The organism is Vibrio sp. CK2-1, from assembly GCF_021726515.1.
Classification (GTDB): Bacteria; Pseudomonadota; Gammaproteobacteria; order Enterobacterales; family Vibrionaceae; genus Vibrio.
Map to the genome: position 1 here is coordinate 1 of NZ_JAKKCJ010000006.1, position 171,386 is coordinate 171,386.

Below are 171,386 nucleotides of genomic sequence, written 5' to 3' on the forward strand. Positions count from 1 at the left end.
CGGAGTGGTAGTTCAGTTGGTTAGAATACCGGCCTGTCACGCCGGGGGTCGCGGGTTCGAGTCCCGTCCACTCCGCCACTTATTTTAAGAAACCTGATTCGAAAGAGTCAGGTTTTTTTTCGTCTGTCGAAAATGAAATATAGAAGAATCAGTATTAAAACGTGCTTATTCAGTTGGTTGTTGTTGGTTAAAAGCGGGTGGGTTATCACTTTGGGTATACCGAGTAAGGTATTAGGGTGTTTCTTCTACTCCGTCATTAGCATTCTCTAATCCTAAATAAAGAGCATAAAGCTGAAGGGATAGAACTGAGGAGCTGATCTTTTGGCATAAAAAAGCCCAAGTTATGTGCTTGGGCTATGAGAATATTTATAGGATTTGCTTTAGGATCCGGTCAGCTCTGACTCTTTTTATTTTACGTATGAGTTTTTGCACATCTTCAGGGTAATCTTCAAGAGTGTCTAATTGCTTATAGCTGCCGATTAAATTGGTATGTTCGAGAATAGATGAGAGTTCATTGTCAAACTGCTCGGTGAGTAATTGCTCGGTATCTTTAATTAGTAATCCATTCTCTAAATCTAACTTCCAGGCTCTAGGGTTAAAGTTATTACCTGTGATTAACATATATTCCTTATCAATCCACATCCCCTTTAGGTGGAAGCTATTAGTGTCATGCTTCCAAAGGTGAATAGATAGCTGGCGACTCGCAATATAGCCTTCATTGATACGCGCAAAGTGACGTAAGTTGAGCTCGTATAAGTAAGGTAGGCCGGCGATGGTTTTAAAATCTTCTTCTGGCGGAATATAAAAATCGTTAGCGGTCTTATCTCCGACAATGATGGTCACCTTAACACCTCGTTTTATCGCTCTTTTTACTTCTTTAGCGATACTCTTAGGAAAGTTAAAATAAGGTGTTAGGATCGTGATTTCTTTTTCAGCACAAGCGATAAGATTATTAATATGTAGATTTAACTTATTGCGACGCTTACCAACTCCCACTAATGGTGTGATACCCACTTCGCCTTGTTTAATCTCCTCTGGAGTAAACTCGTATCGAGATTGAGCAAGCAGAGCGCGAAATTGTTTGATTGCAGGCTTTAACGTTTTAGTTGCAGGTCGCTCTACTTGTGATAAGCAATTGACGGCTGGATTGTTGCTAATATTTTGCTGAATATATTGCACCATACAATCGGCTAGCGCTGGATTTACCATGATATGGTAGCGGTCAAAACGGTATTTGTCGCTATGGTGCAGATAGATATTATTTAGGCTCGCACCGCTATATATAACGGTATCATCAATAATAAAGCCTTTGAGGTGTAATACACCAAAGACTTCTTTTCCACGAACAGGCACGCCTAAAATAGAAATTGGATGCTGGTACTTTTGCGCAAATTCTTTATATAAAGCCGCATTACCTTCGCTTTGATCGGCGCCTATTAATCCACGTTGTGCTCGGTGCCAGTCAACACACACCGTAACATCAAGATCAGGGTTGCGTTGTTTTGCCTCATAGAGTTCGGTCAGAATTTGACGGCCAGCGTCGTCATCTTCGAGATATAAGGCGACAAGGTAAATGCGCTGTGTTGCTTGTTTGATTTCAGACAATAGCCGATCACGGAATTGTTGTGCAGAAAAGAGCACTTCAAAAGCGTTTGGATCTTGAGCTATGGTTGGTAGCTGTTCGAGTAATTCCTTACTAGCTATCATATTTTTATGAACCTTACATGCTGCTAATGTCTTGGCTTATTATTTTACCAAATTAATCGTCATTATTCCTACATATGAACAAGAAGTTATGTCAGAACTGTAGGTAGATATCGCATTGGTAGAAGTTTTTTGCCGCTACTTGTGTAACGTATAAATAGCTGTTGCAGTGAATTGGGAAGCTGCTCGACTTCCACGACAGAGAACCCCGCCGATTGATATAGCGATTCAAGGTGCTGGTAGGCGAAGCAAAAACTATTCTCGGATAAATAATGAGCCTGACAAAATGTTAATAATTGGCTAGCAATACCTTGCTCTCGGTAGTCTGGAATAACTAACATACCAGTGAGAAGCGTAAAGTTTTCAATGGGACGAAACCGGACAATACAAATAATTTTCTGTTGATGGTAGCCAACGACTACTTGTTCATTTTTTTTCGGTTTGGCCGAAGGGTAGAAAGCTTTATAGATAGGCTTAATGAGCGGTATTTTAATACTTTCAAGCGGTTGAAAATTAACTTCAGTCATACAGGCACTGTGTTTATTAAGTGTATAAGGTAGAATAGTACGACACGCGCTTAGGTAATCAAACGTATGAATGTAAATAATAATGTAAACCTCAAACCTTTCCATACTTTTGGCATTGATGTGCCTTGTGATGTTCTTGTGGAAGCGACAACGGTAGATGATTTAATTTCCGCTTACCGCAACCCTGAGTGGCAAGACTTACCTAAGTTGATCTTGGGTAAAGGCAGTAATGTGCTATTCACCGAACCTTTCCACGGTGTGGTGGTTATTAATAAACTACTAGGAAAAACCGTTTCTACCCGTGATGATTCTATTTATCTAACTATCGCGGGCGGTGAAGATTGGCCGAGTTTAGTGGAATGGACATTAGAACAAGACATCCCTGGCTTAGAAAATTTAGCCTTAATTCCAGGTTGTGCCGGTAGTGCCCCTATACAGAACATTGGCGCTTATGGCGTTGAATTTAAAGATATATGTGATTATGTTGAATACTTAGATCTCGAGACACTCGATATTATTCGCTTAACTGCTCAAGAGTGTCTGTTTGGCTATCGAGATTCGATATTTAAAAATGATTTGTTAGGTAAAGTTATCATCACCTCTATTGGGTTAAAGCTCCTTTCGAAGTGGCAACCTAATTTTACCTACGGCCCATTAAAGTCGGAAAAAGATTTGCTTACCACGCCTCACGCTGTTTTTGAGCATGTGTGTGATATTCGTCGCTCTAAACTGCCTGATCCTAATGTGACGGGAAATGCCGGCAGCTTTTTCAAAAACCCAGTGATTAGCCATGAGAATTACCTAGAATTACAAGCGCTTTACCCTGATCTGAACGGCTTTGACGTTGAAGGTGGGGTTAAAATTGCGGCAGGCTGGCTGATTGATCGTTGCGGCTTGAAAGGTCACCAGATAGGTGGTGCGCAAGTACATCCTCAACAAGCTCTGGTTATTGTGAATGTCGATAATGCGACCTCTAATGATGTTCTTGAACTTGCCTGGTATGTTAAACATGCTGTGCTGGATAAATATGGCGTGGAATTGGAGCATGAAGTGAGATTCTTTAATGCTACCCAAGAAACGCGTTTAGAAATTATCTTTGCAGATCGCTTTCAATAATTAGATTGGTACCCCATGACAGATAGCAAACCTAAATTACATGACGTTAAGCTACGTATCATCAAACAATTGTCGGATGGTGAGTTTCATTCAGGCGAAGATTTAGGTGAGTTGCTTGGTATCTCACGGGCGGCAATTAGTAAACATATCAAAGGGATCCAAGAGTGGGGGATTGATATCTATCGAGTTCAAGGAAAAGGCTATCAGCTTTCTTCACCTATCGACTTATTAGATTATGACATCATCCAGTCTGCCTCATCGATTCCCGTTGAGCTATTTCCAGTTATTGACTCAACCAATCAGTATCTTCTCGACAGCATCGATTCTTTACCGAGTGGTGCGGTGTGCGTGGCGGAGTATCAAGCAAAAGGTCGAGGAAGAAGAGGGCGTCAATGGGCATCTCCTTTTGGCTCTAATCTATACTTTTCAATGTATTGGCAGTTGGAGTCGGGAGTCGCCGCTGCAATGGGGTTAAGCCTTGCTATCGGGGTTGCGATTGTTGATGCATTAGAAGCTTTAGGCGCGACAGGCCTGAAATTAAAATGGCCTAATGATCTCTATTTCGAAGATAAAAAACTAGCCGGTATTTTGGTCGAAATGTCTGCGCAAACTGGTGGTGTTGCTCATCTGGTAATAGGGATGGGCCTGAACATTAATATGAAGGCAGATACCGACGCTATCGATCAGCCGTGGGCCAATTTAAATCAAGTGTTCAATGATAATATGCCATCAAGAAATCAACTGGTAATAGAGTTGATCAGAGCTTGGCAACAGGTGCTTGAACAATATGAGGAGCAAGGTATGGTCTCGTTTGTGAAGCGCTGGAATGAATTAGATAATTTTAAAGATAAGCCCATCAAGCTATTAATGGGTAACAAAGAAATTTACGGTATCGGTAAAGGTATCAACCAGCAAGGCGGCATTTTACTGGAAACCGAACAAGGGCTAGAAACTTATGTTGGTGGCGAAATTTCATTAAGAAAAGCGGACTAATCGCCGTAACCAAGCGGTGCTACTTTCTTAGGTGAACCTCTTCCACCATATGATCGGCACCTTTGCGTAATATCAGTTGTGCTCGATCTTTGGTGGGTAGAATATTTTGCTGTAAGTTGATGCCATTGATCGAGTTCCAAATACTCTTGGCTTTATCAATCGATTCTTGCTCAGTGAGTTTGGTGTAATGGCTAAAGTACGAACCGGGCTTAGTGAATGCCCCTTTACGTAACTTCATAAATCGCGAAACATACCATTCTTCTATCTGCTGAGTATCTGCATCAACATAAATAGAAAAATCCAAAAAGTCAGAGATGAATACTTTGAAAGGGCTTTCTGGGTAATCACTACCACTTTGTAGAACATTTAGCCCCTCAATAATCAACACGTCAGGTTGATCGACTACCTTAACCTCATCGGTAATATCGTAAGTAATGTGTGAATAAACAGGCACTTGAATGTTTCGCTTGCAAGCTTTGACATCACTTAAAAACTCAACCAATGACTTAGTGTCGTAAGACTCTGGGAAACCCTTTTTGGTCATCAAATTATTATTCAGCAAGGTTTCATTGGGGTGTAAAAAACCGTCCGTTGTAATGAGCTCAACTTTAGGGTGATTTTCCCAACGAGATAACAAGGCGGTTAATAATCTTGCTGTGGTACTTTTGCCAACCGCGACACTTCCTGCAATACCAATAATAAAAGGGGGAGATTTCTCTTGTTTCTTTAAAAACTGAGGGCTAAAGAATTGATGCAGTACTTGGTTGCGGCTTTGGCGAGCTTCGACATATAAATTGAGTAGGCGAGATAGTGGCAAATAAATTTTTGTCACTTCTTCCATCGACAAGCTTTCATTGATCCCTTGTAGTTCTTCCAAATCTTCAGGGGTAAGTGTCATTGGCACAGAATTACGTAATTCAGACCACTGACTTCTGTTGTATGAAAGATACGGATTCATAGAAGGACTCGAAAATAACCAAAAAGGATGAGCGAAGATACACCAAGCGCCGTTGATTTCAAATAAGCGTTAGGTGACTTTAGTAGTAAATTAGCAAGTTTTTGCCTTATTTATACCCAATTTCTTATTCCATTAATGAAAATAATGGTTTTTTGCATTTTACCCTTGCAAGCTTTTGGAACATTCAATAGAATTCGCTCCACTTGCGCCGACTTAGCTCAGTAGGTAGAGCAACTGACTTGTAATCAGTAGGTCACCAGTTCGATTCCGGTAGTCGGCACCATCTCTTTCTATTTAGATGAAAGAGGCGGCAAGCAACAAAAAATTTGGAGGGGTTCCCGAGTGGCCAAAGGGAGCAGACTGTAAATCTGCCGGCTCCGCCTTCGATGGTTCGAATCCGTCCCCCTCCACCATATTGACATTTGTTTTATAATCAAAACGAATGTAGATAAATTGTGAAAATAGCGCTCAGAGTTACACGTGTGCGTGCGTCGTATAATGGCTATTACCTCAGCCTTCCAAGCTGATGATGCGGGTTCGATTCCCGCCGCACGCTCCAATTCTGTATTTTATAAAACAATGTAATGCTGATATAGCTCAGCCCGGTAGAGCGCACCCTTGGTAAGGGTGAGGTCCCCAGTTCGAGTCTGGGTATCAGCACCAGTTTTAAGCAATATTTTCCGATTGAGATACACTTACTTTACTAAAAAGTACTATTATTTTTTGGTTACGTGGTCATTCAAGCCACCTAAATCCGTACCTAGAGGGACTATCCATGTCTAAAGAAAAATTTGAACGTACGAAACCGCACGTAAACGTTGGTACTATCGGCCACGTTGACCACGGTAAAACAACTCTTACTGCTGCTATCTGTACTACACTTGCAAAAGTGTACGGCGGTGTAGCTAAAGACTTCGCATCTATCGATAACGCTCCAGAAGAGCGCGAGCGTGGTATCACAATCGCAACTTCTCACGTTGAGTACGATACTCCAGCACGTCACTACGCACACGTAGACTGCCCAGGACACGCCGATTATGTTAAAAACATGATCACTGGTGCTGCGCAAATGGACGGCGGTATCCTAGTAGTTGCTGCAACTGATGGTCCTATGCCACAAACTCGTGAGCACATCCTACTTGGTCGTCAGGTTGGTATCCCTTACATCATCGTATTCATGAACAAATGTGACATGGTTGATGATGAAGAGCTTCTTGAGCTAGTTGAGATGGAAGTTCGTGAACTTCTTTCTGAGTACGATTACCCAGGTGATGACTTACCAGTAATCCAAGGTTCAGCTCTAGGCGCACTAAACGGCGAAGAGCAATGGGAAGCGAAAATCATTGAGCTTGCTGAAGCACTAGATTCTTACATTCCTGAGCCAGAGCGTGCAGTAGACCAACCGTTCCTACTACCAATTGAAGATGTATTCTCAATTCAAGGCCGTGGTACTGTTGTAACTGGTCGTATCGAGCGTGGTATCCTACGCGTAGGTGACGAAGTAGAAATCGTTGGTATCAAAGATACTACATTGACTACTTGTACTGGTGTTGAAATGTTCCGTAAACTGCTTGACGAAGGTCGTGCAGGTGAGAACGTTGGTGCACTTCTACGTGGTACTAAGCGTGATGACGTTGAACGTGGTCAAGTATTGGCTGCTAAAGGTTCAATCAACCCACACACAACTTTCGAATCAGAAGTATACGTACTTTCGAAAGATGAAGGTGGTCGTCACACTCCATTCTTCAAAGGTTACCGTCCACAGTTCTACTTCCGTACAACTGACGTAACTGGCGACATTCAACTACCTGAAGGTGTTGAAATGGTAATGCCTGGTGATAACGTACAAATGACTGTTACTCTAATCGCACCAATCGCGATGGATGAAGGTCTACGTTTCGCTATCCGTGAAGGTGGCCGTACAGTTGGTGCTGGTGTTGTAGCGAAAGTTATCGCTTAATTAGCCAAACTTTAAGTTTAAATACGAATTGTATTTGACTAACGACTATCAAAAAGGGCATCATTTGATGCCCTTTTTCTACGCTGAACAAAATGAAGGCATAAATTGGTCGTTTTGTAACTGACTCAGCAAAGAATTGTATTAGATTTATATCTAATTTATTTAGTCGAAGGCTTGTCCTAGACTAATGAGTTAGCCCTGCCAGTTGCGGGGTTATTGTCGTTTTTAAGTAAAACTTTTCACAGGTTTGTTTATGAAAGCCAAAGCTGAAACTCATGAGAGCTCAAAAGCGGCAGATGCTTTTAAGTGGTTTATCACTTTTGCACTGCTAGCTGCTGCTGTTGTGGGAAATTACCTGTATGGTGAAATGTCTGTTGCGATTCGTGCAGCAGCCGTTGTTATTTTAATTGCAGCTGCCCTTGGTGTAGCGGCTCTGACAACGAAAGGTAAAGCTACGATTGTATTTGCTCGCGAAGCAAAACTTGAAGTGCGCAAAGTGGTTTGGCCTACACGCCAAGAAACAATGCAAACAACATTTATCGTATTAGCTGTAAGTATTGTAATGGCTCTATTGCTATGGGGAATTGACGGCATCATGGTTCGTCTAATTGCTCTAGCAACTGGAGTGTAAGGGGTTTTAAACATGAGTGAAGCACCAAAAAAACGCTGGTATGTGGTTCAAGCCTTTTCCGGGTTTGAAGGCCGTGTTGCACAATCTCTTCGCGAACATATCAAAATGCACGCTATGGAAGAGTTTTTCGGTGACGTATTAGTACCTACTGAAGAAGTGGTGGAAATGCGCGCTGGTCAACGTCGTAAGAGTGAGCGTAAATTCTTTCCAGGCTACGTGTTAGTCCAAATGGTAATGAATGATGAATCATGGCACTTAGTACGTAGTATTCCGCGTGTTATGGGCTTTATTGGTGGCACCTCTGATCGTCCTGCTCCAATTACCGATAAAGAAGCTGATGCTATCTTGAATCGTTTAGAGCAGGCGAGCGAAGCTCCAAGACCGAAAACATTATTTGAAGCAGGTGAAGTGGTTCGTGTTACTGAAGGCCCATTTGCTGACTTCAATGGTACGGTTGAGCAAGTTGACTATGAAAAGAGCCGCCTAAAAGTGTCTGTATCGATCTTTGGTCGTGCAACACCGGTTGAGCTTGAATTCAGTCAGGTTGAAAAGTCGGACTAATAAATTTGCTTAATAAAGCATCAAAAGACTTGTTTCAGGCGTGAAGTTTGACTATAATTTCGCGCCTTTTTACAGGTATTCATGTAAAGCTAGCGGGGAGCTGATCAAGCGATTAGCGTCTGTACCCAAAATTTAGGAATTAAAATGGCTAAGAAAGTAGAAGCTTATATCAAACTGCAAGTTGCAGCTGGTATGGCAAACCCAAGTCCACCGGTTGGTCCTGCACTAGGTCAACACGGCGTAAACATCATGGAATTCTGTAAAGCGTTCAACGCAAAAACAGAATCTGTTGAGAAAGGTCTTCCAATCCCAGTTGTTATCTCTGTATACAACGACCGTTCTTTCACATTTGTAACTAAGACTCCACCTGCTGCTGTTCTTCTTAAGAAAGCTGCTGGCGTTAAGTCTGGTTCTGGCCGTCCAAACACTGAGAAAGTTGGTACTGTTACTGACGCTCAGCTACAAGAGATTGCTGAAACTAAAGCTGCAGATATGACTGGCGCAGACATCGAAGCGATGAAGCGTTCTATCGCGGGTACTGCTCGTTCAATGGGCCTAGTGGTAGAGGGATAAGATCATGGCAAAACTTACTAAGCGTATGAAAACTATCCGCAACAAAGTGGATGTTACTAAAGAATACGAAATCAACGAAGCTATCGCTCTTCTTAAAGAACTAGCAACGGCTAAATTCGTAGAAAGCGTAGACGTTGCTGTAAACCTAGGCATCGATGCTCGTAAATCAGACCAAAACGTTCGTGGCGCAACAGTACTTCCACATGGTACTGGCCGTGACATCCGCGTAGCAGTGTTCACTCAAGGTGCAAACGCTGAAGCAGCTAAAGCCGCTGGCGCAGATATCGTTGGTATGGAAGATCTAGCTGAGCTAGTGAAAAAAGGCGAAATGAACTTCGACGTTGTTGTTGCTTCTCCAGATGCAATGCGTGTTGTTGGTCAACTAGGTACTATCTTAGGTCCACGTGGCCTTATGCCTAACCCTAAAGTTGGTACTGTAACTCCTAACGTTGCTGAAGCGGTTAAGAACGCTAAAGCTGGTCAGGTTCGTTACCGTAACGACAAAAATGGCATCATCCACACTACTATTGGTAAAGCTACTTTCGAAGCAAGCCAACTACAAGAGAACTTAGAAGCTCTTCTAGTGGCGCTTAAGAAAGCAAAACCTTCTTCAGCGAAAGGTACTTTCCTGAAGAAAGTAAGCATCTCTACCACTATGGGTGCTGGTGTTGCAGTTGATCAAGCGACGTTGAAAACAACCGTTGCTTAATTAATTTGCTTAGGTACGAGATTTGTGTATAATTTCGCGCCTAATTATGGTTGGAGTGTTGCTTATTTTGCCTAGTTCTTTTTAGGAAAAGGCAGAGCAAATGATGCTTCCATCCAAGACCGTAGGCGTTGAGCAATAGTAATATTGATTAACTTAATAATACCTACGTAGATGGTGCCCGAACGGATGGTCGTATTTTTGTAAAGAAATATTCATTTGGGAATGCACCGTAAGAACGCTCATTAATATTAATGAGTGGTGTAACTACAACCAGGAGTAAATCCAAATGGCTTTAAATCTTCAAGACAAACAAGCAATTGTTGCTGAAGTTAACGAAGCAGCCAGTGGTGCACTTTCTGCAGTTGTTGCTGACTCTCGTGGCGTTGCTGTTGGCGCGATGACTTCTCTACGTAAACAAGCTCGTGAAGCTGGCGTTTACATGAAAGTTGTTCGTAACACACTAGCTCGTCGTGCTGTAGACGGTACAGACTACGAATGTCTGAAAGACGTATTCGTTGGTCCAACTTTGATCGCTTTCTCTAACGAGCACCCAGGTGCTGCTGCGCGTCTTTTCAAAGACTTCGCTAAAGAGAATAAAGCATTTGAAATCAAAGCTGCTGCATTTGAAGGCGCGGTTACTGACGCTGATGTACTAGCGACACTACCTACTTACGACGAAGCAATTGCACGCTTGATGATGTGCATGAAAGAAGCTTCTGCTGGCAAGTTGGTACGTACTATCGCTGCTGTTCGCGATCAAAAACAAGACGCTGCATAAGCCTTGCTTTTTATTGATTGCTAAATAAACTTATTGTTAACTTAAAAGAGAATTGTTATGTCTATTACTAACGAGCAAATCCTAGACGCAGTTGCAGAAATGTCTGTAATGCAAGTTGTTGAGCTTATCGAAGCTATGGAAGAAAAATTCGGCGTTTCTGCTGCAGCAGCTGTTGTTGCTGGCGGCGCAGCTGGCGGTGACGCTGCTGAAGAGCAAACTGAATTTGACGTGATCCTAACTGCTGCTGGCGCTAACAAAGTATCTGTTATCAAAGCAGTACGTGGCGCAACTGGCCTAGGTCTTAAAGAAGCTAAAGGTCTAGTTGACGGTGCTCCAGCTCCGCTTAAAGAAGGCGTTTCTAAAGAAGAAGCTGAAGCTCTTAAAGCACAACTAGAAGAAGCTGGTGCTTCTGTTGAAGTTAAGTAATTTATACTTAATTTCTTAGCCGAAAGGCTAATGGCTGGTGGTTAATTAACCACCGGCCTTTTTGCGCTGTAGGGCATAGATTAATTTTCCCGCTGTTTAGGCATCTATGACCCAGCAAAAAACATCGCTAAGGCTCTGCTGAAATAAAAACGTTCAGATGAGATTAGGATGTATCCACATAAACAGTGTTGTTAGTCACTGTCCCCGTTTTATCAATTAATTTGATATGAAACGTGTCTTGGGCAGTTTGGGTCACTTATCAGCTAGCTGAGGAACCCCATGGTTTACTCTTATACCGAGAAAAAGCGCATCCGTAAGGATTTTGGTAAGCGTCCACAAGTATTGGACGTTCCATATTTGCTATCGATCCAGCTCGATTCATTCGACAAGTTCATTGAACAAGATCCTGAAGGTCAATACGGTCTTGAAGCTGCTTTCCGTTCTGTTTTTCCAATTCAGAGCTATAACGGCAATTCTGAGCTGCAATACGTTAGCTACCGTCTTGGTGAACCAGTATTTGACGTGAAAGAATGTCAAATTCGTGGTGTCACTTATTCAAAACCACTACGCGTTAAACTGCGTCTAGTTGTATTTGATAAAGACGCACCAGCAGGTACTGTAAAAGACATCAAAGAACAAGAAGTCTACATGGGTGAAATTCCACTCATGACAGACAACGGTACCTTCGTAATTAATGGTACTGAGAGGGTTATCGTATCCCAGTTGCACCGAAGCCCAGGCGTGTTCTTCGACAGCGATAAGGGTAAAACCCATTCGTCAGGAAAAGTGCTTTATAACGCACGTGTTATTCCTTACCGTGGTTCGTGGTTGGACTTTGAATTCGACCCGAAAGATAACTTATACGTACGTATCGACCGTCGTCGTAAGCTTCCTGCATCAATTATTTTACGTGCACTAGGTAAAACAACAGAAGAGATCCTAGATATCTTCTTTGAAAAAGTGCGCTTTGAAGTAAAAGACCAAACTCTATTAATGGAGTTGGTACCAGATCGTCTACGTGGTGAAACAGCATCATTTGATATTGAAGCAAATGGTACGGTTTACGTAGAAGCTGGTCGTCGTGTAACGGCTCGTCATATCCGTAATCTTGAAAAAGATGGCGTTGAATTTATCGAAGTACCGGTTGAGTACATCGTCGGTAAAGTTGCGTCTAAAGATTTTGTTGATGAATCAACTGGCGAACTGATCGTTGCAGCGAACCAAGAAATTTCATTAGAAGCATTAGCGAACCTTTCTCAAGCGGGTTACAAGCAGCTTGAAGTTCTGTTTACTAATGACTTAGACCATGGCCCATTCATGTCAGACACTGTACGTGTTGACAGCACAACGGATCGTATTTCTGCGCTTGTAGAAATCTACCGTATGATGCGCCCTGGTGAGCCACCAACGAAAGAAGCAGCAGAATCTTTATTCCAAAGCTTATTCTTCTCAGAAGAGCGTTATGATCTATCGACTGTTGGTCGTATGAAGTTTAACAGCTCTATCGAACGTGAAGATGCGCAAGACCAAGGTATCCTTGATGAAACGGATATCATTGCGGTAATGAAGAAACTGATCGGTATCCGTAACGGTATTGGCGAAGTGGATGATATTGACCACCTTGGCAACCGTCGTATCCGTTCTGTTGGTGAAATGGCTGAAAACCAATTCCGTGTTGGTCTAGTCCGTGTTGAACGTGCAGTGAAAGAGCGCCTAAGTCTTGGTGATTTAGATGCGATCATGCCTCAAGACCTTATCAATGCTAAGCCGATTTCGGCAGCAGTGAAAGAGTTCTTTGGCTCGTCACAGCTTTCTCAATTTATGGATCAGAACAACCCGTTGTCAGAAGTAACGCACAAGCGTCGTATTTCTGCATTAGGTCCTGGCGGTTTGACACGTGAGCGTGCTGGCTTTGAAGTACGTGACGTTCACGTAACTCACTACGGTCGTCTATGTCCGATCGAAACGCCAGAAGGTCCAAACATCGGTTTGATCAACTCATTATCAGCGTTTGCTCGTTGTAATGAATACGGTTTCCTAGAGACTCCGTACCGTCGCGTTGTTGATGGTGTTGTAACTGAAGAAGTGGATTACCTTTCTGCTATTGAAGAAGGTCAGTTTGTTATCGCTCAGGCGAACGCACACTTGACAGACGAAGGTCGTTTTGCCGATGAGCTAATCACTGCTCGTCAGAAAGGTGAATCTGGTCTTCACCCACGTGACCATGTTAACTACATGGACGTGGCAACAAACCAAGTTGTATCTATCGCTGCCTCGCTTATCCCGTTCCTAGAACACGATGATGCGAACCGTGCATTGATGGGTGCAAACATGCAACGTCAAGCAGTACCAACACTAAAAGCTGATAAGCCTCTAGTCGGTACTGGTATTGAGCGTAATGTAGCGGTTGACTCAGGTGTAACAGCAGTTGCGAAACGTGGCGGTACAGTTCAATCTGTCGATGCTTCTCGTATCGTAATTAAAGTTAACGAAGATGAGTTGGTTCCAGGTGAAGCTGGTATCGACATCTACAACTTAACTAAGTACACCCGTTCAAACCAAAACACATGTATTAACCAACGTCCAACCGTACTACCGGGTGAACCTGTTTCACGTGGTGACGTTCTTGCTGATGGTCCTTCAACCGACCTTGGTGAGCTTGCACTTGGCCAAAACATGCGTATCGCATTCATGCCTTGGAATGGTTACAACTTCGAAGACTCAATCTTAGTATCTGAGCGCGTAGTTCAAGAAGACCGTTTCACAACGATTCACATTCAAGAGCTTTCTTGTGTGGCTCGTGATACCAAGCTTGGTAGCGAAGAAATTACAGCTGATATTCCAAACGTAGGTGAGTCTGCTCTATCTAAACTAGATGAGTCAGGTATCGTTTACATTGGTGCTGAAGTGAAGGGTGGCGACATCCTAGTTGGTAAAGTAACGCCTAAAGGTGAAACGCAACTGACTCCTGAAGAGAAACTACTACGTGCGATCTTCGGTGAAAAAGCATCTGATGTTAAAGATACGTCACTACGTGTACCTAACTCTATCTCAGGTACTATCATTGATGTTCAAGTCTTTACTCGCGATGGCGTAGAAAAAGACAAGCGTGCGCTTGAAATTGAACAAATGCAGCTGAAAGACGCGAAGAAAGACTTAACTGAAGAGTTCCAAATTCTTGAAGGTGGTCTATTAGCGCGTGTTCGTTCTCTGCTGATTTCTGGTGGCTTCTCTGAAGCGAAACTAGACTCAATGGATCGTAAGCAGTGGTTAGTACAAACACTAGAAGACGATGCACTGCAGTCTCAGCTTGAGCAACTTGCTGAGCAGTGGGATGAGCTAAAAGCTGACTTTGATAAGAAGTTTGAAACTAAGCGTCGTAAGATCACTCAAGGTGATGATCTTGCACCGGGCGTACTGAAGATTGTTAAGGTTTACCTTGCAGTTAAACGTCGCATTCAGCCTGGTGATAAGATGGCGGGTCGTCACGGTAACAAAGGTGTAATCTCTAAGATCAACCCTGTTGAAGACATGCCTTATGATGAAAAAGGTCAACCTGTTGACATCGTGTTGAACCCACTGGGTGTACCATCACGTATGAACATCGGTCAGATCCTTGAAGTTCACTTAGGTCTTGCAGCGAAAGGTATTGGCGACAAGATTAACCAGATGGTGAAAGAGCAACAAGAACTGGCTAAGTTCCGTGAGTTCTTACAGAAAGTTTATGACTTAGGCGAGACTCGCCAAGAAGTGAACATTGCTGAACTGTCTGATGATGAAGTCCGTACTCTAATCGGAAACTTGCGTGGCGGTCTACCGATTGCTACACCTGTATTCGATGGTGCAAACGAACCAGCGATTAAAGAATTGCTTGCGCTTGCTGATCTTCCAACGTCAGGTCAATTAGACCTATACGATGGTCGTACGGGTGATAAGTTTGAGCGTCCTGTAACGGTAGGTTACATGTACATGCTGAAACTGAACCACTTGGTTGATGACAAGATGCACGCACGTTCGACTGGCTCTTACAGCCTAGTAACTCAGCAACCACTTGGTGGTAAAGCTCAGTTCGGTGGCCAGCGTTTCGGTGAGATGGAAGTATGGGCACTAGAAGCATACGGTGCTGCTTACACGCTTCAAGAAATGCTAACTGTTAAGTCTGATGACGTGAATGGCCGTACGAAGATGTACAAAAACATCGTCGATGGCGACCACAGCATGGAGCCTGGCATGCCAGAATCGTTCAACGTATTGTTGAAAGAGATTCGCTCGCTAGGTATTAACATCGAGCTAGAAGACGAAGAGTAATCATTGTTATTTATTCAGCAAATGCTGCGATTAATGATAAAGAACTCTCGGATTTAACCCGGTAGAAAAGAGGCGTTCAATTTGAGCGTCTCTTAACTCCTTACAGGAGCTGATTGTGAAAGATTTACTGAACTTTCTAAAAGCACAGCATAAGACCGAAGAATTTGATGCAATCAAAATCGGTCTAGCTTCTCCAGACATGATTCGCTCATGGTCTTTCGGTGAAGTTAAAAAGCCAGAAACTATTAACTACCGTACGTTCAAGCCTGAGCGTGATGGTCTGTTCTGTGCGCGTATTTTTGGTCCAGTAAAAGACTACGAATGTCTTTGTGGTAAATATAAGCGCTTGAAACACCGTGGTGTTATCTGTGAGAAGTGTGGCGTAGAAGTTACACAAACTAAAGTTCGTCGTGACCGTATGGGCCACATCGAGCTAGCCTCTCCAGTTGCACATATCTGGTTCTTAAAATCACTACCATCTCGTATCGGTCTATTAATGGATATTCCGCTACGTGACATCGAACGTGTACTTTACTTCGAAATGTATGTAGTGACTGAACCTGGCATGACTGATCTTGAAAAAGGTCAAATGCTAACGGAAGAAGAATACCTAGACCGCTTGGAAGAGTGGGGTGACGAGTTCGTTGCGAAAATGGGCGCTGAAGCGATCAAAGATCTGCTACACACCATGGACATGAGCGCAGAAGCTGAGCAAATGCGTGAAGAGCTAGAAACCACTAACTCTGAAACTAAGCGTAAGAAAATCACTAAGCGTTTGAAGCTTGTTGAGGCATTTATTGCTTCAGGCAACAATCCTGAGTGGATGATCTTAACAGTACTTCCAGTGCTACCGCCAGATCTACGTCCTCTAGTACCTCTAGATGGCGGTCGTTTTGCGACTTCAGATCTGAACGACTTATACCGTCGTGTGATCAACCGTAACAACCGTTTGAAGCGTCTTCTAGACCTAGCGGCTCCAGATATCATCGTACGTAACGAAAAGCGTATGTTGCAAGAATCTGTTGATGCCCTACTAGATAACGGTCGTCGCGGTCGTGCGATCACAGGTTCTAACAAGCGTCCTCTGAAATCTTTGGCTGATATGATCAAAGGTAAGCAAGGTCGTTTCCGTCAGAACTTACTTGGTAAGCGTGTTGACTACTCTGGCCGTTCTGTAATTACAGTAGGTCCATACTTACGTCTACACCAGTGTGGTCTTCCTAAGAAGATGGCACTAGAACTATTTAAACCATTTATCTACAGCAAGCTAGAATCTCGTGGCATGGCTACAACGATTAAAGCTGCGAAGAAAATGGTAGAGCGCGAAGAAGCGGTTGTTTGGGATATCCTAGACGAAGTGATTCGTGAACACCCAGTTCTACTAAACCGTGCACCAACACTTCACCGTCTTGGTATTCAAGCATTCGAACCTGTACTTATCGAAGGTAAAGCGATTCAGCTTCACCCACTTGTGTGTGCGGCATACAACGCCGACTTCGATGGTGACCAAATGGCGGTACACGTACCGTTAACATTGGAAGCGCAGCTTGAAGCACGTACGTTAATGATGTCAACCAACAACATCCTTTCACCAGCATCTGGTGATCCGATCATCGTACCTTCTCAGGACGTTGTATTGGGTCTTTACTACATGACCCGTGACAAGATCAATGTTAAAGGTGAAGGTATGTACCTTGCTGGCCCTGAAGAGGCTGAAAAGGCATACCGTACTAAGACTGCTGAGCTTCACGCTCGCGTTAAAGTACGTATCACTGAAACTGTGGTTGATGAAGACGGTAATCGCACAACAAATACTGGCATGGTTGATACCACTGTTGGTCGTGCAATGCTTTGGCAGATCGTACCGGAAGGCCTACCTTTCAGCATCGTGAACCAAAAACTAGGTAAGAAGCAAATTTCTACCTTGTTGAACGAGGCATACCGTAAGCTTGGTCTTAAAGATACAGTAATCTTTGCTGACCAAATCATGTACACAGGTTTTGCATACGCAGCACTTTCTGGTGTTTCTGTTGGTATCGACGATATGGTTGTACCGGCTGCGAAATACACTGAAATTTCTGAAGCAGAAGAAGAAGTACGCGAAATCCAAGAACAATTCCAATCTGGTCTTGTTACTGCGGGTGAGCGTTACAACAAAGTTATCGATATTTGGGCGTCTACCAACGACCGCGTAGCAAAAGCTATGATGGATAACCTTTCTTCTGAAACCGTGATTAACCGCGATGGCGAAGAAGAACAACAAGAATCGTTTAACAGCATCTACATGATGGCTGACTCCGGTGCTCGTGGTTCTGCAGCGCAGATTCGTCAGTTAGCCGGTATGCGTGGTCTGATGGCGCGTCCAGATGGTTCAATCATCGAAACGCCGATCACAGCAAACTTTAAAGAAGGTCTAAACGTACTTCAGTACTTTATCTCAACCCACGGTGCTCGTAAGGGTCTTGCCGATACGGCACTTAAGACTGCGAACTCCGGTTACTTGACTCGTCGTCTAGTAGACGTTGCGCAAGACGTTGTGGTTACAGAACATGACTGTGGTACTTTCGAAGGCCTAGATATGATGCCTCATATCGAAGGTGGTGATGTTAAAGTTGCACTTGCTGAGCTTGCTCTAGGTCGTGTTGTTGCTGATGACATCGTTAAGCCAGGTACTGAACAAGTATTGATCCCACGTAATACTCTACTTGATGAGAAGTGGTGTCAGATCCTTGAAGACAACTCTGTTGATAAGATCAAAGTACGTTCAGTGGTAACTTGTGAAGCTGACTTCGGTTGTTGTGCAAACTGTTACGGTCGTGATCTAGCTCGTGGTCATAAAGTGAACCAAGGTGAAGCGGTAGGTGTTATTGCAGCACAGTCTATCGGTGAACCAGGTACACAGCTTACCATGCGTACGTTCCACATCGGTGGTGCGGCATCAACGGCAGCAGCAGAAAACAGCATCCAAGCGAAAACAACGGGTACTGTTAAACTTCACAATGCTAAGTATGTAACGAACAAAGATGGCAAGCTTGTAATCACTTCTCGTGCATCTGAAATGACCATCATTGATGAGTTCGGTCGTACGAAAGAGAAACACAAACTTCCATACGGTTCTATGCTAAGCAAAGGCGACAACGAAGCAGTTACGGCTGGTGATGTTGTAGCTAACTGGGAAGCGCACACCATGCCAATCATCACTGAAGTGGCAGGTCGTATCCAGTTCGTAGACATGATTGATGGTGTAACTATCTCTCGCCAAACTGATGACCTAACTGGCCTATCTTCAAGTGAAGTAGTAGACCCAGCACAACGTCCATCAGCTGGTAAAGATATGCGTCCAGTGATCAAGTTAGTTGATGCTCAAGGTAACGATGTGATGATTCCAGGTACGGATATGCCAGCGGCATACTTCCTACCAGGTAAAGCGATCGTTAACATTGAAGATGGCGCAGAAGTTGGCATTGGTGACACACTATCTCGTATCCCTCAGAAATCTGGCGGAAACAAAGATATCACCGGTGGTCTACCACGCGTAGCTGACTTGTTTGAAGCACGTAAGCCGAAAGAGCCTGCGATTCTTGCTGAGCACACAGGTACTGTGTCGTTTGGTAAAGAAACCAAAGGTAAGCGTCGTCTATTAATCACTCGCGAAGGCGGTGACGTTTATGAAGAAATGATTCATAAACATCGTCAGCTTAACGTGTTTGAAGGCGAGAAAGTAGAACGTGGTGATGTGATCTCTGATGGTCCAGAAACACCGCATGACATTTTACGTTTACGTGGTGTTCACGCTGTTACTCAATACATTGCTAACGAAGTTCAAGAAGTTTACCGCTTACAGGGCGTTAAGATTAACGATAAGCACATCGAGACTATCGTTCGTCAAATGCTACGTAAGTGTACAATCACGCATTCTGGTGATTCTGAATTCCTTGAAGGTGAGCAAGTTGAATTTGCACAAGTTAAAATCGCTAACCGTCAGCTTGAAGCTGAGGGTAAAGCACTTGTACAGTTCGAGCGTGACTTACTAGGTATCACTAAAGCGTCTCTAGCAACTGAGTCGTTCATCTCTGCAGCATCGTTCCAAGAAACGACGCGCGTACTAACAGAAGCTGCGGTTTCTGGTAAACGTGATGAACTACGTGGCTTGAAAGAGAACGTAATCGTGGGTCGCTTGATCCCAGCTGGTACTGGTTATGCTTACCACCAAGAGCGTCAAAAGCAACGTGAGGGTGAAGAACAAGGTCCTTCAGCTGAACAAGCAACTGACAACCTTGCAGCATTACTTAACGCGGGTTTCTCTGAAGAGTAATCTTTAAAGAGACAGACGTAAGTCAAGACTATTAAAAAGGCACCTTCGGGTGCCTTTTTTGTTTTTAGGACAAGCAGTAAGGCGTATACTCGCGGCATTGTTTATCCTGCTCTCGGCTCACTGCATGTATTACCTTTTCCCCATCATTACCGTTTTTATCTGGGCGGGAAATGCCATTATCAATAAAATGGCCTCAACCGTGATCGATCCCGGTGCGATCTCCTTCTATCGTTGGCTGGTGGCGTTTATGGTTTTAACGCCATTCTTAGCGCTGTCTACTTGGAAGCATCGTAAGCATTTATTGCCTTATCTCCCTAAACTGGCTTTTCTCTCTTTGCTTGGTATGGTGTTGAACCAATCTCTCGGTTACTACGCAGGCTTAACCACGACTGCTCTGAATTTATCGTTAATCACGTCACTGGTTCCTTTGATGGGACTATTTTTGAGCATTCCACTGCTTAACCAGAAGTTGACGCTTTATGCGGTACTAGGCGCTGTAGTTTCTTTTTCTGGACTAATTATCATGCTGGCTCATGGTGATATTAAGGCGCTGTTTTCTCATGGCATGAATAGAGGTGATGTACTGGTGTTGCTTGGCACCTTAGCCTATGCCTTGTATGTGGTATTGATTAAACGCTGGCGTATGCCGATCTCAAATTGGCAGTCTGTCTATGTACAAGTGTGTTTTGCACTGGTGTTCTTGTTTCCGCTGTTTAGCATCAGCCAGCCCGTTGAGTTTTCACATCAGACCGTGCCTTTGATCATGTATGCAGGTTTGCTTGCCTCAGTGATTGCACCTTGGTGCTGGATGATGGGGATTGAACATTTAGGAGCCGATAAAGCCGCGATCTTTATGAATCTTATGCCAGCCGTCACCGCAGTGTTCGCCAGTATTATTCTAGGAGCGAGTTTAGCTTTATTTGATTATGTAGGAATGGCGATGATTATTGGTGGGGTGATTTTGGCTCAACGAAGTCGTGGCACTAAACCTATGATAGCGAAAGTGCCACAAAAATAAGGATTATCCAGCTTGGTCCTAGTCCGGGTTGTGTTTATGCGCCCGGTGGGATTTCCAAGCTTTCAGCGATCATCTGGATCAGCTGATCTTCTAACTCGAAGCGATCTTCCAATACTTCACCAATTTGTGATAGATCGAAATCAAAATCTTCAAGTTCATCTTCGACCCCAACATCGGCATATTTGTCGGTGTAATTCAGTAGCGGGTCAGTGGTTTCAACAATTTTAAAATACGTGGTGTTAATGTCTTCGGTGGGTGAAAAGCCGGTTGATTCCCACTTTTGCATCACCATGTCGTAGATTTTGAAATGCCCTTCAGAAATATAATCCACCACATGTTGGCAGAAATCTTGTAGTTCTTCAGGGGAAGGAAGTTTTTCGATGGCTGTTTTTTTATGATGACTTGGCTTTAGTGCCGCCAATTTCCAATATTCAACAATCAAGTTTTGTCTAGTGTCGAGCCAATGGTCGATGACTTCACTGGAACCGCCAAATTGTGCTTGAGTCTGTTTTAGTTTATTTAGCATGGCTGTATCCTCATAATAGCTAACGCGTTATTGGCGTTTAGCCGCTCTACTTTGTGATCAATAGAGGGTCCTTTTTGATAGTGTATACCATGTAGTGATATGAGTGGTTATAGACAGCAAATCGATAAGCACTGGTATGAAATTAGATTGCCAGTAAAATGGTGGAACTTCAAGCAATGAGATGAGCAGATGCTAAAAAAAGATCAAAAAGTAAACTGGTGTATCGTTGATGGTAGTACGTTACATTTGCAAGACAAAACATTGCCTTATGGATCTGCTGAAGCACTCAATTTACCGACAGAACATGCGGTTATTATTGGTGAATTAGATGGCGTTCCGTGTGCTTGGCTGAATGCCAGCGAGCTTGACGATGAACTCGAAATGACGCCATTACGAGACTTATTGTCTTTTCCTGAAGCAACATTTTTGATGGCTAGTCGTGCCGTTCAATATGGTTACATGTCTGTTTCACAACGCTTTTGTTCGCATTGTGGTGGGCGTAATCGCCTTAACCATAATCAACTAGCGATGCAATGTAATGATTGCCGCACTTTGCATTACCCGAGGATCTTTCCTTGCATCATCGTCGCGATTCGTAAAGACGATAAAATTCTACTGGCGCATCATGCTCGTCATAAAAGTGGCATGCATACCGTGATTGCCGGTTTTGTTGAAGTCGGGGAAACGCTAGAGCAATGTGTGGCGCGTGAAGTGAAAGAAGAAACCGGTATTAATGTCACTAATATTCGCTACTTTGGCAGTCAGCCTTGGGCATTTCCGTCTAGTATGATGATGGCTTTCTTAGCAGATTACGACAGTGGTGAGGTTCGAGTAGATAAATATGAATTGTCATCAGCCGGTTGGTTTAGTGCTGATGAGTTACCACCGATTGCTCCAAAGGGAACCATTGCTCGCGCCTTGATCGAACATACTTTACAGTGTGATATTGCGGATTGAAGGTACTTGGGTATAGGTAGATAAAAAAAACCTCCGGGATTGCCGGAGGGGTAAGTAAGATGTCGTTATGAGATGCTGAACATTCATGTGTTTCAGCTCGTTATAATTGTGCTAGCCAACAAAGTATTAACAAATGGCTCAATTGAAGCAAATTGCGATAGATTTTAATGTTCAAGAACATGATCTGGATTACAAACCATTAGCAAAATGTGCGCTGTGTAATGTTAGAATAAGCGGCAAATAAAGACTGCCCCAAATTTTTAGGATAGAAAAATGACTGAATTGAAAAATGACCGTTATCTACGAGCTTTATTAAAACAGCCGGTAGATTACACGCCAGTATGGATGATGCGCCAAGCCGGTCGTTATTTGCCTGAATATCGCCAAACGCGCAGTGTTGCGGGCGACTTTATGTCTTTATGTAAAAATGCTGAGTTAGCTTCAGAAGTAACGCTTCAACCATTACGTCGTTTCCCGCTTGATGCGGCGATTTTGTTTTCTGATATTTTGACTATCCCAGATGCAATGGGACTAGGCTTATACTTTGAAGCCGGTGAAGGCCCTAAATTTGAGCGCCCGATTACTTGCAAAGCTGATGTCGATAAAATTGGTTTGCCTGACCCAGAAGGTGAGCTGCAATACGTAATGAATGCGGTTCGCCAAATTCGTAAAGACTTGCAAGGTGAAGTGCCGCTGATTGGTTTCTCGGGCAGCCCTTGGACACTAGCGACTTACATGGTGGAAGGCGGAAGTTCTAAAGCGTTCACTAAAATCAAAAAAATGATGTACGCCGATCCCGCTATTCTGCATGCGCTTTTAGATAAGCTAGCGGATAGTGTAATCGAATACTTGAATGCCCAAATCAAAGCCGGCGCTCAGTCTGTAATGGTATTTGATACGTGGGGTGGTGTATTAACTCCGCGCGATTATAATGATTTCTCTTTGCAGTACATGCACAAAATCGTTGATGGCTTAATTCGTGAAAATGACGGTCGTCGTGTACCGGTTACACTATTCACTAAAAATGGTGGCATGTGGCTTGAGAAAATTGCCGCCACAGGTTGTGATGCGGTTGGTCTTGATTGGACGATTAACATTCAAGATGCAGTGGCTCGTGTCGGTGATAAAGTGGCACTACAAGGCAACATGGATCCGTCAATGCTGTATGCTCAGCCAGAGCGTATTCGCCAAGAAGTCGCTTCGATTCTAGAAGGTTTTGGTGATGCTGGTACTGGTCATGTATTCAACCTAGGTCACGGCATTCATTTAGATGTACCGCCAGAAAATGCAGGCGTATTTGTTGATGCGGTACATGAGTTATCTAAGCCGTACCATAAATAGCCCTATACGCTCGTACTTGAGTATATAACTTGGTTATAAATAACGAGAGCGCAGCCTTAACCTAGGCTGCGTTTTTATTTTTGTATTTTCAGTTATTTATTTCAGTGCCGATTAGTGTTTATTCATTGATACTGTTAATGTGATGGTGACTTAGATCTCATTTTTTGTTGGCACATTACTGCAGAATAACTGCTCGGATCTGTCTATCAATCTACGGCCTATAATTAGTCGTCAGCACCCACTATGGATAAGTAACAGACACATGCATCGATTCAAATCTCACCTTGCCATTTTTACTCTTCCGCTATTCTTATTAATACCAACGACGAGTTGGGCGCAAAGCGTGACTTTTTATCAAGCGTGGCAATCATTACTAAGCAATAATGATGGCTTGGCCGCAGAGCGAGCTAGTGTTGAGCAAGCTGAATATAAACAGCAAGCAGCTGGCGCGATGAACTTGCCAAGCATTACTTTAAGTGCCAACTACACCCGCTTAGACGATGATATTGATGTCTCCCCATCTGAGTTGGCAGACAGTACTTCGGTAGGCTCCAGTGCTTTAACTCAAGCCTTTGATGGCATGTTGACCTCGACTTTGGTGGAGAAAGATGTCTTTACTAGCTCGATTCGTGCCATTTGGCCTATTTTTACGGGGGGACGTATTTCAGCCGCGCAAGATATTGCCGAAGCGAAATCTGAGGAAGCGAAGTACTTATTGGAGATGAAGCAGCAAGGTAAATTTGAAGATTTGTCGAAATACTATTTTGGCGTGGTGTTATCGAAACAAGTACTCGAGACTAGGCAAGAAGTCGAGCAAGGTTTGAAAGAACACTTCGACCACGCGGTTAAAATGCAAGAACAAGGACAGATCGCTCGCGTGCAGCGATTACAAGCTGAAACCGCTTATCATAAGGCGCAAGTTGATACCAAAAAAGCACAGCGCGATCTGGAAATTGCTCAAATGGCGCTGACTAACTTGATTAAAGCGCCGGCTCTGGCTGAACCTTCTACCCATCTTTTTATTAATGAAAACCTACCTCCGATGCAAGCCTTTATGGATAAAACTCTGCAAAGCTACCCCGGCTTGAGCATTTTGGATGCCAAAGAAAAGCAAGCCAGTGGATTGGTTGATGTGGAGAAAGGAAAATATTATCCAGAAGTTTATCTCTACGGTAATTACAACTTATATCAAGACGATACGTTAGTGGGCGATAATACGCCAGATTGGCTAGTAGGCGTTGGCGTGAGCATTCCGCTACTAGATACCTCAGGCCGTTCTGAAAAAGTCAGTGTTGCTCATAGTGCGATTAAACAAGTGGGTTATTTACGCGCACAAGCCAAACAAGATTTATCCTTGCTGGTGGAAAAAACCTATCGTGAAGCCAATCAAGCATTAGAGGAATACAATGGCTTAGCCTCGAGCGTCAGCATGGCCAGTGAAAACATTAGCTTGCAGAAGAAAGCCTTTAGTCAGGGGCTTGCGACTTCTTTGGATGTAGTCGATGCGGAAATGTACTTAAACAGCATTAAAACCCAACGCTCAGCGGCGGCGTATCAATATGTTCTTTCTTTATCGCGCTTATTGGCGATCAGTGGCGAAGTCGACAGTTTTAATCAATACCAACAATATCAAGGATTAGAGGTTCAATAATGCGCTCACGTAAATCGATTATTTTTATTGGTGTTGTGGCTTTAGTTCTAGTCTGGTTGGCTTATACCTTTTGGCTTGCCTATCAACCTAAAGCGGAACGTTTTCAAGGCCAGATTGAAGCGCAGCAATATTTGATTTCATCGAAAGTGCCGGGGCGCATAGATCAAGTGTTGGTTAAAAAAGGCGATCAAGTTAAGTCGGGTCAGCAAATTTTTACCATCTTAAGCCCAGAGATTGAAGCCAAATTAGCGCAAGCGAAAGCCGCCCAAGGTGCCGCGGGTGCAATGGTAGATCAAGCAGAAAAAGGCGCGCGTAACCAAGAGATAGCGGCGGCGCAAGATCAATGGCGTAAAGCCAAAGCCGCTTCTAGCTTGATGGAAAAAACCTATCAACGAGTACAAAACTTGTATCAAGATGGCGTGGTCGCTGAGCAAAAACGCGATGAAGCTTACACTCAATGGCAAGCTTCGTTATATACCGAACGCGCCGCTTATCAAATGTACCAAATGGCGCAAGAGGGCGCGCGGGATGAGACTAAGCGCGCTGCTCAGCAACAAGAAAAACAAGCCGCTGGCGCGGTGGCTGAAGTTGAAGCCTATGTTGCCGATACCCAAGTGGCCAGTTGGCATGATGGTGAAGTGAGCGATATTTTGCTGCATTCAGGCGAGCTAGCCCCACAAGGCTTTCCTGTGGTGACAATTTTAGATATGCAGGATGCGTGGGCGATTTTCCATGTGCGTGAAGACAAACTACAACAATTTAAACAAGGCACTGAACTCAAGGTAACGATTCCTGCGCTAGGTGATGAGCAATATAACTTTGTGGTTTCTCATGTCGCGGTGATGGGTGACTTTGCCACTTGGCGCACTACCGATGCCAATCAAGGTTTTGATATGCGTACTTTTGAAGTAGAAGCTCGTCCAACTCAACCAATCGAAGGTTTGCGAGTTGGCATGAGTGTGTTGCTTGAGAATGTAGGACACAATTAATGTTGCATCGGCATGCATTGATTCGAGAGTGGCGACAGATAGCAACGCAACCTTGGTTAAAGGCGATGTTGTTGTGGCTACCTCTGCTGATGTTTTTTGCGCTATGGTGGATATTCTCGACCGGCAGCGCCCGCGATCTCGCTATTGGGGTGGTTGATTTTGAGCACTCAAGTATGTCGCGTGGAGTGGTGCGTTATTACGATGCTAGTCCTACCTTGCAAGTCACTCAAAGCTATACTTCGGTGTCGGAAGGCAAACAAGATCTGCAATCTGGTAAAATTTATGCTTTAGTTGTGATCCCCGATAGTCTTACTCAAGATGTATTACTGGGCCATCCTCCAACCATTACTACCTTCTATAACAGCCAATTTATCTTGATTGGTAAGTTAGTCAACGCCGCCATGCAGCAAGCTCAGGGCACCTTTAATGCGCAAATTGAAGCGGTTAAGAACCTCAGCAAAGGCGATACTGTTCCGCAACAAGCGTTAGCTCAAGCGGTGCCGATTCAAACTCAAATCACCGCGTTATTTAATAGTAATAGTCATTATGGCCAATTCTTGGTATCGGCGGCGATTCCTGCGTTATGGCAAATCTTAATTGTCGCGACTACCGTGCTGAGTTTTTCATTAGAGCAAAGAACGCAAGGCATGCAGCGTTGGCTTTCCATCACGCCTTTACGGGCAGTTGTCACTAAGCTGCTGGCCTATTCTCCGTTGTATCTCGCGCAAGGTGTGGTGTTTTTATGGGGGATGTACGGCTGGTTAGGCTGGCCCATGCATGGTAGCTGGGGGATTTTATTATCGGCACAAGTGTTGATGGTCTTGGCTTGCCAAAGTGTCGGGGCGTTATTTTTTATGCTCACTTTAGATGCCACTCGTTCAATGAGTTTTGTTGCGGCATTTACCGCGCCAGCCTTTGCGTTTATGGGGATCACTTTTCCTACCTCAGATATGCCGTTACTAGGTCAGATTTGGCGTAGTTTATTACCGGTGAGTCACTATATTGATGTGCAAGTAAAACAGGTCAATAACGGTGTCGATTTAGTACAAGTAATGGGTTCACTGCTCGCACTGAGTTTGTTTTTAACGCTACTGCTGGTGGTGTGGTTAAGAGCGCGAGCTTTGGTGTCAGCCGATAAACAGGATGCCGTATTATGAGTTGGTGGCAGGTGTTTCGCTGTGAATTAAAGTCGATTTATACCAACTCGGCGTTACTGCTCACTGTGTTTGGCGGAGTAGTGATGTATTCGTTTTTATATCCTCTGCCGTATAGTCAGCAACTACCACGTGAGCAATCAATCGTGGTCGTCAATTTAGATAACACTTCAACCAGTCGAACACTTGAGCGAATGGTTGATGCCACGCCACAGGTTCAAATCACTCAACATGCCTATAGCTTACAAGAGGCCAAGCAGTTATTTAATCAAGGTAAAGTGCATGGAATTTTATTGATCCCTCGCCACTTTGCTCGTGATTTATTACTAGGTGAAAGCCCGACATTAGCCTATGCCGGTGATGCGGCTTATTTTCTGATTTATGGAACAGTAGTTGAAGGTTTAGCCACCGCGGGCGGGACTTTATCGGCGCAAGCTAAAGTGTCTCGAATGGTTATGTCGGGAGAAAACTTAGTTTTGGCAGCTCAGCAATATGCGCCAATTAAACTGTCGATGCAGCCAGTTTTTAACCCAACCAATGGTTATATTAACTACATAGTGCCAGCGGTGTTTGTATTGATTTTGCATCAAACCCTATTGATTGCCGCAGGCTTACTAGGGGGCGGCCTTAATGAACAGCGCCAAGCCAAGCAGGCGGGATACTGGCAAGATTGTTCGGCGTTTGATATGTGGTCGGCACGAGCGGTAATTTTGTTACTGACTTATATTCCATTGGTGATGTACTACTTCGGCTTTAGTTTTGAGTTTTATGGCATCAGTCGCCTTGCTTCTATTTCCCATTTATTTGGGTTAATTATTCCATTCTTATTGGCCGTGATTGGTTTGGGCATGGTGATGGGCGAGTTAATCCCGCGTAAAGAATTGGCGACTTTAATCGTGGTATTGAGCTCTTTGCCTTTGGTTTTTTGTGCCGGTTTTGTCTGGCCGACTTCAGAGTTGCCAAGTTTACTTAAGTGGTTAGCACAATTAGCGCCGTCTACCCCTGCGATTAATGGCTTTTTGCGTCTTAATCAAATGGGAGCAAGCTTTGAACAGATTCTTCCTTATGTGTGGCAACTTTGGGCACAAGTTGCGATCTACGGCGGCTTAGCATTGTGGTTAATGCAGCGTAAAGCGAAATCGACTAGGGTTGTAGTTCAGCAATAATGCTTTGCAGATGTGGGACGAGCTGTAGCTCAAACCAAGGATTCTTCTTGAGCCAGATATTATTGCGTGGCGAAGGGTGCGGCAAAGGTAGATATTTAGGCTGATATTGCTGCCAAGCTTGCACCGTCTCGGTTAAGGTTTTAGGTTTATTGGCTAAGTAATAATCTTGCGCGTATTGGCCTATCAATAAGATCAGTTCAATATTTGGCAATTGTTCCAGTAGTTGCTCATGCCATTGCGGTGCGCATTCTTTACGTGGTGGTAAATCACCACTTTTGCCTTTTCCCGGATAACAAAACCCCATCGGCATAATGGCGAGAAAGTGGGGATTATAAAAGAGCGTTTTATCAATCCCCATCCACTGTCGTAAACGCTCACCACTGGCATCATTAAATGGCACGCCACTTTGATGTACTTTCAACCCTGGCGCTTGACCAATAATTAAGACTTTGGCATCAGGGTGAGCTTGTACTACCGGCCGACATCCATCGGCAAGCGACTTGGCGCAAATCTGGCATTGCTGAATGTTATCTAATAGCGAACTAAAGCTAGTCACTAATAACCTCGACCAAAATCCACTTTATTTAATAATGGTTGTTGATTTTGCCAGCGTTGCATATTTTGCTCAAAAATATCGAAGACCTGTTGAGGAAAACTATTAGCAGCAATATGCGGAGTAATGCTGACATTCGGATGCTGCCAATACGCGCTTTCTTGCGGTAGTGGTTCTTGCGGAAAAACATCCAAATAAGCGTGCGCAACCCAACCCTTTTCTAAAGCCAGTAACAAGCCATCATCATCGACCGCCGTTCCTCGGCCAATATTAAATAATAGAGCCGATTGGCAATGTGATAAGTGTTGAGCGTTTAAAATATGATAAGTCTGCGGCGTGCTCGGTAGGGCATTAACGACCACATCGGCTTGGGCTAATGCTTCATCGATTTGCTCGGTTGAGTAACATTGGCTGAACATTGAGCCTTGTGGGATCAGACCTCGACTATTGACACCAATCGCAACAAACCCTAATGCCGACACACATGTTGCAAGCTGAGTGCCAATAGAACCAGTGCCTAGAATCACCACTTTTTTTCCCATCACAGATTGGTATTCAATAGGTTGCCATTTATTTTGAGCTTGTAATTGTTGGTATTGATTCAAATGTCGGAAGTAGCTCAAGCTATAACCTAAAACATACTCACTAATAAGCTGGCCAAAAATTCCTTTCACATTGGTCAGAGTGTAGTCTTGGCGTAGTTCCGGTTTTGTGAGCTTATCAATGCCAGCATAAGTGGCTTGAGCCCACTTTAGATTCGTGAATTCATCGAGATATTTAGCCAGAAGGGGCGGATCGGCCAAAACGATGTTCGCTTGTGATTTATCTTGAGTAATCGCGATATGTTTTAGGCTAGATTGTTGTAGTAAATCTAGGTAATCCTGCTGCTGTTTTGATGCGATATACAATAATGGGCTAGTCGATGTTTCGGCAGTTGGTTTCATTAAATTATACTAAGCTCCATGCTTTTTTTAGGTAAACCGAATGCTTTTTCAAGTAAACGATACGGTTATCAAGTACACTTCCCATGTCTGGTATTAATTGGAATGAGTTAACGTAATTATGCTACAGAATCCCCTTCAAGTCCGCTTAGAAAAATTCGTCCCTTGGCAGCAAATGACTTTCATGGCCTGCTTATGTGAGCGTATGTATCCAAACTACGCTTTATTTTGTGAAAACACCGAATTTGCCGATGCGCGAAAATACCGTGAGATTTTAGACAGTGTTTGGGAAGTTCTAACGGTTAAAACTGCCAAAGTGAATTTTGAACGTCAACTTGAAAAGCTAGAAGAGTTGATCCCAAGCTCAGAAGACTATCAATTCTATGCGGTATACCCTGCGATTGATGCCTGTATCGGATTATCGATTCTGCTACATGCTCTGCTCGACCGTGAAGAAATGTTTGAAGCGATGATCGACTTAAGCCAAGTCTCCGTTAAAACGGTCGCGCAGCTTGAAGAAGCACAAGGCAGTGACGAAATCACCAACGAAAATCAAAAAGAGAATGAAGCGGTTTGCCAAGAGTGGGATGTTCAATGGGCATTATTCCGTCCACTACGTGAATCAGAAGTTCGCGATATTGATCTGATCAAAGAGCTACGTATCGAACTACGTGAAGAAGGCATTAGTAATATTGGCATTAGTGTTGAACATTAATGTAATCAAATTGGCATAAAAGATTATTCTAATGAATGTAGTGTCATTTAAATCAAGAAAGCATTAATAGTTTAAAATTCATCATTTTGTATCTGATTTTCCTAAAAAAATACAAAATGTGAGTTAAGGCTCAAATTATGGTCAAAATTACGTCATAAGATCAAAAGAAGTGCCACAAACCTTTGCCAGACGGGGCCTTTATGATTTAGAGTGACTTCAGACCTTAAAAACAATGAGAAGGGAAAACTAGAATGAACAAGACTCAATTAATCGATGCCATTGCTGAAAAAGCAGACCTATCTAAAGCTCAAGCTAAAGCGGCTCTTGAAGCAACTCTTGAAGGCGTAACTGGCGCTCTTAAAGATGGCGATCAAGTGCAACTAATTGGTTTTGGTACTTTTAAAATTAACCACCGTGCAGCTCGCACTGGCCGTAACCCTAAAACAGGTGCTGAGATCCAAATTTCTGCAGCAAATGTTCCAGCATTCACAGCCGGTAAAGCACTAAAAGACGCGGTAAAATAATTTTACTTTGTCCTGATAATTTGCAACTCGCACCCAGCGGTTGTTTATGTATATACTACGCTGAGTGTCTTCTCAGCGTAGTTTTTTTATGAAACGTAGTTTATTTTCCATTCTTGCCTTATCTTTGCTTGCCGGCTGCTCATCACCTGGCTCGTGGACAGATCATATCAGCAGTAAATTCTCAGGCTCAGTCGAGTCCGCCGAGTTATCCGGTGGCGAGCTAGAGGGTACTTCAAAAGCTTTCTATTGGTATACCCGAGCTCTCTCTAAGCCGAAAGTGGCATCAGATTACGTTCAATTGCCGGATAATGCTTGGTATAAAAGTAGTTACCAATGGCAAGACGGCACTATTAAAGAAATTGTTCGTGAAGGTGAAATGCAACAAAGTAGTGATGGTTTAAAGCCATTTCTTGTGCATATTCGCTTTAGTTCTGAAGGCGAGGCGATTTATCAGCGTTATCGTTTAGATAATCAAATACTACCATTAAACCAAAAAGACTTAGATTATTACTCGCAACAAGCGGAAGACTTAGTCAAAAAAGTTGATGATATTCATGATCAAGGTTTTGAGCTAATTCAAGGGGTATGGAATGGTAGTACCTTTGACTCATGTGATGGCATTCAATATAACAATTTGCAGTTCGATCAAGTTGCTAACGTACCATCGGCGGTAAAACAACGAATTAATAGTTTAAACAGTTATGCTGCGTTTATTGGTTATAAAGATAAAAAGAGTAAAACCGTGACGGTTGAGAAGTTATTATCGTTGGAGAAGCCGGTTCATGGTTGTATTCAACGAGCTCACCTGATTATGAATTAACAATTAATTCTATTGGTTTTGAATATAAAAAAGCGCGCACTTTTATCAAGTACGCGCTTTTACTGTTTTATTGGGCTGAGAATTTATTTCTGCTCTTGTTCACGAGCAATCGCACGATAACCGATATCATTACGATGGAACATACCATTCCAGCTCACTTGTTTGGCAAGCTCATAAGCACGCTGTTGAGCTTCTGAGACCGTGTTACCTAATGCCGTTGCACATAGTACGCGTCCACCGGCTGTCACGACCTCACCATTGGCATTGTTCGCTGTACCTGCATGGAAGATTTTCTCACCTTCAATATCATTAGCGGCAGGTAGGCTAATCACATCACCTTTCGCGTAATCCGCAGGATAACCACCGGCAGCTAATACGATGCCGATTGAAGCGCGTGGATCCCAGTGAGATTCTGCTTCATCTAATTTCTCATCAATCGCCATTAAGCAAAGCTCAACGAGATCAGACTGCATACGCATCATGATAGGTTGAGTTTCAGGGTCACCAAAGCGACAGTTGTATTCGATCACTTTAGGCGTGCCATCTGCCATGATCATAAGGCCGGCATAAAGGAAGCCTGTGTATGGGTAGCCTTCTTCATCCATGCCACGAACGGTTGGGTAGATGACTTCTTCCAACACGCGCTGGTGGATTTCAGGTGTCACGACAGGCGCAGGAGAATAAGCACCCATACCGCCAGTGTTTGGTCCGGTATCTTTGTCGCCGACACGTTTGTGGTCTTGGCTAGTTGCCATTGGTAGAACGCTAGAGCCATCAACCATCACGATGAAACTTGCTTCTTCACCATCAAGGAATTCTTCAACCACGACGCGGCTACCAGCTTCACCAAACGCATTGCCAGCCAACATATCTTGAATAGCATCTTCGGCTTCTTGTAGCGTCATCGCAACAATTACACCTTTACCTGCTGCAAGACCATCGGCTTTAATCACGATAGGTGCGCCTTTTTCGCGCACATAAGCCAATGCTGGCTCGATTTCAGTGAAGTTAGCGTAATCAGCCGTTGGGATCTTATGACGCGCTAGGAAGTCTTTAGTGAACGCTTTAGAGCCTTCAAGTTGCGCGGCATCTTTAGTTGGGCCAAAGATAGGCAGTTTGGCTGCACGGAAAGCGTCAACCACACCAATTACCAACGGAGCTTCAGGACCAACAATCGTCAACTCAATGTTATTGTTTTGCGCAAATTCAACTAAGCCTTCGATATCTTCTACGCCAATGTTGACGTTTTCAAGCTTAGGCTCAAGCGCGGTACCTGCATTACCTGGTGCCACATAAACCGTTTCAACATTTGGGTTTTGTGCTGCTTTCCAGCCGAGTGCATGTTCGCGGCCGCCGGCGCCAATGATTAGTATTTTCATAATGCTTTGATCTCTTTTTTATATACGTTTATCGAATGCTCGTTTCTCGTGGCTCGGAAAATCAAAAGCGATCTATCGAGATACGAGAAACGTAATACGAGAAACGAAAAAATTAATGACGGAAGTGACGCATACCGGTAAAGATCATCGCCATGCCATGTTCATCGGCTGCGGCAATGACTTCATCATCACGCATTGAACCACCTGGTTGAATCACGCATTTAATGCCTGCTTCTGCTGCGGCGTCGATACCGTCACGGAATGGGAAGAAAGCATCCGATGCCATCACGCAACCTTCAACTTGTAGACCTTCGTCAGCGGCTTTAATGCCCGCAATTTTGGCTGAGTAAACACGGCTCATTTGGCCAGCGCCCACACCGATAGTCATATCGCCTTTTGAATAAACAATCGCGTTAGATTTGACGTATTTCGCGACTTTCCAGCAGAATAGTGCATCTTTTAATTCTTCAGCGCTTGGTTGACGTTTTGATACCACTTTAAGGTCATCCAGTCCTACCATGCCTTGGTCACGGTCTTGAACTAGCAAACCACCGTTAACTCGTTTGATATCAAACTCAGTCGTTTTGCTTGTCCATTCGCCACATTCTAGTAGACGAAGGTTTTTCTTCGCCGCAACGATTTCTACCGCTTCTGGAGAAACAGACGGGGCGATAATCACTTCAACGAATTGACGCTCAGTGATAGCGGTTGCTGTTGCTGCATCTAGTTCACGGTTGAATGCGATGATGCCACCAAAGGCTGATGTAGGATCGGTTTGGTAAGCGCGGTTGTAGGCTTCTAGAATATCTTCACCTAATGCCACACCACATGGGTTAGCGTGTTTCACGATCACACAAGCTGGCTCGTTGAATTCTTTCACACACTCAAGGGCAGAGTCAGTATCGGCGATGTTGTTGTAAGACAGCGCTTTACCTTGGATTTGGCGAGCGGTTGAAACAGAGGCTTCTTGAGGATTCGCTTCAACATAGAAAGCTGCGGCTTGGTGGCTGTTCTCACCGTAGCGCATATCTTGTTTCTTCTCGAACTGTTGGTTGAAAGTGCGAGGGAATTTGCTTTCGTCATCACCTTCTTTGTTGTCGCCATAAGAAGGAACCATAGTGCCGAAGTAGTTCGCAATCATGCCATCGTAAGCCGCAGTGTGCTCAAATGCTGCAATCGCTAAATCAAAGCGCGTTTCTAGCGTTAGAGATTTGTCATTCGCATCCATTTCAGCAATCACGCGATCGTAATCGTGCGCGTTAACCACAATGGTTACATCTTTATGGTTTTTAGCCGCAGAGCGAACCATAGTTGGGCCGCCGATATCGATGTTTTCAACGGCATCTTCTAGTGTGCAGCCTTCTTTGGCAACCGTTTCAGCGAATGGGTAAAGGTTAACCACGACGATATCGATAGGGTTGATGCCGTGTTGTTCCATAACCGCTTCATCAGTACCACGACGGCCTAATACGCCACCATGTACTTTCGGGTGAAGAGTCTTAACACGACCGTCCATCATTTCAGGGAAACCTGTGTAATCAGACACTTCTGTGGCGGTGATGGCATTATCTTGCAGCAGCTTAAAAGTGCCGCCAGTTGAAAGGATTTCTACACCACGTTGAGTGAGTGCTTGAGCGAATTCCACAATACCAGTTTTGTCAGATACGCTGATTAAAGCGCGACGAATTGGGCGAGCGTTTTGCATGGCTTCCATATTCCTTAAATCACGGAGTTAAAAACAGAAAAAGATGTTTGCCAAAGTGAAACTAGAGCAAGTCCCAGCATACTTTGGTAAAAATCTTAATTGTTTGAGAGTGGTGACCAATCGATCACAAAACTCCAAGATTTGATGGCGCACATTCTAACTAACTTCAAACCAAAAAGCTCGCGCAATCGTTTGGCTTTTTTGTATGTTAAGCAAAATCAAAAACTTAGTCTTTGAATATATCTCGGAAAAAGTGGCCAGTTTCTTTAGCAGCATCACGGGTGGCGTGACCTATGGTTTTACCAGCCTCTTTAGTGGCCTGAGCCGCATCACGAGCGCCTTCTTTAAACTCTTGCTTATCTTGATTGGCACAGCCAAGTAACGTTGCTGCCGCTAATAATAGGAGAGGGTAACGAGTAGAACTTTTCATGTTTCATCCTTGATCCATTGTAAAAGTGGTTAAATGATAACCTGATGTGGTGGGGTTGTTAAGCGGAGTCTCGCAGAATCATTTTTGGCGGAACAATAATTCGTTGTGGTGGCAAATTCGGTTGCTGCATTTTTCGTATGATTTGTAATGCGGCTTGTTGGCCAATGTAGTGCGTTGAGGTATCAACAAAGCTAAGCGATGGCGTCGTGAGCTCGGCTTCAGCAGCATCATCAAAACCTAGAATTGCTACCTCTTGTCCGATGTAGTTATCCTTGCCTATGGTCTTTCCTGCGGCTTGAGCGCCGTATATTGCGCCGATTGCGGTAGCAGAACGATGACATAAAATTGCAGTGATTTTAGGGTGCTTATTAAGCAATTCGTGTGCGGCATCAGAGGCTTGTTGTTGAGTTTTTCCACACTCAACAATCCATTCATTTTTAAATGGCAAACCATATTGCATTAAGGTCGAGCAATAACCACCGATACGTTCTGCGCGAGTTAATGAATCTCCGGTTCCCCCTAGGTAGGCGATATGACGATGACCTTGTTCTATGAGATGTTTTGTCGCCAAGGTGGCAGCGTGAGTATTGTCAGGACCAATGTAATCAATGTTTACGTTGATATCCGCTCTGGCGATACTAATTGCCGGAATATTGGCTTGTTTGATTAATTCGAAACTGGCCTGTGCCCCTTCTCTCACCGGACAAAAAACCAGCCCAGCCACACCTTGTTGGATCATAGATTGCAGGCAATTTAATTGTTTCGTTTTATCGTTACCCGATTGTGCCAAAAACAACATGTAACCTTGTTTCTCTAATTGATCACTAAGGCCGGCGGTAATGCCCATGTAAAAAGGGTCAGTAATATCTTTGAGTACTAAGCCGATTAAATTAGAGGTATGAGAACGCAAGTTGGCGGCGGCAGTATTGCGAACATAACCTAGTGCTTCAATCGCTTGATTGACTTTATGGATCGTTGCTTCAGAAATTCGTCCTTTACCGCTTAATGCTAACGATACGGTAGAAACCGATACGCCAGCATGTTTGGCCACATCGGTAATTTTCGGTTTTGGTGTGCTCATGGTCCGCCAATCAATAAAAGTGTATAGAGATAGATTCTTTTATCGTGATCACAAAATCAAACAATGCTTGTTTTAGTAGCAAATAACCGTGATCAAGTTTGCAAAATATATAGGTAAAACGTTTTATCCTTTACGTCGAATTTAAACACAATGCTGGCAATGATGAGTATTTATATCAGTCAGCATTTTTTATGACCAAATTGATAAAACGTTTTAGCAGTCTTTTTATCTGGTTAATCAAGCGATATTTGATGATGTGGAGTGACAATTATGTCCAATACAAAGAATAAAACCACCATGTGGGAGTTTTTCCAAAGCTTAGGGAAAACCTTCATGTTACCTGTAGCACTGCTTGCTTTTTCCGGGATCTTACTGGGGGTCGGTAGTTCATTATCTAGTACAGCGGTTAAGGAAAGCCTACCTTTTCTTGATAATTTTATCCTTCAGCTGATCTTCATGTGGATGACCAAAATTGGTTTGGTCGCCTTTATTTATTTACCTGTAATGTTTGCGATAGCGATTCCATTAGGTTTAGCTCGTGAAGAAAAAGGCGTAGCAGCATTTTCTGGTTTCGTTGGCTTTGCTGCGATGAACTTATCCGTTAACTTCTATCTTACTGTCGCAGGCGTGATTGGTAATGCTGAACTTGAAACGGCTTATGGTGTGAAGTCGATCATTGGTATTCAATCCATTGATACCGGTATTCTAGGTGCGGTAATCGTCGGTATTATCGTGGCGAAATTACATGCTCGTTTTTATACCTACAAAATGCCTGACTCACTAGCCTTCTTCGGTGGTGCGCGCTTTGTACCTATCGTGACAGCGGTAGTACTAGGTGTGGTAGGTCTTATTGTTCCGCTTGTATGGCCATATTTTGCTATTGGGATTAATGGTATTGGTTCTGTGATTTCTCATGCAGGTCCATTTGGTCCGTTCTTATTTGGTACAGGTGAGCGTATGTTGCTGCCATTTGGTTTGCATCATATCTTAGTTGCTTTGATTCGCTTTACAGAAGCGGGCGGTACTTTGCCAGTTTGTGGTGCTGAAGTGAGCGGTGCTTTAAATATTTTCTACGCTCAACTTTCTTGTTCTGATGTGACCAATTTTGATCCTCAAGCAACGGCTTTCTTATCGCAAGGAAAGATGCCGACATTCTTAGGTGGTTTACCGGGTGCCGCATTAGCTATGTATCACTGCGCACGCCCTGAAAATCGCGGCAAGGTGAAAGCTCTATTATTATCAGGTGTGGTTGCTTGTGTGGTCGGTGGTATTACCGAGCCATTAGAGTTCTTATTCTTGTTTGTTGCACCAGTATTATATTTCGTGCATGCGATTTTAACTGGCCTTGGCTTTATGGTTATGGGGCTACTTGGGGTTACGATCGGTAATACCGATGGCAACATTATTGATTTCTTAATCTTCGGTGTATTGCAAGGTACTAAGACGGAATGGTATTTGGTGCCATTAGTGGCGGCTGTTTGGTTTGCGATGTATTACGGTGTGTTCCGTTTTGCGATTACTCGCTTTAACTTGAAAACACCTGGTCGTGAAGTGGAGACTAATGATGAACTAGCGTTTGCTGCGGAAGTGAAAGAAAGCAAGCTAGGTTACAAAGGCGACATTATTCTTGAGGCGCTAGGTGGTGCGAAAAATATCACTTCTCTTGATAACTGTATTACTCGCCTGCGTATGTCGGTTGAAGATATGTCACTAGTGAATGATGCGGTGTTGAAAGCCAATGGTGCACTAGGGGTAGTCAAACTGGATGAGCATAATTTGCAAGTGGTGATTGGTCCACAAGTGCATATGGTGAAAAATGAAATGCAAACACTCATGAACACGCCTGCTTAAGGTGGTTGATTGAGGGATAAAGGGTAGGGAGTTTCTCTACCCTTTTATTGATTTATACCCAAGTGATTTCTGCATTTTGAAGTCACTTGGATATATATCAACTTTAAGTTTATTGCTATTCGGGATGAGGTAAATATGTTTGATTTTTCTCGTGTGGTGGATCGCCACGGCACTTTTTGTACTCAGTGGGACTATGTTCAAGACCGTTTTGGTCAGGCTGATTTATTACCGTTTACCATTTCGGATATGGACTTTGAAACCGCTCCTTGTGTTCTTGATGCGTTAAAGCAGCGAATGGAGCATGGCGTCTTAGGGTATAGCCGTTGGAATCATGAACAGTTTAAAAGCGCCGTCACTGATTGGTTTGCCAAGCGTTATGATGCCAAGCTTTCATCTGAGGCGTTAGTATATGGCCCTTCGGTGATCTACATTATTTCTCAATTAATTCAGCTTTGGAGCAAACCGGGTGATGGTGTGTTAGTACACACTCCGGCTTACGACGCCTTTGGTAATATGTTGTCTGCCAATTATCGACAAATGCTCACCAGTCCTTTAATCAAAACAGAAACCAGTTATGAGATTGATTGGTCGCAATTTGAGGATCAAGCTGCGTTGCCACAATGCAAAATCCTATTACTTTGTAGCCCACAAAATCCGACTGGCCGCGTGTGGACGCTCGATGAGCTGCAACGTATGGCGCAGATTTGTCAGAAGCATAATGTCAAAGTGATTTCCGATGATATTCATATGGACATGGCGTTTGAGCGTTACATTCCTTGGTCGCAAGTCGCAAAGGATGATCAGTGGGCGCTGGTGAGTTCTGGCTCTAAATCATTCAATATCCCCGCATTAACCGGTGCTTATGCGTTTATTCCCAATCAAGAGCATCGTGATGCCTACCTTACTCAATTAAAAGCGGCGCATGGTTTGTCTTCGCCTGCGATTCTTGGGGTCATTGCTCATATTGCTGCTTATCAACAAGGTGAGGCGTGGTTAGAGGCATTAAAACAATATTTACACGGCAACCTGAGTTATGTTGCCGAGCAATTAGGCCATGCATTCCCACAATTAAACTATCAAGTCCCTCAAGGTACCTACTTAGCTTGGATTGATTTAAAGCCGCTTAATATTGATATGGATGCGCTGCAACGCCTTTTGATTGAAGAGCATAAGGTCGCGATTATGCGAGGAGATACTTATGGCAAAGAAGGTGAAGGCTATGTGCGCCTTAATGTTGGTTGTCCACGCAGCAAAGTAGAAACTGGCTTAACGGCGTTAATAGCGGCAATTCAAACGCTACAACATAAAGGTTAATCATAAGACCGCCCTAGAAACGTTATCTAGGGCGGTCTTATTGCGCTGGTTTAGGGTGGTTTTAGGTTTTGTTGATAACCAACCTAGAGGGCAGTTTAGCCTGAGGCTTCGGTTTATATTGAGCCAGAGTTAAACCGATAAACACCAAACCTCCACCAATTAAATGAAACTGAGTAGGGTGAACACCAAGTAATAACACACTGATGCTAGCGGTAAAAATCGGCACTAAATTCATAAACAAAGTCGCCCGTTCTGCACCAATGAAAGCCACGCCTTTTAACCAACACCAAGGGGCAATAATCGAGGCGGCAAGCGCTGCAAAACCAACCATTGGCCAGGCGTTGTTTTCAATGCCCCAATGCTGACTTGAAAATAGTAATGGTAGTTGTAATAACGCCCCAAGTAGTACCTGACAATATACCGCGCACCAAGTTGTTAAAGGTAGCTTCCATTTATTAAGCAACACGGAATACAACGCATAAGCACAAGTGGAAGCGAGCATCAGCATATCGCCTTGTTTTAAGCCTTGCTCTATTAATTGCAAAGGGTTTCCTTCGGTCAGCATATACAACAAGCCCGAGAAAGAGATCACCGCGCCGATTAAGGTGGTTTTACGTAATTGAGAGCCTAACAGCGGCACAGCAAGAAAAAGACCAATTAACGGCATCAGAGAGAGGAATATCGCAATGTTGGTCGCGCTGGTGGTGTAGGCGGCGTAATACGCCAGACTTTGGTTAAGTACCATACCCAATGACGCGAGTACCGTGAGTTTGATTAAGTGGCGTTTAATTACCGCCCATTGCTTTATGACTGAGACCAAACAGAAAGGGCTGAGTACCAGTAAGGCGACAAACCAGCGATAAAAAGCAATCGCACCTGGCTCAATCGTTGCTGTCGCCATTTTGCTCACGACAGCGTTGGTTGCCCAAATTGCTACGGCAAAAATGGGAAACAAGCACTGAATAAATAATTTACGGTTAAATACGGTCATCATTCTTCCTCATGGAGAGTTTTATCTACCAGCTATTTAGTATTTTGATAAAACGTTTTACCTATAGGGTAGAGTGTGGCACGAAAAGTTGGAGAGCCAATAGGCTTGATCGGACAGTGAGTCGGCAGGTTCAGACAAATGGATACCGAGGTCGGTAACATGACAGAGAAAAAAGCAAAAGAAAAAACAACAAACCCAACCTTTATGCCTAAGTTGGTTGAGCAACTGCCGAGTGCGGTGTTTGTGCATTACTTTCATATTGCGGGTGGCACTGAAACCATGACTCACCAGCATGACTGGGGGCAGGTGCATTTGATCAAACAAGGCGTATTGGAGATGGAAGTTAATGGACGCAAAATGGTCTCACCAGCCGGTTTTGCCATTTGGACTCCGGCTCAAATTCCCCATCGAGCGTTTAATCGTCAAGACATTGAATATTGCGCGATTAACATTGATGTTTCTCGCTCTCATCATTTGCCGACTCAGGCTTGCATGATTGCCTTACCGCCTTTAGTGCTCGCCATTATTGATGATCTCGTAGCACGTAAAGTGGATAAAATTGAAAGCCATCAAGATACATGCCTGATCGATGTATTACTTGAGCGGTTAGCAAGTGCTCACCAAGTGGATGACTTTTTGCCGACCACCACCGACCCATTATTACAACCGGTATTGGCCGAGCTAGAAGCCAACCCCGCGAACAACTGTCCAATGTCTGAATGGGCTAAGCGAGCCTTTACTACTGAACGAACATTGCATCGACGTTTTCAAAAGCATTTACGAATGAGCTTTAATGAATGGCGGCAGAGGTTGAAGGTAGTCACGGCACTACAACTGTTAAAACAGCCAGAGCCAATAAATCAAGTGGCTTACCAACTAGGCTACAGCGATGCTTCGGCATTTATTAAAATGTTTCGTAAGCATACCGGACTCACTCCCGCCGTCTACCGACAACAAATCACCACAACCTTAGAAAAGGAAGCCGAATGAGTTTATTTGAAAAATTAAAAACGCTTGTCGCAAGTATGCAAGGCCAACAGGATTTTAGTTATCTGAAAGATTTAGACCAAGCACAATTACAAAGTCTCACCACCGATGGGCAATCAAAAGCAGAAAAGTATGCCGCGCAGCAGGAGTTATTGAAAAGAGCGTTGAATAAGCAATAGAAAGCTCATTGTGGGCTCAGGTGTGGGTTTGATGAGATACAAAAAAACCGCACTCAATGAATGCGGTCTTTAGGGGGTTGAATAAGCGTAATGCCTAGTTCATATAAAGATTTTAGTTCATGCCGTATTTTTTAAGCTTCTTGCGAAGAGTACCACGGTTGATACCCATCATGTTCGCTGCGCGAGTTTGGTTGCCGCGAGTGTACTGCATAACCATGTCTAGCATTGGTTGCTCAACTTCAGCTAATACTAATTCGTAAAGATCGTTAACGTCTTGGCCATTTAACTGAGCAAGGTAGTTCTTTAAAGATGCTTTTACAGAGTCACGTAGTGGCTTCTGTGTGATCTGGTCTTGTGATGTAACAGTAGTAACTGTGAATGGTTCTGAAGTCAGATTTTGTTCGAACATAATTAGTCTTAGCTCTTCGTTTTGATAGTTATAATGCAACGATACCCGTCATATTTAAAGCTACAGCGTTGTTGACGATGCTTATTAACCTGAATCACTAGGCTTCATTCGCGGGTCGTCTTGCTGCGAGTGTTTAAATACTCGTGGTATAAAAATAATTTCTTAGCACATCAATTTGCTTTTCTGCATCTTCGATGGCGTTGAAAATACGGCGGAACTCACCTTCACCATCATGCTCTTTTAGATACCAACCCACATGCTTACGAGCGATGCGAGGGCCTAAAAACTCTCCATAAAACTCATGAAGGGCTTGAACATGACCGATTAAGATGTCTTGCACTTCTTCTGCTGGAAGCGGTGGCAAGTGTTCTCCGGTTTGTAAAAAATGTTGGATCTGGTTAAAAATCCAAGGTCGACCTTGGGCAGGCCTACCGATCATTAGAGCATCCGCACCAGTGTAATCTAATACGTATTTCGCTTTTTCTGGGCTATCAATATCACCGTTGGCGATCACCGGAATAGAGATAGCTTGTTTGACGGCTCTAATGCTGTCGTATTCTGCTTCGCCTTTGTACATGCAAGCTCGCGTTCTCCCGTGGAGTGCCAACGCTTGTATGCCACATTGCTCAGCCATTTTGGCAACTTCAACACAGTTTTTATTGTCTGTGTCCCATCCTGTGCGCGTTTTTAAGGTTACTGGAACCTCAACTACATTCACCACCGCTTTTAATATCTGCTCGATAATATCGGGGCGCTGCAATAACGCGGAACCTGCCAGTTTTTTATTCACTTTTTTTGCCGGGCAACCCATGTTGATGTCGATGATTTGAGCACCGTTTTCAACACTGACTTGCGCAGCTTGCGCCATAAGATCAGGATCTGCGCCCGCAATTTGTACAGAACGAATGCCCGATTCGCCTTCATGTACCATGCGTTGTAGCGACTTGGATGTGTTCCAAACTTTAGGATTAGAGGACATCATTTCACTGACAGCCATACCTGCACCATATCGAAGACACAATTCACGAAACGGCCTATCGGTCACACCCGCCATCGGGGCGACGATTAGGTTATTCGGTAATGTATAGTTTCCGATTTTCAAAACAGCATCACACTTCATCTCGGCAAGGGCGCGCATTTTACGCATTTTTTCGGGGCGTGAAAAGACTAATATTTGACCATTTCATAAATAGTTTGCGAAATTGTCTAATTTTCAGTCAATTAGCCCCGAGGGTAGAGATAAAAAGTTTTTAATGCTGTGCTATTGAGGCTTTTTTTGACCCGAGATGCGGCACCATTCTTGTTGCTCGATAATTGGGTCAAGCTCGAAAGTATCTTGGTAGTAAGTCGCAACATCGGCCGCTTGCGAATCAAGCACACCTGACATAGCCAATAAACCACTTGGTTTGACTAGGCTAGTGATCACGCCTGAAAGCTCGCGCAATGGCCCTGCAAGGATGTTAGCAACTACTACATCGGCAATTAAGCCTTCTGGTTGGTCTTGAGGTAGGAATAACTCTAATTGGTCTGCTACGCCGTTACGCTCAGCATTATCGCGTGAAGCCAGAATAGCTTGTGGATCGATATCAATACCAATCACTTTGGCAGCGCCGAGTTTGATGGCCGCAATTGCTAAAATGCCAGAGCCACAACCAAAGTCGATGACGGTTTTGCCTTCAAGATCTAACCCTTCTAGCCACTCTAAACATACTGAGGTCGTTGGGTGAGTACCGGTACCAAATGCTAGGCCCGGATCAAGCATCACATTGACGGCACTTGGATCTGGGATTTCGCGCCAACTTGGGCAAATCCATAGACGCTTACCAAATTGCATTGGGTGGAAGTTATCCATCCATTCACGTTCCCAGTCTTTATCTTCGATTTGCTCAATTTTATAAGCAAAATCGTCGCTGAGCATTTGGCTGCCTTTGATTTGATTTAAGACTAGTTGAGTATCAATCTCTGCATCGTAAAGCGCGAGGATGTCTGTTTCACCCCATAAACGAGTTTCACCCGGTAGTGGTTCAAATACTGGGGTATCTTTGGCATCTAAAAAAGTGACAGATAACGCGCCGGTTTCTTCCATTAACATGTCGCCTATTGCTTCGGCGTTAGTGTCAGTGGCATTTAGTTTAATTTGAATCCAAGGCATGGGATTGGCCTCTTGCTAGGTTAATTTGGATAAATAAGAATTGAGGCGAAGTTTAGCAGATGCGCTTCGCCTTGTAGAGATTATATACAGCCTTCTTATTATGCGGTTTGAAGCTGAGTATTGGGTTTGAGCTTACTACCAATTATGAAAGCGATTAACCCAAGTAGTAGTGTCGGTACGATGGCATGTACACCGCCCATATCCGGTTTGAAGGTACTGAATGCGATATAAGAAAACAGCCCAACCACCATTGAAGCGAAAGCGCCAGTTGCCGAAGCGTTCTTCCAGTAAAGCCCTAATACCAATGGCCACAGGAATACCGCTTGCATGCCGCCAAAGGCCAATAGATTTAGCCAGATGATCATATCCGGTGGATTAAGTGCCGCGACAAACACTAATGCAGCAAAAATACCGGTGACCCATAATGATAACTTCGGTAGCGTTTTTTCCGCTTTTTCACCTTGTGCCATCGAAGGATTGATGTAGTTGATGTACAAGTCTTTCAACAGGGTCGCGGAGGCTTGAATTAATTGTGAGTCAATCGTCGACATAATTGCCGCCATTGGCCCAGCTAAGAAAACTCCGGCAACCACAGGCGGTAGAACCGTGATCATTAGGGTTGGCATAATTTGGTCAGGGCTAGCGATATCCGGCACGATAGCACGACCAAAAGCGCCGGCTAAGTGCATGCCTAGCATTAATAGCGCTACCATTATGGTACTGATCACCATGCCTTTGTGTAGAGAGCCGCTGTCTTTATATGACATACAGCGCACCGCGGCATGAGGCAAGCCAATTACCCCAAAACATACCAGTACCCAAAAGCTCATCATAAAAGGTTCGGTGAGAAAGTGGTTTGGCCCGTAAGGCGTAATTAAAGCTGGGTCTATGCTGTGTAAGTCGGTAACGATCTCACCAATGCTGCCACCGGCATGCACGATGCCGACCAGCAATGCAATCGTACCGATAATCATCATGATGCCTTGCAAGGTATCGGTCATTACGACAGCACGAAAGCCGCCAATGGTCGTGTACAAACCAACCGTAATAGCAAAAATCATCAAGCCGTGAGTATAAGAAAGCCCAGTTACGGTTTGCAGCAAGCGGGCACCACCGACAAATTGAACCACCATGGTGCCAAAGAAAGCTAACAATAAAGATAACGAAGCAAACACCACCACACCGCGATTTTTATAGCGGGCGTATAGAATATCGTTCAAGGTGAGCGCGTTATGGCGGCGAGCTTCAATGGCAAACTTTTTACCTAATACGCCGAGAGTCAGCCAAGTAGCCGGTAATTGGATCATCGCCAGTAATACCCAACCAAGCCCCATTTGATAGGCCGCGCCCGGGCCACCAATAAAGGAGCTGGCGCTGGCATAAGTAGCTGCAAGGGTCATCGCCAACACAAAGCCACCCATGCTACGACCACCAACAAGGTATTCATTTAAAAAACCTTGTTTGTTGCTGTGGCGACTACTCCAAAAAGCCAGACCGAACACCGCAATAAGGTATAACGCTAACGGGATAAGAATTTGGCTATTCATGGTGATCTTCTTGTTCGATTTCTAGTGACATATCTTTATAGATCCATTTCACCATCGCGGCGCACAGTAAAGTAAAGACAACCGGGCCGACCACACAGGCCATTAAAAACCACAATGGCAAACCAAAATAGAGAGTCGGCATCTCGGTGATGTTTTCAGGGCTAGGCGCTAAACCATAAGCGGAAACATACCACCAGACAAAATAAGCTAAGGCTAGGCCAATCGCCCACTTAGCTTCTTTGTGTGCTTGTCGATAACGAGCCTGTAGTGTTTTCATCGGGATGATCTTTACTGAGGTGAAGAGAGGGGGAGCATTTTTACAAACAATCAAAAGAAACACAAATGGGAAGAGGTTTCTAGGAGATCGACTTTCGTAGCTAGGGCGCTGCGCTTCTCGTGGCTTGGAAAAGCGAAAAGATGGTTGCGCGTTGCGTGAGCGCTTCGCTTCGTGTTGCGAGTAAAAGTAAGAGAAAAAAATATTGCGAGAGGCTGATCGCTCTTACACGCAACACGAGACGCGTCACTCGAAACCAGAATTCTTTTCGTGAAACGAGCAGCACAGCGCCCGAGTCCCGAAATCCGAAAACAAAAAAAGACCGCAGTTTTCACTACGGCCTTGATACTTGCTTATCTCGATAAGAGGTTAGTCTTGTAAGCCTAACTTCTTCTCAAGGTAGTGAATGTTTGCACCACCGTGTTGGAAGTTTTCATCCATCATGATGTCGATCTGTAGAGGAATGTTGGTTTTAATGCCATCAATGATGGTTTCACCTAGTGCATTCTTCATACGTGCAATTGCAACATCACGGTTTTCACCGAAAGTGATTAGCTTGCCGATCATTGAATCGTAGTGTGGCGGTACAGAGTAGCCAGCATACACGTGAGATTCCCAACGAACGCCCATGCCACCTGGTGGATGGAAGTGTTGGATTTTACCCGGGCAAGGTAGGAAGCGCACTGGATCTTCCGCATTGATACGACACTCAACCGCATGGCCGCGGATCTTAATATCGTTCTGCGTGAATGATAAAGGCTGACCGGCAGCAATACGTAATTGCTCTTTGATTAGGTCAATGCCGGTTACCATTTCTGTCACTGGGTGCTCTACCTGAATACGCGTGTTCATTTCAATGAAGTAGAACTCGCCGTTTTCGTATAGGAACTCGAAAGTACCTGCGCCACGGTAGCCGATTTCAATACAAGCACGCGTACAACGCTCACCAATGTATTGACGCATTTCTTCTGTAATACCTGGAGCCGGAGCTTCTTCAACCACTTTTTGGTGACGACGTTGCATTGAACAGTCACGCTCACCTAGGTGGATTGCGCCGCCTTGGCCATCTGCTAATACTTGAACTTCAATGTGACGAGGGTTTTCTAGGTATTTCTCCATGTAAACCATGTCATTGTTGAAGAAAGATTTTGCTTCAGAACGAGTCATTGCAATTGCTTCAACCAAATCGGCATCTTTACGTACTACACGCATACCACGACCACCGCCACCACCAGAGGCTTTGATGATCACTGGGTAGCCAATGCGTTTTGCAAAGGCGCGGTTTTTCGCATCGTCATCGTCTAACGGGCCATCAGAACCCGGTACACAAGGTACGCCAGCTTTTTTCATTGCGTTGATAGCAGACACTTTGTCACCCATTAGGCGAATAGTTTCCGCTTTCGGGCCAACGAAGATGAAGCCAGATTTTTCAACTTGTTCAGCGAAATCGGCATTCTCTGATAAGAAACCGTAACCTGGGTGGATAGCAACTGCGCCCGATACTTCTGCAGCAGAAATAATGCGTGGCACGTTTAGGTAGCTATCAGTACTGCGAGCAGGACCAATACAAATGGTTTCATCTGCAAGTAGTACGTGTTTTAAATCACGGTCAGCCGTTGAGTGAATGGCGACCGTTTTAATGCCTAGCTCTTTACATGCGCGAAGAATACGTAGGGCGATTTCGCCTCGGTTCGCGATGACTAATTTATCTAGCATTTTATTGCCTCTTGTTACCGTGTTAATGATGTGAGATCTGTTTGAGACAACAGACTTATTCAATCACAACAAGCGGTTGATCGAATTCAACAGGTTGGCCATCTTCAACAAGAATAGCTTTAACAACACCTGTTTTATCAGCTTCAATTTGGTTCATCATTTTCATTGCTTCAACGATACAAAGAGTTTGACCTTCTTGTACGCTTTGGCCAATCTCGATGAAAGATTTCGCTTCTGGGCTTGGAGAACGGTAGAAAGTACCAACCATTGGTGAAAGTACTTTGTGACCCGTTTCTACTGGAGCAGCCACAGGCGCTGCTGGTTCAGATACCGCGGGTGCAGCCGCAGGCGCTGCTGGAGCCGGAGCTGCCGCATATTGAACTGGAGCCGCAGGAGCCGCTTGATTGCTATAGCGGTTGATGCGTACTGATTCTTCACCTTCAGAGATTTCAAGTTCAGCGATGCCAGATTCTTCTACTAGCTCGATAAGCTTCTTGATTTTACGAATATCCATAATGTGTTCTCTATTAGTTTAATTATTCATTGTCACGACAATAGTAAAACTACTGCCAATGTCGTAAACGCGTCCAAGTAAGTTGAACGCGCGAAATCTTGGTAGCGAAATCATTAAGCCGATGTGGTTTGGCTTAAATGAGTGTGCGCTGCCGAGAGTGCAAATTGGTAACCTTGAGCGCCGAGCCCGCAAATTACACCAACCGCTTTATCTGAAAGATAAGAATGATGGCGGAAAGCTTCACGAGCATGAACGTTCGATAGGTGCACTTCAATAAATGGAATCTTCACCCCAAGCAATGCATCGCGTAGTGCCACACTAGTGTGGGTAAACGCGGCAGGGTTGATGATGATAAAGTCGATAGTGTTGTAAGCGGCATGAATCGCTTCGATCAATTCGTATTCACGATTCGATTGTAGATGCGACAGTTCAATACCTAACTCTTTAGCTTGCGCCTCCAAGTTATTAACAATATCGGACAATGTATTAGAACCATAATGCGTCGGTTCACGTAACCCGAGCAAATTTAAATTCGGCCCATTTAAGACTAGAACTCGTAAGTTTGCTGACATTGTGTGGCTAATATCCATTAAAGTGAATGTAAAATGCATCATGTCATAATTTTGATGCTTTGCTAAGTAAGATAGCAAAAAAAATGACTCTACATCTAATAATTTGCCCAATTATAGCTAAATCAGCGCAAATCGCAGCATTTTACTGGTCTAATGAGGTGATAGCCGGTTTTCGGAGTCTCGAGGCTCGTTTCTCGACATTGATGTGAAACCTTCAACATTATGATTGAAGTGAGGAGGGCTTTTTCTTTTTCGAGCCACGAGCAGCGTAGTGCCCGAGAATCGAGTAATGAAAAAAAACCGCAGCCTAAGCCACGGTCTTTGTTATCTATTTTTACGCTTCAGGTGTCGCGATCGCTATCTACACCAAATTCGCTTTTTCTTCGATTAATTTGTCGACTACGCTTGGGTCGGCAAGAGTAGAAGTATCCCCTAGGTTGCCGGTATCGCCAGTGGCAATTTTACGTAAGATTCGACGCATAATTTTGCCTGAGCGAGTTTTCGGTAGTGAATCCGTCCAATGCAACACATCTGGCGTGGCGATTGGGCCAATTTCTTTACGTACCCAATCTTTGACTTCTTTATGCAATTCCGCTGATGGGAATTCACCATCATTCAGCGTGATATAAGCATAAATCGCCTGACCTTTAATATCATGTGGAATACCAACAATCGCCGCTTCAGCAATTTTATCAAATGCCACAAGCGCAGACTCTATCTCCGCGGTACCCATGCGGTGACCGGATACGTTAAGCACGTCATCCACACGGCCTGTGATCCAGTAATAACCATCTTCATCACGACGAGCACCATCACCTGTGGTGTACACGCCTTTAAAGGTTGAGAAGTAGGTTTGCTCAAAGCGGTCGTGGTCACCATAAATAGTGCGCATTTGTCCCGGCCAAGAGTCAGTGATCACTAAGTTACCTTCGTTAGCACCTTCCAGTGTGCCGCCTTCATTATCAAACAATGCTGGTTGTACGCCGAAGAATGGGCGTGTCGCTGAGCCTGCTTTTAGTTCGGTAGCACCCGGAAGAGGTGTGATCAAAATGCCGCCGGTTTCAGTTTGCCACCAAGTATCAACAATCGGGCAGCGCTCATCACCGATGGTTTTGTAGTACCACTCCCAAGCTTCTGGGTTAATTGGTTCACCTACCGAGCCCATAATACGTAAGCTAGAACGGTTGGTGCCTTTAATCGCTTCATCACCTTTCGCCATGAGTGCACGGATCGCCGTTGGCGCGGTATATAAAATGCTAACTTGATGCTTATCAACCACTTCGCTCATGCGGCTAGTGTTAGGGTAGTTTGGCACACCTTCAAATAGGATGGTTTTTGCGCCGTTAGAGAGTGGACCATATACAAGGTAAGTGTGGCCAGTGATCCAACCGACATCGGCGGTACACCAGAACACGTCATTCGGTTGGTAATCGAACACATATTTGAATGTCATGGTGGCGTACACTAGGTAGCCGCCAGTGGTATGAAGTACGCCTTTGGGTTTGCCGGTTGAACCTGATGTGTAGAGAATAAATAGCGGGTCTTCGGCATTCATCGGTTCTGGTGCGCATTCTGGCGAGGCTTGCTCGGTTGCTTCATGCCACCAAATATCACGTTCTGCATTCCATTCAACATTGCCACCAGTGCGTTGGAAAACCACTACGCTGCTGATATTGGTTTCTGGGTTTTGCAAAGCTTGGTCTACGTTGGCTTTAAGTGGTACGGCGCGTCCACCGCGTACCCCTTCATCGGCTGTGATCACAACTTTTGCGTTGGAATCAATAATACGACCGGCAAGTGCATCAGGAGAGAAACCGCCAAAAACGACAGTATGGATAGCACCGATACGAGTACACGCCAGCATGGCAACGGCGGCTTCTGGCACCATTGGCATATAAAGACAAACCACGTCGCCTTTTTTCACGCCCTGCGCTTTTAATACATTGGAGAAGCGACACACTTTTTCATGTAATTGGTTAAAGGTAATTTGCGCGTCATCGTTTGGATCATCACCTTCCCAAATAATCGCCACTTCATCACCACGTTCTGCGAGGTGGCGGTCAATACAGTTAGCTGAGACGTTAAGCTGGCCATCTTCAAACCATTTGATGCTGATGTTGCCAGGTTCAAAAGAAGTATTCTTAACCTGAGTAAAAGGTTTGATCCAATCAACAATCTTGCCATGTTTGCCCCAGAAACCTTGCGGGTCATTGATCGATTCTTGGTACATCGATAGGTAGGTGTCATTGTCGGCGTGAGTTTGCTGCAAGATGTTGTCTTTAACTGGATGAATATGAACTTCACTCATTGGGCTCTCCTTGCTTGAGTCGGACTCAATTCTTAATCTGTAGGGATTTGTCTTTTTTGTTTTATCTTACTTTCCGCCTATGAGGTGTTTTCTACAATTAGACTTTAGGCTTAGATGTTGTTAATAAAGGTTTTTTAGCTCAAATTATCGGGTGAAATGAGAGCTAGATCGGATGTTTTTAACCTTTTCGATAGGCAAGACTTGGGTTTGGCATGCTGCCGTAAGTGAGCCGAACATAAATCAATGCCGCAGTAATGGCATCTTGTAGCGCATCATGGCGTTCTTGAATCGGCAGTTCTAAATGTCGACAAATCGCCTCTAAACTTAAATCGCAATAAGCATTGGGGAGTAGACGCTCTAGTTGCTCATGATAAAGATGGCTGACTTCAATTAATGGATTAGGTAGTGGAAACCCAAAATGCTTTTTATAAGCGCGGTCGAGTATCGTTTTGTCATAACGGATGTGGTATCCCACCAATGGGCGATTGCCGATAAATGCCAGTAACTTCTCTAACCCTTCTGCTTCCGAGTAGCCTTCAGTTAAATCATTGTGGCGAATATGATGAATTTTCACTGAGTTGGAGCATAACGATTGCGGCGCTTTCAGCTTGATATGAAACGGCTCACTAGTAATGATTTTATTGTTGATGATTTTGGTAGCCGCAATGGTGACCAATTCCGCTTGTTGTGGATTTAAGCTGGTGGTTTCGCAATCCAGAGACACAAATTCGCCTTTGGGGATCGTGCCAAATAATGGTTGGTACGGGGACCCTTTGAGGCGATAAAACCAATATAAACGCTGCAGAGTATTCATACGCTTACTCCCTAATTTGATAATGATAGCCAAGCCATTGCTTGAATTTTTTGACTACATGTAGGCTATGACGTAGTAGATCGCGCTCACTACGATTGAGGCTTTGAACATCCAATTGATTATGACTATGTTGGCAAATTAGCTGCTGCGACAGTCGCCACTTGATAAACAGTTTGAGGGCTTCCGATAAATTATCAGCGGTTAAGCTTTCTAAAATATTTTGTTTTTGCAGCTGTTCAATTCGCTCAAAAGTATTGCTGGCGAGAATTTGATGCTCTAGTGCCAAAGTGCGAATGCCGTGTACGATCGGGAAAATCCCACCTTGTTTAATATCAATGCCTTGCTTACTTTGTTTCACTTGACCAAAAAAGGTTAATGGCACCGCAAAGCCTAGTGCCGGACGAGCGAATTCCATCAAGCCGAGACCATTATTGTGCATTAAAGTGTGCAGTTGTTGTTTCAGTGGTTCGAGTAGGCTTTTATTGCCGGCAATGGCTTGAGCGTCAGAAAAAATCGCCAGCTTCATCACCGAAGATGACGAACTTTCTTTAGCCCATTGTTGTAGGCATTTTTTCCAATCAAGTTGGCTTTTGACCCATTCAGGGTTGTTGACCATCACTTTACCGGGACAAGGTGGATAACCAAGCCGTTGCAAAGTCTCACTGAAACTGTCCATCAAAGGGCCAAATTGATGCCAATGCAGACCATCTTTGATGATTAACGCATTGTCTTGATCGGTTTTGAGAATTTGTTCGCCACGTCCTTCTGAACCGAGTACCAATAAACAGCAATGATCATGTAAATGCGCTGGCACGATAAGCTCAAAAGCTTTCTCTATGATCTGTTCATTGACCGCTGAAATAAGCTCCATAATAAATCGAGTACGAATCCCGTTATGTTGCAGGGTGTGCACTAATTCTCGTTGTCGGCTGGCTGCATCGATCAGTTCTTCTAGATTACTGGCGTTAGCAATTCTCAAGGTTAATACGTGTGAATGGGTCGAAAATGCGCTCAATACTTGGGTGAGATTAAGCATGCCGACAATTTGTTGCCCTTGAGTCACAGCAAGGCGTTTGCATTTGTAACGGGTCATCATGATCATGGCATCAAATAAATAATCACCTTCTGGTACATGCAGAACCGGAGAATTCGCCACTTGCTGCGCCGGGTAATCAAGCGGTTGCTGATCTAGGGCAATCGCGTGCAATAGATCGGTACGAGTAATAATGCCAAATGGCAACTGTGAATCGGTATGTTGCTGATTGGTATGTCGGTAAGTGGGTAGGGCAATTAACGCCGCATCACTGCCATGTTGCTGCATTTGTTCGGTGGCTTGTTTTAAATTGGCATCCGCCTCAAGTATTAGTGCTGGGGTGTAGATAGCCGCATCAACTTTGGTCAGAATAAATTCAGCTAAATTTTGTTGGTTATGCGCTTGTTCAATTCGTTGTTGGCGAGCGGATAAGTTGTTATCAAAATAAGCGGCAAAGTCTTCATTTTCTTTATATAAAGTTAAGAAAATACGTCGAGGAAGTAGGTAGGTAAGGGTATCTTCTAGGGCGGTATAACGATGCTTTATGTTGCCATCAAGTAGCGATCGCACATCAAACATGTCTTCATGGGCGTAGTGAGCGAACACTTCTCGACCATCATCACTGGTTTCTTCTACCGCACCTTTAATTAATACATACAGGTTTTCATCACATTTTCCCGGAGTGAGTATGGTGTCGGATTGGCGAAAATAAGCCACATCAAGATTCGAGCGTAGTTGTGCCTGTTGCTGTTCTGACAAGCGATCAAAGGGTGCTAATGTCATATTAAATTTATCAGGCATGGCAACCACACTCATACTCATACAAAAATGGGAGATTTCAGTGTGGCGATTTTGCTGATGTTTCGCTAGACGACTTTGGTCTATATGCCTTAATTGGAGTATGGGTGACTCGGTATTTTTAACATGACTGGAATAGTCACCCCGTGGGATTACAGGCATAATGTCGCCTGATTTTTGTATCTCACAAACCCTTGGATGAAATCATGCTCAAGCCCGCGCCTTTTGGCTGGATATCGCAATACTTTTTCGGCTTCTTTTTTGTTTATGGCGTGTACTTGCCTTTTTGGGGCTTATGGCTTTCACAACAAGGTGTTTCTTCAGCCGATATTGGGCTGTTAATTGGACTAGGTTTTGCAACTCGCTGTGTGACCAATTTATTACTCACTCCAAGGCTGCATAAAGTCGAGTACTTATTACCGGCTCTGCGCATTCTGACGTTTATCTCGTTAATTTTCTGTAGCTTGCACGTACTGACCGGCGGCAATTTCTGGTGGCTGGCGTTAACGACGGTTGGTTTTAATGCCAGCTTTGGCCCCGGTATGCCGTTGTCCGATGCGGTCGCTAACTATTACAGTAAATTGAAAGTGATTGATTATGGACGTAGCCGACTATGGGGCTCGGTGTCCTTTATCGTCGGTTCAACCTTGGTGGGTTATTTAGCCAATGGTTTCGGCGCGGATATGATTGTCTATACGGCGATGGCGGGTTTATTGGTGGCCACGCTGCTTTCTCTGCGTAATCCAACTCAACTACCTGTGACTCAAGCCGCCGATCAGCATCAAGAACGCCCGAAACTTATTGGGCTAGTCAAGCAATGGCCAGTCGTAAAATTCCTGTGCTTGATTGCACTGATTCAAGGTTCTCACGCTGCCTACTACAGTTTTAGTGCTATTCATTGGAAAGAAGTAGGGATTCCCGAGTCGGTGATTGGCTATTTGTGGAGTTTTTCGGTGGTTTCCGAAGTGTTGTTATTTGCGTTTAGCGCGCGATTATTCGGAGGCTGGTCACTGCGTGCGATGTTTTTGGTGGCTTCTGTCGCAGCAATTGTCCGTTGGAGTGGTCTGGCGCTGACTCATGATGTTTGGCTGTTGGCGGGTTTACAGACATTGCATGGCCTAACTTTCGCGCAGACTCACTTTGCCACGATTCGCTATATCCAGCAGTCTGATGACCATCTCATGGTGCCATTGCAAGGTTTGTATAATGCGATCCCGTTAGGCGCATTTGTTGCCTTGATGACGGCGTTAAGTGGCTGGGGCTATCAAGCGTGGGGCGCGGGTGTTTTTTGGATAATGGCGGCGATGGGCGTGCTGGCTCTACTGATTAAATTAGATGCTCCTAAAAGCTTAAAATCATCCGACTGATTTGATGAGAATTTATAATCCAATAATTTCGCACTGAGCCCACAAATTAAGCGTAAAGCGATTGAGGGGAAAAGCTCGCCATAGCACAATCGAATCAATATACATGGATGGTAGATTGAGGCGATATGCAAGGATGGATAGTGATCCCAGTATCACTGGCGTATTTAGGGATACTGTTTTTAATTGCCTGGTATGGCGATAGGCAAAAAAGCTGGTTATTTCGTTGGCGACCTTGGATCTATAGTTTATCTATTGCGGTCTACTGTACCTCTTGGACTTTCTACGGCACGGTTGGACAAGCCAGTGCTGACATGTGGTCTTTCTTACCGATTTATCTTGCGCCCATTGTGGTTTTTACTTTGGGCTGGCGCATTCTCGCGCGTTTAATTCTGATCACCAAGCGTGAACATATCACCTCGATTGCCGATTTTATCGCGGCGCGTTATGGAAAATCGCAAGGACTAGCCATCACCGTCACTTTAATTGCGGTGATTGGTATCTTGCCTTATATCGCGTTGCAATTACGTGGCATTACCATGGGGCTAGAGTTGGTTGCGCCTAATTTAATGCAACAACTTGGCTACCAAGATATGCAAGTGTCGTGGTTTGTGGTCGGCGTGTTGGCGGTGTTTACCATGTTGTTTGGTACTCGCCATATCGACAACACCGAGCATCACCGCGGCATTATGATGGCGGTGGCGTTTGAGTCGGTGGTCAAACTATTAGCGTTTTTAGTGGTTGGCGTATTTGTGGTGTATTTGATTTATCAAACCCCGGATATCAGTTTAAGCCAATTATCACAACAGTATTATCAAGCGCCGAATATTCCTACCTTAATCATTCACATGCTGCTGACTATGGCGGCGATCATTTGTTTACCGCGCCAGTTCCACACCACCATAGTGGAAAATGATCAAGCGCGTGATTTGCATGTCGCAAGACGAGTCTTTCCGATCTATTTAGTGCTGATGGGCTTGTTTGTATTGCCTGTCGCATGGGCCGGCCAATATTTACTAGGTGGTTCAAGCGCAGATGCTTATGTGATTAATCTGCCGTTATCGGTTGGCGCAGATACCATTGCTTTGCTGGCTTATTTAGGCGGTACTTCAGCGGCCAGTGGCATGGTGATTGTCTCGACCATTGCGCTTACCATTATGGTGTCTAATGACCTAGTCTGGCCGATGTTACTGCGTCGAATGAAGTTATCTAAGGCCAAACCCGGGCATATCTCCGGCCTATTGCTCAATGTACGCCGCGCTTTGATTGCTCTGTTATTAGCTGGGGCATGGGGCTTTTATCAAATACTCGATCACGTACCTTCACTCGCGGTGATTGGCTTATTGTCTTTCGCGGCAATTGCGCAATTTGCTCCTGCACTACTTGGTGGTTTGTATTGGCGAAAAGGCAATCGCAAAGGCGTGTATGTCGGGTTAATTCTTGGTTTTGTGGTGTGGCTCGCCACCTTAATGCTGCAAACCAATATGTTGGCGGGCAGTGAAGAAACTAACTTCCTAGTCTGGTTCCTGACGCCGCCTGAATGGCTACAAAGCTTGAATTTACAGTCTTCCGATTGGGGAATGGCGCTAAGCCTTGTGGTGAACAGTTTAGCCTACGTTTTTGTTTCCTTAGTGACGCGTTCCAGTTTAAGTGAACGCCTGCAAGCCGCTTCGTTTGTCGGAACGCCATTTCCAGAAAGTGAAGATGTCAGCTTGTACCAAAGTCGAGTCAGTGTGGCTGAGCTAGAAATGCTGGCTTCACGCTTTGTTGGTCGTAAGCGAGCACGTAATGCCTTCCAACTTTTTTGGTCACAACAACCAGAAACACTACTACCTCAACAACAAGCTTCTGCGCCATTGATTCGTCATACCGAGCGAGTACTGGCGGGGGTTTTTGGTGCATCTTCCGCCCGTTTAGTGCTGACTTCAGCGCTGCAAGGTCGCAATATGCAGTTGGAAGAAGTGGCGGCGATAGTCGATGAAGCGTCCGAGCTGTATGACTTTAGCCGAGGTTTATTGCAAGGGGCGATTGAACACGTTAGCCAAGGTATTGCAGTAGTTGATAAACAACTGCGGCTGGTGGCGTGGAATCAACGTTATTTGGAGCTATTCGATTTTCCTCCGGGGTTAATTCAGGTTGGGCGACCGATTGCCGATATTATTCGTCATAATGCCCAGCAAGGTTTATGTGGGCCGGGCGATCCGGAAATACATGTACGCCGCCGAGTTGAGCATTTAGAGCGTGGCACTCAGCATACATCTTCTCGAATCCGTGAAGATGGTCAAGTGATTGAAGTGCAAGGTAACCCAATGCCCGGCGGCGGTTTTGTCATGAGTTTTTCTGATATCACCGCTTTCCGTCGCGCCGAGCAAGCGTTAAAAGAAGCCAATGAAACTTTGGAAGACCGAGTACAAGAGCGTACCTACGAGTTAGAAAAGCTAAATACTAAACTGGTGAGTGCAACTCGAGATGCGCAGCAAGCTTCTCAATCGAAAAGTCGACTATTGGCCGCGGTTAGCCATGATTTAATGCAACCACTCAATGCCGCCCGTTTGTTTGCTTCATCGCTCAGCGAAACTGCCAGTGACGATAATACCAAGCAATTTTCTAATCATATTGAAAGTGCCTTAGGGGCGGCGGAAGATTTAATTGGCGATCTATTGGATATTTCTCGCTTAGAATCAGGCAAAGTGCCGACCGATATTCGCTGTTTTGAATTGCGCGAAGTGCTAGATAAATTAGACGCAGAGTTCAGCGTATTAGCGGCAGAGCAAAATGTTGAATTTGAGCGAGTGCCGACCCAGTTGATTGTTGAATCCGATCCAAAACTACTTAGACGAGTACTGCAAAACCTGCTCACTAATGCGTTTCGTTATAGTCAGCAAGAAGGGCGTCGAGGCAAAGTTCTGCTTGGTGTAAGGCGCATTAAGGATGATATTCGCATTGAAGTGTGGGATAACGGTATTGGTATTCCACTGGAAAAACAGGGTGAAATTTTTGATGAATTTACCCGAGTCGATGAAAACCGTGCCGATCAAGGCTTAGGGCTAGGTTTAGCCATCGCTCGCGGGATCACCCGATTACTTGGGCATCATTTAGAGCTGCGTTCATGGCCACAACAAGGCACGGTATTTTCAGTGAGCTTGAAGCGCTGTCATCAGTTACCAGTAGAACCTGTGAAAGCCAAAGTTATCGAGCATGCGCCACTGGCCAATATCAAAGTACTGTGTGTTGATAATGAACCGGATATCTTGTTAGGCATGAAAACCTTACTTGAACGTTGGGGCTGTGAAGTGCGTACCGCGCTCGATCTCAAACAAAGCATCAGCGCGTTAGAACACGACTGGAACCCAGAAGTGGTATTTTCTGATTATCACTTAGATAATGGCCGCACCGGTTTAGAAGTGCTCGATGCGTTAAGAGAACAAATTGGTGATAGCTTTGTTGGGGTAGTGATCAGCGCCGATCGCTCAGAAGAAGTAAACCAAGTCATTAAAGCGGGTGGCTTCCAATTTTTAACTAAGCCAGTTAAACCGTTGAAGTTAAGAGCCGTGCTGAATCGCTTATAATGATGAATCGGTTGTAGTGATGAGTAGCTTATAGTAACGGCTTTGTATTAAATGAATAATAAAAGGATGTAGAGTAATGATGGGTGAATATCAAACTAAGCAAGGCGTGCTAGTTGAAATCTTCCAAGGGCAAGTGCGTATTGCGATGGGCGGTTTAGTGGTGACAGATAAAGTGGAAAACATTCACGCGATCACCATTAATACTCCAGATGGTGCAGGCAGTTTTTATCTCGCCGTCGATGATTCGAATGCTTTGTTGTTTGTGGAAGATTTAGCTGAGCTTGAAGCGGTTGCGCAAGTGTTGGGGATAGAGGTAGAGAAGGGGTAATAGTCCCTGGTTTCTAGTTCCTAGGTGATCGACTCTCGTCGCTCGGGCGCTTTGCTTCTCGTATATCGAAAAAGCGGTCTGTGGTAGTTGACAGGTTAGCTTATCACATTAAAACTCACTTCGAGCAACGAGCAACGAGCAACGAGCAACGAGCAACGAGCAACGAGCAACGAGCAACGAGCAACGAGCAACGAGCAACTAAAAAGCCCGAAGAATTATAAACTCTTCGGGCTTTGTTTATTTTAGGATATTTACCCTAGTTGATTAGTGGTCGTGAGCTTTGCCTGCGCCTTTCGGGAAGCGGATTGACTCAACCATATCTTGTACATCTTTTGGTACTTCAGCAGTGAACTTGTTCACCACAATCGATACTACGAAGTTCAGACACATACCTAGCGTACCGATACCTTCTGGGCTGATGCCGAAGAACCAGTTGTCAGGTGTGCTTGCCGCAGGGTTTACGAACTTGAAGTAAATGATGTAAGCGGCAGTAAAGGTAATACCTGTCACCATACCGGCAATCGCACCTTCCTTGTTCATCTTCTTATAGAAAATACCTAAGATGATCGCAGGGAAGAAGGACGCTGCTGCTAAGCCGAAGGCAAAGGCCACCACCTGTGCCACAAAGCCTGGTGGGTTAATCCCTAAGTAACCAGCACCAATTACCGCTAGTGCTGCGGCCCCCCGAGCAAATAGTAGCTCCTGTTTATCGGTCATATTGGGCTTGAACTCTTTCTTCAATAAATCATGAGAAATTGAGGTCGAGATAACCAATAGTAAGCCTGCTGCTGTCGATAGTGCGGCCGCTAGACCACCCGCTGCCAGTAGTGCTACTACCCAGTTAGGTAATTTCGCTAGTTCTGGAGAAGCCAATACGATGATGTCACGGTTGATGTTCATCTCATTACGCTCATCGCCAGAGTAGAACATTTTGCCATCGCCGTTCTTATCTTCCCACGAAACAAGACCTGTGCTTTCCCAGTTGTTATACCAGCTTGGGGCATTTTCAACAGCAACACCTTGTTGATCTGGGCCGTTGATAGTCTCAATTAAGTTTACACGAGCAAATGATGCCACTGCTGGAGCAGTTGTATAAAGTAGCGAGATGAACAGAAGTGCCCAACCTGCAGAAATACGAGCATCTTTTACTCTAGGTACGGTAAAGAAACGAATGATTACGTGTGGTAAACCTGCTGTACCGACCATTAGTGCCGCGGTAATGAAGAAGATATCGACAGTACTTTTCGAACCATCTACATAGGAGTTAAAGCCTAATTCTTGCGTTAGTCCTTCTAAGCGATCCATTAGGTACACATCAGAGCCTGAAATGGTTGAACCCATACCAATTTGTGGGAACACATGTCCAGTCATCATAATTGAAGTGAAAACCGCAGGAACAAGGAAAGCAAAAATCAGTACGCAGAATTGTGCTACCTGAGTATAGGTAATGCCTTTCATGCCACCTAATACCGCATAGAAGAATACAATCGCCATACCAATGATGATACCGAGATTGATGTCGACTTCTAAGAAGCGCGCAAAAACCACACCTACACCACGCATTTGGCCTGCCACATAAGTGAACGACACAAAGATGGCACAGAAGATAGCCACTAAGCGTGCAGTACGGGAGTAGTAACGGTCACCGATAAAATCAGGAACCGTGAACTTGCCGAATTTACGTAAATAAGGGGCTAAACAAAGTGCTAATAATACGTAACCGCCAGTCCAACCCATTAAGTAAACTGAGCCATCGTAGCCGGCAAAAGAAATGATACCTGCCATTGAAATGAATGATGCCGCTGACATCCAGTCGGCAGCGGTTGCCATACCGTTAGCAACTGGGTGAACCCCACCACCAGCGACATAGAACTCACTGGTTGACCCAGCGCGTGCCCAAATTGCAATGCCGATATACAACGCAAAGGTGATACCGACGAGAATAAACGTCCAAGTTTGAATATCCATATATTAGCCTCTTAGTCTTCCTGTACACTGTATTTTTTATCAAGCGCATTCATGCGAGCGACATACACGAAGATCAACACCACGAAGGTATAAATAGACCCTTGCTGTGCAAACCAAAATCCCAATTTGAATCCTGCAAATTGGATGGTATTAAGTGCATCGACAAATAAAATGCCCGCACAGTAAGACACCACGAACCAAATGGTCAGTAGTGTCGCCATAATGCCTAGGTTTTCCTTCCAGTAGGCTTGGGCATGTTTGTCAGATTCAAACGCCATGGCCATTCTCCTTTGTTTTACGTAATTATGTTCACTGAATTCAGAGTGAACTCTTTTGTTAATAAAACGTTACGAGAAAACAATAGCAGTTGGAGCCGAATGGGGCTTTTCAACTTTAGTCGGGCAGGAATAGTGGAAAATTAAGACCTTAGCGGCTTTTTTGTGAGATGGGTTGGAATAATTTAGCCTAGCTCTGGGTTAGGGCTAGGCTAAGGTCTAATAAGGTTAGGCTAAGGTCTAATAAGGAAATTTCAGCAGGAAGCTAACTTAATTAAAATAGAAGTCTTTTACGCCTAAGAGTAAATTGTTCACCGCAACAGCCGCTAAGATTAACCCCATTACTCGGCTAATAATTGCCGCACCGACATTACCAATGATCTTATGAATACCTGTGGCACCAATTAGTAAGGCTAATGTTGATAATAATACTAGTACCATAACTCCAGCGGTTAAGCTTTGGTCGATAATCGAGTTACGATGGTTATCGGTGAGTAGTACGATCGCCATCATCGCACCCGGAGAGGCAATCGAGGGAATCGCCAATGGATAAACCGCTAAGTTTGCCAGATCTGAACGATTAAGATCTTGAGTTAACTTTGCTTCTTGTGCCGGCTTTCCTTCACCAAAAATCATACTCAAAGCGAATAGCAATAAGACTAATCCGCCGGCAGCTTGGAAGGCTGGCAATGGAATCTGCATCGCCTCTAATAAGATTTGCCCCATCACCAAAAAGAACAATAATACACCGGTTGCAATAGCGACGGCTTTTAAGGCAACTAAGCGCTTTTGTTTAGTAGTCAGTCCTTGAGTTTGAGACAAATAAATCGGTACGGTACCAACGGGATCAATGACGGCCCATAATACGACAAATTGGGTAATTAAAACGCTGATCAAGATGGCTCCTTTGTGATGTTAAGGGTTAAAGTGATTCTTTTGGGGTGATGACAATTCCGACCGTGGTGATTCGCTGATCAACAATATCTCGAATAAACAATGTGACATTACCAAATTCTTTTGCAGCATCACGAATAGGGATACCATCAAATGACTGCATTAATAATTCATTTAAAGAGAGATGGTGTTCTGCAGGTAAATTGATGCCGTAAGAATGATGTATATCTCCTATTTTTGTAAAGCCTTTCAAGCATAGTTCATGATTAGGTAAGCTTTCTATTGGTGTCTCATCTGCACTCGAACAAATAAGGTCAACGAAATCTCTAACATTAGGCTTCATCATGATAAATAGATGATCTTCTGCCAATATTAAAGTGGAACCACGAGGTGGGATGACTTGTTTACCTCTCGTTATCATGGCGACAACCGTACCATCAGGAAGTGCCATTTGAGATAAGCGACGTCCGGCTATCCTTGAATTTGCTCCGAGTCTATATTCAACAATTTCTGCATCGACATCACCTAAGGTGGTGATTTCTAATGTTGCTGCAGGTGTTGATGGTGCAGGCTCCGTTAAACCTAATCGTCGAGCCATGAGAGGCAAAGTTGAACCTTGTATAGTGGCAGAAATAAATACGACGAAAAACACCACATTAAAAATTAACCCAGCATCAGGTACCCCGTACATTAAAGGGTAAATGGCGAGGATGATGGGCACCGAGCCTCGTAACCCAACCCAAGAAACCAATGTGATTTCTCGTAAGTTGAAACCAAAAGGTTTTAATATCGGTAGAATGGAAATCGGTCTGGCAACTAATGTTAAAACCACTGCAATCATTAAGCCTTCAAACCAAACATCGAGTAATGATGATGGTGTGATAAGTAGTCCTAATATCATAAACATGCAGATTTGGCCTAACCAAGCTAATCCATCATGGAATAAAAAAGTACTGCGTTGGAAGACAAAACGACTATTACCAATCACGACGCCTGTAATGAAAATAGATAAAAAGCCACTTCCACCTAAATTCGCACTAATTCCAAATGATAATAAGCCTAGAGCTGCCACCATGACAGGGTATAAGCCAGATGTCGTTAAGTTAATATGATTAATTAATCGGACAGATAACCACCCGCATGCAAGACCGACAGCAGAGCCTATGCCGATTTGTTGGATGAAGAGCATAAGTAAGCCTGTTCCCGGCTCTAACCCATTGACGATTATCTCTAAAAGTCCAACGGTGAGAAAGATCGCCATCGGGTCATTGGTTGCACTTTCTATTTCCAAGGTTGATTTGAGTTTAGGGTTGATATGAATACCGGCATTTCGTAATAGAGAGAATACCGCAGCAGCATCCGTTGAACCGACAATGGCACCAATCAATAAGCCATAAATTAAAGGTATATCAAGAATGTAAGCGGCAGCAAAGCCTGTTATCGCCGATGTGAATAAAACCCCGAGCGTGGCCAATAAAGAAGCCGGTTTCCAGACTGATTTAATTGATGCCATTGGGGTGTTTAAGCCACCATCAAACAAGATGACAGCTAGTGCTAAAGTACCTAATGAATGAGCGATAAGAGCATTATCAAAATCAATGCCACCGGGACCATCTTCCCCTGCTAGCATGCCAACAATCAGAAACATCACCAATACAGGTAAGCCTAAACGTGCAGAAACCTTGCTTGAGAGGATACCAAAGGCAATTAAAATGGCAGCGAGTAAGATAAGTTGGTCAATTATAAACATGCAAGGCACTCTTTTATTAATGGCGTTAGCATTAAAGTACGTCGAGTCGCTAAATTATCTCGATATGTCGCTTAGTTGGGGTGAATTAGCAGAGGACTGTGAATGAGGGTTCACTTTTTTGTTGCTAAAGGGAAAAAAGAAAGCGACCAATAAAATGTATCATAATTTTGCTATTGATACATTTTATTGATCGCGAGTAATGGCTTGTAATGATTAGTTTTCTGTTTCCAACTGTTGCAGCAAGATCACCGCTTGAGTACGGTTTTTAACGTCTAGCTTGCGGAATATTGCGGTCATATGCGCTTTAATTGTTGCTTCTGAGACATTCAATTCATAAGCAATTTGCTTGTTAAGTAAGCCGTCTGACAACATGCCTAATACTTTATATTGCTGAGGCGTTAACGCGGCCAGTTTTTGGCTAAGCTCATTACAAGCGTCATTATTTTGAATAAGACCTTCAGGGAAGAATGGGTCGCCATTGAGTACTTGGTTGAGCGCGCTGTTCAGTTCGCGCATATCGCTCGATTTTGGAATAAAACCAAACGCGCCATGGCTTTTCACCTGACTGACGACGCTAGATTCTTCACTGGCGGAAATGACCACAATCGGTAAATCTGGATACTCTGAGCGCAAGTGAATTAACCCTGACATACCATTTGAGCCGGGCATTTTTAGATCGAGTAATAAAAGGTCGGGTTCATCGACTTTCTTAATTAATGCCAGTAATGCATCGAGAGAGTCGGCTTCATGTAAGTTAGCGCCACTCACCGCCATATGAATAGATTGAAATAGGGCGTTACGAAAGAGTGGATGATCATCTGCAATGATAATGTTGTATGTCGAATCCATGACAATTAGTTCACTGTTAAAGTAACAATGGATTCATTATCAACCTGTTTAGCGCATCTCTCAACCGAGCAAAGGCAAAAGTCTGAACCATATCCGACTTTTGTCTAACTTAGCGCTCTACAGCAAGTGGTTTTGCTTTAAATGTTGAGAGAAGTCATCCGCATTCATAAAACCAGCAATACGAGCTTGCGGAATGTGTTCACCTTGAGCATCCCAAAATTCAATAGTCGGCAGGCCAAGTACCTTCATTTTCTCCATCAAGGCAATATCATCTGGCGTGGCCGCGGTAACATCGGCTTGAATTAGGACAAAATTAGCCAGTTCACTAGCGACTTTTGGGTCGTGAAAGGTGTACTTTTCGAACTCTTTACATGCGACACACCAGTCAGCATAGAAATCAAACATCACTGGCTTATTAGCGGCTTTGGCTTGGGCTAGTTGCTGCTCTAGTTCGCTTACTGTTGAGATGCGGGTAAAGGAAATATTCGCTTGTGATGACTGCGTATGGTTTTGTCCTGAACTAATCACTCCCGCGGTTTGTAAGCCGAAATACGCCGAGAACACTAAACCCAGAATCGCCACGATTCCGACAAGACTTTGCTGCCAACTTGCTTGCTGCATGCTTTGTTTAACATGATACAACCAAGCAAAGCTGATGAGTCCGAGGGTGACCCATAATCCTTGCGCCCACACTTCTGGCAAGATGCGTTCTAATAAGAAAATCGGTGCCGCTAGTAGGATAAAGCCAAATAGGACTTTTACTCGATTCATCCATTCGCCTGCTTTGGGTAGTAATTTATTACCAAACACCGCAACGATAATCAGTGGAATACCCATACCTATGGCTAGGGCATACAGCGCAATCGCACCAGTCAGTAGATCGCCACTTTGCGCCACATACAATAGCGCACCAGAAAGTGGCGCGGTGGTGCAAGGCGAACACACTAAACCGGAGATCACGCCCATAATAAACACCCCAGCTAAATTACCGCCTTGTTGTTTATTGCTTTGTTCATTGAGCCAAGTTTGTAGGCGACTCGGTAGTTGAATGGTGTAGAGGCCAAACATCGACAGCGACAGAAATACAAACACAATACTTAAGCCAATTAATACCGCAGGCGCTTGCAAGGCGGCTTGGAATTGCACGCCTAAAGAAGCCACTACTAGACCAAGTAGCATGTAAGTTAGCGCCATGCCTTGCACGTAGATGAAAGACAGTTTAAAGGCTTTTTTAGCGCTCAAACGACCACCGCCGAGGACGATGCCGGTTAAAATTGGGTACATAGGTAGTACACATGGCGTAAAGGCTAAACCTATACCGAGCAGTAAGAATAATAACGGCGTCCACCAATGTTCAGCGAGTTGAGAGGCAATGTTGCTGTCGGCAGAATTTGTGCTGGTGCTGGTGGTCGCTTGAGCTGCTTGGTTACTTTCTGTTGTTTGACTGCTCGCTAATGAATCAGAAGTAGTTACTGAGCTAGATGGCTGGCCGATTTGATCTAAAGGGACGATGCGCGTTTCTGGTGGGTAGCAAAAACCTGTAGTAGCACAACCTTGATATTGGACGATCAGTTCACCGTTATCGGTGACGCTTTTTAATGGAATCTCGACACTGACCGGTTCAGTGAAAATATGCACGTCACCAAAAAATTCATCGGAATGAAAAGTGCCTTCTGGGATCTTGGCTTCGCCTATTTCGGCATTGTTAGCTTGGAAAGAAAAACGCTCACGATACAGGTAATAGCCCGGCTTGATTTGCCAATCTAGAGTAACCGTATCGCCTTGTTGAATAAAATTGAAAGGGAACGCTTGATCAACTGGCACAAATTGATTGTTGGTGGCGGGCGTAGCGGAATTGGTGAAATCGGCTAAAGGCGCTTGCACTGAGTCAAAATTGGCCGCTTGAGCGGTAGTCGCAAAACCAATGAATAAGCTAACGAGCAAAGTAAATAAGCAACGAATGGCGGCCATAAAATCTCAATAATCCAGTGAAGTTTAGATAAGGTATATAAGACCACACAAAGGTGGTTTTGGTTTCATTGCGCGAGTATATCACAGACATTTATAGCGATTGTAATCAGGCAGGGGAAAACTATAGGCAATAAAAAACGAGCCCGCAGACTCGTTTTTTTGGAGGTGATGTTGCTGCTTTAATTAAAGCAAGAAGCCACCAAATACAAAACCTAGTGCTACTGACGTTGCAATGGTGATAACACCAGGGATCATAAACGGATGGTTAAACACGAGTTTACCAATGCGAGTTGAACCTGTGTCATCCATTTCAACCGCCGCCAATAGTGTAGGGTAGGTTGGAAGAACAAACAGTGCACTTACTGCTGCAAAAGAGGCGATTGCAGTCAGTGGTGCAACGCCTACTGCTAGAGCTGCTGGCATTAATGCTGTTGTGGTTGCGCCTTGAGAGTACAGCAACATAGAAGCAAAGAACAAAGTAATCGCTAGCATCCATGGGTATTGTTGTAGCAAATCACCTGCGAAGTGTTTGATTTCCACAATGTGTGCTGAAACGAAAGTATCGCCTAACCACGCGACACCAAGTACACAGATACAGGCACTCATACCTGAACGGAAAGTTGGCGCAGAAGCAATCTTAGAAGCGTCGACTTTACATAGCAGTACAATCGCGGCAGCAGCAGTTAGCATTAATGCCATGATCGCTTGAGTTAGCACGATGTGTGGGTGAGTAATCACACCAACCGTTGGTGAAATTAGCGTTGCATAGGTCACCACACAAACAATCGCTAGACAGAAGATATATACCGATAATTTTGCCGCGCCAGTCGCTTTTTCGCGTTTCTGTTGGCCTTTAAGTTTGATTAAGCCTTTTGCCATACGATCTTGATATTCAGGATCATCTTTTAATTCGCAGCCTAGGAAGTTCGCGACAAATGCACCAACCATACAAGCAATAAAGGTAGTCGGAATACAAATCGCTAACAGGGTTAAGTAGCTCACGCCAAGTGGTTTTAATAAGCCTGAGAAGAAAACTACCGCAGCTGAAATTGGAGAAGCGGTAATCGCGATTTGTGAAGCAATAACGGCAATAGAAAGTGGGCGAGATGGACGAACACCTTGCTCTTTCGCAACTTCAGCAATAATTGGTAAGGTCGAGAACGCAGTGTGGCCTGTACCGGCAAGTAGCGTCATAAAGTAAGTCACAATCGGCGCGTAAAAAGTAATACGTTTTGGATTTTTACGTAAAAATTGTTCCGCTAATTGCACTAACCAGTCCATACCGCCAGCAATTTGCATTGCCGCAATCGCTGAAATAACCGATGCAATAATTAAAATCACATCAATAGGAATCGAACCTGCATCTAAGCCAAAGATGGTCGTCAGAACCACAACGCCAGCACCACCAGCGAAACCAATACCGATACCGCCGATTCTCGCCCCGAGGTAGATAAAGAGTAATACAATTAAAAGTTGTAATAACATGTTGTTACCTTCTTTAAAGTCTAAAAATTAACCTGAGATGCAGACTTAAAAATACGACAAAAATCCACAATGCACGTTAATTTCCTAATCAAAGTTGAAAGAAAGGGAACGCTAAACGTTCCCTCTATTCGCTTTACAATAATTAGTTATAACGCTTCGCTTTGTATTGAGGATGCATTAGGTTTTCAGGAGAGAAAATTTCGTCTAATTGCTCTTCGGTTAGCAAGCCGCGGTCTAGTACGATTTCACGCACGCTCTTACCTGTTTCAGCACAGATTTTACCCACGATGTCACCTTGGTGGTGGCCAATGTATGGGTTTAGGTAAGTTACGATACCGATAGAGTTGAACACGTAGGCTTCACACACTTCTTTGTTCACGGTAATGCCGTCAACACACTTGTCACGTAAGTTAACACAAGCATTTTTCAGAATTTCTAGTGATTCAAACATACATTGTGCAATCACAGGTTCCATTACGTTTAACTGTAATTGGCCACCTTCAGCTGCAAAAGACAGTGCAGTGTCGTTACCTAGTACTTTAAAGCACACTTGGTTTACTACTTCTGGAATTACTGGGTTAACTTTAGCCGGCATAATTGAAGAACCTGCTTGTAGCTCAGGTAGGTTGATTTCATTTAAGCCAGCGCGAGGGCCAGAAGACAATAGACGTAGGTCGTTACAGATTTTAGACAGTTTAACCGCAAGGCGTTTTAGTGCGCCGTGTGCCATAACATAAGCGCCACAGTCAGACGTTGCTTCGATTAAATCTTCTGCTGGAGCACATTCAAAACCGGTTACTTCAGATAGGTGTTTAACCGCTAGTGCTTGATATTCTGGTGCGGCATTCAAGCCAGTACCAATGGCGGTTGCGCCTAGGTTTACTTCTAGTAATAACTTAGAGATGTACTGTAGGTTACGTACTTCTTCGTTTAGCGTTACAGACCAAGCGTGGAATTCTTGACCTACCGTCATTGGAACCGCGTCTTGTAGTTGAGTACGGCCCATTTTGATCACTGTGTCATATTCAGCGCTTTTATTATCAAAGGCTTCTTTTAGGTACTGAACCGCTTCAATGGTTTTCATAATGCTGCTGTAAACAGAAACACGGAAACCCGTTGGGTAAGCACAGTTCGTTGATTGACTCTTGTTTACGTGGTCATTTGGGTTGATGAAGTCGTATTCACCTTTTTCTTTACCCATTAACTCAAGTGCTAAGTTGGCGATAACTTCGTTAGTATTCATGTTAACGGAAGTACCAGCGCCACCTTGGAAAACGTCTGATGGGAATTGATCCATACACTTGCCTGTATTTAAGATCACGTCACACGCTTGAATGATGTAGTCACTGATATCGGCTGGTAATACGCCAATTTCTTTGTTGGCTAATGCCGCCGCTTTTTTGGTCATAACCATGCCGCGTACAAATTCAGGTACGTCAGAAATAGTGACATTGGAGATGTTGAAGTTTTCGATTGCTCGGATAGTGTGGATGCCGTAATACGCTTCAGCGGGTACTTCACGAGTCCCTAGTAAGTCTTCTTCAATACGGAATTGTTGTACAGGTGTTTCAATAGTTTGTGTAGTCATTGGATGGATCCTATAAGCATGGAACGCTAATAAAAAAATATCTTTGCCTATGTTGCTAGAATCCATTCACTGCATACAGGTGGCTTATCTTTGACGATGCAATCATACCCCTTTATAGGTATAAAAATAGATCATAGATCAAACTTTTCATCGCACAATGGCATCTTAATAAGAGTTTCTGTCTGTTTGCAAATGAATTGTAGGTAAGTTGTAACTTTATCGGTAATCGTTACGTTTTGAGATGGTTAACATTTGTTGTATGAAGTGGGAAAGCATACACTGATGGGTATATTACAGGAGGTGTTTGTGTTTCCGATTTTAGTTATTTTATTTATTTGTGTTCCGATCATTGAGATTGCGCTGTTTATTCAAGTCGGTGATTTAATTGGCTTATGGCCGACTATCGCGATTGTGCTATTGACCGCTTTCATCGGGGCATCTTTGGTGCGTAGCCAAGGCATTCAAACCTTGATGTCAGTGCAATCACGCATGCAGCAAGGTGAGTTGCCAGCGCAGCAAATTATTGAAGGCGTTATGCTAGCGGTATCAGGGGTATTACTACTGACTCCGGGCTTTATGACGGACGCACTCGGCATGTTGGTATTATTACCTGCACCGCGCGCATGGATCGCAAAGCAATTAATGCAACGAGTCAAAGTCAGTTCTTCGGCTCAATTCCATTCTTCATCACAGTTTCATGGTGAAAATCCATTTAATACTTCAGAGCATGATCAGCAAGGAGATGTGTTTGAAGGCGAGTTTGAAAAGAAAGCTGATGAAGATAAGAGGATAGATAAGTAGATTTCGTGTCTAGGCTCTCGTGCGCTACGCTTATCGTTGCTCGGTCGAAAACCGAGAAGCGTAGCGCTCAAGATACGAGCCTCGTTTTTAAACCGCCCCTTCAAACCCCATTTGTCTCCAAGCTTCAAAGGCAATAATCGCGACGGCATTCGATAGATTCAAACTGCGGCTATCAGGCATCATAGGAATACGAATGCGTTGTTCCATTGGTAGCGCTTCAATTGTGTCAGCGGGTAGGCCACGGGTTTCTGGGCCAAATAATAAAACATCACCTTGTTTGAATTCTGCATCCACATGATGACCAGTGGTTTTGGTGGTACAGGCAAAGATGCGGTAGTTATCGCCTTTTTCTTGCTCTAAGTATTCAATAAACGCTGCGTAATCTTTATGACGTTTAACACGCGCTAAATCGTGATAATCCAGACCAGCACGACGTACTTTCTTTTCTTCTAAATCAAAACCTAGTGGTTCAATTAAGTGCAAGTTAGCGCCGCAGTTGGCACATAAACGAATGATGTTGCCGGTGTTAGGGGCGATTTCTGGTTCAAATAAAGCAATGTCGAACATAGTGGTGATACCGTTAGTGGGTGACTTGGGTATTATGATACCAGTCCTCGATCATAAATCGATAGGTAAAATCAGCGCTACCGCAAGGCCACCATGTTGACTACGTGAAGCGTGAATATGGCCACTATGCTGCATAATGACATTGTGGGTGATCGCCAGACCTAATCCTGCGCCACCACTGTGTCTATCTCGTGCGGTAGAGACGCGATAAAAAGGTCGGAAGATTGCATCAAGTTCACTGTCATCCACCCCTTCGCCATCATCTTCAATCAAAATGGTCAGCCCATCATGTTGTAGACTAAAGGTTACCCAAACCGATTGGTCACAGTATCGAATTGCATTACGTACGACATTTTCGACAGCACTAATCAGTAAGTTAGGATTACCAGTGATATGTGCGTTGGGAATCGATTCACAAATCAGCGTTTTTTGCTGTTGTTCGGCTTCAAATTTACCGTCTTCGATGGTGTCACCCCAAAGCTCTTGCACTGAGATATTTTGGTGAATTTGATGAGCATCGATTTGTTGGCGTGACAGCTCTAATAATTCATTGATCATTAATTCTAATCGTTCCGCTTCGGTATCAATGCGGGTCAGTTCTGAGCTTTCACCTTGCTTACGAATCGCTAACGCATTGGCCATTCTTAAACGGGTGAGCGGCGAGCGCAGTTCATGAGAAATATTGGACAATAGTCGCTGTTGTTCGGAAATCTTATTATTAATCGCGTTGACCATTTGGTTAAAGCTGGCACCGGCTTGTTTAAACTCACTTGGGCCTTTTTCTAATTCTGGATCGTACTCGATAACCCCACGCGCGACTTTTTGCGCCGCTTTCTCTAAACGCATTGCCGGTTTACTTAATGCCCATGCCAACCACAGTAACAGTGGAGTACTGATCAGCATCACCACGAGAAGTAGCTGAATGGGTCTATCGAGTAATTGCAGTAAAAAAGGTGGCGGTTGATGCCAACGGATCGTGAAGTACATGTGTAGGTTTTGTTGGGCAATCACAACTGGGACTGGGCCGGCGATCATTGTTCGACCATACAAACGCTGCTGAGGTTTATCTAACATGTCCGATTGAGTAATAAAATTATTCAATGCTTTTTGCTTCATTCCTTGAGACGGATTGAGCCAGCGATCGTCAGTGTTAGTGAAGTAGTAATTGAGACGGCCTTTATCGACGTTGTGCATTTTTATATGCATCATCGCTTGCTTGAGTGAAGAAGCGTTTTGGTAGGTTTTCGTCAGATCTTGTCCGGTTTGCTTCATTTCTTTTAATGGCTCAGCCGGAATATCGTGAAGTTGTCTAGGGTCGAGTTGAGAAGCGGCAACCACGGCAATTAATACCAATAACATGGTTAGCCAGAATATGGCAAAAATACGACCGTATAAGCTAGAAAACTTAGGTAAATTCATTATTGATCCTCAACCATAAGGTAGCCTTTACCACGTAAGGTTTTGATTAAGGTTTGCTCATGGTGTTCAGAAAGTTTTTTGCGTAAGTTTGAAACATGCATATCAATCGCGCGATCAAAAGGACTGAGGCGCTTACCTAGTACTTCCAAGCTTAAATCTTCTTTACTAATGGATTCACCCATGTGACTTAAAAAGTACTCTAATAACGTAAATTCGGTGGTGGTGAGATCTAACAATGTGCCTTGATAGTAGGCTTCTTGTTTACCCGGAAATACTTGCAAACCATGAGGCGTGCTCGTTTCTGTTGGCTCAGGTTTATTAGGTTGAGTACGGCGTAAAATAGCGCGAATACGTGCCATTAATTCACGATCACTAAACGGTTTAGGTAGGTAGTCATCCGCACCGAGTTCAAGGCCAATCACTCGGTCGACTTCTTCACCTTTCGCGGTCAGCATTAATACTGGGGTTTGCCACTGCTGCCTAAGTTGCTTAAGCATTTCCATACCGTTCATTTTCGGCATCATAATATCCAGCAAGATCAGATCTACACTGCTATCTATTGCTTGTAGGCCATCAATACCATTGTGTGCTTGTGAGATGGTAAAGCCTTCTAACGTTAGAATATCCTCAAGCAATGCAGTGAGTTCAGTATCATCATCAACTAATAGAATGTGGGTCATAAGGCGCCTTTGAAAAAGATAGAGAGCAAATAATGATTATTGGATATTTTAGCATTATCTCTGTTTCTGACAGAAAAACGACTAATTTGACAGCGATTTACATTGTTTTACGTAACCAATACACCCTTTTACATTGCAAGGTCTATTCTATTTGTTATCGAGCGCTAACCAAGAAGTAGCAGCTCAACTTATCCATAATAAAAAGGTAACGTGTTATGAAATCATTTATGAAAAAGTCTCTTGTTGTTTTAATCGCTGCACCACTAGCACTGGGTTCTATGTCTGCATTAGCGGCGCCTCATGGTGGTCAACAGCATGGCGGTAAGCATGAGCAACAATGTGGCATGGGAATGGAACGCGGTATTTGGAATAAATTAGACTTAACTGACGCTCAAAAAGATCAGTTAAAAGAATTACGTCAGCAAGATCGTCAAGCGATGAAAGAAGGCTTTAAAGCTCATAAAGGTGAAATGAAAGCCAACCACGAGAAAATGCAACAGTTAGTGATGGCGGATGATTTTGATCAAGCAGCTGTAACGAGTCTTGCTCAAGACATGGCAAATCAACGTGTAGAAGGCCAAGTGAAAATGGCTAAATCACGCCATGATATGTTTAGTGTGTTGACGGCAGAGCAAAAAGAGCAATTTACTAAGCTGTCTGGTGAGCAACACCAACAGTGCATGGAAAAGTGGGAAAAAATGAAAGATCGTATGGACAAAAAAGGTCCTAAGGCTGAGTAATCTATAATCTAGATTATATTATTGAAAGGCGACCTATTCGGTCGCTTTTTTTGTACTAGATAGTATTCGAAATTAGATATCGCTAAAAAAGAAAAACCCCGAGGGCAAAAGCCCATCGGGGTTATAGTCTTACTCGCAGCAATCCGGCTACTAATAGTGCTCCATGCATCAAATCCTTGATAGCAGTGCTGTGTCCTTCAGCGTATTCCTTTTCATCGCCATCCTAGCGGTGTCCTTGGCCTTATCCTAGCCAGCTAATTCATCCTAATTAGCGCGCATCACTTGTTCCATGAGCGGTGTCCATTCACATCATCCTGATGTGTGTTCCATGCCTCAATCCTGAGGTGTCCATTGTCTTTCCTTAGTCATTACCATCCTAGTAATGATTGCGTCCATTCAATGTCCGTTTGCTCCATGCTGATTACTAATCCTAAGTAACCAAATCTTCGTCCTGAAGATGACCTATCCTTGGGTCTTTCCTGTTCCTGTCAGCATCCTTCCGACAGGGTTAATATTACGCATAAACCGAAACGGAACAATGGTGTGAGTTCAAATTATTTTATGAAAAATAACACAAATATGACCGGTGTTATTATTTATCAATAGCTTAGGTGTTTCTAGGTCAGTTTTTATTGTTCGTTAATGTTAGTTTTCTCACTAATTTGTGCGAGATCTCGCACAAGGGTGAGGTAGTAAGTCTGCATATTAACTTAAATGGCTGATTGCTGAGCTTAGACTACCTCACTGAGTAGTGTGACGGTGATCTCACAAATACTTCAATGTAGGTTGTTGAAGCTTCTAGCGTTGCTGATTGGTTTGGTTTAAATCCTGTGTCAACGTTTCATTGGTAATGTCGATCTCTAACGCTTCTTTTCTCTGCGCCGCCGCCAATTTCTTATTGTTAGAGTTGTTTTTTAATCCATCCCAAGTAAACACAATCAAGGCTGCCCAAATACAAGCAAAGGTAATGATTTTATCGGCCGTAAAGGCTTCGCCATACACAAACACCGCCAAGATAAACATTAAGCTTGGGCCGATGTATTGAATAAAACCTAGAGTAGCCAGGCGTAGACGGACTGCCGCCCCAGCAAAGCATAATAAAGGCAAGGTAGTGACAATACCGGCAGAAATCAGCAACACATTAAGAGTCAGACTATTGGCGCCTAAGTGACTAGTTGCAGTATCGGCGATAGCAAACAAGTAAAGAAATGCGATAGGTAGTAGCACTAAGGTTTCAATAAATAACCCAGTAAAGGCATCCAAATTGACCTTTTTACGCAATAAGCCATACACGCCAAATGTGAGCGCCAGCATGATGGCAATGATTGGCACTGAGCCAAATACGACCAATTGCACTAGCACACCCATAGTCGCCAGCGCGACTGCAAACCATTGCAGTTTACGTAGCTTCTCACTTAAGAAAATCATGCCTAGCAGAACGTTAAATAACGGATTGATGTAATAGCCTAGGCTGGCATCGAGCATGTGACCAATGCTGATCGCCCAAATAAACACTAGCCAGTTAGCGCCAATTGTGACCGAAGTGATCAATAAATAAATGACTTTGGTTTTAGATCGTAATGTCTCTTTGACGGTTGGCCAGCCGTTAGTGAAATACAGTAATGCCGCAAGAAAAACAAAAGACCAAATGATGCGATGACAAAGGATTTCAAAAGGGGGCACATCACCAAGGGCTTTAAAGTAGATCGGGGCAATTCCCCACATCAAGTAGGCAAGAACGGCAAGTAGAACGCCTTGCTGAGTTCGTTTTAATTCATCATCCATAACGGCTTATCTTTTTATTATTAGAAAGGTCGGCAAGTATAAAATCAGGCAAGAGATTTACCTAATGAATTACGGGAATAAGTAAATTGCCCGATCCTCATGTTTCAATCATACCCAAACAACACTACAATGGGCGGCTGATTTTTAGGTTCACTTTTTGTATTGAGATAGGCATGCCCACCACTGACGCTGCACAAGTGCATTCGCATTCAACACCGACACCAGCTCAAACTCTGCAAGATGTGTTTGGTTATCAGCACTTTCGTGTTGGTCAGCAAGAAGTGATCGACAGTGTGCTTGCTGGACAAGATAGCTTAGTGATTATGCCAACCGGTGGCGGCAAGTCTCTGTGTTATCAAGTTCCCGCTTTGCTGCATTCTGGTCTTACTATCGTTATTTCCCCTTTAATTTCCTTGATGAAAGACCAAGTCGACCAACTAAAAGCCAATGGCGTGGCGGCAGAATGCATCAATTCCAGTATGGAAAGAGAGGAATTGATTCGGGTTTATAACCGTATGAACAACGGTCAACTGAAGATGGTTTACATCTCACCCGAGCGCATCTTAAGCCGAGACTTTAGTGAACGATTAGAGCATCTTCCGATCAGTATGATTGCGGTAGATGAAGCGCATTGTATTTCTCAATGGGGGCATGATTTTCGCCCTGAATACGCGCTACTTGGTCAATTAAAGCAGCGTTTTCCTCATGTTCCTGTGATGGCGTTAACCGCCACTGCCGATGATGCAACTCGTAAAGACATCATTTCTCGCCTACAACTGAATCAACCTTTGGAATATTTGGGTAGCTTTGACCGACCGAATATTCGTTACACCTTATTAGAAAAACATAAGCCGGTTTCGCAAGTGATCCGCTACCTTGCCACCCAAAAAGGGCAATGCGGCATTATTTATTGTGGCAGCCGTAAAAAAGTCGAAATGGTGACGGAAAAACTGTGCAATAACCATATTCGTGCCGCAGGCTATCATGCTGGTATGGATAACGATGAACGCGCTTATGTGCAAGAAGCCTTTCAAAAAGACGACATTCAAATCGTCGTTGCCACAGTAGCGTTTGGTATGGGCATCAATAAGCCAAACGTGCGTTTCGTTCTGCACTTTGATATTCCGCGTAACATTGAATCTTATTATCAAGAAACCGGACGTGCCGGGCGTGATGGCTTGCCGGCAGAGGCGGTGATGTTATATGACCCAGCAGACATGGGCTGGCTGCGTCGTATGTTGGATGAAAAAGATGATGGTCCGCAAAAACAAGTGGAAAGCCATAAACTCAATGCGATGAGTGCTTTTGCGGAAGCGCAAACCTGTCGTCGCCAAGTACTACTAAATTACTTTGGCGAATATAGCCACAAAGCTTGCGGAAACTGCGATATCTGCCTAGATCCACCGAAGCATTTTGATGGCACTGAAGCGGCGCAAAAAGCGTTGTCGTGTGTTTATCGAGTCAATCAAAGCTTTGGTGTCGGTTATGTAGTTGAAGTATTGCGCGGCATGCAAAATATTCGAGTGCGCGATAACGGTCACGATAAGATCAGTACTTATGGTATTGGCAAAGAACACAGCCATGATTATTGGGTCAGCATCATGCGCCAATTGATTCACAAAGGGTTGCTCACACAAAACATTACCCGTAACTCTACCTTGCAGCTAACCGAAGAAGCGCGTCCTTTATTACGCGGTGAAATGTCGATTGAACTGGCGGTGCCGCGTCTAGATACCGCAGTACGTTCCGCTAAGAACGACAAACTGGTGACAAAAAATTACGATAAGAAATTATTTGCCAAGTTACGTAAACTGCGTAAAGCGATTGCCGATGAAGATGGCTTGCCGCCTTATGTGGTATTCAGTGACGCGACCTTAGTTGATATGGCGGATATTCTACCGACTTCCTATGGTGAAATGCTGGCAGTGAATGGGGTTGGGCAACGTAAATTAGAAAAATACGCCGATGCATTTTTAGATGTGATCCAAGAACATTTAACCAATGGGGAAGGGTAGGTTATGGTTAAATACAGCTTAAGAGAGTTTGATGCACAGGCCGGGCGAGTTATCTTGTTGAACCCTAGGTTTGATTATGACTCCTTTCCAGCATTAGGCTCAGAGTTGGTGAAGCTGTTATCGGCTTCTATTATTGAAAAGCAAAATGATGCCGATCTGCATTCATGGTTAATCGACTTTGAAGGCTGCCAGCTATTTTTACGTGCTGAACACTATTCCGAAACCATCTGGCTAGAAGCTATGGCACCTAATCAAGCAGATGAAGAGCTGCAATATCTAGCGAAATTATTTGCCATGGGAATAGGGTAGTTAGGTTTCTAGTTGCTAGTCATGCTGCGCTTCTAGTTGCTAGGTGGTGGGAGTGGAGTACTCATTTGTCATAACGGTAATGTTTAGCTTGCTTTGATTCTTTGAGAAATAAAGAATCCCCCGAGACCCGAGACCCGAGACCCGAGACCCGAGACCCGAGACCCGAGACCCGAGACCCGAGACCCGAGACCCGAGACCCGAGACCCGAGACCCGAGACCCGAGACCCGAGACCCTAACATATTGTTTGAAAACTGAACAGTTGAAGTGGACGATCATTTCTGTATAATCGCTCGCCTTAATATCTGACTAATTAGTCAAATATCGAATATTATTCATTTGCAATTATGGGTTCCCTCGCCCCCATATATTAAAAAAAGGTCACAATATGACTCGTTTAAAATCTGCTTCGCAGGCGGCATTTTCGTCTGTTCAATATACTAATCAACAACAAAACAAAGCACTGTTTTGGTTGGTTATCTTCCATTTGGTGGTGATTGCATCTAGTAATTACTTAGTCCAAATTCCTTTTACCATCTTTGGTTTGCACACCACTTGGGGCGCATTCACTTTTCCGTTTATCTTCCTTGCCACTGATCTAACAGTACGTATTTTTGGCGCAGGTATGGCACGTAAAATCATCTTTTGGGTGATGTTGCCAGCACTGGCTATCTCTTATGTGTTATCGGTGATGTTCTTTGAAGGCAAGTTCCAAGGAATGGCTCAATTAGGCGTGTTTAACTTGTTTGTTGCCCGTATTGCGATAGCTAGCTTTATGGCGTATTTGCTTGGCCAAATTTTGGATGTGCATGTTTTTAACCGCTTACGTCAGTTAAAACAATGGTGGGTTGCGCCAACCTGTTCAACCCTATTTGGTAATGCACTTGATACCATCGCTTTCTTCTCTATTGCTTTTTATATGAGTAGCGATCCATTTATGGCGGAACATTGGACCGAAATTGCCTTGGTTGATTACAGTGTGAAACTGATTATTAGCTTAGGTTTGTTTGTGCCTATGTATGGTGTACTACTTAATTACTTAATGAAAAAGCTCACCACGGTAGCTAACGTTTCCTCTCAACAGGAAGTGAATGCGTAAGCGTGATTCGTTGCTCGGGCGCTCCGCTGCTTGTTTCTCGGAAAAGATGGCGACGAAATGTCCGAGCGCTTCGTTTTGTATTGGGGGTAGCTAAACAAATATCCTCCGCTCTTCCGCACTACGAGAAGTGAAACGGCCTAATACCGAGTAACGTCCCATCTTCTTCCCTAGAAACTCCCAACACACAACAAAAAATCTTTTTGGCTCTCGAGCGAAGCGTCCACGTATCTCGTTCCAATCTTTTTGCTCTACCTAGCTCCGGGCGGTGAAACACCCGAGAAGCGCAACATCTTTCTTATAAATTTGAAGCCTATTTTCTTTTTCGAGTTACGAGCAGCGTAGCGCCCGAGCCCCGAGTAACGATATAATCCATCTTCATGTGAAAATAAAATATACTTAAATATCAATAGCTTAATTTTTCGGTCTAACTTTTTTAAAATTAAATGATACTTTTTCTCATTTAGGGGTTGATCATTTAATGAGAATGATTATTATTAACTACGTCGAAGGGGAAAAGAGAATCAAACGCAACAGCATGAGATTCTTGGCTTCTTTAAGACACGACATTGCTCACATTGCTTCCAGTGTATTTAAGCTTTCGTGGTAGGTGCATCAAGTATTACATCTAGCCACTTTTTGCTAAGCGACGCCCACTCGGTGTCGCTTTCTTTTTGCCTATGATTTAGTGAGCTGACTTTAGCTATCGTTATTATTGTCAATTAACATAGGATCCATTGTGATTAATTGTTTTCCACAAAAGATCCTTGCGCTGCTTTTTATCCCACCATGATCAAATAAACTATAACTTGTTGTTTATAAATAAGTAATGTTATTTTTTGTTAATGATCTTGATTTTTGTGAAATTTCATTTGAAAAGTTAACAACAAAGTTATCCACAGCTGGTTAATATCTAGAACCGACATATAAATAGATTCATTTAGTCAGACGTGGCATTCTAGGCGGATCGTATGTTTCTCATCAGCTTGGGTACTAGACACTATGGCAACAATCGCTGACAACTCCTTGATTCTTATTGATGGATCTTCTTATTTATATCGCGCCTTTCACGCTTATCCTGAAAGTATGAATAACGGCAACATTCAAACCAATGCGGTGTACGGTGTGGTTAACATGCTACGCAGTATGATGAAGCAGTTTTCTTCTGAGCGTATTGCGGTGGTTTTTGATGCCAAAGGTAAAACCTTCCGCGATGATATGTACTCTGAATATAAAGCCAACCGTCCTTCGATGCCGCAAGAGTTACGCGATCAAATTGAGCCTTTGCACAACATTATTCGTGCGATGGGTTTGCCGCTAATTTGTGTGCCGGGTGTTGAGGCGGATGATGTGATTGGTACTTTGTCTTCACAAGCTTCTAAGCAAGGCATGCCTGTATTAATCAGCACTGGCGATAAAGATATGGCTCAGCTGGTGGATGATAATGTCACGCTGATCAATACCATGACCAATGTGGTGATGGATAGAGAAGGGGTGATTGAAAAGTTTGGCTTACCACCTGAACTTATTATCGATTATTTAGCCTTGATGGGCGATAAAGTCGATAACATTCCGGGCGTTCCGGGTGTCGGTGATAAAACCGCAGTTGCTTTGTTGCAAGGTCTAGGTAGTTTAGAAACCATTTATCAAAATTTAGATAAGATCGCTGATCTTTCTTTCCGTGGTTCGAAAACCATGGCGAAGAAGTTGCTTGAGAATAAAGAAAACGCGGATCTTTCTTATTTGCTAGCTACCATCAAGCTGGATGTGGATCTCGATTGTCAGCCACAAGATCTTTGCAAAGCCGAGCCAAATAAAGATGAGCTGATGAAGCTATTTGGTGAGCTAACCTTTAAATCTTGGTTAAACGAGTTACTTGAAGGCGGTGACGGTAAAATTGCGGCAGTTGATGGGCTAGCACAAGTCAAAGCAGAACAACGCGGCGGCGCGAGTCAAAGTGCCACTAAATCTGCGACCACCGCAGATGCGCTTGAAGTCGATATGAGTCCTGCCAATATTGATCGCAGCAATTATGAAATCATTTTTGACCAAGAAACCTTCCTCGCTTGGTTAGATAAATTGAAAGCTTCGGATGTGTTTGCTTTCGATACTGAAACCGATAGCTTGAATTACATGGAAGCCAACTTGATTGGTTTGTCGTTTGCAGTTGCCGAAGGCGAAGCGGCTTATGTGCCGGTTGCCCATGACTACCTTGATGCGCCAGCACAGCTAGATCGTAATTGGGTACTTGAGCAACTGAAACCGATTCTCGAAGATGATTCACAAGCCAAAGTAGGCCAGAACCTGAAATACGATGCTAGCGTGCTCGCACGTTATGACATCGAGATGAAAGGCATTCGCTTTGACACCATGTTAGCGTCTTACGTGTTTAATAGCGTTGGTGGTAAACATGATATGGATAGCCTAGCGTTCCGCTTCCTACAACATAACTGCATTTCTTTTGAATCACTGGCAGGTAAAGGCAAAAAGCAACTGACCTTCAACCAATTAGATATTGAAGAAGCCGGCCCTTATGCGGCGGAAGATGCCGATGTGACATTACGTTTGCATAACCGTTTGCAAGCCGCTTTAGAGCAAGATGCCGGTTTGAAATCTATCTATCAAGATATTGAAGTACCTCTAGTACCAGTAATTTCACGTATTGAACGTACCGGTGTAATGATTGACGACATGCTATTGAATGCTCAATCAAAAGAGTTAGAAGCACGTCTTGAAGAGCTAAAAGCCAAGGCATTTGAGTTGGCTGAGCAGGAATTCAACCTTAACTCACCAAAACAATTACAAGCGATTCTATTTGAGAAAATGGGTTTGCCAGTGGTGAAGAAGACTGCCTCTGGCGCACCATCTACTAATGAAGAAGTGTTGCAAGAGCTGGCATTAGACTACCCGTTACCTAAGCTGATTTTAGAAAACCGTGGTCTGGCTAAATTGAAATCAACCTACACCGATAAACTGCCTAAGATGATCAACCCGCAAACGGGGCGTGTGCATACTTCATATCATCAAGCGGTTACTGCGACTGGGCGTTTATCATCAACGGATCCAAACTTGCAAAATATTCCAATTCGTAATGAAGAAGGTCGCCGTATTCGCCAAGCGTTTGTCGCGCCACATGGTTGGAAAATTTTAGCGGTCGATTATTCACAAATTGAATTGCGAATCATGGCGCACTTATCCGGTGATAAAGCGTTATTAGATGCGTTTGCACAAGGCAAAGATATTCACTCCGCGACTGCCGCTGAAGTGATGGGATGCAGTATTGATCAAGTCACGTCCGAGCAACGTCGCCGTGCGAAAGCGATTAACTTTGGTTTGATTTATGGTATGAGCGCCTTTGGTCTTGCCAAGCAACTAGGTATTCCTCGTGGTGAAGCGCAGCAGTATATGGACGTTTACTTTGAGCGTTACCCTGGTGTGATGCAGTATATGGAAGATACTCGCTCAAAAGCGACGGAACAGGGTTATGTTGAAACCTTATTTGGTCGTCGCTTACATTTACCTGAAATCAAATCAAGCAATGGTATGCGTCGTAAAGGAGCAGAGCGTGCGGCAATTAATGCGCCAATGCAAGGCACGGCGGCAGATATCATTAAGAAAGCTATGTTGATTGTCGATCAGTGGATTCAAGAAGAAGGCAATGGTGATGTAAAACTCTTGATGCAAGTACACGATGAATTGGTGTTTGAAGTGAAAGAAAGTGAATTAGCGCGTATTGAAATAAAAATACAAGAGCTTATGGAGTCTGCTGCGGAACTGAATGTGCCATTAGTGGCAGAATTCGGCCATGGAGACAACTGGGATCAAGCCCACTAAGCTCTTACTGTTTCATTTACATCTATTTCTATGAGCCACCTCACTAGGTGGCTTTTTTTTATTCGAAATAAAGTTTTGATTTTGTTTGTGAATTGGTAATTTTCATAAAAAAGGTGAAAATTTAGTACAGAAAAAGCTTGATCTGAGTATCATTTCCGGTAGATTAATAGGCGTAGGGTACAGAGGTAAGATGTTCTATCTTTTAGACCTTTTGTTTCACGTTATTGGATTAGGCTGTTTCAGCCGCCCCAGTCAGTTTTTGACTGGGGCGTTTTTTCTTGTGGCAAAGGAAAAATAAAATCTATTAACTAGCTGAAAATAAACGTAATTAAATTACCTGCTCTTAAGTTCAATTCCCGTGTTTCTCTTTATTTCGCCTCGATAATATTCTGCTGAGTAACCTCCTGGTTTCTTCATTACAGAGCAAAATTCATTTTGTAGTAAAATAACAGAGTAAATCACCAGTTATTGGCGCTATCAGGTATTTAATTTACCAATGAAAACAAGATTGTGAATTGCTTCGGAAATTCTTTGTAATTTGACTGAAAACTTGCGGATTGATGAGTGTATTTAGCAGGATGATTCTTAGGGCTCAGAGTAGGGAAATCGGCCAATCTTGTGTTTTTTATGCTCTTGGTCAATGCTTAAAGCACAATTAGAAAACCTCCATTTCTCTCCCATTTTCCCCACTGGCCGCCATGCTTTTGGGGATTTCTTTTATTTGGAGTTTGCGCTTCATTTCTGACTGGCTCATCAAGTATAAAAAAAGCAGCCAAAGTTTCCTTGGGCTGCTTAATTAAATACTTAATTGATATTAGCTTTTGCTTACATCATCCTGAATTTCAGGGTTAGTAATGATGACCTCATCTTCAGCGGCAAACTCTGCTGCTAGCTCTTCACGATGTAGTTGTTCAATCATCTCTTCGCTGATTAAGGCTGGAGCGAACCATGAGTCGAGTTTATTACGTAGCTGATCGACGCCAATCCCTTTCAAAGAAGAGAATACATCAACTTGCACGTCACCACAGAAAGCCATTGATGCTTCACGAATCTTTAATAGTTGGGCTTTACGTGGGCCTTGTTTCAGTTTGTCGGCTTTAGTCAGCAGAACTTGAACTGGAATATTCACTTCTACTGCCCAGTAAATTAACTGTTGGTCGAGATCTTTCATCGGATGACGAATATCCATCAATACCACGAGACCTTTTAAGCATTCGCGCTTTTGTAAGTACTCACCGAGTGATTTCTGCCACTTCTTTTTCATTTCAATTGGCACTTGGGCAAAGCCATAGCCAGGTAGATCGACGATGTGACAATTTTCTGTCACTTTAAACAAGTTTATTAACTGAGTTCGACCCGGCGTTTTACTGGTTTTCGCAAGGTTTTTCTGATTGGTCAATCGATTTAATGCGCTGGATTTGCCGGCATTAGAACGACCTGCAAAAGCAACTTCAATGCCTTCGTCTTCAGGAAGATGGCGAATATCTGGGGCACTCGTAATAAAGTGGGTATTTTGATAATGGATTTTTTCCATATTTGTTAACTCCATCTCCACTTTTGTAGAGGAATGATTGCTTTTATGTATAATTGTGTACAATTGGTTTACTTGTCTGGGCAAGACTAAAATAAGTATCCCCAAGTAACCGTTAGACATAGTGTACCATGAACGCTTATGTATCGTGGTAGTGGAAGCTGAATAATTATAAATGGAATGTCATGAAAAAATTAGTATTCATTATTAGTTTAGTTGCCAGCTGCTCTGTGTGGGCACAAGGTGATATTGAAGCAGGGAAAGAAAAGTCTGCCACTTGTGCGGCTTGTCATGGTGCCGATGGTAATAGCGTGGTGACTCAATACCCTAAGCTAGCCGGTCAACATGTTAAGTACTTAGAAAAGCAGCTGCATGACCTTAAATTAGGCATGAGCAGCGGTGGTAAGCAAGGTCGCTATGACCCTGTGATGAGCGCGATGGCGATGCCACTGACTGAGGAAGACATCACTGATATCTCAGCTTATTACGCTTCATTACCACAAACCGAAGGTTCAACTCCTGAAAATGTAGTGGAAAAAGGCAAAGCACTTTACTTTGCTGGTGATGCTGAAAAAGGTATTACTGCTTGTGCTGCATGTCATGGTCCTCGTGGACATGGTATGGAATTAGGCGGCTTCCCGAAAATTTCAGGCCAACATGCTGAATACACTAAAGCTCAGCTAGAAAAATTCCGTTCTGCTGATCGTAGTAATGATTTAAATGGCATGATGCAAGATGTCACTAAGAATCTAAGCGATGAAGACATTGATGTTTTGTCTAAGTACATCGGCGGTTTGCATTAAGCTCTAACATGAGCTTTGCGACATAGATTATTAAGCCCTCAACAAGTGAATATTTGTTGAGGGTTTTGCTTTTCTAACAAAAAATCTTTCGCGAAATTGCTTAATAAAACTCCACTCTAACCGCCATTTCTGGTATGTTGCGCATCCTTAATCTAAGGGGGTGATTTTATGCATACCTGTCCATTGTGCCAAAGTAGCCAAACCGATATCTATTATCAGGATAACCGTCGTCAGTATTTACAGTGCCAGCAGTGCGTTTTGGTGTTTGTAAACCCAGAGCAGCGTGTGGATGCTGAAGCTGAAAAAGCGGTGTATGATTTGCATGAAAATGACCCTCAAGATCAGGGCTACCGTCGCTTTTTATCGCGGATGGCAGACCCATTATTACAACGTATCGCTCCACAATCTCAAGGCTTAGACTTTGGCTGTGGACCGGGCCCGGCGTTAGCTATGATGCTAGAAGAAAAAGGGCATCAAGTGGCGTTGTATGATCTTTACTATTACCCTAATAAACAGGCTCTACATCAACAATATGACTTCGTTACCGCAACTGAAGTTATCGAACACCTCTTTACTCCCAACCTAGTGTGGCAGCAATGGCTGGATATGTTAAAGCCGGGTGGTTGGCTTGGCGTCATGACCAAGTTAGTGAAAGATGTAGAGGCATTTGCAAGTTGGCATTATCGACATGATCCGACTCATGTGGTGTTTTTTAGCCGAGAAACCTTTGAGTTCTTAGCCAATCGTGACCAGCTGCAACTTGAATTTATCGGTAATGATGTCATGTTACTGAAAAAGGCCGAGTAATAAATTTCGGCCTTAAAATAGGAAAAAAGAATGTCTCGTACGAAAAAATCTAGAAAGCCAGGATCAACCGGTTCTGAAGAAGTGATTGTAACGCGTAATCGCTCTGAATCGGATGTGGAAGGTCGTTTACGTAAGCGTCTCAACAAGCGTAAAGGCTTGAAAACGGGTAGCCGTCATTCAGATGGTTCTGGTGCGCATAACCAACGTAGCCAAGGTGGTTCTAAAGATCCTCGCCATGGTAGTAAGAAACCGATTCCTTTGGTTGTGGAAGCGAAAGCAAAACCGTCGAAGCAGCAGCGTAAGCTGAATGCCGAGCAAGAGCTTGAAGCGATCCAAAACGATCCTCAACTAAATGTGTTGATCGACCGTTTAGACAACGGTGAGAAATTGGGTGCAGGCTTGCAGAATTATGTCGATCAAAAATTAGATCGTTTAGAAGCATTAATGAAGCAACTTGGCATTTTTGATGAAGATGACATGGTAGAATCTGAGCCTGAAGAACAGGCTGTGGATGAAAAACCTGTCTCTAAGAAATCGAAGAAACCTGCTTCAGATAATGATCTACTGTCACAATTTGAAGATTTAGATTTAAACGATTTTAAATAAACGAATAGCCCTGCCACTTTATTGAGTTGAGTAGGGCATTTAGCGGAAGGAATTTTATGCCGATCGTATTGTTAGCCATTGTTGGAGCCATCATTATTGTTGCTTTAGCCAGTTATGCTGGTTTTTTGCTGATCAAAATTAAAAAGCAAAAGCAACTGATTGAAATTCAGCAACAAAGAGCAATTGAAAAGCGTAACGCCAACATCTTTGAAAATGTGAATACCTTATGTATGGCCGGTATTCATGAGCAATGTGATTTATCTGAAATCGTGATCCGAGTGTATTGCATTATGGATTATGTCCAAGGTGATCAACGCATCGACTTTGCTCAAGATTATCCTGCGATTTATGAATTGTACGACGTCGTCAAAGATATGGCCCGCGGTGAAGAGAGACAAAAGCTCGCCAAACAAGATCGAATGAAGCAGAACTTAGCTCGTCAAAAAGCGGAAGTACGTTTAACCGATCAAGTGATTGCTGAATTGTCTGTTCTTAAAGAACGAATCGCACCGTTAAACAATCAAATTCCGATAAAAATGATGTAGAACAAACTAGGCTCGTTTTTAACCTTTGTAGGTATATCCATATTGGGTGAAAATTAGTATTGATAGCTTGTCGATATTGATAACTTAAAGCCTAGGTGACTAGGACACATTCAGTAAGTGTTGTTGAAATAATAAGTGGAAGTCATGATGTTAAAAGAACAAATCGTGTGGGATCAAGCAATGCTAGAGAAGTATAACTACTCTGGCCCTCGTTATACGTCCTACCCAACCGCGGTTGAGTTCCATGAAGCGTTCACCATCTCGGATCTCGATATGGCTTGTGCCGACTATCCAGAGCGTCCACTTTCACTTTATATTCATATCCCATTTTGTCATAAGCTTTGTTACTACTGTGGCTGTAATAAAGTGATCACCCGTCATCAGCATAAAGCCGATGATTACTTACAAGTGTTAATTCAAGAAATCCGTGAGCGCGCTCCGCTGATTCAGCAGCGTCAGGTGAGCCAATTGCATTTTGGTGGCGGTACGCCAACCTTCCTAACCAAAATCCAAATGACGCGCATTATGACCGCTCTACGTGCCGAGTTTACCTTTACTGACGATGCTGAAATTAGTATCGAAGTCGACCCGCGTGAAATTGAGCTCGATATGCTTGATCATTTACGCGCAGAAGGTTTCAACCGCTTGAGTATCGGTGTACAAGATTTTGATAAAGAAGTTCAGCAATTGGTGAACCGTGAGCAAGATGAAGACTTCATTGTTGCCATGGTCGCAAGAGCCAAAAAGCTGGGTTTCCGTTCTACCAACCTCGATTTAATCTACGGTTTACCAAAACAAACACTAGCGACCTTCTCACATACGCTAGAAAAAGTGTTAGCCATGAAACCGGGCCGACTATCGATTTTTAACTATGCGCATATGCCACAATTATTTGCCGCTCAAGCTAAGCTCAAAGAAGAGCACATGCCGAGCGCTGAGCAAAAAATGGCCATTCTGCAATATACGATTAAAACCCTTACCGAGGCTGGTTATCAGTTCATTGGTATGGATCACTTTGCTCTACCAGACGATGAGCTGGCGATTGCTCAACGAGCCGGCGTATTGCACCGTAATTTCCAAGGTTACACTACCCAAGGCGATTGTGATTTGATTGGCTTTGGTGTGTCGTCGATTTCTATGGTTGGTAATAGTTATGCACAAAACCAAAAAGAGCTGAAAAAGTACTACGCTCAAGTTGATGAGCAACGTCATGCGTTATGGCGTGGTGTGGTATTAGACCAAGATGATTTGATTCGTCGTGAAGTGATTAAGCAGCTAATTTGTAACTTTACCCTAGATAAAGTCGGGATCGAAAAAGAGTTTAACCTCAACTTTAATCAGTACTTTAAAGAAGACTTGGCTTTGCTGAAAACGTTTGTTGACGACCAGTTAGTTGAAGTAACCGATTCGCATATTACGGTGACCTTACGTGGCCGTTTATTGATTCGTAATATTTGTATGTGCTTTGATACTTACCTACGAACACGCGCCCGTCAGCAGCAGTTCTCACGTGTAATTTAATCCCCGTCGTACTTGAAGTTGCAGCTTTGTTGACGGCAACTCCAACTACTTTGGGTGTATATAAGTTGTAAAAATGCCGCGATTCCGTTTGGAGTTGCGGCATTTTTTCATCGTAATTAACGTCAACTGATATTATTTAAGCGGGAAGCTAGTGGCCCAGTCCTTGAGTGGCGAAGGTCGACCATAGTAGAAGCCTTGGACCTGCTCACATTTTAATTCAGCCAAGACTTTTGCTTGCTCTTCGGTTTCAATGCCTTCTGCAACCACTTCGACGTTCATATCGCGTGTTAACGATAAGATCGCTGCAGCAATGGAGTTGTGGCCATTTTCTTCGGTTAAGTCTTTAATGAAAGCTCGGTCGATCTTCAAGCAATCAAATGGAATTGTCTGTAGATAAGCCAGTGAAGAGTAGCCTGTACCAAAGTCATCGATAGCAATACCAACATCCATTGAGCGAATGGTCTTAATATTTTCCAGTAGTAGTGGGTTGTCATCAATTAAATTACTTTCCACTACTTCTAACGTCAGGTTGTTTGGCGATAGCTTGGTCTTTTCTAAGATGTATTTTAATTCAGAGATAAATTGCTCTGAAGCAAGTTGGTCGACCGCAACATTGACATGAATATGGAAGCTTTCAGGCCAGCGCCCAGCATCAATTTCATTTTGAGTATCTTGGCATGATTGCAATAAAATTTGATAGCCAATTTGATGAATCAAGCCGGTTTCTTCTGCAATCGGAATAAACTTCATCGGCGGAATTAAGCCCTTGCTTGGTGATAACCAGCGAGCCAGTGCTTCTGCACCAATAATCTTACCGCTTTCTAAGTCAATCAAAGGTTGGTAGAAAGGCACAAATTCACGACCTTTTAAGCCCTCACTAATTTGTAAGATAGTTTGGGTACGTTTTAGAGAATCTTCTTCGATTTCAGATGAATAAGTAGTTTCTTTTAACTGGTTCTTTTTCGCATGGCTTAAAGCAATACTTGCTTGGCGAAGGGCTTGCTCTAGAGCGCTGTTATTAATGTCGCTTGTTCCGATTACCGGAGCCAGTAAGATATTTTCCATCCCTAAGCGGATTGGTTTATCAAACGTTCGGATAATCAAATTAATCAAATCTTGTTTGTAGCTTGATTCCATATTCAATGTAATCAAGGCAAACTCACTGCTGCCTACTCTTGCTTGGAAACTGTTAGCTGGCGCAATCGTTTTGATGGTTTCGGCAATGGTTTTAAGCAGTTGGTCACCTGTGTGGTAACCCAAAGTATCGTTGATATTACGGTAGCTATCAAAGCCAATAACAAACACGAACCCATTGAGTCTTTTGTGGTTTTTTACTGATTCAATTAAGCCCTCACGACTATACAGGCCAGTTAAAGAGTCAAACGCGAGTTGTTTATGTAAGTCGGTAAATGCGACTTGTAAATCGGTGGCCATTTCATTGAAAGACTTAACTAAGGTGTAAGTTTCAAAGGTTTGACCGAAAACAGGTAATTGCGTATTCCACTCTTTTTTAGCTAACTTTTGCGCCGCTTTAGCGGTTTGTGTGATCGGCGAGGTGACTCTAGTTAAGAAGATAAAGCCGGTTAAACACAAAAAGATGGTACTGCCGATAATGGTCAGATTCATCATGTGTTGCTGGCTAGACATTTTACTTAGTACTTCTGATTCCGGAATCGAAATCGCAATATGCCAGTTCAGGCCGTATTGGTCGTTAAAGGGTATGACATAGCCAAAGTGCTTTTTGTTATCGAGTGAAAATTCAAACAGTTGCTCATCATCAACAGATTGCGATAAGTAGGCTTTTGATGCCGCTTTGATGACTGGATCGGTACTGGCATATATCGCACGTCGGCCACCTTCAATTGAAAGTGGGTTGTTGGTTTCTGTTTTAGGGGCATCTTCACTAATAATACTTAATTCGTCTGAAGATTCCGATTGAGCCACTAAACGCTGGTTAGCATCAAAAATAAATATTGAACGATTATGCTGACTTTTTTGCTCGGTAAGCAGTTGATTGAAAGTGGATATTTTAATGTCGGCAGAAATCACGCCATACAATTGGCCTTTATCAATGATCGGAGTGAGGGCTGAAAGGGTCACCTCTTTTTTCTCATCATTATTGATATAAGGTTCAGACCACATTTGTTTGCGAGCAAAAGCGACTGGTGCATACCAAGGGCGTGGATGCATATTGTAATTTTTGACTCGATATAACTCTTTGGCGTTTCTTTTATCGCCATCAAAAACTACAAGATCATTATTGGTCGATTCATCTTTTAATAATAAAGATAAAGATTGATCGTCTTCTTTGCGAAAGCCGTAGTAATAACCGGTTTTATCAATACCAATATTTAATGTATCAAGCTGAGGGAGCTGATTTTTCACACTTTCATAGATATCAAATATAAAGCGCGCTTTATCTGTCGAAGTGCTGGTTGGTTCTTGAAAGTGATGAATAACCGATTGGCTTAAGGTGGAACTGATAATAAAAGAAGGGTAGAGATAATTGCCTAAGTTGGTTCTTACGGTCTGCGCTAAGGTCGTCAGTTCTTTTTTACTGATGTCTTCTAAAGTATTTTGGTAGCTAATTGACTGAATGACAAAAATTATCGCACTCATCGCGAATAAAATGAGAGTCAAAGGTAAAATAATAGCGGTGCGTAATGATAAACGTGGGGCTTTCATGTGAGTCAATGGTTATAGAAGATGGGTCATAATTATAAATCAAAATCTGTGATCTAGTATGTATTTTTTATTAAAACAGCGTAATTATGCAGCTTTCATCACTTTTGTGAATATAGTTATTCAGTTGTCATTTGAGTGACTGATGAGTTGTTTGTTTTTTATAACACATCAGCCACTAAATTATTAAAGAGTGATTATTGAGCTTAATCTACATTGAGCTCTTTTAATTTTCGGGTCAGCGTATTGCGGCCCCAACCCAATAGTTTTGCTGCATCTTGTTTATGGCCATTAGTATGGGTTAACGCAGTTTGCAGTAAAATACGCTCAAATTCTGGTTGAGCAATATTCAGCAGTTCTGATTCTCCGGCTGATAATGCCGAACGAGCCCAACTTTCTAATTGTTGTTGCCATGATCCCGCGTTGCCTTCTTGATCGGTTGGACGTTTTTCATTGATCAGCTCAGAAGGGAGATCGTTAGGTAAAACTTCGCTGCCACTCGCCATTACCGTTAACCAACGGCAGATGTTTTCTAATTGACGTACGTTACCAGGCCAAGGAAGTCGGTTTAAGGTTTCAACCGTGCTTGGGTGAAGTGTTTTCATATCTACGCCTAGCTCATCGGCTGCTCGACCTAAAAAGTGCGAAGCCAACTTTTCGATATCTTGGCGGCGCTCACGCAAGGCTGGAATATGCACACGAATGACATTTAAGCGGTGGAATAAATCTTCACGAAAATCGCCCTGGTTGACTAGCTTTTCTAGGTTTTGGTGCGTCGCCGCGATAATCCGCACATCGACACTTACCGGAGCGTGGCCACCGACTCGATAAAACTGTCCATCTGCCAACACCCTTAATAGTCGAGTTTGAATATCCAGTGGCATATCGCCAATTTCATCTAAGAATAAAGTACCGCCATTGGCTTGTTCAAAGCGACCTTGTCTGACGCTATTGGCACCGGTAAATGCGCCTTTCTCGTGGCCAAACAGTTCTGATTCAATCAGATCTTTAGGAATCGCCGCCATGTTTAAAGCAATAAACGGATTTTTTGAGCGTGGACTATGACGGTGCAAGGCATGGGCAACCAGCTCTTTACCAGTACCAGATTCACCGTTAATTAAGACCGAAATGGAAGAGCGCGATAGACGACCAATCGCGCGAAAGACTTCTTGCATTGCCGGCGCTTCACCGAGAATTTCGGGTGTGACGGTTTTGAGGTTTTCAGTTCCACTAGTGGCATGCTTTTGTTCATAGCTATGAGTAATGGCACGTTCAACTAAGGTAAGGGTTTCATCAATATCAAAGGGCTTAGGTAGATATTCAAAAGCCCCGGTTTGATAAGCATTAACCGCGGCATCTAAATCCGAGTGAGCGGTCATAATAATAACCGGTAAATCTGGGTGGCTGGTTTGTACTTGTTTTAGCAGCGCTAAGCCATCCATACCCGACATGCGAATATCGGAAATTAACACATCAGGGGTTTCACGCTCTAACGCCAAAAGTACGCTTTCCGCATCAGCGAATGTTTCACACTGAATATTGGCGGATGATAATGTTTTTTCTAGTACCCAACGGATTGAGCTGTCGTCATCAACGACCCATACAAATCCTTTACTCATATCCTAATTCCTTGCGCAAGTTCGATAAATTAAACAACATCTGGCACTGCCGATTTTTAAACCGTTTGGATCGGTAAATAAATGGTAAATACGGTATGCCCTGGCCAACTTTCAACGTCAATTTTTCCGTTGTGTTGGTCGATAATATTCTGAGAGATAGATAGTCCGAGCCCGGTACCGCCTTCTCGCCCACTGACCATGGGGTAGAACAAGGTATCTTGTAATTCACTTGGAATGCCGGGACCGTTATCCATGATTTCGATTCGAGCTACCAATTTATGGCGTTGACCATGAATGTTAGCTTGATAAACGGTACGAGTTTTAATGGTAATCGTGCCATCGGGTTGTGACGCTAAAATTTGTGCCGCATTACTGGTAATGTTTAAGAAGGCTTGCTCGACCTGATCGGCATCCATCACAATATGCGGCATGCTTGGGTCGTAATCACGCTCAATAAGTACTTGGTTACCGAATTCAAGCTCAACCAGTTGACGGGCTTTTTCTATCACTTCATGCAAATTAACCGGTGCTCTTTTTCCCGGTTTTTGCGGACCAAGTAGACGGTCGACCAAAGCTCGCAGACGGTCAGCTTGTTCAATAATGATTTGGGTGTATTCGTTTAAATTAGGATCGGGCAACATGCGACCTAATAATTGTGCTGCGCCTCTTAGCCCGCCGAGTGGGTTTTTGATTTCATGCGCTAAACCGCGAACTAACAGTTTGGCCGCTTGTTGCTGCGCGTGCTGATTGAGCTCCTGACTTAAACGACGCTGTGAATCGATTTTGCGGATCTCAACCAGTAGCATTAGCGTTTGGTTGTCATTGGATTTTACTGAAACAGGGCTAGCAGTGACTTCAAGTAGCATAGGCTTACCATTGATCACGAAGGTTACGTCACTATCGGTAATGCTCTGGCCACTTTGTAATGGCTGGGTAAATAACGCCAAATCCATCGAGGCATGCTGTATTAATTGAGATAAGGCGGTGTTAAGTAGTCGCTTGGCGCTTTGAGAAAATAATTGCTCAGCCGCAGGGTTGGCATAATGAATCGTCAATTTTTCATCGAGTAATAAAGTCGCCGTTACCATATTGCCAAGAATCGTGGTAACCAGCTCATCACTTTGAATTGTTTGCTTGGTCATTATGCTCACATCCATTATGTTGCACTAAAAAGGTGCACCTGAAAGTTTCAGTATGGAGCATGATAAAATTGAGCACAAACAAAAATACGGTTTTTAATTCTTGTTTTTAACTAGTTAGTTAAGTTGACGGCTTATTTTAACTAGGGTTAACGACTTATGCTTTGCTGATCATACTTCTACTTCACAGTTGTTCTATGTAGGTGCACTGTGATTGTATTGGATGATGCAATAACCTTGCCGCTTTCGACAACATTTACCGAAAATGTATGCGAACCTCGGTCTATATTTTTTAACTCCCACAAAGATGGCGTCTGTGGCGCACCATAAGGCTGCGTATCCATCATTAATTGCAGTGATTGACCAATTCCTAGCTTCTTACTGAGTTCAACTTGCACCGTAATAAAGCCTCGATTACTACGAATGGTTTGATCGTCTTGTAGGCTGGTAATCTTTAAAGCAATTTTTTTATCCGCCTCTGCTGATTGCTTCTCGGTATTGGCTTTGTCTTTAGCTAATTCGCTATTTGCTGCAGGATCAGCAGAATTTGCCAAGTTTTGAGCTTCAGATTCATCTTGGGTTGCTGGTGAGTCTTGAGCTTCTGTTGAATCAAGCGAGCTAGCCGCTGAGCTTTGCGTTTGAGCAACTTGAGTGCTGTCGCTGTATTGAGGCTCTGGAGCAGGCGCTTTTATATCCGGTAGAGAAAGCACTTCTTTGCTATTGGCTTTTTCTGGTGGTGGACTGTCACTGAAGTGTGTCACTCCCTTGCTATCTGTCCATTTGTAAACTTGCCCTGCCAGAGCTGCTTGACCCATGATCAGGCTAAATAACAATACTGGTATGTGGATCCGTTTCATAATGGGCACCGTGATCGTCGTGTTGATGATTGCTTATTGTTTACTGCTTATGGATAGCTTAATTGATGGTTGTGTGACGACAATAAAAAAAAGGCTCACCTGAGAGGCGAGCCTAAAATTTTCATTGGGTTTACACCGTTACAGAGTAAATCTGATCAGGTGAACCAGTTTGATTATACTGAGTAGTACAGTTCAAACTCTAATGGGTGCGTTGCCATGTTAACACGCTCAACATCTTTTGATTTCAGAGCGATATAAGAATCGATGAAGTCATCAGAGAATACGCCACCAGAAGTTAAGAACTCACGATCTTCGTCTAGTGCTTTTAGTGCAACTTCTAGAGATTCCGCTACTTTCGGGATCTCAGCTGCTTCTTCTGCCGGTAGGTCGTACAAGTCTTTATCCATAGCATCGCCAGGGTGGATCTTGTTCTTAATACCGTCAAGGCCAGCCATTAGCAATGCCGCAAATGCTAGGTATGGGTTAGCTGCTGGATCTGGGAAGCGAGCTTCGATACGACGCGCTTTCGGGCTTGGTACTACTGGGATACGAATTGATGCAGAACGGTTACGTGCAGAGTATGCAAGCATAACTGGTGCTTCGAATCCTGGTACTAGACGCTTGTATGAGTTAGTCGATGGGTTAGCAAAGGCGTTGATTGCACGCGCGTGCTTGATAATACCACCGATGTAGTAAAGCGCCATGTCTGAAAGGCCGCCGTACTTATCACCAGCAAATAGGTTTACACCGTCTTTAGCTAGAGATTGGTGAACGTGCATACCAGAACCGTTATCACCAACCAGTGGCTTAGGCATGAAGGTTGCAGTTTTACCGTAAGCGTGAGCAACGTTATGTACTACATATTTGTAGATTTGAATCTCATCAGCTTTTTCAGTTAGCGTGTTGAAACGACAAGCGATTTCATTCTGACCTGCAGTTGCTACTTCATGGTGGTGCGCTTCAACAACAAGGCCCATTTCTTCCATAATTAGACACATTGCAGAACGGATATCTTGAGAAGAATCCACTGGTGCTACTGGGAAGTAACCACCTTTCACGCCAGGACGATGGCCTTTGTTGCCTTCTTCGTATTCAGTACCTGAGTTCCAGCTTGCTTCAACATCATCAATCTTAAAGAAAGAACCTGAGATGTTATTTTCGAAACGTACGTCATCAAATAGGAAGAATTCTGGCTCAGGACCAACAAGAACTGTGTCAGCAATACCGGTTGAACGCATGTAATCTTCAGCACGTTTTGCAATTGAACGTGGGTCGCGGTCGTAGCCTTGCATTGTTGCAGGCTCAAGAATGTCACAACGGATATTTAGCGTTGCGTCTTCTGTGAATGGGTCAAGTACTGCGCTTGATGCGTCTGGCATCATTACCATGTCTGATTCGTTGATGCCTTTCCAGCCTGCAACTGAAGAACCATCAAACATTTTACCGTCTTCAAAGAAGTCAGCATCTACTTGGTGAGCAGGGATTGAAATGTGTTGTTCTTTACCTTTGGTATCGGTAAAGCGTAAATCAACAAACTTAACTTCGTTTTCTGTGATCAGAGAGAGTACATTTTCTACTGACATCTTGGATAACCTCCGGTGTTATTAATACTGTTTGAACGATAAAAGTGATTCAAACGAATGAATCTAGCTTTCAGCGATCTTGATTCTATAAAAAGTAATCAACGATGCTTTGAATAAAGCTAAAATCGTGCCAAAAAAATAAATCCTTTAAAAACATAAAGATAAAATTATTTATGCCAATAGGGTGCATTTGTTTGCACCATTTTGGGTTTCGGTTGCATTATTTTGGTGCATTGTGCGCCATGGTGATGCAAGCGGTTAAATAACTCGTCCTATTCAGCCGAGAATTGATCGGTTTGTCAATGCAAAAACTAAGGGAAATATGCAACATGGTGTGTAGAGCGCATTATTTCTATCTTTTTATGCAGTTTTAAAAGATAGAGGGAGAGATTTGATCTATCTCATTGACTAGGTTGGCTATTTTTTGTGTTTAGACGAAGGTAAGCTACCGATTAAGCGAAAATGCTCAAGGTGGTTTACACTAAAATGGTCATTTGCGGGTAATATTTGGCCGCTAATGTGACATATTCCTAGGTTTTTTCGGAAAATCTGGTACATTTACGACCGTTTTTTTAATCAAGTTCGCCCAATGTCTGGGTGTCTTTTATAAGTGAATCGAATTCCATGACTACTCCACAGATTGATAAGTTAAGAAATATCGCGATTATCGCGCACGTTGACCACGGTAAAACGACTTTGGTTGATAAGCTTTTACAGCAATCGGGTACACTTGAATCTCGTGGTGAAGCTGAAGAGCGCGTCATGGATTCAAATGACATCGAAAAAGAACGTGGTATTACCATTCTTGCGAAAAACACCGCAATCAACTGGAATGATTTCCGCATCAATATTGTAGATACCCCAGGACACGCCGATTTCGGTGGTGAAGTTGAGCGTATCATGTCAATGGTTGATTCAGTATTGCTTATCGTTGATGCAGTTGACGGCCCAATGCCTCAAACGCGTTTCGTAACTCAAAAAGCATTCGCACACGGCTTGAAGCCAATCGTTGTTATCAACAAAATCGACCGTCCAGGTGCACGTCCTGATTGGGTTATGGATCAAGTATTCGACCTATTCGACAACCTAGGTGCAACCGATGAGCAGCTAGACTTCCAAGTAGTTTACGCTTCAGCATTAAACGGTTGGGCAACATTAGAAGAAGGCGAAACTGGCGAGAACATGGAACCACTATTCCAAGCAATCGTTGATAACGTTGAATGTCCAAATGTTGATATCAATGGTTCACTGCAAATGCAGGTGTCTCAACTTGATTACAACTCTTACGTTGGCGTAATCGGTGTATGTCGCGTAACTCGTGGTAGCGTTAAAGCAAACCAACAAGTGACTATCGTTGGTGCTGATGGTAAGAAACGTAACGGTAAAGTGGGTACGGTTCTAGGTTACCTAGGTCTTGAGCGTCACGAAGTTGAACAAGCTAACGCGGGTGACATCATTGCGATTACTGGTCTTGGTGAGCTTAAAATCTCTGACACCATCTGTGATGTAAACAATGTTGAACCAATGACTCCGTTATCGGTTGATGAACCAACAGTAACTATGACGTTCCAAGTAAACACTTCTCCGTTCGCGGGTAAAGAAGGTAAGTTCGTGACTTCACGTAACATCCTTGAGCGTCTAGAAAAAGAATTAGTGCACAACGTAGCATTACGCGTTGAGCAAACAGATGATCCAGATAAATTCAAAGTATCAGGTCGTGGTGAACTTCACCTTTCAATTCTGATCGAAAATATGCGTCGTGAAGGCTTCGAGCTTGCAGTATCACGTCCAGAAGTTATCGAGAAAGAAATTGATGGCAAACTAATGGAACCGTTTGAAAAAGTGACTATCGATGTGCTTGAAGAGCACCAAGGTGGCATCATGGAAAACATCGGTATCCGTAAAGGTGAACTGACTGATATGGCACCAGATGGTAAAGGCCGTGTTCGCATGGACTTCTACATGCCTTCTCGTGGCTTGATTGGTTTCCAAACTGAATTCCTAACACTAACTTCAGGTTCTGGTCTTCTTTACCATACGTTTGAGCGTTACGATGACCATAAAGGTGGCGTAATTGGCCAACGTAGCAACGGTGTATTAGTTTCTAATGCAACCGGTAAAGCACTAACTTACGCATTGTTTAACTTACAAGATCGTGGTCGTTTATTTGCAGAGCACGCTGATGAAGTTTACGAAGGTCAAGTTATCGGTATTCATAACCGTAACAACGACTTAACCGTTAACTGTCTGAAAGGTAAGCAGCTAACTAACGTTCGTGCATCTGGTACTGATGAAGCTCAAACGCTTTCTCCTGCTATCAAGTTCACTCTAGAGCAAGCTTTAGAATTCATTGATGATGATGAACTAGTAGAAGTAACACCAGAAAGCATCCGTATCCGTAAGCGTCATTTGACTGAAAATGAACGTAAACGTGCGGGTCGTGCTCCTAAGTAAGCCATGGCAGCTTAAGCGTTTATACGCAATTAAAGCCGATGCTATCAATGCATCGGCTTTTTTATTACTCTAGGAGGAGTCATATAAAGTCAGCTATGTGCTTAAATTATCTTAAGATTAGAGGCTGGCGTTCTACTTAAGTTAAAGTGACCATCTTAGTTAATATCATTAGGGACGTGATGATGGACAAAAAAATCAGCGTATGTATCCATTATTTGGTGTACCTAAAGGATCGTATCGTTCGTGATCGTTTAGCGGTGAATGCCGGTTATATGGCTTATATTTCATTGCTATCACTGGTGCCATTGGTGACGGTTCTAGTTACGACGCTATCTCAATTTCCGGTTTTTCACGGCATTACTGAACAAATCCAAGAGTTCGTGTTTCTAAACTTTATGCCAGCCGCCGGAGATGCGGTAAAAAATGCCCTCAATACTTTTATATCCAATACTTCTAGCATGACTGCGATAGGTGGTTTTTTCGTATTTGTTACCGCTATGATGTTGATTTCTAATATCGATCAGAATCTTAATTTTATTTGGCGAGTTAAACGCAAACGCCGCTTAGTCTATTCATTTTCTATGTATTGGATGGTACTCACTTTAGGGCCTTTGTTAATGGGGGCCAGCTTGGCGCTCAGCTCTTATATCACTTCAGAGCGATATCTGAGCCAAGAAGTGGTCAGTGGTATTTACCGAATTTTGCCGATGATTTTATCGATGTCGACTTTCGTCGTCTTGTATATGCTAGTGCCAAATATTAAGGTGAAATTCCTTCATGCATGTACCGGTGCTTTGGTGGCAGGCTTATTATTCGAGTTATCGAAAAAAGGCTTCGCGATGTACATTACTGAGTTTCCATCTTATCAACTGATTTACGGTGCATTAGCCGCGATCCCGATTTTATTTGTCTGGGTGTATTTGTGCTGGTTTATCGTATTGGTCGGTGCGGAAGTGACGGCAAGCCTTGGCGAACGAGAAGATTGGTATGATGAAGAGCCATACCACCCACTACAAAAGTTAAAACAAAAATTTAGTCGTAAAAGGAATGATGTGTGATTGCTTTGATCCAAAGAGTCAGTGAAGCCAGTGTTAAGGTTGATGGCGAGATTGTCGGTAGTATTAATCAAGGTTTATTGGTGCTACTAGGGGTAGAAAAAGGCGATGATCAAGCAAAAGCTAAACGTTTGAGTGAACGAGTATTAGGCTATCGAATTTTTGAAGATGACCAAGGTAAAATGAACCTCAATGTGAAGCAAGCGGGTGGTGAAGTCTTAGTGGTATCGCAATTTACTTTACCTGCAGATACGCAAAAAGGCATGCGTCCGAGTTTTTCTAAAGGGGCTGATCCACAAGAAGCGGAAAGCCTATATCACTATTTCTCACAGTGTTGTCAGCAAGCAGATGTTCATACTGAAAACGGACAATTTGCGGCTGATATGAAAGTGGCACTGATCAACGACGGACCGGTGACCTTCTGGTTACAAGTATAAAATATAACGAAAGGTCAACAGACCCTAGTAAACGAATATTAAATAGTAAGGGATTTACATGTTTAAGTTAGTGACGCCAAAAACCGAATCTGACTTGCAAAACTATTATCATTTTCGCTGGCAAATGTTGCGAGAGCCATTTCATCAGCCACAAGGCTCTGAGCGTGATGAATATGATGATATGAGTGCCCATCGTATGATTGTCGATGGTCGAGGCCGTATTATGGCGGTAGGTCGTATGTATTTAACGCCGAATAGCGAAGGCCAAATACGCTATATGGCGGTGCATCCTCAGCATCGAGGTAAAGGGCTAGGTTCATTGATTCTGGTGGCGTTAGAGTCGTATGCGATGCAGGAAGGCGCTAAGCGCTTAGTGTGTAACTCGCGTGAAGATGCGATTAACTTTTACGCCAAAAATGGTTTTGAAAGCCAAGGTGAGTTAAGTGACGAAAGAGGGCCAACTCGTCACCAGCAAATGTTGAAGCGCTTGAAAGCGAGTGCCAATGTTTCACGCCGCCCAGATTGGTGTGATGAATTGCAAAAGCGATGGCGACAAGAGATCCCAATTTGTGCGGCGATGGGGATTCGTATTAGCCAATATACTGGTTATCAATTTGAATGTTCCGCGCCACTTAACCCGAACATCAACCCACATGAAACCATGTTTGCCGGTTCATTATTTACCTTGACTACATTAACTGGTTGGGGAATGGCCTGGCTATTAATGCGTGAAAAAGGTTTAGAAGCGGATATTATTTTAGCCGATAGCCAAGTGCGTTTTCGCGCGCCGGTGACACAAAGCCCAGTTGCGGTGACCTCTTTAGATGGTATTAGTGGAGACTTAGATCGGTTGGTCAGTGGACGCCGTGCTAGGGTGATCGTGAAAGTGACCGTTTATAGTGGTGATGTGGCCGCGGTGGAATTTACCGGCACTTATATGCTGATGACCGACTTTTTAGGCGAAGCGCCGTTGGTTAAGTAATAGTTTTAGTAAAACCGAAAGTATGAAAAAAGGCGGTGATAGTTGATCCTATCACCGCCTTTTATTTGGTTTTGAGTTGCTTGTGTTCCCCGGCTTAGTGGCAGTTATTCTCTACTAACACCGAGTCTTTATGGCTGAGCAAGTCAAACACTAAGGCTTGGCATTCACCTTGTAAGCGATATTGCAGATTGCCTTTTTCTGGGAATAAAAAGTCGTATTCACCACCTAGATGAGCAGAGAAATCTTTGCCTTCGATCTTAAATGGTTTAAGCGATAAACGTCCTCGGTCAGCCACTAAATGTATATCGCTGATAGTGACAGGCTGGACTTTTTTGGCTTTCGGTTTTTCTGGTTTTACTTGTGCCGTTTTATCTTCTGCGTCTGCGCTATCTTCTGAGTCTGCGATAGTTGCTTGGTCTTGTGGTGGTGCTAATGGTGGCAATTCAATACCTTGATTACGAAGCCATAAGGTTTGGAAGTCATCATCGCTGGTGGCACGAGTTACACTGGCGTTAAGCTGTCCTGTGACACTATGGTTGAAGATTAATTGATCGCCATATAAGCCTTCACCTTTGACTGTGAAATCAGTAATACCATCGAGATGCAGCGGTAAATCAAACCAACGGGAGAAGAAGCGCAGCGGGATCCCGGAGGCTTCAAGATCAAGCTTCCAAGGCTGACTGGTTTGGCTAAATGCCATCTCGCCAGCGCCTTTGACTAGGCCATTTTCTAATGGAATAAACAGTTTATTCAGCCAAAAGTGACCTTTTTCACTACGCATGCTGACTAGTAGGTTTTTACTATTAACGCTATCGTAGCTAGCGCGATTAGCACTAATGCTTAACTCACCTTGCCATAAACCCCAATCGCCTTGTTTCTTCATTTCAAGGTTATCACCCTCAATGCTTAGTCCGGTTGCTTGCTTGGCAGGGGAAGTGGTGAGATCGATAAATTGCACATTGTTAATGGTCAGCATCTTGGCCTTAAGAGACTGTAAGTTGTGCAAGTAATCCAGTGCTAACTGTTTAGATTCGGCGGTTGGAATCCATTTCATATTATTAATATTGAATTGTGACAAGTCTAAACCGGTTGGGGTCGCTTGACCTTGAATGTGCAGATTACCTTGCAGCATCTCTAATGAAATATCTTGGATGTTAGCGATATTGGGTTGCAAGTTAATATCTAAAGCCGGTGAATGAATCGCCTGACCAAAAGCGCTCATGGTATCAGCGGTCGCAAAGATAGAGGCATTTTGCTGATGCCAAAAATCAAACGGTAAGCTAAGTTGTTCAGCGGTTAGCTTAATATTATTAACTGAAAAATTAGGCACTTCGATGCTGGAATTGCTGATTTCAAGATCATCAATCGCCATTGCTTGCTGATTAAACCAATCGATACTTTGTTGGCTAATATTATCGAGGCTATTTTGTTGTAAGCGTAATCCGCTAATTGTCACACGGGGAAGTTGCCATATTTTTTGTGATTGCTTTTTAGTGGCTTGAGCAGCAAATTGGCCTTGGCGCCACTGGAAGCGAATATCGTAAAAGGTTGAATGCTCAGGCGTGATATCACCATCAAGGAACAAGTTATTGATGGCTTCACCTTGCCAATAGAGTTGCCCTGCGGAGAGCTGAATTTCACCATAAAAAGGCAGTAGTCTATGGTCACGTTTTTCAGGATGTTTAATCTGGATGTTAACATCACGTCCCACCCAGTCGTTATCTGCAAAGTCTATGTTGGTAATTGATAATTTATTTAATTGGATATAATTCGGAAACACTAGACTAGGCCAACCCGTTTGCAGAGTAATTCCATCAACCACCACATTATCAATTTGTAGTCGGTTATTTAGCCAAGTATGTTTTGCCAGCCAAATATCCATCTTCTCGACTAGGATAGGTTCCTCATCACCATTTTTGATCAGCACACCATCAAGTTGTAGGTGCTTAGGTTCTTGATATGAATAGTTTACTTCACGAACTTGGATATTATCTTGGTAAGCATATTCAAGAACTGTATTGACTACCTGAGCGGCATATTTAGTGTGTAAGGCTGCGTAAGAAGCGGAAAGAGCAACAACCACTAATGAAATCAAGCCAACAATAATGGCTAGCAGTTTTCTCATGTAACGTCCTGTGTATTCTCAACCCTAACTGGGCATTTTAGAACTACGAAGTATAAGTACTTATTAGTTCAGGTACAATTATTCCTGCTTTGATTGTGGGGATAAAAAAACGAGAAACCATTTGGAATCTCGTTTTTCTCTATGTCGTTATTTTTTGCTTAGCGAACTACAGCTGAGGACCGGCCTTAACCAAGGCTTTACCTTCATCGTTGTCAGTATATTGAGCAAAGTTTTTAATGAAAAGTTGCGCCAGTTCATCGGCTTTAACTTGCCATTGTTCTGCCGTTACATAGGTATCTCTAGGATCGAGAATTTGGCTATCAACGTTAGGTAGTTCAGTTGGCACTTCTAGGTTAAAGGTTGGAATAACCTTAGTTGGTGCGTGATCGATAGAACCATCTAAAATCGCATCAATAATGCCGCGAGTATCTTGAATAGAGATACGTTTGCCACTGCCATTCCAACCGGTATTTACCAAGTAAGCTTCCGCGCCAGCCGCTTCCATACGTTTCACTAACACTTCTGCGTATTGCGTTGGGTGCAAGGTTAAGAATGCAGCGCCAAAGGCCGCGGAGAAGGTTGGCGTAGGCTCGGTGATCCCACGTTCTGTACCAGCTAGTTTTGCAGTAAAGCCAGATAAGAAGTGGTACTTAGTTTGCTCGGGCGTCAGTTTTGAAACCGGAGGTAGTACCCCAAACGCATCAGCGGTTAAGAAAATCACTTTCTGTGCATGACCAGCTTTAGATACTGGCTTAACAATATTATCAATGTGATAAATAGGGTAAGAAACACGGGTGTTTTCGGTTTTTGAGTTGTCGTCAAAATCGATGATACCATCGTCTGAAACCGTCACATTTTCTAATAATGCATCACGGCGAATCGCATTATAAATATCCGGTTCTGCTTCTTTCGATAGTTTGATGGTTTTGGCGTAACAACCGCCTTCAAAGTTAAACACGCCATCATCATCCCAGCCATGCTCATCATCACCAATCAGCTGACGTTTCGGGTCGGTAGATAGGGTGGTTTTACCAGTACCTGATAGACCAAAGAAAATCGCCACGTCACCATCTTCGCCTACGTTGGCAGAGCAGTGCATCGACGCCATGCCTTTAAGCGGCAGTAGGTAGTTCATCATGGCGAACATACCTTTTTTCATTTCGCCGCCATACCAAGTACCACCGATAATTTGAATGCGTTCGGTTAAGTTAAAGGCGACAAAGTTTTCGGAGTTTAACCCCTGAGCTTGCCAGTTAGGGTTGGTGGTCTTGGCGCCATTCATAACGATGAAGTCAGGCTCAAATTCTTGCAGTTCTTGTTCGGTTGGACGAATGAACATATTTTTTACGAAGTGAGCTTGCCATGCGACCTCAGTGATCACGCGAACTTTTAATCGTGACTCAGGATTGGCACCACAGAAGCAGTCGATCACAAAAATACGTTTGCCTGAAAGTTGAGTGGTGACTAACGATTTTAAATCAGCCCAGACTTCAGGCGTGATTGGTTTGTTATCGTTTTTACCTTGATCTGACCACCACAAGGTATCTTTGGTCACGTCATCTTTTACGATGTACTTATCTTTGGGTGAGCGGCCAGTGAAAATACCAGTATCGACTGAAACTGCACCGAGTTCGGTAACAATACCTCTTTCATAGCCACTTAAATTTTTTTGGGTTTCTTCAACGAACAGTTGTTCATAACTAGGATTACAAATAATGTCGGTTGCGCCAGTAATGCCGTAAGTTGTGAGATCCAACTGGGCTGCAGTAGTGCTCTTTTCCATAACGGTCATAGATGCTCCTTAATAGGAAATTTGTAGGGAATATTATAATTTTAGGTAATGAACACATTATAACCACTTTCTACGTGTGGTTTATTTGAGCTCTATTGTGATTTTAGCAAACTTCAGAGCGCAAAAAGGTGGAGTCAAGAACACTATGATTATTATCTTGAATAAAATAAGTGCTTAAAGATGAGGCTAGATATGGAATTAATAGCTGATTTTAGGGGTAAAAAAAGCCGAACTGAGTCGGCTTGTTATCTGTCACATGTAACTTATTGTATACAATGAATTAATGCAGGCTTTTTTTCGCGGCCGTTAATATTTGATCGACCTGTGCTGCATCGAAAGAATAAGTGCTGCCACAGTAATCACAATGCAGAGCCACTTCACCTTCTGTTTTTAAGATGTCATCCAACTCTTCTTTGGCAACGGTTGCGATAGCACCTGCGCTACGCTCACGAGAACAACCACAGAAGAACTCGACCGGCTGTGCTTCAAATAACTGTACTTTTTCTTGGTTATACAAGCGGTAAAGCACGTCATTGGCTTCTAGTGAGAACAGTTCTTCATTCTTAATGGTTTCAGTCAGCTTTTCTAAGTGCTCAAAATCATCGGCAGAACCAGTACCGTCTGGCATGATTTGCAATAACATACCAGCGGCATGTGCTTGACCGTCATGTTCACCAGTGCGGAACCATAAACGCGTTTTTAGTTGCTCTGAACGCTCAAAGTAGCTTTCTAATACTTCTGAAAGCGTGTCGCCTTCTAAACCAACGACACCTTGGTAGCGCTCGCCTTTATCAGGAGAAATGGTGATCACTAAGTGGCCTTTGCCAATCATTTGGTGCAAGTTTGCATCGTCAGCAATTTGTCCTTCCCAACGTGCAACACCACGCATTTTTTGGTCGTGATCGCCATTAATTACTACTAAAGAAACAGGGCCATCGCCTTGCAGTTGCAAAGTAATTGAGCCTTCAAACTTCAAAGTCGCGGTGAGTAGACTGGTTGCTACAAGTAGTTCGCCCAATAAGTTTTGTAACGGCTGTGGGTAATCCTTGTTGGCAATGATTTGTTGGTAAGCGGTATCAAGTTGTACTAATTCACCACGAACAGACAAATCTTCGAATAAATAGCGATGTAAAAGGTTATTTGCCATTAGTTGGGAACTCCTAGCCTGGGCTTATTGTTGTTTAAATTTAATGAGATTACGTCGTTGTTTTTTATCAGGACGTCGTTCTGGGCTTGGGCTATACAGTGCGTTCAGTTTATGTTTTTGAGCGTTTTCTTCACGCTTGGCAATACTGTCTGGCGTTTCTGCATATAAGGTTTGTGCTTCTGGTGCCCCGCGACGCTGATCGGAAATCTTTTCGATGATCACGGTCTTTTCTTCATTACCTTGACGCAAGCGAATAGAAGCACCGAGCTCAACCATTTTGCTTGGTTTACTACGTTGGTCATTATAGTGAACTTTGCCACCTTCAACCATGCTTCTGGCAATGGAACGTGTTTTGTAAAAACGGGCGGCCCATAACCATTTGTCTAAACGGACCGATAAAGTTTGTGAACTCATTCTGAGATATGACCTCGAAGGGTTAACAGTAAAGAGAGTAAAAGCTATACCAAGTTACTTAGGTTTATACTTTGCTAATCACTCATAGTATGACTCAAATGGAGGTGGTTTTTGGCATTTTCAAGGTATAGTTCGAAAGATGTAATAATTTAGGGATATAATTTTCGATTCCGTTGTCTGCATTGGTTCAATGAATGGAAAACTATCAGAATTGTTAGCTTAATGAATGATTCTGCATAATGTGGCGATAAATGTTGATTACAAACACATGATCGAATGAATTAATTTGGTTTAATCCCTTTAAACCGTTAAGGTTAGGCTTCGAAAAGTAAATAAGAATGGAATCGAATTTAAGGTGTCATCTCTAATGGTGTCAAAAGACAATATCCAACAGCAATGGACACAATTGGCAAATCGTTGGGTACAAAATCAATCTCAGCTAAGTTTTATTATCACTTTGCTATTAACGGCTCTGATTGCTTGGGTAGTCGGCATCTTATTATGGGCATTATTATCCCCAACCTCGAATGTTGCTCGCTGGTCGGCACCGAATGTGATTGCTTCTCAAACCTCTTCAAACAGTCAAACCGATACATTATCCCCACTCTTAAGTGCTAATTTATTTGGCTTATACACTCAAACGCCAACCCAAAAACAACAAGTCGCCCAAGATGCACCGCAAACACGTTTGAATTTAACGCTAGTGGGAGCCGTCGCTAGCAGCAACGATAAATTAAGCCTCGCAATTATTGCGAATCAAGGTAAGCAGGCGACTTACGGCATTGGTGAAACCATAGATGGAACGCGCGTCACACTGACCGCGGTGTATGTTGACCGAGTGATTATTAGCAACCAAGGGCGTGATGAAACCTTGATGCTGCAAGGTATTGATTATAGTAAATCGCCTCAATCGGTTGCCCGTAAGCCTGTTGAGAATCAAGCTACGACGGATGATGTCGCAGACTTAGATACAGTTCGCCAAGAGATTTCCGAAGATCCACAAAAAATATTTCAATATATTCGCCTTTCACAAGTGATGGATGAAGGGCAATTAAAAGGCTACCGAGTTCGTCCCGGTAAAGATCGCGCTTTATTTGAACAAGTTGGTTTACAAGATGGCGATATTGCCACTGCATTAAACGGACAAGATCTCACTGACCCATCGCAAATGGCAACATTATGGAAAACGGCTTTAGAGTCTATGGAATGGAACCTAACCGTGGAAAGAGATGGTCAGACTCATGATATTTATATTCAATTTTAAAATGGATTCTCAATTCGTACCGAGCCTTAATTCAGGAACGAAGAGCATAGTAACGTCACCAATGGTGAGCAGGAGCATGGTGTGAAAAAGTGGTTGAGCAAAGTCTCACTAATCGTAATGACCAGTTTGGTATCGGTATCTGCTATTGCAGATGATTTTAGTGCCAGTTTTAAAGGTACCGACATTCAAGAGTTTATTAACATTGTTGGGCGTAATTTACATAAAACCATCATTGTTGATCCATCAATACGCGGCAAAATTGATGTACGTAGTTACGATGTATTGAACCAAGAACAATATTACAAATTCTTCTTAAATGTGTTGGAAGTTTACGGTTATGCGGTAATCGAAATGGACAATGGCATTTTAAAAGTGATTAAAGATAAAGATGCCAAAACCGCTGCGGTACCTGTAGTGGGAAATGACTCGATTATTTCTGGCGATCAAGTGATCACTCGTGTTGTTCCTGTGAAAAATGTCTCAGTTCGAGAGCTTTCACCTATTTTGCGTCAGTTAAATGATAACGCCGGTGCCGGTAACGTTGTGCACTACGATCCATCAAATATCATTCTTCTAACGGGTCGAGCGTCAGTAGTGAATCGCCTGGCGGAAATTATTAAACGTGTCGATCAAGCCGGCGATAAAGAAGTCGAAGTGGTTGAGTTAAAAAATGCCTCAGCCACCGAAATGGTGCGAATTGTTGATTCTCTCAGCAAAAGCGCCGATGCCAAAAATACCCCTGAATTACTACAACCTAAGTTAGTTGCTGATGAGCGTACTAACTCAATTCTCATTTCTGGAGATCCGAAAGTTCGCCAACGCTTGAGAAAATTGATCAGCCAACTTGATGTTGAAATGGCCACCAAAGGCAATAACCGCGTGGTGTATTTACGTTATGCCAAAGCTGAAGATTTAGTGGATGTATTAACTGGGGTATCGGAAAACCTACAAGCAGAAAAAGATTCTCAATCAGGCGCTGGCAGTACCAGTAAAACCAAAGTGATGATTACGGCTGATAAAGGCACGAATGCTCTAGTGTTAACCGCACCGCCAGATATTATGAAAGCACTTCAAGAGGTGATTGGTCAGTTGGATATTCGTCGTGCGCAAGTACTGATTGAAGCTTTGATTGTTGAACTTGCTGAAGGTGAAGGTATCGATCTCGGTGTGCAATACGGCAACTTAGAAACTGGCAGTATGGTGCAGTACTCCAATGCGAATGCCAGAATTGGAGAGGTGGCTGTTGGTATTCAAGAAGCTAAAGATACATCTAGTACAACAGCTGTATATGATGATAACGGTAACTTTCTTCGAAATGAAACCACAACTGAATCTGGTGACTATTCAACATTAGCAGCAGCATTAAGTGGTGTGAATGGCGCGGCGCTGAGTATTGTAAAAGGTGACTGGACGGCATTAATCAGTGCAGTGGCAACCAGCAGTAACTCTAATATTCTGTCTTCTCCAAGTATCACAGTGTTAGATAACAGTGAAGCCTCGTTTATTGTTGGTGAAGAAGTGCCGGTCGTCACGGGCTCTACCGCCAGCTCGGATAACTCAAATCCATTCCAAACCGTTGATCGTAAAGAAGTGGGTATCAAACTCAAAGTGACACCTCAAATTAACGAAGGTGACTCGATTCAAATGCAAATCGAGCAAGAAGTTTCCAATGTACTTGGTGCCAATGGTGCCGTGGATGTACGTTTTGCTAAGCGTCAAATTAACACGTCTGTGATGGTGCAAGATGGACAAATGATTGTACTGGGCGGTTTGATTGATGAACGCGCGCAAGAGAGTGTCTCGAAAGTACCACTACTCGGTGATATTCCTTATTTAGGCGCATTATTCTCTTATACCAACACCACCAAAGAGAAAAAGAACTTAATGGTGTTCATTAAGCCGACTATTATTCGCGACGGTATGTCGATCGATGGTCTGTCGCGTCGTAAATACAACTACATTCGCGCTGAGCAGTTATATAAAGCGCAAAAAGGCTTAAAACTGCTTCCGAATGCAGAAACACCGGTATTGCCTAAGTTTGGTCAAGGTGAACGTCAACCGGCGGAAATTCAAGCTTTCCTTGAGCAATTAAATCACAGTGAAAGCGCTCAGGTTGAGGGTAATCAATAATGATCGATTCAGCACAAGATATGGCACCAGAATTAATGGATGAGCTAGACTCTCGTCCTAAGTTTCGTCTGCCTTTTGCTTATGCTAAACGTCATCAAGTGGTGCTGGATTATAACGATCAACAGCAAAGTGTTTTGTACTATTGCGGAGCGCTTACTCCACAAGTGTTATTGGAAATACGTCGCGCGTCCGGGCAATCATTCAAACCACAAAAACTGACGGTTAATGAGTTTGAAAATAAGCTGACCGATGCTTATCAACGCGATTCATCAGAAGCACGTCAGTTGATGGAAGATATTGGCGCGGATGATGATTTCTTTTCACTTGCTGAAGAGCTACCAGAAAACGAAGACTTATTAGAATCAGAAGATGATGCGCCGATCATTAAATTGATCAACGCCATGTTAGGCGAGGCAATCAAAGAAGGCGCTTCAGATATTCATATTGAAACCTTCGAGAAAGTCTTATCTATCCGCTTTCGAGTCGATGGTGTGTTACGTGAAGTATTATCGCCAAGCCGTAAACTCGCGCCGATTTTGGTATCTCGCGTCAAGGTGATGTCTAAACTCGATATCGCGGAAAAACGTGTCCCACAAGATGGCCGAATTTCATTGCGAATTGGTGGTCGAGCGGTCGATGTGCGTGTATCAACCATGCCGTCTTCCCATGGCGAACGAGTCGTAATGCGTTTATTAGATAAAAACGCCACGCGCTTAGATCTACATAGCTTAGGCATGACACCTAAAAACCACGAAGCGTTTCGTCATTTAATTGCTAGGCCGCACGGTATTATTTTGGTGACCGGCCCAACCGGTTCGGGTAAATCAACTACCTTGTATGCTGGTTTGCAAGAGCTTAACAGCAGCGAACGTAATATTTTAACCGTGGAAGATCCGATTGAATTTGATATTGATGGAATTGGACAAACTCAAGTAAATCCAAAAGTGGATATGACCTTTGCTCGCGGTTTGCGTGCGATTTTGCGTCAAGATCCAGATGTGGTGATGGTCGGTGAAATACGTGATTTAGAAACGGCGCAAATCGCAGTACAAGCCTCATTAACCGGTCACTTAGTAATGTCGACCTTGCACACCAATACCGCAATTGGTGCCATCACTCGTTTGCGTGATATGGGGATTGAACCTTTCTTAATTTCTTCTTCATTATTGGGTGTATTGGCGCAGCGTCTAGTAAGAACTTTATGCCCTAGTTGTAAGCAACCTTATCAAGCCGATGCTCAACAAAAGCAATTGTTTGGCGTGAGCGCTGATGAGCCATTAGAGCTTTATAAACCACAAGGTTGTGAGCACTGCAACCACAAAGGTTATCGTGGCCGTACTGGTATTCATGAACTATTGCTAATTGATGATGAAACCCAAGAATTGATCCATTCGGAAGCCGGCGAGCAAGTGATTGAAAAAGCGATTCGTGCTAAAACGCCAAGTATTCGTGACGATGGCTTGGCTAAAGTACGCCGCGGCGTGACCACTTTGGAAGAAGTGCTACGCGTGACCAAGGAAGTGTAACCTATGGCGGCGTTTGAATATAAAGCACTCGATGCAAAAGGTAAGCAAAAGAAAGGTGTACTGGAAGGCGATAATGCCCGCCAAGTACGTCAGCGCCTTAAAGAAAAAGGCTTAATGCCCACTGAAGTGGTGGAAACCAAAGCCAAGTCACAACGAACTAAATCGAGCGGTTTTAGCTTCCAACGCGGTATCAGTACCAATGAATTAGCCCTAGTCACACGTCAATTATCTACCCTAGTACAAGCTGGCATGCCGCTAGAAGAATGTATTCGCGCGGTAGCTGACCAATCAGAAAAGCCACATATTCGAAATATGCTAGTCAGTATTCGCTCGCGAGTCGTCGAAGGTTATACCTTATCGGACAGCATGGCTGAGTACCCGGCAGTCTTTGATGATCTCTTTTGCGCCATGGTAGCAGCAGGTGAAAAGTCTGGTCATCTGGATGCGATTCTCGACCGCCTAGCCGATTACGCTGAAAACCGACAAAAGATGCGTTCTAAACTACAGCAAGCTCTTATCTACCCAACTATGCTGACGTTAATTGCCATCAGCGTAGTGGCATTCTTACTTGCTGCAGTAGTACCGAAAATCGTCGATCAATTTGTACAAATGGGGCAAGGCTTGCCGATGTCGACCGAGTTTTTATTGGTCGCCAGTAATTTTGTGCAACATTGGGGATTATTAGTCCTTGGCTTGATTGTCTTGATGATCGTCGGCTTAAAAGTCGCGTTAAAGAAACCTGATTTTCGTATGAAGTGGGATAAACGAGTCTTGGCACTGCCAGTGATCGGTAAAGTTGCTAAAGGACTGAACACTTCCCGTTTTGCTCGAACCTTAGCAATTTGCTCATCCAGCGCCATTCCACTATTGGATGGGATGCGAGTCGCGGCAGATGTAATGAGCAACCAATATTTTAAAGCGCAGATTTTAGATGCTGCCGATAAAGTTCGTGAAGGTACCAGTTTACGCAAATCGCTTGAGCATACCCGCTTATTCCCACCGATGATGCTACACATGATCGCCAGTGGTGAACAAAGTGGCGAGCTTGAGCCTATGTTGATTCGCGCCGCCGACAACCAAGACCGAGACTTTGAATCTTTGGTTAATATGGCATTAGGTGTTTTTGAGCCATTATTGATTGTAGCAATGGCAGGTATTGTGCTGTTTATCGTTACCGCAACCTTAATGCCGATATTGGAATTGAATAATTTGGTGACGCAGTAGAGGAACGTTGCTAGGTCGCTTCGCTGCTAGGTCGCTTCGCTGCTAGGTCGCTTCGCTGCTAGGTCGCTTCGCTGCTAGGTCGCTTCGCTTATTCGGGCCAATGAATGCTTTTGCTTTTATCTTTTTCGAGCCACGAGCAGCGCAGCGCCCGAGAAACGAGATACGAAACATAAGATACCAAAAATAAAATTGATATTTTTTTAGGAGTCACAATGAGTAAAAAATTAAATCTATCGACTAAAAAACAATCCGGCTTCACCTTGCTTGAAGTCATGGTGGTAGTAGTTATTTTGGGGATTCTAGCTAGCTTCGTTGTACCTAACCTTTTGGGTAACAAAGAAAAAGCCGATCAACAAAAAGCGGTGACGGATATTGTGGCGCTAGAAAACGCGCTAGATATGTACAAGCTAGATAACAGCGTTTACCCAACCACAGACCAAGGTTTGGATGCATTAGTGAGCAAACCAACCGGTAGCCCAGAGCCACGTAACTACCGTGACGGCGGCTACATTAAGCGTCTACCTAGTGATCCATGGGGTGGCGATTACCAATATTTAAGTCCAGGCGATCACGGCACGGTTGATATCTTTACTTTAGGTTCAGATGGTCAAGAAGGTGGCGATGACGGTTCACAGAAAGATATTGGTAACTGGAATATTCAAGATTTTCAGTAACAGAGATAGTCGAGGTGCGAGGACGCTTCGCTCGGGAGCCGACAATATTGTTGCGAGTAACGAGTCTCGAGTTGCGTGTAAAATCCGAACCGACTTTGCTCTTACTTGCATCACGAAGCGAAGCGCTCTCGTAACTCGCAACATGATTTAAGGAACATAATGCAGCGTCAGCGTGGTTTTACTTTACTCGAAGTACTGTTAGTGGTGGTGTTAATGTCACTCAGTGCATTAGCGGTGGTGCAAACCTTGCCGCAGAGTAATGACGACCAAGCGAAGGAAGAGGCTTCACGTTTTTTCCAACGGCTGCAATTGCTCAGTGATGATGCGATTCTCAATGGCCAAGATTACGGTTTACGTTTCGATGACAAAAAGTCGATTTATACCTATATGCAATTAGCCGAAGAAGGGTGGCAGAAGGTAGAAGACAGCAAATATTTTACCGAAACCACATTGCCGGAAGATTTAACTTTTAGTTTTGAGTTAGGTAGTGAGGCGTGGGGCGATAGCGATAGCCTTTTTGAGCAAGAAGATTTCTATGAAGATCGCTTTGAAGATTCGGATGCTAAGCCAAAGCCACCACAAGTGTACGTATTATCCAGTGGTGACGTGACACCATTTTTATTAACTTTCACCTCAGAGCCCAATCAAAAACCAGAGCAAACTTGGCGGGTGAAAGTGACGGAAGCTGGCGTTATTCAATTATTGGCTCCGGGGATGAGTAGTGATGGAGCTGATGATGAGTCGTCGTAAGCAGGTTCGAGGCATGACTTTATTGGAAGTCTTGATTGCGTTGGCGATATTCGCCACTGCTGCGATTAGTGTGATTCGCGCAGTGACTCAACACATCAACACTCTGAGCTATTTAGAAGAAAAAACCTTTGCCAGTATGGTAGTGGATAACCAATTAGCAATGGTGCATTTGTCCGAGTCGTTTACTGCAACTAAAAAGGGCGAAGAAGAATTTGGCGGACAAACATGGTACTGGACGGCAACCCCCGTTAAAACAGGATTAGATTTAATTAAAGCGGTGGATGTGAGTGTGTCTTTAGATCCGCAGCGAAAAAGTACTCTAATGACGGTGAGAACCTATGTTAAACCGTAAAAGAGGGTTAAGCCGTAAGAAAGCGTTAAGCCGTAAAGCATTCAACAAGGGCTTTACCTTGATAGAGGTGATGGTCGCCATCATGGTATTTGCCAGCTTGAGCATTGCCGCCTACCAGGTGGTGAATCAGGTTCAACGTAGTAATCAACTGTCGGCGGAGAAAACCGGTCGTCTGCAAGAAATGCAACGAGCGATGATTATTATGGATAGTGACTTTCGCCAAATGGTTGCTCGTTCATTTAAAGGTCGCGCCAATGCCAATGGCAACCGTTTATTGTATGTCGATCAATATTTATTAGATTCCCAGTCACAAGGGATTCTGTTTACTCGACTAGGTTGGCAAAACCCTCAGCAAGCTTTTCCACGAGGAGAGGTTGTTAAAGTTGGCTATCGAGTAGTCGATAATCAATTAGAGCGAGTATGGTGGCGCTATCCTGATACGCCAGAAGGGCAAGAGCCATTACATAAATCGCTATTAGCCGATGTTGAAGAATTAAGTTTTCGGTTTTACGACAGCGAGAACAATAGCTGGCAAGAGACTTGGCAAGTGGAAGATAAACTGCCACAAGCGGTGGAAGTGACTTTGCAATTAAAAGATTACGCCAAGATCCGACGGGTGTATTTAACTGCGCAAGGTCAGGCTTCATCACTCAATAGTTCGGATGAGGAGATCACGCAATAATGTTGGTTTCTTCTCGTAATGTATCTAGCCGAGCTTCGTATGGCCGGGGCTCATTGGGCGGCGTTAAACGTCAGCAAGGTGTGGCGCTTATATTTGTGCTATTGCTGGTGGCGGTGCTAGTGGCAATCGCGGCCACCATGACAGAAAGAATGTCGACCCAGTTTTATCGAGCCAGTAATTTATTAAATCACCAACAAGCCTACTGGTACAGCATGGGGGTGGAAGCACTGGCTCAAGTCGCTATCGAAGAAAGCTATAAAGACAGTGACGATAATATTAACTTAAGCCAAGCATGGGCAATTGAAGGTACTCAATACCCGCTAGAAAATGGTGATGCAGTCGGTAGCATTATTGATAAACAAGCTTGCTTTAATGTCAATGCACTGGCGGCATTACCGGCAACCAATACGTCTGAACGCCCCTATTTATTAAAAGCCTTGGCCTATATGCTGCAAGAAGAAAGCATTGATAATTACCAGGCGGAAGTGATTGCCGATTCGATTAAAGAATATGTTGATAGTGATGACCAAGTGAGTACTCAAAGTGGGGTAGAAAGTGCCACTTATGAAGGATTTCAACCTAGCTATGACGCGCCAGATGGCTTAATTGCCGATAGCAGTGAATTGAGAGCGGTGAATCAAGTGACCGCTCCGGCGATGATGATTTTAAATCAAGTGGCTTGTGCGCTACCGAGTACCGATTTGTATATTAATGTGAATACCTTAAAGCCTCAGCAAGCCTTGTTGTTAGCTGGGATGTTTCAGCCGTCATTGAGCTTAAGTGACGCGCAGCAATTAATTGAAAATAGACCGCATGACGGTTGGCAAGATGTGGAAACCTTCTTAAATGAACCACAAATCACCCGAGTACCCGCCAATATTACCAGTGAAGCGAGTCCATTTTTAGCGGTGACTAGCCAGTATTTTGAGTTAGATGCACAAATTAAAGTAGAAGATTCAAGGGTTAGGCTGCGTAGTCTAATCTACAGTTCAGATAAAAAAACGACACAAGTGATACGTCGTCGTTTCGGAGGGATCAGTGAACGAGTTTCTGACAATCAAGCTGAGCAGTAATCCAACTGATCCAATACCTTGGTTAGTTTGGTCACCAAGCTTACAAGAAGTGATTGCCTCGGGTGAATTATCTAGCCGAGAGCAACTGGGTGAATTAGTCGATTACAGCATGCAACGTAGCGTGATCGCGCTGTTGCCAAGTAGTGATGTGTTAATTACCCCGATTCAAATTCCATCGGGTGCTGGGCGTCAATTACACTCTATGTTGCCATTTTTAATGGAAGATGAGCTGACGCAAGATATTGAGCGCATGCATTTTAGTGTGATCAAAAAGCAAGGCGATCAGGCGATTGTTGCCACGGTTGAGCAGCAATATTTATCTGATTGGGTGGATGAGTTTAAATCGCATGGCATTGAGCTGAAAAAAGTGCTGCCAGATTGCCTAGCTTTGCCATTAAAAGATAACTACATCAGCGCAATGCACATAAATAACCAATGGCTAATGCGCAAAAGTGATGTGAAAGGTGCGGCGGTTGATGATGATTGGCTAGATGTGTTTTTAGCGTCAGGCTGGCTCGATCCCGATGGTGATGCGTTAAGTTTTGAAAGCTTGCTGCAAGATAATGAGCAGTCTGAGGATGAAGCGCAAGATAGCGATGCTGCCGACAGTACGATGTTATCGAGCGAAGAAATTGTTGCCGAAGCACAGTCGAGCGTTGATGCTTTAGAGCATGTTCATGCTACCGGTGAACACTTCACTATTTATAGCTATAGCGAACTACCTGAACAACATGCCGAATTACCGGGCCGCTGGATTTCTGCGCCGCAAGAGATGGCAATGTTGACCTTAGCGCAGGGAGCGATTGAATCACAAGCCAACTTATTAACTGGGCCATTTAAAGCGCAATCATCGTGGCTTAAACATTTACGAGTGTGGCGTAAGGTGGCGATTGCGGCGAGTATTCTATTGGTATTACTACTAGTACAACAAACAGTGCAAGTACAACAAATAGAAGCGCAAACTCAAGCTTATCGATCGGAGAGTGAACGGATTTTTCGTAGCGTATTTCCTGATCGACAACGTATTCCAACCGTCAGCTATTTAAAGCGTTTAATGCAAGATGAAGAAAATGTTTTATCGGGCTCTGGAGGCGGTGGTGTTTCTATGCTGGGTTGGATGGCCAAGTTGCCGCCAGCATTACAGACCGTTAAATCGGTCACGGTACAAAGCGTGCAATTTGATGGCACTCGTCAAGAAATTCGCTTAAATGCCCAAAGTGATGATTTCCAATCTTTTGAGCGCTTGCGAGTAGAGTTGGCTAAACAGTTTGATGTTAGCCAAGGTCAGTTAAATAAAAATGGCGATCTAGTGCAGGGCAGCTATGTGATTAAAAATAAAGGGAGTGGCTCATGAATGACAAGTTAACCGCTCTTATGGCTCCAGTACTTCGCTGGTGGCACAGTATTTCTGCTAGGGAACAACGACTCGTATTAATCTGTGGCGGATTATTTGCAGCAGGTTTTCTGTATTGGGGGATCTTACAACCACTAAGCGCCCGTACAGAACAAGCGCAAATGCGTTTAAATAATGAAAAACAATTGTTGGGCTGGGTGACTCAATCTGCTGATCATATTGTCACCTTACGCGCGCAAACTGGCACTAAAGGTGTACAGCGTAGTCAACCGTTAAACCAGGTAGTGTCATCGACCGCCACTCGTTTTAATATCGAGCTTATCCGCATGCAACCGCGTGATGATATGTTGCAAGTGTGGATTCAACCTGTGCCATTTAACACCTTAATTAATTGGTTAGCTCAATTGCGCGATCAATATGGTCTGCAAGTGTTGTTCTTAGACATTAACCGTTCAGATAAAGCCGGTATGGTTGAAGTTAACCGCTTACAATTTCAGCGTGGTTAGCCGTTTTAGCGATACGTTTGTGAAAGGATTAGATTTGTGAAAAGTATGAAATGGTATCTGCTGGTTTTTGTCTTGATGCTGATTACAAGTTTAGTGGCACATATTCCTGCATCTTGGGTGTACGCTCAATTACCTGCTCAACGCGGTGTAGAAGTGACGGGAATTAGTGGCACAATTTGGCAAGGACAAGTTCAGCAACTTGAAGTGAACCGTCAATCATACGGCAGCCTTTCTTGGGATTTTCAAGCCAGTAAACTATTGACGGCTAAGCTGGAATATCAAATTCGCTTTGGCCGTGGCAGTAGTATGAAACTGGATGGAAAAGGTTTTGTTGGGGTTGGTTTTTCTGGTGTGTATGCTAATAATGTTTTAGCGTCATTGCCGATACAGCAAGTACTGGCTTATGTGCCAACCCAAGTACCAGTTGAGTTAAAAGGTCGTTTAGAGCTATCACTGGCTTCATTAAAATATGCGCAACCATGGTGTGAAGAAGCCACAGGTAGTCTTGCTTGGACGGGCAGTGACATTATCTCACCGATTGGTCAATTAACGCCCGGACCGGTGATTGCAGACATCACTTGTCAGGCTCAAAATATTGAAGTGCTAGGTAAGCAGAATAATTCGCAAGTGATGAGTGAGTTTAAAGCAAGCTTAAATGATCAAGCTCGTTATGAGTCGTTGGCATGGTTTAAGCCGGGGGCTGAATTCCCATCATCAATGGCAGAGCAACTAAAGTGGCTAGGTGAGCCGAATGCACAAGGTCGCTACCAATTTAGTTTTGCTGGAAAACTATAGCGGTTAACCCAATAGAGCGGTAAAGGAGAGATGAAGTGACAAAGCATAAAAAGCCAGAGATCTTATCAAGTTCAGTGGTGGCACAATCTCGTTTATTTGCCATTGAATCCTTAGAGCTTCGTTTCTCAAATGGTGAAGAGCGTACCTACGAACGCATGAAGCCAAGTAACCGTGGTGGGGTAATGACTGTACCGGTTACCGAACAAGGTGATTTATTGTTGATTCGTGAATATGCCGCCGGAACCGATCGTTATGAGCTAGGCTTTCCTAAAGGGTTAATCGATCCGGGAGAAACGCCAGAGCAAGCTGCCAATCGTGAATTAAAAGAAGAAATTGGCATGGGCGCAGAGAACTTTGTGCCACTTAAACAAGTCGTTTTAGCGCCATCCTATTTTTCTAGCCAAATGACACTATTTCTCGCCACTGGCTTATATCCAGAACGTCTACAAGGTGATGAGCCGGAAGAGTTAGAAGTGATCCGTTGGCCGCTGCAACAAGCGGAAGAGTTGCTGACTCACATGGATTTTTGCGAAGCTCGCAGCATCACGGCTTTAATGCTGACACTACGAATACTCTCAAGTGATAAAAATAAGGAAGGCTAATCATGGCGGCAACGCAAAGCGATCTCTCTCATCTTATTCCTCAAGTGATCAGCATTGCTCGTGAAGCCGGTCAGCGAATTTTAGAAATTTATCAAAATAAAGACTATCAAGAATTCACTAAGGCTGATGACACGCCAGTCACGACTGCGGATTTAGCGGCCCATAAAATCATTATGCAACAGCTGGCTGAACTGACGCCAAACATCCCGATTCTTTCTGAAGAAGATGCCGATATTAGCCTTAAAAAGCGTTCACAATGGGATCGTTATTGGTTGGTTGACCCGCTTGATGGTACTCAAGAGTTTATTGCTCGAAGTGGCGATTTCGCGACTGTGATTGCTCTGATTGAAAATAATCAGCCAGTGATGGGCGTAGTGTATGCACCCGTTTCAGGTGTAACTTATTTTGCCTACCAAGGTAAAGGCGCGTGGAAGATCCCTGAAATGGATGACAGCCTACGTATTCATACCTTAAAGCACGAACAACCCGATCAGCCGATAGCTATTGCGATCAGCCGTCGTCAAAACATCAACCGTATTACTGAAAAGCTTTCTCCAGCACGTAACTATGAATTAGTGCCATTAGGCTCCGCCGCATTAAAAGCATGCTTGGTGGCAGAAGGGGCAGTAGATTGTTATATCCGCTTAGGACCAACCGGCGAGTGGGATACCGCAGCAACCCAATGTATCGTTGAAGAAGCCGGTGGCAGAATTCTCAGTACTCGCTTAGAGCCGTTGTCATACAACGAACGGGATACTTTAGAAAATCCGAACTTTATAGTGTTGGGGGATGAGAGTATTGGTTGGGATGAGATATTGAAGCAAGGATAAAAAACAAAGACGTGGCTCGTTTATCGGGCACTTCGTTGCTCGTGTTTCGGAAAAGATAAAAGCTTAGTTGCGAGATCCGAGAGCGCTTTGCTTCGAGTTACGAGAAGCAAAGCGCCCTAGAAACGATATTCGTCTTACATATACGAATGATCACCCGCTTGGTGTTCTGTTGAATCTCGTACTGCTGTTAACTCACCAGCGAATTGATCGACTAATTGCTTCTCGATGCCTTCTTTTAGCGTGACATCTACCATTGAACAGCCGTTACAACCACCACCAAATTGAACTAGTGCAACACCATCATCAGAAATGCTGATTAGGCTAACATGGCCGCCGTGGCTTGCCAGTTGTGGGTTCACTTGAGTTTGAATAGCATACTCAACGCGAGCCATCAGTGGGGCATCGTCATCCAGTTTGCGCATTTTCGCGTTTGGTGCTTTTAGCGTTAACTGTGAACCCATTTTATCAGTTACAAAGTCAATCTCTGCTTCTTCTAAAAATGGTAGGCTCAGTTCGTCAACGTAAGCGTTGAAGCCTTTGAATTCAAAGATAGTATCCGATGCTTCAACCGACTCAGGTGGACAGTAAGATACGCCACACTCTGCGTTAGGTGTACCAGGGTTTACGACAAAAACTCGAATATGAGTTTCGTTCGTTTGTTGTTCTAGTAGTTTTGCAAAATGCTCTTGAGCATTCTCTGTAATAGTAATTGTATCTGACACGACTAATACCTGACTATTTTAGTGGGCTTTTCGGTTATTTTACTCCTCTTACCGTATGGATCAAACCTATTTACCGATAATTTCAACAAACTTGATCTGGCTAGAGAAAGCTTAATTAATTCGGTGTGGGTGTTCGAGATAAACAATACACATCAATCCGCTTCACGCCTGCTTTTCTCAGTAATGCACATAACGGTTCTAAAGTACTTCCTGTTGTGACCACATCATCAACTAGTGCTACATGTTGAGTGAGAGGCTTATTCCTTAGTTGAAAAGCGCGTTTGGTATTACGCCGCCGTTCGATTTTCGTCAGACCTTTTTGCTGTGGCGTGGCTTTAATTCGACGAAAAACTCCATGGTTTACTTGGCAATTGAGCTGATCGCTTTGCCAATGGTTGGCGAGTTGTTGTGCTATTTCAGCGCTTTGATTAAACCCTCGTGACCACTGCCGGCGCCAATGTAGTGGTACGGGAATTAATTCATGACAAGGTTCGGTGATCATAGGCGCAAGTAACAAGGCAAGATCGCTGGCTAACCAGAATTGACGACGATATTTTAACTTTTGAATGTAAGCTTTTAATGGCGCTTGATAATCGTTAATGCAATATAAGCGATCCCATTTGGGCGGTTGCGCCAAGCATTGACCACATTGTTGTACCCGAGTAACGGTTTTCAGGCCGCAACGTTGACAGCGAGGAGTGGTATCGATAAAACGTTCAACACAATGTTGGCACCACAGGTTATGTAATGGATGTGCATCTTGTGGTGTGATGGTTAAGCGACATAAATGACATTGGCGAGGTAATCCGCGTTTTATGCGTTTGAGTAATTTCATTGGCGTCATTTTATTTAAGTTAAAAATGAAAAAGTGAATCAATGATGTCATCATCAACCAGAACACTATCGACTAGGTATGAAATTAGTAGGAAAAGGCAATGACACAACTGCATTGGCAATCGCAAGGTGAAGGACAAGATATCGTTCTTATTCATGGATGGGGAATGAATGGCGCGGTATGGCAACAAACGATAGATGCGTTATCGGTACAATTTCGTGTGCATAGCGTTGATTTACCCGGTTATGGATTAAGCCATCAAGCAAGCGCTGACGATCTTGATGATATTTGCCGCCAAGTATTAGCTCAAGCGCCGAAAACCGCAGTCTACCTTGGTTGGTCTCTTGGTGGTTTGGTCGCAACCAATATCGCACTAAAGCATCCTGAGCGAGTCGATAAATTGATCACGCTGGCTAGTTCACCTAAGTTTGCCGCCGAAAAAGGTTGGCGCGGTATTATGCCGAAAGTGCTGACTGATTTTACCGAACAACTGACCAATAACTTTAAGCTGACCATCGAAGGCTTTATGACCTTGCAAGCTTTAGGTAGTCCATCGGCAAGACAAGATGTTAAAGCGATTAAAAAACAGGTATTTTCACGTCCAATGCCCAGCCCTGAAGCACTGGCTATTGGGTTAGATATTTTGGCGAGTGTCGATTTACGTCCCGCACTATCGGATATTCAAGTGCCAATGTTGCGCTTATATGGTCGCCTAGATGGACTCGTACCCAAGAAAGTAGCGGATTTAGTGACTGAATACGCACCGAATAGTGACTGTTATATTTTTCAGTCGTCGTCTCATGCGCCATTTATGACTGAACATGAGTTGTTTTGTGAGAAGGTGGTGGAGTTTGTTTGCGCATAGAGCGTAAAAGAGTTTCGTTGCTCGTGGCTAGGGCGCTCCGCTTCTCGTGACTTGAAAAAGAAACGAGATTCGAATGCTTTTTCCTAGAAACTAGGGACTAGAAATCAGCAACCTCAAACTTTATCACCCTCTTAAAACCTCAATCTTAATATCTAAATCTTTAATCAAAGACGTAATTTCTTTTGGTGGATTTTGGTTGGTGACGATCAAATCGATATCTTCAATTTTACCTAAATTCACCATTGCATTACGGCCAAATTTAGAATGATCGATTGGCAGGAATACCGCGCGGCTGTTTTCGATAATCGCGCGCTTTACTCGCACTTCGTGGTAGTCAAAATCGAGTAGTGAACCATCAAAGTCGACGCCACTAATACCTAGAATACCGAAATCTAGGCGAAATTGAGAAATGAAATCCAGCGTGGCTTCACCAGTTACACCGCCATCTTTATTGCGTACTTCCCCACCGGCTAAGATGACTTTGAAGTCTGGCTTGCTCATCAAAATAATTGCGGCATTAATATTATTGGTGACGATGCGTAGCTGCTGGTGGCTTTCAAGTAAGGCTTTCGCGACGGCTTCTGGCGTGGTGCCAATATCGATGAATAGAGTAGAGCCATCAGGGATGTGTTTGACTAGTGCGCGAGCGATGTTGTTTTTTTCATTTTGATTCATCACTTTACGATCACTATAAGGTGAGTTTTCCGCGCTGTTGGTCATGGTCGCGCCGCCATGATTACGACGAATTTTGTTGGCATCCGCTAATTCATTCAGATCGCGGCGAATGGTTTGAGGGCTAACATCAAACATTTCTACTAAATCATCAGTACTGACATAGCCTTGAGCTTTAACTAGTTCGATGATTTTTTTATGCCTTTCACTCGCTTTCACGCTGCTTTTCCTTTAACTCTTGTCATTAAGATATGAAAAACTAGTTTACGTGATTCGCGCAATGAAAGGCAATTTATCCGCTTGAATACACTCAAGTAATGTTCAAAATGTTATAATTATCCCACCTTTTGTGCGCAATCGAGCTTTTTGTCATGCGTTTCATGAGACGTATGCGGTTGAGTTTTTTGTTCAATGTAGTCATTGACTAACGCTTGCTCAACTTGAGATAGCACCACACCCAACTTAGTTCGACGCCATAAAATATCTTCAGCGGTATAGGCATATTCATGCTCAAGTAAATAATCAACTTCACATTGGTAAACCCCTTGGCCAAAGTGTTGCCCCATTTCCGATTCCGACGTAATACCTTTCAGCATTTCTCGGGCTTGCACACCATATTGATGGCAGTAGCGGCGTAGTGTTTTATCCTTCATCCAAGGGCATTGCTGACGCAGTTTCATGGTAAGCAAGTTCTCATCATAACCTTGACCGCCTGGTAACACCGACTCTGCTGTCCAGCTATCGCCCATTTGTGGGAAGAAAGGAGACAGTTGTTTCATCGCTGATTCTGCCAGTTTGCGATAAGTGGTTAGCTTGCCGCCAAAAATTGACAGTAGTGGCGCTTCTTCACCTTCTTGTTCAAGAGACAAGGTGTAATCACGAGTGATGGCTTGCGGTGAATCCGATTCATCATCGCATAATGGACGAACGCCGCTGTAAGTAGAAACCACATCCTCTGGCGATATTTGATGAATAAAGTGTTTATTGACCACATCGATTAAGTAGTTAATTTCTTGCTCATCAATCGCCACTTGGCGTGGATCGCCTTTATATTCGACATCGGTAGTGCCAATTAATGAGTAGTCTTCAAGGTAAGGGATTACAAACACAATGCGCTGATCATCGTTTTGCAGAATGTAGGCTTGAGGTTCATTGTGGATCTTCGGCACGATAATGTGTGATCCTTTGATCAAGCGAATTCCGTAAGGCGATTGAGCATCCATATTATCGGTAATGAAGCTTCGAACCCAAGGGCCTGTGGCATTCACCAAGGCGTGAGATTGACGCGTAAAACGAGTGTTAGTTCGCTTATTCAGCAAGGTGACATGCCATAAATCGCCTACTCGCTCGGCTTTTTCGACATGGCAATAGTTCTTAATTTCTGCACCATGTTGCTCGGCTTGTTGAATGTTGAGTAGCACTAAACGCGCATCATCAACCCAGCAATCTGAGTACTCAAAGCCTTTAACCATTTCTTCTTTTAAAACATTGGTCGAGCGAAAATCAACGCCATGACTACCTTTTAAGGTTGTGCGTTTACCTAGGTGATCGTAGAGAAATAGACCCGCACGAATCATCCAAGCTGGGCGTAAAAATGGGCGATGTGGCAAACGGAAACGCATCGGCTTGGCGATATGTGGTGCTTTTTTCAGTAATACTTCACGTTCTGCAAGTGATTCAGATACCAAACGAAACTCATAATGCTCTAGGTAGCGTAAGCCGCCATGGATTAATTTCGAACTGGCAGATGAAGTAGCAGAAGCAAAGTCACTCGACTCATAAAGACCGACTTTTAAGTTTCTACCTGCCGCATCAGCAGCGATTCCTGCGCCGTTGATCCCACCACCGACAACAATGATATCTAACACTGTATTTACATTTTCTGGCTTGTTCATCTTAACCTCTGTTCGAATTTAGCGATTAAATGTTCGTTCGAGCATTTGTGTTTAATCTACCGAAAATAAAATTTCTGTCCAGAGCTATTTTTAGATTTTTTGCAGTAACCCTAGGTGTTGCTTGGCTTATCTGTTTGTATTTTATTGATTTTGTATGATTTATCGTAGGCGATTTCTTTACTTTTTATTATTTGTTATTGATATGTTGTTGATTTTCATTATTGATTTTTGAAATCTATCGCCGTTCGTTTGTGTTCGAATAATTAAAAGTATGAGCGTACGCACATTTATGGTGATTGTTTGTTTACATAAATGAAACATATTGTAGGTTTAGCAGCGAATTCTTCCAATAACTAGGGTCAATTGGCTCTAACACTACTAAAAAATAAGAATGGGTCGTCAGTATGTCTACAAATAATAAAAAACAATTGCTCGGGGAATGTTTGTCGGAATTTATCGGTACTGGCCTACTGATATTTTTCGGAGTCGGGTGTGTTGCTGCTTTAGTGTTAACTGGGGCAAGCTTTGGCCAATGGGAAATCAGTATAATCTGGGGCGTCGGGGTAGCCATGGCTATCTATTGCGCAGGAGGCGTGTCAGGGGCGCATCTAAATCCAGCCGTTACAATTGCTTTAACCTTATTTCATGGTTTCGATAAACGAAAAGTGCTGCCTTATATTGGCTCGCAACTTTTAGGCGCTTTTAGTTCTGCCGCTTTGGTCTATGCCTTATACAGCAACTTATTTAGCGAATATGAACTTGCCAACAACATGGTTCGAGGCTCGCAAGAAAGCTTGGCGTTAGCGGGCATATTCTCAACCTATCCAAATCCAGCATTAACTTTTGGTGGCGCGTTTGCGGTTGAGTTTGTGATCACCGCGGTGCTGATGTTTGTGATTTTAGCGTTAGGGGATGATCGCAATGGTGCTCCGAATGGCGCAGTGACTCCGCTATTAGTTGGTTTGTTGATTGCGGTAATAGGTGGTTCACTCGGGCCGTTAACTGGCTTTGCGATGAACCCTGCACGTGATTTTGGGCCGAAGTTTTTCGCTTATTTAGCAGGCTGGGGCGATATGGCGTTAACCGGTGGTAAAGATATTCCGTACTTTATTGTGCCGATCCTTGCTCCGATTTGTGGCGCTTCCTTTGGTGGTTGGTTGTATCCAAAAGTGATTGGTTTCTACCTGAATAATGATCCACAAGAGGTTAATGATCCCGCTGAACAGTCACCTCAAGTACTAACGAATGTTTAATTAGCACAATAATAAAACGAATAAAGTAGGAAAATATTATGGAAAAGAAATACATCGTCGCTTTAGATCAAGGCACCACTAGTTCTCGCGCTGTCGTACTCGATCGTGATGCCAATATTGTGTGTAGTGCGCAACGTGAATTTACTCAAATTTATCCGCAAGCTGGCTGGGTAGAGCATGATCCTTTAGAAATTTGGGCATCGCAAAGTTCAACCTTAGTTGAAGCGTTAGCCAAAGGTGGTTTGCATTCAGATGAAATCGCCGGCATTGGTATTACTAACCAACGTGAAACCACGATTGTGTGGAACCGCACTACTGGTAAACCTATTTATAACGCGATTGTGTGGCAATGTCGCCGTACTGCGAGCATTTGTGAAGAGCTAAAAAAAGCCGGTCTTGAAGAGTACATTCTAGAAAATACTGGCCTAGTGGTTGACCCATATTTCTCTGGCACCAAAGTAAAATGGATTCTTGATAATGTAGAAGGCGCTCGCCAGCAAGCTGAAAACGGTGAACTTGCTTTCGGTACCGTCGATTCATGGTTAATTTGGAACATGACTCAAGGTCGCACACACGTGACTGATCCAACCAACGCAAGTCGTACTATGTTATTTAACATCAATACACTTGAGTGGGATGACAAGCTACTTGATGCGATGGGCATTCCGAAATCCATGATGCCGGAAGTGAAGTCTTCTTCAGAAGTTTACGCACAAACCAACATTGGTGGTAAAGGCGGTACTCGTATTCCAATCGCCGGGATTGCTGGGGATCAGCAAGCGGCGTTATTTGGTCAAATGTGTGTGGAAGCGGGCCAAGCCAAAAACACCTACGGTACAGGTTGCTTCTTATTAATGAATACCGGTGAGAAGAAAGTGACTTCTCAAAATGGGCTTCTGACTACGCTAGCTTGTGGCCCTAAAGGCGAAGTGAGCTACGCATTGGAAGGCGCAGTATTTATGGGCGGCGCATCAATTCAATGGCTGCGTGATGAATTACGTTTAATTACTGATGCTGCGGATACCGAATATTTCGCCACGAAAGTAGAAACCTCTAATGGCGCTTATGTGGTGCCAGCATTTACTGGACTAGGTGCACCACACTGGGACCCGTATGCGCGTGGCGCGATTGTCGGCTTAACTCGCGGTGTAAACCGTAATCACATCATCCGAGCGACTTTAGAAAGTATTGCTTACCAATCATTAGATGTGATTTCTGCTATGCAGGCTGATTCAGGCATCAAACTGGATTTCCTTAAAGTTGATGGCGGCGCGGTTGCCAATAACTTCCTAATGCAGTTCCAATCGGATGTGTTAAATACCGAAGTACAGCGCCCAGTAGTCACCGAAGTGACCGCATTAGGCGCAGCCTATCTTGCCGGCTTAGCGGTTGGATTCTGGGGCAGCATTGATGAGTTGAAACACAAATCCGTGCTCGATCGTTCATTCCAACCATGTGCTGATGATGGCAAACGTCAACGTCGTCATGATGGCTGGAAGCGAGCAGTTGAATGTGCGAAAGGCTGGGTGCAGGAGTAAGCACTTCATAGCACCAATGATGTATAATACGGCCCATTGAACTTAAACTGACATTATTTTAATGGGTTGTATTATATGAAAAAGCTTTTATTGATTGGCTTGGGATTAGTGGTTCTGTCTGGTTGTAGTGCCCGTTTTACTGATATGACATTGGCAAGTACAAAAAATGTTGATCTTAATTCGGGGCAATTAGTCACAGGGCAAAGAGTGAAAGCGCAAGACATGTACCCTGTGTTTATTATTCCTTTAGGCACTCCTAATATGAAAAATGCCATTGATAAAGCGATTGAAAGTGATAAGTGTGCCATTGCATTATCTGATGTTGTGATCACTCAATTGAATCACGCTTTTATTTTTGGTGAGTTTGGTTTAGAGGTTGAGGGTAACTTGCTTTTAGATAAGTCTCGCCCGGGGTGTGAAAATGCAGACACTAAGAAGCTTGAGCAGTCACCATTATTGATAAAATAATATTGAATCTAGAGCGCTACTATTAGTTAGTGTTAATTTTTAATATTCCTAAGCTAGCAATGTCGATGCTGGTCTAATCGCTTAGAGATATTAGCAATCATAAGAAAGGCGGACTACGGTCCGCCTTTTTGGTGTTAAAGGTTAATAAATATTAAATGGCAAAATCAACCGTCGTTGTTTCACCACTCATCAAGGTTGTTTCTTGAACTTCCCCAGCTGGTAGTGGAATAGTCAAACCATCATATTGGATTGAGTCATCATCTGAGCCATTACAGTAAAGGGCAATGGTGTAGTCTCCAGCCGGTAAAAATCCCAATTCATATTCGCCAGAAATATTAGCTTCAGCTGTAGCGTACGGTGCAATGGTTCCCTCAGGAACGGTGCTGTTGAACTCTTCATCTTCTTGATCATAGAGATCGCCAAGTTTACCTTGATCTAAACCTTTACCTTCGTACAAATAAACAAAGTTCTTGTCACCTAATGTACATACTGGTGCAGTCACTTTTAGTGTTGCTGCACTTTCATTATCAATAATGGTGACACCATGTGGCTTGAGAATATAGCCATTATTGTTATTTGCATTGCCGCGCATCACTAAAGATTTACGTAGATCAAACTCAATAGTGAAAGCTTGGGTGGCATCTTCACTTACCGTAAAGCTACCTAATTGCAATTTATTACTTGGTTGTTTTAGAGGTTGTGTTCCTTGAGCATCATCCACAAAGTTCACGTTAGATTCATCACTGATGTGCAGAATTAAGTTTTTATATTCACCTACCGGAATGGGTTGTTCAGTCACGATGAATTTTGAATCAGAACCTTGGTAGTCTAATAAATCGAGTTGGTGATAATCGACGCCAGCTGAATCTGGCTCAACATCTAAGAGGGTGCGTTCACCATTTTGGTGAATAAGTTCAATTTGAGTAAAAGCGATAGTGACGGATTGAGCTTCATCGACTGGTGCATCAGATACAGCAAAGGAGACGTTAGCGGTTTTTTCGCTATCAGATGAGTCGGAGTCGGATCCGCAGCCAGTAAGGATTAAGGCTGATGTTGCGAGCACTGCTGTTAAATATTTCATGATTACATCCCTATAAGATATTTTTATATTGTAAGGATGAGTTTAGTGATAGGTTGCTCAATTGTTAATGGGGCAATTCAAAAGCTGACATTTATTGACAGCGCTATGACTGTGTTTTCGTTGATAGTGGCGTGTTGCGTGAAAAGCAAAAGCAGCCGAGCCTTTTGCTCTTCCTTGCGACTCTAAGCGAAGCGCTCACGTAAAGCCCAGCAAAAAGTCACGAGTACCTAATTTCAGATTGTGTGCAAAAGCAACAACGATCGGGAAATTACTCTTCCTCGAAACTAGGAACTCGAAACTCGCTACCTCTTTTCTACTTTTTCGCTTTAGCAAACGCTGCCGCAAACGCACCACCCATTGCAGCATTAGCTGGCTCAGCTTGGCGCTGGGTTTGCTGGCGCGGAGCCTGACGACGATCATTATTCGGCTTAGCACTACGTTGTGAGTTTTGCTCGCCCGGTTGATCGTTTAAACGCATGGTTAGAGCAATACGCTTACGCTGAATATCCACTTCCATCACTTTGACTTTCACGATATCGCCAGCTTTCACTACTTCACGTGGGTCAGCTACATAGCGATCAGTCAAAGCAGAAATATGTACTAGTCCATCTTGGTGAACGCCGATATCAACAAAGGCACCAAAGTTAGCCACATTCGATACCACACCTTCTAAAATCATGCCGATTTCAAGATCTTTAACTTCATTCACCCCTTCAGCAAAGGTTGCAGTTTTAAACTCAGGACGAGGATCTCGGCCCGGTTTATCTAGCTCTTTGATGATGTCGGTAACGGTCGGTAGACCAAAGGTGTCATCGGTATAATCCGTCGCGCGTAGGTTACGTAAGAACTCGCTATCGCCCAGCAATGCTTTGGTCGCTTTACCGGTTTGCTCAGCAATTTTCTTCACCACAGGGTAGGCTTCTGGGTGAACCGATGAAGCATCCAGTGGGTTTTTACCGTTCATAATACGTAAGAAGCCCGCACACTGTTCAAAGGCTTTTGGCCCTAAGCGAGGCACTTTTTTCAGCGCGGTACGTGAATCAAAACGGCCTTGCTCATTACGATAATCAACAATGTTTTGTGCCATGGTCGTCGATAAACCGGCCACACGAGTCAACAGCGCAGCAGAAGCCATATTGACATCGACCCCAACCGCATTCACACAGTCTTCTACTACTGCATCAAGGCGTTTGGCTAACATCGACTGACTTACATCATGTTGGTATTGACCAACCCCAATCGATTTAGGATCAATCTTCACTAATTCTGCCAATGGATCTTGCAAGCGACGAGCAATCGACACCGCACCACGTAGTGATACATCCATATCTGGGAATTCTTTGGCGGCTAATTCAGAGGCGGAATACACCGAGGCACCGGCTTCGCTGACCATGATTTTTTGCACTTTTAAGTTGTGACGCTTGATAATGTCAGCAACTAAAGTATCGGTTTCACGTGAAGCCGTACCATTACCAATCGCAATCAAATCGACGTTGTGCGCTTTGACTAATTTCAAAATCGTATTGGTAGAAGCTTCGATTTTATTATGCGGCTGATGCGGATAGATGGTTTCCGTTGCCAATACTTTACCGGTGGCATCGACGACTGCGATTTTTGAGCCAGTACGTAAACCCGGATCTAAACCTAGAGTAGCGCGAGGGCCAGCGGGAGCCGCCATCAATAAATCTTTTAGGTTGGTCGCAAACACTTCAATCGCTTCGATTTCAGAGCGTTCTTTCATTGCGCCCATCAATTCGGTTTCAAGGTGCATTGAAATCTTAATGCGCCACGCCCAGCTGATCACTTGTTTGCGCCAGTTATCGGCTGGTGCGTTATTAAAATTCACTCGGTAATGATCGGCAATAATGGTTTCACAATACGAACCACGTACGCTTTCTTCTTGCGCCGGGTCAGCATTAAGGCTTAATTGTAAGAAGCCTTCATTACGGCCACGTAGCATCGCAAGGGCGCGGTGTGACGGTACACGGCTGATCAGTTCGTTATGTTCAAAGTAGTCTTTAAACTTCTCGCCTTCTTGATCTTTGCCAGTGATCACGCGAGATTGCAGCTCGGCATTTTTTTGCAAGTAAGTACGTACTTTGTCTAGAAGGTCGGCATCTTCAGCCATGCGCTCCATTAAAATTGCGCGCGCACCATCGAGTGCGGTTTTAGTATCGGCAATGGAATCTTTAACGTACTTAGCCGCTTCCACTTCAGGATCGAGTTGCGGGTTTTGCCATAGCGCATCGGCTAGTGGTTCAAGACCCGCTTCAATGGCGATTTGGCCTTTAGTGCGACGCTTTGGTTTGTAAGGTAAATAGAGATCTTCTAAGCGAGTTTTGCTATCGGTGGCTAAGATTTCTTTTTCAAGCTCGGGCGTTAGCTTATCTTGCTCACGAATCGATTTTAGAATGGTTTGGCGGCGGTCATCCAGTTCACGTAAATAGCTTAAACGGCTATCTAAATTACGCAGTTGAGTATCGTCTAAGCCGCCAGTGACTTCTTTACGATAACGCGCGATAAAAGGTACAGTGTTGCCATCGTCGATTAAGGTGACCGTGGCAAGAACTTGTTCAACGCGAACATTTAATTCTTGAGCGATGATCTGACAGATTTGGTTCTGTTGGCTCATGGTGTCTCTCTTTATAATGCTTACTGTTGGCTAGGATTCTGCAAGCTAATCGACTAGGGAGCAAGGGATTAATCTTGAGTTAGCGATAAATTAACAATCGACTTTGCAGTATAATCAACGCTATTAACGTTTAATTGGTGTTACTTTTCAGGATATTGATGTGAAAACCAAGCTGATCACCCGAGAGGGCTATAATAAGCTAAAAGCTGAACACGATCATTTGTGGCATGAAAAACGCCCGGAGATCACTAAAATTGTGACTTGGGCGGCTAGCCTAGGTGATCGCTCTGAGAACGCTGACTACACCTTCAACAAGCGTTTACTTCGTCAAATAGATCGACGGGTGAGATTCCTACGCAAGTTTCTGCCCGAAGTAACCATAGTCGATTACTCTCCTCAACAAGAAGGAAAGGTTTTCTTCGGGGCTTGGGTCGAAATTGAAAACGAAGCTGGGGATGTGAAGTCATTTCGCATTGTAGGCCCTGAAGAAATTTATGGCGACGCAAAAGACTATATTTCGATTGATTCACCAATGGCACGCGCCTTGTTGAAAAAAGAGGTCGACGATGAAGTAGTGGTCAAAACTCCCGATGGTGATAAAGAGTGGTTTGTGAATTCAATTCGATATGACAGCAAGTAATTGCCAGTTATTAAAATTCAGATTTGAAGTTATTAGCTATAAAACCATAAAAAAGACAGGTATTTGTTACAAATTGGTACTTAGTTAAAGACAATTCGCTCTATATTTAAGTATTCTGAGTAAAGTTTCGATTAGGTGTATGTTCAGCCCTATCAAGAGGGTATATTGATTAAAATCACCAGTGATAGTGAATAGGAAGAATTCAATGCAACAAGAAAATTATAAAATTCTAGTGGTCGATGACGATGCTCGTCTACGTTCATTGCTCGAGCGTTATTTATCAGAGCAAGGTTTTCAAGTACGTAGTGTTGCCAATGCTGAGCAAATGGACCGTTTATTAACCCGTGAAAACTTTCACTTAATGGTGCTCGATTTAATGCTACCTGGCGAAGATGGTTTATCTATTTGCCAGCGCTTACGTAAAGATAACAATCAACTACCGATTGTGATGCTGACCGCGAAAGGCGATGAAATCGATCGTATCGTTGGCCTAGAAGTTGGCGCTGATGATTATCTACCAAAACCATTTAACCCACGTGAGTTGCTTGCTCGTTTACGTGCAGTATTGCGTCGTCAATCAGTTGAAGCGCCGGGAGCCCCAAGCTCAGATGAAGAAATCGTTAAGTTTGGTGAATTTACTTTAAACCTAGGTACTCGCGAAATGTTCCGTGGTGAAGAGCCAATGCCACTAACTTCAGGTGAATTTGCGGTATTGAAGATTTTGGTAACGCACGCTCGCACGCCAATGTCTCGTGACAAGTTAATGAATATGGCGCGTGGCCGTGAATATTCCGCGATGGAGCGTTCGATTGATGTACAAATCTCTCGCCTACGCCGTATGCTAGAAGAAGATCCAAGCCATCCTCGTTATATTCAAACGGTTTGGGGCTTAGGTTATGTCTTTGTTCCTGATGGGAAGAAGGTTTAACACGGGGTTCGAACCTCGTCGCTCGTTACTCGAAAAAGCGCAGAGCTGCAAAGCAACGCGCTTTTATTTTATGTGTTCTATGATGGATCTTAGCTACGACAAGCGAAGCGCCCTAGTCACGAGAAACGATAACTGATTGACAGTCACCCTAATGACTATCAAACTTCTTTTTAATTATTAGTAACCTTTCTATTTCTTATTTAATCGGTACTTTCCCATGCTTCGCTTTCGCAGTTCTCGTACTCAAACCGTTTTTTTCTTAGTGGTTCTTCTGATCGCTAGCCAAGTTTTGTCTTATATGATCGTGTTTAACTACGCGTTACTACCTAGTCTTAAACAGTTTAATCGGATTCTTTCCCATGAAGTTCGTTTGATGTTAGACGAAGAAGATATGTTGAAACAATCTGGTGAACAAGAACGACCATTTCGCCGTGAACTGTTAGCCGAACTTGGGGTGTCGATTTATCCGGAAGATTCCCCACAAGCTAAAGAGTTTGAAGTTGCTTCGGCTATCGACTTTTTGAGTGAGGAAATGGGTGATGAAGTAGGCTCGCCGACAGAAGTTCGTTTAGTTTTAGGCGCTGAAAGTTACGTTCTATGGCTTAAAGTCGATGCTTTACCCGATCACTTGATCCGTATTCCGTTAACCGAACTAACCGAAAAAGACTTTGCACCGCTGTTCCGTAATAGCTTGTTAATTGCCTTGTTATTAATCGCCGGCATGTGGTTTTTCATGCGTCTGCAAAATAGGCCATTAGTGGCATTGGAAGAAGCGGCGAAGACAGTAGGTAAAGGGGAGATTCCCGATCCAGTACCAGAAAAAGGCGCATCAGAAATTTTAGCGGTAACCAAAGCATTTAACCAAATGTCGAAAGGTATCCAAGCCCTAGAAGAAGATCGCGCTTTATTGATGTCGGGCATTAGCCATGATTTACGCACCCCGTTAACACGTATTCGTTTAGCCACTGAAATGATGTCACCGCAAGATGATTACTTGGCGGAAAGCATGATTAAAGACACTGAAGAGTGTAATGAAATTATTAGCCAGTTTATGGACTACCTTAAACCGGCCCATACTAAAGACCACCAAGCGGTAAACTTAAATCAAATTGTTTCGGAAGTAGTGATTGCAGAACAAGATAAACACAGTACCGATTTTGAATTAACCATTACTGAAGAAATTCGTCATGCTCTAGGTGAGGCAGTGGCGCTTAAGCGTGTGGTATCGAATCTGATTGTTAACGCATTACGCTATGGCAATGGCTGGATTAAAGTCTCTACCGGTATGACAGCAGATAATAAGTTGGTTTGGGTCACCGTTGAAGATAATGGCCCCGGCATTGATAAAGCCCAGTTAGCATCGTTATTTGAACCTTTCACCCGAGGTGATACTGCTCGTGGTAGTAGTGAAGGCGCGGGATTAGGGCTTGCGATTGTTAAGCGTATTGTCAGCCAGCACCAAGGTTTAATTGTGGTTACCAACCGCACCGAAGGTGGTTTGAAAGTGCAGATCAGCATTCCAACCGCGAAGAAAGAGAAGAGATTGGTTAGAGAGGGGTAAAGTGGATTTCGTTGCTCGTATCTAGGGCGCTCCGCTTCTCGTAGCTCGGAAAAGAAAGAGCTGTGATTGATTGTGGCGTGTAGCGTGTTTTGTGTTGCGTGTAAAAGCGGACGCTAAAAATGAGGCGTATTCCCGAAAAGCGATGTAGGAGCGCAATTCAGGATCTCCTACAGCAATTGAGTTATCAAATCGCGGTAGGAGATTTCGTATCTTCTTCGCTTAGACTCATGTACGGAATTACGATGTTTTATTGTTCCGTGAATTTACGCTTTTATCTTTTCCGAGCTACGAGAAGCGAAGCGCCCGATAAACGAGATTCGCTCCGCCTTCTAATCTTCTTTATTCGCCGGCAACAACATACTCAGCAAAATCGCAGTGATCCCACCTGCTGCTACACCGGATGAGAAAATACTTTTAATAAACTCTGGCATAAATTGCAGAATCTCTGGTTTTTGCGCAATGCCTAGTCCCATCGAAAAAGACAACGCCATGATTAAAATCGCGCGGCGGTCTAAATCAACACGAGAAATAATGCGAACCCCAGCTGCGGCAATTGTACCGAACATTACGATAGTCGCGCCGCCAAGTACTGGTTCTGGAATTAACTGTACAAAACTTGCTACGCCCGGAAATAGTCCCAGAATAATCAGCATGCCGGAAATAAAGTAACCTACATAACGACTCGCCACACCCGTTAGCATAATGATGCCGTTGTTTTGGCTAAAGGTTGAGTTAGGGAAGCTGTTAAATAGCGCGGCAATTGCAGAATTTAAACCATCGGCTAATACGCCACCTTTGATACGTTTTAGGTAAACCGGGCCATCAACCGGCTCGCCTGAAACTTCTGACGTCGCGGTAATATCTCCAATTGCTTCTAGTGCGGTGATAAGGAAGATTAGCACTAAAGGAATAAACAACGACCAATCAAACCCTAGACCAAATTGCATTGGAATTGGCAAGGCGACTATTTCAGTATGAGCGGTTTGGCTGAGATCAAGCATTCCCATGAAATAAGCCACAACGCAGCCGACAAACATCGCAATCACAATGGATGCTACGCGTAAGTACGGGTTTTTCGCTCGGTTTAAAATCACGATTAGACCTAACACGACGCCGGCAAGTGCTAGGTTATCCAAACTGCCGAAGGTGTTGTTTTCCATTGCGCCATAGCCACCACCAATTGAGACCAAACCGATTTGGATCAGCGTTAAACCAATTAATGTCACTACGATGCCCGACACAAGTGGAGTAATGATTTTTTGTGCGTACTGCAAAATGCGCGAAAGGAAGATTTCTGCACTAGAAGCCACCAAGATAGTGCCGAAAATTGCTGCCATCATGGTTTCAATCGAAGCACCGCCAGCTTTTAAAGATAGGCCTGCACCAATGATTGGCCCTAGGAAGTTAAAACTGGTGCCTTGAATGGAAAGTAAACCAGAACCAATCGGACCAATCGTACGGATTTGGATAAATGAACAAATACCCGAAGCAAATAGTGACATGCTGATAATGGTATTGGTTTGCTCAGCAGGAACCCCTAAAGATTGGCAAATAATAAGAGAAGGGGTGATGACTGCAACAAACATCGCAAGCAAGTGTTGCAGAGCGGCAAAAACGGTTTGAGGCAAGGGTGGACGATCATTTAATTGATACACCAGTTCCGTAGGTCGTGAAGCATGCGGGGCAGTCATAATCTTCCTTATAATCCAATATTTGTTGACTGATACGTCAAGAATTTTGCGCATATTATAAGAGGTTGGATGAATAAAGCAAACGTTTGCGTGTGGCAGGGAACGAGGTTCGGGGACGCTGCGCTAGGGAGCCGAAAAGATTGTTGCGAGTGGCGTGTTTCGTGTTGCGTGTAAAAGCGGACGCTAGAAGTGAACTGTTACCTTGAAAGCGACGTAGTGGCGTAGTTCAGGATCTTCTACAGCAATTGAGTTATTAAATCGCGGTAGGAGATTCCGTATCCTCTTCGCTTAGGCTCATGTGCGGAATGACAGGGTTTTATTGTTCTGTGAATATAAGCTTTTATCTTTTCCGAGTTACGAGCAACGAAGAGCCCGATAAACGAGAGCCGTTTAATCCTTTACGCCTTCACATACTCACTACGCTCACCCAACCAACGCTCAACGATCGCTTTGGCATTGTTTGGATATTGCTGGTGGATGTGGCGAGCAATACGCTGTACTTCGGGGATTAGGTACTGATCGCGCAGTAAATCGGCGATTTTAAAATCCGCTACGCCTGTTTGCTTGGTGCCGAGTACTTCACCGGGGCCGCGGATTTCGAGATCTTTCTGGGCTATCACAAAACCATCGTTACTTTCACGTAGCACGCCGAGACGTTTTTGCGCGGTTTTCGACAGTGGTGCGTGATAAAGCAGCACACAAGAACTGGCCACCGAGCCACGTCCTACTCGGCCACGTAGCTGATGAAGCTGTGCTAAGCCTAAACGCTCAGGGTTTTCGATGATCATCAAACTGGCGTTAGGTACATCGACCCCAACTTCAATCACGGTGGTGGCGACTAATAAATGTAACTCACCAGATTTAAATTGCTGCATCACTTGTTGCTTTTCGGCGGGCTTCATGCGGCCATGCACCAAACCAATGTTGAGTTCAGGTAGTTGGCGTTGCAATTCTTCCGCGGTATCGGCTGCGGCTTGAGCTTCCAACACTTCGGATTCATCAATTAAGGTACATACCCAGTAGGCTTGTTTACCTTCTTGGGCGCAGGCGATACGAACTCGTTCGATAATATCTTTACGGCGAGTATCAGCAATCGCGACGGTTTGAATCGGGGTTCGGCCGGGCGGTAGTTCATCAATAATAGAAGTTTCCAAATCGGCATAAGCGGTCATGGCAAGGGTGCGCGGAATGGGGGTTGCCGTCATGATCAGTTGATGAGGGTAACTACCTTGTCTTTTTCCTTTCTCGCGCAACTCTAAACGCTGGTGGACACCAAAGCGGTGCTGCTCATCAATGATAACTAGCGCTAGATGATTAAATTCCACATGCTGCTGAAAAAGCGCGTGAGTACCCACTATCATCTTAGCTTCACCAGAGGCAATGCGCTCTAGCTGAGTTTGTTTGGCTTTACCGGTAAGTTTACCAGCCAACCAACCGACTGAAATACCGAGTGGCTCTAACCATTGGGCAAAATTAATCGCATGTTGTTCGGCTAATAACTCGGTCGGTGCCATCAATGCGACTTGATAACCTTGCTCTAATGCGTGAGTGGCTGCTAACACTGCAACCAGCGTTTTACCTGAGCCTACATCGCCTTGCACTAAGCGCATCATTGGGTGTGGTTGTTGTAAGTCTTTTTCAATCTCACCGACTACACGAGCCTGAGCATTGGTTGGCGTAAAAGGCAGAGTGGCAAGTAGTTGTTGTTTAAGTTGACTACTACAACTGAGAGGCAATGACTGATCTTGTTGCCCTTTACTACGCACATCCAACATAGATAAATTTTGTGCGAGTAATTCTTCAATAATTAAGCGTCGTTGCGCTGGGTGCTTACCCAATTCAAACTGTTGCATATCAATGTCAGGCGAAGGGCGATGAATGGTATGCAGCGCTTGGTTTAAGGTAATTTGATGATCGTATAAACCGCTAGGCAGTAATTCTGTCACCGCAGAGCTATCTAATAATTCGAGCGCTTGGTCGGTTAAATTCTTGAGGGTATTTTGACGTAAGCCATCAGTAGCTGGATAAATTGGCGTTAAGCTTTGTTCCAACTGCGGCGCATCGCTGCCATTTAAAAAGTGATAGTCAGGGTGCATGATCTCAAGCCCCATATTGCCGCGTTTGATTTCACCATAAGCATACAGTGGACGACCTTCTGAAAAGTTGTTTTTCATGCCTGCATTAAAATTGAAAAAACGTAAAGTCAGTGTGCCATTGCCATCACTTACTTTAACTGTCAGCATTTTTTTTCGCCCAAAATGAGTATCGCAACTCATTACTCGACCTTGAATAGCGACAAATAATCCGGCATGTAATTTGGCGATAGGATAGATACGAGTACGGTCTTCGTAGCGTAAAGGTAAATGAAACAGTAAATCTTGGATCGAATGCAAACCTATCTTGGCTAATTTTTCAGCCACCTTTGCCCCAACACCAGAAAGGGAGGTTAATGGTACCGCGGAAAGGATTTGTGGTTGCATGTACGTTTCTCGTGTTTTGGAATAAAAGTTCCTAGTTCCTAGTTCCTAGTTCCTAGTTCCTAGTTCCTAGTTCCTAGTTCCTAGTTCCTAGTTCCTAGTTCCTAGGTGCGGGTTACGAGGACGCTACGCTCGGGAGCCGAAGAGCGCACAACAGCGTTTGGTTGTGCGATACGAGAAGCGTGGAAAAGCTTTTTCTCGTAACTCGAAGCGAAGCGCACTCGGCTCTCGTAACTATCTTTTTCTTTTCCTAGAAACTAGGAACTCACTTATACCTAATCCCTTTCGGCTGCCCATCAGACATGGTCTTAAAGCGCTTATGCAGCCACATCCATTGATCGCCACCACGTAAGATGAGTTTCTCTATGGTTTTATTCATGAGGGTAGCGGCACCTTCTGGATCGCGTCGTGGGAAGGCTTCACTAATATCTTGCTCGATTCGGAAGTCATAACGAAAGCCGACTCTGAAACAAGACACAGGAAGTACCGCACATTTACTGGCATCGACTAATACACCCGTTCCTGACGTGGTACAGGCATCGGGTACCGCAAAAAAGGGTACAAATACCGCATTTTTAGGACCATAGTCATGATCTGGTAGATAGAATAACTTTTTGCCTCTGCGTAGAACTTTCAGCATACCTTTTACGTCTTTACGGTCGACCATAATGTTGCCGTTGCGAGTACGGCCCCAGTGCTGAATAAAGTTATACGCAGGGTTGTTGTGTGGACGGTAAACGCCATAACCCGGCGAGAATAAAGCGCAGCAGCGAGCGGTTAACTCAACATTCAGTGCATGAACACCGCAGATTAGAGTACCGCGACCTTGGTCTTCGAAATGAGTAAGACGATCAACATGATAGTAGCCTACACGCTTTTTTAAACGCCAATCTGGCCAGAACCAAGCAATCGCGCTTTCAAAGATCGCAAAGCCGGTATTCTTGAAGTTTTCCTTAACTACATAATCACGACGAGTCTGGCTGATTTCTGGAAAGCATAGCTCAAGATTACGTTGGGCGACTTTCACGCGCTTCTTAACGATAAACATCGATAAGTAACCCAGTGAACGGCCAACACAATATAGAACGCGATACGGTAAAACATTAACAAGCAAAGCGATAAAACCAAAGCCGAGCCAAACGCCCCAATATTTAGGGTGTAGCAGGCTAAGTGAAAACTTCGGTGGCACAAAATTGACCAGAGATTCCTCTTTTTGGGATGTATTTTTATCGGTCATTCATTTCTCTCTAAAATTATGCGTAATGATGGTTAAAAGATTTACGAATCTCGGGCACTTCGTTTCTCGTGACTCGTTGCTCGAAATGATTCCGACTCTGCAATCGCTGTTATCTTTTTCGAGAAACAAGCAGCGCAGCGGCCGAGTAACGAGTCTCGTTCTTTTATTCCATCTGCGCCTTTAACAACGCCCAATACTGCTCAAAGTTTTCCGTTGGTTGGTATTTAAAATCCGAGCGCACAAAGCGATTTAAGCTACCTTCGACTTGACCTAATAACTGAGCAGCTAGAATCGATTCATCAACCGGGAAGCTTTTACCTTCGCGAATTTGACGTTCACGCAGGATTTGGCGTAGTTGAGTTTCAATACGATCAAACAATTGATTAATACGGCTACGTAGGCGCTCATTTTCAAACATCAATGCGTGACCAGACATGATACGAGATAAGCCTGGGTTACGCTCAGCAAAGGCTAATAATAATTGTAGGACCAAACGAATGCGCTTCAAGGTGTCTTTTTCTTCGGCTAAAATTCGGTTGATGCGTGATAACAAGGCATCTTCAATAAACTCAATTAAGCCTTCAAACATACGTGCTTTACTTGGAAAGTGACGATAAAGCGCCGCTTCTGAAACCCCAACTTGTTTCGCTAATTTCGCAGTAGTAATACGCGAGGCACCATCTGTTGACTCTAACATTTGCGCCAATGCCTGAAGGATCTCTTCACGACGATTATGTTTTTTTGGCCCTGCCATGGTTTTTCCTTGTTTTATCTTATCGTTTTTCGAGCGCTACGCTTCTAGTCTCTCGTTTCTCGAGGTTATGTGACTTAAGTTGAACTGAGATAGTAGTGGTAAGAGCGCGAGTCTATACCTAGTTACGAGGAGCGAAGCGCCCTAGACACGAGCTTCGGCTTTTTATTTCTTCCCCGAATGCCCAAACCCACCTTCACCACGTTCTGTGGCATCAAAATCTTCTACGATATTAAATTCAGCTTGCACGACTGGCACAAAAACCAATTGCGCAATGCGGTCGCCAGGTTCAATAGTAAAAGTATCTTGGCCGCGATTCCAGACTGAAACCATTAATTGGCCTTGGTAGTCTGAATCAATTAAGCCGACTAAATTGCCGAGCACAATACCATGTTTATGGCCTAAACCAGAACGAGGAAGGATAGTTGCCGCTAGACTAGGATCATTAATATGAATGGCAAGGCCGGTTGGAACGAGGTGAGTTTGTCCCGGTTCAACGGTTAGCGCTTCATCTAAACAAGCGCGTAAATCCAAGCCAGCAGAGCCTTCAGTTGCGTAGGCCGGTAGCGGGAATTGCTTGCCGATACGGCTATCTAATACTTTTAAATCAATCTTCTTCGTCATGTTTAATGTCTTCTTTTACTGATTAAATTGTTCGGCAATAATGTTAAGCAACTGCTTGGCTAATTGCGCCTTGCTTGCAGTGGCTAAAGCTTGCTCGCCACCATTCCAATATAAATGTAAGGCGTTGTCGTTACTGTTAAAGCCTAACCCCGCGACGGAAACATCATTGGCGCAGATGAGATCTAAATTTTTCTTTTTCAGTTTACCGCGAGCATATTGTTCGACATCTTGAGTTTCAGCGGCAAAGCCTACGGTAAATGGACGCTGTTTTGTTAGCGCGGCAACCGAGGCTACGATATCCGGGTTTTTCACCATGTTGATCTGCATGTGATCGTTATCGGAGGTTTTTTTGATTTTCTGCTCCGCGACGTTACTTGGTCGATAATCGGCAACTGCCGCACAGCTGATGAAAATATTATTGATTACCGCATGTTCCATCGCAGCCTGGTGCATTTGCTCTGCGCTTTCAACATCAATACGGGTGACGTTGGCAGGTGTCGCTAATGCTACTGGGCCGCTGATTAATGTCACTTCTGCGCCCATATTGGCGGCGGCTTCTGCAATCGCAAAGCCCATTTTACCTGAGCTGTGGTTGGAAATATAACGCACCGGATCGATGGCTTCGCGAGTTGGGCCTGCGGTAATCGTGAGTTTAATATTTTGTAGAGGTTTAGGGCCAAAGAAGGCCTCACAATGGGCGACCAGTTCCATCGGTTCTAGCATGCGACCGTAACCCACATCACCACATGCTTGTTGTCCTGCAGCAGGCCCCCAAATCATCATGCCACGCTGAGTTAAAATGGATAGATTGTCTTGGGTGGCTACATTGGCATACATTTGCTGGTTCATCGCCGGAGCCACCGCTATCGGAGCGTTAGAGGCTAGAATTAATGTAGTCAGTAAGTCGTTGCCCATGCCGGCACGCATTCTGGCAATTAAATCGGCAGTGGCAGGTGCAAGTAAAATTAAATCGGCCCATTTTGCTAATTCAATATGGCCCATTGAAGCTTCCGCGGCAGGATCTAACAAACTATCGGAAACAGGGCGTCCTGAAACGGCTTGCATGGTCAGTGGAGTAATAAATTCTTTGGCCGCTGGCGTCATCACCACTTGAACTTGTGCTCCGCGTTCAATGAGGCGACGGGTGAGGTCAGCACATTTGTAAGCCGCAATACCACCACTGATCCCTAATAGGATTTTTTTTCCTGCTAAGCTATTTTTTCCTACCAAGCTTTGTTCAATCACAATAACTGTACCTGATTTAAATGAAGTTAGGCTTCAATTGACATGATTTACGTCCTTTTGCTTTCTTAATATTACTCGCTAGAAAGCACTAAAAGGGAATGTCACCATGAAGTCGATGGGTATAAGTTACCATAAGTTTATAAATTGAGAATAATTCAGCATCGATAAACTGCTTTTAGGTAACTTCGAGCCAATTAACATTTTGATTGTAACCTTTTTTTCGCTCACCCATTGTTAAGATCTTATCGGTTTTTTCGCTTTATCTATTTGAATGCTGGGAGAAAGCTTGTTGTTATCGAGTTTTGCTCAATATAAGCCTTTATCATGTCTTTAAAACTACTGCCTGAAGAATCTCGCCCTCGTGAAAAATTGCTCGCACGAGGCCCTCAATCGCTATCGGATGCGGAATTATTAGCGATTTTTCTACGTACCGGCCTACAAGGTATGAACGCGATAGAACTCGCTGACCACTTATTAAAAGAGTTTGGTTCACTACGTGCGCTGCTTTCTTCCTCACAACAGCAATTTTGCTCCCATAAAGGACTAGGCAGTGCCAAGTTCGCTCAGTTGCAAGCCGTAGTTGAAATGACTAAGCGTTATTTAGCTGAAACCATCAAACGTGGCGATGCGTTAACCAGCCCTGAACACACCAAACATTATCTTAGTAGTGTACTGCGAGATCGTCATCGAGAAGCCTTCTACGTTTTGTTTTTAGATAACCAGAACCGAGTGATCAGCGATGAAGTCATGTTCGAAGGCACGATTGATGCGGCTTCAGTGTACCCAAGAGAAGTCGTCAAACGAGCCATGCACCACAACGCTGCTGCTTTAATTCTCGCCCACAACCACCCATCTGGAATTGCCGAACCGAGCGATGCCGACCGAAGAATCACCCGCCGTTTAGTTGAAGCAATGGGATTGGTGGATATACGAATACTGGATCATTTTGTCATTGGTGATGGGGAAGTAGTGTCGTTTGCGGAAAGGGGGTGGATGTGAGCGCGTGAAGCTCGTGATTAGGGCGCTTCGCTTCTCGTATTTCGGAAAAGACACTAGGAATCTCAATTAACTAATAGATAGGGCGATTATGCGGTATGAAAAACTAAGGGTATGGCAATTTAGCTTTGACCTTACCAAGAAAATCTATAAACAATCAGAGAAATGGAAAGATTACGGTTTAAAAGATCAAATTCGCAGAGCCACTGTGTCCATAGTATCGAATATCGCGGAAGGAGAAGAGAGGCAAACATTAAAAGAGTCCATTAGGTTTCTTTATATTGCCAAAGGTTCGGCAGGAGAAGTGTTAACTCAATTAATGCTTGCTCGTGAATTTGGATATCTTGATGATGAAGTGGCAGATGAGTATGAACTACTCGTACGTGATATTTCTAAGATGCTAGCTGGTCTTATTAGTTCTAGAGTGATTAAGATAAAAATAGGTTAAAGATGAAAATTCTTTACGAGATATAACGCTGTTTCTTATCGCTTTTTTTCTTTTTCGAGCCACGAGCCACGAGATTCCGAGAGACGATTACTCTTTTATTAAAAAAATCACTTAGCTTTTGCCGAAAATCTGCTACAATCCGCGCACTAATTTTATAGAACCTTATTCAGCTCTGTGTTCTTGTGCAAAAAAAGCGTTTAAAAACTGCTCTGTTCAAAAAAAGATCGTGTTTTTCCTAAAAAGGATCCGCACAGGTCTTGAGCAATGCATGTCAAGTTAGTATAATGCGCGACCTTTGATAGCCTTGGTATGGTTTTTTCCATAGCGGTTTTTGCCCCAAGGTGATATCGAGCTGAAACGATTTGGAGAAGACATTCATGTCCCGAGTATGCCAAGTAACTGGTAAGCGTCCTGTAACGGGTAACAACCGTTCACACGCACGAAATGCTACCAAGCGTCGTTTTCTGCCGAACCTACAAACTCACCGTTTTTGGGTCGAAAGCGAAAAACGCTTTGTTAAACTACGTCTAACTGCTAAGGGTATGCGTATTATTGATAAGAAAGGCATCGATGCTGTTCTTGTTGATATCCGTGCTCGTGGCGAGAACGTATAAGAGGAATTGAACAATGGCTAAAGGCATTCGTGAGAAAATCCGTCTAGTATCATCTGCTGGAACAGGTCACTTCTACACAACTGACAAAAACAAACGTAACATGCCAGGCAAATTTGAGATCAAGAAATTTGATCCAGTAGTTCGCCAACACGTTATGTACAAAGAAGCTAAAATCAAGTAATTGGTTTTTCTCTTTAGAAATTGAAAACCCAGACTGCTTCGGTAGGCTGGGTTTTTTTCGTTGCTCGTCGCTAGGGCGCTTCGCTTCTTGTTACTCGAGCCACGAGCAGCGAAGCGCCCGATAAACGAGATTCGAACGCTTTCCCTCTTTCCCGTATAATCTCCCTGCCCCACATACACACTCAAGGACGATTTATGCCCGAACTACCCGAAGTTGAAGTCAGCCGAATGGGGATCACCCCACACCTTCTCGGCCAAACCATTCAAAAAATTGACGTTAGACAGCCCAAGTTGCGTTGGCCTGTGCCAGAAGAAATCTTATTACTTCAAGGGGAAGTGATTCGCTCTATTCGACGTCGGGCAAAGTATCTATTAATTGAAACAAATACAGGCACAGCCATTATCCACTTAGGCATGTCGGGTAATTTGCGAGTGTTGGATCAATGGATCGAGCCCAATAAGCACGATCATGTAGATCTTATTCTAACCAATGGCAAAGTGCTGCGTTATCACGATCCTCGTCGTTTCGGGGCTTGGCTGTGGTGTGAAACCGGTACAGAACATGACGTAATGAGTCACCTTGGCCCTGAGCCTTTGACTGATGACTTCAATGCGCAGTATCTATTTGAAAAAGCTCAGAAACGTAAAGTGGTGACGAAGCAATTTATCATGGATAACAAAGTCGTGGTTGGCGTGGGTAATATTTATGCGAGTGAATCTTTATTTGGTGCCAGAGTTCACCCTAAAGCAATAGCTAGCACATTAACGCTAGAGCAAATCACCTTGCTAGTGAATGAAATTAAAAAAGTACTGGCAAGAGCAATTACCCAAGGCGGAACTACCTTAAAAGACTTTAATCAGGCAGATGGTAAGCCCGGTTACTTTGCTCAAGAACTATTGGTATATGGAAAAGCCGGCAAGCCTTGCCCAGTTTGTAGAGAATTGATTCAAGAAGAAAAAATCGGGCAGAGGAATAGTTTTTATTGTGAAAGGTGTCAGGGGAAAGCGTTTTCGTAACTCGTTTCTAGGGCACTTCGTTACTCGTAACTTGGAAGAGCAGAGCCGAGCGGTGGTGAGTAGATTTCCGCTCTCACTTAGGCTAGGAAGGAATGAGATCTTATCTTTTTCTAGCCACAAGCAGCGAAGCGCCCGATAAACGAGTCACGTTCTTGCTTTCACCTTATCCACCACATACGGATGCAAAAACTGATCAACATTCCCGCCATGAATCGCCACTTCACGGACAATAGTAGAAGACAGGAAAGCAAACTCTTCGGTAGGGGTAAGGAAAACACTTTCTAGCTCTGGCATTAACTTGCGGTACATGCTTGTTAAGCCAAACTCATATTCATAATCGACTGTAGTACGTAGGCCGCGGATCAAAATATTGGTTTTCTGCTGCTTCGCAAAATCAACAAGTAGCCCAGAAAAGCCCACCGCAGTGACATTATCCAGATCTTTAGTGACTTCTTTCACCATATCAACCCTTTCTTGCAGGCTAAACATAGTGTTTTTACTTGGGCTTTCCGCAACCGCAACTACGACACTATCAAACAAGCGAGCACTACGTTTGATTAAATCAAAGTGACCGTTAGTAATTGGATCAAAAGTACCAGGGTAAATGGCAGGTGTGGTTAGCTTAGTCATATCGCTTTGCTCGCTATTTGGGAGTAAATCATTGATTTGTTATTTATAAACTAAGAATCGAATGATTACTATATTTAGATCTAACGGCAGTATTTCAAAATATAGCCTGTAAATCTATCTGCATTATTGAGTTTATTGATTAAGGTTTTCTGTTGTTGGCTATTACAAGGAGATTGGCATAAAATCACTGCATTAATGTAATTAGGTGAAAGCGATATGAAATATTTAGTAACGGGTGCGGCAGGCTTTATAGGTTCATCAGTTGTAGAGCGTTTGTGTCAAGCTGGTCATCAAGTTGTTGGTGTTGATAACCTTAATGACTACTATTCAGTTGAATTGAAGCACGCACGTTTAAACCGTGCTAAACATGAGAACTTTACTTTTATCGAATTGGATTTAGCTGACCGTGAAGGGGTTGCTACATTATTTGCAGAGCAGGGATTTCAAAGAGTCATTCACTTAGCTGCACAAGCTGGAGTGCGTTATTCAATTGATAATCCAATGGCGTATGCTGATAGTAATCTAGTCGGCCACTTAACTATTTTAGAGGGCTGCCGTCATCACAAGATTGAACACCTCGTTTATGCCTCTTCAAGTTCAGTATATGGCTTAAATAAAAAAATGCCATTCAATACCTCTGATACTGTAGATCACCCTATATCTTTGTATGCGGCTGCCAAAAAAGCGAATGAATTAATGGCACATACCTATTCCCATCTATATGGACTGCCAACGACTGGTTTACGTTTCTTCACGGTATATGGCCCTTGGGGACGTCCCGATATGGCGCTGTTCAAATTTACTAAATCGATAGTAGAAGGCAAGGAGATCGACGTTTATAACAATGGAGATATGCAGCGCGACTTTACATACATTGATGACATTGTAGAAGGTATCATTCGAATTCAGGATGTTATACCTGAAAAAAATCCACAATGGACAGTAGAGACAGGATCACCTGCAACCAGTTCAGCGCCTTATAAAGTCTATAACATCGGTAATGGTAATCCGGTTAAATTGATGGAGTATATTGAAGCACTTGAAGATGCTCTTGGTGTTGAGGCTAAGAAAAACTTCATGCCAATGCAACCAGGCGATGTGTATGCCACTTACGCTGATACACAAGATTTATTTAATGTTACTGGTTATAAGCCATCAATGTCAGTGAAGCAAGGTGTTGCTAACTTTGTTGATTGGTATAAAGAGTTTTATAAAAACTGAAGCGAAGAATGTCGATTCAATGGGGTGATTAAGTAATCCCCCATTTTTTCGTTATAAATTACTCTGATAGTAATGTTTTAATTTTCTGGAAAATTATTTGATTATTAAACTTTTCACTGACCAATGCTTTTGCTTGGTGTGAGGTTTTTTTTCGAAGGTCAACATCAAGAATTAAAGATTCTGTTGCAGCGGTAAAGCTCTCTATATGGTTATATTGAGCTAACTTACCTGTCTCACCCTCAATCACCATTTCTGGCATGCTACTTATATCGAAGGCTACAGTTGGCAAGCCCATCGCCAAAGCTTCAATAATCGCGTTAGAAGAACCTTCGTAGTGAGAAGGGAAAACAAATATATCTAAACTAGCCAAAAATGCTTTAGTGTCTTTTACAAAACCCAGCAAGAAGACATCATTAGTGAGTTTATTTTCTACAATAGCAGATTCTAATTGTGAATATAGTGGACCTGTACCCGCAATATAGAGTTTGACTCTATGTCCACTTTTTTTCAGGTGTACCATCATATCGATAAGCATTAATTGATTCTTTTGATTAACACAGCGACCGGCAGTACCTAAAAGTACGTCACCTGTTTTCTTAGAGAATAGAGGTGTGATATTTTCTTTGTTATATTCCTGAATATTCACCCCATTGTATATCGTATGTATTGAATCCGAGGGAATAATATTAGGGTTATTTTGGACAATAGACCGACCAATCTCATCTGAATTCACGATCACATCAGTCACAACTTTACCAAATAAATAACGATTGAGTGCAGTGTTTCTTATAGGGTGTGGCATTCCTCGTCGATAGATAATCTTTTTAATTCCGGCCAATTTAGCCGCAATACCTGCACTTTTTACATCGGCAGGGAGGTTTAACACAATAGAAGAATATTGATAACGCTTAAAGTGTCTATAAAGCTGAAATATTTTAAGCGGGTTAACAAAACTAGTGTTGGTAATACTAAACTCAAAAAGGCTTATATTTGAATCGACTAAAGAGTTGAGTAGCTTACTATTAGGCCGAGAAATGACGCTAACATTATCGGTTTTAGATAATTGAACAGCAGCAGTATGGTGCCATTTTTCACCCCCACCCCAAGAGTCCGATGTGTTGACAAAACAAACTTTAGCGTTATTCATTTTAGGCTCATTATTTAGTTGTTTGAACGGTGTGTAATTGCTCAATTACGGATTGGAGGCTTACCTTTTCCATTAACTTATCCCCTTTCACTCTGATTCCCCAGGGGAGTTCAGAGCTTGGTTTTCCATATTGTTCTAACAAACACTCTTCATAAACACTCACCGTATTGGCTTGGTTTAAATAAGGACCTGTTCGCTTAGGGTTGCTGTGAGCATATAAACCAATAACGGGTGTGCCTTGAGTTGTGGCCATATGGGCAGGGCCTGAATCTGGAGCCAATACGATATCTGCCCGATTTAAAACCGCAAGTAACTGATTGAGTGATGTTTGACCAATAAGGTTGGTCGCTTGATGACTCATAAATTGACGAATATTTTCGCCAAGCTGTATCTCTCGCTCGCTTGGTGAACCACATAGTATAACTTGATAGCCTTGCTCTATGGCATAGTCTGCAAATTGTGCATATCGTTCGGTAAGCCAATTTCTTTCATCTTTGCTGGCCGCAGGGCTGATTACGAGAACTTTTTGCTGTGTTGGAATCTGTTGATTGACCCAGTCTGTATTCAACGGTGAAATTGGCATATTCCATTTAGGCTCAGACTTGGGAATACCTAAATATTCGACAAATGATAAAAAGCTATCTAAAACATGTTGTGATTCAACATCATCAATTTTTTTATTAGTGAATAGCCATTGGCCTTCTTTGGCACGCTGTCTGTTAAAACCCACTTTGTATTTGGCTTTTATGCCGAGCGTGAGAAGGCTAGCGCGCAATGCGAGTTGCATATGAACGAGAGCATCGAAGCGACGGCCACTAAGTTGTTTCCAAACCGACTTCATGCCTGCATAACCTCCTTTCTTATCAAAAATGATAAACTCAATGCCCTCTACCCCTTCAAGTAATTGAGCTTCTACTTTGCCTATAATCCAGGTGATTTTTGTTTCAGGCCAGTGCCTTTGTACTGCTTGTACTGCCGCGACTGCATGGCATACATCACCAATGGCGGATAAGCGCAAAAAACACAGAGACTCAGGGGCAGAAGTAAATAAGGGCATAAAGGTTTCACATTGGAAAAAGTTGCTTTGATTATAGGGGAATGGTGCAGTAGAAAAAAGTGCATTGTTACGAGTTAGGTGAGCGCTTCGCTTCGTGTTGCGAGAAAACACGATATTTAGTTTGATTTAAGGCAAAAGAAAATCAAACTCCCTCACGAGACACGAGACACGAGACACGAGACACGAGACACGAGACACGAGACACGAGACACGAGACACGAGACACGAGACACGAGACACGAGACACGAGACACGAGACACGAGACACGAGACACGAGACACGGTATCCTACGCACATGAAAACACTCACATCCCACAAACAAGTCATCTGGTATGACGAAACCTTAATTACCGATTCTGTTGAGCAGGTATTTGACCCTGAACATTGGCACACTCAAGGAAAGGTGACTGGCTCGGCACAAGGCCGCGGCACGACGTGGTTTGTGCAAACAGAACAATTACCAGCGGCGTTACGTCATTATCGACGTGGTGGGTTATTTGGCAAGCTAGTTAAAGATCATTATTGGTTTAGCCAATGGCATAAAACCCGTAGTTGTGAAGAGTTTCAGCTATTACAGCACTTAGTTGATGCAGGAGTGAATGTTCCTAAGCCGATTGCGGCACGAGCGGTAAAACGAACAATCTGCTATCAAGCTGACATTTTGACCCAAAAAATTGAAGGGGCCCAAGATTTAGTGGCGGTTCTGCAAGAGGGCAGCTTGAGTAAAACGACGTATCAGCTTATCGGCCAGCAAATTCGAAAATTGCATGAAGCGAATGTGAATCATACCGATCTTAACATTCATAACATCTTGTTAGATGAAGATAATAAGGTGTGGATCATTGATTTTGATAAGTGTCATTTAGAGCCAAATAGATTTGAAAGTAATATTTCAGTTTGGCAAAAGTCTAATTTAGACCGTTTACTGCGTTCGTTTAAAAAAGAATTAAAGAAACGAAATATACATTGGCAGCAAAGTACCGATTGGGCTGCTTTAGAGCTAGGTTATAATCAATAGGTTATAGTGGGCACACTGTTTCCCTATAGAGAAGATTGGGTATTATTTTGAACAATATAACATCATCAGCACAGTTAAGTTTTAAGCAAAAATTACACGCGCATGGCTGGCTCATTCTCATCAATGCTATTTTAGCTATGCTGATTTCGTTTCGCTATTTTGCCTACCTTCCCGCTTTTCCTGATGACTTATTGAGTCTAAGTTTTATTGTGACAGGAATTTGGAGCCAAATGACCTTGCTTACTGCGGTCATCGGCTTGATTACAATACCGCTACTACTACTGCCTAAGCATATAAGTCGCATTCTTATTTCATTGATTGCTTCTATCGCGATTTGCGTACTGATTATCGATACCTTTGTATTTGCTCAATATCGATTTCATATGAATGCGGTCGTCGTTGAGTTAGTTTTTTCTGGGGATGTGGTTGATTTCCCGATTGTGACTTGGTTGATGGCTATTTCTGGAGTGCTAATTTTAGTTGCTTTGGAGTATGCCGTTATCGCTCAAATAGCCTCAAAGCCCCGACTAACACAAATCAAACTTGGCCGTAAATTTACTTACTTAACTATTGTTCTAGCCTTAGTTTGTAATGGCTTACACATTTGGGCGGCTGCCAATGCCTATCAACCTATTAGTATCGTTAAGCAGTATTTACCGCTTTTCCAACCGGCCACTGCGAACTCTTTTATGGAAAAACACGGATGGTTGGATAAAGAAGCTATTGAGCAACAAAAAGCGATGGCTTTAAAAGGTGACAGCAGCTTAAATTATCCACTAAGTCCTTTACAGACAACTTCCGTTGATAAGCCCGTCAATATTATGTTTTTAGTGATCGACTCATGGCGTTTAGATACCTTTAATCAAGATAACTCACCCAATTTATGGGCTCTATCGCAGCAAGGTGAAAGTTTTGAAAATCATCTATCAACAGGTAATGCGACCCGAACAGGTATCTTCGGTATGTTTTATGGCATGCCAGGGACTTATTGGCACAGTTTTTTAGCGAATAGAAAAGCGCCAGTATTGATGGATCGCTTACAGCAAATGGATTATCAGTTAGGATTATTTGCTGCCGCGAAATTAACATCGCCAGAGTTCGATCAAACAGTTTTTGTAAATGTAAAGAATCTACGCATTCGTTCGGAAGGCAATTCTTCACCGGAGCGAGATATCAACTTAACCAAAGATTGGAAAGCTTGGTACGATAAGCGCGATAAATCTAAACCTGTATTTTCATTTTTGTTCTATGACTCACCACATGCGTACGATTTCCCTGAAGATTATGACCATCAGTATAAGCCTATGCTGAAAACGATTAATTATTTAGAGTTAAATAATAATACCGACGTGAAGCCATTTATGAATCGTTATAAAACTAGTGTGCATTTTACCGATAGTTTAGCGAAACAAGTGATCGATAAGCTAAAAGAAACGGGTGACCTAGAAAATACGGTTATCGTTATCACTGGGGACCATGCGCAGGAGTTGAACGATAATAAGCTTAATTACTGGGGGCACAACAGCAACTTCACACCGGCACAGACTCAAGTTCCGTTTGTTATTGTTGGACCAAAAGTACCGAAAAATATTGGTACAGAGTGGGGACGCGAGTATACAAGCCATGAAGATATCGTCCCGACACTCATGGAGCAGTATTTAGGTGTGACAAGCCCAACAGATGACTACTCAACAGGAGTAGACCTATTCGCTCAACCTCAACAGCGTCCATGGATGTTAATCTCAAGCTATAGCGGATATGGTGTTGTTTCCAAAGATGCTATTTTAGAAGTAGGTGCGGCCGGACAATCGAAATATATGGATACCACTAATCATCCGAAAGATGGCTCACCAAACTATAAATATGTACAGCAAGCGTTAGAGCAAATTAGTCGATTTAGAAAGTAATCATTTAGGAAGTCGTTATGAAAATTGCATTAGTCCATATGAGGCATTCAAATGTAGGAGGCACAGAGCTATTTTTGAATCAGCTTTCTAAATACCTTTGTGAGCAAGGCGAAGATGTGACGATTATCTGTCGTTCTCATGTAGAGCCGAGTCACCCTAATATTAAATTTGTTCAATTGAAGCCTTTTAGTGTTGGTAAAGCACATCGTGTTTACCAATTTGCTAAAGCAGTAGAAAAGCATGTATCCGAGAATCATTATGATGTTGTGTATGGTTTAGGTAAAACTTGGACCCATGATCTTATTCGTATTGGTGGTGGGACTCGTAAGCACGTTGTTGAGCTTAGAAAAAATCAAAAACCTTCATGGAGAGACCGAGTTTCTTTATATATAGAGCGCCGTTCAGTACAAAGCGATCACTGTAAAGTGATTGTGTCCAATTCCAACAAAACCAGCGAAGAGCTAATTGCAGACTATGGTGTTGATCCTAAGAAAATTGTGACGATTCATAATGCGGTTGAGACTAAACGCTTTGATCGAGAGCGCTTGAAACCAGAAGTCGATGAATTAGTTCAAGAGCTAAGACTAGATACAACGATTCCCACATTCTTATTTTTAGGATCTGGCTATAATAGGAAAGGCTTAAAGTCTTTGTTAGATGCTTATAAACTGATCGACTTTAAATCGAACTTGTTGATTGTCGGTAATGAAAACCACCCAGAAGAGTATATGGATTATGCTAAGCAGCTAGGTGTATATGATTCTTGCCGATTTCTAGGAAAGCAGAGCCAGCCAGAATTGTTCTTTTCTCTGTCTGATTGTTATATATTGCCGACCAAATATGAGCCTTTTGGTTTTACGGTGATTGAAGCGCTTTCTTGTGGTACTCCCACGATCACTACCCAAGATTGTGGTGCTAAAGAAGTCATCGAACCTGATGTTTCAACAGTGTTGACTGCTGGGTACTCTTCCCAAGAGCTTGCTGATGCCATGTCACATTGGGCTAGTTTAAGAGATGATGTAGAGTTAAAGCAGCTATGCCGTAATTCTGTTATGAAGCAGGATGTTGAGGCTGTTATGGAAGATAACTATAAAGTAATAGTTGAACTTGCAAGTATCAATAAAGCTTAGAGTAAAAGTATGATTAAAGAGTTAAAAAATATTTTAAAACCATTAAATGCTAGAAATCTCCGTAATTTCTATTATGCAGTAATTAAATATGGTTCTTTTCAATTATTGTTTTGTAATCATTTTACTATAAAAAATAAAACCGGTACTCAAATTCAATATTTATGGCGGAAAAAAGTTAATTTTCCTCATCCTATAGGTATTGTTATTGGTAAAGGTGTACTTTTGGGCGAGAATGTTAGCTTATATCAAAATGTGACCCTTGGTGGTACAAAAACAGGGTACCCTAATATCGGTAATAATGTGATCATATATCCTAACTGTATTATTGTCGGTGGAATAGATATTGGTGATAATGCCGTCATACCTCCAGGATCGATTGTTAGGGGGAATGTTGAAGCAGGGTGTATATATAAAAGTGAAGGTTGATATATTAAAATGAAAAAAATACTACACCTAGGTAATGTAGATAAGTTTATTGCTCCATTTGTAGATTTTAATGAGAATAACTTTAAATCAGAAAACCACGAATATATGTTTTATGGCTATGATAAGAGATTGACTCATTATCATAATGTGTTTTTATGTAGAAACAAAGTAAAAGATAAAATATTTTTTTATCCTAAAGTTTACAAGAAAATAAAAGAAGCTGATTTAGTGATAATGCATAGTCTTAATAATAAAATTATTAATCTAATGTACTTTATTTTAATGTTCTCACCTATATTGCATAAGGTTTACTGGGTTATGTGGGGCGGGGATCTTTATGCATATAGGAATAGAAATACTAAACTTAAAGATAAGATTCAAAATTTTTATAAAAAGCAGTTTTTACCAAAAATTGGAGGGTTAATTAGTTATTTACCTGGAGATTTTGAGTTGGCTGAGATGTGGTATGGCTGTAAAGGAAAACGATATGAGTGCTTAGCCTATCAGAGTAACTTATATAAACCAGTCAAGGTAAATAAAGAAAATAAAGATAAAATTATTAAAATATTAGTTGGGAATTCGGCTGATCCTACTAATAATCATAAAGAAGTCTTTGATAAAATAAAAGATAGTTCATTTAAAGATTATTTAATTTATTGTCCTCTTTCATATGGAAATAAGCTTTACCGCAGTGAAATAATCAGTTATGGATATTCTATATTTGGGGGTAAGTTTAAGCCAATGGTAGATAATATAAGTTTTGATGAATATAATGATTTTTTAAATGATATAGATGTTGCTATATTTAATCATGATAGGCAGCAAGCAATGGGAACAACGATATCTCTCCTTGGTTTTGGTATTCCTGTATATTTAAGAGAAAGTACATCTCAATGGTATTTCTTTAAAGATAAAGGTATAAATGTTCATTCTGTAGAGAAGTTTGAACTTGATTTGTTTAAAAGGGAAATCAACGTATTTAATGTTTCTAAAGTAGAGGCTTACTTCTCAGAGTCTAATTTAATATCACAATGGGGTGAGATATACAAAATATGAATGAAGATGATATTAAGAATCAGCAGTTTTTAGAATGGGTTGAATTTGGAAGTGGATTAGGAAATGAACGTCGCTGCTTTCAATACCCAAATGATAAGTATAAATGTATAAAAGTAAGTCGTAAAAATCAATCAAAACAAACTCACAGAGAGTTGAAATACTTCAATTTTTTACAAAGAATGAGTGTTCCCTTTATTCATGTGCCTAAATTTTATGGTTCCGTAGAGTCTAGAGAGTATATAGGTATTGTGCAAGAAATCATAAAAGATGATGATGGTTCTATTTCTAAAAATCTAGTCGATTTTATTCTATATGATAAAGTCCAAAATGATAAACGAAATATTATTTTATATAGTCTTAATGAACTTAAATGTTATTTATTAAAGTACAATGTTATTCCATGTGATCTTATGATGACAAATATTTTAATTAAAAAAACAAACGATAGTTATAAAGCTATTTTAATTGATGGTTTGGGGAGTTCTTCTTTTATTTCATTAGATAATTATATTCCATTTTTAGGAAGGAGAACAATAGAAAGAAAATGGACCAGATTTTTACATAATGAGTTAATTCCTAGGCTTGATGATATAGATTAATTTAATATTTTTTCTATAGTTGATGTTACTGCCCCTTTGTTTTTTTGATATTGTTCAAGATTTTTTTGTCCCATTTCATTGGATATATTCTTATTGGAAATTATATTATTTATTTGATTGGCTATTTCTTCTGCATTATTACATATTATTAACCCCTTGCCATTGATAAGAGTGTTTGTAATGGACTTAAAGTTATAATAACTAGGTCCCATTAATATTGGTTTACTTAAGGCTGCCGGTTCTAATACATTGTGGCCTCCAACTTTTTTGCCTAAAAGACTACCGGCTACAAAGCATACATCTGAAGCTTCTATGAGAGTGAAAATTTCTCCCATAGTATCAGCTAAATATACAGAGTAATCACCTAAATCTACAAGATGATCTTTTAGATGTTCGGTTCTAGTTATCGATTTCATTGAATAGCTATTTATTAACTTTTTGACTGTATTAAACCTTTCTGGATGTCTAGGAGCAATTATAAGTAATATGTTATTATTATCTATCAATAATTTTTTATGAGAGTCTAGTAGCAACTTCTCTTCGCCTTCATGTGTGCTAATTGCAATCCATATCGGTCTTTTAATGCCTAAGTTTCTTTTTAAATTTTTTCCTTTTTTTATTTGTTCTAGGCTTATATCGAAGTCGTACTTAATTGATCCTGTTATAGTAACCTTCTCTTTTTTTACTCCTAGTGAAATGAATCGGTCAGCATCCTCTGAATTTTGAACGCAAAGCTTATCTATGTATGGGAAAATATTTTTTTTAATAAAATTAAATCGATTATAGTTTAAGTATGATTTTTCAGAAAGGCGTGCATTTAGTAATGTGACTGGTATATTATTTTTACTTGTTACTTTTAATACGTTTGGCCATAATTCCGTTTCAACTATTAATAGTTCTTTTGGGTTGATTTTTTTTATAAAAATCTTTAATGAAAATGGAATATCTAATGGCATGTACCTATGTTGAATAAGTTTATCGTTATTAAGCTTGTTATTTATGATGTCCTGAACTTGGACTGCTCCTGTAGATGTTGTTGTTGTTATGATTATAGGTGTTTGTGGCAGTTTATTTCTTAAACTAATGATTACAGGGGTGCAGGCGATCACTTCACCAACAGAAACAGCATGTATCCATATTGGATTTTCTGTAAACGTTGTTTTAGGTGCAAAACCTAAATATTCTTTCCAACGTTTTCCCACCTTTGGTTTGCCCTCTTTCTTTCGAAGTAAGTGAAATAAAATTATAGGGCTGAGTAATATTGAAAATAAAGTATAAAAATATAGCAAAATTAATGGCCTGTAAAAAATGAAATTATTTTATCTATTATTTTTTTCTGTTCTTCGAGTGTTAGTGAGTAAAAAATTGGTAGCCTTAGCAATCGTTTACTCTCTGTAGTTGTGTGTATATCTGAACCATTAAATTGACCAAAAGACATACCAGCTTTGGATGAATGTAAAGGGATATAATGAAATGCTGATGAAATGTTTTCTTGTTTTAAATGTTCAATTAGCTTTGAGCGTTCAGAAGAGTTGTTTAATTTAATATAAAACATATGTGCATTATGAATACAACCATTTGGGATTTTAGGAAGTTCAATTTGGCCTTTCTTTGATAATTCAGATAACTCGGCATAATATTTTTCCCAAAGTAACATCCTTTTATTATTGATCGTTTGTGCATTCTCTAGTTGGCCATAAAGGAATGCTGCTTGTACATCACTAGCTAAGTAGCTACTTCCTAGATCTACCCAACTATATTTATCAACGATACCTTGAATAAACTGACTACGGTTTGTACCTTTTTCGCGAATGATTTCAGCTCTTTTTATAAATTTTGAATCATTGATTAATAATAACCCACCTTCACCTGCACTTGTGTAGTTCTTTGTTTCATGAAAGCTAAAAGTACCTAAATGCCCTATTGTTCCTAGAGCTTTGCCTTTATATGTTGACATAACACCTTGTGCTGCATCTTCTATCACGAAAAGATTATAACGATTGGCTATCTCCATAATATAATCCATTTCACATGCAACGCCTGCGTAATGGACTGGAACAATCGCTTTAGTTTTTGAGGTAATTGCCGCTTCAATTAGAGTTTCATTAATATTCATTGTGTCTGGACGAATATCTACAAAAACAATTTGTGCACCACGCAATACGAATGCGTTCGCTGTACTTACAAAGGTATAACTTGGCATTATTACTTCATCACCAGGTTGAATATCAACCAGTATGGCTGCCATTTCAAGTGCAGCGGTGCAAGATGGAGTTAATAATGTTTTTGGGCATAAAAATTTTCTTTCAAACCAATTTTGGCAAAGGTGAGTGAACTTTCCATCACCACACATTTTTTCACTTCTCATCGCTTCAATAACAAATTTATCTTCATTTCCACAGTAAGGGGGTCTATTGAATGGGATCATTATAGGTTCTCTTGACGAAAGGTATATTCAAGTTTTAAAAGATTTTTAGACCTAGGCTTCAATTTCTTTGCGGGGTTTCCAATGTAGATGTACCAAGAATCAGTAGTTTTATTGACTAAGGTCATAGCACCGATAGCGCAACCTTCTTTAATTATGACACCTGGCATAATTGTTGAGTTAGTACCGATAATGACATGCTTTTCTATAGTAACTGGAGAAAATATTTCATTCTTAAATTCTTTAGGGATTAAAGAGTTAACCATTGACTTGCCACTATAATCATCTGATTGGCTAAATATTTTCACTCCGTAGGCTAAGGTGGAATAATCCCCAAGGATTACACCAGGTTTACCTCCCGCAATTAGACACATTGGAGTAATGTGAACATATTTTCCTATCGTTATAGATCCGGACAATATACAAAAGTCATCAATTCTTGAGTTATCATCAATGGAAATGTTTTCAGGTTCATATATTTTAGCATCTTTACTGATCTTGATATTTTTTCCAAGATGCTTAAAGCCGAAATGATTTAGCTCCTGTCTTGTATAGTAGGCCATGTTTTTATTTCTCTTTTATTAAAGAAAATAGATAATCACCATAACCATTTTTAGTTAAAACCTCTGCTTGCTGAGCGATTTTTTCTACGGTTAACCAGCCATTGTTATAAGCAATTTCTTCTAAACAGGCAACTTTGTAACCTTGTCTTTTCTCAATAGTTTCTACAAATTGAGCTGCTTCTAGTAAGCTTTCATGAGTCCCGGTATCAAGCCAAGCAAACCCACGCCCTAGTACTTCTACATTTAAATTATTCTGATCTAGATACAACGAGTTCAATGTTGTTATTTCAAGCTCACCACGCTTTGATGGAGATACCTGTTTGGCTAGGTTAACAACATTATTGTCATAAAAGTAGAGCCCAGTAACTGCTAGGTTGCTTTTAGGCTTTAAAGGTTTTTCCTCTAAAGATATGGCTTTTTTATTTTGATCAAACTCAACTACACCAAATCGTTCAGGGTCTTTTACTTGATAGCCAAAAATAGTTGCACCTTGACCTGATTCCGCTTTTTCTACTGCTTTTTTTAGCTTAGGGCTAAATCCTTGACCATAAAAAATATTATCACCAAGTACTAAGCATGCAGAGTCGCCATTTAAAAACTCTTTCCCAATAATGAATGCTTGAGCTAATCCGTCTGGTGTTGGTTGGACCTCGTAAGAAAGTTTAATTCCAAACTGTTCACCAGTACCAAGTAATCGTTGGAAGCTAGATTGATCTTCTGGAGTTGTAATAATTAATATTTCTTTTATTCCAGCCAGCATTAAAGTTGATAAGGGGTAATAAATCATAGGTTTATCATAAACAGGTAATAATTGCTTAGATACTCCCATTGTAATTGGGTAGAGTCTTGTTCCTGAGCCACCCGCAAGCACTATACCTTTCATAGTTTGGTTCCTTTAGTATCGATCCCTAAACGTTCAAATGAATATGAGCCGTCTAGTATTCGTGACCACCATTTTTTATTTTCTAGATACCATTTTACAGTTTGGCGTATACCTGTTTCGAATGTTTCTTCTGGTGTCCAACCCAACTCATTAGCAATTTTAGAGGCGTCAATAGCGTAACGAACATCATGGCCAGGCCGGTCTTGAACATAAGTTATCAAGCTTTGGTAACTTTCAATGCCATTAGGTTTATTTGGTATAAATTCTTCAAGAAGAGAGCAAATGGTCTTCACTACCTCAATATTGGTCTTTTCATTATGTCCACCAATATTATAAGTTTCGCTCACTTTGCCTTCTGTCACAACTTTATACAGTGCTCGAGCATGGTCTTCCACGTGTAACCAATCACGAATTTGCATCCCATCGCCATATACAGGTAATGGTTTACCATCTAGAGCATTCAAAATTACCAATGGAATAAGTTTTTCAGGGAAATGGTAAGGGCCATAATTATTTGAGCAATTAGTGATCACTGTAGGTAGACCATAAGTGCGTTGCCAAGCTCTTACTAGGTGGTCACTAGATGCTTTTGAGGCCGAATATGGAGAACTAGGCGCATAAGGGGTTGTTTCTGTAAATAAGTCTTCTGGACCTTCTAAATCACCATAGACTTCATCTGTTGAGATATGGTGAAAGCGAAATAAAGGTTTATGTTGCTTATCGAGTTGGCTCCAATATTGTCTAGAAGCTTCAAGAATATTGTAAGTACCTAAAATATTGGTATGAATAAACTCTGCAGGGCCATCAATAGAGCGATCTACATGTGATTCGGCGGCTAGATGCATAACAGCATCAGGCTGGTGAGTAGAGAATATTCGGTCAAGTTCAGATCTATTACAAATATCAACATGCTCGAAAGTGTAGCGGTCGTTGTTTTCAACTGAATGAAGCGATTCTAAATTGCCTGCATAAGTGAGTTTATCTACATTTACTATACTATCATTAGTATTTTTAATGATATTTCGAATAACGGCAGAGCCGATGAACCCTGCACCGCCAGTGATTAAAATCTTCAAAGTGACCTACTCAATTATAAGAAAAGTGATTTTAATAGAGTGTAGCCATATTACTTGCCAAATTTAGTAGTAGCAATGCAATTGACAACCATTTTCGGATCTAGTTCTTTTAAGCATTTAAGATGCCCTAGTGGACACTCTCGTTTAAAGCAGGGGCGACACTCAATATCAGTATGAACAATAGATACTTTTTCTGCTAGTGGGGGAGTATATTCTGGTGATGTCGAGCCATAAACCCCAATAACGTCACACCCAACAGCCGCCGCAACATGCATTAAACCTGAATCATTACTGATCACTGTATGACAAGCTGCTAAAAGGTCGACAGCTTCGATTAAAGAAGTTTTCCCTGCTAGGATATGCACAGAGTGTTGATCTTCACTACTCACTAAGTGTTTTATTTGCTCGGCTGTTGGTTTGTCTTTAGCTGAGCCAAAAATCCAAATTTGTTTGCCTTGCTTAATTAGCTCATTGGCGACAGTGGCATAGTGTTCAGTTGGCCATTGTTTTGCTGGCCCGAATTCAGCTCCAGGGCATAAACCTATAATCGGTGAATCTAAATTTAATTCGAACTTTTCAATACTGTGCTTTTGAGTAAATGAATCAATATGCAACCTGGGTTTTGGTAATTTATCTAACCCACCTAAAGAGCTTGAATTTATCATTGTTTCTTTGGGATGAGCGAGTGCCACATAGCGCTCAACCATGTATTGAAAATCTTTTTTGTTATTACGTAAGTCTGTCAGTAGGCCATACCGCATTTCACCTTTCCAACCGGTACGGATTGGAACTCCAGCAAACCAAGGGATTAACGCTGATTTTGCTGAATTTGGGAGAATAAATGCATGAGTGTAATCTTGATGTTTTAACTCTTTGCCTAAAGCGCGGCGCCCTAGTAAATTAACATCACCATGCCCTAGTGGCATTTCAATCGCTTGATGAACTTCAGGCATACGTTCAAGAATCGGTTTACACCATGCGGGAGCTAAGACATCGATCAGTGCATCGGGATGCTGTTGCTTCAAGGTTATGTATAAAGATTGAGACATAACCATATCGCCAACCCATGATGGACCAATGATCAAAAAGCGCATCATAACTTATTCTCTCTTTTATGAGTGATTGAGGTTTTCGATGTTGAATTATATGAAAAGGGAATTATTAATAAACCATAAAGGAGGATAGTTGCTCCTTGTGTTAAAGGTGATAATGTTATGCCTGATATAATATAAAACCCGGTTACTCCCCACAAAAGTAATTTTTTGTCTAATTCTTGTTTGAAGCCGTAATATATAGGGGTTATATAAAAAGCTAGTAAAATTAATGTTCCGACCAAGCCATTTTTAACCATTCTATTTATGATTTCATTATGATATCCAGGTGGATTGAATTTATATAACTCTTTAGAAACTTCACCCTTGTGATATGCCTGTTTCAAATATTCTCTATGTTCACCACCCACTCCTATTAGAGGGCTTTTCTTGATGACACTTGGTGAGTATTTCCACATCTCAAGCCTTAACCCCATTGAGGTGTTGAAGTTTCCTTTTTTTAATGAGATTAATTCATTTTTTGTTACGTTATACCTAGTTTCAAGTTGTTGACTAAATAGTATAAAAATACAGCTAAACACTGATAGTAATATAATGGCATGTTTTCTATTGGCTCTTTTAGATAAAAGAACGAGAAGTGCAGATATTACTAATGCTGTAATGGTAACAGTTCTACTTTGGGTTAGAATTGTTGAACTAAATAAAAGTATGAAGGATGATGTGCAGAGTGCCTTTTTGTGCCCCGCCAGTAATAATGAAAATGAAGCTACAGCCATTGCTCCGGTTAAACCTGCATATACATTGGGGTTTAAGAACCCTGTTTCTCTCTTTAGTTGTAATATATATGTATAGTAGCTAGAGTTTAAAATTGAAATTATTCCTGAGATAAATAAAAAATATACTAGATGTTCGGTTTTTATTTTTTTGTGTGGAATTATTAAAAAGTAAGCTAATAAACATATAAGAGCCCTAACATCTCTTGAACCATCAGGGTAATAGTAGTAACCAAATATAGAGTAAAATGTTAATAAAAGTAGAATTACAGTGATTGGTTTCGTGGTGTTTTCTTTAATGTTCTTTAATTTACAAATAATCAAAGAGCATAGTATGGCTAAAATAAAAAAAACGACAGCTTTTTTATCAGGGTGTGGTGTGAAAAATATTCCTGTGGCCATAAATAAATATGGAAGAAAAATGGATTTTTTTAATAAGTTATTCATGCTTTGATTTGAATTCTCTATATATGTTTCGATTGTTTTTTTGAGTTCTAAAAAAACGCAAAGACCACATGTATTGCTCTGGTTTATTTCTAGTCGCTTGTTCAATAAAGGCATTCATCATTCGAGCATCTTGATACTCAGTTTCATTTGGATAAGGCTCAAATGCGGGATGAATATCCACAATATAACGATCACTTTCTGCATCATAAATAGAAAATACAGGTACAATCTTAGCTCTGCTGACTTTTGACAGCTTACCTAGGCCTGGTAGTGTTGCCTTTTGATTGCCAAAGAATTCAACAAAAATGCTGTGTTCAGGACCATGGTCTTGATCGGGCAGGTAATAGCCTAAGTAGCCATCGCGTACTGATTTAATAAAAGGCTTAACTCCGCCACTACGCTCATAAACTCGCCCACCATATTGAACTCTTTGACGGTGCATTAACCAATCAATGACATCATTTTTTTGCTTTTTAGCCATCGCCGAGACAGGTTGGTTCATAGAGGCAAACAAAATAGCGGGGATATCAATTGCCCAAGTATGAGGGACAAGCAAAATGACTTTTTGGCCCGAATTAAGGGCATTTTCAATATTTTCTATTCCCTTAATATCACATTTACTATTCAGCCATTTACGGCTTCTAAGGGAAACTCGTGCGAAACCAAGAGCGAATGTACCAGCGGTTAAAAGTGTTTTGTGTAATAAGGTTTCAAGTTCTGAGTCTGATTTTTCAGGAAAGCATAATTTAAAATTCACCCAAGCATTAAAAATATTGCCTTTTCTCTTTTTAACTAAAATTTTGGCTATTTTATTACTAAGCGCATAACGAAATGAATGTGGCAATAGAGCAATAGGTAGAGCGACTAAAACCATGAGCCAAGTTCCCCAATATTTAGGGGCTAGAAACGACCACTCAAAAGTTGGGTTATAGGCTTTCTCATCAAAGTCATTACGTTGCTGGGTCATAAATACTCGAATACTCTATTTACATTCAAAAGCCGGGAGTCAAAATCTTCTCGGCTCTCGGCTCTCGGCTCTCGGCTCTCGGCTCTCGGCTCTCGGCTCTCGGCTCTCGGCTCTCGGCTCTCGGCTCTCGGCTCTCGGCTCTCGGCTCTCGGCTTACTTATTAATCTCAGCCAAATACTCAGCAACACCTTCCGCAACGGTTTTAAATTCAACATCACAACCCGCGGCACGAAGTTTATCTAAATTTGCTTGAGTGTATTCCTGGTAAGCGCCTTTTAAATGCTCTGGGAATGGGATGGATTCAATCGTGCCTTTACCGTGATGTTTAACTACTGCTTCAGCCACAGCGCGGAAAGGTTCGGCTTTGCCAGTACCACAGTTGAAAATACCTGATACACCGTTTTCCATAAACCAAAGGTTCACTTTACACACATCACCGACGTAGATGAAGTCACGTTTGAACTCATCGCTGCCTTCAAATAATTTTGCGTTTTCACCAGCAAGCAATTGGTTGTTTAAGTGAAATGCAACTGAAGCCATGCTGCCTTTGTGTTGCTCGCGCGGGCCATAAACATTGAAATAGCGGAAGCCGGTAATTTGAGAAAGTTTTTCACCGTGTGTTTCGGCATCTGCCCATAAGCGACGCACGTAGTTATCAAATTGTTGTTTAGAATAACCGTAAACATTCAGCGCGCCTTCGTATTCACGCTCTTCGATGAATTCTTGATCTTGCGCGCCGTAGGTTGCAGCTGAAGAAGCGTAAAGGAATGGAATCTGACGTTCAACACAGTAGTGCAACAATTCTTTAGAATACTCGTAGTTGTTGAGCATCATGTATTTGCCATCCCACTCAGTTGTCGCAGAACACGCACCTTCGTGGAAAACCGCCTCAATCGGGCCGAAATCATCGCCAGCCATAATTTGCGTTAAGAAGTCATCACGATCCATGTAATCGGTGATATCTAGGTCGACTAAATTAACGAACTTCTTACCGTTTTTTAAGTTGTCGACTACCAATATGTCGTTATGACCAGCTTCATTTAATGCTTTAACAATATTGCTGCCAATCATGCCAGCGCCGCCAGTAACGATAATCATATTTACTTCCTAAAGAATTCAAAAGATAGACGGGCAAAGTATATCAGAAGATAAGTTGAGAGAGGAAATGATATCAATAAAGATTGTTGCGAGTAGGGGGTAACACTATCGCTCGGTAGCTAAGATGCTTCTTTCACTATTTATATCCAAAGAATGTGTCATCCTGAATAGCGAGGCACGAGTGTAGTTCAGGATCTCCTACAGATAGCAGGGAACTTACAGTTGATAGTATAAATCAACCCATTCGTTATTGTGTTCAGTAATTAGGTTATTTTTCCATTGTCTTTTCCAAGCCTTTAATTGCTTTTCCCGTTCGATAGCAATGATCATGTCACTATAAAGTTCATAATGTACTAATTTATGAAGCTGATATCGCTGTGTGAAGCCTTTAATATCTCCAGATTTATGTTGCCAGATTCGTTGCTTCAAATTACTGGTCACGCCAATATACAAAACGTTGTTATGAGTATTAGAAAGGATGTAAATGCAAGGTTGTTTCATGTCTCATTGGTCCTCTGCGTGCTGATGGAGATCCTGAACTACGTTCGTGCCTCACTATTCAGGATGACGGTGGGAAGGAATTGAAAAATACAGACGATTTAATTTTTCATTCTGAAAATCGGCGAAGGAGAGCTGTTCAGAACCTCCAATGTCATACTGAAAATCAAACAATAATCCCTGTATTTTTATTTTCTGAACAAAGAGTTATCTTCTCGGCTCCCGAGCGCAGCGTCCTCGGTTCTCGCCACCTATTTCTCTTAATCAATAATGTCGCCAGTAAATCTTGCCTTAAGCAACTCTTTGAATTTACCTTGCACTTCCGGCTCCCCATGAATCAAAAATATCTTCTTGGGTGATTTTTCAATCCCTTCAATAAATCGCAGTAAATCACTTTGATCCGCATGAGCAGAATACCCAGACATCGAATGAACCTGAGCATTCACCTTTACTTTTTGATTGGAAATATAAACATGGTCTTCACCTTCTTGTAGCTCGCGGCCAAGCGTTCCATAAGCTTGAAAGCCTGCGAGGATAACGTCGGTTTGTTGATGAGGAAGTAGGGCTTGTAGGTAGTTAATAATACGGCCACCATTGCACATGCCGCTGGCCGCAACGATGATGGCGGGTTCGTTCGTAGAAGCGAGTCGATTGATTAGTTTTATATGCTCTTTATGGCTAGCAACCTTGATGAGTTGCTCAAAAGAAAGTGGATGCCTATCGATATTCTCATCAAACTCAATGCATTCATCATTCCACAGTTGCTTGAAATGCTCGTATTCTTTGGTGACTTTTAATGCCAGTGGGGAATCTAAAATGATAGGCAGTTGTTGCCAAAAATCATCGGAAGTGGTTTTGGTTTGAATGCTATGTTCAATCAAACGTTCGATATCAAATAAAATCTCTTGCGTGCGCCCAACACTAAAGGCCGGAATTATAATAACTCCACCATCTTGTAATGATCTTTGAACTATCTGTTCCAACCGATGTGATCGTGTACTTACATCATCATGCTGTTTATCACCATAAGTAGTTTCAATCACTAGGTAATCAGCTTGTTTCGGTGGAATAGGATCCGGTAGTAAAGGCGTATTACTTGGCCCTAAGTCACCAGAAAAAACAATATTCTCACCATTTGGTAATTTAACTTCGATATAAGCGGAACCAAGAATATGCCCAGCGGGCTGGAACAGGATTGAAAGATTGTTGCGTGTCTCGTGTGAGGTGTCGCGTGTAGAAGCAAAAGCCTTTTTAGCACTAGTGTCAGTTTTTTCGCTTTTATCTTTTTGCTTTTTCTCGCAACACGTAGCGAAGCGCTCACGCAACTCGCAACAAGTTCCTATCTTCTCCCACTCCCCATACTCCACCGGCACGATCATTCTTTCAATCTTGTCTAAAATTAACTTACGCTGCTTCTTATCCAATCCCAGTTGGAGCTTTAAACCATCATCTAGCATTAATGGAATAAGCGCAGCGGTTGCTTTGGTGCAATAAATCGGTTTATCGAAGCCTGCAGCTAGCAACCAAGGTAGGCGGCCGATGTGGTCGATATGGGTATGGGTAATCAGTAAGGCTTCAATGTGTTGAATATCAAAATCAATATTAAGTGCGGTAATGGGATCAGAAGCGGAATCTTTACCTTGAAACAACCCACAATCAATTAAGATGCCATACTGATCGATACGTAGTTCATGGCATGAGCCCGTAACTGTATTTTTGCCGCCATGGTGGAGAAGAAAATATTGGTATTCATCGTGTAATTGATACATGTGAGTAGTCATAAGTAAGCCTTATTAATAAAGTTTAACCTGCTGATTTAAATGAATACTAAGGGCTTTATGCTAGAAAATCTGGATGAGAGGTTTTGTTTTCGATCAAGTTATCCTTAGTTATTGGAAATTGTTACTAAAATGTCATAAGTAAGAATGGTATCTTGATGAAGATTTGTCCTACGTGCGCTCGCGCAGAGCCCTAGTTAGTGGTAGAATCCCAACCAATTTTTATGGGTTAGAATAAACGTAATGAGAAAGTTTAAAGTATTAATCAAGCAATTGTTGTCAAAAACAGGAGCACTGGATCTGTATGTAAAACATTTTTATATTCACTTAACAGTTTTTCTTTATAAAATTAAACACGCCAACGTTATTGTGAGTGAAAATCAATTTATATTTGAGTGTTTTCGAGGAAAGTCAGCTACAGACTCCCCATACTCACTTTTCAGAGAGTTACAAGCTAATCACCCTGGCGCTACTTTTATTTGGGTCTTTTCTGACCCTGAACATCCTGATGTACAGAAGTTATCTCTGGATAAAAATACACAAATAGTAAAAAGAGGGACCAAAGAGTATTTTAACGCTTATGCTTCAAGTCAATATTGGATAGTTAATTGTCGATTACCTTATCGATTAATGCCTAGTAAAAAGCAAACAGTTATACAGTGTTGGCATGGAACACCTTTAAAAAAATTAGGGTTAGATATTCAAGTAGATAACCAACCTACATCTAGTTTACAAGCTATGCATTTTGCGTATAAATGGGAAGGAAAGCGTTGTGACTACTTTTTATCTCCTAGTCCCTATGCTTCGGAGTGCTTTATCACTTCGTTTGGTTTAACTAGGGAACAAATTTTAGAGGTCGGATACCCTAGAAATGATGATTTAGTTAATTACAAAAATGACAAAACTTATCATGATAAAATCAAAGAAGACTTGGGTGTTGCGCTAGACAAAAAAGTGATTTTATACGCTCCAACATTTAGAGATGATGATTTTGTTGCTGGTAAGCATGTAGCAATGAATAAATTAGATAACGAAAATTTTAAAACTAGTTTTGGTTCTGAGGTTCAATTCTTATTTCGTGGACATTACTTCACTCAAGTGGATCAACCGAAAGATAGTTTTTTTATCAATGTTTCAGATTATCCACGAATTAACGATTTGTTATTGATTGCCGATGAGCTAATCACCGACTATTCAAGTCTGTTTTTTGACTATTTAGTATTAAATCGGCCTGTGTATTTTTATATGTATGATAAAGGTAAGTATCTAAATAACCTTCGTGGTACCTACCTTAATGTAGAAACTGAAATGCCAGGCCCTGTAACTGAGGATCAAGATGAATTGATTGAAATTTTAAAAAATCAAACGAAGCCTGAATCTCAAAGTGATATATTTAACAAAGTTTATAACCCACATGAGCAAGGGAATTCAGCTCAATGTGTAATTCAAAAATTTTTAGGTAAGTAGAGTAGGCAATGACAAAGAGAGTAATTACCTTTGGGACCTTTGATGTATTTCATGTCGGTCACATTAATATATTAGAGCGCTGTGCAACTTTGGGCGATACTTTAATAGTTGGGGTGTCGAGTGATACATTAAATTTCAGTAAAAAACAACGCAACCCCATTTATTCAGAGCAGGATCGCTTGAAAATCATCCAATCACTTTCTTTTGTTGATGAGGTGTTTGTTGAGCACTCATTAGAAAAAAAACGTGAATATATTCAGTTTTATAAGGCTGATGTACTTGCAATGGGGGATGATTGGAAAGGTCGCTTTGATGAGTTTTCAGATATTTGTGAAGTCGTGTACTTTCCAAGAACACCATCGATTTCGACTTCTGAAATTATTGAAATAGCAAAAAACATTTAAGTGATAAATAGGCTTGAATTTGAATAATAATCGCTACTTAAAACTACGCAGTTTACTTTTTATTAAAGGAGTGCTTTTTTCTTTTTTAGGCTTTTTTATTGGTAGGAACTCTCGGAGAATAATTCTAAACTCAGAGTTTAATACAGAATTTAAGTATCCGCGCCATGAACCCACGGGGCGATATTGTTAGTGTTTGAAGTTCCAAGGCAGGAGTGCATCGATATCAGGTTCCGCTTTCGCTAACTCCTGCATGCACTTGACCATGTAGTCGTAAACGAT

147 protein-coding genes, 5 tRNA genes and 1 pseudogene are annotated in these 171,386 nt (G+C 42.8%); 83 read left to right on the plus strand and 70 right to left on the minus strand.

What is annotated here, in order from left to right; genetic code table 11:
• Position 1 precedes the first annotated feature (1 nt).
• A tRNA-Asp gene (locus L3V25_RS13925) sits at positions 2 to 78 on the plus strand.
• A 288-nt stretch (positions 79 to 366) separates the two neighbouring features.
• On the opposite strand, the gene pssA is transcribed toward L3V25_RS13925, so the two are convergent.
• The gene (pssA, locus tag L3V25_RS13930) at positions 367 to 1,707 is read right to left on the minus strand and encodes a CDP-diacylglycerol--serine O-phosphatidyltransferase (protein ID WP_237296111.1); all 1,341 of its coding nucleotides are present in this window, start codon (positions 1,705 to 1,707) and stop codon (positions 367 to 369) included.
• An 86-nt stretch (positions 1,708 to 1,793) separates the two neighbouring features.
• Complete coding sequence (locus L3V25_RS13935) at positions 1,794 to 2,231, minus strand: GNAT family N-acetyltransferase (RefSeq protein WP_237296112.1); 438 nt, start codon at positions 2,229 to 2,231, stop codon at positions 1,794 to 1,796.
• Positions 2,232 to 2,297: 66 nt separating this feature from the next.
• Between L3V25_RS13935 and murB the strand changes: the two genes are divergently transcribed.
• Both murB and birA read left to right on the plus strand, forming a co-directional pair.
• Complete coding sequence (murB, locus tag L3V25_RS13940) at positions 2,298 to 3,347, plus strand: UDP-N-acetylmuramate dehydrogenase (protein WP_237296113.1); 1,050 nt, start codon at positions 2,298 to 2,300, stop codon at positions 3,345 to 3,347.
• Positions 3,348 to 3,362: 15 nt separating this feature from the next.
• Positions 3,363 to 4,340, plus strand: a complete 978-nt coding sequence (gene birA / locus L3V25_RS13945) for a bifunctional biotin--[acetyl-CoA-carboxylase] ligase/biotin operon repressor BirA (protein WP_237296114.1) — start codon at positions 3,363 to 3,365, stop codon at positions 4,338 to 4,340.
• Positions 4,341 to 4,359: 19 nt separating this feature from the next.
• Here birA and coaA read toward each other — a convergent pair whose 3' ends face one another.
• Positions 4,360 to 5,298 carry a type I pantothenate kinase gene (gene coaA / locus L3V25_RS13950; protein WP_237296115.1) on the minus strand — a complete coding sequence of 313 codons (939 nt, stop codon included), beginning with the start codon at positions 5,296 to 5,298 and terminating at the stop codon, positions 4,360 to 4,362.
• A 207-nt stretch (positions 5,299 to 5,505) separates the two neighbouring features.
• Here coaA and L3V25_RS13955 point away from each other — a divergent pair.
• The 14 genes from L3V25_RS13955 (at position 5,506) to L3V25_RS14020 (ending at position 20,577) form a co-directional block, all read left to right on the plus strand.
• A tRNA-Thr gene (locus tag L3V25_RS13955) sits at positions 5,506 to 5,581 on the plus strand.
• Positions 5,582 to 5,626: 45 nt separating this feature from the next.
• Positions 5,627 to 5,711 (plus strand) — tRNA-Tyr (locus tag L3V25_RS13960).
• A gap of 71 nt (positions 5,712 to 5,782) precedes the next feature.
• Positions 5,783 to 5,857: transfer RNA gene (locus L3V25_RS13965), tRNA-Gly, on the plus strand.
• A gap of 27 nt (positions 5,858 to 5,884) precedes the next feature.
• Positions 5,885 to 5,961 (plus strand) — tRNA-Thr (locus tag L3V25_RS13970).
• A 112-nt stretch (positions 5,962 to 6,073) separates the two neighbouring features.
• Positions 6,074 to 7,258 (plus strand): elongation factor Tu, encoded by a 1,185-nt coding sequence (gene tuf, locus L3V25_RS13975; RefSeq protein WP_089137635.1) that lies wholly within the window; start codon positions 6,074 to 6,076, stop codon positions 7,256 to 7,258.
• Positions 7,259 to 7,511: 253 nt separating this feature from the next.
• The gene (gene secE, locus L3V25_RS13980; RefSeq protein ID WP_027695385.1) at positions 7,512 to 7,889 is read left to right on the plus strand and encodes a preprotein translocase subunit SecE; all 378 of its coding nucleotides are present in this window, start codon (positions 7,512 to 7,514) and stop codon (positions 7,887 to 7,889) included.
• Positions 7,890 to 7,901: 12 nt separating this feature from the next.
• Complete coding sequence (nusG, locus tag L3V25_RS13985) at positions 7,902 to 8,450, plus strand: transcription termination/antitermination protein NusG (RefSeq protein ID WP_027695384.1); 549 nt, start codon at positions 7,902 to 7,904, stop codon at positions 8,448 to 8,450.
• Between the two features lie 144 nt (positions 8,451 to 8,594).
• Positions 8,595 to 9,023, plus strand: a complete 429-nt coding sequence (gene rplK / locus L3V25_RS13990) for a 50S ribosomal protein L11 (RefSeq protein ID WP_017026547.1) — start codon at positions 8,595 to 8,597, stop codon at positions 9,021 to 9,023.
• A 4-nt stretch (positions 9,024 to 9,027) separates the two neighbouring features.
• Positions 9,028 to 9,732, plus strand: a complete 705-nt coding sequence (rplA, locus tag L3V25_RS13995) for a 50S ribosomal protein L1 (protein WP_237296116.1) — start codon at positions 9,028 to 9,030, stop codon at positions 9,730 to 9,732.
• Between the two features lie 286 nt (positions 9,733 to 10,018).
• Complete coding sequence (gene rplJ / locus L3V25_RS14000) at positions 10,019 to 10,510, plus strand: 50S ribosomal protein L10 (protein WP_089124754.1); 492 nt, start codon at positions 10,019 to 10,021, stop codon at positions 10,508 to 10,510.
• Positions 10,511 to 10,567: 57 nt separating this feature from the next.
• Positions 10,568 to 10,936, plus strand: coding sequence for a 50S ribosomal protein L7/L12 (rplL, locus tag L3V25_RS14005; protein WP_237296117.1), 369 nt, complete (start codon positions 10,568 to 10,570; stop codon positions 10,934 to 10,936).
• A gap of 279 nt (positions 10,937 to 11,215) precedes the next feature.
• Positions 11,216 to 15,244 carry a DNA-directed RNA polymerase subunit beta gene (rpoB, locus tag L3V25_RS14010; RefSeq protein ID WP_237296118.1) on the plus strand — a complete coding sequence of 1,343 codons (4,029 nt, stop codon included), beginning with the start codon at positions 11,216 to 11,218 and terminating at the stop codon, positions 15,242 to 15,244.
• A gap of 115 nt (positions 15,245 to 15,359) precedes the next feature.
• Positions 15,360 to 19,559 carry a DNA-directed RNA polymerase subunit beta' gene (gene rpoC, locus L3V25_RS14015; RefSeq protein WP_237296119.1) on the plus strand — a complete coding sequence of 1,400 codons (4,200 nt, stop codon included), beginning with the start codon at positions 15,360 to 15,362 and terminating at the stop codon, positions 19,557 to 19,559.
• A 124-nt stretch (positions 19,560 to 19,683) separates the two neighbouring features.
• Complete coding sequence (locus L3V25_RS14020) at positions 19,684 to 20,577, plus strand: DMT family transporter (protein ID WP_237296120.1); 894 nt, start codon at positions 19,684 to 19,686, stop codon at positions 20,575 to 20,577.
• Between the two features lie 34 nt (positions 20,578 to 20,611).
• On the opposite strand, the gene rsd is transcribed toward L3V25_RS14020, so the two are convergent.
• Positions 20,612 to 21,103 (minus strand): sigma D regulator, encoded by a 492-nt coding sequence (gene rsd / locus L3V25_RS14025; protein ID WP_237296121.1) that lies wholly within the window; start codon positions 21,101 to 21,103, stop codon positions 20,612 to 20,614.
• Positions 21,104 to 21,292: 189 nt separating this feature from the next.
• On the opposite strand from rsd, the gene nudC reads away from it, so the two are divergent.
• The 6 genes from nudC (at position 21,293) to L3V25_RS14055 (ending at position 28,361) form a co-directional block, all read left to right on the plus strand.
• Positions 21,293 to 22,060, plus strand: a complete 768-nt coding sequence (gene nudC, locus L3V25_RS14030) for an NAD(+) diphosphatase (RefSeq protein WP_237296122.1) — start codon at positions 21,293 to 21,295, stop codon at positions 22,058 to 22,060.
• A gap of 273 nt (positions 22,061 to 22,333) precedes the next feature.
• A complete protein-coding gene (gene hemE, locus L3V25_RS14035) occupies positions 22,334 to 23,401 on the plus strand; it encodes a uroporphyrinogen decarboxylase (RefSeq protein WP_193000642.1) in 1,068 nt (355 codons plus the stop codon).
• A gap of 262 nt (positions 23,402 to 23,663) precedes the next feature.
• Positions 23,664 to 25,052 carry a TolC family protein gene (locus L3V25_RS14040; protein WP_237296123.1) on the plus strand — a complete coding sequence of 463 codons (1,389 nt, stop codon included), beginning with the start codon at positions 23,664 to 23,666 and terminating at the stop codon, positions 25,050 to 25,052.
• Positions 25,052 to 26,041 (plus strand): efflux RND transporter periplasmic adaptor subunit, encoded by a 990-nt coding sequence (locus tag L3V25_RS14045; protein ID WP_237296124.1) that lies wholly within the window; start codon positions 25,052 to 25,054, stop codon positions 26,039 to 26,041. The genes L3V25_RS14040 and L3V25_RS14045 overlap by 1 nt, the downstream gene beginning before the upstream one ends.
• Complete coding sequence (locus L3V25_RS14050) at positions 26,041 to 27,198, plus strand: ABC transporter permease (RefSeq protein ID WP_237296125.1); 1,158 nt, start codon at positions 26,041 to 26,043, stop codon at positions 27,196 to 27,198. The genes L3V25_RS14045 and L3V25_RS14050 overlap by 1 nt, the downstream gene beginning before the upstream one ends.
• The gene (locus L3V25_RS14055) at positions 27,195 to 28,361 is read left to right on the plus strand and encodes an ABC transporter permease (RefSeq protein ID WP_237296126.1); all 1,167 of its coding nucleotides are present in this window, start codon (positions 27,195 to 27,197) and stop codon (positions 28,359 to 28,361) included. Before L3V25_RS14050 ends, L3V25_RS14055 begins: the two co-directional genes overlap by 4 nt.
• On the opposite strand, the gene L3V25_RS14060 is transcribed toward L3V25_RS14055, so the two are convergent.
• Both L3V25_RS14060 and L3V25_RS14065 read right to left on the minus strand, forming a co-directional pair.
• On the minus strand, positions 28,339 to 28,917 hold the full coding sequence (locus L3V25_RS14060; RefSeq protein ID WP_237296127.1) for a uracil-DNA glycosylase family protein: 579 nt from the start codon (positions 28,915 to 28,917) through the stop codon (positions 28,339 to 28,341). The genes L3V25_RS14055 and L3V25_RS14060 overlap by 23 nt on opposite strands.
• Positions 28,917 to 29,858 (minus strand): D-2-hydroxyacid dehydrogenase, encoded by a 942-nt coding sequence (locus tag L3V25_RS14065; RefSeq protein WP_237296128.1) that lies wholly within the window; start codon positions 29,856 to 29,858, stop codon positions 28,917 to 28,919. Before L3V25_RS14065 ends, L3V25_RS14060 begins: the two co-directional genes overlap by 1 nt.
• Positions 29,859 to 29,976: 118 nt before the next feature.
• Here L3V25_RS14065 and L3V25_RS14070 point away from each other — a divergent pair, with 118 nt between their 5' ends.
• The 3 genes from L3V25_RS14070 to L3V25_RS14080 all read left to right on the plus strand — a co-directional run bounded on the left by L3V25_RS14070 (position 29,977) and on the right by L3V25_RS14080 (position 31,914).
• Complete coding sequence (locus L3V25_RS14070) at positions 29,977 to 30,570, plus strand: DUF416 family protein (protein ID WP_144387632.1); 594 nt, start codon at positions 29,977 to 29,979, stop codon at positions 30,568 to 30,570.
• A gap of 251 nt (positions 30,571 to 30,821) precedes the next feature.
• Entirely contained in the window at positions 30,822 to 31,094 is a 273-nt protein-coding gene (locus tag L3V25_RS14075; RefSeq protein WP_027695367.1) for an HU family DNA-binding protein, read from the plus strand.
• A gap of 88 nt (positions 31,095 to 31,182) precedes the next feature.
• Positions 31,183 to 31,914: a DUF1481 domain-containing protein gene (locus L3V25_RS14080; protein ID WP_237296129.1), complete on the plus strand. Its 732-nt coding sequence runs from the start codon at positions 31,183 to 31,185 to the stop codon at positions 31,912 to 31,914.
• Positions 31,915 to 31,997: 83 nt separating this feature from the next.
• On the opposite strand, the gene purD is transcribed toward L3V25_RS14080, so the two are convergent.
• The 4 genes from purD to malI form a co-directional block, all read right to left on the minus strand.
• Positions 31,998 to 33,293 carry a phosphoribosylamine--glycine ligase gene (gene purD / locus L3V25_RS14085; protein ID WP_237296130.1) on the minus strand — a complete coding sequence of 432 codons (1,296 nt, stop codon included), beginning with the start codon at positions 33,291 to 33,293 and terminating at the stop codon, positions 31,998 to 32,000.
• Positions 33,294 to 33,405: 112 nt separating this feature from the next.
• Positions 33,406 to 34,998 (minus strand): bifunctional phosphoribosylaminoimidazolecarboxamide formyltransferase/IMP cyclohydrolase, encoded by a 1,593-nt coding sequence (gene purH / locus L3V25_RS14090; protein WP_237296131.1) that lies wholly within the window; start codon positions 34,996 to 34,998, stop codon positions 33,406 to 33,408.
• 226 nt (positions 34,999 to 35,224) lie between these two features.
• Complete coding sequence (locus L3V25_RS14095) at positions 35,225 to 35,428, minus strand: hypothetical protein (RefSeq protein WP_237296132.1); 204 nt, start codon at positions 35,426 to 35,428, stop codon at positions 35,225 to 35,227.
• A gap of 58 nt (positions 35,429 to 35,486) precedes the next feature.
• Entirely contained in the window at positions 35,487 to 36,509 is a 1,023-nt protein-coding gene (gene malI / locus L3V25_RS14100) for a Mal regulon transcriptional regulator MalI (protein ID WP_237296133.1), read from the minus strand.
• A gap of 270 nt (positions 36,510 to 36,779) precedes the next feature.
• On the opposite strand from malI, the gene malX reads away from it, so the two are divergent.
• Positions 36,780 to 38,360 (plus strand): maltose/glucose-specific PTS transporter subunit IIBC, encoded by a 1,581-nt coding sequence (gene malX, locus L3V25_RS14105; RefSeq protein WP_237296134.1) that lies wholly within the window; start codon positions 36,780 to 36,782, stop codon positions 38,358 to 38,360.
• 135 nt (positions 38,361 to 38,495) lie between these two features.
• Entirely contained in the window at positions 38,496 to 39,674 is a 1,179-nt protein-coding gene (locus L3V25_RS14110; protein ID WP_237296135.1) for a MalY/PatB family protein, read from the plus strand.
• 61 nt (positions 39,675 to 39,735) lie between these two features.
• Here L3V25_RS14110 and L3V25_RS14115 read toward each other — a convergent pair whose 3' ends face one another.
• The gene (locus L3V25_RS14115) at positions 39,736 to 40,665 is read right to left on the minus strand and encodes a DMT family transporter (protein ID WP_237296228.1); all 930 of its coding nucleotides are present in this window, start codon (positions 40,663 to 40,665) and stop codon (positions 39,736 to 39,738) included.
• Positions 40,666 to 40,803: 138 nt separating this feature from the next.
• Here L3V25_RS14115 and L3V25_RS14120 point away from each other — a divergent pair, with 138 nt between their 5' ends.
• Together L3V25_RS14120 and L3V25_RS14125 are read left to right on the plus strand one after the other, a co-directional pair.
• Positions 40,804 to 41,655: a helix-turn-helix transcriptional regulator gene (locus L3V25_RS14120; protein WP_237296136.1), complete on the plus strand. Its 852-nt coding sequence runs from the start codon at positions 40,804 to 40,806 to the stop codon at positions 41,653 to 41,655.
• Positions 41,652 to 41,831, plus strand: coding sequence for a hypothetical protein (locus L3V25_RS14125; protein WP_237296137.1), 180 nt, complete (start codon positions 41,652 to 41,654; stop codon positions 41,829 to 41,831). The genes L3V25_RS14120 and L3V25_RS14125 overlap by 4 nt, the downstream gene beginning before the upstream one ends.
• A gap of 112 nt (positions 41,832 to 41,943) precedes the next feature.
• Here the strand turns inward: L3V25_RS14125 and fis are convergent, their stop codons facing one another.
• The 11 genes from fis to L3V25_RS14180 form a co-directional block, all read right to left on the minus strand.
• Positions 41,944 to 42,240: a DNA-binding transcriptional regulator Fis gene (gene fis, locus L3V25_RS14130; protein ID WP_027695356.1), complete on the minus strand. Its 297-nt coding sequence runs from the start codon at positions 42,238 to 42,240 to the stop codon at positions 41,944 to 41,946.
• A gap of 133 nt (positions 42,241 to 42,373) precedes the next feature.
• A complete protein-coding gene (dusB, locus tag L3V25_RS14135) occupies positions 42,374 to 43,342 on the minus strand; it encodes a tRNA dihydrouridine synthase DusB (RefSeq protein ID WP_237296138.1) in 969 nt (322 codons plus the stop codon).
• Between the two features lie 159 nt (positions 43,343 to 43,501).
• A complete protein-coding gene (prmA, locus tag L3V25_RS14140; protein WP_237296139.1) occupies positions 43,502 to 44,392 on the minus strand; it encodes a 50S ribosomal protein L11 methyltransferase in 891 nt (296 codons plus the stop codon).
• 98 nt (positions 44,393 to 44,490) lie between these two features.
• Positions 44,491 to 45,939 carry a sodium/pantothenate symporter gene (gene panF / locus L3V25_RS14145; RefSeq protein ID WP_237296140.1) on the minus strand — a complete coding sequence of 483 codons (1,449 nt, stop codon included), beginning with the start codon at positions 45,937 to 45,939 and terminating at the stop codon, positions 44,491 to 44,493.
• The gene (locus L3V25_RS14150; RefSeq protein WP_237296141.1) at positions 45,932 to 46,216 is read right to left on the minus strand and encodes a YhdT family protein; all 285 of its coding nucleotides are present in this window, start codon (positions 46,214 to 46,216) and stop codon (positions 45,932 to 45,934) included. Before L3V25_RS14150 ends, panF begins: the two co-directional genes overlap by 8 nt.
• A gap of 366 nt (positions 46,217 to 46,582) precedes the next feature.
• Positions 46,583 to 47,929, minus strand: a complete 1,347-nt coding sequence (accC, locus tag L3V25_RS14155; RefSeq protein ID WP_237296142.1) for an acetyl-CoA carboxylase biotin carboxylase subunit — start codon at positions 47,927 to 47,929, stop codon at positions 46,583 to 46,585.
• A 55-nt stretch (positions 47,930 to 47,984) separates the two neighbouring features.
• The gene (accB, locus tag L3V25_RS14160; protein ID WP_237296143.1) at positions 47,985 to 48,443 is read right to left on the minus strand and encodes an acetyl-CoA carboxylase biotin carboxyl carrier protein; all 459 of its coding nucleotides are present in this window, start codon (positions 48,441 to 48,443) and stop codon (positions 47,985 to 47,987) included.
• A 113-nt stretch (positions 48,444 to 48,556) separates the two neighbouring features.
• Positions 48,557 to 49,015, minus strand: a complete 459-nt coding sequence (gene aroQ / locus L3V25_RS14165) for a type II 3-dehydroquinate dehydratase (protein WP_237296144.1) — start codon at positions 49,013 to 49,015, stop codon at positions 48,557 to 48,559.
• Positions 49,016 to 49,376: 361 nt separating this feature from the next.
• Entirely contained in the window at positions 49,377 to 51,323 is a 1,947-nt protein-coding gene (acs, locus tag L3V25_RS14170; RefSeq protein ID WP_237296145.1) for an acetate--CoA ligase, read from the minus strand.
• A 178-nt stretch (positions 51,324 to 51,501) separates the two neighbouring features.
• Positions 51,502 to 52,137, minus strand: a complete 636-nt coding sequence (locus L3V25_RS14175; RefSeq protein WP_237296146.1) for a 3'-5' exonuclease — start codon at positions 52,135 to 52,137, stop codon at positions 51,502 to 51,504.
• Positions 52,138 to 52,141: 4 nt separating this feature from the next.
• Positions 52,142 to 53,971, minus strand: coding sequence for a DUF294 nucleotidyltransferase-like domain-containing protein (locus L3V25_RS14180; RefSeq protein ID WP_237296229.1), 1,830 nt, complete (start codon positions 53,969 to 53,971; stop codon positions 52,142 to 52,144).
• 203 nt (positions 53,972 to 54,174) lie between these two features.
• Between L3V25_RS14180 and L3V25_RS14185 the strand changes: the two genes are divergently transcribed.
• From L3V25_RS14185 to L3V25_RS14195, 3 genes are all read left to right on the plus strand, one after another.
• Positions 54,175 to 55,335, plus strand: coding sequence for a 3-phenylpropionate MFS transporter (locus L3V25_RS14185; RefSeq protein WP_237296147.1), 1,161 nt, complete (start codon positions 54,175 to 54,177; stop codon positions 55,333 to 55,335).
• A 125-nt stretch (positions 55,336 to 55,460) separates the two neighbouring features.
• Positions 55,461 to 58,901 carry a PAS domain-containing hybrid sensor histidine kinase/response regulator gene (locus L3V25_RS14190; protein WP_237296148.1) on the plus strand — a complete coding sequence of 1,147 codons (3,441 nt, stop codon included), beginning with the start codon at positions 55,461 to 55,463 and terminating at the stop codon, positions 58,899 to 58,901.
• Between the two features lie 76 nt (positions 58,902 to 58,977).
• Positions 58,978 to 59,229 (plus strand): hypothetical protein, encoded by a 252-nt coding sequence (locus L3V25_RS14195; RefSeq protein ID WP_237296149.1) that lies wholly within the window; start codon positions 58,978 to 58,980, stop codon positions 59,227 to 59,229.
• Between the two features lie 264 nt (positions 59,230 to 59,493).
• On the opposite strand, the gene L3V25_RS14200 is transcribed toward L3V25_RS14195, so the two are convergent.
• The 8 genes from L3V25_RS14200 to aspA form a co-directional block, all read right to left on the minus strand.
• Entirely contained in the window at positions 59,494 to 61,197 is a 1,704-nt protein-coding gene (locus L3V25_RS14200) for a sodium:solute symporter family protein (protein WP_237296150.1), read from the minus strand.
• An 11-nt stretch (positions 61,198 to 61,208) separates the two neighbouring features.
• On the minus strand, positions 61,209 to 61,475 hold the full coding sequence (locus tag L3V25_RS14205) for a DUF4212 domain-containing protein (RefSeq protein WP_017026593.1): 267 nt from the start codon (positions 61,473 to 61,475) through the stop codon (positions 61,209 to 61,211).
• A 267-nt stretch (positions 61,476 to 61,742) separates the two neighbouring features.
• Positions 61,743 to 62,369 (minus strand): MarC family protein, encoded by a 627-nt coding sequence (locus L3V25_RS14210; RefSeq protein ID WP_192999732.1) that lies wholly within the window; start codon positions 62,367 to 62,369, stop codon positions 61,743 to 61,745.
• Between the two features lie 25 nt (positions 62,370 to 62,394).
• Positions 62,395 to 64,116, minus strand: a complete 1,722-nt coding sequence (locus L3V25_RS14215; RefSeq protein ID WP_192999733.1) for a potassium/proton antiporter — start codon at positions 64,114 to 64,116, stop codon at positions 62,395 to 62,397.
• Between the two features lie 213 nt (positions 64,117 to 64,329).
• Positions 64,330 to 64,965, minus strand: a complete 636-nt coding sequence (locus L3V25_RS14220) for a response regulator transcription factor (protein WP_089124716.1) — start codon at positions 64,963 to 64,965, stop codon at positions 64,330 to 64,332.
• Positions 64,966 to 65,082: 117 nt separating this feature from the next.
• A complete protein-coding gene (locus tag L3V25_RS14225; protein ID WP_237296230.1) occupies positions 65,083 to 66,927 on the minus strand; it encodes a protein-disulfide reductase DsbD in 1,845 nt (614 codons plus the stop codon).
• Between the two features lie 192 nt (positions 66,928 to 67,119).
• The gene (locus L3V25_RS14230; protein ID WP_237296151.1) at positions 67,120 to 68,421 is read right to left on the minus strand and encodes an anaerobic C4-dicarboxylate transporter; all 1,302 of its coding nucleotides are present in this window, start codon (positions 68,419 to 68,421) and stop codon (positions 67,120 to 67,122) included.
• Positions 68,422 to 68,563: 142 nt separating this feature from the next.
• A complete protein-coding gene (gene aspA, locus L3V25_RS14235) occupies positions 68,564 to 70,009 on the minus strand; it encodes an aspartate ammonia-lyase (protein WP_237296152.1) in 1,446 nt (481 codons plus the stop codon).
• 306 nt (positions 70,010 to 70,315) lie between these two features.
• Between aspA and L3V25_RS14240 the strand changes: the two genes are divergently transcribed.
• Complete coding sequence (locus tag L3V25_RS14240) at positions 70,316 to 70,810, plus strand: FxsA family protein (protein WP_237296153.1); 495 nt, start codon at positions 70,316 to 70,318, stop codon at positions 70,808 to 70,810.
• Between the two features lie 87 nt (positions 70,811 to 70,897).
• On the opposite strand, the gene trmL is transcribed toward L3V25_RS14240, so the two are convergent.
• The 3 genes from trmL to L3V25_RS14255 are packed head-to-tail and all read right to left on the minus strand — an operon-like array spanning position 70,898 to position 73,476.
• Positions 70,898 to 71,377, minus strand: a complete 480-nt coding sequence (gene trmL / locus L3V25_RS14245; RefSeq protein ID WP_237296154.1) for a tRNA (uridine(34)/cytosine(34)/5-carboxymethylaminomethyluridine(34)-2'-O)-methyltransferase TrmL — start codon at positions 71,375 to 71,377, stop codon at positions 70,898 to 70,900.
• A 51-nt stretch (positions 71,378 to 71,428) separates the two neighbouring features.
• Positions 71,429 to 72,796, minus strand: a complete 1,368-nt coding sequence (gene cpxA / locus L3V25_RS14250; RefSeq protein ID WP_237296155.1) for an envelope stress sensor histidine kinase CpxA — start codon at positions 72,794 to 72,796, stop codon at positions 71,429 to 71,431.
• Positions 72,796 to 73,476: a response regulator gene (locus L3V25_RS14255; protein ID WP_237296156.1), complete on the minus strand. Its 681-nt coding sequence runs from the start codon at positions 73,474 to 73,476 to the stop codon at positions 72,796 to 72,798. The genes cpxA and L3V25_RS14255 overlap by 1 nt, the downstream gene beginning before the upstream one ends.
• Before the next feature lie 215 nt (positions 73,477 to 73,691).
• Here L3V25_RS14255 and L3V25_RS14260 point away from each other — a divergent pair, with 215 nt between their 5' ends.
• Positions 73,692 to 74,216 (plus strand): CpxP family protein, encoded by a 525-nt coding sequence (locus L3V25_RS14260; protein ID WP_237296157.1) that lies wholly within the window; start codon positions 73,692 to 73,694, stop codon positions 74,214 to 74,216.
• Between the two features lie 798 nt (positions 74,217 to 75,014).
• On the opposite strand, the gene rarD is transcribed toward L3V25_RS14260, so the two are convergent.
• Complete coding sequence (gene rarD, locus L3V25_RS14265; protein ID WP_237296158.1) at positions 75,015 to 76,001, minus strand: EamA family transporter RarD; 987 nt, start codon at positions 75,999 to 76,001, stop codon at positions 75,015 to 75,017.
• A gap of 173 nt (positions 76,002 to 76,174) precedes the next feature.
• Here rarD and recQ point away from each other — a divergent pair, with 173 nt between their 5' ends.
• From recQ to polA, 4 genes are all read left to right on the plus strand, one after another.
• Entirely contained in the window at positions 76,175 to 78,016 is a 1,842-nt protein-coding gene (gene recQ, locus L3V25_RS14270) for an ATP-dependent DNA helicase RecQ (RefSeq protein WP_237296159.1), read from the plus strand.
• Between the two features lie 3 nt (positions 78,017 to 78,019).
• Positions 78,020 to 78,325 carry a DUF3630 family protein gene (locus L3V25_RS14275; RefSeq protein WP_237296160.1) on the plus strand — a complete coding sequence of 102 codons (306 nt, stop codon included), beginning with the start codon at positions 78,020 to 78,022 and terminating at the stop codon, positions 78,323 to 78,325.
• Between the two features lie 386 nt (positions 78,326 to 78,711).
• Complete coding sequence (locus tag L3V25_RS14280) at positions 78,712 to 79,422, plus strand: 7-cyano-7-deazaguanine/7-aminomethyl-7-deazaguanine transporter (protein ID WP_237296161.1); 711 nt, start codon at positions 78,712 to 78,714, stop codon at positions 79,420 to 79,422.
• 999 nt (positions 79,423 to 80,421) lie between these two features.
• Positions 80,422 to 83,253 (plus strand): DNA polymerase I, encoded by a 2,832-nt coding sequence (gene polA / locus L3V25_RS14285; RefSeq protein WP_237296162.1) that lies wholly within the window; start codon positions 80,422 to 80,424, stop codon positions 83,251 to 83,253.
• An 814-nt stretch (positions 83,254 to 84,067) separates the two neighbouring features.
• On the opposite strand, the gene yihA is transcribed toward polA, so the two are convergent.
• A complete protein-coding gene (yihA, locus tag L3V25_RS14290; protein ID WP_237296163.1) occupies positions 84,068 to 84,787 on the minus strand; it encodes a ribosome biogenesis GTP-binding protein YihA/YsxC in 720 nt (239 codons plus the stop codon).
• A 182-nt stretch (positions 84,788 to 84,969) separates the two neighbouring features.
• Between yihA and L3V25_RS14295 the strand changes: the two genes are divergently transcribed.
• The 5 genes from L3V25_RS14295 (at position 84,970) to hemN (ending at position 89,066) form a co-directional block, all read left to right on the plus strand.
• The gene (locus L3V25_RS14295) at positions 84,970 to 85,587 is read left to right on the plus strand and encodes a c-type cytochrome (RefSeq protein WP_237296164.1); all 618 of its coding nucleotides are present in this window, start codon (positions 84,970 to 84,972) and stop codon (positions 85,585 to 85,587) included.
• 168 nt (positions 85,588 to 85,755) lie between these two features.
• The gene (locus L3V25_RS14300) at positions 85,756 to 86,394 is read left to right on the plus strand and encodes a class I SAM-dependent methyltransferase (protein WP_237296165.1); all 639 of its coding nucleotides are present in this window, start codon (positions 85,756 to 85,758) and stop codon (positions 86,392 to 86,394) included.
• A gap of 30 nt (positions 86,395 to 86,424) precedes the next feature.
• Positions 86,425 to 87,000, plus strand: coding sequence for a Der GTPase-activating protein YihI (gene yihI / locus L3V25_RS14305; protein ID WP_237296166.1), 576 nt, complete (start codon positions 86,425 to 86,427; stop codon positions 86,998 to 87,000).
• Between the two features lie 56 nt (positions 87,001 to 87,056).
• On the plus strand, positions 87,057 to 87,545 hold the full coding sequence (locus L3V25_RS14310) for a DUF2489 domain-containing protein (RefSeq protein ID WP_237296167.1): 489 nt from the start codon (positions 87,057 to 87,059) through the stop codon (positions 87,543 to 87,545).
• A gap of 147 nt (positions 87,546 to 87,692) precedes the next feature.
• Entirely contained in the window at positions 87,693 to 89,066 is a 1,374-nt protein-coding gene (gene hemN / locus L3V25_RS14315) for an oxygen-independent coproporphyrinogen III oxidase (RefSeq protein WP_237296231.1), read from the plus strand.
• A 132-nt stretch (positions 89,067 to 89,198) separates the two neighbouring features.
• Here hemN and L3V25_RS14320 read toward each other — a convergent pair whose 3' ends face one another.
• The 5 genes from L3V25_RS14320 to glnA all read right to left on the minus strand — a co-directional run bounded on the left by L3V25_RS14320 (position 89,199) and on the right by glnA (position 96,946).
• The gene (locus L3V25_RS14320; protein ID WP_237296168.1) at positions 89,199 to 91,751 is read right to left on the minus strand and encodes an EAL domain-containing protein; all 2,553 of its coding nucleotides are present in this window, start codon (positions 91,749 to 91,751) and stop codon (positions 89,199 to 89,201) included.
• 203 nt (positions 91,752 to 91,954) lie between these two features.
• Positions 91,955 to 93,367, minus strand: coding sequence for a nitrogen regulation protein NR(I) (gene glnG, locus L3V25_RS14325; protein WP_237296169.1), 1,413 nt, complete (start codon positions 93,365 to 93,367; stop codon positions 91,955 to 91,957).
• Between the two features lie 56 nt (positions 93,368 to 93,423).
• Positions 93,424 to 94,524 carry a nitrogen regulation protein NR(II) gene (gene glnL, locus L3V25_RS14330; RefSeq protein WP_237296170.1) on the minus strand — a complete coding sequence of 367 codons (1,101 nt, stop codon included), beginning with the start codon at positions 94,522 to 94,524 and terminating at the stop codon, positions 93,424 to 93,426.
• A gap of 161 nt (positions 94,525 to 94,685) precedes the next feature.
• Positions 94,686 to 95,321 carry a DUF4124 domain-containing protein gene (locus L3V25_RS14335; protein ID WP_346656338.1) on the minus strand — a complete coding sequence of 212 codons (636 nt, stop codon included), beginning with the start codon at positions 95,319 to 95,321 and terminating at the stop codon, positions 94,686 to 94,688.
• A gap of 215 nt (positions 95,322 to 95,536) precedes the next feature.
• Positions 95,537 to 96,946 (minus strand): glutamate--ammonia ligase, encoded by a 1,410-nt coding sequence (gene glnA, locus L3V25_RS14340; RefSeq protein WP_237296172.1) that lies wholly within the window; start codon positions 96,944 to 96,946, stop codon positions 95,537 to 95,539.
• 624 nt (positions 96,947 to 97,570) lie between these two features.
• Between glnA and typA the strand changes: the two genes are divergently transcribed.
• The 4 genes from typA (at position 97,571) to L3V25_RS14360 (ending at position 101,874) form a co-directional block, all read left to right on the plus strand.
• Positions 97,571 to 99,400, plus strand: a complete 1,830-nt coding sequence (gene typA / locus L3V25_RS14345; protein ID WP_237296173.1) for a translational GTPase TypA — start codon at positions 97,571 to 97,573, stop codon at positions 99,398 to 99,400.
• Between the two features lie 179 nt (positions 99,401 to 99,579).
• Positions 99,580 to 100,458, plus strand: coding sequence for a virulence factor BrkB family protein (locus L3V25_RS14350; protein ID WP_192999758.1), 879 nt, complete (start codon positions 99,580 to 99,582; stop codon positions 100,456 to 100,458).
• Positions 100,455 to 100,892, plus strand: coding sequence for a D-aminoacyl-tRNA deacylase (gene dtd / locus L3V25_RS14355; protein WP_192999759.1), 438 nt, complete (start codon positions 100,455 to 100,457; stop codon positions 100,890 to 100,892). Before L3V25_RS14350 ends, dtd begins: the two co-directional genes overlap by 4 nt.
• A gap of 58 nt (positions 100,893 to 100,950) precedes the next feature.
• On the plus strand, positions 100,951 to 101,874 hold the full coding sequence (locus L3V25_RS14360; protein ID WP_192999760.1) for a bifunctional GNAT family N-acetyltransferase/hotdog fold thioesterase: 924 nt from the start codon (positions 100,951 to 100,953) through the stop codon (positions 101,872 to 101,874).
• A 94-nt stretch (positions 101,875 to 101,968) separates the two neighbouring features.
• On the opposite strand, the gene L3V25_RS14365 is transcribed toward L3V25_RS14360, so the two are convergent.
• The 4 genes from L3V25_RS14365 to hslR all read right to left on the minus strand — a co-directional run bounded on the left by L3V25_RS14365 (position 101,969) and on the right by hslR (position 107,352).
• On the minus strand, positions 101,969 to 103,999 hold the full coding sequence (locus L3V25_RS14365) for an AsmA family protein (protein WP_237296174.1): 2,031 nt from the start codon (positions 103,997 to 103,999) through the stop codon (positions 101,969 to 101,971).
• Between the two features lie 166 nt (positions 104,000 to 104,165).
• Positions 104,166 to 105,791: a phosphoenolpyruvate carboxykinase (ATP) gene (gene pckA / locus L3V25_RS14370; RefSeq protein ID WP_237296175.1), complete on the minus strand. Its 1,626-nt coding sequence runs from the start codon at positions 105,789 to 105,791 to the stop codon at positions 104,166 to 104,168.
• A gap of 280 nt (positions 105,792 to 106,071) precedes the next feature.
• Positions 106,072 to 106,938, minus strand: a complete 867-nt coding sequence (gene hslO, locus L3V25_RS14375) for an Hsp33 family molecular chaperone HslO (RefSeq protein ID WP_237296176.1) — start codon at positions 106,936 to 106,938, stop codon at positions 106,072 to 106,074.
• Between the two features lie 24 nt (positions 106,939 to 106,962).
• Positions 106,963 to 107,352 carry a ribosome-associated heat shock protein Hsp15 gene (gene hslR / locus L3V25_RS14380; RefSeq protein WP_237296177.1) on the minus strand — a complete coding sequence of 130 codons (390 nt, stop codon included), beginning with the start codon at positions 107,350 to 107,352 and terminating at the stop codon, positions 106,963 to 106,965.
• A gap of 367 nt (positions 107,353 to 107,719) precedes the next feature.
• On the opposite strand from hslR, the gene gspC reads away from it, so the two are divergent.
• The 14 genes from gspC to cysQ all read left to right on the plus strand — a co-directional run bounded on the left by gspC (position 107,720) and on the right by cysQ (position 121,114).
• Positions 107,720 to 108,616 (plus strand): type II secretion system protein GspC, encoded by an 897-nt coding sequence (gspC, locus tag L3V25_RS14385; RefSeq protein ID WP_237296178.1) that lies wholly within the window; start codon positions 107,720 to 107,722, stop codon positions 108,614 to 108,616.
• Between the two features lie 117 nt (positions 108,617 to 108,733).
• Positions 108,734 to 110,746 carry a type II secretion system secretin GspD gene (gene gspD, locus L3V25_RS14390; protein ID WP_237296232.1) on the plus strand — a complete coding sequence of 671 codons (2,013 nt, stop codon included), beginning with the start codon at positions 108,734 to 108,736 and terminating at the stop codon, positions 110,744 to 110,746.
• Between the two features lie 35 nt (positions 110,747 to 110,781).
• The gene (gene gspE / locus L3V25_RS14395) at positions 110,782 to 112,272 is read left to right on the plus strand and encodes a type II secretion system ATPase GspE (RefSeq protein ID WP_237296233.1); all 1,491 of its coding nucleotides are present in this window, start codon (positions 110,782 to 110,784) and stop codon (positions 112,270 to 112,272) included.
• Positions 112,273 to 112,275: 3 nt separating this feature from the next.
• Positions 112,276 to 113,496 (plus strand): type II secretion system inner membrane protein GspF, encoded by a 1,221-nt coding sequence (gspF, locus tag L3V25_RS14400; protein WP_237296179.1) that lies wholly within the window; start codon positions 112,276 to 112,278, stop codon positions 113,494 to 113,496.
• Positions 113,497 to 113,708: 212 nt separating this feature from the next.
• A complete protein-coding gene (gspG, locus tag L3V25_RS14405; protein WP_027698025.1) occupies positions 113,709 to 114,170 on the plus strand; it encodes a type II secretion system major pseudopilin GspG in 462 nt (153 codons plus the stop codon).
• A gap of 159 nt (positions 114,171 to 114,329) precedes the next feature.
• Complete coding sequence (gene gspH / locus L3V25_RS14410) at positions 114,330 to 114,920, plus strand: type II secretion system minor pseudopilin GspH (RefSeq protein ID WP_237296180.1); 591 nt, start codon at positions 114,330 to 114,332, stop codon at positions 114,918 to 114,920.
• Positions 114,907 to 115,272: a type II secretion system minor pseudopilin GspI gene (gspI, locus tag L3V25_RS14415; protein WP_237296181.1), complete on the plus strand. Its 366-nt coding sequence runs from the start codon at positions 114,907 to 114,909 to the stop codon at positions 115,270 to 115,272. Before gspH ends, gspI begins: the two co-directional genes overlap by 14 nt.
• Positions 115,259 to 115,954 carry a type II secretion system minor pseudopilin GspJ gene (gene gspJ, locus L3V25_RS14420; RefSeq protein WP_237296182.1) on the plus strand — a complete coding sequence of 232 codons (696 nt, stop codon included), beginning with the start codon at positions 115,259 to 115,261 and terminating at the stop codon, positions 115,952 to 115,954. The genes gspI and gspJ overlap by 14 nt, the downstream gene beginning before the upstream one ends.
• Complete coding sequence (gene gspK, locus L3V25_RS14425) at positions 115,954 to 117,027, plus strand: type II secretion system minor pseudopilin GspK (protein WP_237296183.1); 1,074 nt, start codon at positions 115,954 to 115,956, stop codon at positions 117,025 to 117,027. The genes gspJ and gspK overlap by 1 nt, the downstream gene beginning before the upstream one ends.
• Positions 116,993 to 118,381 (plus strand): type II secretion system protein GspL, encoded by a 1,389-nt coding sequence (gene gspL, locus L3V25_RS14430; RefSeq protein WP_237296184.1) that lies wholly within the window; start codon positions 116,993 to 116,995, stop codon positions 118,379 to 118,381. Before gspK ends, gspL begins: the two co-directional genes overlap by 35 nt.
• Positions 118,378 to 118,887 (plus strand): type II secretion system protein M, encoded by a 510-nt coding sequence (locus L3V25_RS14435; protein WP_237296185.1) that lies wholly within the window; start codon positions 118,378 to 118,380, stop codon positions 118,885 to 118,887. The genes gspL and L3V25_RS14435 overlap by 4 nt, the downstream gene beginning before the upstream one ends.
• A 45-nt stretch (positions 118,888 to 118,932) precedes the next feature.
• The gene (locus L3V25_RS14440; protein ID WP_237296234.1) at positions 118,933 to 119,682 is read left to right on the plus strand and encodes a type II secretion system protein N; all 750 of its coding nucleotides are present in this window, start codon (positions 118,933 to 118,935) and stop codon (positions 119,680 to 119,682) included.
• Between the two features lie 35 nt (positions 119,683 to 119,717).
• Positions 119,718 to 120,284: an ADP compounds hydrolase NudE gene (gene nudE / locus L3V25_RS14445; RefSeq protein WP_237296186.1), complete on the plus strand. Its 567-nt coding sequence runs from the start codon at positions 119,718 to 119,720 to the stop codon at positions 120,282 to 120,284.
• Between the two features lie 2 nt (positions 120,285 to 120,286).
• Positions 120,287 to 121,114, plus strand: a complete 828-nt coding sequence (cysQ, locus tag L3V25_RS14450) for a 3'(2'),5'-bisphosphate nucleotidase CysQ (RefSeq protein WP_237296187.1) — start codon at positions 120,287 to 120,289, stop codon at positions 121,112 to 121,114.
• Between the two features lie 134 nt (positions 121,115 to 121,248).
• On the opposite strand, the gene nfuA is transcribed toward cysQ, so the two are convergent.
• Positions 121,249 to 121,836 (minus strand): Fe-S biogenesis protein NfuA, encoded by a 588-nt coding sequence (gene nfuA, locus L3V25_RS14455; protein ID WP_192999775.1) that lies wholly within the window; start codon positions 121,834 to 121,836, stop codon positions 121,249 to 121,251.
• 115 nt (positions 121,837 to 121,951) lie between these two features.
• Entirely contained in the window at positions 121,952 to 122,725 is a 774-nt protein-coding gene (locus tag L3V25_RS14460; protein ID WP_237296188.1) for a ComF family protein, read from the minus strand.
• A 46-nt stretch (positions 122,726 to 122,771) separates the two neighbouring features.
• Between L3V25_RS14460 and bioH the strand changes: the two genes are divergently transcribed.
• Entirely contained in the window at positions 122,772 to 123,536 is a 765-nt protein-coding gene (bioH, locus tag L3V25_RS14465) for a pimeloyl-ACP methyl ester esterase BioH (protein ID WP_237296189.1), read from the plus strand.
• Between the two features lie 123 nt (positions 123,537 to 123,659).
• On the opposite strand, the gene L3V25_RS14470 is transcribed toward bioH, so the two are convergent.
• A complete protein-coding gene (locus tag L3V25_RS14470) occupies positions 123,660 to 124,427 on the minus strand; it encodes a DeoR/GlpR family transcriptional regulator (protein WP_237296190.1) in 768 nt (255 codons plus the stop codon).
• A 116-nt stretch (positions 124,428 to 124,543) separates the two neighbouring features.
• Positions 124,544 to 126,103 carry a glycerol-3-phosphate dehydrogenase gene (gene glpD, locus L3V25_RS14475; RefSeq protein WP_237296191.1) on the minus strand — a complete coding sequence of 520 codons (1,560 nt, stop codon included), beginning with the start codon at positions 126,101 to 126,103 and terminating at the stop codon, positions 124,544 to 124,546.
• Positions 126,104 to 126,507: 404 nt separating this feature from the next.
• Here glpD and L3V25_RS14480 point away from each other — a divergent pair.
• From L3V25_RS14480 to L3V25_RS14490, 3 genes and pseudogenes are all read left to right on the plus strand, one after another.
• Positions 126,508 to 127,290 (plus strand): annotated as a pseudogene (locus L3V25_RS14480) (MIP/aquaporin family protein); the annotation flags it as partial.
• 104 nt (positions 127,291 to 127,394) lie between these two features.
• Positions 127,395 to 128,894, plus strand: coding sequence for a glycerol kinase GlpK (glpK, locus tag L3V25_RS14485; RefSeq protein ID WP_237296193.1), 1,500 nt, complete (start codon positions 127,395 to 127,397; stop codon positions 128,892 to 128,894).
• Positions 128,895 to 128,969: 75 nt separating this feature from the next.
• Positions 128,970 to 129,362, plus strand: a complete 393-nt coding sequence (locus L3V25_RS14490) for a hypothetical protein (RefSeq protein WP_237296194.1) — start codon at positions 128,970 to 128,972, stop codon at positions 129,360 to 129,362.
• A 151-nt stretch (positions 129,363 to 129,513) separates the two neighbouring features.
• Here the strand turns inward: L3V25_RS14490 and L3V25_RS14495 are convergent, their stop codons facing one another.
• Complete coding sequence (locus L3V25_RS14495; RefSeq protein ID WP_237296195.1) at positions 129,514 to 130,443, minus strand: DUF4382 domain-containing protein; 930 nt, start codon at positions 130,441 to 130,443, stop codon at positions 129,514 to 129,516.
• Between the two features lie 313 nt (positions 130,444 to 130,756).
• Positions 130,757 to 133,075 (minus strand): Tex family protein, encoded by a 2,319-nt coding sequence (locus L3V25_RS14500; RefSeq protein WP_237296196.1) that lies wholly within the window; start codon positions 133,073 to 133,075, stop codon positions 130,757 to 130,759.
• Positions 133,076 to 133,235: 160 nt separating this feature from the next.
• Here L3V25_RS14500 and greB point away from each other — a divergent pair, with 160 nt between their 5' ends.
• The 3 genes from greB to envZ all read left to right on the plus strand — a co-directional run bounded on the left by greB (position 133,236) and on the right by envZ (position 136,204).
• Positions 133,236 to 133,715 (plus strand): transcription elongation factor GreB, encoded by a 480-nt coding sequence (greB, locus tag L3V25_RS14505; RefSeq protein WP_237296197.1) that lies wholly within the window; start codon positions 133,236 to 133,238, stop codon positions 133,713 to 133,715.
• A gap of 205 nt (positions 133,716 to 133,920) precedes the next feature.
• The gene (gene ompR, locus L3V25_RS14510; RefSeq protein WP_089124664.1) at positions 133,921 to 134,643 is read left to right on the plus strand and encodes a two-component system response regulator OmpR; all 723 of its coding nucleotides are present in this window, start codon (positions 133,921 to 133,923) and stop codon (positions 134,641 to 134,643) included.
• Positions 134,644 to 134,860: 217 nt separating this feature from the next.
• Positions 134,861 to 136,204, plus strand: coding sequence for a two-component system sensor histidine kinase EnvZ (gene envZ, locus L3V25_RS14515; protein WP_237296198.1), 1,344 nt, complete (start codon positions 134,861 to 134,863; stop codon positions 136,202 to 136,204).
• Positions 136,205 to 136,533: 329 nt separating this feature from the next.
• Here the strand turns inward: envZ and L3V25_RS14520 are convergent, their stop codons facing one another.
• From L3V25_RS14520 to coaBC, 6 genes are all read right to left on the minus strand, one after another.
• Positions 136,534 to 137,895 carry a nucleobase:cation symporter-2 family protein gene (locus L3V25_RS14520; RefSeq protein WP_237296199.1) on the minus strand — a complete coding sequence of 454 codons (1,362 nt, stop codon included), beginning with the start codon at positions 137,893 to 137,895 and terminating at the stop codon, positions 136,534 to 136,536.
• A 398-nt stretch (positions 137,896 to 138,293) separates the two neighbouring features.
• Positions 138,294 to 140,375: an ATP-dependent DNA helicase RecG gene (gene recG, locus L3V25_RS14525; RefSeq protein ID WP_237296200.1), complete on the minus strand. Its 2,082-nt coding sequence runs from the start codon at positions 140,373 to 140,375 to the stop codon at positions 138,294 to 138,296.
• Positions 140,376 to 140,637: 262 nt separating this feature from the next.
• The gene (gene lpxL, locus L3V25_RS14530) at positions 140,638 to 141,609 is read right to left on the minus strand and encodes an LpxL/LpxP family Kdo(2)-lipid IV(A) lauroyl/palmitoleoyl acyltransferase (RefSeq protein ID WP_237296201.1); all 972 of its coding nucleotides are present in this window, start codon (positions 141,607 to 141,609) and stop codon (positions 140,638 to 140,640) included.
• Between the two features lie 163 nt (positions 141,610 to 141,772).
• Entirely contained in the window at positions 141,773 to 142,363 is a 591-nt protein-coding gene (gene slmA, locus L3V25_RS14535) for a nucleoid occlusion factor SlmA (RefSeq protein ID WP_089124658.1), read from the minus strand.
• 162 nt (positions 142,364 to 142,525) lie between these two features.
• Positions 142,526 to 142,984, minus strand: a complete 459-nt coding sequence (dut, locus tag L3V25_RS14540) for a dUTP diphosphatase (protein WP_237296202.1) — start codon at positions 142,982 to 142,984, stop codon at positions 142,526 to 142,528.
• A 15-nt stretch (positions 142,985 to 142,999) separates the two neighbouring features.
• On the minus strand, positions 143,000 to 144,226 hold the full coding sequence (gene coaBC, locus L3V25_RS14545) for a bifunctional phosphopantothenoylcysteine decarboxylase/phosphopantothenate--cysteine ligase CoaBC (protein WP_237296235.1): 1,227 nt from the start codon (positions 144,224 to 144,226) through the stop codon (positions 143,000 to 143,002).
• A 327-nt stretch (positions 144,227 to 144,553) separates the two neighbouring features.
• Here coaBC and radC point away from each other — a divergent pair, with 327 nt between their 5' ends.
• From radC to mutM, 5 genes are all read left to right on the plus strand, one after another.
• On the plus strand, positions 144,554 to 145,228 hold the full coding sequence (gene radC, locus L3V25_RS14550) for a DNA repair protein RadC (protein ID WP_089124656.1): 675 nt from the start codon (positions 144,554 to 144,556) through the stop codon (positions 145,226 to 145,228).
• An 88-nt stretch (positions 145,229 to 145,316) separates the two neighbouring features.
• Positions 145,317 to 145,673 (plus strand): four helix bundle protein, encoded by a 357-nt coding sequence (locus tag L3V25_RS14555; protein WP_237296203.1) that lies wholly within the window; start codon positions 145,317 to 145,319, stop codon positions 145,671 to 145,673.
• A gap of 377 nt (positions 145,674 to 146,050) precedes the next feature.
• Positions 146,051 to 146,287 carry a 50S ribosomal protein L28 gene (rpmB, locus tag L3V25_RS14560; RefSeq protein WP_004728407.1) on the plus strand — a complete coding sequence of 79 codons (237 nt, stop codon included), beginning with the start codon at positions 146,051 to 146,053 and terminating at the stop codon, positions 146,285 to 146,287.
• A 13-nt stretch (positions 146,288 to 146,300) separates the two neighbouring features.
• The gene (gene rpmG / locus L3V25_RS14565) at positions 146,301 to 146,468 is read left to right on the plus strand and encodes a 50S ribosomal protein L33 (protein ID WP_002535344.1); all 168 of its coding nucleotides are present in this window, start codon (positions 146,301 to 146,303) and stop codon (positions 146,466 to 146,468) included.
• A 194-nt stretch (positions 146,469 to 146,662) separates the two neighbouring features.
• Positions 146,663 to 147,484, plus strand: a complete 822-nt coding sequence (gene mutM, locus L3V25_RS14570) for a bifunctional DNA-formamidopyrimidine glycosylase/DNA-(apurinic or apyrimidinic site) lyase (protein WP_237296204.1) — start codon at positions 146,663 to 146,665, stop codon at positions 147,482 to 147,484.
• Between the two features lie 144 nt (positions 147,485 to 147,628).
• On the opposite strand, the gene coaD is transcribed toward mutM, so the two are convergent.
• On the minus strand, positions 147,629 to 148,114 hold the full coding sequence (gene coaD / locus L3V25_RS14575; RefSeq protein WP_237296205.1) for a pantetheine-phosphate adenylyltransferase: 486 nt from the start codon (positions 148,112 to 148,114) through the stop codon (positions 147,629 to 147,631).
• A gap of 216 nt (positions 148,115 to 148,330) precedes the next feature.
• Between coaD and L3V25_RS14580 the strand changes: the two genes are divergently transcribed.
• Positions 148,331 to 149,335, plus strand: a complete 1,005-nt coding sequence (locus L3V25_RS14580) for an NAD-dependent epimerase (RefSeq protein WP_237296206.1) — start codon at positions 148,331 to 148,333, stop codon at positions 149,333 to 149,335.
• Between the two features lie 58 nt (positions 149,336 to 149,393).
• Here the strand turns inward: L3V25_RS14580 and L3V25_RS14585 are convergent, their stop codons facing one another.
• Entirely contained in the window at positions 149,394 to 150,482 is a 1,089-nt protein-coding gene (locus L3V25_RS14585; RefSeq protein WP_237296207.1) for a glycosyltransferase, read from the minus strand.
• Between the two features lie 10 nt (positions 150,483 to 150,492).
• Entirely contained in the window at positions 150,493 to 151,539 is a 1,047-nt protein-coding gene (locus tag L3V25_RS14590) for a glycosyltransferase family 9 protein (RefSeq protein ID WP_237296208.1), read from the minus strand.
• Positions 151,540 to 151,835: 296 nt separating this feature from the next.
• Between L3V25_RS14590 and L3V25_RS14595 the strand changes: the two genes are divergently transcribed.
• Genes L3V25_RS14595 through L3V25_RS14620 form a run of 6 tightly spaced genes read left to right on the plus strand, consistent with a single transcriptional unit; the run spans position 151,836 to position 157,676 of the window.
• A complete protein-coding gene (locus tag L3V25_RS14595; RefSeq protein WP_237296209.1) occupies positions 151,836 to 152,558 on the plus strand; it encodes a 3-deoxy-D-manno-octulosonic acid kinase in 723 nt (240 codons plus the stop codon).
• 47 nt (positions 152,559 to 152,605) lie between these two features.
• Positions 152,606 to 154,465 (plus strand): DUF3413 domain-containing protein, encoded by a 1,860-nt coding sequence (locus tag L3V25_RS14600; RefSeq protein WP_237296210.1) that lies wholly within the window; start codon positions 152,606 to 152,608, stop codon positions 154,463 to 154,465.
• Between the two features lie 17 nt (positions 154,466 to 154,482).
• Complete coding sequence (locus L3V25_RS14605; RefSeq protein ID WP_237296211.1) at positions 154,483 to 155,595, plus strand: glycosyltransferase family 4 protein; 1,113 nt, start codon at positions 154,483 to 154,485, stop codon at positions 155,593 to 155,595.
• A gap of 9 nt (positions 155,596 to 155,604) precedes the next feature.
• Positions 155,605 to 156,021 (plus strand): hypothetical protein, encoded by a 417-nt coding sequence (locus L3V25_RS14610; protein ID WP_237296212.1) that lies wholly within the window; start codon positions 155,605 to 155,607, stop codon positions 156,019 to 156,021.
• A gap of 9 nt (positions 156,022 to 156,030) precedes the next feature.
• A complete protein-coding gene (locus tag L3V25_RS14615; protein WP_237296213.1) occupies positions 156,031 to 157,077 on the plus strand; it encodes a TDP-N-acetylfucosamine:lipid II N-acetylfucosaminyltransferase in 1,047 nt (348 codons plus the stop codon).
• Positions 157,074 to 157,676, plus strand: a complete 603-nt coding sequence (locus L3V25_RS14620) for a YrbL family protein (protein ID WP_237296214.1) — start codon at positions 157,074 to 157,076, stop codon at positions 157,674 to 157,676. The genes L3V25_RS14615 and L3V25_RS14620 overlap by 4 nt, the downstream gene beginning before the upstream one ends.
• Here the strand turns inward: L3V25_RS14620 and waaA are convergent.
• From waaA to L3V25_RS14675, 11 genes are all read right to left on the minus strand, one after another.
• Positions 157,673 to 158,965 carry a lipid IV(A) 3-deoxy-D-manno-octulosonic acid transferase gene (waaA, locus tag L3V25_RS14625; RefSeq protein ID WP_237296215.1) on the minus strand — a complete coding sequence of 431 codons (1,293 nt, stop codon included), beginning with the start codon at positions 158,963 to 158,965 and terminating at the stop codon, positions 157,673 to 157,675. The two genes, L3V25_RS14620 and waaA, sit on opposite strands and share 4 nt — an antisense overlap.
• A gap of 2 nt (positions 158,966 to 158,967) precedes the next feature.
• The gene (rffA, locus tag L3V25_RS14630) at positions 158,968 to 160,104 is read right to left on the minus strand and encodes a dTDP-4-amino-4,6-dideoxygalactose transaminase (RefSeq protein ID WP_237296216.1); all 1,137 of its coding nucleotides are present in this window, start codon (positions 160,102 to 160,104) and stop codon (positions 158,968 to 158,970) included.
• Positions 160,104 to 160,664 (minus strand): acyltransferase, encoded by a 561-nt coding sequence (locus L3V25_RS14635; protein ID WP_237296217.1) that lies wholly within the window; start codon positions 160,662 to 160,664, stop codon positions 160,104 to 160,106. Before L3V25_RS14635 ends, rffA begins: the two co-directional genes overlap by 1 nt.
• A gap of 4 nt (positions 160,665 to 160,668) precedes the next feature.
• A complete protein-coding gene (gene rfbA, locus L3V25_RS14640) occupies positions 160,669 to 161,547 on the minus strand; it encodes a glucose-1-phosphate thymidylyltransferase RfbA (protein ID WP_237296218.1) in 879 nt (292 codons plus the stop codon).
• On the minus strand, positions 161,544 to 162,623 hold the full coding sequence (rfbB, locus tag L3V25_RS14645; protein ID WP_237296219.1) for a dTDP-glucose 4,6-dehydratase: 1,080 nt from the start codon (positions 162,621 to 162,623) through the stop codon (positions 161,544 to 161,546). The genes rfbA and rfbB overlap by 4 nt, the downstream gene beginning before the upstream one ends.
• A gap of 50 nt (positions 162,624 to 162,673) precedes the next feature.
• A complete protein-coding gene (gene waaF / locus L3V25_RS14650) occupies positions 162,674 to 163,720 on the minus strand; it encodes a lipopolysaccharide heptosyltransferase II (protein ID WP_237296220.1) in 1,047 nt (348 codons plus the stop codon).
• The gene (locus L3V25_RS14655; RefSeq protein WP_237296221.1) at positions 163,717 to 164,895 is read right to left on the minus strand and encodes an O-antigen ligase family protein; all 1,179 of its coding nucleotides are present in this window, start codon (positions 164,893 to 164,895) and stop codon (positions 163,717 to 163,719) included. The genes waaF and L3V25_RS14655 overlap by 4 nt, the downstream gene beginning before the upstream one ends.
• Entirely contained in the window at positions 164,888 to 165,862 is a 975-nt protein-coding gene (gene lpxM / locus L3V25_RS14660; RefSeq protein ID WP_237296222.1) for a lauroyl-Kdo(2)-lipid IV(A) myristoyltransferase, read from the minus strand. Before lpxM ends, L3V25_RS14655 begins: the two co-directional genes overlap by 8 nt.
• A gap of 153 nt (positions 165,863 to 166,015) precedes the next feature.
• Entirely contained in the window at positions 166,016 to 166,960 is a 945-nt protein-coding gene (gene rfaD / locus L3V25_RS14665; protein WP_237296223.1) for an ADP-glyceromanno-heptose 6-epimerase, read from the minus strand.
• A gap of 216 nt (positions 166,961 to 167,176) precedes the next feature.
• A complete protein-coding gene (locus tag L3V25_RS14670; protein ID WP_237296224.1) occupies positions 167,177 to 167,461 on the minus strand; it encodes a GIY-YIG nuclease family protein in 285 nt (94 codons plus the stop codon).
• A gap of 257 nt (positions 167,462 to 167,718) precedes the next feature.
• Positions 167,719 to 169,239 carry an MBL fold metallo-hydrolase gene (locus L3V25_RS14675; protein ID WP_237296225.1) on the minus strand — a complete coding sequence of 507 codons (1,521 nt, stop codon included), beginning with the start codon at positions 169,237 to 169,239 and terminating at the stop codon, positions 167,719 to 167,721.
• Between the two features lie 240 nt (positions 169,240 to 169,479).
• On the opposite strand from L3V25_RS14675, the gene L3V25_RS14680 reads away from it, so the two are divergent.
• Together L3V25_RS14680 and L3V25_RS14685 are read left to right on the plus strand one after the other, a co-directional pair.
• Positions 169,480 to 170,703 carry a CDP-glycerol glycerophosphotransferase family protein gene (locus tag L3V25_RS14680; RefSeq protein ID WP_237296226.1) on the plus strand — a complete coding sequence of 408 codons (1,224 nt, stop codon included), beginning with the start codon at positions 169,480 to 169,482 and terminating at the stop codon, positions 170,701 to 170,703.
• Positions 170,704 to 170,711: 8 nt separating this feature from the next.
• Positions 170,712 to 171,107, plus strand: coding sequence for an adenylyltransferase/cytidyltransferase family protein (locus tag L3V25_RS14685; protein ID WP_237296227.1), 396 nt, complete (start codon positions 170,712 to 170,714; stop codon positions 171,105 to 171,107).
• Positions 171,108 to 171,386: the final 279 nt, after the last annotated feature.

What these genes read in the sequence shown, in the direction of transcription:
- L3V25_RS14065 (WP_237296128.1), bottom strand. Translation starts at nt 29,858, where the DNA reads ATGAAACCAACTGCCGAAACATCGACTAGCCCATTATTGTATATCGCA.
- purH (WP_237296131.1), bottom strand. Translation starts at nt 34,998, where the DNA reads ATGCAAAACGCTCGCCCAATTCGTCGCGCTTTAATCAGCGTATCTGAC.
- L3V25_RS14200 (WP_237296150.1), bottom strand. Translation starts at nt 61,197, where the DNA reads ATGGATATTCAAACTTGGACGTTTATTCTCGTCGGTATCACCTTTGCG.
- mutM (WP_237296204.1), top strand. Translation starts at nt 146,663, where the DNA reads ATGCCCGAACTACCCGAAGTTGAAGTCAGCCGAATGGGGATCACCCCA.
- L3V25_RS14520 (WP_237296199.1), bottom strand. Translation starts at nt 137,895, where the DNA reads ATGACTGCCCCGCATGCTTCACGACCTACGGAACTGGTGTATCAATTA.
- L3V25_RS14190 (WP_237296148.1), top strand. Translation starts at nt 55,461, where the DNA reads ATGCAAGGATGGATAGTGATCCCAGTATCACTGGCGTATTTAGGGATA.
- gspC (WP_237296178.1), top strand. Translation starts at nt 107,720, where the DNA reads ATGGTGTCAAAAGACAATATCCAACAGCAATGGACACAATTGGCAAAT.
- typA (WP_237296173.1), top strand. Translation starts at nt 97,571, where the DNA reads ATGACTACTCCACAGATTGATAAGTTAAGAAATATCGCGATTATCGCG.
- malX (WP_237296134.1), top strand. Translation starts at nt 36,780, where the DNA reads ATGTCCAATACAAAGAATAAAACCACCATGTGGGAGTTTTTCCAAAGC.
- glpK (WP_237296193.1), top strand. Translation starts at nt 127,395, where the DNA reads ATGGAAAAGAAATACATCGTCGCTTTAGATCAAGGCACCACTAGTTCT.
- L3V25_RS14670 (WP_237296224.1), bottom strand. Translation starts at nt 167,461, where the DNA reads ATGAAACAACCTTGCATTTACATCCTTTCTAATACTCATAACAACGTT.
- birA (WP_237296114.1), top strand. Translation starts at nt 3,363, where the DNA reads ATGACAGATAGCAAACCTAAATTACATGACGTTAAGCTACGTATCATC.
- L3V25_RS14435 (WP_237296185.1), top strand. Translation starts at nt 118,378, where the DNA reads ATGAATGACAAGTTAACCGCTCTTATGGCTCCAGTACTTCGCTGGTGG.
- L3V25_RS14555 (WP_237296203.1), top strand. Translation starts at nt 145,317, where the DNA reads ATGCGGTATGAAAAACTAAGGGTATGGCAATTTAGCTTTGACCTTACC.
- L3V25_RS14280 (WP_237296161.1), top strand. Translation starts at nt 78,712, where the DNA reads ATGACTCGTTTAAAATCTGCTTCGCAGGCGGCATTTTCGTCTGTTCAA.
- rplK (WP_017026547.1), top strand. Translation starts at nt 8,595, where the DNA reads ATGGCTAAGAAAGTAGAAGCTTATATCAAACTGCAAGTTGCAGCTGGT.
- rplA (WP_237296116.1), top strand. Translation starts at nt 9,028, where the DNA reads ATGGCAAAACTTACTAAGCGTATGAAAACTATCCGCAACAAAGTGGAT.
- dut (WP_237296202.1), bottom strand. Translation starts at nt 142,984, where the DNA reads ATGACGAAGAAGATTGATTTAAAAGTATTAGATAGCCGTATCGGCAAG.
- gspD (WP_237296232.1), top strand. Translation starts at nt 108,734, where the DNA reads ATGACCAGTTTGGTATCGGTATCTGCTATTGCAGATGATTTTAGTGCC.
- murB (WP_237296113.1), top strand. Translation starts at nt 2,298, where the DNA reads ATGAATGTAAATAATAATGTAAACCTCAAACCTTTCCATACTTTTGGC.
- L3V25_RS14110 (WP_237296135.1), top strand. Translation starts at nt 38,496, where the DNA reads ATGTTTGATTTTTCTCGTGTGGTGGATCGCCACGGCACTTTTTGTACT.
- rpmG (WP_002535344.1), top strand. Translation starts at nt 146,301, where the DNA reads ATGGCTAAAGGCATTCGTGAGAAAATCCGTCTAGTATCATCTGCTGGA.
- yihI (WP_237296166.1), top strand. Translation starts at nt 86,425, where the DNA reads ATGTCTCGTACGAAAAAATCTAGAAAGCCAGGATCAACCGGTTCTGAA.
- L3V25_RS14020 (WP_237296120.1), top strand. Translation starts at nt 19,684, where the DNA reads ATGTATTACCTTTTCCCCATCATTACCGTTTTTATCTGGGCGGGAAAT.
- glnL (WP_237296170.1), bottom strand. Translation starts at nt 94,524, where the DNA reads ATGGATGTGAGCATAATGACCAAGCAAACAATTCAAAGTGATGAGCTG.
- L3V25_RS14215 (WP_192999733.1), bottom strand. Translation starts at nt 64,116, where the DNA reads ATGTTTATAATTGACCAACTTATCTTACTCGCTGCCATTTTAATTGCC.
- L3V25_RS14460 (WP_237296188.1), bottom strand. Translation starts at nt 122,725, where the DNA reads ATGATGACATCATTGATTCACTTTTTCATTTTTAACTTAAATAAAATG.
- slmA (WP_089124658.1), bottom strand. Translation starts at nt 142,363, where the DNA reads ATGGCAGGGCCAAAAAAACATAATCGTCGTGAAGAGATCCTTCAGGCA.
- hslR (WP_237296177.1), bottom strand. Translation starts at nt 107,352, where the DNA reads ATGAGTTCACAAACTTTATCGGTCCGTTTAGACAAATGGTTATGGGCC.
- accB (WP_237296143.1), bottom strand. Translation starts at nt 48,443, where the DNA reads ATGGATATTCGTAAAATCAAGAAGCTTATCGAGCTAGTAGAAGAATCT.
- L3V25_RS14205 (WP_017026593.1), bottom strand. Translation starts at nt 61,475, where the DNA reads ATGGCGTTTGAATCTGACAAACATGCCCAAGCCTACTGGAAGGAAAAC.
- pckA (WP_237296175.1), bottom strand. Translation starts at nt 105,791, where the DNA reads ATGACCGTTATGGAAAAGAGCACTACTGCAGCCCAGTTGGATCTCACA.
- L3V25_RS14180 (WP_237296229.1), bottom strand. Translation starts at nt 53,971, where the DNA reads ATGCCTGATAAATTTAATATGACATTAGCACCCTTTGATCGCTTGTCA.
- rffA (WP_237296216.1), bottom strand. Translation starts at nt 160,104, where the DNA reads ATGATCCCATTCAATAGACCCCCTTACTGTGGAAATGAAGATAAATTT.
- gspI (WP_237296181.1), top strand. Translation starts at nt 114,907, where the DNA reads ATGAGTCGTCGTAAGCAGGTTCGAGGCATGACTTTATTGGAAGTCTTG.
- L3V25_RS14500 (WP_237296196.1), bottom strand. Translation starts at nt 133,075, where the DNA reads ATGAGCCAACAGAACCAAATCTGTCAGATCATCGCTCAAGAATTAAAT.
- L3V25_RS14615 (WP_237296213.1), top strand. Translation starts at nt 156,031, where the DNA reads ATGAAAAAAATACTACACCTAGGTAATGTAGATAAGTTTATTGCTCCA.
- L3V25_RS14610 (WP_237296212.1), top strand. Translation starts at nt 155,605, where the DNA reads ATGATTAAAGAGTTAAAAAATATTTTAAAACCATTAAATGCTAGAAAT.
- fis (WP_027695356.1), bottom strand. Translation starts at nt 42,240, where the DNA reads ATGTTCGAACAAAATCTGACTTCAGAACCATTCACAGTTACTACTGTT.
- L3V25_RS14150 (WP_237296141.1), bottom strand. Translation starts at nt 46,216, where the DNA reads ATGAAAACACTACAGGCTCGTTATCGACAAGCACACAAAGAAGCTAAG.
- lpxL (WP_237296201.1), bottom strand. Translation starts at nt 141,609, where the DNA reads ATGACCGATAAAAATACATCCCAAAAAGAGGAATCTCTGGTCAATTTT.
- L3V25_RS14440 (WP_237296234.1), top strand. Translation starts at nt 118,933, where the DNA reads ATGAAATGGTATCTGCTGGTTTTTGTCTTGATGCTGATTACAAGTTTA.
- envZ (WP_237296198.1), top strand. Translation starts at nt 134,861, where the DNA reads ATGCTTCGCTTTCGCAGTTCTCGTACTCAAACCGTTTTTTTCTTAGTG.
- tuf (WP_089137635.1), top strand. Translation starts at nt 6,074, where the DNA reads ATGTCTAAAGAAAAATTTGAACGTACGAAACCGCACGTAAACGTTGGT.
- L3V25_RS14350 (WP_192999758.1), top strand. Translation starts at nt 99,580, where the DNA reads ATGATGGACAAAAAAATCAGCGTATGTATCCATTATTTGGTGTACCTA.
- coaD (WP_237296205.1), bottom strand. Translation starts at nt 148,114, where the DNA reads ATGACTAAGCTAACCACACCTGCCATTTACCCTGGTACTTTTGATCCA.
- L3V25_RS14120 (WP_237296136.1), top strand. Translation starts at nt 40,804, where the DNA reads ATGGATACCGAGGTCGGTAACATGACAGAGAAAAAAGCAAAAGAAAAA.
- L3V25_RS14585 (WP_237296207.1), bottom strand. Translation starts at nt 150,482, where the DNA reads ATGAATAACGCTAAAGTTTGTTTTGTCAACACATCGGACTCTTGGGGT.
- aroQ (WP_237296144.1), bottom strand. Translation starts at nt 49,015, where the DNA reads ATGTCAGCAAACTTACGAGTTCTAGTCTTAAATGGGCCGAATTTAAAT.
- L3V25_RS14185 (WP_237296147.1), top strand. Translation starts at nt 54,175, where the DNA reads ATGCTCAAGCCCGCGCCTTTTGGCTGGATATCGCAATACTTTTTCGGC.
- rarD (WP_237296158.1), bottom strand. Translation starts at nt 76,001, where the DNA reads ATGGATGATGAATTAAAACGAACTCAGCAAGGCGTTCTACTTGCCGTT.
- L3V25_RS14300 (WP_237296165.1), top strand. Translation starts at nt 85,756, where the DNA reads ATGCATACCTGTCCATTGTGCCAAAGTAGCCAAACCGATATCTATTAT.
- L3V25_RS14220 (WP_089124716.1), bottom strand. Translation starts at nt 64,965, where the DNA reads ATGGATTCGACATACAACATTATCATTGCAGATGATCATCCACTCTTT.
- L3V25_RS14365 (WP_237296174.1), bottom strand. Translation starts at nt 103,999, where the DNA reads ATGAGAAAACTGCTAGCCATTATTGTTGGCTTGATTTCATTAGTGGTT.
- L3V25_RS14175 (WP_237296146.1), bottom strand. Translation starts at nt 52,137, where the DNA reads ATGAATACTCTGCAGCGTTTATATTGGTTTTATCGCCTCAAAGGGTCC.
- L3V25_RS14595 (WP_237296209.1), top strand. Translation starts at nt 151,836, where the DNA reads ATGAAAACACTCACATCCCACAAACAAGTCATCTGGTATGACGAAACC.
- L3V25_RS14055 (WP_237296126.1), top strand. Translation starts at nt 27,195, where the DNA reads ATGAGTTGGTGGCAGGTGTTTCGCTGTGAATTAAAGTCGATTTATACC.
- lpxM (WP_237296222.1), bottom strand. Translation starts at nt 165,862, where the DNA reads ATGACCCAGCAACGTAATGACTTTGATGAGAAAGCCTATAACCCAACT.
- L3V25_RS14675 (WP_237296225.1), bottom strand. Translation starts at nt 169,239, where the DNA reads ATGACTACTCACATGTATCAATTACACGATGAATACCAATATTTTCTT.
- L3V25_RS14050 (WP_237296125.1), top strand. Translation starts at nt 26,041, where the DNA reads ATGTTGCATCGGCATGCATTGATTCGAGAGTGGCGACAGATAGCAACG.
- gspF (WP_237296179.1), top strand. Translation starts at nt 112,276, where the DNA reads ATGGCGGCGTTTGAATATAAAGCACTCGATGCAAAAGGTAAGCAAAAG.
- rplJ (WP_089124754.1), top strand. Translation starts at nt 10,019, where the DNA reads ATGGCTTTAAATCTTCAAGACAAACAAGCAATTGTTGCTGAAGTTAAC.
- recG (WP_237296200.1), bottom strand. Translation starts at nt 140,375, where the DNA reads ATGCAACCACAAATCCTTTCCGCGGTACCATTAACCTCCCTTTCTGGT.
- panF (WP_237296140.1), bottom strand. Translation starts at nt 45,939, where the DNA reads ATGAATAGCCAAATTCTTATCCCGTTAGCGTTATACCTTATTGCGGTG.
- L3V25_RS14495 (WP_237296195.1), bottom strand. Translation starts at nt 130,443, where the DNA reads ATGAAATATTTAACAGCAGTGCTCGCAACATCAGCCTTAATCCTTACT.
- gspE (WP_237296233.1), top strand. Translation starts at nt 110,782, where the DNA reads ATGGATGAGCTAGACTCTCGTCCTAAGTTTCGTCTGCCTTTTGCTTAT.
- L3V25_RS14335 (WP_346656338.1), bottom strand. Translation starts at nt 95,321, where the DNA reads ATGGGTCAAGCAGCTCTGGCAGGGCAAGTTTACAAATGGACAGATAGC.
- L3V25_RS14620 (WP_237296214.1), top strand. Translation starts at nt 157,074, where the DNA reads ATGAATGAAGATGATATTAAGAATCAGCAGTTTTTAGAATGGGTTGAA.
- rpoB (WP_237296118.1), top strand. Translation starts at nt 11,216, where the DNA reads ATGGTTTACTCTTATACCGAGAAAAAGCGCATCCGTAAGGATTTTGGT.
- L3V25_RS14685 (WP_237296227.1), top strand. Translation starts at nt 170,712, where the DNA reads ATGACAAAGAGAGTAATTACCTTTGGGACCTTTGATGTATTTCATGTC.
- waaF (WP_237296220.1), bottom strand. Translation starts at nt 163,720, where the DNA reads ATGATGCGCTTTTTGATCATTGGTCCATCATGGGTTGGCGATATGGTT.
- acs (WP_237296145.1), bottom strand. Translation starts at nt 51,323, where the DNA reads ATGAGTGAAGTTCATATTCATCCAGTTAAAGACAACATCTTGCAGCAA.
- gspH (WP_237296180.1), top strand. Translation starts at nt 114,330, where the DNA reads ATGCAGCGTCAGCGTGGTTTTACTTTACTCGAAGTACTGTTAGTGGTG.
- hslO (WP_237296176.1), bottom strand. Translation starts at nt 106,938, where the DNA reads ATGGCAAATAACCTTTTACATCGCTATTTATTCGAAGATTTGTCTGTT.
- gspG (WP_027698025.1), top strand. Translation starts at nt 113,709, where the DNA reads ATGAGTAAAAAATTAAATCTATCGACTAAAAAACAATCCGGCTTCACC.
- rplL (WP_237296117.1), top strand. Translation starts at nt 10,568, where the DNA reads ATGTCTATTACTAACGAGCAAATCCTAGACGCAGTTGCAGAAATGTCT.
- accC (WP_237296142.1), bottom strand. Translation starts at nt 47,929, where the DNA reads ATGCTAGATAAATTAGTCATCGCGAACCGAGGCGAAATCGCCCTACGT.
- yihA (WP_237296163.1), bottom strand. Translation starts at nt 84,787, where the DNA reads ATGGAAAAAATCCATTATCAAAATACCCACTTTATTACGAGTGCCCCA.
- gspJ (WP_237296182.1), top strand. Translation starts at nt 115,259, where the DNA reads ATGTTAAACCGTAAAAGAGGGTTAAGCCGTAAGAAAGCGTTAAGCCGT.
- rpmB (WP_004728407.1), top strand. Translation starts at nt 146,051, where the DNA reads ATGTCCCGAGTATGCCAAGTAACTGGTAAGCGTCCTGTAACGGGTAAC.
- L3V25_RS13935 (WP_237296112.1), bottom strand. Translation starts at nt 2,231, where the DNA reads ATGACTGAAGTTAATTTTCAACCGCTTGAAAGTATTAAAATACCGCTC.
- L3V25_RS14095 (WP_237296132.1), bottom strand. Translation starts at nt 35,428, where the DNA reads ATGAAAAGTTCTACTCGTTACCCTCTCCTATTATTAGCGGCAGCAACG.
- cysQ (WP_237296187.1), top strand. Translation starts at nt 120,287, where the DNA reads ATGGCGGCAACGCAAAGCGATCTCTCTCATCTTATTCCTCAAGTGATC.
- nudC (WP_237296122.1), top strand. Translation starts at nt 21,293, where the DNA reads ATGCTAAAAAAAGATCAAAAAGTAAACTGGTGTATCGTTGATGGTAGT.
- malI (WP_237296133.1), bottom strand. Translation starts at nt 36,509, where the DNA reads ATGAGCACACCAAAACCGAAAATTACCGATGTGGCCAAACATGCTGGC.
- L3V25_RS14295 (WP_237296164.1), top strand. Translation starts at nt 84,970, where the DNA reads ATGAAAAAATTAGTATTCATTATTAGTTTAGTTGCCAGCTGCTCTGTG.
- L3V25_RS14195 (WP_237296149.1), top strand. Translation starts at nt 58,978, where the DNA reads ATGATGGGTGAATATCAAACTAAGCAAGGCGTGCTAGTTGAAATCTTC.
- L3V25_RS14490 (WP_237296194.1), top strand. Translation starts at nt 128,970, where the DNA reads ATGAAAAAGCTTTTATTGATTGGCTTGGGATTAGTGGTTCTGTCTGGT.
- glpD (WP_237296191.1), bottom strand. Translation starts at nt 126,103, where the DNA reads ATGAACAAGCCAGAAAATGTAAATACAGTGTTAGATATCATTGTTGTC.
- bioH (WP_237296189.1), top strand. Translation starts at nt 122,772, where the DNA reads ATGACACAACTGCATTGGCAATCGCAAGGTGAAGGACAAGATATCGTT.
- polA (WP_237296162.1), top strand. Translation starts at nt 80,422, where the DNA reads ATGGCAACAATCGCTGACAACTCCTTGATTCTTATTGATGGATCTTCT.
- ompR (WP_089124664.1), top strand. Translation starts at nt 133,921, where the DNA reads ATGCAACAAGAAAATTATAAAATTCTAGTGGTCGATGACGATGCTCGT.
- L3V25_RS14075 (WP_027695367.1), top strand. Translation starts at nt 30,822, where the DNA reads ATGAACAAGACTCAATTAATCGATGCCATTGCTGAAAAAGCAGACCTA.
- cpxA (WP_237296155.1), bottom strand. Translation starts at nt 72,796, where the DNA reads ATGAATTTACCTAAGTTTTCTAGCTTATACGGTCGTATTTTTGCCATA.
- aspA (WP_237296152.1), bottom strand. Translation starts at nt 70,009, where the DNA reads ATGACTACACAAACTATTGAAACACCTGTACAACAATTCCGTATTGAA.
- L3V25_RS14275 (WP_237296160.1), top strand. Translation starts at nt 78,020, where the DNA reads ATGGTTAAATACAGCTTAAGAGAGTTTGATGCACAGGCCGGGCGAGTT.
- glnA (WP_237296172.1), bottom strand. Translation starts at nt 96,946, where the DNA reads ATGTCAGTAGAAAATGTACTCTCTCTGATCACAGAAAACGAAGTTAAG.
- L3V25_RS14125 (WP_237296137.1), top strand. Translation starts at nt 41,652, where the DNA reads ATGAGTTTATTTGAAAAATTAAAAACGCTTGTCGCAAGTATGCAAGGC.
- trmL (WP_237296154.1), bottom strand. Translation starts at nt 71,377, where the DNA reads ATGTTCGACATTGCTTTATTTGAACCAGAAATCGCCCCTAACACCGGC.
- hemN (WP_237296231.1), top strand. Translation starts at nt 87,693, where the DNA reads ATGTTAAAAGAACAAATCGTGTGGGATCAAGCAATGCTAGAGAAGTAT.
- coaA (WP_237296115.1), bottom strand. Translation starts at nt 5,298, where the DNA reads ATGAATCCGTATCTTTCATACAACAGAAGTCAGTGGTCTGAATTACGT.
- L3V25_RS14260 (WP_237296157.1), top strand. Translation starts at nt 73,692, where the DNA reads ATGAAATCATTTATGAAAAAGTCTCTTGTTGTTTTAATCGCTGCACCA.
- L3V25_RS14655 (WP_237296221.1), bottom strand. Translation starts at nt 164,895, where the DNA reads ATGAATAACTTATTAAAAAAATCCATTTTTCTTCCATATTTATTTATG.
- L3V25_RS14605 (WP_237296211.1), top strand. Translation starts at nt 154,483, where the DNA reads ATGAAAATTGCATTAGTCCATATGAGGCATTCAAATGTAGGAGGCACA.
- radC (WP_089124656.1), top strand. Translation starts at nt 144,554, where the DNA reads ATGTCTTTAAAACTACTGCCTGAAGAATCTCGCCCTCGTGAAAAATTG.
- recQ (WP_237296159.1), top strand. Translation starts at nt 76,175, where the DNA reads ATGCCCACCACTGACGCTGCACAAGTGCATTCGCATTCAACACCGACA.
- secE (WP_027695385.1), top strand. Translation starts at nt 7,512, where the DNA reads ATGAAAGCCAAAGCTGAAACTCATGAGAGCTCAAAAGCGGCAGATGCT.
- gspK (WP_237296183.1), top strand. Translation starts at nt 115,954, where the DNA reads ATGTTGGTTTCTTCTCGTAATGTATCTAGCCGAGCTTCGTATGGCCGG.
- rfaD (WP_237296223.1), bottom strand. Translation starts at nt 166,960, where the DNA reads ATGATTATCGTTACTGGCGGCGCTGGCATGATTGGCAGCAATATTGTT.
- L3V25_RS14070 (WP_144387632.1), top strand. Translation starts at nt 29,977, where the DNA reads ATGCTACAGAATCCCCTTCAAGTCCGCTTAGAAAAATTCGTCCCTTGG.
- L3V25_RS14080 (WP_237296129.1), top strand. Translation starts at nt 31,183, where the DNA reads ATGAAACGTAGTTTATTTTCCATTCTTGCCTTATCTTTGCTTGCCGGC.
- L3V25_RS14680 (WP_237296226.1), top strand. Translation starts at nt 169,480, where the DNA reads ATGAGAAAGTTTAAAGTATTAATCAAGCAATTGTTGTCAAAAACAGGA.
- rsd (WP_237296121.1), bottom strand. Translation starts at nt 21,103, where the DNA reads ATGCTAAATAAACTAAAACAGACTCAAGCACAATTTGGCGGTTCCAGT.
- L3V25_RS14360 (WP_192999760.1), top strand. Translation starts at nt 100,951, where the DNA reads ATGTTTAAGTTAGTGACGCCAAAAACCGAATCTGACTTGCAAAACTAT.
- purD (WP_237296130.1), bottom strand. Translation starts at nt 33,293, where the DNA reads ATGAAAATACTAATCATTGGCGCCGGCGGCCGCGAACATGCACTCGGC.
- prmA (WP_237296139.1), bottom strand. Translation starts at nt 44,392, where the DNA reads ATGCCTTGGATTCAAATTAAACTAAATGCCACTGACACTAACGCCGAA.
- L3V25_RS14230 (WP_237296151.1), bottom strand. Translation starts at nt 68,421, where the DNA reads ATGTTATTACAACTTTTAATTGTATTACTCTTTATCTACCTCGGGGCG.
- L3V25_RS14040 (WP_237296123.1), top strand. Translation starts at nt 23,664, where the DNA reads ATGCATCGATTCAAATCTCACCTTGCCATTTTTACTCTTCCGCTATTC.
- L3V25_RS14635 (WP_237296217.1), bottom strand. Translation starts at nt 160,664, where the DNA reads ATGGCCTACTATACAAGACAGGAGCTAAATCATTTCGGCTTTAAGCAT.
- rfbA (WP_237296218.1), bottom strand. Translation starts at nt 161,547, where the DNA reads ATGAAAGGTATAGTGCTTGCGGGTGGCTCAGGAACAAGACTCTACCCA.
- pssA (WP_237296111.1), bottom strand. Translation starts at nt 1,707, where the DNA reads ATGATAGCTAGTAAGGAATTACTCGAACAGCTACCAACCATAGCTCAA.
- L3V25_RS14045 (WP_237296124.1), top strand. Translation starts at nt 25,052, where the DNA reads ATGCGCTCACGTAAATCGATTATTTTTATTGGTGTTGTGGCTTTAGTT.
- L3V25_RS14580 (WP_237296206.1), top strand. Translation starts at nt 148,331, where the DNA reads ATGAAATATTTAGTAACGGGTGCGGCAGGCTTTATAGGTTCATCAGTT.
- glnG (WP_237296169.1), bottom strand. Translation starts at nt 93,367, where the DNA reads ATGAGTAAAGGATTTGTATGGGTCGTTGATGACGACAGCTCAATCCGT.
- L3V25_RS14320 (WP_237296168.1), bottom strand. Translation starts at nt 91,751, where the DNA reads ATGAAAGCCCCACGTTTATCATTACGCACCGCTATTATTTTACCTTTG.
- L3V25_RS14310 (WP_237296167.1), top strand. Translation starts at nt 87,057, where the DNA reads ATGCCGATCGTATTGTTAGCCATTGTTGGAGCCATCATTATTGTTGCT.
- L3V25_RS14115 (WP_237296228.1), bottom strand. Translation starts at nt 40,665, where the DNA reads ATGACCGTATTTAACCGTAAATTATTTATTCAGTGCTTGTTTCCCATT.
- L3V25_RS14255 (WP_237296156.1), bottom strand. Translation starts at nt 73,476, where the DNA reads ATGACCCACATTCTATTAGTTGATGATGATACTGAACTCACTGCATTG.
- hemE (WP_193000642.1), top strand. Translation starts at nt 22,334, where the DNA reads ATGACTGAATTGAAAAATGACCGTTATCTACGAGCTTTATTAAAACAG.
- L3V25_RS14590 (WP_237296208.1), bottom strand. Translation starts at nt 151,539, where the DNA reads ATGCCCTTATTTACTTCTGCCCCTGAGTCTCTGTGTTTTTTGCGCTTA.
- nusG (WP_027695384.1), top strand. Translation starts at nt 7,902, where the DNA reads ATGAGTGAAGCACCAAAAAAACGCTGGTATGTGGTTCAAGCCTTTTCC.